The sequence below is a fragment of the Arthrobacter sp. zg-Y1143 genome (genome assembly GCF_030125565.1).
GTDB lineage: Bacteria > Actinomycetota > Actinomycetes > Actinomycetales > Micrococcaceae > Arthrobacter_B.
Map to the genome: position 1 here is coordinate 173015 of NZ_JASKLW010000005.1, position 225659 is coordinate 398673.

Here is a 225659-nt window from a genome sequence, read left to right on the forward strand (position 1 = left end):
GCACGGACCCTGAGCGCATCCTTCCCCACCACCACCGTGGCTTCCCTCGCCTCCCTCGGTACCGGACTGCCTCCGGGCCGGCACGGGCTGGTGGGTTATGACGTCCTCGATCCCGGGCAGGACAAAGTGGTCAACATGCTCGGCTCCTGGGATGCCGGGGTGGACCCGCTGCAGTGGCAGCCGTATCCCACTGTTTTGGAAAAGGCCGCCGAGCATGTTTCCGTGGCCACGGTGAGCCTGCCGCGTTTCGCCGATTCCGCGCTGACGCGTGCCGCCCTGCGCGGGGGTACGTTCATTCCGGCCACGGGCGTCCATGCCCGGGTGTCCGCCGCGGTCGACGCCCTTGCCGGCGCCGACCGGATGCTGATGTACCTGTACTGGAACGAACTGGACAAGGCCGGGCACCGTTACGGTGCTGCGTCTTCCGAATGGGGCAACCAGCTCGAGGAACTGGACAGCGCCCTGAAGCGCCTGGTGGCCCGCGTCCCGGCCGGCACCCTGGTGGTGCTGACCGCAGACCACGGCATGGTGGACGTCCCGGTCTCCCAGCGCTTCGACTTCAGCGCGCAGCCGGAACTGGTGGACGGCGTCCGCCATACGGCCGGTGAGCCGCGCATGGTGCACCTTTACCTGGAGCCGGATGCCGCTGAGGGAACCCTGGACCGGCTCAAGACCGCATGGCAGGACGCGTACGGTACCCGGGCCTGGATCTTCACGCGTGACGAGGCGGTGCGAGCCGGCTATTTCGGTCCCGAGGTGGACGAGTCCGTGCTGCCGCGCATTGGGGACCTGATGGTTGCCGCGCGCGAGCCGATCGCCCTCTACGACACCCGCCGGGTGGCCGCCTCGGCGCTGGAGGTGAACGGCCAGCACGGGTCCCTGACCCGCGCAGAATGCGAAGTGCCGCTGCTGATCCTGGCTGCCCCTGAACCATCCACCCGCAAGCAGTCCCGGCCGCAGAAGGCACTTGGGTAGAAAGTAGTTATGGCAGAGCTGGTCTTTTTCTCGGGCACCATGGACTGCGGCAAGTCGACGCTTGCCCTGCAGATGGACTACAACCACAGTGCCCGGGGGCGCGGCGGAATACTGTTCAGCCGCAACGACCGGGCGGGGGAATCCATGATTTCCAGCAGGCTGGGCCTGCAGACCCCGGCCGTTGAGGTGCGCGACAGCACCGATTTCTGGGCGGAGGTCCTGCAGTGCCGGGATTCCGGGCACAACGTGGACTACCTCATTTGCGATGAGGCACAGTTCTACAGCGCCGAGCAGGTGGAGCAGCTGGCCTACATCGTGGACGAAATGGACATTGACGTGTTCGCATTCGGTATCACCTCCGATTTCCGGACCCGGTTGTTCCCCGGCTCCCAGCGCCTGGTGGAACTGGCGGACCGGATGGAGGTCCTGCAGGTCCGGGCACTGTGCTGGTGCGGGCGCCGCGCCACCCATAACGCCCGTACTGCGGACGGTGTGATGGTTACTGAGGGGGACCAGGTGGTGGTGGGCGACGTCGAGTCCCGCACCGCCGCCGCGCCCGCTGCTGGCGCGCCGCTGGATGAACCGCTGTTTGAGGACGAACCGCTGTTTGACGATATGCCGCTGTTTGACGCCGAGGAGCTGCTCGGCTCCCCGCAGGGCGCCGCGGCTTCGGCTGCCGGCGGGGGAGAGCATGCGGCCCCCGCAGCCGAACCCGCTGTGGGCTATGAGACCCTGTGCCGGCGCCACTATATGCGCCGCGTAACGGCGCAGCAGGCGGCGGCAACGGAAAGCGGAGACACACCGGCGGACGTGTGCTCAGTGGAGCTGAAAACCGGACGGCACCGGCTGGCCTGAGGCGCAAGCGGGGGAAGTTAAGCGGGAGCACCGCCGGGATGGGATCCCGGCGGTGCAAAGAAGATACTGAACGGGCTAGTCGCCCTTGGTGCCGAACACGATCTCGTCCCAGGAAGGGACGGAGGAACGCTTGGGTTTGATGGCACGGCGTTCCGTGCCCTCGCCCTTGGCATCATCCTTACCGGCTTCCGGTTCCCGCTGGCCCCGCCCGCCGTTGGGCAGCCGGTCCCAGGGGAAGTCGCGGCCGGCGTTTTTGCGGGCCGCCGGCTCGGCGGCCGGGGCAGCTGCAGTTTCCTCCGGCGCGTCCTGCTCGGAATCCTCCGCCCCGCTTTCAGCGGCAGCAGCCTCCGGGGAAGCTGGCTCGGCTTCTTCGCGGACGTCCTCGTCCCGCCCGTTGCGGCGGCGGAAGGGGCGGGCCAGCACACTGATTTCGCGTGTTTGGCTGACACCGCCGGGAAGCGTAACGGGGTCAACCGTGTCGTCGGTGTCCGCCGGGTCCATGGCAGGCGCAAGGCTCAGCCGCCCGGTCCGGGGCCGGCGGCCGGCGTCTTCCTCGTCCTCCGGGCGTCCGTCCCGCGGATGCGCGGCAGGAACACTGCCTTTGGCCAGCAGCGCCGCCAGGGCGTCGTCGCCGTCTTCGTCGCTGCCTAGCCGCTGTCCGCGCCGGGTACGCAGCACTTCGAGGATGCTGTCAGTGTCATCGGAGGGTTCCTCCGGACTGCGCTCGGCTTCAAAATCGAAGACTCGGTCTGCGACGGCGGCCAGCCGGCGGGTGGGTACGGGAGTATCCAGGGGTTCCAGTTCGCTCAGGACCTGGGCCCAGCGGTTGGTGTTGGTGACGCTCTTGCGCAGGGGACTGAAGATCCAGCGGGCCGGAGGCTCTTCCCCGACGGCGACGCGCGATTTTTCGGTCAGCTCAAAGCGGGCCACCACGTCCCAGGTTCCGTCCGGACGGCGCCAGGCGTCCCATTCCACGGAGTCGGGATCAACACCGAACGAACGCAGCCGGTGGCGGACCATGTCCCCGAGGTTGACCGGATTCTCGCCGAAGGCGCTGCGGTAGCCATCGTGCGTGGCGGACATGGGGGCGGCGACCTCAACAGCCTGTGCCTGCAGGGCCACGTATTCACGTTCTGCGAGGACCGGGCCTTCGTAGCGGCGGATGTGGGCCAGGTCGTGGCCGGAAAGTGCCGCCACTTCTTCGGCGCTGGCGCCGGACCGGATCCTGGACTGGATGTCCCGCGGGGTCATGCTGGGCCCGGATCCCGAGGAGGGATCGGGCTGCGGTGCGGAACGGTGCGTGGGACGAGAGGCGGCCACGCGGAGGGCTTCGTCGATTCGGAGACGGAAGGTTTCCCCGCCCTTGCCGCTTAACAGCAGATGTTCGCCACCTTCATGGACACCCACCAGCCGTAGATCCTGCATCAAAAAGTCCTCCACCCGATAGCAATTCCTTCTGGAAACAATGCCATCCCCGGCGGCGAAAACCTAAGCTTTGCGCGGGTGTGGCGCATTTCCGGCCGCCCGGCAGCGGTGCCGGGCAGGAGCGGCCGGGAGATCCGGCGGGGGCCGGTTCGCTTTTTGCTTCCCGTTAGGTAAAAATCTCTGCTTTACGGGCACAAAACAGGTATCCGTGGCGTTGATATCTCCGAGTCGCTGACACGGGTCCGGACAGCCGGTCCTGCGCGGGCTCATGCAACGGCGAAACACCACTCAACCGGACGGTGAGATAAGACATTATGGCGACGGATTATGACGCCCCGCGCAAGACCGAAGAGGACACCGGCGAGGAGTCGATCGAAGAGCTGAAAACCCGGCGGACCGACCCGCAGTCGGCCGTCGTGGACGAGGATGAGACGGAAGCAGCCGAAGGCTTCGAGCTTCCCGGCGCCGATCTGTCCAGTGAGGAACTGCTGGTCCGGGTGATGCCTGCGCAGGCTGACGAGTTCACCTGCGCTTCCTGCTTCCTTGTCCGGCACCGGTCACAGATTGCCTTGGAGAAAAACGGAATGTTCTACTGCGTGGACTGCGAAGGATAGAACCGGTTCAGCGGTCCCCGGTGAGTGCAGCAACAAGCTTTTCGGGATGGCGGGTGGAGGTCAGCCAGTACGGGGTCCGGTCTGCCGGGTCGGTGATTTCCATCCGAACCACGGGCGAGATCCAGCCGCGGATGCACATATAGGCGGTGGCGTTCAGGGCCGGCCCGCGCTGCAGGGTGGCGTCTTCGCCGCGGAAAGCCTCCACCTTGCCGATGTAGCGGCGCTCAATCTGCGCCCGCCCCACCTGGAGGGTCTCGGGGGTTACCCGGATCAGCGGGGTGGACACAATGAGCAGCACCGCCATGATGATTGCAGCGACGACGGCGGCGGTGATTCCGGCGAAAAGGCTGATGGGGACAAACACCAGGATGCAGGCCGCGGCAAGGCCGGCGGCAATAAGCCAGATCCAAATCGAGGGGAACAGCCGTTCGGAGTAGAGCACGGCGTTGGGGGTCTTGGCAGCGGGGGATGACATACCCCCAGCTTTTCACCTTTCGCGGGGCATTTCATCCTGCGCCGTGCCGGTGGCTCCGGCCCGGGGTTCGTACAGGAAAACGCGCTAAAGTGAGTGCGTTGGCCCGGGCGGCCCGCTCCATGCAGTGCAGCAGCCCCCGCTGCCGTGGAAAGCAAGACAGAAGACATCCCAAAAGACATCCCAGAACACCTGCCAGTAGACATGGCAGAAAACACGTACGCCGAAGTGAAACCGGAGAAGCTGGTGCAAGGAGCAGGGACACCCCTGGAAGTACAGATCAAGATGCTCGACGACGGGCTGGAACCGCCGTCGTACGCGCATCCGGGCGACGCCGGCGCGGACCTTCGTTCGAGGATCGACTTCACGCTGGCCCCGGGGGAGCGGCTGCTCGTGCCCACCGGCGTCGCGCTGGCGTTGCCGTTCGGCTACGCAGCCTTTGTGCATCCGCGGTCCGGCCTGGCCACCAAGCACGGGCTCAGTATCGTGAACGCACCGGGAACGGTGGACGCCGGCTACCGCGGCGAGATTTCCGTGACCCTGATTAACCTGGACCCGGCCCGTCCGGTTAGCCTGAGCCGCGGCGACAGGATTGCCCAGCTGGTGATCCAGCGCGTGGAAACCGCCCGCTTTGTTCCCGTGGACGAGCTGCCGGACTCCGTCCGCGGCACCGGCGGGTTCGGCTCCACGGGCGGGTTCACGGCCGTACCGGCCTGATCCGGGCGGCCGCACAGCCGCCGAACCGTATCCCGTGCAGCGCGGGCGTTCCGGCAGGGTGTTTTGCGCGGACGGCTGCTGCTACGGCTTTCCGCCGGTGAACCTGCGGACGGGCGCTTTCAAAGACTTCATTTCCCAAGAGACTTGCAGATAAGAGAGAAGGAACCTGGTTATGGCATTTGGCCGTAGGAAAACCAAGGCAGAAGAACCAGCCGGGACAGCCGCTGACAACGGCACGGCCGACGAAGGGACCGGGGATGCCGGAACCGGCGACGCCGGGCAGCCGGGCGGCACGGGGCCCTACGACCTGAGCGAACGCCCCTCCGAGGAGGGGTACATCGACTTGGGTGCGCTCCGGATTGCTGCCTCCCAGGGCCTGCAGCTGCGCCTCGAGGTTGAGGAAAAGACTCAGCGCGTTGTTGCCGTGACGCTGGACCTCGAGGGCTCCAGCCTGCAGCTCCAGGCCTTTGCCGCACCCCGTTCCGAGACTCTGTGGGATGACATCCGCAGCCAGATCGGCAAGTCCGTGGGTTCGCAGGGCGGAACGGTCGATGAACTGTCCGGCACTTTCGGCACTGAACTTCTGGCCAAGGTACCGGCGCAGGCCCAGGACGGATCCAAGGGGTACCGGGTGGCACGCTTTGTGGGTGTCGACGGACCCCGCTGGTTCCTCCGCGGCGTGTTCGGCGGTCCGGCCGCCATGAACCCGGAAGCGGCCGGTCCGCTGGAGGAGGTCTTCCGGAACGTCGTCGTGGTGCGCGGCGAACAGCCGCTGCCGCCGCGTGACCTGCTGCAGCTGCGCCTGCCGCGCGATGCGTCTCCGCTGCCCCGTCCGGACGCAGGAACCGGAAAGCCCGCTGCGCCCGAGCGCGGCCCCGAAATCACGACGATCGGCTGAGCGTGGGAACTGCTTACGGTTCCACCCGCTGCATCAGCATCACCTCGCTGCCGGAACGCGGGCGCGCCTACTGCCGCGGTTACGTTTCCGCCATCACCGTGGTTCCCGCCACGGAATCTCCGCGGTTTACCGCCGTGCTGGAGGACTTAGCGGCCGAATACCGCGCCGCCGATGCGGGACCGCGCCCAAAGGTCAGCCTGGTCTGGCTGGGGCAGCGCAGGGTGCCGGGGATCGAGGCTGGAACCTACCTCGCTTTTGAGGGCATGGTTTCGGTCATCGACGGCCGGCCCACGATCTTTAATCCGCGATACGAAATCATTGGACGCCCGGAGGCCGACGCATGAGCACACCCGATCCGGACAGCCAGCCGGGCCGTGCCGACAACCAGCAGGGCCGTGCCGACAACCAGCCGGACCTGAACCAGTTGGCTGGCCAGTACGCCGCCCGTGCCGGCGTTGAGCGCCGCAGTGACGGGCAGATTGACGTGCTGAGGTCGGTTGGCGGGGTGCGCGGCCTGGCCGAAGCTATTGTGCCCGGACTCCTTTTTACCCTGCTCTACACGGTGAGCGCGCCGCTGAACGCGGCTCTCGGTGCCGCCGTGGCTGCCGCGGCGGTGTTCTCGGTGGCAAACCTGATCCAGCGCCGCCCGCTGGTGCAGTCACTCACGGGTGTGGCAGGGGTGGCCATCTGCGCCTTCGTGGCGTTGCGCAGCGGCGAGGGGGCCACGTACTTCGTGCCCGGGTTCTACCTCAACGGCGCCTATATCCTGGCGTTCCTGGTATCCATCGCGGTGAAGTGGCCGGTGGCAGGGCTGCTGTTTGGTTTCATCCGCGGGGAAAACCTCGAGTGGCGGTCCGTCCCCGTGCGGATGAAGGCCTATACCTGGGCCAGCTGGATCATTGTGTCCGTCTTCGCGCTCCGGCTGGCCGTCCAGCTGCCGCTCTACCTTGCCGACAACGTGGCCGCACTGGGCACCATGCGCCTGGCCATGGGCGTACCCCTCTACGCGCTTGGGCTGTGGCTGGCGTGGGTGGTTTCCCGTCCTGCGGCCATTGTGCCCGCCGACTCCGCGGCGTCCGCGCCGGAGACCCCGTCGGGTTCTTCCTCCGACCCGGAGTCCTGAGCCGCGTCCGCTGCACCGGCTGCTGACGCGACGGTCAGGGCCGCGGGGGAGAGGATGGCCCGCAGTTCGTCCTCCGCGGCAATGGTCGTAATGAAGAAAAGTTCGTCGCCCGGTTCCACGACGTCGTCGCTGCTGGGCGTGATGGGTGCGTCGTCGCGCAGGATGGCCACCACGGTGGAATCCAGCGGCCAGTCGATGGAGCCCAGGGTGCGCCCGGTCAGGTGCGACCCGGTGGGGACAGTGAACTCCACCATGGAGGAGACCCCGGTCTGCAGGGTCAGGAGCCGAACCAAGTCACCGATCTCCACTGCCTCTTCCACCAGGGCGGTCATCAGCCGGGGTGTGTTCACTGCAACGTCCACTCCCCAGGAATCATCGAACATCCAGTCATTCTTGGGGTTGTTGACGCGGCCCACTGTCCGGGCCACCCCGAATTCGCTCTTGGCCAGCAGGGAAACCACCAGGTTCACCTTGTCGTCGCCGGTGGCCGAAACCACGACGTCGGCTTCCTCCAGGCGGGCGTCCTTCAGTGTGGTGAGCTCGCAGGCATCACCGATCAGCCACTGCGCCCCGCGCAGCCCGGTGCGCTCGGCACACTCGGGCTTCTCATCAATCAGCAGTACTTCATGGCCGTGGGCGAGCAGCTCCTTGGCAATGGATGAGCCCACGCTGCCGGCGCCGGCAATCACAACTTTCACAGGGACTCCTTGATCGGTTCCTTGGACAGGACCTTGCTGATTTCGGCCGTCCGGTCCACGGACATCATGGCGTGCAGGACATCGCCCTGCTGGTAACTGCTGTCGGGGCGGGGGAGGATCCCTTCACCGAACCGGGTCACGTAGGCAATCCGCACACCGGCGGCAGCTTCGATGCTGCCCAGCGAACGGCCCAGCCAGCCCTCGTGCAGGGACAGCTCGCCCAGGATCAACCGGCCCGAGGACTCCCGGAAATCGCCGTTAATGCTCTGTTCGGGCAGGATCCGGCGCAGCACCTGGTCCGCGCTCCAGCGCACGGCGGCAACCGTGGGAATACCGAGCCGCTGGTAGATCTCCGCACGTCCCGGATCGTAGATCCGCGCCACTACGTGGCCCACGTGGAAGGTTTCCCGCGCCACGCGGGTGGCCAGGATGTTCGAGTTGTCGCCGCTGGATACTGCGGCAAAGGCGTAGGCCTCCTCGATGCCGGCGGCCTTCAGCGTTTCACGGTCGAAGCCGACGCCGGTCACCTTGCGGCCGGAGAAGCTTTGGCGCAGGCGGCGGAAGGCGCGCTCATCCTGGTCGATGATCGCGACCGAGTGGCCGGCCTCATCCAGGGTATGGGCCAGGCTGACGCCCACGCGCCCGCACCCCATAATCACGTAATGGGCCAACTTGCCCTACCTCGGTTTCAGTCTGGTTCCGGTGTGGTCCGGATTTGTTCGGTTTGGTCCGGTTTGGTCTGTGGTTCCGGCGTGCGTTCGCAGTGACCCGCCCGCACACGCGCGGAAATTGATTCAACGCAAGCTTAGTCCCGTCTCAGCGTCAAATAGCACAGCGCTCCGCTCTCGTGGTGAGATGGGGTTTTAGCCCCTGCAAGGAAGTAAACCTCCCCCCATGACCATTGAACTCACCATCGGTGCTCCGGCCCACGGCGGCCACTTTGTTGCCCGGCACGAAGGGCGCGTCGTTTTTGTCCGGCACGGACTGCCGGGGGAACGGGTTCGGGTGCGTCTCACGGAGTCCGGTCCGGACGCCAAGTTCTGGCGGGCCGACGTCGTTGAGGTGCTGGAGCCCGCCGCCGGCCGCAGGGAACATTTCTGGAAGGAAGCGGACGCGCTGCGTGCTGCGTCACGCGGCAAGCTGCCCGTAGGCGGCGCCGAGTTCGGCCACATCGAGCTTGGGGTCCAGCGGCAGCTGAAGGCGGACATTTTCGCCGAGCAGCTGCGCCGGCTCGGCGGCACCGACCTGGTTCCCGAGGTTGAACCGGCCCTGGAAGAAAGCACCGACGGACTGGGCTGGCGTACCCGTGTCAGTTTCTCGGTGGCGCCCAGCGGCCGGCTGGCCATGCACGCCCACCGCTCGGATGAGCTGATCCCGGTGGAGACCATGCCGCTGGCCACCGCGGACATCAATGCCCTGCAGCTGTGGGAGACGGATTTCACGGGCATGGACCGCGTGGAAGTCGCCGCTCCTGCTGCCGGCGGACAGCCGCTGGTCCTGCTGATCCCCGCACCGGGAACCCATCCGCGGACGCCGGCACGCATTGCCCAGAACCTGCCCGACGGCGTGTCCGTGGCCGCGTGGAACCCGGAAAGCCATGAGCTGACGCGCTTGAAGGGCCGCACCTGGGTGCAGGAAACGGTCCTGGGGCACGACTACCGGGTGACCGGTGCCGGTTTCTGGCAGATCCACCGCTCCGCGCCGGAAACCCTGGCCACCGCCGTATTGGACGGCCTGCAGATCCAGTCCGGCGAATCAGTCGCGGACCTGTACGCCGGTGCCGGGCTGTTCACGGCGCCCCTGGCTGCCGCTGCCGGGGAAGCCGGCAGCGTGCTCTCCATTGAGGGTTCCCCGGGCACCAGCCGGGACGCCCGCAAGAACCTCTTCGCCGCACCACAGGTGCAGATCCGCCAGGGCCGCGTGGACAAGGAGCTGCGCGATGCCGGGAACCTCGACGTCGTCCTCCTGGATCCGCCCCGTGTGGGGGCCGGAAAAACCGTTGTCAGCCAGATCGACGCCGCCGCGCCACGGGTGGTCGGCTACGTCTCCTGCGACCCGGCGTCGTTCTCCCGCGATTTGGGGTATTTCCGCAGCGCGGGCTGGGAACTGGACCGGCTGCGCGTTTTCGACCTCTACCCGCACACCCACCACATGGAGTCCTTCGCCGTGCTGCGAAAGGCCTGAGCGGCCTTCGCGCCGGGTCCGCAGGGCCCGGCGCGAAGCCCGTCACGGGGAGTCGTGGCGTATATCTCCTGCGGGCGTCCCTGTAAAGGCTAGGATGGGAGGCAGTTGTCCAGTCCTGCGCCGTAAAGGAAGTTTTCCGCATTGTGGGGGAAACATTTCCGCGGCAGGGGGCCTGTTGGCAGGGAAATGAACCACCGGTTTCCCTTGCCGGCCCTTTTATCCAACGGTTAGGGAAACCTAACTGGCGGGCAGTAGTGAGCTGGACAAAGATAACAAGGTGGCGAGAGGAGTCCTGTTATGACTAATGTGGACAGCTTCGGTTCCAAAGGCGTACTAGACGTCAACGGTTCCGAATATGAAATTTTCCGGCTGAATTCCGTCGAAGGCGCCCAGAGCCTTCCGTTCAGCCTCAAGGTCCTGCTGGAGAACCTGCTGCGCACCGAAGACGGTGCCAACATCACTGCGGACCACGTACGTGCCCTGGCGCAGTGGGACGCGGAAGCAGAGCCCAGCACCGAAATCCAGTTCACCCCCGCCCGGGTGATCATGCAGGACTTCACCGGCGTCCCCTGCATTGTGGACCTTGCGACCATGCGCGAGGCCGTAGCCGATCTCGGCGGCGACCCCAAGCGCGTGAACCCGCTGGCACCCGCGGAAATGGTCATTGACCACTCCGTGCAGATTGACGCCTTCGGCAACTCCGGCGCCCTCGAGCGCAACATGGAAATCGAGTACCAGCGCAACGGCGAGCGGTACCAGTTCCTGCGGTGGGGCCAGACTGCGTTTGATGACTTCAAGGTTGTTCCCCCGGGAATGGGCATTGTCCACCAGGTCAATATCGAATACCTGGCCCGCACGGTCATGACCCGCGAAGTTGACGGCGTCCTGCGCGCCTACCCGGACACCTGCGTCGGCACCGACTCCCACACCACCATGGTCAACGGCCTGGGCGTGCTGGGCTGGGGCGTCGGCGGCATCGAGGCCGAGGCAGCCATGCTCGGCCAGCCCGTCTCCATGCTCATCCCGCGCGTTGTCGGCTTCAAGCTGACCGGGGAAATCCCGGCCGGCGCCACCGCCACCGACGTAGTGCTGACCATCACCGAAATGCTGCGCAAGCACGGTGTTGTCGGCAAGTTCGTGGAGTTCTACGGCGAGGGCGTTGGAGCCGTTCCGCTGGCCAACCGCGCCACCATCGGCAACATGAGCCCCGAGTTCGGTTCCACCGCGGCGATCTTCCCGATTGACGACGTGACCCTGGACTACCTGCGCCTGACCGGCCGCTCCGAGGAGAACGTAGCCCTCGTAGAGGCCTACGCCAAGGAGCAGGGCCTGTGGCACGACCCGTCCAACGAGGTCAAGTACTCCGAGTACCTCGAGCTGGACCTGTCCACCGTGGTGTCCTCGATCGCCGGACCGAAGCGTCCGCAGGACCGCGTGGAGCTGACCAACGCCAAGACGCAGTTCCGCAACGACCTGAAGAACTACGTCCACGAGACGGTGGAAGCTGAAAACGGCACCGTTGACGAGGCCCTGGAAGAGACCTTCCCGGCCTCCGACGCGCCGTCGTTCAACGCGAACGCCACCCAGATCGAAGACCACGAACATGACCTGGTGGAGAAGGCCGACGCTCCGGCCGAACGCTCCACGAACGCGGTTCAGGTCTCCATGGCCGACGGCCGCAGCTTCGAGCTGGACCACGGTGCTGTGTCGATCGCCTCGATCACGTCCTGCACCAACACGTCCAACCCGTCGGTGATGATGGCAGCAGCAGTGCTCGCCCGCAACGCCGTCGAAAAGGGCCTTGCCGCCCAGCCGTGGGTGAAGACCTCGATCGCACCGGGTTCCAAGGTAGTTACCGACTACTACGAAAAGTCCGGCCTGATCCCGTACCTGGAGAAGCTCGGCTTCTTCGTTGTCGGTTACGGCTGCGCCACCTGCATCGGCAACTCCGGCCCGCTGGAAGATGAAATCTCCACGGCCATCCAGGAAGCCGACCTCGCCGTCACAGCAGTGCTCTCCGGCAACCGGAACTTCGAAGGCCGCATCAACCCGGACGTGAAGATGAACTACCTGGCCTCGCCGCCGCTGGTAGTCGCCTACGCCCTGGCCGGCACCATGGACTTCGACTTCGAGAATGACCCGCTGGGCCAGGACGAAGCCGGCAACGACATCTTCCTGAAGGACATCTGGCCGAACCCGGTCGAGGTCCAGGAGATCATCGACGCCTCCATTAACAAGGAGATGTTCACCAACAGCTACGACACCATCTTCGAAGGCGACGACCGTTGGAAGTCCCTGCCCACCCCCGAAGGTGCAACCTTCGAGTGGGATTCTGAGTCCACGTACGTCCGGAAGCCCCCGTACTTCGAGGGCATGAAGGCACAGCCGGAGCCCGTCTCCGACATCGAGGGCGCACGCGTCCTGCTGAAGCTGGGCGACTCGGTCACCACCGACCACATCTCCCCGGCCGGTTCCTTCAAGTCCGACACTCCGGCGGGCAAGTACCTGCTGGAGCACGGTGTAGCCCGCAAGGACTTCAACTCCTACGGCTCGCGCCGAGGCAACCACGAAGTCATGATCCGCGGCACCTTCGCCAACATCCGCATCAAGAACCAGCTGCTCGACGGCGTTGAAGGCGGTTTCACCCGCGATTTCAGCCAGGCCGACGCTCCGCAGGCTGCCGTTTACGATGCCGCGATGAACTACCAGGCTGCCGGCACCCCGCTGGTTGTCCTGGCCGGCAAGGAATACGGCTCCGGCTCCTCCCGTGACTGGGCCGCCAAGGGCACCGCACTGCTGGGCGTCAAGGCCGTAGTTGCCGAGAGCTACGAGCGGATCCACCGCTCCAACCTCATCGGCATGGGCGTCCTTCCGCTGCAGTACCCGGCCGGCGTGAATGCCGAGTCGCTGGGCCTGACCGGTACGGAGACCTTCTCGGTTGAGGGTGTCACCGAACTGAACAACGGGACCACGCCCAAGACCGTAAAGGTCACGGCCACCCCCGAAAACGGCGACGCCATCACCTTCGATGCGGTCCTGCGCATCGATACCCCGGGTGAAGCCGACTACTACCGCAACGGCGGCATCCTGCAGTACGTCCTGCGGCAGATCTCCGCTAAGTAGCAGTACACGCACCAGCATCAGGGCCCCGATTCCCCGATCCGCCCGCAGGGGCGGAGGAGGGAACCGGGGCCCTGTTGCATTGGTACGGAACCATGCAGCACGTGCTGCGCGTTAGAGTTAACCATTGCGACGGTGGATGCAGTGCCGCCGATACCGACTCAAGGGAGGCACCCTGTTGGGACTTCTGGAAACAATCCGGGATCCTCGGGACCTCAGCAGGCTTTCGCTGACACAGCTGAAGCGGCTTGCTGAAGAGATCCGTTCGTTCCTGATCACGAACGTAGCGCAGACCGGCGGCCACCTGGGCCCGAACCTGGGTGTGGTGGAACTGACCATGGGTATCCACCGGGTCTTCGATTCGCCGCGGGACAGCATCGTCTTTGACACCGGACACCAGTCCTACGTGCACAAGATCCTCACGGGCCGCCAGGACTTCGCCACACTGCGCCAGCAGGACGGCCTGTCCGGATACCCGTCGCGTGCCGAATCGGTCCACGACATTGTGGAAAGCTCCCATGCTTCCTCCTCGCTGTCCTGGGCTGACGGTATTTCCCGTGCCCGGCAGCTCAACGGCGAAGGCGACCGGTACACCGTGGTCATGGTGGGCGACGGCGCCCTGACCGGCGGTATGGCGTGGGAAGCCCTGAACAACATAGCTGCGGACCAGCGCCGCCGCGTGGTGATTGTGGTCAATGACAACGGCCGGTCCTACGCGCCCACCATCGGCGGCCTGGCCGACTACCTCGCCTCCCTGCGTCCCACCATCGACGCTGTCCGCACCCACCACGCCTACGAAAACACCCTCGGCTGGTGGCGGGAGCGGCTGCAGCAGGGCGGTCCGGTGGGCCGTTTCACCTACCGCAGCCTGCACGCGGCAAAAAAGGGCATCAAGGACTGGTGGACGCCCCAGGGCCTCTTCGAGGACCTGGGCATGAAATACGTCGGCCCCATCGACGGACACGACATCGACGCCGTCGAACGCGCCCTGAACAAGGCCAAGAACTACGCCGGCCCGGTCATTGTGCACGCCATGACGGAGAAGGGCCGCGGATACGCCCCGGCCCGCGCACATGAGGCCGACCAGTTCCACGCCGTGGGGATCATTGATCCTGAAACCGGCGATCCGGTGGAGCCGGGCGGCAAGGAATCCTGGACGTCGGTCTTCGCCACGGAGATTGCCCGGATTGCCGATGAGCGCACCGACGTTGTGGGCATTACCGGCGCCATGCTGATCCCGGTGGGCCTGCACCGCTTTGCCGAGAAGCATCCGGACCGCGTATTCGACGTCGGTATTGCCGAACAGCACGCCCTCACCTCCGCCGCCGGCATGGCTTTCGGCGGTCTGCACCCGGTGGTGGCCCTGTACGCCACCTTCCTGAACCGGGCCTTCGACCAGCTGTTGATGGACGTTGCCCTGCACAAGGCCGGCGTCACCATTGTGCTGGACCGCGCCGGTGTTACCGGCCCTGACGGCGCCAGCCACCACGGTATGTGGGACATGTCCATGCTGCAGATTGTGCCGGGCCTGCACCTAGCTGCTCCGCGTGACGCCACCCGGCTGAAGGAGGAGCTGCGCGAAGCCGTGGCCATCTCCGATGCACCGTCCGTGGTGCGGTTCTCCAAGGGCACGGTCGGTGCCGACGTTGAGGCCGTGGAGCGGACCGCTGACGGCGTGGACATTCTCGCGCGCCGCCCCGCGGGTGACAGCTCCAATGACGTGCTGATTGTCAGCGTGGGCGCCATGGCGGACATCGCCCTGGACGTTGCCGGCCGGCTGGGGGACCAGGGCATCAGCTCCACCGTGGTGGATCCGCGCTGGGTATTGCCCGTGCCGCGCTCCATCATCAGCATTGCCGCTGAACACCGCATCGTCATCGTGATTGAAGACGGCGTCCGCGCCGGGGGCGTGGGCTCCCGGATCCGGCAGGAAATGCGGGCGGCCGGCGTGGACACGGCCCTTAACGAAGTAGGCCTGCCGGTGGAGTTCCTTGACCACGGCAGCCGCAGCGAAGTGCTGGAGCGGGTGGGGCTCACCGCCCGGCAGATCGCCAACGACGTCGTCGCGCAGGTCCTGGGGACCAAGGTGCCGTTTGCGCGGCCGCTGCCCGGGCAGGACCTGCCCACGGGTCAGGTGCCGAAGATCCAGTAACCAAGCAGGGGTTCCGAAGCCGGGAGCCGGGATAAGGGAGAGACGCCATGACGGAAAACGTTCCAGCCCTCGCCGTCACGGGTGCCACCGGTGCCCTGGGAGGCGCCGTCGCCCGGCTCCTCGCCGAAGCCGGTGTCCGGCAGCGGCTGTTTGCCCGGCGCACTGCCCGGCTCCCCGAACTGCCGGACACTCCGGTATTCGCAGTGTCCTACCTGGACCGTGCGCAGGCGGTCAGCGCGCTGCAGGGAGTGCATACGCTCTTTATGGTGTCCGCGGCCGAAAGTCCGCACCGGGTCGAGGACCAGCAGACGTTCGTGGATGCTGCGGTGGACGCCGGAGTGGAGACCATCGTGTACACCTCGTTTATGGGTGCTGCACCGGATGCTGTCTTCACCTTGGCCCGCGACCACTACGCAACGGAGGAACACATCAAGTCCACCGGACGTGCCTATACGTTCCTGCGGGACTGCCTGTATCAGGACATCCTGCCCACCTTTGTCCAGCCCGACGGCGTCATCCGCGGTCCTGCGGGGAACGGGCGTTTCGCTCCGGTGGCACGTACGGACGTCGCCCGGACCGCAGCGAAGATCCTCCTGGCTCCGGGGGAGCACCGGAACCGCATCTATACCCTCACGGGACCTGCGGAACTGACCATGTCGGACGTGGCGCAGGTGCTGAGCACCGTCACGGGCAGCAGCGTCCGGTTCGAGAACGAGTCCTATTCGGACGCCGTAGCAACGCGGGTCAAAAGCGGCGCAGCGCAGTGGCAGGCGGAGGCCTGGAGCTCCAGTTACGCTGCCGTTGCTGCCGGGGAACTGGCTCCCGTCAGCACGGACGTCCTGGACCTCACCGGCACACCCCCGCTCGGCTTCGAGGACTACCTGCTCCAAACCCGCCGATAGGTGCGTCTGCAGGGCTGCACCGGGGCCTGCCCACCGGATAGGGTGGAGGGTATGAACGAAGCATCTACGCCGGATGTACGCCGTTTCCTCGCCGAATGCACGGTGGGTGACCTGGACGACGACGACGCAACGCCCGTAGCCGATCTGTACGGCATGTACATCATCTGGAGCGAACAGCAGGGCCTGGCCCCGCTGGCGGTGCAGGCATTCTCTGCAGCCGTCCGTGAGGAAGGCGTGGAAGCCGAGCGCCGGCACAGCGAGCAGGTCTATACCGGCCTGCTGCCCACGGGAGCCATTCCCATCCAGTACATACTTGAAACCGACAAGGCGCCCAGCCCCAACAGCCCGCTGGACATTTTCCCGGCCTAGGACACTGCTGAATTTGCTGCCGGATTGGGATCTAGCTGCCGGTTTGGGAAAACCCTCCGCTGCGCAGCGGCAGGGATTTCCCAAACCGTAAGGATTTTCCCGAAGGGGAGGAAATATCCCCCCTGCCGACGGGTATAGCGTAGCTTTTATGACTTCCTACAACAGACTTGGTAATTCCGGCCTGACCGTTTCCACGGTCGGGCTCGGTTGCAACAACCTGGGCCGCCCGGGAACCCCCACCGAATCGCAGGAGGGTACCGACGCCGTCGTCCACGCTGCGGTGGACGCCGGGATCACCCTCTTCGACGTGGCAGACGCCTACGGGCGCACCCCGGGACTGAGCGAGGAAATGCTGGGCAAGGCGCTGGGGGACCGGCGCGATGAAGTAGTGCTGGCCACCAAGTTCGGCATGGACATGCAGGGCGTAAACGGTGCGGACTTCGGGGCACGCGGATCCCGGCGGTACATCGTCAAAGCTGCCGAAGCCTCCCTGCGGCGCCTGAACACGGACTGGATTGACCTTTACCAGTTCCACACCCCGGACCCGCTGACGCCCATTGAGGAGACGCTGGCGGCACTGGATGACCTGGTCACCAGCGGCAAGGTCCGGTACATCGGCCATTCCAACCGGGCCGGGTGGCAGATCGCCGAGGCGGAGTTCACTGCCCGGATGGGCGGATACACGCCGTTCATCTCCTCGCAGAACCACTACAACCTGCTGGACCGCCGGGCCGAGCTGGAAGTGACCCCCGCCGCCGAAGCCTACGGGCTGGGCGTGCTTCCCTACTTCCCGCTGGCCAACGGTCTGCTCACCGGCAAGTACAGCAGCGGCAAGGCTCCGGAAGGCAGCCGGCTCACCCACTCCCGGACCAACCTCTTGGAGAATGCGGACTTTGAGCAGCTGGCCGAGTTTGGCCGTTTCGCCGCCGAGCGCGGTCTGACCGAGGTGCAGGTGGCCTTCTCCTGGCTCGCTGCGCAGCCGTCGGTGGCGTCCGTGATTGCGGGAGCAACGAAGGTGGAGCAGGTGCAGCAGAACGCCGAAGCTGTGTCGTGGGTGCCGTCGGAGAAGGACCTTGAGGAGCTGGACCGGATCTTCCCGAAGACGCCCAAGGTTGCCTTGTTCTAGGGTCCGCCTGTTGCGTTACCTTGGTTGCCCGGAGGGTCCGGAGGGTCCGGAGGGTCCGGAGGGTCCGGAACGGCGGCAACGAAAATCCCTTGCTCGCAGAGCTCGCCGGGATTATTAAAGCCGCCTAACCCGGACCCTCCGGGCCTACGTGGACGGCGTCGCCTAGCCCGGACCCTGCGGGCCTACGTGGACGGCGTCGCCTAGCCCGGAGCGCCCAGGTCCTCTGGGCAGATCCGAAAGACGGGATCGCCTTCGGCGAGGCGCTGTGAGTGTTCGATGGCGTCTATGCCAATGGCCCAATTGATCCAGACCGCCAAGGCTGCAGCCGCCGTAACGGGCGGTACCAAGGAAAGAGCCAGGACCCACTGGCGGCGTGGAACCTGCTGACCGTAGAAGCAGGCGCTGTGTCGGGGACGCAGTTCAGACTCATACCCAAACGCCAGGAATGTAGTAAAAAGGGCCACCACCATGGCGAAGAACCCCACCGTCAGGAATGTCCCGGCGTCGATGCGTCTGCTCATGCGCAATAGTCAAGCACAGCTCTGGCCGCTCGCTGTTCGCAGGGTTCCCAGGGCGGAAAGCTCAGGCCGGCTTGGTGGCCTTGCCGTCCAGCCAAAGCGTTTCCGATTCGTCGCGGTGGGTTCCCGTTGTGCCGACGTGTTTCGTGCCGATTTCGGCACCGTTTTTGATGACGTGGACAATTGCCATCCCGTGGCCGCGACCGATTCCGTAGTCGGCTTGGAGCCATTCCAGGATTTCCCCGGCCTTGGTGCGTTCGCCGAAACCTTTGGCCGCCGCTGCATCCACCAGTTGGCGGGGCGTTAATCCTGTCTTGTCCTCAACCGCATCAAGGTAAGCCTGAAAGGACATTCTCTTTTACCTCTGTTCGTGTTTGCGCCGAAACTAGCGGGCGCGCTGCAGTCGGACCAGTATTACCAGGATCACCGCCGTGAGTGCCAGCAGGATCCCGGCGAGAGTCCAGCGCCATGGCGCGGACCAGGGGAGAAGTACCGTCAGCCAGCCAAGAACTGCCGTGGCAAGTATCAGCGCTACCACGCGCCGGCTTTGCCTGCGGTTTTCCTCCGACGTTCCCTTCACGGCCGGAAGGCTAGCGAAGAAGACCGTCCCTGCCCAGAGAGCCGGCGCTAAGCGGCCAGGTGCGCTGCAGGATGTCAGGCCCGCGGCAGCACACCCAGGAGCGCCGACGACAGGGCGATCCTTAGGGCGTCAGTGAGGTCTACGTGGAGGACACCCAGGGCGGGTTCCTCCGCATAGGCGGCAAGGAGGCTGGGGGGAGGCGGGACGTAGGAGGACAGTGCACCGGCAGTAACCAGTGCGATCAGGCAGAACTGCTGGGCTCCGTCCCCCAACTCTGGCAGGTGCCGGCACACGATGCCGGTCATGGCCTCGAGCCTGGCCAGGGAGGCCCGCTTGTGCCGCTTGGCCACCTCAACCGAAATGTTGTGCTCCAGGACGCCGCCCTGCGCCCCGAACAGGTCGCACAGTACCGGGCGTGCCCCCAGGGACCGGCTCAGGATTTCGGCCAGCTGATCGGCCCGCACTGCCGGTGCCGCTTCGGGCTCGATGCCCATTGAGAGCTCCTGTGCCAATTCGGTGAGCCAGGTGCCCAGGAAGTCATCGAGCAGTTCGAGCAGCACTGCTTCGCGGGAGTCGAAATAGCGCAGGACGTTGGACTTCGCCAGCCCCACCCGCCGGCTGAGCTCGTTGAGACTGACCCCGGCTACCGGCATCTCGTCCAGCATTGCCGCTGCGGTGTCCAAGATGGCCCGACGCCGGGTCTCTTTCTGCTCTTCGCTGCGCGCCCGTTGGAATGTCACGCGGCCAGCATACATTACGGACCGGCGGTCTATTGACGTGGGAATGCAGGGCGCTTACGCTCGTCCTACGTAACAGACCAACGGTACTTTAGGAGCCCCCCATGAACCTCAGCTGGAACGAGAACCACATCCCTGATCAAACCGGACGCGTGGCGATAGTGACCGGTGCCAACACCGGGCTGGGTTTTCAGACCGCCAGGATGCTCGCGGAACGGGGGGCGGCGGTGGTCCTGGCCGTACGCGACGTCGAGAAGGGCAAGCAGGCGGCTGCCCGCATCAACGGGGACGCGAGGGTTCAGGCCTTGGACCTGGGCTCACTGGAGTCGGTCCGGTCCGCTGCGGCGGCCCTGCGCGCGGACCACCCGCGGATAGACCTGCTGATCAACAATGCCGGCGTGATGTACACGCCGAAGCGGACCACCGCGGATGGCTTTGAACTGCAGTTCGGCACCAACCACCTCGGGCATTTCGCCCTGACCGGCCTGCTGCTGGACCGGCTGCTGCCGGTTCCCGGCTCGCGCGTTGTGACGGTCAGCAGTACCGGGCACCGCATCCGGGCCGGGATCCACTTTGATGATCTCCAGTGGGAGCGCTCGTATAGCCGCGTCGGCGCCTACGGCCAGGCCAAGCTGGCAAACCTGATGTTCACGTACGAACTCCAGCGCCGTCTCGAACCCCTTGGTACCACTGTCGCGGTGGCCGCCCATCCGGGCGTCTCCAATACGGAGCTCACCCGCAACACACCGGCAGCGCTTCGGGTGCCGGTCACCTGGCTCGCCCCGTACTTCACGCAGACTCCCGAGATGGGTGCCCTGCCCACCCTGCGTGCGGCTACCGATCCGGAGGTCACCGGCGGCCAGTACTACGGTCCCGGCAACCGCTCACAGACCCGCGGCTATCCGAAACCTGTCGCCTCCAGCCCTGCCTCCCATGACCAAGCGGTCCAGCAGCGCCTCTGGACCATCTCGGAGGAACTCACCGGGGTAACCTTCCCTCTGGCGCCGGCTAACCTGACCTGACCTGCGTTACGGACGCAACCGAACGCCCGATTGGACGATTAAACGAGAGCGCCGGACGGACCGGGTTAGGCGGCTTTAATAATCCCTGCGAGCTCTGCGAGCAGGGATTTTCGTTGCCGCCGTTCCGGTCCGCCCGGCGCGGACGGTAGGCGCGCACGGTAGGCGCGGGCGCCCGTTAGGGGCTAAGCAGCCACAGCCGCCTCGTGGAACTTCTTGCCATTAACCCGCTCGGACGCACCGACGCGGTCCAGGTACGGGGTAATTCCGCCCAGGTGCATCGGCCAGCCGGCACCGAGGATGACACACAGGTCGATGTCCTCGGGTCCTGCCACAACGCCTTCTTCGAGCATGAGCCCGATTTCCTCGGCCAGGGCGTCCTGCGTGCGGCGCAGGACTTCCTCGGACGTGGAGGGGGTGTTGCCGAAGTCCAGCATCGCCAGGGTTTCCTCCGGGATGTACTGGTTGCCGTTCTCGTCCTTCTGCCAAATGGACTTGATGCCGGCGTCGATGATTTTCTGCTGGTTCTTGGAGACCCAGAAACGCTCGCCGAAGGCAGCGTGCAGGGATTCCTGCACGTGCTGGCCCACCGGCAGGCCCACCAGGGCGAGCAGGGTGAAGGGAGACATCGGCAGGCCCATAGAACGCAGGGCGTTGTCTGCCGTGGCGGCGTCGGTGCCCTCGTCGAAAACCTTGGTGATCTCGCCGAACATGCGGCCCAGGATGCGGTTGACCACAAACGCGGCCGCATCCTTGACCAGCACTGCGGTCTTCTTGAGCTGCTTGGCCAGCACAAAGGCGGTTGCCAGGACGGCGTCGTCGGTCTTGGGTGCGCGGACAATTTCCAGCAGCGGCATCACGGCCACCGGGTTGAAGAAGTGGAAGCCCACCACGCGCTCCGGGTGCTTGAGGTCCGCGGCCATTTCGGTGACGGAGAGCGAGGAGGTGTTGGTGGCCAGGATGCACTCGGGGGAGACCACGGCCTCCACCTCGGCGAAGACCTGCTTCTTGACCGAGAGCTCTTCGAAGACGGCTTCGATGACGAAGTCGGCGTCGGAGAAGGCTTCCTTGGAGACCGAGCCGGTAACCAGGGCCTTGGTGCGGTTGGCGGCGTCGGGGGAGATGCGCTTCTTGGCCAGGAGCTTGTCCACCTCGGCGTGTACGTAGCCCACGCCCTTGTCCACCCGTGCCTGGTCGATGTCCGTCATGACCACGGGGACCTTGAGCTGGCGGGCGAAGAGCAATGCCAGCTGGCTGGCCATCAGGCCGGCGCCTACCACGCCCACCTTGGTGACCGGGCGGGCGAGCTTCTTGTCCGGGGCGCCGGCGGGGCGCTTGCCGCGCTTCTGCACCAGGTCCAGGAAGGCGTACACGGTGGAGCTGAACTGGGGGGACTGCATCAGTTCGGCCAGGGCGTCGCACTCGGCTTCGCGGGATTCCTCGCGGGTCCAGGTCTTGCCCTTTTCGAGCAGGTCCAGCACCTTTGCCGGGGCAGGTGCGGCGTTGGAGGTCTTGGCCTCCACGAAGGCACGGCCCTTGGCGACGGCGGCATCCCACGCTTCGCCGGCGTCGGCAGGCTCGACGGCGTTGGGCCGCTCCACCTTTTCTTCGCCGCTGATCACGCGGGAGGCCCAGGCCAGGGACTGCTCCAGGAAGTCCGCCGGCTCGAACAGTGCGTCGGCGATGCCCAGCTTGTAGGCGGCCGGACCGGCGAGGGTGCGGTTGTTGCTCAGCGGGTTCTCGATCATCACCTTGACAGCGTTCTCGGGGCCGATGAGGCGCGGCAGCAGGTAGACGCCGCCCCAGCCCGGGACCAGGCCGATGAAGGCTTCGGGCAGGGCCAGTGCACCGGCGCCGGTGGACACCGTGCGGTAGTCGGACTGCAGGGCAATTTCCAGGCCGCCGCCCAGGGCCACACCGTTGATGAAGGCGAAGCTGGGAACCCCCAGGGTGCCCAGCTTGCCGTAGACGTCGTGGCCCAGGCGGGCCATGGCGTAGCCGGCTTCGATGTCGGAAATGGACTTCACAGCGGACAGGTCGGCACCGGCCACCAGGTAGAAGGGCTTGCCGGTGACGCCCACACCCACAATTTCGCCGGCGTCGGCGCGGACCTTGAGTTCGTCCAGCTTTTCGCCGAGCTCAAGCAGGGTGTTCGGGCCCAGCGTGGTGGGACGGGAGTGGTCGACGTCGTTGTCCAGGGTGATCAGCGCGAAGGTGCCGGCATTGCCGGGGAGTGCGATGTCCGAGACGTAGGAGTGGGTGACGACCTCGGTGGGGAAGAGGCCCGCGAGGCGCTGGTAATCGGGAGCAGACATTACTTCGTGGCCTCCGTGGAATCGGTGTTGTAGTCGGGGTGGTTCGGGTTTTCCCAAATCACCGTGGCGCCCATGCCCAGGCCGATGCACATGGTGGTCATGCCGTAGCGGACGCTGGGGTCTTCCTCGAACTGGCGGGCCAGCTGGTTCATCAGGCGCACGCCTGACGAGGCCAGCGGGTGCCCGACGGCGATGGCACCGCCGTAGCGGTTGACGCGGGGATCGTCGTCGGCAATGCCGAAGTGGTCCAGGAAGGACAGGACCTGGATGGCGAAGGCTTCGTTGATTTCGAACAGGCCGATGTCCTCAATGGACAGGCCGGTCTGCTTCAGCACCTTTTCGGTGGAAGGCACCGGGCCGTAGCCCATGACCTCCGGTTCGACGCCGGCGAAGGCATAGCCGACCAGGCGCATCTTCACGCCCAGGCCGAGTTCCTCGGCAGCTTCGGCGGAGGCGAGCAGCGCGGTGGTGGCACCGTCGTTCAGGCCGGCGGCGTTGCCCGCAGTGACCCGGCCGTGGGCGCGGAACGGGGTGCGCAGCTGGGCGAGGTCCTCAACCGTGGTGCCGGGGCGCGGCGGCTCGTCCACGGTGTTCAGGGTCCATCCGGTGCCGGGCTTCTTGGTGGCAACGGGCACCAGGTCAGGCTGGATCTCGTTGTTGGCGTAGGCCTTGGCGAGCTTCTCCTGGCTGGCGGCGGCGTACGCGTCGGTGCGCTCCTTGGTGATGTGCGGGAACCTATCGTGCAGGTTCTCGGCGGTGTTGCCCATGTTCAGGGCTGCCGGGTCCACCAGGCGTTCGGTCATGAAGCGGGGGTTCGGATCGGCGTCCTTGCCCATCGGGTGGTTGCCCATGTGCTCCACGCCGCCGGCGATGACGACGTCGTAGGCGCCGAAGCCGATGCCCGAGGCGGTGGTGGTCACGGCCGTCATGGCGCCGGCGCACATACGGTCGATGGCGAATCCGGGGACCGTGCGGGGCAGACCGGCCAGCAGGGCGGCGGTGCGGCCGATGGTCATGCCCTGGTCACCGGACTGGGTGGTGGCGGCGATGGCTACTTCGTCAACGCGTTCCGGAGGGAGGGAAGGGTTGCGGCGCATCAGCTCGCGGATGCACTTGACCACCAGGTCATCGGCCCGCATGCCGGCGTAGATACCCTTTTCGCCGGCTTTGCCGAACGGGGTCCGCACTCCGTCAACGAAAACTACGTCCCTGATCTGCCGTGATCGGCTTTGTGGGCTCACGTACTTACTCCTCTTTGAGATATGAAACGGAACAACGTCCGACTCGATGTTACTCATGAGTAACATAGGCCGCAAGGGACCCCTGCATTGTCGGTGGTGCGGGGCGCACCTGCCCCGGCAACAGACCCTATCGACATACCGCCGTCCAAGGAACCGTTGCACGGACGGTGCTGATACTTTGTCCGGATGGAATCCGTGGCCGACGCCGAACTGGCAGCATGGCTGGCGGTAGTCCGCTCCGGCGGCAGTTCGGAGCCCTCGCCGGAACAGATCAGGCAACTGCGGGTGCCGCGCCGCCGCCCGGCAGGTCCGGCGGTGCAGGAAGTGCGGGATCTGATGATCCCCGGAACCGTACCGCTGGCCGCCCGGTTGTACCGTCCTCACGGTTCAGCACTGCCGCTGACGGTTTTTGTGCACGGCGGAGGATTCGTCTTCGGCGGGCTGGAGTCCCATGACCGGCTGTGCCGGCGGCTTTCGCTGCTGGCCGGCACCGCCGTCCTGGCAGTGGATTACCGGCTGGCGCCGGAGCATCCCGCTCCCGCGGGGGTGGACGACGTCGTCCGGGCCCTGCGCTGGGCGGCGGACCGTCCGCCGGCGCTGGGGCCGCTGCTGCCCGGTGCCGGACTGGCCGGTGACAGCGCCGGCGGGCTTATTGCGTTCCTCGCAGCCCGCAGCCTGGCCGGTACCGCGGCCGAACCCCGCCTGCTGCTGCTGGCCTACCCGAATGCAGACCTGACCCTGAGCCTGCCCGGAGGCCGGACAAAGGGTGAAGGGTGGGGGCTTTCGGTGCGGGACCTGGCGTTCTACATCTCGCAGTGGGTGCCGGCAGCGGAACGGCTGGCGGAATTCAGCCCAGTGCATCTTCTCCGTGCGGATCTGGCCAGGGGGCAGCACCTGCCGGTGCGGACGCTGCTGGCCACCGCAGAACACGATCCACTGCGGGAAGAGGGGCAGATGCTGGCACGCGAACTGGCCCGGGGTGGAACCGCCGTTGACTATGTTCCGCACTCCGGGCATCTGCACGGCTTCCTGACGCTGGATGCAGTGTCGCCGGCAGCCCGTACCGCAGGTGATGCCCTGCTGCAGCGGTACGGTGCGGCACTGGTTGCGGTCAGCGGCTGAAGTTCCCGGCGGAAGGATGGGCGAGCGGTCCTAGGGGAGGGTTTTTACCTGTGCGTTCTCCCGGCGCACAATCCGCCGGCGCCACAGATGCACAAGGATCACGAGAACGATGGGTGGTCCAACCACTAGGCCGAATCCGACGAAAGTGCCGATCACGTATCCAACGCCTTCCCCGGCGGATTCGACGTCGGCGTCGCTCAGTTGTTGCGGCAGCGTCACCATCGCGGCAAGCAGCAAAATGCTGCCCAGCACGTAGCCGATGACCAGGAGGATCATGCTGGCGACGCGCTTGCCGGTTTCCCTCACTGGAGCGGGGGTGGAGAAGGGCTGGTAGCTGGGATACAGCGGGTCCTGGTACTGGTTAGGCCCGGGATACTGCTCGCCGGGATATTGCGGCGTCCCGTACGGCTGGGTGGGATATTGCTGGCCCGGGTACTGCTGCTGGCCCGGGTGCTGCCCGCCCGGCTGCTGTTCGTTAGTGCTCACGTTTCCCCCAAATGAATCCGGCGAATGGGATCGCGCGGGTGATTGTCGGAAATGATACACACCGGAGCATACCCGGCAGGGGTTTGTCTGAACCTGAGGCCGGCGCGGCACGGTGCGCATAGATGCGGCGGTAATAAGCCGGCTGATAAATAGGGAATCGACGGGGAAAGGAGTATCGTTCTGGCCGCACCTTTAAGTGGTTAGTTAGGCTAAGGAAGACATTGACACAACAACTAAATCCCCCCGCGCGGACAAAGAGAGGACCCTTCCGTTTTCTTGCTGCTCCGCCGCCCGCCCCGCGCCTCGATGATGAGGCCGTAAAGGCAAAATACCCGCGGCTGCGCCTGCAGGTGTTTATGGGCATCTTCATCGGCTATGCCGGTTATTACCTCGTCCGGAACAATGTGCCGCTGGTAGCCACCATTCTGCGTGACGAGCATGGCTTCAGCGCCTTCGGGCTGGGCGTAGTCACCAACGGTGTGCTCGTAGCCTATGGCCTCAGCAAGTTCTTCAGCGCCATTGTGAGCGACCGCAGCAGTGCACGGCTGTTCCTCCCGATCGGCCTGGCGCTTTCCGCCCTGGCCAACCTGTTTATCGGCTTTGTGCCGGCGGTGGGCACTTCCGTTGCCTTCTTGGCCGTCGTAATGATCTTCAACGGATTCTTCCAGGGAATGGGGTGGCCTCCCAGTGGGCGGACCCTCGTGCACTGGTTCTCCACTTCGGAGCGCGGCTCCAAGACCGCGTTCTGGAATATCGCCCATAACGTAGGCGGTGCCGGATCCGGCGCCCTGGCCGGGGCAGCCCTGGCCTGGTTCGGCGGCTGGCAGTCGGCATTCTGGTTCCCGGGCATTGTCGGCATGGTTATTGCCATTATTGCTTTCTTCCTGCTCCGGGATACACCGGAATCCGAAGGGCTTCCTCCCATTGAGGAATACCGCAATGATCCCGCTCCGGTTGAAGAGGATGCAGCGGATGAAACCGCCAGCACCTGGGAAACCGTCCGCCGCTATGTCCTGACGAACGCCACCATGGTCAAGCTGGCCCTGGCCAATGTGTTTGTGTACACCCTGCGCTACGGCGTCCTCGTGTGGGCGCCGGTGTACCTGGCGGACGTGCGCGGTGCGAGCCTGGGCGAAGGCATTGCCGGATTCTCCCTGTTCGAACTCGCCGGTATTCCGGGCACCCTGCTGTGTGGCTACATCAGTGACAAGGTGTTCCGCGGCCGCCGTTCGCCGGCGGGCATCACCTTCCTGATCGGCGTATTCCTGGCCGTAATGGTCTACTGGCTTTCGCCGGTGGAATGGCCGCTGTGGATTTCCTACGGCGCACTGGTCGTCATCGGCGGCCTGATCTACGGACCGGTCATGCTGATCGGCCTGCAGGCCCTGGACCTCAGCCCCCGCCGGGTAGCGGGCACGGCAGCCGGATTCACCGGCCTCTTCGGCTATGTCCTGGGTGCCACGCTGGCCTCCACCGGCATCGGCCTCTCCGTGGACCACTTCGGCTGGGATGTCACCTTCATGCTGATCCTGGCGTGTGTGCTGCTTGCCATCGGGTTCATGTACTCCGTGGGCCGTGACGAGGACGCCATGCGTGCCCGCCGCGCCAAAGCGCTGCAGTAGCGCAGAACGGCAGCTGGCTCACTAGCTGACACTGGCCGTGCCGCCCCTCGGGGTGGCACGGCCAGTGCCATTTTGGGCAGCAAGCTGATGGGCCAGCACCGAACCTGCGGCACTGGTCGCCCAGGGCGGGGGCGCCGGACGCTAACGCTCTGGGCGGAAAGCATGCTTAGTATTTCGTTCAGCAAGCGGTGCCTCGCTAACCTGATATTGATGAGTACCGCTAAAACTTCCCCGAAGAATGTCCCCACATCCAGCACCGCCGGTATGGTCCGTGTGCGCGGCGCGCAGGAAAACAACCTGCGCAACGTCGACGTCGACATTCCCCGCGACGCGATTGTCGCCTTCACCGGCGTCTCCGGTTCGGGCAAATCCTCCCTGGCTTTCGGTACGATCTACGCCGAGGCGCAGAAGCGCTACTTCGAATCAGTGGCTCCGTATGCCCGCCGGCTGCTGTCCCAGGGACACACCCCCAAGGTGGAGGAAATCACCGGGCTCCCGCCCGCCGTCGCCCTCCAGCAGCGCCGCGGCGCCCCTAGTTCCCGCTCCACCGTGGGCACCCTGACCACGCTGTCGAACTCCATGCGCATGCTCTTCTCCCGCGGCGGAACCTATCCGGCAAACGCCGAGCCGGGCAGCCTGGACTCTGATGCCTTCTCGCCCAACACGGCCGCGGGCGCCTGCCGGGAGTGCTCCGGGCTGGGCATCGCCCATACCGTCACCGAGGATTCGCTGGTGCCGGACCCGTCGCTGACCATCCGCGAAGGCGCCATTGCTGCCTGGCCGGGGGCCTGGCAGGGCAAGAACCTGCGGGACATCCTCATTCAGCTGGGCTACGACGTCGACGTGCCCTGGCAGAAAATGTCCAAGAAGGACCGCGACTGGATCCTGTTCACCGAGGAACAGCCCGTCGTGATGATCACCCCGCAGCGTGACCGGGTGGCCAAACCGTACAAGGGCCGCTTCTGGAGCGCGAAGAGTTACGTTATGCACACGCTGGCTGATTCGGGCAGCGCACAGATGCGTGAACGTGTTCTCGCCTACATGGTTTCGGGCCCCTGTCCGGTCTGCGGCGGCGCCGGCCTGCGCCCGGAGGCCCTGGCCGTCACCTTCGCCGGCCGGAACATTGCCGAGCTGAACGGTGCCACCCTGGCCGAACTTGCCGAGATCATCCGGCCGACGGCGGAACTGAAGTCTGCCGGCACTGCCTCCCGTGCAGCGGCCTCCAATGAAGACACCGAAGTAGCGGTGACCATCACCCGCGACCTGCTCGGCCGGCTGGAGGTGCTGATCGGCCTTGGCCTGGGCTACCTCAGCCTCTCGCGCGCCACCCCCACCCTCTCGCCGGGGGAGATGCAGCGCCTGCGCATCGCCACCCAGCTGCGCTCCGGCCTGTTCGGGGTGATCTACGTGCTGGACGAGCCTTCGGCCGGCCTGCACCCGGCCGACGCCGAGCCGCTGCTGACCGTGCTGCAGGAGCTGAAGGATGCCGGCAACTCGGTGTTCGTTGTTGAGCACAACATGGACGTGGTCCGCAGTGCGGAGTGGATTGTCGACGTCGGCCCGCAGGCCGGCGACGGCGGCGGCACCGTGCTCTACAGCGGCCCGGTTGACGGACTGGCGGAGGTAGAGGAAAGCGCCACGCGTCCGTTCCTGTTCGGCGAAGCGCAGACCGCACCGCCGGCCCGCCGCACACCCGATGAGTGGCTGACGCTGAAAGGCATCACCCGGCACAACCTGCACGGCCTGGACGCGGACATCCCGCTGGGCGTACTCACCGCAGTCACCGGCGTTTCCGGTTCCGGCAAGTCCACCCTGGTCAGCCAGGTGCTGGCCGAAACAGTGGGCCGCCAGGTCAACGGAGCGGCTCCGGAGGCCGACGACACGGAAGACACCGAGGACGACGATCCCGGCGTGCAGGTGCGGTCCATCGCAGGGTTGGAACACCTGGACCGGCTGGTCCGGGTGGACCAGCGGCCCATCGGCCGTACTCCGCGCTCCAACCTGGCCACCTATACGGGCCTGTTCGACGCCGTGCGGAAGCTCTACGCCTCAACCGATGAAGCCCGTTCGCGCGGCTACACCGCCGGCCGGTTCTCCTTCAACGTGGCCGGAGGCCGCTGCGAGACCTGCCAGGGTGAAGGCTTCCTCGCCGTCGAACTGCTGTTCCTGCCCGGGACCTACGGACCATGCCCCGTCTGCCACGGCGCCCGCTACAACAAGGAAACCCTTGAGGTAACGTACCGGGGAATGTCCATTGCGGACGTGCTGGATATGCGGGTGGAGTCCGCTGCGGAGTTCCTCTCCGACGTGCCGGCTGCCTCCCGCAGCCTGCAGACCCTGCTCGATGTCGGGCTCGGTTACCTGCGCCTGGGACAGCCCGCCACCGAGCTCTCGGGCGGCGAAGCGCAGCGGATCAAGCTCGCCACCGAACTCCAGCGTGCCCGCCGCGGACACACGCTCTACCTGCTGGATGAGCCCACCACCGGCCTGCACCCGCAGGACGTCCAACTGCTGCTGCGCCAGCTGAACCGCCTCGTCGACGCGGGCAACACCGTGGTGGTGGTGGAACACTCGATGAATGTGGTGGCTTCCGCTGACTGGGTGATCGACATGGGTCCTTCTGGCGGCGAAGAGGGCGGCCGGATCATGTGCGCCGGCACCGCCGCCGACGTCGCCGCTTGCGAGGCAAGCCGGACGGCGCCTTATCTGGCGGCGGCGCTCCAAACGCTGGGCTAGCCGGCAGCGCCAGCCGGGGCGCCCTTGCCGGCGGCGTCCCGTGCCGCAATGTAGCCGTACACCAGGCCCTGGCCGATGGTGGCGCCTGCCCCGGGGTAGCTCTTGCCAAAGACGTTCGCTGCCGTGTTGCCGATGGCGTACAGCCCCTCCAACACAGTGCCGTCCTCGCGCAGGACCCGCCCGCGGGCATCCGCGGTCAGGCCGCCGCAGGTACCCAGATCCGAGAGCACCATCTTGACGGCGTAAAAGGTCTTGCCGCTCAGGGGGCGCAGGTTCGGGTTGGGCCGGATGGTCGGGTCACCGTAGTAGCGGTCGTAGGCGCTGGAGCCGCGGTGGTAGTCCTCGTCGACGCCGGCTGCAGCGACTTCATTGAAGCGGGCCGCCGTGGCCGTGAACGTCTCTTCGGGCACCCCGATGCTCCGGGCGAGCTCGGCCAGGCTGCCGGCCTTCGCGGCGATGCCCGCCTCGTACCACGCTGCGGGCAACGGCGAGCGGGGGTACAGCGCGCCGGCCAGCAGATAGCTGTTGCGGTACTCCTGGTCGAAGATCATCCACATGGTGCCCACCGGGTCGCCCTGCTTCTCCCGCTCCAGCACATGCTGGCCGAAGGACATGTAGTTCTCCGCCTCGTTCAGGAACCGCTTGCCGGCGTCGTCCACAATAAACGAGCCCGGCAGGGAACGCTCCGCCAGCATCACCGACGGTGCGGCCCCGGGCAGCGGCGCGACGGCGGGGAACCACCAGGCCTGGTCCAGGAGTGCGGTGCCGGCGCCGGCGTCCACACCGGCCTTGATGGCGTCACCGGTATTGCCTTCGGCGCCGAAGCTCCACCCTTCAAGGGCTGGGGACTGGTGCTTGTGCCGCAGGGCCATGTCGTGGTCAAAGCCGCCGGCGGCGAGCACCACGCCCTGGCGTGCCGTCACCGTCACCTCCGTGCCGTCCTGCTCCAGGACGGCACCGGTGACCCGGCCGCCGTCGGAAATCAGCCGGACCAGGGATGTTTCCGTCCAGACCGGGATGCCCGCCTTCAGCACTCCGGCAAACAGCCCGGCAGCGAGGGCCTGCCCGCCGGCGACATAGTCCCGCTTCAGCGCCAGTCCGCCGATGCCCTGCACGGCGCGCCTCACGGCGGTCGGGAAGCCCTTGGCCGGGACCTTGGCGAGCAGGTTCAGCCAGCGGTAGTCCTTGCCCGTGATGGGCATGGGCAGGGGTGCCTCCATGGTGCCGCCGCGGAGCCGGGCGCGTTCGGTTCCCAGCCGGTTGGCGTCAAAGGGAATACATTCACAGCTGCGGCCGATGGCGGAACCGCCCGGCTGCTCGGGCTGGTAGTCGGAGTACTCCTTGTCCCACATAAAGCGCATGGGGGTGGTCCGGCGCAGCATTTCCACGGTGTCCGTGCCGTTGTCGAGGAAAGACTGCCAGCGTTCCCGCGGGGAGGTGTCGCCGACGACGGCATCCACATAGGCGGCCGCCCGGGCGGGGGAATCGGGGGCGCCGGCTTCGCGCAGGATCGGGTTGTCCGGAATCCAGAACGCACCGCCGGACCGTGCCGTCGAGCCGCCCACGTAGGCGGTCTTCTCTGCGATCAGGACGGAGGACCCCAGTTCGGCGGCAGCCAGTGCAGCGGCCATGCCGGTGCCGGAGCCGATCACCAGCAGGTCCACCGTGGTGTCCTGTGCCGTTGCGGTGCGGGCGGGTGCGGATTTGGGCATTGCGGTCTCCTTTGACGGGCAAGCGTTATCCGGCACCGGGGGAGTGGTTCCCCGTCCGTTGCCGGATAACGCTTTGTGCTGAGCGGTTTCTGCACCCTAGCGCGGAACGTGGGCCGGTGCCATTTCCGTCCCTGCGTGCCGGGCATATCCAGTGAACGCGCAGCCGGTCAGTGTATGTCCTTCGGCCCCGGCTTGTCCGGCCCGTGGAACCGCACATAGCTGTACCCGATCAGGGCCAGTCCCAGGCAGCCGGAAACAATCATGGTGATGCCTGTGGCCCATCCGCCGGGCAGCCACCAGGTATCCTGCAGCGGCCACCACTTCGGTGCCTGCCGCCAGATACCCCACAGCACCCCGGCTGCCGTCACGGCCAAGGCACCGCAGACGGTTCCAGCGATCCGCGGCCAGGTCTGCACCCCCTGAGCGGCAGCACGAAAGGCACGCACCCGGACGGGGTTCAGCCAGCGGTGGGCCCAGGCGTAGCGCAGGGACAACACCGCAAGACCGGCAACTATCATCAGCAAGCCGGGTCCGGGGAGCACCAGGGCCGCCAGGCCCAGGACAACCAGCGTCCAGCCCGCCACCTCAATGCCCGTACGGCGCAGCCATGCCGGTATCCGTTCAGTGCGCGTCATGGACCCAGCCTTTCACATCGCCCGCCCGGGCAGGAGTGCCCGAGGGTCACGTCACGGATTCCCCTGCAGTCCGCGGCGGCTGACATAATCCTTGCCGGAAACCGGAGGGAAACCGGAGGGAAAGCGGTGAGTGCCAAGTGAAGTTCCAGATGGAGGCCATCGGGCAGGTGTCGTCCAGCCGCAGCGAGGTGCGGGATGACCAGTGGGAGCAGGAGCGGGCCGTGATTACGCTGGATCCCGCACTGTTCACCGAGGAGGCATTGTGGGGACTGGCGGAGTGGGCGGCCTGTCCCTGGAGGTTTCCGGGCTGGACGCAGTGGACGGTCCGCCAGTGCTGGACATCAAGCCGTTTGTGGCCGAATTCGGACCACGGGGGCCCGTGGCCCAGCCCGGCTGGGCCACAGAGCTGATGCGTGGCTATTGGTAATCCAGGGGCAGTGGATACTGGTGCCGTGAACACCATCCTCCGTGCCGCCCGCATCAGCACACCCCGCCTGCAGTTGGAGCCCCTGAGCGTTATTCATGCGGCGGAGATGGTCCCGGTGCTGGCCGGTACCAACCTCTACCGGTACATCGGCGGGACGGCGCCCACCCGCGGGGAACTGACCGGCCGGTATGCCGCACAATCCGTCGGTGCCTCGCCGGATGGGCGCGAGGCATGGCTGAACTGGATCATCCGGGAGGAAGGCGCGGCCGTCGGATTCGTGCAGGCCACCGTGGCTGTGGGCGGGCCGTGCCCGACGGCGTACCTGGCGTGGGTAGTGGGCGAACCTTTCCAGGGCGGCGGCATCGCCACTGAAGCCGCCCGGGCAGTGCTGGATTGGCTGCAGCGGTGCTCCGGCGGCCCGGTTGCCGCGTTCATCCATCCGCAGAACCAGGCCTCCGCCGCCGTCGCCTGCAAACTGGGATTGATCGCCAGCGGGGAGCTGGACGAGGACGGCGAGGAGCGTTGGGACCTGCCCGGGCACGGCACAGGGAAAAGCGCGGCCGCCCAATAAAAAACGGCAGGTGCCGGAGAAACAGTCTCCGGCACCTGCCGCTTATCGCTTGGGTTGCTAGTTGACCTTGACGGTCATCATGCCCTTGGGGTTGCTTTGGACCACGGTGATCTTGGTTCCGGTTCCGGCAACCACCACGCTGCCCTGCGGATTGGCGGGGTCGTAGTAGGCATTGGGATTGCTGTCATCGAAGACGGCAACACCTGGACGGGACGGAACCTGCAGGGTGGTCATGCCGGCCGCCGTCTCGCGGTGCAGCAGGATCGGATCCGTTGCTTCCTTGCCGAACGTGGCGTCAAAGCTCTGAATGCGGTTCCGTGCCACCGTGCCGTCTGTCCAGCGCAGGGCCGTGGCGCGGGCGTCCACCGGCAGGACCAGTCCGGCACCGGGGTGCTGGCTGGTGTTGTTGTTGCGCTGTCCGGCGTTCCAGTAGGTGACCAGCAGCCCGTTCTGGTACGGGAAGTGTTCCACCTTATCCGGTGAGCTCAGTGGCCAGCCGAAGTTGTACGGGCCGGTCTGCAGGGTGGAGTCGTATCCGGCGTACTGGCGGTTTTCGGCAATGTAGTAGCGGCCGTTACCCTGGGCATCCCGAGGCAGGGTGACCACCAGCGCCTGCTGTTTCTTGGTGGCGTGGTACGACGCGCCCAGCATGTGCGTGGACTTTTGCCCCGCGGTGGCAACATCGTAGTCCAGCCAGCCCAGCTGCAGCTTTTCCCAGGCACCCATGTGGTTGGGGGTGGTGCCGATGGAATCCGTGCCGCGGCCCAGCCAGGAACCGGAACTCATCAGCGTCCAGAAACCGGTGCCGTTGTCGCCGCCGGCAGTGTCGTAGAGGTCGGGCAGGCCCAGATCGTGGCCGTACTCGTGTGCGAACACACCGAGTCCGCCGTTTTCGGGTTCGGTGGTGTAGTCGCGGATCCAGACCTTGGAATCACCGATCCGGATGCCTCCGAAGGGGTTGGTCGCCGGGCCGTCAATGCCGTAGCCCGCCTGGCCTACGGACCAACGGTGTGACCAGATGGCCGACGTCGCTGCTCCGGCCTCCTCGCCCTCGCCTGCGTGGATGGCCTGGAAGTGGTCGATGTAGCCGTCCGGCTCGTCAAAGTTGCCGTTGTTGTTGTAGTCGTACCGGTCCCACTGGTCGAAACCGGCCAGGTAGGCATCAACGTCGGCAGGTGATTTTCCGGCGGCGATCTGGGATTCGTACCAGGCGTCGGCAGCGTCCTGCACGAACCGGGTCATGTCCTCCTGGCTCTCGGTCTCGCCGTAGCTGGCCGAGTTGTACGGCACCGTAACCCAGTCGCTGACGTCGCCGTCAACGGTGTAACGGCCGCTGGACATCTCCTCGTACAGCGTCTTCAAGGACTCGCCGGCCGGATCGAAGAACATGTTCTGGTAGTGCTCACGGCTGAAATCCGGCAGCCAATAGGTCGAGTTGTCCACACTGCGGTTCGGCTGCGGAATCCCGTTGTGCTGCGGGCCCGGCGCGGAGGCGGGGAAGCGGGGGTCCACCTGGCTGCCAAAGTCAATGAGGAAAGACAGGATCTGGTCGCTGTCCTCCAGCCCGTACTCCGCCCACTGGCCCGGCGCCACCTGGACCGACTGTGATCCGCCCTGCTGCCGGACGGGCGCTTCGCCGCGGACCACTTTTTCAATGGCCTGCTGGTTGAGCGCACGCCGCTCGTCCGCCGCCGGATCCGAGCGGTCATCTGCCTTGGCGGCGGTGCCGTCAGCGCCCGGAGCTCCGAAAGCGCCGCTGCTTTCCGGAGCTGCGGGCAGGACGGACGGAGCTGCAACTGCGGCCGCTGTTCCCGGCGCAAGCAGAAGGGCGCCGCTGGCAATCAGCACCGCAGCCTTCCGCGCAAAACTTTTTTCGATTGTCAAAGGATCCCCTTAGAAAATGCATGGTGCGTAAATGAGGTGAAAACAAATTACGGGCTCCTGAGGGCGGGGGAACCCGCAAAACGCCCTCTTATGCGAAGTGACCCGTAAATGGTGCGTTTTTATCTCCGGACACTTCCGAAATAGACCGAACTCCTGTAAGGGTGCTTAGGGGGAAACCTGCACGCACTATGAGGAGTTCTAAATGCTTTCATCCGCCGGTCGCCGGAATGCGGCCGCTGCAGTCACTGCAGCACTGGCAGTTACACTCGGTTCAATGACCCCGGCAGCAGCAGCGCCGCCGGACCATGCGGGGAAGGACCAGTTGGCAAGAGTGACCGTCCTGGGCACCTCGGATCTGCACGGCAACATTGAAAACTGGGACTATTTCCAGGATGCCGAGTACGACGACGCCGCCCACAACGATGTGGGACTGGCCAAGATTTCCACCCTGGTGGACTCCGTACGCGCTGACCGGGGCCGGGAATCCACCCTGCTGATTGATGCGGGCGACACGATCCAGGGCACCTCGCTGGCGGACTACTTCGCCAACACGGCCCCGATCACGGAGACCGGCGAGATCCACCCCATGGCTGCGGCCATGAACGCCATGGATTACGACGCCGCGGCGCTGGGCAACCACGAATTCAACTACGGTCTTTCCATGCTGCGCGGGTTTGAAAGCCAGCTGGCGTTTCCGCTGCTCGGCGCCAATGCGGTAGACCCGGCCACCGGCGCCCCGGCGTTCACCCCCTACATCATCAAAACGGTCAAGACCAAAGGAAACAAACCCGTGAAGGTGGGCATCCTGGGGCTCACAAACCCAGGGGTGGCCATTTGGGACAAGAACAATGTTGAGGGACAGCTCGAATTTCCCGGCATCGTTGAACAGGCCCAAAAATATGTGCCGGAAATGAAGGCACGCGGTGCTGACGTGGTAGTGGTCAGCTCGCACTCCGGAACGTCCGGTCTTTCCTCCTACGGGGACGACCTGCCGCTGGAAAACGCCTCAACCGAGCTTGCGGAAACGGTGCCGGACATTGATGCGGTGCTGGTAGGGCACGCGCACCAGGAAATCCCGGAACGCTTCGTCACCAACAAGGCGACTGGCGAGCAGGTGCTGCTCACAGAACCGCTGAACTGGGGAATGCGCCTGTCCGTTATGGACTTCGAACTGACCAAGGTGCGGGGCAAGTGGGACGTGACTTCGGCGTCGTCGTCCCTGCTGAACGCCAATACAGCGGAAGCGGATCCCGAGATCTCCAAACTGGTGGCGGAGCAGCACCGGCGCGTCATCGACTACGTGAACACGCCCATCGGCACCGCCACGCAGTCGATGCCTGCAGCCGAATCGCGGTACCGCGACACGGCGGTGATGGACTTCGTGAACTCGGTCCAGGCGCAGGCCGTGGACCGGGCGCTCGACGGCGGGCCGAACGCGGACCTGCCGGTGCTGTCCGTGGCGGCACCCTTCAGCCGCACGGCCGAGATTCCCGCAGGGCCGGTCACCATCCGTGACATCGCCGGGCTCTACGTCTTCCCGAACACCCTCTTTGCCGTCGAAATGACCGGCAGCCAGGTCAAGGACTACCTGGAGTACTCCGCCAAGTACTTTGTGCAGACACCTGCCGGCGCGGCGGTGGACCCCGCCACCCTGACCAATGCCAACGGGACCCCGGACTATAACTACGACGTCATGACCGGGGTCAATTACGACATCGATATCTCCCGTCCGGTGGGGGAGCGGATCGTGAACCTGAGCTTCAACGGGTCCCCGGTGGACCCCGCGCAGCGGTTCGCCGTGGCGACCAACAACTACCGCCAGTCCGGTGGAGGCAACTTCCCCTCCATCAGCACGGCTCCGGTGCTGGTGAACCAGCAGACGGAAATCCGCCAGCTGCTCATTGACTATGTGGTGGCCCAGGGTGCTGTGGATCCTGACGTCTTTGCGCAGGACAACTGGCGGCTGGTGCGGGGCGGTGTTCCTGTATTTGACTAGGGCTAAAGGGTCCGTTGCGGGGGCCGGAAGCGCAGAGCCGCAGTACCGCATAGACCCGCTGACCCTCCGCGAGGTCCCGGCGGACCGGGCGGCGGCCGAGGCGTGGCTGGCCGGCCCGGAAGCGGCGTCCGGGCCGGCGGCTGCTCGGATCGCGTGGCTGAGAATCCTGGGCAGGCTTGCGGAGGCCGAGGCGGAGGCCCGCGAGTCATTTGCCGCAGCTGCTGCGGGTGACACGCTTCGGGACCTTCCGCTGGCCGCAGTCCTGCCCGGGATCCGGCTGGCACAGGTGCTGCAGTGGCAGGGAGACCTAGTGCAGGCGCTCCGCCTGCTCGCCCGCGTCGGGGAAGCACTGTCCCGGTCAGCAGAGTCCGCTGCGGTCCTGTCCGCAGCCGCTTTCCTGCACCAGCACCGGGGAAAGGTGCTGCTGGACGCGGGCCACCCCGGGTGGGCCCTGCGGGAGTTCCGGCAGGCTGAGCGTCTCCGCGACAAACCGGAGCTGCCGGCGGATCAGCTGGAGTCCACGCGGCAGGCGGTTTCTGCGGCCCTGCGCACGCTCGATAAACAGCAGGCTTAGTAATTCCGGTGGGTCTGTGTCTAGCATTGATGAGGCAGAACAGGTGCGGAATATCCGCAGACCAGGGGGGAGGTTCTGCCTAATGCACTGCTAGGAAGGATCATGGTCATGATCGGATTCATCATTGCAGGCCTCATTATCGGTGCCTTGGCTCGACTCATTAAGCCGGGCCGGCAGAACCTCGGAATCATCGCCACCCTGCTGCTTGGCCTCGTAGGTTCGGTGATCGGCGGCGTGATTGCCAATCTGCTTGGCACCGGAGACATTTTCGAGCTCAATATCCTGGGCTTCATCGTTGCCGTCATCGCGGCTGTACTGCTGATCGGCGTCGCCGAGGGCATCGCCGGCCGCAGCAAGGGCCAAGGCCAGGTCCGCCGCTAGCACCGGCTGCTGCGGCAATACCGCACAAAAAACCGTCCCGTCTCCTGCGCCATTCGGCGCGGAAGACGGGACGGTTTCTGTATGCGGAGTATTAAACGGCTGTCTGCAGGATTTTTTCTTCCTGGGAAGCGGGCGTCGGTGCGGCAACCTGGCCTGTGTTCCGGTCCTCGATCTCCGCGGCAAGGGTGAGGTAGAAGGCGAAAAGCCCCTCCACCAGCGGCCCTTCGTCGAGCTGGGTAAATGCCTGGTCCGCCAGTGATTCGAGGGCAGCGGTACTCATCGTGGAGAAATCCGGAAAAAGATCGACATGGATAATGGGACTATGGGTCATAAAGCTTCCTAACATAGGAACCGTTGGCCCGCGTCTAAACCAAAGGGTTCCTACTGTAACCCTTTTGGGTCCCTATGTAAATGCAGCCCGGTTAACCGGGAGCGCCGGGACCACGGCGGCGCGCCTGCCGCGACCTCCCGGAGCACGGGCTAGATTGGACCGATGCAAGCAGATCAGCGGGTGGAACCGCCCGAAACTGCCGGAGAACTCGAAACCCTGGCCGGCTTCCTGGACTACTTCCGTGCCACGGTGGTGATGAAGGCCGCCGGACTGAGCGATGCCGAGGGCGCCAAAAGGCTGCTGCCCTCCCTGACCACCGTCTCCGGGCTGGTCCAGCATCTGACTGACGTTGAAGGATTCTGGTTCCGGGACCGGGTCGACGGGCAGCAGGACGTACCCACCCGCTGGTCCGAGGAGGATCCAGACGGCGAGTTCCGGGTCAGTGCCCAGGATAGCCTGGCGGGGATTATCGCCGACTACGAAGCTGCCTGCGAACAGTCGCGGGAGGTCATGCGCCGGCACGGACTTGAGGACCGTTGCCGGGGTGGGGGAGGAAAGCAGAATGTGCGTTGGGTTCTGGTGCACATGATCGAGGAAACCGGTCGGCACTGCGGACACCTGGACATCCTGCGCGAGTTGCTTGACGGCTCCACCGGCGATTAGCGGGTGCGCGTCCAGTAGCGCATGTCCACCATGGTGTCCCGCTGGCGCTGCCGTTCCCGCCGGATGGCGCGGAACCCGGCGCGCTGTGCCACTGCTTCGCTGACGGTATTTCCGGCGATGGTGCGCAGCGCTACCTTGGAGAACCCGTTGGCAAATGCCCACTCACTCAATCCGCGGGTGGCTGCCGTTGCTGCGCCGCGCCCCCGGCCGGCAGGCAGCAGCGCGTACATCAATTCCGGGGTGCCGTCCGCGGAACAGGAAATGCCGGCGGTGCCCAGGACATCACTGCCATCGTGCACCGAATAACGGGCAAGCAGGCTTTCCCCACGGGCTTCGGCAACACGTGTCATGCGCATCTTGGCAAGGTAATCGCTGAGGTTCGGAGGGAACAGCGTCCAGCGGATTACATCGTCGTCCATGGACAGCGCCTGCTCCAAGCGCCAGTCCGAAGGGGTGAGGATCCGAAGGATGAACCTGCCCGCCTGCAGGGAATCCGGGGTGGGCGCTAGAAGAGGCATCCGCCATTATTGCGCGTAGCGAGGACGGCACCCAACCCCTTACGGGTGCGGACCGCTCATGCCACTGGAAATGATTCAAGCATGGCCTTCAGGCCCGCATAGATCCCCGGTGTGTCGTGGTCTACGGACACAGCGGAGGCACCGTAGAGGCCGGTGATGCGTACGCTGAGTTCACACCCTTCTGCCGTCTGTTCCACTGTGTACTCGAGCACTCCGGGCGCCTCTGCAGCAACCGTGCCGTTCCATTGCGGGTTGAAGGTCAGGGCCAGCCGCACCGGCGGCTCCGCCGCGAGGACGGTCCCGCTAATTAGGTCTTCACCGTCGTGGCTTATGGCGTAATGGCTGCCCTCTGTGAGCGAACCGGTCAGGACCGAGCCGTACATCCAACGCCGGGGCACCCCGGTGGTTGTCAGCTCATCCCACAGCCGGGCGGGGGAGCATGCGATGCGGGTCCGGTACATTGTGGCTGAGGTATCGGTCATGGTGGGCCCCCTTGCTTCGTGGCGCGGATCCGCAGCCGTGTCTGCGGCGACGATAAACCATCCGGCCCCGCACCGCTATCCCCTTGGTTCCGCCTGTGGACGGGACGCGGGCGCGGCGGCGGTACCGCGCAGGACGGCGTCGGTGTGGTCCAGGTGTACACCTGATGCCGCGACCTCCACTTCCAGGCCATCTGCGGCGTAGTCGCCCACCAGCGTGTAGGGGCCAAAACGGAGTGATTCGATCAGTGTCGGGGGACGGCGGGAGACAGCCGTGGCATTGGACAGCTGCAGCAAACCACCTTCACCGGTGTCCTGACCGGCCGCCGCTGCCGGACCGGTAATACTCATACGGCCTGAATACGGGATAACGACGGCGCGCTTCCACCGGGAAGAGTATCCGGGACGGCTGTCCGCAACTACCCGGAGCCAGCCGTTAAACTCTCCGCGCTCTCGAAAACGGCGCGTGCGGCGCCTTGAACCAAGAATCCACGACACCCATGCCGGACCAAACACGAGTGCGGCCAGCCACCACGGCGTTTCCCGGAGTACAAAGGCGGAAAGAGCCCAAATGAACGCAGCGTAAAGAAGCGCGGCGAGGACCAAGGCGAGCGTTCCGTTTCGACTGGGCACCCGCCGAGTCCAGCGCAGGGACGCGGCCCTGTCAATGCGTGGATGCCGGTACTACCGGCGGCGGGTCCGTGGGGCTGCCGCGTGCTCCTCCGACGCGGGAGCTTCCTTCTCCTCCAGCGGGTCCGGATCCAGGAAGGCCACGGTGAGCACTGCGGCAGTTTCGCGAATCTGCCATTCCCTGGCGCCCAGTTCGCGCAGCGCGGCGCTGATGGTCTCCAGGTTGATTTCGGCCGGTGGCCGCCAGGCCAGTCGGCGCAGGTGGTCCGGAGTCAGAAGGTTCTCCAGCGGCAGGTTCAGCTTCTCCGCCAGTGCGGTCAGGCGTGGTTTGGCGGTCTGCAGCCGCGCGGCAGCCGCCGGATCGTTTTTGGCCCAGACCCGCGGGGGCGGCGGTGCATGCGTGGGGATGTGCAGCGGGGGCAGATCCTCGGTGGAACGCGCAGCGGAAATGCAGCGCAGCCAGCGCGGTGCTTCTTTCTGTGCGGCCCGGCCGTGGAAGCCGGGGGTCTTGAGCAGCTGCGGCACGGTGGTGGGCATGGCCCGGGCGGCGGCAACAATGGCGGAATCCGGAATCAGGCGGCCCGGTGCAGTGTCCCGCAGCTCGGCCAGGTGCTCGCGTTCGGTCCACAGTTCGCGGACAGCCGCCAGCTGGCGTCGGTCGCGCAGCTGGTGCATGCCGGATGTGCGGCGCCACGGATCAACACGCGGCGGTGCCGGCGGTGCCGTGCGGATGGCTTCGAACTCTTCCTCAGCCAGTTCGAGCTTCCCGGCTTCCTCCAGCACCCGGATGAGTTCGATGCGCAGCTCGGCGAGGACTTCGACGTCGAGCGCCGCGTAGCGCAGCCACGGTTCGGGCAGCGGACGCGTGGACCAGTCCGCTGCAGAGTGTTCCTTGGCCAGCGAGAAACCAAGCAGGTTTTCGATGACGGCGGCAAGGCCCACCCGCGGCAGGCCGGCCAGGCGCGCAGCGAGTTCGGTGTCGAAAAGCCGATCCGGCCACATGCCCAGGGCGGAGAGGCAGGGCAGGTCCTGGGTGGCGGCGTGCAGGATCCACTCGACGCCGCGCAGGGCGTCGTTGATGATGCGCAGGTCGCCGAAGGCTTCGGGATCAATCAGCCAGGTGCCCGCACCTTCACGGCGGATCTGGACCAGCATGGCCCGCTGGCCGTAGCGGAAACCAGATGCTCGTTCGGCATCGACGCCGGCAGGTCCGGTACCGGCGGCCAGTGCCGCGGCAGCCCGTTCCAGGCCGCGCTGGGAGTCGATGACCAGGGGCACCCCGTCCCTCGGTGTTTCCAGGACCGGAACCGGCTGCGGCTCCGGCGGTTCACCCGTTTCGACAGGTGCGGTGCTGGACGGGTTTTCGGTGCTGCCGGATATGTGCGCGGTCATAAGGATTCCATTCTACCGAGGAAGGCGGCGGCCGCGGACAGCAGCGGCGGGCCGGCAGCTAGCTGCGCCGCCGGCCGGGAAGCGGAGTGACGCCGTCGGGCAGCGGCGGCAGTCCCGCGAAGGTGCACACCATGTCGGACCAGGCCTCCAGATGGGACTGCACGTCGGCGTCGGCCGGGGTCCAGGAGGCCCGGAGTTCAATGTCGATCGAGTCGTCGCGGCCTTCCAGCGTCCCGTAGCTCTCGGACAGCACGCGGGTGGCTGTTCCGCCGGCCATGGAATAGCGGGCGCCGTGCTGCTCCAATGCCTCGACCAGCCAGGTCCAGGCCACTGAGCCCAGGAGCTGGTCATTGCCCATGTCCGGTTCCAGCTCGGCCCGGATGTACGTGACGATGCGGAAAGTGCCGTTCCAGACCGGGGAACCGGCCGGATCGTGCAGCAGGATGAACCGGCCCGTGGCCAGTTCCAGCTGCTCGGGTATCTGCAGGGCAGCGGGGCCGTGCAGGCTGGTCGGTCCGGCGGGGCCGGGGGCCAGCACTTCGGCGCCGAGGGAAACAGCGTACGGGGCCAGGCGGGTGGGTGCCGGGATCTCCTCGAGCTTCAGCTCCGCCCGGCACGCGGCCCGGCGCATGGCGCCGAGGGCCGTCAGGAAATCCGGGGGCACCTGGGACAGGTCACCTATTGCACTCACCTCCGCAGACTATGGCCTGCGGAGCACTGCGGCCGGGGCAGGCTCGCCGGTGTGGCCGTTTCGTTACTTCCCGTCCAGCCGCGCGGGGCGGCCGGACGGCAGGTAACCGGGGGTCAGTGCGCGGCCAGCGGCGCCGGGTCGGCGGCGACTTCGCGGGCGATTGCTTCGGCAAACGCATCGATATCGGCTTCGGATGTGTCGAAGGTGCACATCCAGCGCACCTCGCCGGTGGACTGGTCCCAGTCGTAGAAGCGGAAGTCACCGCGCAGGCGGTCGGCGACGCCGGCCGGCAGCTTTGCGAACACCGCGTTGGACTGCGTGGGCTGGGTGATTTCCACGCCGTCGATCTTCTCCACGGCGGCGCGCAGCCGCTGTGCCATCGCGTTGGCGTGCGAGGCGGAGCGGAGCCACAGGTCCGTGCCGTACAGGGTCACGAACTGTGCGGAAATGAACCGCATCTTGGAGGCCAGCTGCATGTTCATTTTGCGCAGGTAGTCCAGCCCGGGTGAGGCCTCGGGGTCGAAGGTGATGATGCATTCGCCGTACATCATGCCGTTTTTGGTGCCGCCCAGGGACAGGATGTCCACTCCGGCGTCGGCGGTCATTTCCTTGAACGAGACACCCAGGCTGGCGGCGGCGTTGCCCAGCCGGGCGCCGTCCATGTGCAGCTTCATGCCGCGGGCGTGGATGTGGTCGGCAATGGCGGCGATTTCCTCCACTGTGTACAGGGTGCCGAGCTCGGTGGACTGGGTGATGGACACGGCCAGCGGCTGGGCGCGGTGCTCATCGCCCCAGCCCCACGCTTCACGGTCAATCAGGTCGGGGGTGAGCTTGCCGTCCCCGGTGGGGATACCCAGCAGCTTCATGCCGCCGATCCGCTCGGGGGCACCGTTTTCGTCCACGTTGATGTGCGCCGTCGTCGGGCAGATCACCGCGCCCCAGCGCGGCAGCAGGGACTGCAGGGCGGTGACGTTGGCGCCGGTGCCGTTGAAGACGGGGAAGGCGCGGATGCGGCTGCCGAACTGGTCCGTAAGGACCTCACGTAGCCGTGCGGTGTAAACGTCTTCACCGTAGGCCACCTGGTGGCCCTGGTTGGCAGCGGTCAGTGCGGCCAGGATTTCCGGATGGACACCGGAGTAGTTGTCGGAGGCGAAGGCCCGGATGGTGGTGTCGTGCAGGGGGAGAATGTCAGTCACGGTTCCTAGTATCTCTTACGTTGCAGTTGTGCAGGTCACTTTCCGGAAGGACCGTTGGACAGCAGGATCCGCTGTCCGTTGATTTCGGCGGCGTCCTGCTCGAAGAGCCGGACGGCGGCGGCGGCCAGGTCCCGGACATCGGTGTATCCGGGGAACTTCCGCTCCGGTGCCGCCGCGCGCTGCGCATCATCCACCAGTGCCTTGACCACGAATACGACGGCGGCAGAGTGCTGGGGCGCCGGATGCTCCTTGTTCCCGGCCTGGGCCTGCGTGAAGCCCTGCGCAATGGCCCGTACCCAGGCTTCGGCAGCGGCCTTGGCGGCGGCATAGCCGGCCCCGGCTGCAGTGGGGGAGTCCACTGCAGTGGAGGACACAATGGCCAGCCGGCCGTCCGGGGAGGCTTCCAGCTGGTCGTAGAAGCTCCGGCTGACGTTGCGCAGGGTCCGCAGGATGTTGGTTTCCAGGAAGTCCCAGTCCTGCTCTGCCTGCGTGCCGATGCCGGTGCCGGCGCGCCAGCCGCCCACCAGGTGGATCAGTCCGTCGATCCCGCCGTAGGTTTCCTGCATGTCGCTGGCCAGGGCGGCGACCTCCTCGGCGTCGTCGAGGTTGCAGGTGCGCAGATCGGCGTCGTAGAGGCGGAAGAGGGTGTTTTCCAGCCGGGCGGCGTCTCGCCCCACGGCCACCACCTTGGCCCCGGCGGCGTCCAGGGCCTCGCATACCGCGGTGCCCGACGCGCTCCCGGCACCGGCCACCAGGACCGTCCGGCCTTTCAGGGCGTTGGAGTCTTCTGCTGGCGCGGTGCCGGGTTCAGTGTTCATCCGGGGAGGTCTCCTGAGGTGCCGGTGATCCCGGCGGTGGATTCGATCACCGGGGCCATCTTCTTGGACAGGGCTTCATAGAACATGGACAGCGGGAACTCGTCGTCGAGCACCTGGTCGGTCAGCCCGCGCGGCGGGCCGTCCAGCGGCAGCGCCTGCGGACCCTGCGCCCAGACCGACGCCGGGTTCGGCGTCAGCGTTCCTGCCACCAGATCGTACGCCGCGAGCCAGTGCGCCGTCTTGGGCCGGTCGATGGATCGCCAGTACAGTTCCTCGATTTGGGCACCGAGCCGGACGACGACGTCGGCGGTTTCCTCCCAGTCGATGCTCAGCTTGCCGTCGGTCCAGTGCAGCACGTGGTTCTGGTGCATCCAGGCGAAGAGCAGCTGACCGCCCAATCCGTCATAGTTGCGCACCCTGCTGCCGGTGATGGCGAAGCGGAAGATGCGGTCAAAGATGACGGCGTACTGGACCAGCCGGGCATGCCGGCGGGTTTCCTCCGGTGCGTCCTGGTTGCGCTGGATTTTCACTGCTTCGCGGAAGGCGGTGAGGTCGCAGCGCAGTTCCTCCAGGGAGTAGAGGAAGTAGGGCATGCGCTGCTTGATCATGAACGGATCGAAGGGCAGATCCCCGCGCATGTGGGTGCGGTCGTGGATGAGGTCCCACATGATGAAGGTTTCCTCGGTGAGCAACTGGTCCTGCAGGAGTTCGGCGGCCTCGGCGGGCAGCTGGAGCGAGGTGATGTCTGCTGCGGCGGCGAGCACCCTGCGGAAGCGGGCGGCCTCCCGGTCGGCGAAGATGGCGCCCCAGGTGAAGGCCGGGGTTTCCCGCACGGCCACGGTTTCCGGGAAGAGCACCGCGGAGTTGGTGTCATAGCCGGGGGTGAAGTCCAGGAAGCGGATAGGGACGAACAGGCCGTTGGAGTATTCACCCGCTTCGAGTTCGGCGACGAACTCAGGCCAGATGACCTCGATCAGCACGGCCTCCACCAGGCGGTTGGAGCTGCCGTTCTGCGTGTACATGGGGAACACGACCAGGTGGGACAGGCCGTCGGTGCGGTGCTGCTGCGGGGCGAAGGCCATCAGCGAATCGAGGAAGTCGGGTTCCGTGTCCAGGCCGGCGGCAACCCAGCGCTCGAAGTCGGCCACCGCAAGGCGCAGGTACTCGGCGTCGTGCGCGAAGGCCGGGGCCAGCGCGTCGACGGCGGCGGTGATGGTGCCGATGAGTTCTGCCGCGGCGGCGTGGTGTTCCGGCTCGATGGAGCCGTTCTTGTTCTGCAGCGGCTGCAGGTCCGTGGCGGCCTGCTTCAGTGCATGCCAGGCATCCGTGTCGGCCGGGTTGGAGCCTGCCGGTACGGCGGCGATGTCCGGGCGGGACAGCGAAGAGAAAACGGGGGATGACATAGCTGGGACCTTCCGGGAAGGAGCCGTCCCGTTGAGACCGGGTGGCAGCTGGACTAGATAGCCGACAGCATACTCACGAATTCCTAACGCTTACCTGATATTGCGCTAATGATTAGAACTTCTTACGCTCGCCTTGATGCGTCCGGGGTCACTCGCCAAGTCCTGCTTGCCATTGTCCCGTCGCTATCGGCGGGGTACCTACCCGGCCTCTAGTGAGCAGATGGCGGGGTATTGGAGTCCGGAAACGCCCGGAAGCTGCTCAGTACATGGGGCGTGGGCAAGGAGAGCCCGGGATGTGCTCAGTAGATGGGGAGCAGCCGGGGGTAAGCCCGGGATGTTCTCAGTGGAGGGAATTGAGATTCGTACCCGGCCTCGTGTGAGCAGATGGCGGGGTATTGGTGTCCGGAAACGCCCGGAAGCTGCTCAGGGGATGGGAAGAGCACGGGACGCCCGAACGCATGGAGGGTGCAGTTGGGGAAATGCCCACCGAGGATCCGTGGCCTTGGGTGCTCCCGGTCCCGGCGGGCGTATCCGCAACGCCCGCCGGTCAGTGACCAGCCGCCGCCCGGCATCGAGGGAAGACCGCCGCCGGATGAACGCCCGGGTCCGGCCCCTAGTAGCCCCGGCTGTTCGGCGACTCGGTGCCGATGACGGTCAGCGAAACTTCGGGGTGGTTCTTCTCCACCCGGCGCAGCGCCCACACATCGTTGAACACGGCGACGTACGCGCCGTCGGTACGCACAAGGACCTCGGCGCCGTGGACGTTGGAGAGGATCTCCGCGGCATCGGCCGTGGTGAGCCGGGCCAGCGAGTAGGAGAGCTGTTCGTAGCGCATGGGGGCGTTGAAGTCCTGCGTCATGCGGTCTTCGACCACCTCGAACTGCATGGGGCCGACGGCGGCCAGTACGGGAGCCTGGTCACCGCGGCGGTCCGAACGCAGCACCTGGATGATGCCCTCGTGTTCGAGCTGGTCGATGCCGCGGCGGAACTGCTTGTACCGGCTGGGGTCCTGGGAGCGGGCCACGCGGAAGTGCTCGGGGGAGAAGAACGGGATGGGCGGGTACTCCACCGGCTCTTCGACGTAGAGGCTGTCGCCCACCCGCAGCGCGGAGGCGTTGACCAGCCCGACGACGTCGCCCGGGTACGCCTGGTCGATCACTTCGCGTTCGCGGCCGAACAGGTGCTGGGCGTACTTGGTGGCGAAGGTCTTGCCGGTGTTGGAGTGCGTCACCACCATGCCGCGTTCAAAAACGCCGGAGCACACGCGGATGAAGGCCACGTGGTCGCGGTGGGCGCGGTTCATGCCGGCCTGGACCTTGAAGACGAAGCCGGAGAAGGGCGCTTCGACGGGGCGCAGGCCGCCGTCCTTGTCTTCGCGGGCCGAGGCTGAGGGGGCCAGGTCCACCAGTGTGTCCAGGATCTGCTTGACGCCGAAGTTCAGCGCGGCGGAGGAGAAGAGGATGGGGGTGGCCTTGGCGTCCAGGAACGCGTCGCGGTCGAACTCGCGGCCGTCGATGACCAGTTCGGCCTCGTCCAGGGAGTCGGTCCAGACATCGCCTTCGCGCTCCAGGGCCTGTGCCGGGGTGAAGTGCTCTTCCTTGGCCAGGGAGGCGCCGGAGTTCTGCCGTTCAAAGTGGACGTATTCGTCCTTCTGCAGGTCCCAGACGCCGCGGAAATCGCCGGCAATGCCCACGGCCCAGGTCAGCGGCATGGGAGCCAGGCCGGTGCGTTCGGTGATCTCGTCCATCAGTGCCAGCGGGTCCAGGCCGGGGCGGTCCCACTTGTTGATCACGGTGATGATGGGCAGGTTCCGCGCGCGGCAGACCTCGAACAGCTTCATGGTCTGGGTTTCCAGGCCCTTGGCTGCGTCCACGAGCATCACGGCGCAGTCCACGGCGGCGAGCACGCGGTAAGTGTCCTCGGAGAAGTCGGCGTGGCCGGGGGTGTCCAGCAGGTTGATCACGGTGTCCCGGTAGGCGAACTGCAGGGCGGTGGAGCTGATGGAGATGCCGCGGTCCTTTTCCATCTGCATCCAGTCGGAAACCGTCTCGCGGCGGTTTTCCTTACCGTTGGTGGCACCGGCCGTACCAATAACGCGGGCGTGCAGGGCCAGCGCTTCGGTGAGCGTGGACTTGCCGGCGTCGGGGTGGGAGATCACCGCGAAGGTGCGCCGGCGGGCGGACTCCCGGACAATCTCCTTGGTGGCGGTGGCGCTGACGGTGGTGGAAACCTGTTGTGACACTCCGCTGCTTTCAGACTCTGTGGGTTGGAACTGCTGGGGGACTTGTGTCCGCGCCCGACAGTCAGCTGCTCAGAACACAGCTTTCTCATTCTACCCGCCCCGGTCCGGCCGCTCTGACGGGTGTACCGGTGCGGCGCGGCAGCAGGGGAACTGCGGCCAGCAGGCAGGCGGCGCCCATGGCGGCAACCAGAACCTGGTACGGCAGGACGCCGATCAGGATGGCAGCAAGCAGCGACGCGGCAACCTGGGGGAGGTTGGTCATGACCTGGGTGACTGCGGCGGTTCGCCCCTGCATGTCCAGCGGTGTCGCTTCCTGTCGCAGCGTCACGAAGGCGATGACCAGCCAGGAGACACCTGCGCCCACCGCAGCAGCCCCGGCCAGGACCAGCGGCAGGACGGTAAGTGCGGTGGCCAGCACGCCGCCCGCGAGCAGGAGGACACCGGAAACCATGCACCGGCGCAATCCGAGACACCGGATCACCCCGCTTGCCGTGAGTCCGCCCAGAATAGCCGTGCCACCCTGCACGCCCAGCAGCACGCTCAGGAATTCCGGCGGCCGGCCCAACCCCTGTTCCACGGTGGCGAAAACCGTCACGTTGAGGATTCCGGTTGCGCCCAGGGCAATTCCCAGGGACAGCAGTGCCCGGCGAAGCAGCGGGTGCCCGCGCAGGAAGGAGATGCCCGCCGTCGTGCTTTTCCAAAACGTCTCGTCCTCCGCCTTGACGTGGACCGTTTCGGCCAGCTTCAAGGTTGCCAGGACAAGTGCGGCCACGATGAAGCACCCGCTGGCCAGCAGGACAACGGTGTCCATTCCACACAATGCAAGCATCCCTGCCCCCACCAGCGGAGAAACAATGCGCAGTCCTTGGTCGATGCTGCTGAGTACGCCGTTTGCGGGGGCCAGGAGGCGGATCTCCAGCAGGTCGCGGAGCAGTCCGGATTGGGCGGCAGCGGTGATGTAGGAGGAAATGGCGTAAATAAAAATCACCGTATAGACCAGCCAAACGCTGCCCGCACCGCGGACCGCCAAAAGTGTCAGGACCACGCCGCCGGCAGCAAGGTTGGTGAGGATGAGCAGCGGCCTGCGCCGGTTCCGGTCTGCCAGCCGCCCGGTGAAGGGTGCCAACAATGCGGGGAGGCCGAGTGCGGCGAACACCAGGCCGGCGGCGGCGTCGCTGCCGGTGAGCTGCTTGACCCAGATAGCCGCTGTCAGGAACAGGACTGAGTCGCCGAAGTTGGAGAAGACCCAGGCCAAGGCCAGCCGGCGGAAGCCCGGCACCCGCAGCACGTCCCGGTTGGTACCGACGGTCGTTGGGGCAGTGTTCCTTCCTGTCCCGGTGCTCATTCCTGCCCCGGATCGATGTTCAGCACGGAGAACAGGCGCACCGGGACAGCACCTTCGGGGCGTTGCCCGGGATCCTCCCAGCGGCCTTCGAAGCGACGGGTCAGGTTCCATACTTCTTCGCGCAGCTGCCGGATTTCCTCATGCGTGGCGTAGGTACGGGCCTCGTACACCGTTGAAACGTCCAGATCCTCCGGCGGCAGCCCGGGGGAGCGGTGCAGCCAGTCCTGGATCCGCACGGCCTGCCGTTCCACCTCCAGGGCAGCCATGGCGGAAACGGCATGTGCCGAGCCGGGCTGGCCCGGATCAATGACGTGGGACCGGTGCCGGGAAACCGGCCGCCACGGCTTTTCGCGCCCCGGCTGCTCGACCTGTTCGATGTAACCGTGCCGGGCAAGCATGCGCAGGTGATAGGAGCAGCTGGCCACGGATTCTCCGATGACTGCGGCGCACTGTGTGGCAGTGGCGCTGCCGGCGTCGTCGAGGTAGGCCAGCAGCTCCAGCCGGACCGGATGCGCCAGTGCGCGGATGCGTACCGGGTCCGAGACCACCTGTTCGCCCGGCACGCCGGGTGTTGCCGGGGCTGTGCTGCTTCCCTTGCCAGTGGCGGGCTCGCGGTCTTGTTCCATGGGGTGAGCCTAAATGCTAAAGAAACCTTTAGCAAGGGTTCTTTAGATCGGAATCCGGATCCGTACCCTTGGCGGTGACGGCGGGACCGCGGATTCGTACCGCTGGTACGGGACGCGCGGCGTCGAAGTCCTCTAATGTGGTGCACGGCACGTACGTGCTCTCACCCGCCTTACAACGACGAAAGGCCCTCCAATCATGGCTGAAGCGTTCATCATCGATGCCGTCCGCACGCCCGTCGGCAAGCGCAACGGGGGACTGAGTAAGATCCACCCGGCCGATCTTGCCGCCCACGTGCTTGCCGAGACGGTCCGCCGCAGCGGCATCGATTCCGAGGAATATGACGAGGTCATCCTGGGCGCCATCGACCAGGTCGGTCCCCAGGCCATGGATATTGCCCGCACTTCCTGGCTGGCGGCCGGGCTGTCGGAGCGGGTTCCGGGAACCACCGTGGAGCGGCAGTGCGGCTCCGGCCAGCAGGCGGTGTCCTACGCGGCGCAGGCTGTGATGAGCGGCACCAGCGACCTGGTGATTGCCGGCGGCGTGCAGAGCATGTCCTCCGTGCCGCTGTCCTTCGCCAATACCGCCGCGAAGGAACTGGGTTTTCCGAATCCGTTTGCCGGATCCGTGGGCTGGGAGAAGCGCTACGGCAACCAGCAGGTCTCCCAGTTCATCGGCGCAGAGATGATGGTGAAGCAGTGGGGGCTGAGCCGGGAGGAGATGGAGGACTTCGCCGTCGAATCCCATGTGCGTGCCATTGCGGCACAGGCCGAGGGCCGCTTTGACCGGGAGATCCTGCCGATGAACGGCGTTACCGCGGACGAAGGTCCCCGTGACCCGAACCGGGCCAAGATTGCCACCCTGGCACCGCTGGCCGAAGGCGGCTCCCTGACCGCAGCTACCTCGTCCCAGATTTCCGACGCCGCCGCCGTCCTGCTGCTGGCCTCCGAGGATGCAGTCCGCCGCTACGGGCTCAAGCCCCGCGCCCGCATCCACTCCATCTCCGCCCGCGGCGATGACCCCATCATGATGCTCAGCGCCCCCATCGAGGCCACCCGGCACGCGCTCAAGCGCACCGGGATGAGTATCGGGGACATCGATCTGTTCGAGATCAACGAAGCCTTCGCCTCCGTGGTGCTGGCCTGGCAGCGGGAGCTCGGGGTGGACATGGCCAAGGTCAACGTCAACGGCGGCGGCATTGCCCTGGGCCATCCGATCGGAGCCACAGGTGCCCGGATCATGACCACCCTGCTGCACGAGCTGGAGCGCACCGGCGGCCGCTACGGGCTGCAGACCATGTGCGAAGGCGGCGGGCAGGCGAACGTCACCATCATCGAGCGGCTGGACGAGGGCTTCCGGCTGTAGGCAGGCTGCGCAGGCGCGGCCCGGTTGGCCGGTGCCGCCGGTTAGACGGCCCCGCCGCTCAGGCGGGGCCGTCCACGGGGTACCCCGAGGCGTAGGCGACCCACTGTCCGGACCCTGTCTCCGGGCACTGCTCGAGCATGGCTCGTTCAGTGACCTGGTAGTCCGCCGGTGCCTGCCGATACATCACCTTCACCAGGTCGATGTCCCGGTCCACGCGTCCGTCCTTCCACAGCACGTCATAGCGGAAGGCCCGGACCGGCCGGCGCCGCCACAGTGAAGGACGCATATACGCGGTGGCGCGGAATGCTAAGGGAATGGGGTCGCGGTCATTGGCTGGCACGGCACCATGCTTACACAGGTGGTCCGGCGGCCGGGCGCCGCCCGCCGGTCCGCCGTCCAAACCGCAGATCCAGCAGGAACACGGCCGCTGCTCCGGCAACATACGCCGGCAGGTCCCAGGCGTTGAACGTGGTGCCCAGCACCAGGCGCAGCGGCGGCCACTGCGCACCCCACCGGGCAGGGTACGGGGTGAGCTGGAACAGCTCGATCAGCATGCAGACCACGACGGCGGCGCCCGCCAGCCGCCAACGCCGCGCCCCGGGCAGGAGAAAGGCCAGCAGCAGGTACATCAGCGCTGCATACAGGATGCCGCCGGACGCGTCGCCCAGCAGTCCCGGCAACCCGGTGCGGGCAAACAGGCCCAGCGCCAGGACAACGACGGCGGCGCAGGCCACGGCGGCGCGGCGGCGGGAAGTCCGCGGCGGGATGTTCGGGTGCGGGGTGCTCGGGTGCGGGGTGTTCGGGTCTATGGGAACGGCGCGGGAGGTTCGGGATACCCGGGGGCCGGTGGATGAAGTGTCGATGCCGTCACAGTACCCAAAGATTTCCGTCCAAAGAGGAGCCCGTCCGGGACCGCGCCCTCATCGAAAAGGCAAAAATTACCGATTATCCGGCGAAAAACGGTAATTTTTGCTTTCTCGATCGAGGCAACGGCTATTTGTGCCTTTTCGGCTCACATGAGTCCGGCGGCCCAGCGCAGCCGCAGGCTTTCCTCCAGTTCCTGCTCCGCGATCCGCCGTTCAATGGCGGTCAGCTGTTCCTCCAGCCGCGGAATCCACCGGTTCTCCACGGCGCGCTGCCGGGTGCGCGTGGCGGCCAGTTCCTCCGAGACCAGCAGCAGCGCCCGCTGGCTCGCGGCCGCGGCTACGGCAGCTTCCAACGCAGTCCGGTGTGCCGCCGCAGCGTAGGCCAATGCGGAGGTGCCCCCGGCCGGCGGCGCCGCAGGAACCGTGCAGGACGCATCTTCGGGATAGGAAATACCCATCGCCCCGCCCCAGCGGACCGTGGCCAGCGCGGTGTCCGACGGCGCTGCCTCCGCCAGACGGTCAGCCCCGTCCAGCGCCGTGGTCCGCCGCAGCCACACGGCAGCTTCCCGGGCCAGTTCCTCCCAGGCCAGCCGCGCGGCGTCGGCCCTTTCCGCCAGCCCGTCGATGGAACGCTGCAGGATGCGCTGCTTGCGGTCCAGCAGTTCCGCACCGCGCCGGGCGGTGGCCAGCCGGCGCTGAACTTCGGCACGCTCTGCCCGGCTTCCCCCGGACCGGAACCCGCTCACGGCTGCACTCCGCTCACGGCTGCGCCCCGCTCACAACCGGGCCCCGCCCACGGCCCCGGGCAGGTACCGGTCCAGGAACTCGCCGGAAAGCATGGTCAGTTCCCGCCGGGGCAGCAGGGACAGTGCCTGCCAGGCCAGATCCAGGGTCTGCTCCAAGGTGCGCAACTCGTCGCGGCCCTGGTGGAGCAGTTCCTTTTCCACCACGGAGCGGAACTCTATGTAGGCCTTGTCGGTCTCACTCAGTGCGGCCGCTCCCACCAGTTCAGCGAGCTCGGACGCGGACCGGGCCCGGGCCATCGCGGACAGGACCTGCGCGGCCACGTCGAGGTGGTCCTCCCGGGTCCGGCCTTTACCCGCACCGCTGCGCATGAGCCGGGACAGTGAGGAGAGCACATCCACGGGCGGGTAGATCCCGCGGGCGTCGATGTCGCCGTCGAGCACTATCTGCCCCTCGGTGATGTAGCCGGTAAGGTCCGGCACCGGGTGGGTGATGTCTCCGGCGGGCATGGTCAGCACCGGAACAATGGTGACCGAGCCTTCCCGTCCCCGCACCCGGCCGCAGCGTTCGTACAGGGTGGCCAGGTCGCTGTAGAGGTAGCCCGGGTACCCGCGCCGGGCCGGGATTTCCCGCCGGGCAGCGGAGACCTCGCGGACCGCCTCCGCATAGCTGGTCATGTCCGACATCACCACCAGCACGTCGGCGCCGTCGTCGTAGGCCAGCGACTCGGCAAGGGTCAGTGCAATCCGGGGCGTGAGGATGCGTTCAATCACCGGATCGTCGGCGGCGTTGAGCAGCAGCACCAGTTCTCCGGCGGACGAACGTTCCTCCAGTCGGTCCCGGATGTAGGCGATGTCTGCGTGCGTCATGCCCATCGCGGCGAACACCACCCGGAAGGCACGGCCGGAGGAAGTGGTGGCCTGCGCGGCGATCTGCGTGGCCAGGGTCAGGTGCGGCAGCCCCGGGATGGAGAAGATAGGCAGCTTCTGCCCGCGGACCAGGGTGGTGAGGGCATCCACCACGGAGACCCCGGTGATCACCGGATCCTGCGGCGGTTCCCGGTAGACGGGGTTCAGCGGCCAGCCGCCGACAGGAGAGGAATGCTCAGCGGTCACTGGAGGGCCGCCGTCGAGCGGTTCCCCGCGGCCGTTGCAGACCCGGCCCAGCCAGTCCGTGCCCACCGGCACCGCGAGGGGCCGGCCCCGGAAGCGGACTTCCACCCCGCCCAGGGACATGCCCTCGGTGCCCTCCAAGACCTGCAGAGTGGTCTCGTCGCCGTCGATCTCCAGGACCAGGGCATGGCGCTCGGCCCCGCCGTCCACTGAAACGTTGGCGAACTCGTCCCAGCCCACGCCCTGGGTGTCCCCAAGGACCAGCAAGGGGCCGCGTAGCTCGCGCACGTCGCTGTGGCCCAGCCGAGCCGCGTGGCTGCTCTCGTTAGCCATGGGCGTCTCCCGCCGTTGGTTGGGGTTCCGGGGCCGGTTCCGGCGCCGGGGACGGTGCGGAGGCGGGCACGGCGTCCGCGGGGGAGGCCGGGGCCTGCTCCAGGTCCGCCGCCAACTGCCGGACAAACGCCCGGCCCCGCTGCTGCACGCCTTCGGCGTCCGTGGGACCGGTGTCCTCCCGCAGCCGCAGCACCGGGGTGAAGTCATAACGGTCGACGTCGGCCGGCGGCACTCCGCGTCCCACCAGCGTCTGGCAGGTGTCCACCACGTCCAGGACTGTTTGCAGCAAGGCGGCCCCCTTGGCTTCGGAGCTGTAGCCGTCATTGGGGCTCAGTGCGTTCTGCAGCAGCACTCCGTCGCGCAGCAGGCGCCCGCCCAGCAGCACCATCTGCTCGTGTCCGGGCAGGGAACCGGCCCCGATAATCTCGGCCAGCGCGGTCAGCCGGTCCGCTTCGGCCAGGAGCAGGGAAGCCTGCGCCCGCCGCTGCGCCCACTGCGGGTCCCCGTGGGCGGAGTACCAGCGGCCCAGCGACTCGGCGTCGCGGGAGAAGGAGCCGCGCCAGCTGACCGCGGGATAGTGCCGGGAGTAGGCCAGGTCCCGGTCCAGCAGCCACAGGGACCGGACAAAACGCTGGGTGCCGGTGGTGACCGGTTCGCTCATGTCCCCGCCGGGAGGGGAGACCGCGCCGATCACGGTGACCGACGCCGTCGCCCCGCCCAGGGTGCGTACCCGGGCGGCCCGCTCGTAGAAGGCGGCGAGCTCACTGGCCAGGGACGCGGGGTAGCCTTCCTCGGCGGGCAGGTCCCCGTTGCGGTTGGCGAACTCGCGCAGGGCTTCGGCCCAGCGGGAGGTGGAGTCTGCAATCACCACCGCGTCGTAGCCCATGTCGCGGAAGAACTCGGCCACGGTCACGCCGGTGGCAATGGAAGCTTCCCGGGCCATCATGGGCATATTGGAGGTGTTGGCAATGATGACGGTCCGGTCAATGAGTTTGCCGCCGGTCCGCGGGTCATCGAGCCCGGAGAGCCCGTCCAGCACGTCGGCCATCTCGTTGCCGCGCTCGCCGCAGCCCACATAGACAATCACATCTGCGTCGGACCACTTGGCAATCTGCTGCAGGGTCAGGGTCTTGCCCGTGCCGAACCCGCCGGGCACCGCGGCTGCTGATCCGCGGGGCAGGGGGAAGAGCAGGTCAAGGACCCGTTGGCCGGTCTGCAGCGGCACCACGTCGGTGATGCGCTCGCCGAAGGGACGCGGGGTGTGCACCGGCCACCGCTGGGCCAGCGGCACCTCCACCGTGCCGATCCGGGCCACGGCTTCCAGCGGGCGGACCTTCCCCTCGGCCAGCCAAGTCACTTCCCCGGACACGGCAGGGGGTGCCAGCACCCGGAATTCCAACGTTCCGGCCTCGGGCACGGTGCCCAGCACCTGCCCGCCGGTCACGGTATCGCCCACGGCCACCGACGGCGCGAACTCCCACTGTGTGTCCAGCACCGCCGGGTCCTCGGCCGAGCCCTGCCGCTGCTGGGTCAGCCACAGCGGGGCCGAGGAGAGCGGGCGCAGCAGCCCGTCAAAGACAGTGCCCAGCAGGCCCGGTCCCAGCAGTCCCGCGAGCTGGTGGCCGGTGCGCACCGCGGGGTCGCCGGCTTTCAGCCCGCCGGTGTATTCGTAGGCCTGCAGGGTGGCTTCGTCACCGTTGATGGATACGGCCTGGGCGGCAATGCCGTCCGGACCGATGTTGACCACCTCGAGCATGGACAGGCCGGGGAGTCCGCTGATTTCCACCAGCGGTCCGCTGACCCGGGTAATCCTGCCGCTGTCCGCCGGACGGGAAGCGCCCGCGGCCGGCATCGCCGCGGCCGGCCCGGGTGCGGCCGGCCCGGGTGTTGCGGGCCCGGGTGTTGCCGCCTCCGTTGTTAACGCTTCCGATGCAGCCGGCTTCCTTACCCGTCGTCCCATAACCTGCGCACCTCCCCGGCGTGGTCATCCATGGCCTGCAGGGCCAGAGTGGGCAGCGACAGGTCCAGGCGCCTGGAACCGGCACTGCCGGTCACGCCGCCCTTGTAGCTCTCCGTCACCGAGGCCATGGGTCCCAGCAGCCGGTCCGCCTCGGCGGTGAGCCTGCGGAGGATTTGCGGATAACGCGGGTCCCGGCGGAGTTCACGGGCCTGCTCCAGCACCTGTGCCTGCAGGAGGGAGCGCAGGTGTTCCTGCTCGGCCAGCACGGTCCGGCGTGCCTGCCGCCGGGCCCGGGCGGAGGACGCTGCCGCCTCAGCGCGTGCGGCCTCGGCCCCGTCCCGCCGTGCCGCGGCCAGGATGCCGTCAGCTTCCGCCTGTGCCCGGGACATGGTGTCCGTTGCCTGCTGCCGCGCCGCCGCGATTGTCCGGGCTGCGGCAGTATCCGCGTCCTGCGCCAGCGCCTGCCGCACTGGTGCCAGGGCGGCGTCTGCCCCCTGCAGCAGCCGGCTCATGAGGGCAGCACCATGGTCAGCGGGGACAGGGGATTCTCCCGTTCGACGACGAGGTGCCCGGCGGCGTCGGGGGTCAGCAGCACCACCGCCACGGAGTCCGGCAGCCGGAACCAAGCCGCACGTACGTCTGCCGCACCGGCGGCGGGATAGAGCAGTGCGCCGGCTAGCCGGTAGCCCTGCAGCAGGGCGGCACTACCCAGCGCGGCCACGGTGCCCTCGCGGCGGCTCATGCCTGCCCGATGAGGATGATCGAGATGATCAGCCCGTAAATGGCGATGCCTTCGGCAAGGCCCACCACCACCATGGCCCGGCCGAAAATTTCCGGCCGCTCACTCATGGCCGCCAGCGCCGCGGACCCGGTGTAGGCCACCGCAATGGCCGCGCCGATGGAGGATCCGGCCACGGCAATGGCCGCTCCCAGCAGGGCGGCGCCGCTGCTGTCGCTGCCGTCCGTGGCCGCCGCGACGGCGGTTGCGGCAGCTCCGCCGTCGCCCGCTGTGGCCGGGACGGCGTTCAGGGCGGCGACGAGCAGTGCCAAGGCTCCGCCCATCAGCACGGCGTTGAAGCCGAGCAGGGCGCGGACGCCGGCCCGGCGGCGGCGGCGCATGAGTACGACGGCGCCAATGGTAATCACTACGGTTAGGACAAGGACCAGCGGAAGGCCGGCAAACCAGGGATTCACGGCAGGTGCCTTTCAGCAGGGGCGAGGGACGGGCTCCAGGGCCGGAAGCGGCGGCCTTCTTCGGAGAAAACACGCGAGAACAGTTCGTAGTACTCCAGCCGCAGTGCCTGGATTCCGGCCACCAGTCCCTCCAGGGCGAACGTGAGCACGTTGCCGAGTACGAACATCAGAATGGCCGGGATGATCCGCCAACCCGGTTCCCAGATAGCGGTGGTGGCCTGCCACACGACCATCATCAGCGCGGCGTGGGTGAGGCCGAAGGCCGCCAGCCGGGTGAAGGAGACCAGGTTCGACGCCAGCTGGACCACGGTATCCACCAGCTCCACCGTGGCCTGCAGCCCGCCCGTGGCCCCGCCGCCCGATTCGGCGAACAGTCCGATGAAGATAAAAACCAGGGCGACCAGGGCCGCGACGCCGGCAAAGACCAGGATCACCCCGCTGCCGGCCAGCAGCCCCCAGGCCACCAGCCCGATCGCGGCGAACAGCAGTGCGCCGGCCAGCCCTGAGCGGGCGTACAAGGCATAACCCCAGCCGCCTTCCCGCACCCGGTTGATGGTGCCCAAGGCGTAGGAGCCGGCCAGCAGCACCGCACCCAGGACCAGTGCGGCGACGATCAGCGGAATAGGTTCCTCCAGGGGTTCCAGCCAGAGCACCGGCAGCACGCCGGTGGGGCCGAAGAACTCCCCGTACAGGACCCCGAAGAACACCGCCATCACGCCGGCGCCGGTGATGAACAGCCAGGTGCGCCGGTAGCGCTCCAGCCAGGGCACGTTCAGGAACCGGATCAGCAGCCCGGCAATCACCAGCAGCAGGCCCTGCCCGGCGTCGCCGAACATCATCCCGAACATCACCACGTACGCCACCCCCGCGATGCGGGCCGGATCCAGATCGGCGTACGGGACGGTGGTGTAGGTGTCCACCAGCAGGCGCTGCAACGGCGGGACTTTGCGCGGCGTGCCGGTGCCGGTGAGCTGGGTGGGCGGCTGCACACCGCGCGGGTGGCGCAGCGGGACGGCGGCGGCGCCGTGCGGTTCCAGTGCAGTGCGCAGTTCCGGCAGCTGCCGGGTGGGGGACCAGCCCACCAGGGCGGCCACCGGTCCGTGCACAACGGCGGCCTCCGCGGCCCGGTCCAGTTCCTCCGGACCGTCGCCGGGTTCGTAGGGGAGGTCCAGTTCGACGGCGCCGCTGGCCGCCACCTCGGTGAGCGCGGCACGCTGGGACTCCAGCGGCCAGACCAGGGCAATGCGCTCCATCCGCAGGGGGCTGAGGGTTTCACGCCACGGCATCAAGCACCTCGCTTCCGCCGGTTCCGGCAGCCGCGGCGGCCAGGGCGGCCCGGACGCGCCAGGCATCGGCTGCCAGTACGGCCATGGCGCCCAGCACCACGTCGGGTCCGGGCAGGCCGGCCCGGAGCAGGCCGAATCCGTCGGTTTCCACCTGCGCGGCCAGCTGCACTTCGGCTCGCCAGAGGCCCTGCGGGTCCTGTGTGGCGCTTAGGGCCCGTCCGGCGGCCGGGCTCAGGGACACCGCGAGTTCGGGCAGCGAGGCGGCATCAGTCCATCCGGTGCCCAGCAAGGGCCGCAGCAGGGAGACCAGCCGGTCCGGCGGGCGGGTCCGGTCCACCAGGAGCAGCCGGGCGGCCAGCAGGACAGCGGCGGACACTGCCCACGGCCGGGCACCTGCGGCGGCGCCGGCCAGCCGGCGCAGCCACACGGCGGTGAGGATGTCCGGGAGCTGGGCTGCCGTCCCGGGGTCGCCCCAGGGGCTGGCGGCCAGCATGGCGTGCAGTGTTTCGGGGGATTCGGCGGTGCGCAGCCGGGGCCAGGCCGTAGCCAGACCGCCCAGATCGTAGAGCGGAGCAGGCGCCATGTCGGTTCCCGCGGGCAAAGTGCCGGTGTGCAGGGCAGCAGCCAGGGCAATGATGTTGTCCGCTTCGAAGCGGGCGGCGGCGGCCCGGATCAGCGGGGTTCCGCCGGCGGGAAGCCAGCCGGCCAGGACGCGCAGCTGCCACAGGACGGTGCGTCGGGTGGCGTGCTGGGCTTCGCCCAGGGAGCGGGCTGCGGTGAGGTCGGGGCCGTACACAGAGTCGGCCAGGGCCTCGGCGGCGGTGGGAAGACTGGCCATCGCGGCAACTTCCCGGCAGGTACCGGCACCGACCCGGCGCTGGGCCATGGACCGTGCCCGGACGGAGGCCGCCACCCAGTCCGCGCGCATTAGCTGCTGTCCGTTCCGCGCCCGAGCAAATCCGAGACGAGGTCGGCCACAATCGCGCCGGCCAGTTCGGGTATCCGGGATTCGCCCCGGCGGCGCAGCTCGGCTGCCTGTTCGCGGGCCCGGCCGAGCATGTCTTCGTCTGCCCGGGCAGCGTCGGCGGAAACCCGGGCGGCGGCGTCGGCCCGCACCGCTGCACTGTCCATGTGCGCCTGCTCCACCAGGGTCGCGGCCTGGAGACGGGCGGCAGCCACGGTGGATCCGGCGTCGGCTTCGGCCTTGGCCGTCAACTGCTGCCCGGCCGCGATGGCGGAGTCCAGGGCCTCGAAGACGGGAATCAGTTCAGCGGCCGGTCCCTGGTCATCGACGGCCGGAACTCCGGCGGGCCCGGCCGGACCGGGTGCACCTACGGGGCGGAAACGGTCCAGCAGGCTGTTGCGTGCCATGCGGCACCTCCCTGAGCGGAGGATGGGTGGACTGCTCGGGCGGGCTAGTCTCCGGTGGCCTCGGCCTCGGAGTCCTCTCCGTGCCGGACTATGTCGCCCTCGGTGAAGAGGATCCCTTGGGCTATTTCACGCCACAGGGGAGTGCGGCGGAGCAGGAACTCCAGTTCCATGCTGAAGTGCTTGAACTCTTCGCCGAGGGAATCAAGCATGATGGCCCGGGACTGGGCGTCGGGTTCAACGGCCATCCGCTGCACGTACCAGCCAATGGCTTCGGCTTCTTCACTTAGGCTGGCGCACATGCGGGTAAAGGTGCGGGTTTCCGCGGGAAGTTCAGACGGCGGCTCATGGTACTGATCTGTGCCCATTTGCATCTCCTCAGGACCGGTGGTTCCGCACCCTCTGAGCGGTGAGCGGAACGTTTCCCCCGTCCATCGAGGTTACGTTTGGGTCCCGCCGGAAACAATGGTCGGGCGGGTTCAGCGGCCCAACCGGGCGTAGGCGCCTGCAAAGTGGACGAGCGGGTCCGCCTCGTCGTCGGCGGACGCGCGCCGGCCCATGGATACCACTTCGCCCACGATGAGCAGGTGGGTGGCCGCCGTCGTCACCTGCGTGGTGCGTACCTCGAACCAGGCAACGGAGCCCTCAATCACCGCGGCGCCGGTTTCCGGTCCGCGGCCGTAGTCAACCTGGTTGAGCAGCCCCTCCAGGGGCGAGCCGGGGCTGGCGAGCCAGTTGGCGGTGCCGCGCAGCCGTGCCGGCAGCAGGCTCAGGGCCCAGCTGCCGGCATCGACCACGGCCTCTGCGATGCGGGCCTCGGCGTAGAGACTCACCAGCAGGGTGGGCGGGTCGTAGGAGACGGAGAGGAAACCGCTGACGGTGGCGGCATAGTCACGCCCGCGCAGCCGGGTGGAGACCACGCCGACGCCGGAGGCAATGTCCGCGCTCAGCTCCCGGTACCGGTTCGTTGCCTCGTCCGGGATGTCCGGCCCCGTTACGGGGTCGGCCGGGAAAACTCCGTACTCCAACGCCGGTCCTTTACGGTTCGGTGGTGCTGCCGGCGCCGTCGCCCGGTACCAGCTTCACCGAAATGGAGTTGATGCAGAACCGCTGGTCGGTGGGCGTATCAAAGCCTTCGCCCTCGAACAGGTGGCCCATGTGCGAGTCGCAGTTGGCGCAGCGGACCTCAATGCGGTCCATGCCCATGCTGCGGTCGTGCAGGTAACGGACCTTGCCCTCGGCCAGCGGGGCGAAGAAGGACGGCCACCCGCAGTGCGAATCGAACTTCTCGTTGCTGGTGAACAGGTCGCTGCCGCAGGCCCGGCACTGGTACACGCCGGCGGTCTTGGTGTCCCAGTATTCGCCGGTGTAGGGCCGTTCGGTGCCGGCCTTGCGCAGGACGGCGAATTCCTCGGGGGACAGTTCCTCGCGCCACTGCTCGTCGGACTTTTGCACCGGGATGGTCCCGGCGTTCTCTTCGGTAGTCATATCCGCGTCAACGCTTAAGAGTCGCCAATAAATCCCGAGCCGCTGTACAGGTGCAGTACCGGCACGCCCAGCCGGTCCTGGGCCTCGTTGGCCCAGTCGGTGCGGAAAGTGTCTTCGATGGCGTGCGGGGTGGTGATGACCACCACCTGATCCGCCTGCGTACGCTTGGCGGTTTCGACGACGGCGGTCACCGGCTCCTCGCCGGTGACTGTGCCGGTGGCTTCCAGGCCGGAGGCCTGCATCAGTTCCAGCGATTCGGCCAGTTCGGTGACGGCGGCTTTCACCTCGTCGGCCTTGGAGGGCCGGTCACCGGTGAGGTTCTTGAACGCGGCGGAGAATTCCAGCAGGCTCAGGTTGTCCAGCACGTCCACCAGCAGGTTCCGGCCCGGATCGGCCGGGACCAGCACCTCAAAGCGGGTGGGGGTATCACCGGCCAGGGCACGCAGGTTTTCAATGTCGCCGGGAACCAGCGATTCTTCGGTCAGCACCACAATTGTCGAGGTCATGGCCACCAGCCTAATATGCCCGCCGCTCCGGCACGGCTCGGCGCGGCGCGGCCTCGATGCGCGGCAGGGCGTCAGCGTCGGTAAGAATAGTCTTATGGCTATCTCCGTTCCTACTGAAGTTCCTGCCGGTTCTGCTGCGGTACGCTCCGTGGTTCCCTGGGTCCGCTGGACCGCTTTCGGGGCCGGAATAGGTGCGGTGGCATCAACTGCGGTGGTGGCGGCGGCGTCGGGCCTGGGCGTTTACTTCGCCCGCCAGGTGGTGACCCCGGCACGCACCCGCGACTCGAACCTGGAGATCCTGGCCGTGACCGAGAGCGAGCACGGACGCCAGGTCATCCTCCCGGCCAACGCGGATACCACCGTGGACGGGACATACAGCCTGTACTTCGACAACGGCGAAGGGCACGCCCGGATCGGTGCCATCCGCTCCTACGTGCCGCGTGAGGGCACCGTGCAGCGCGACGTCGAAGAGGTCTACAGTGGTGACCTCACCAAGGCCCGGCGCGGCTGGTGGAGCGGTTCCATTTATCCCTCGCCGGCCGCCGTCGGGATGCCCGAAGAAGAAGTGCAGATCCCGCTGGAGAACGGGACCGCTCCGGCCTGGTTGGTGCGCACCCCCGGGGCGGAGACCTGGGCTGTCATGGTCCACGGCCGGGGCGCGCGGCGCACCGAGTGCCTGCGAGCTGTGCGCACCGCGCGTGAAGCCGGGCTGAGCAGCCTGCTGATCTCCTACCGCAACGACGGCGAGGCCCCTTACGCAGCGGATGGCCGCTACGGTCTGGGGCACACCGAATGGCACGACGTCGAGGCCGCCATCCGGTACGCGCTGGAGAACGGTGCCAAGGATGTCGTCCTGTTCGGCTGGTCCATGGGCGGGGCGATCAGCCTGCAGGCTGCAGACCGATCACCGCTGAGCCGCTACATCCGCGCCATGGTGCTGGACGGGCCGGTGATCAACTGGGTGGATGTGCTGGCGCACCACGCCAGGGTGAACCGGATTCCGGCGCAGGCTGGGCGGCTGGGACAGTGGCTGATCTCCAACGCCGCCGGCCGGGCGCTGACCGGACTGGCCGCTCCGCTGGACCTCAAGAGCATGGACTGGGTCACCCGCGCAGAGGAAATCCGGATCCCGACCCTGATCCTGCACAGCAAGGATGACGACTTCGTGCCCTACGGTCCGTCAGCCGAATTGGCGGAGAAGAACCCGGAAGTCATCACTTTCGAGCCCTTCACCCAGGCCGGACACACCAAGGAATACAACGTGGATCCCGAACGCTGGGAGCGTGTGGTGCTGGGCTGGCTGAACAGCGCCCTGGGCCGCACCCGGCACCCCGCGGAGCACCGTACGGGGGAATAGCCGGGGAAGTAGCGGGGGATCAGGGACCGGGCTCCGAGCCCCGGCGGCCCGGGCCCCGGGGCAGCCGGCTTAGTGCGTTGTTCCCGCCAGCGGTGCGCGGTAGCGCACCTCAGCTAGCGGCGATCCGTTGAGGACTTCGGTTCTGACGGCGCCGTCCGGGACCAGCCCCATCCGTTCATAGAAGCGCCGGCCGCGGACGTTTGTCTCCAGCACCCACACGCTGACCTCCGTGTGCTGGCTGCCGCGCAGCTGATCCAGTGCTGCCTCCCAGAGACGGCGCCCTAATCCGGTGCCCACGTGGTGTGCGCGCAGATACAGGGAGGTGACCTCTCCGGTTTGCGGGCCGGCGTCGTGGTCGCGGCTGGTGCCTGCGTGGGAAAACCCGACCATTTCCGGGCCGATCACGGCCACGTGCGGCTGCGGGACGGTTCCTTCCCGGACCAGCCGTGTCCAGCCTTCGGCCCTGCGGCCGGCATCCATCGCGTCCAGCACGGTGTCCGGCATCAAACCGCGGTACGCCCACTGCCATGCAGCGACATGCACTGCACCGAGGGCCGGCATGTCGGTTTCGGTGGCGCGGCGTATCTCAGCGGTAGGCATCCGTGTATTCAACAATGGAAAAGACCATTAGCGCCAGTGCGGTCCGTCAGGCGGCGTCCGGCGCGGCCTCGCGCGGAGGAAAGCGCGACGACGGCGCTGCCGGCCACCACGGTTACTCCTCTGCGGCGGGAGCCCTGTTCTCGGGATGCACGGCCAGGAAGATGGAATACCTGGTGCTGTCCGCTTCCTCTTCGGCTTCGGCTTCCTCCGCCTTGAGCTCCTCCAGGATGCCCATTACCCGGTCCACGAACCGGTCATGCCCCGCCTTGGTGAGGCGGACCCCCAGCCGGGAAATCATGACCTCCGCCGACGCCGGGACCTGCCCCATTTCATCGACGAAGGCACCGACTACTGCGCCGCGAACATCGAGATCATGCCCGTCCAACTCCAGTTTCCAGGACTTTTCCGTGGCCAGATAGGGAACTTCATAGGCTCCGCTGGGCCCGGACCGGCCCTCTTGCGCCTCGAGGAAACCCGCGGAGACGAGCTTGCGGACGTGGTAGAGCACCGTGGCGGGATTGGCCCCCAGCCGGGTGGCGATTTCCTTGTTGGTCAGCTGCTCCTTGAGGCACAGCCGGAGGATCCGGAACCGTATTGCGGAGGCGAGGGCCTTGGCTTCTTCCTCGCTGGCCGGCCGCCGCGGGGCCTGGCGGCTCTCTTTCGTCATGCGGGCAGAATATCAGAGGGCTATTGACAAAACTCAATCGATTGCACAAAGTCAATCGCATGACGACGGAGAAGAGTGCCGCGACGGAGAAGAGTGCCGCGACGGAGAAGAGTGCCGCGACGGACAAGAGTGCCGCGACGGACAAGAGTGCGGTGACGGACAAGAGTGCGGTGACGGAGAAGAGCGCAGCAGAGGTCACGGAGAGTAGCCCCGCAGGCAAGGGCGGCCGGGGGATCCTGCGGGAGCACGACTTCCGCAACCTCTTCTACTCCACGGCGCTGAGCAGATTCGGGCAGGAGATCTCCGGCCTGGCACTTCCGCTGGTAGCCGTCCTGTCATTGGACGCCAGCGAACTGGAGGCAGGCGTGCTTGCTGCCGTGAGCACCGTGGCTTTCCTGCTGGTCGGACTGCCCGCCGGGGTTTGGGTGGACCGGCTGCGCTACCGGCACGTCCTGGTCTCTTCCGACGTCATCCGTTCTGTGGTCCTGCTGACCATTCCGCTGGCCTGGTGGCTGGGGGCGCTGTCCATCTGGCAGCTCTACGCCGTGGCCCTGGTGACCGGAATCTTCAGCGTGTTCTTCGACGTGGCGTACCAGAGCTACCTTCCGCAGCTGATTGGCCGCAGCAGGCTGGTGGAAGGCAATGCCAGCTTGGAGACCGTGCGATCCGTCGCCCAGCTGGGCGGCCCCGCTGCGGCCGGGCAGCTCATCGCATGGCTTACCGCCCCCTTCGCCGTGGCCTTGGATGCCCTGGCCATGGGGCTGTCAGCGCTCTTCGTTTTCCGGATCCGGAAGCCGCAGGCCCGGCCGGTGCGGGATCCCGGTTCCAAGCTCGGTGCCGACATCGCGGAGGGCCTTCGTTTTGTCCTGGGCAACCCGCTGCTGCGCGCCGTCGCCGGATCCAGCGGCCTGTTCAACTTGGCCTTTTCCGCCTACATGGCGATGCTGATCTTTTTCCTGCCCCGCGATTTGGGGCTGGGCTCGGGGCAAATGGGAATCGTGTTCTCGCTGCTGGGCGTGGGCGGCCTGCTGGGTGCGCTGGCCGCGAAGCGGGTGACCGCATGGCTCGGCGAAGGCCGCTCCATCTGGATGTCGGTAGCGGCAACGGCGCCTTTCGCGCTGCTGTGGCCCGCAGCCAGCCAAGGCTGGACGGTCTGGCTCGGAGCAGCGGGCCTAGGGGTCGCAAGCTGCGGCACCGTTGTCTACAACATTGCACAGGTCAGTTTCCGCCAGCGGCTGACTCCCGACCGGCTGCTCGGCCGGATGAATGCCACCATGCGGTTCCTGGTGTGGGGAACCCAGCCTGTAGGAGCGGTTCTGGGCGGGGTTTTGGGCCAGGTCTACGGAGCGCGGCCGGCCCTTTGGATTGCCGGGGTCCTCGCGTGCCTCGCGTTCCTGCCGCTGGTCCTGTCACCGCTGCGCGCAATGCGGGACCTGCCGGACGGTGATCAATAGCCGGGCACCCGGCGTCGGGCCTGTATCTTCGGTGGAAAAGCAGCACCAATGGGGGAACCAATGCCGAAGAGTAACCAATGCTGAATCATGACCGGGCCGGAATGCCTGCCGACTTTTTCCGGGCTTGGAACCAGGGCCTGCATCCGGACCTGTACGAAATCGAGAACCGTGCCCTGGACCGGGAGGAGTATGTATGGGCGGCCCTGTCCCGTCTCGCGCCTTGGGCGGGCCGCATCATCCTTGACCTGGGCTGCGGCACCGGGTTCTGGCTGCCCCGGTATGCGGAACAGGCGGCCTCGGTGATCGGCGTCGAACCCGATCCGGAGCTGCTGGCAGCGGCACGGGCACGGGCCGGCGGCGCCTCAGTGCTGCATGGTTCGGCGGAGCACATCCCGCTTCCGGACAGTTCGGTGGACGTAGTCCATGCCCGGTTTGCGTACTTTTTTCCGTCGCCTCAGCATGACTGCTCGGCTGGGCTGGCGGAGGTCCTGCGGGTGCTGCGGCCCGGCGGGTCCCTGGTGGTCATCGACAATGACCAGGACGACGGCGAGTTCGCGGACCTGCTCGAGGCGGCCAACGCGGCAGCCGGCCAGGGCGAGGGCGACTACATCGCGTCCTGGTGGGCGGAACACGGTGCATCAACCACGCGGGTGATGAGCAGCTGGACCTTCGACCGCCCGGAAGAGCTGGCCGACGTCGTGCGGATGGAGTTCCCGAACGGTACCGCCGACGCGTGGCTGGAAGCCGATCCGCAGCGGTCCCGGCTCAGTTACGGCTACGCCCTGCACCATCTGCGGAAGGGCTAGGCACCGGCCGCAGCCCGAGACAGGCGGCCCTCAGGCCGGGGCGGCCGCGATGGGGGCCGAGACGGCGTGCGTGAGCCGGATCAGGTCAAAGGGGGAAAGGCCGATCTGCAGGCCGCGCCGGCCGCCGGACACATACACGGTGTCCAGCAGCTCGACGCGCGAGTCGATGCCGGCGGGGGAGGCGTGCTTCTGGCCCAGAGGGGAAATGCCGCCCACCACGTAGCCGGTGCGCTTCTCCGCCTCGTGGCGGTCCGCCATCACGGCTTTGCGGGCACCCATCAGCGCGGCGAATTTCTTCAGGTCCAGGTTCAGCGCCACCGGCACCATGGCCACGGCCAGGTGTCCGCCCAGATCCACCATCAGGGTTTTGTACACGGATTCCGGCGGCAGCTGCAGCTTCTCCGCCGCTTCCAGCCCATAGGAGGGCGCACCGGCGTCGTGCTCGTAATGACGCACGGTGTACGGAACCTTGCCGTGGTCCAGCAGACGCGTGGCCGGGGTCGCGCTCCGGCCCGCGTTCTTGTCCCGGTTGCCCGCCATGGTGCTGCCCTCCTGCTGTGCCGGTGAAACTGCTGTGCCGGTGAAACCTACGCCTGGTTCAGCTTTTCGTGTTCAGCGAGCCGGCGCTTGATACGTCCCAGCATGGCGGACATCCCGCGCATGCGCAGCGGGGTGATGGCCCGGGTGAGCCCCAGCCGGTCCGGAACATCGGCCGGCACGGCCAGGATCTGCGCTGCCGGCAGTCCGTTCAGGCCTTCGTACAGGACACTGGCGAACCCGCGGGTAGTGGGTGCTTCCGGCGGCGCCTTGAAGAACAGGGACACCAGGTGTTCGGGGGAGTCGTCCACATCCAGGCTGAGGAACACCGGCGACTGGCATTCCACTACCTGCTCCATCAGTTCGGGCCGGTCGGCGATTTCCGCGGGCAGCTCGGGCAGGCTGCGGGAGAATTCCAGCAGCAGTTCCAGCCGCTCGGCTTCCTCCATTGCCTGGAAGTCGTCGACGATTTCGGCCAAGGAGTCCGGGATGGCGGTTTCGGGTGTTGCGGTCATGGGGAAATCTCTCTTTATGCGGTGGAAATCAGCGGGGTGCGTTGCCGGGTTCTTCACCGCGGGCAATCGGCACGCGCACGGCGTTGCCCCACTCGGTCCAGGATCCGTCATAGTTGCGTACGGACTCGAAACCGAGCAGGTGCTTCAGGACAAACCAGGTGTGGCTGGAACGTTCGCCTATGCGGCAGTAGGCCACGACGTCGTCGCCCTCCTGCAGGCCCGCCCCGTCCTTGTAGAGGGCCTCGAGCTCGTCGCGGCTGCGGAACGTGCCGTCTTCGGCGGCGGCCTTGCCCCACGGCACGGACTTCGCGGTGGGAATGTGCCCGCCCTTCATGGCGCCCTCATCCATGTAGTCGGGCATGTGCGTGCGTTCGCCGGTGTATTCGGCGGGGGAGCGCACGTCGATCAGCGGTCCCTTGCCCAGGTGGCCGACGACGTCGGGCAGGAACGCGCGGATCTGTTCGTCGCGGCGCTCCACCACGGGGTAGTCGGTGGGCTGCACGGAAACCTTGTCCGTGGTCATGGGGCGGCCTTCGGCAACCCACTTGTCCCGGCCGCCGTCGAGCAGGCGGACATCCTCGTGGCCGAACAGGGTAAAGACCCATAGGGCGTAGGCGGCCCACCAGTTGCTCTTGTCGCCGTAGAGGACCACGGTGGAGTCGCGGGTGATGCCCTTGCGGGACATGAGCTGCGCGAAGGCCTCGCCGTCCACGAAGTCCCGGGTGTCGGCGTCGTTGAGGTCGGTGTGCCAGTCGATCTTGCGGGCGCCGGGGATATGGCCCGTTTCGTAGAGGAGGATGTCCTCGTTGGATTCCAGGACCACCAGGTTATCCGGCTTGTCCAGGTGTTCCGCCAACCAGTCCGTCGACACCAACCGCTCCGGGTGGGCGTAGGCGGCGAACTTGGGGTTGCTGTCAGCGGCGATCGACATACGCAAAACTTCTTTCCTAGGCTTTTGAATATTGGCTCCTTCTAAGCCTAACGACGCCGGGAGGCGAAAACTTCCAATGCCCGTCTAACCCGGGGACGTCCCGGTCGGGAGGCGCAGTGCCGGACGGCCGGTGGGGACGCGCAGCGCCAGCACTGCAACGGCAGCGCCGACGACGGCGAACACGGCCTCCAGCGGCTGGAACTCGACGTAGGCGGTTTCCCAGGCTTCCAATCCGATCAGGCTGAGGCCGGCCGCCACTCCCAGCGGCCGGGCTGACCGGTGGCGGCGCAGCTGGAGGATCCCGGTGGCCAGGTATCCGCCGCCGCACCCGGCGGCCAGGAGCAGGCCGGGCAGCCGCCAGTCCGTAAACGGGGTCCGCCGCAGCACATGCGGATCCGCGTGGAGGAACGCGCCGTCGGGCCGGACGGCCAGCAGGATTCCGCCGCCGAGGGCAGCAGCGGCTGTGCCGAACTCCAGGCCTATCAGGGTCCGTTCAGCGCGGATGCGCGGGTTGTCCGCATTTGGGCTCGCGGTGCGCCGACGGGTCATGTGTCGAGTATTGGCTGCGTTTCGGCCGGCGTCCAGATCCCACCTCACCGCCGGGGCACGGGCAGTGTGGGTGCTCGCGGTGCTTGCCTTCCCGTTCGCCGGCCCGAGCCTATGGTTCCCGATCGGTCGCCGCGCCAATACCCTAGGCCGTGAGCCGAGCCCCAACCGGCCAAGCAGTAGCACTGTGCGCAGCTCCAGGCACGGAGGCAGCTAGAAGCAGGCGGTGAGTAGTATGCACTGCAAGGTGAACTGCTGCGACCGCGGAGGCTGCGATGACACATGGTTCGGTCCGTACCGGCAGGAAGCCCGGCGAAGCGCCGTTACGGATCCTGTGCGGCAGCCTGACGCTGGGGCTGAGCCTGATATGCGTGTATGCAAGCTTCAGCCGGGCGATCCAGGGGACCGGCGGCGAAGCCGTCACTTCCTGGATCTTCTTTGCGTGGGGCTGCGCCACGGCCATCGGTGGGGCATGGGTCATAAGAGGCCGGTCGAAAGGTCAACCGATCGTTTTCGCGCGGGACCGCAAGCGACTCATACTTGTTGCTTCACTGGCCATTTCAGTTGCAGGCATGCTGATAGTACTCGCCGTCCAGTTCTCGACGACTGGTGATGAAGAATGGCCTTTCCTGCTGCAGACGATGTTCGCAGTCCTCTTTGCTTCCGTGTTGTTTCTGCTCTTTGAGCGAGAGGACTCCAAGGAGCAGACTGCGCCGAAGCCGTTGACGGCGGCGGGACGGCGGAAAGCCAGACGTTTGCTGATCGTGATGGTTCTGGTCGGAGTATTGACGTTGACTGTCGGCCTCGCCGCAGGCGTCCAGACCGATAGCTGGTGGGAAGAAGGGCTCAGTCGGTTAGGTACTGCACTTTTGGCAGCAGCTGCAGTGCTCGGGTACCGGCTAAAGACGAACCGTTGAAGTGCGATCACGGCGTCCCGACGGCGTCGAGTTTCGCTGGAGACGTCGCTGCGCGGTGGCGTGTCTCGGACCTCAGCCCCAGGTACGTGCCGGTGATGATGAGTGCGGCACCGGCGATGCCCGGCAGCGGAAGGGCTTCCCGGCCTATGGTAATTCCGATGAGGACGGCCCAGATAGGTTCGGTGCCCATCAGGAGGCTGGCCCGCGACGCCGAGGTCTGCTGGATGGCCCAGGCCTGGACGAGGAATGCGAACACGCTGCATGCCAGCCCCAGGTAGAGCACACCCATCCATTCACCGGCGTCGAAGCTGCGCACTGCCTCGAGCACACCTTGGTGGTCGGCTGCGCTATATACGACGGCGCAGACCGCACTTTGCATCAGGGTCAGATTCAGTGCGCTGTGACCGCGTCCCCGGGTGAGGCCGGAGACGGCGGTGACGTGGATTGACCGCACGACGGCGGCGGCCAGCACAAGCAGGTCTCCCAGCGTCGGAGCAGCGAATCCGTCACCGGAGACAAGGAGGCATACACCTACCACTGCCACCACCCCCGCCACGAAGACCATGCGCGGCAGCGGCACGCGGAAGGCGAGGCTCTCCGTGACGGGGGTAAACACAATCACGAGACTGATGATCAGCCCGGCATTCGTGGCACTGGTACCGGAGATTCCCTGGGTTTCCAGGAGAAGTACCGCGGCCTGTGTCAGGCCCAGGACCACGCCGACGAGCGTCTCGCGGCGACCGGGCCGACGGCGGTTCCCGACCAGCCAGATGAGTGCCAGGGCCAGCGTGGTGATCAGGAAGCGCAGGGAAAGGATGACGGTGACGCCGACTGTCTCGGTGAGGGTTTTGGCTGCAAGATAACTGCTGCCCCACACGACAGCGACCATCAGGAGTAGGAGATCCACCCTGCGCGCAGAAAGTAGCGAAAACAACAGGCGTCGCGGTTCAGTCCGGATTCGCCGGGCGGGCTGGATTCGCCGGGCGGGACGCGGGGAGGGGAAGGTCACCTGACCAGTCTTATGGCAATGGAAAGATAAGACGAGAGGGCATTTGATGAACTGATGGTTTAGGTTTTCCTTATGGATCTGCATCAGTTACAGCTGCTTCGGGAATTGGGTGAGCGAGGCAGCCTTGCCGCAGTTGCCCGCGCGCTCCATGTCTCCGCATCCGCCGTGTCGCAGCAATTGGCGGCGCTGCAGCGCCGGGCAGAGGTTCCCCTGACGGAGCGGCGGGGACGGAACCTTGTCCTGACCGGCGCCGGCCAGGCCCTGGCCCGGGCCGCCGTTGATGTCAGCGTCGCCATGCGTTCTGCCGAGCAGGCCGTCAGCCATTACCTCCAGGACCCCCGCGCGACGGTGAACCTGTGCGCCTTCAACAGCGCCGGCCTGACCTACTTCGGGCCCCTGCTTCAGGCGCTGTCCGGTGAGGATAGCCCGCGGCTAATCTGCCATGACCGGGATGTGGGCCAGGAAGACTTTCCCGCCCTGGCCGCCGATTACGACGTGGTCATTGCCCACCGCCTTGAGCACAGCCCGCCATGGCCCGAATCCATCACCGTCCTGCCGCTGGTTCGGGAGCCCCTCGACGTCGCAATGTCAGAGACACACCCTCTCGCCATTGAGCCAAGCGTCAGCGTCGCCGACCTCATCACTGAAGAATGGGTGTCAGTCCAGGACGGCTTTCCGCTGACGTCTGCCCTGCAGGCACTTGCTGTTCACGCCGGGCAACCCCTTAATGTCACGCACCGGATCAACGAGTTTTTCATTGCGGCAGCGATTGTCTCCGCCGGTTCTGCCGTCTCGCTGATGCCGCGCCACACCGCAGCCCCGCCGCCAGGCAGCGGGATTGTCCTCAAACCGATCCACGACCTGCCGCTGGCACGGCGCGTGGATATCCTCTGCCGGCCTGAAGCACTCCAGCGGGTGGCAGTCCTGCAGGTCGTTGACGCCCTTCGACGGATTCCGTTCTCTAACTAGCTGCGTCGTACCAGCGCAGAACCCGCAAGGCTCTCAGGGTGTTCCACCGGCTTGGCGTGCCATCCGGTCCTTCGAAACGAAAGTGGACTGCGCCGGGGTGGGTATTCTCCAACAGCCACCGTCCATCCGGCTGGCGTTTCGCACGGATATGGTCGATCGCTTCAGCCAGCCGCGGATCGGCTGGTCCGCCGCGCAGGGCGAAGTAGCTCGCCGCCTTGAGCAGGTCATAGTGCCCGCGAGGAGGATAGGAGAACTGAAGCCATCGCGGGTCCACCACCTCGCCGGTGCGCAAGGACCGGAACAGGGAGCGTTGAAGCAGGTACTCCTCGCCGTCATGGCGTGCCCGGTGGACCTCGTCGGATCCACCGGTGTGCCGCTCCCACCGCAGTAAAGCGTCCACCACATCAAGGGTGCTGGAAAAGGATCCTGGTGCCGGACGTGTCTCGGCCCAGCAGTTCCAGCCGCCGTCGGGCATCTGGTCCGCAAGGAGCCGCTGCACCACCGGCTCGACGTCGACGCCCAAGTAGATGCCGATCAGGATAGTGCCGGCATTGATGCAGCAGTCGACTTCCCCGGCGAAGAACGGCAATCCGTCGTATTCCCACCTGCAGTTGTCGGCGACCAGCTGCGCTGTCTCCTGCATCACCGCGCTGTCCGGTGGTACGCCCAGATGGCACAGGTCCAGCAGCACCGGGTAGGTAGCGGTCCACGGTTGCTCCGGCTCTCCGCCCGGTTGCACGCCCGGTTGTGCGCCCGGCGTCGGTTCTGCAAAGGCGGCAGGGAACGGCGGCGGTGGTTCCCCGCCGGCCAGGGCCCGCGCCGTACTCTCGGCGAACGCCGCGGTATCCGGGAAGCAGGCCCCGTCCGCCCACCGTCCGTCAGGGGCACGCCTTGCGAGCAGCCCGGCGCCCCACCCTTCGTGCTCCACCCGCGCCCGTTCAGCGTCCACCTCATCCTGGGAGGCGTCGAGAAGGTCGCGTAACACCTGCCACCGGATGGCCGGATCGCCTTGCAATAACCACTCCACGACCGGATCATCCGTTCGCGGCGTCCGTGAGAGATCGGCTTCGTACTTCTTTGGGGAAGATTCCACGGCGGAATCGTATTCGAAGGCGATCACGCAATAAAGAGCCCAAGGCATCGGACTTCGCGGATACCCCTGAATGTCCTCACCACTGACGCTCGTGGCTGTGCGCGGCGTTTACGCGAACGTGAGAAGAAGGGCGTCGGGCTGCCCTCGTGGTTAGGGATCGGGGTGCACCAGGGCTTGCAAATCTCATTCACGGGCGCGTTGGCGTATCGTTTGCAGGGCGGCGAAATGCCGCCACCCAAAGAGCATCAGAACCGGCAGACCTTGCCGGCCGGGCACGAAACGGACGGACAGCACGCAGTGGCACAACTGGAGCACCTGACAGAACGGACTCCCCAGGTATCCGTAAACGAACTGCTGCAGGGATTCTTCCCCTCACCGCGGTTCGGCAGCGTGTCCTTTGATTCCTACCGCCCCGATCCGTCGCAGCCATCACAGGCAAAAGCCGTGGACGCTATGCGCTCCTTTGCCGCCGACGTCGACACCCCCGAGCCCAGCGGTTTCCGGAAATTCTTCGGCGGCAAAAAGCCCGAGACCAAGGCCGGGTTCTACCTCGACGGCGGATTCGGCGTCGGCAAGACCCACCTCCTCGCCTCGCTGTGGCATGCGGTGGAGGGCCCCAAGGCCTTCGGCACGTTCGTGGAATACACCAACCTGGTAGGCGCACTGTCCTTCCGCAAAACCGTGGACGCCCTGAGCACTTACAAGCTGGTCTGCATTGACGAGTTCGAGCTCGATGATCCGGGAGACACCGTGCTCATGTCCCGGCTGATGCGGGAACTGGCCGACGCCGGCGTCAAGCTCGCAGCCACGTCCAACACCCTGCCGGGCTCGCTGGGGGAGGGACGCTTTGCCGCCGTCGACTTCCAACGCGAAATCCAGGTCCTGGCCGACCAGTTCGATGTAGTCCGCATCGACGGCGAGGACTACCGCCACCGCGGCCTGCCCGAGTCCCCGGCGCCGCTGGACGACGCCGAGCTGGAGCAGCGGATGGAGTCCGAGTTCAGCGGCAAGACCGTGGCAGCCGATGACTTCTCCGAACTGATCGCGCACCTGTCCAGCGTCCACCCCAGCCGCTACCGGCAGCTGATCGACGGTGTCGACGCCGTCGTCTGGCGGAACGTACAGACCATCACCGAGCAGTCGGTGGCGCTGCGCTTCGTGGTCCTCGCGGACCGGTTGTATGACAAGGACGTGCCGATCCTGGCCAGCGGCGTGCCATTTGACCAGCTGTTCACGAAGGAAATGATGGCCGGCGGGTACATGAAGAAGTATTTCCGTGCCGTCTCCCGCCTGACCGCACTGGCCCGGGAAGGCCAGACCGGCGAGGATTCCTAGCAAGATTCCCAGCAATTAAACGCGGAAGCGCCGGTGCCGCCTCGCGGCGGGACCGGCGCTTCTTGTCGTGCTCGTAAGACTTACTGGACCGGAGGGGTTTGTCCGGGACCGTTGCCGGTTCCCGGCTCCTTGCCGCGGTTGGTCTTATCAACCGCTTCGGAAACCTTGCTCTGGAGGCCATCAATCTTGCTGGAGTACTTGTGGCCCGTCTTCTGGTCCACGAAGTTGCCGGCCTGATCGATTCCGCCCTTGATCTTGTCGGCGTTCTCGCCCACAAATCCGGCGGCCTTACCCTTCAGCTCTCCGGCCCTGCCCTTGAGCTCGTCAAATACAGACACGGATCACCTCCTTTCACAGGGGAAACCCGCTCGTTTCCCGTTCCCCTCCATGGTAGGCCGTGGCGCTGGAGCGGCCAAGGGTTTCTTTTGTGGGCGCAATTTTTCATCCCCGGCGCCTAGGCTGGGGGTGAACTCGCGGCGGGGGAGTCGGCAGGGTCGACAGGCCGGCTCAGACGGTATGCCTTGTGTACAGCTGATGCGGGCAAATGCTGCTTCAGGGGGCGTCTGCTGTACGGGAGATGAGGCCGGCACCGCATCTGCTGTACACAAGGCACAGCAGTGCGGACACAGCGCAGGGATGGGCACCCCTCGGAAGCGCTTAAACGAAAGAAGGAACAGGCGAAAACCTGTTCCTTCTTTTCCGGCCTGAAAACCGGGGGAGAGCGGACGACGGGATTCGAACCCGCGACATCCACCTTGGCAAGGTGGTGCTCTAGCCAGCTGAGCTACGTCCGCAAATGTAGACAGTCGAAACTGTCCGTGCGCGATACTGGGATCGAACCAGTGACCTCTTCCGTGTCAGGGAAGCGCGCTACCGCTGCGCCAATCGCGCCCGGCTGCCCGGCCCGTTCAGGATTACTCCTGGAAAACCAAAGGCAGCAGGGAGAGCGGACGACGGGATTCGAACCCGCGACATCCACCTTGGCAAGGTGGTGCTCTAGCCAGCTGAGCTACGTCCGCAAGAAAGCACTGAAAACAGTACTGTCGTGCGCGATACTGGGATCGAACCAGTGACCTCTTCCGTGTCAGGGAAGCGCGCTACCGCTGCGCCAATCGCGCCCATAAATGGGTTTTGCTGCAATCCACTGTGGAGGTGGGGACGGGATTCGAACCCGCGTATACGGCTTTGCAGGCCGCTGCCTCGCCTCTCGGCCACCCCACCGTAACCGCCGCGTGAAGCTTTGGCTGTCCGCCTCCGGGAGAACCAGGAGCGGCTTGTACAGTGACTTGCGAGCGGACGACGGGATTCGAACCCGCGACATCCACCTTGGCAAGGTGGTGCTCTAGCCAGCTGAGCTACGTCCGCATTGAAGAAGTTAGGGGTTATTTGCCTCGGAACGCTTGCGCTTTCCGCGGCGAACCCCCGCTTTCCAACGAAGAAAAACTCTATAGGACGTTTGCGGGTTCGTCCAATCGGCACTGGTTGCGGTGCGGTTCCTGAGACGGTTTGGACTCCCGCCGGATCTGGGCTAGGCTCTTTACTCGTTGGAGTGCTTACGGGCGCACCGGCAGGCAACAGCAACAAGAAATAGACAAGAAGTAGAAAAAGAACAGCAATAGCTGGGCGATTGGCGCAGTGGTAGCGCGCTTCGTTCACACCGAAGAGGTCACTGGTTCGAACCCAGTATCGCCCACCAGCACAGGCCGTCACTTTCCTTACGGGAAGGTGGCGGCCTTTTTGTGTCTGGGCGCTTCCATATCCCGTCCGGCAGGCGCATGCTGTGCAGTCGGAACAGAAACCTGGACCACTGGACACCACCGGGACGAAGGGGCGCGATGCCGCAGCCGGAGACCAGCCAGCTGGAAAATCTCCTGAAGGGGCTGCTGGCCACGCCAACTGCCCGCCTGCCCTATCAAGACAATGTGCTGCTGCGTTCCTATGTCCTCCAACGGCCCGCGGGCAACGTGATCATCTACAACTCGCCCGGGATCGGCTGCGCGCATCAAGCCATTGAGGAGCTGGGCGGTGCAGTCCGGCTGCTGATCAATCACGCCCATGAAGCCATGTACGGCGCTCCGGGGCTGGATGTGCCGGTATATGTGCACTCCCGAGACCGGGCCGAGGTGGCTGCCGCCATGGAGGTAGCCGGCGTGTTCGAGGACCGGCAAATGATCGACGGTGACCTGGAAGTGATTCCGACACCGGGCCACACAGCCGGCACCGCCAGCTATTTATGGGACAGCGGCGACGGTCGGTTCCTCTTCACCGGAGATTTCCTCTGGATTGAGCACGGCGAATGGAAGGCCGTGGTCCTGGACCCTTCGCTGCGGCAGGCCTACCTCGACAGCCTGGCACTGGTCCGTGAGCTCGATTTCGATGTCCTTGTACCGTGGGGAACCACCGACGACGGCCCTCCGTTCGCACTGGCCGGCACCAGGGCGGAGATCCGCAGCCGGGTGGACGCAGTGATCAACCGCGTTCGGGCCGGGGGCACACGGTAGAGGCCAGCTGCATGAGGCGGTCCGGACACAAGGTCCGTCCCGGCAGACCTGCGCCCGGAGTGTCACCGCCGGGTGGCAGACTGGAAACATGACTGAACCAGCATTGGCACACGCTACCGAATACGGACGGATGTACTCGCGGTCGCTCTCGGAGCCGCCCACGGTGCCCTCTATTACTACGGTGATCGCCCAGGGATCCACCTCCCTGGACGGCTGGCACAGTTACATGGCGGCCTCCGCCGTCGTCAAGGATCCCAAGCTCAGTGCCGCCCTGGGGAACCCTTCCGCGCTGCGCGGCGTGGTCAAGGACGCTTCCTCCGCCTCTGAGCGCTACCGCGACGCCGCGGCCGAGCGGGGCACACGCGTGCACTTCTACGCCGAGCAGGTTGCCCTTCGGGCCTTGGACCGCCCGCATGAGTTGGAACGTGCCAGAGAAGACCTGGCCTCGCGCGGCGAGCACCAGTTCGCGGACCGGTTCGACGAGTGGTGGAAACTCTACGAAGTCCAGCCCATCGCTCCCGAGATTACCGTCTGGAACGCCGAGGTTGGTTACGCCGGAACCCTGGACCTGGTGGCGCGGATCGGCGGACGGCTGTGCCTGATCGACTACAAAACCAAAAAGACGGACCGGGACGGCCAGGTGAAGCCGCTGGATGACAAGGTGGTGATGCAGCTGGTGGCCGGCATGAAGGCGCAGGAATCCCTGGTCGACGCAGGCGCCGGCACCTGGGAGCCCTGGGCTTACGGACAGGAACCGCTGCTGCTCGGCGTCGCCGTGGGGCAGACCGAGGTGCGGCCCATGCGCGCCAACCCCGCGGTACTGCCGCAGCACTGGTTCAAGTTCTGCGCCCTGCGGCGGGTCTGGCAGACCAGCATGGATGCCATCGGGGTGGGCCGGGCGCTGCTTCCCGTGCCGCCGCCGCCGGTTGGTGCGCACGCTGCTCCGGCACCGGAGGCCCCCATCCAGCCCTCGGCCGTCCCGGCGGGCGGCGGAGCCAACTAGACTGGATTCGATCCCAAGCAGCAACAGTAAGGAACGAACACCCGATGGCCATCCTCACTATCCGCACCCTCGGCGACCCGGTCCTTCGGACCCGGGCCGAAGACGTCACCGATTTTGGCCCGGAACTGGCCAAGCTGGTAGCGGACATGGAGGAAACCATGGAGGACGTCGACGGCGCCGGCCTGGCCGCGCCGCAGGTGGGCGTCAGCCTGCGGGTCTTCACCTACCGTGTGGACGGCCAGTCGGGCCACGTGGTCAATCCCGTCCTGGAACTGAGCGAAGACCGGCAGGAAGAGCAGCTGGAGGGCTGCCTGTCCATTCCCGGCCTCGGCTACCGGGCACCGCGCTTCCGCTGGGCGCGCGTCACCGGAGTCGACCTGCACGGCAACCCGATCAGCATCGAGGGCGAAGGGTTGCTTGCCCGCTGCTTCCAGCACGAAACCGACCATCTGAACGGCTCCCTGTACATTGACCGGCTCGAGGGCGAGGACCGCAAGGAAGCACTGCGTGCCATCCGCCAGCGTGAATACGACGCCGTGGCCGCACGCACCGTCAGCGAGCGTGCGCAGAGCGTCGGGTCCTCCTTCGGCGGGGGTTCGGTTGGTGCTGGCTCCTTTGGCGGCGGGTCCTTCGGGTCCGGCGCCAAGGCAGGGGCCTAGTCCGCGTGGCGCTTCGAGTTCTTTTCGCCGGCACCCCGTCGGTGGCCGTGCCGTCCCTGGATGCCCTCGTGGAGGCCGGGTTCGACGTCGTTGGCGTCCTGACCCGGCCCGACGCACCGCTGGGCCGCAAGAAGGTCCTGACCCCGTCGCCGGTGGCCGCCCGTGCCCAGGAGCTGGGCCTGCCGGTGATCCGCGCATCCAAGGTGGACGATGAAGCCATTGCCGCCATCGCCGCCCTGGAGCCCGACGTCGCAGCCATTGTTGCTTACGGCGCCCTGGTTCCGGCCCGGGCCCTGACCGTGCCGCGGCACGGCTGGATCAACCTGCACTTTTCCCTGCTGCCGGCCTGGCGCGGAGCCGCTCCCGTGCAGCACGCCGTGATTGCCGGAGACGATGTCACCGGTGCCTCCACCTTCCTGCTGGAAACCGGTCTGGACACCGGCCCGGTGTACGGCACCATGACCGAAACCGTCCGGCCGGAGGACACCAGCGGAGACCTGCTGGAACGGCTCTCGCACTCCGGTGCGGTGCTCCTGGCCCAGACCCTCAGGGCCGTGGACGCCGGTGCCGCCGTCGCCGTCCCGCAGCAGGGTGACATCACCCTGGCTCCCAAGCTGACCATCGACGATGCCCGCGTGGACTGGCAGCAGCCCGCCCTGGCTATCCGCCGAAGGATCAACGGCGTCACCCCCGAACCTGGCGCCTGGACCGGCTGGGACGGCGCCCGATTCAAGATCGGCGCCGCAGCCCTGCGCCCCGACGTCACCGACCTGCTCCCCGGCCAGGTCCGATTCAGCGGCGGCGGCAGCGCTGCCGCCCTGGTGGGCACCGGATCGCACGCCCTGGAACTGCTGCGGGTACAGCCTGCGGGCAAGAAAATGATGCCGGGGGCCGACTGGGCCCGCGGCCTCGCCAACCGTGAGGACGTGGTCTTCGAATGACCTCCCAGAATTCCCGTAACGAAAAGGGCCACGAACGCCGCCGCGCCGCCGTGAAGACCCGCACCGCCGCAGCACCCGGCCAGCGCACCCGTGCTGCCGATCCCGCCCGGCTGGTGGCCTTCGAGGTGCTCCGCGCGGTTTCCGGTGAGGACGCCTATGCCAACCTGGTGCTGCCCAAGAGCATCCGCAAGCACCGCCTGGACAAACGCGACGCCGGGTTCGCCACTGAGCTGGCCTACGGCGCGCTGCGCGGCCAGGGCACCTACGACGCCATCCTGGCCAAGTGCGTGGACCGGCCGCTGGAACGCCTGGATCCCGCAGTGCTTGATGCCCTGCGGATCGGCGTCCACCAGCTGCTCGCGATGCGGGTGCCTGCCCATGCTGCCCTGGACCAGACCGTGGGCCTGGCCCGCGCCGTCATCGGCGCCGGACCTTCCGCCCTGATCAATGCCGTGCTGCGCAAGGTTTCGGCCCGCAGCATGGAGGACTGGGTCCAGCTGCTCACCGAAGGTGAACCGGACGCCGTGAAGCGCTCCGCCATTGAACACAGCCACCCGGAATGGATTGTCCGCGCCCTGCGCCAGTCCCTGGTGGCGCACGGGCGCAGCGTGGACGAAATCACTGACCTGCTGCGTGCCGACAACGACGCGCCCGTGGTGAACCTGGTGGCCCTGCCCGGCCTCGGAGATCTGGACGAAGCGCGCAAAGCCGGCGCCGTAGACGGGGAACTCGTAAAGGATTCCGCACTCTTCTCCGCCGGCGACGTCGGGCGCCTGGACTCTGTGCGCGCCGGCACCACGCGGGTGCAGGACGCCGGCTCCCAGCTGGTGGCCCGGGCCCTGGCCGAACTGAAACTCGACGGTTCCTCCATCGATGAGGACGGCGTGGAGAAGTGGCTGGACATGTGTGCCGGCCCCGGCGGCAAAGCCGCGCTGCTCGCGGCCCTGGCCCACGAACAGGGCGCCGTCCTGCTGGCCAACGAACCGGCCCCGCACCGTGCCCAGCTGGTTCGGCAAGCCCTGGAAGCCGTACCGGGGGAGACCTGGAACGTACGCACCGGGGACGGCCGCACCATTGCCGAGGACTACCCCGAAACCTTTGACCGGATCCTGGTAGACGCTCCCTGCACCGGCCTGGGCGCCCTGCGCCGCCGGCCCGAGTCGCGCTGGCGCCGCCAGCCCGGCGACGTCGGCGAACTGGGCATCCTGCAGCGCGAACTGCTGACCACCGCCGTCGACGCCGTGAAGCCCGGCGGTGTGGTGGCCTACGTGACCTGCTCCCCGCACCCGGCCGAAACCACCGCCGTCGTCTCCGACGTGATGCGCAAGCGCAACGACCTCGAACTGCTCGACGCCGGTGCCGCCCTGGATGCGGTCAGCCTGCCCGGTGCGCTGGAGGCCGGACATGAGTCCACCGCCCAGCTGTGGCCGCACATCCACGCGACCGACGCCATGTTCCTGGCGCTCATCCGCCGCAAGATCTAGTCAGCCGCCGCAAGATCCAACCAGTCCTAGCCAGGGAGACACACGTGAGCAAGTGCTGCATCAACCCGAGCATCCTCTCGGCCGATTTCGTCAATCTTGAAGCCGAGCTGGAGCGGATCAGCGCTGCCGACGCCGTCCACGTGGATGTGATGGACAACCACTTCGTACCGAACCTGACCATCGGTCTGCCCGTGGTGGAGCGGATCCAGCAGGTGTCCAAGCTGCCGCTGGATGCTCACCTGATGATTTCCGACGTCGACCGCTGGGCACCGCTGTATGCGGAGGCGGGCCTGGCCTCGGTCACGTTCCATGTGGAGGCCTCGACGGCGCCCATCAAGCTGGCACGCGACCTGCGGGACCGCGGTGCCAAGGCCGGGATGGCGCTGCGCCCGGCCACCCCGGTGGAACCGTACCTGGACATGCTGCCCGAACTGGACATGCTGCTGATCATGACGGTGGAGCCGGGCTTCGGCGGGCAGAAGTTCTTGGACGTCACCCTGCCCAAGATCCGCCGTGCCGCTGACGCGGTGCGCGGGTCCGGCCTGCCGCTGGCCATCCAGGTGGACGGGGGAATCTCTGCGGAAACCATCGAGCGGGCCGCCGAGGCCGGTGCGAATGTCTTTGTGGCCGGGTCCGCCGTCTACGGATCAGGTGATCCTAATGACGCTATCCGTAAACTGCGCGCTTCGGCCGAAGCAGCTGTGCAAGAATAGTTCCTAACAAAACGTGCTCCGGGGTCGGTGTAATTCCGAACCGGCGGTTATAGTCCGCGACCCGCACTGCTGAACCGAGTTTCTCGGGGAAGCGGTTCGGTTGAATCGGTGAAATTCCGATACCGACAGTTAAAGTCTGGATGGGAGAAGCACGTGCAGTTTGTTGTTCCGCCGGCTTTGCCGACCCTGAAAAGGGGACCCGTTTCGGGATCCCCGCGCAAGGGTCCGTTCCGGGCCCCGCTGAGCGGGTCCGGCGCGGATTTTGGCCACATTCGGGTTGTCCTGCCGGCGACGCACCCACTGCCGTACGCCTGTCGTACCCCCCGGAGCAGCAGCTTAGGGATAAAGGACGACATGGATTTTCTGCGGTGGCTCTTTGACGCACAGATACCGGTGGGCTCAAGCTCGCTGCTGGTGCGAGAACTTCTCGGCAACATTTTCGGACTGCTCAGCGCCCTCGGCGGCATGCGGCGCAAGGTCTGGGCCTGGCCCGTGGGCATCGTAGGCAACCTGCTCCTGCTGACAGTGTTCCTGGGCTCCATCTTCGGCGACGCCGACACCGCCACGCTGCTGGGCCAGGCCGGCCGGCAGATCATGTTCGTTGCTGTGTCGATCTATGGCTGGCGGCGCTGGCAGCAGAGCAAAACCAACGGCGACGCCGCCGTGACCCCGCAGTGGGCCTCCGGCCGGGAGCGGATCGGGCTGGTGGTCATCATGTTGCTCGGCACCGTGGCCCTCACTCCGGTCTTCGCCCGCCTGGGCTCCTACGAACCGGTCTGGGCCGATGCCTGGACCTTCGTCGGCTCACTGCTGGCCACTTACGGCATGGCGAAGGGCTGGGTGGAGTTCTGGCTGATCTGGGTGGCTGTGGACATTGTGGGTGTGCCGTTGCTCTTCAGCGCCGGTTACTACGCCACCGCCTTTATGTACCTCTTCTACGGCGGCTTTACCCTGGCCGGCTTCTTTGTATGGTGGAAGGCTAAAAAGAACGAAAAGCCCCAGGTGGAAGTCCTCATGCCTGATCCCCGGACACGCTGACCATGCGCCCCGAAGACTTCACTGCGGGCGAAGTTGCCGCCATGGATGAAGCTTTGGACCTGGCTGCGCGCGGCGTCCGCGGCGCCAATCCACTGGTGGGGGCCGTGATTCTCGACGCCGACGGTGCCACCCTGGCGACCGGTTACCACCGCGGGGCCGGAACTCCGCACGCCGAAGCCGATGCCCTGGCCAACGCCCGCGCAGCACGCGCAGACGTCACCGGCGCCACCATGGTGGTGACCCTGGAACCCTGCAACCACACCGGCCGCACGGGGCCCTGCTCGCAGGCAATCATCGACGCCGGCCTGCGCCGGGTGGTGTTCGCCGCACCGGATACCAGTGATGCCGCGGCTGGGGGAGCGGAGGCCCTGCGCGCGGCCGGTATCGAGGTGGCCTCCGGACTGGGTGCCGGTGCTGCCGCGGAGTTGAACGAGCGCTGGATTGCGGCTGTGGCGGAGCGCCGGCCGTTCGTCACGGTCAAGATCGCCCAAAGCCTGGACGGACGGATTGCCGCAGCGGACGGCACCAGCCAGTGGATCACCGGCCCGGAGGCCCGGCGAGACGGTCACGCACTGCGCTCCCGGGTGGACGCCGTCCTGGCCGGCACAGGCACGGTCCTGGCCGATAACCCCCGGCTGACTGCCCGCATCCCGGACGGCACCCCGAACGGCACCCCGAACGGCACCGCAAACGACACAGACGCGCAGCGGCAGCCGCTGCGCGTCGTCGTCGGCCGCCGTCCGATCCCCGAAAACGCGGCGGTCCGCGGGACCGACGGGCGGTTCCTCCAGCTGGCCCTGCACGATCCCGCGGAGGTAGCCGCGGACCTGTACGGGCGCGGGGTGCGGCACCTGCTGGTGGAAGGCGGCGCCATCCTGGCCAGCGCGTTCCTGCGTGCCGGGCTGGTGGATGAACTGGTGGTCTACACCGCACCGCTGCTGCTGGGCGCGGGCACGGATTCGCTGCAGGGTATCGGTGTGCAGACGCTCGGCCAGGCGCCGCGCTGGCGCTGGGACTCCGCTGCCGGCGGTGCCGTGGCGCACCTTGGCAGGGACCTCCGGCTCCGGCTGCAGCCTGCTACGGCCATTTCCGAAGAATCGGAGGACGCATAAATGTTTACCGGCATAGTTGCTGAACAGGGCAGCGTGGTTTCCCTGGCACAGAATCCCGACGGCGACGGCGCGGTCCTGGTGATCGCCGCACCCAAGACGGGTGCCGGGCTGGGATTGGGCGGCTCGATTGCCGTCAACGGCGTATGCCTCACGGCCACCGAAATCCGCGGCGGTGCGATCAGCGTGGACGTGATGGGCGAAACCCTGAAGCGCACCACCGTTGGCGATCTGGAACCCGGCGCGAAGGTGAACCTGGAACGCTGCGTTCCCGCCGGCGGCCGGCTGGACGGGCACGTGGTGCAGGGGCACGTGGACGGTGTGGGCCGGCTGCTCGAGCGGGAACATTTGGGCAGCTGGGACCGGCTGCGCTTCGCGGTGCCTGCCGGGCTCGCGAAGTACATCGCGGAGAAAGGTTCCATCGCCGTGGACGGGGTGTCCCTCACCGTTACTGCCGTCAGCGGCGCCGACGCGGAACAGCACTGGTTCGAGGTAGGGCTGATTCCGACCACGCTGGCCGAAACCGGATTGGGTGCCCTGTCCGTGGGCAGCAGGGTGAACCTGGAAGTGGACGTGCTGGCCAAATACGCCGAGCGGCTGCTGGCCTTCGCCAATCCCCGGCCTCCAGCGCATTCTGCCGCCGAGCCGGCATCGGGGGACGCTGCGTCCGGCGATGCTGTGTCCGGCGATGCTGTGTCCGGTGATGCTGCGAAGGAGGGCTAAGTGGGCGCCGCTGACACTGACATTGTCCTGAACCCTGTGACGGAGGCGGTGGAGGCGATCGCTGCCGGGCGCGCCGTCGTCGTGGTGGACGACGCCGACCGTGAGAACGAGGGCGATATTGTTTTTGCCGCCCAGCACGCCACCCCCGAACTGACGGGGTGGACCGTCCGGTACAGTTCCGGCGTGCTCTGCGTGCCGCTGCCCGGCAGTTATGCGGACCGGCTCGAGCTGCCGCCCATGACGGACGTCAACCAAGACGCCAAAGGCACCGCGTATACCGTCTCCTGCGATGCGGCCGAGGGCACCAGTACCGGGATCAGCGCGTCGGACCGGGCGCTGACCGCCCGCGTACTGGCCAACCCGGTTTCGGTTCCCGGCGAACTGCACCGTCCCGGACACATGTTTCCACTGCGTGCGGCCGACGGCGGGGTGCGGGAGCGGCGCGGCCACACCGAAGCCGCTGTGGAACTCGCCCGCCTGGCTGGCTGCACTCCGGTGGGCGTTATTGCCGAACTGGTGCACGACGACGGCGGAATGATGCGCCTGCCTGCGCTGCGGGACTTTGCGGATGCCCACGGTATTCCGCTGATCTCCATCGAGGACCTGGTGCAGTACCTGCACGCACGGATGGGGGAGGAATCATGAGCGAAGCAGCAGCCGAACAGCCGGTGGTACCCGGACCCGGGGTGCATCTGCCCACCGCGTTTGGGGACTTCACCGCCACCGCCTGGACCGACACACGCACCGGCGTCGAACATATGACCCTGACTGCGCCCGGGACGGAAAATTCCGGTCCGCTGGCCGAAGGTGCTCCGCTGGTGCGGCTGCACTCGGAATGCCTCACCGGCGATGTGTTCGGCTCCTACCGCTGCGACTGCGGGGAACAGTTGGAGCAGGCCATGGAGCTTATTGCCGTGCACGGGGGAACCATTGTGTACCTCCGCGGTCAGGAAGGCCGGGGGATCGGCCTGGCGAACAAGCTGCGGGCGTACGCGCTCCAGGAAGCCGGTGCTGACACAGTGGAAGCCAACGAGCAGCTCGGCCTGCCCGTGGACGCCCGCGACTACCAAGCCGCTGCCGACATCCTGCACCAGTTGGGCCTGCACCGGATCCGGCTGCTGACCAACAATCCCGCCAAGCAGGACTGGATGCGCCGTTTCGGCGTGGATGTTGAGGCCATGGTTCCATCCGAGGTACCCATCCGTGCGGAGAACGAGCGCTATCTGCAGACCAAGCGGGACCGGATGGACCACCATCTGACCTTGCTGCGCACCAAACCCGTGCAGCAGAGCTGAATCTCTTTCCCCCGACCCAAGGAGCACCTCATCATGAGTGGACACGGCGCACCCGCCACCGACCTCAGTGGCATCCGCCTGGCCGGAGTACCCGTTCGGCTGGCCATCGTTGCTGCCAGCTGGCACACCGAAATTATGGACGGCCTGATTGCCGGAGCGCTTCGCGCTGCGGAGGATGCCGGCCTGGGGCCGAAGCTGATCCGGGTGCCGGGCAGTTTCGAACTTCCCGTCGCAGCCGCACGGCTGGCTCCGCACTTTGACGCGGTGGTGGCCCTCGGCGTCGTTATCCGAGGCGGCACTCCGCACTTTGACTACGTGTGTTCTGCGGCTACCACCGGGCTTACTGACGTCAGCGTCACCACCGGCACTCCGGTGGGGTTCGGCGTGCTGACCTGCGATACCGAGCAGCAGGGGCTGGACCGGGCCGGGCTGCCCGGTTCTTCCGAGGACAAGGGCTACGAAGCAACCGCGGCTGCGGTGCTGACCGTCGCGGAGCTGCGCGGGGCCGGGGTCTAGGGGCCGGGGTCTAGGGTCCGTCGCGCCTGGAACGTGTTACCGACGCGACGGGCGTTAACCAACTATGGCGTGCCACCCGGTAAAGGTGGCACGCCATAGTGGTGCAGCTCCTAGCAGGAGCCGAAACGTTGGTTAGACGTGGTCGTTGTTGCGGCGGTTGCCGGACTTGGCCAGGCCGCGGGCCACCATGAAGCCGACGGTGAGCCAGGTGATGTACTGCATGGCCTGGCTGGCGTTGAATGCGTCGACGCCGTTTTCGCTGGCGTTGTCACCCACAACTGCTGCGGTGATGATCGTGGCGATGACGGCCAGGACGTAGAGGACGAATTCGAGGGTCCGGACCGAAACCTTGATGTCGTTCTCGTTGGTGTGGTGGACGGTGTTCGTGTTGTTACGGGTTTCCGTAGCCATGTGTGTCTCCTGAAGTATTGGTGAGAGCGGCCGTGGTGGCCATGTGAACTGTGATTCCTCTTCTGGAACCATGTCGACAACTTCTCTACGCTGTAGACACTAGTTGTAGACTCACAAATAAGCAAGCTTGCTGATTATCAGCAGCCTGACCATGAGGAGGGCGGATGCTGTATGGAGACTCCACGGAAACCGCACACAGGCTCGCATAAAGCGCGCCTGAACCGTGATCTGGTGCTGAACGCGGCGTTGGAATTGGTGGATGCCGAAGGGCTCGCGGCCCTCACCATGCGGAGTCTCGCCCAAAAGCTAGGCTGTGATCCCATGAGCATTTACCGGTACGCAAAGAACCGCGCGGCGTTGCTGGACGGGGTCGCCGAAACAGTCATGAACGAGCTCGACGTCTTCCCTGACGATCCCGACTGGCAGGCGCAGTTGCGGCGCAACGCGCATAATGTCCGGTTTCTGGCCCTGAAACATCCCCATACCGTGCCGCTGCTGGTCACCCGGCCACTGTCCATCCCGTTGGGACTGCGTCCGCTGGGGACGCTTCGCCCATTGGAAGAGATTCTGGCGCTGCTGACCAGGGCCGGTTTCACGCCTGCCGACGCGCTGCACGTCTACCGGGCGTACTACGGATTTGTTTACGGACATATCCTCAATGAGCTGCAGGAGCTCGTAGTGGACCCGGAGGAAAAAGAAGCAGTCCTGCGCCTCGGCTTGTACCGGCTGCCTGCCAAGGACTTTCCGAACCTTAGGACGCTGGCGCCGGATTTGGCCGATTACGACGGCGAGGCGGAGTTGGACCAGGGGCTGGACATCCTGCTGACCGGGCTCGCCGCCCAATTGCTGGGCGACGCCGGAGATTAGGGTTGAGGGCAGGGCAAGGAAGGACACAGGGGAACGCATTTGGGATCAATGGATGACATGCTCGGGCCGGGCGAGGTTCGGGAGCTGCACGACGTACTGGCGTCGGCTGTTCCGTCAGTTCAGTGGGAGGCCGTGCTCGCGGCGGGCGAGCGGCTGGAGCCGTTGTCGTTGCGGGGACGCACCGACGTCGTCGCGGATGCACTGGTGGATGCATTGGGTTCCTATCCGGCTGCCGCTTCAGCGTTCCGCATGGGTCTGGCTAATCCGGCGTTCACGGGGTGGATGCTCTGGCCCGTAACCGAAGCGGCGGTAACTTTGGCCCTGCGCTCCGGTGAGGATGAGGACTTCGACGACGCGCTGGCCCTGCTCGCAGAGCTGACGCCGCGGCTGACCAGCGAATTCGCCATCCGGCGGCTGCTGCGGGAGCAGCCGGAGCGGGCACTGGAGATCATCCGGACGTGGACCTCCCATCCGGACCAGCACGTCCGCAGGCTGGCCAGCGAAGGCACTCGTACCTACTTGCCGTGGGCCGTTCGCGTTCCGCAGTTGACGGCCCGGCCTGAGCTGACGCTGCCGATCCTGGACGCGATGCACAACGACCCCGAGGTCTATGTCCGCCGGTCGGTGGCCAACCACACCAATGATTTGGCCCGGCATGCCCCGGACCTGGTGCTGGAGACGGCAGCGCGGTGGCAGCAGACCGGCACGCCCGGCAGCACCTGGGTGGTACGGCACGCGTTGCGCACCCTGATCAAAAAGGGCAATCCCGGGGCGCTGGAGCTGATGGGCTTCGCTCCGGCGCAGGTGAGCATCAGCGACCTGCACGCCGAGTCAGAGAAGGTGGCACTGCCTGGCGAGCTGGCCTTCGGGTTCCTGCTCACCAATACCGGGGACGTGCCCGCGAAACTGGCTGTGGACTACGCGGTGCACTATGTGAAAGCCAGCGGCTCGACCGCTGAGAAGGTTTTCAAACTGGCGACCGTTGAGCTTTCGGCGGGGGAATCCCGGAAGCTGACCGGCCGGCATGCCTTCCGGCAGATGACGACGCGGCGGCACTATGCCGGTGTTCACGCTCTGGAACTGCAGGTCAACGGTGTGCGGCACGGTCGGCTGGAGTTTGACGTCAGTATCTGAAGTCGTGTCGGATTACAGTCCGGCCGCAGGCGACGGCGTCGTTTGCCGGGAACCCCGATTGCTATGCGCAAACCAGCCCTGTGGGCATAATGGCTGGTGATACGGCCCCGGCGACTGACAGGACCAGCAGAATGCCCGCTCAGGCAGCGACCACAATGGTGAAATTCGTCGAGCGTTCGTCGGGCTGGCTGCGCTGGGGTGGTGGTGCCCTGCTGCTGAGCGTCGGCGTCGTGCTCTCCATCGGGGCGGTGAGCGAAGGGCACTGGATTGTTCTCGTACCCGCGGCGGGGATGGGACTCGCGGCGATTTGGTGGTGCGTGTCCGCCAAGATCACCGCCGCCGTCGAGGGGCAGACGGTTCTGCTCTCCGGTCCGTTCTGGAAACGCAGCCTGCAGTTGTGTGATCTGCACAGTGTCGAGGTCAGCGGTGACAGCGGCATGAATCCGGGGCTTGTGAACTGGCCGGTTGTTTCTTTGGAACGCGGAACGCTGGTGCGGCTGAACATGGGCGGCAGTGCGGTGGTTTCGTTTGTCAGCGACGGGCGCCGCTACCAATTTGTCCTGTCCAGCCACCACTCCGCGCAGCGGTTGGCTGCAGCTTTGGTCGGGTAGCTGTGGCCTTTTGGGGTCTGCCCTGTGCAGCGGCGGTCGTGTGGGCGTTTCATGCCGGGTTGCTGATAGCCCGTCGCCGGGAAGCATGGATCAGCTTCTGTGTGCTTCTGGTCGGCCTGCCGGTGACGGCCGTCGTGTGCTTCGCCTGGTCACAGGCCGAGCATGCTGCATATGTGGCGGCTTACGGTGAGAACGGAATCGGCGGTGGGCTCTTCCCCATGCTGCTCGCTTTTGAGGCTGTGGGAACGTGGTTTGTGCTGGCCTTCGCGGAGATCATTCTTCGCATGGTTTTGCCGCCGACGGCGCGGGCAGGTGCGGCTCCAGCTAAGGAATTACGTAAGCCTGTGGCGTTGCCTGAACCCGAGTTATAGAGTGCGGCGATGACTTCCCAGACAGAACCTTCCGCTGCCTTGGATCCACCCCCTGACGTGGTGGCAGCCCTTATCGAGAAAGTTGCGTCGACTCCGTGGCCGGAAGATCCGGAGCAATGCAGTCCGTACCTGGCGCGTCTGGACTGTACCGCGGATGCCGCACTGCCGTTGCGGGAGGAGGACCTGCCGGGAGAAGAAAGGGGATGGCTGCATTTTCCCGGCGGTGAACGGGGTGTGTGGTCTGCCGTGGACGGGAAGCTGGAAAGCCTCGGCTTTTTCTTTTATCCGGGTCGGCTGGGCTCCCGTGCCCTGTGCGAGTTCGGGTTTGAAGCCCTGCATTCGCGGCTTAACGCCGCTTATGGTCCTCCTATCGATGAAGGCGTGTATCCGAGCGGCCACCGGTCCGGGGTGTGGCATGCAGGGGAGACCTTGATCGAGCTATACGCCCACGTCGAACTGGCCCCCGTGCTGCAACTGGGCCTGGGGAACCGGCAACGCATCCGTGTTCACGAGGAAGCCCGCTGGCACCGCGCCTGACCCGATTGCGCCGGATCGAACCGCGGCTAAGGCAGACGCGGCAGAGGCAGCCGTGCCCCCCCCGTAGTGGATGCGCAGATATCCCCGGGAATGGCTCTCGACGTTGTGCCGCCCGGACGTTGTGCCGCCCGGACGTTGTGCCGTCCGGACGTTTTGCCTAGAACGGCGGCACGGCGTCTGACAAGTCTTTGGCCTGTCGGTCTGCCTTTGAGGGTGAATGGGCTAGCTCGAGAAATGGTTCAGTCTGATAGATCCGTCCGCTCGGCGAGGTCCACTCCATCACGCCCGGTTCCGGTTGCCGGGCCTTCCAGAATCCCAGGGTTTTGAACCGGTGGTGCCGCCGGCACAGGTGGGCGAGGTTGCCATGATCCGTGGGGCCTCCGTCCGCCCAGTCCGTAGTGTGGTCAATTTCCGAGACCGCAGTGCTGACCCGGCATCCCGGGAACCGGCAGGTCCCATCCCGGGCACGCAACCAACGGGCCAGCCCGGCCGGGACTTTCCGCCGCCTGCCCACGCCCAGAATTTCCCCGGTGTCCGGGTCCTGGACGAGGCCGGTCCAGCGGGTCGCGGTGCGGGCGAGCCTGCGGGCTGCTTCGGCGCTAATTGGTCCGTAACCGTGCAGCTCAGCAGGGTCTTCGTTGGCTCCGAACAGGGTTTCCGCGTTGATCAGGACCATGATTTCCGCCCTGGGCAGGATGCCTGATTTGTCGACACGGGATTTATCGGCGTCCTCGTCAGCGTGGGCATTCTCCGGCCCGCTGCCTGCTGCACGGCCAGCACCACCACCGTCAGGTCCCGTGCCCGATCCGCGGCGTGCACTCCCGTCATCGAACCGGGCAGAACCAAGACCGCCCATAAGCAACTGGGCCAGAATGTCCGAGCGCAGCTGGTCCGTGGTCCGGGAATCCCCATCAGACTGTTCACCACGGGCCGCAGTGCTCAGGGCAGTGTAGATCTGCTGCGCTTCCGCCGCACGAAGATACGCCGACAGGCAGGACATCCCGTCTTCTTCCCGGTCCAGGGAGACTCGGCGCTTCTCGAACGCAGTGAGGTGCCGGACCTCAATGGTTTGCGGGTACTTCTTCTCCCGCAGCCGGCGGGCCTTGGCGGAGAACTGGGACCGGGTCTGACCTTGTGCCGCCTTCAACAGGGCAGCTTCAAACTCCGGCAGCTCGGCGGCAGGAACGCTTTCGCACTGGTCCAGCACCACCTGGGCATGCCCGTAGCTGAGGCTCCCGTCCTGCAGTGCCTCCAGTGTGACCGCATGGGCGCCAGATAGGAGGCCGGCTTCGAACATCAGCCGCTGGGCGGTGCCGTGCGGTATCTGCAGGAGGGCGGCACACTCGGCTGCCGCCAGTGTGAAAGCCATCCCGGGTTCCACCCGTCCGGTCGTACTGGCGTAATCCTCCCGGAAAATGGTTTCCATCCGGTTCAGCATCCGGGCCCGCTGCGCCTCCGCCCACGCGATCAGGTGTGCGACCCGGACCAGGACTTCACCGGTTGCCTGGTTGTCGAAGGATTCGAGGTTCTGCAGAGCCAGCATCCCGCTGAAACCATCAGGAAATCCCGAGGCAGCACTGGTCTGGTCGGCGGCAGTGCCGGCACCCGGGTCCGCCCGAAACACCGCTAATGTGCGATCCGTGTCCGACGCATCCTTGGTACCAGCCCGCCCCTCGGCGGTCCGGCGTGCAGCCTCTGGCTCTTCGGTTATCCGTTCGGTGTTTCCGAGCTGATCCATGCCCCAAGGATTTCACCCGGCACTGACATTTCCGGACCCAAAACTGGCCTAACCGGTCCGTCCAAGCACCCTCGAAATACGCGTCTTTTCTTTTCGATTACTCGGTTTCCGGACAGATCCTCATAGGCGCGCTGGCCCCGCTAGTCCTGCGCCGACGCCGTCAACTAGGCGCGCCCGAGAACCCCACCGGTCCCTGTGCGCTGCCGGTCCGCGTGGGCACGGGCCTTCATCCGGTTGCCGCAGACTGCCATGGAACACCACTTGGCGGTGCCGGGCCGGCTCCGGTCGATCAGATACAGGTTGCATTCCTCGTTCGCGCAGGGACGCAGGCGGTCCGGTGCCGTTTCCTGGACCCGGGACCACGCCAGCGCGGCCCGGAACGCCAGCCGCTCGTCCTCCGGTGACCGCATCTCCCAATCCAGTCCCTGGGCGGTGGCCCGCGGAACCAGGACGCCTCCTTCCAGCGCCGCTGAGAGGCGTTCGACGGCGCCGTCCGTTCCCCGCACGATGTCCTGGAGGCATTCCCGCATCTGTCGCAGATGCTCCACTTCGGCGGCAGATCCGTTGCCCCCGAACCGCACGGAAAACTCTCCGCCGGCGGCCCCCGCAAGCTCATCCGCAGGACGCCCGGATACAACCGGGGTGCTGTTCAGCAGTACCAGCAGCAGTTCCTCGTCCTCGACCATCGGATTCCTTTCAAGCGGATTGTGTTGCACGTCATCCATGCTAGCGTCTTCCTAACCAGTAAAACAATTGAGAGGGGTTAGCTCATGGCTACCGTCCACCACCGCAGTGTTTCCGTCAACGGCCACAACGTGTTTTACCGTGAGGCGGGGCCGCAGGATGCTCCGGTCCTCCTGCTCCTGCATGGGTACCCGAGCAGCTCGCACATGTTCCGCCACCTCATTCCCAGGCTTGCTGAGCCGTACCGCGTCATTGCTCCGGACCACATCGGCTTCGGCCTGTCCTCCGCGCCGTCCGTTGGGGAGTTCGCGTACACCTTTGAGGCACTTGCCAAGGTGACGCAGGGCTTCCTCGAGGAACTGGGAGTGGAGGCATACACGGTCTACACCCAGGACTACGGTGCACCGATCGCCTGGCGGCTGGCTTTGGCCAACCCGTCAGCGGTGCAGGGCGTGATCTCGCAGAACGGCAATGCTTACGAGGAAGGCTTTGTCCCGGACTTCTGGGCCCCGATCTGGAACTACGGTGCCGACCCTTCCCCCGAGAATGAGGAAGCACTGCGTCCGGCCCTTGGCCGCAAGGCCGTGGAATGGCAGTACACGCACGGGGTTCCCGACCCCACCACCGTTGATCCGGACGCATGGGAGCATGACCTCGCCCTCTTGGCCCGTCCGGGCGTCGATGAAGCGCAGCTGGCCCTGTTCGGGGACTATTCCACCAACCGGGCGCTGTATCCGGAGGTCCACGAATGGCTGCGCTCCAGCCAGGTTCCGGTCCTCGCCGTCTGGGGCAGGAACGATGAAATTTTCGGCCCGGCGGGCGCGACGGCGTTCCTTGACGACGTCCCGCACGCGCGCGTGGAACTGCTCGACGGCGGCCACTTCCTGCTGGAGTCGCACCTGGACGACGTCGCGCGCATCATTTTGGATTGGCGTTCCGGGTTCTAGCGGTCCACGGTGGAGGCAAACCGAGCGGTACCGATGCCATAGAGGCCGCCAGCCGCCAGCCGGCAGCCAGAGCCCGCAGACCTGCCCCTAACCAGCAGCCGGACCGGAGCGGCGTTCCGGTACGTTCAGCAGCGGCAGCGTCCGGTTGACCATGGGCCCGATCAGGATGGCGAAAGCCACCGTACCGATGCCCACCGTGCCGCCCAGGAACCAGCCGACCACCAGGACAATGACCTCTATGCCGGTGCGGACCACCCAGACCGGCCATCCCAGGCGGCGGTGCAGGCCGGTCATGAGCCCGTCGCGGGGGCCTGGTCCCATCCGGGCGCCGATGTAAAGGCCGGTGGCTACCGCCAGCAGCACCAGGCCGCCGGTGAACAGGAGTATCTCGCCCGGCAGTTCAGTCTGCGGGTCCAGCAGCAGCAGCCCGACCTCCGCGCTTGGCCCTACCGCCAGCGTGTTCACCACGGTGCCGACCCCGGGCCGCTGGCGCAACGGGATCCACAGCAGCAGGACGCCGATGCCGATCAGGTTGGCAACCAGGCCGAAAGGCAGCCCGGACTGCAGCGACGTGCCCTGCCCCAGGACATCCCACGGAGAAACGCCCAGCCCGGCGCGGATCATCATGCTGATCGAAAAGCCGTAACAGAACACGCCTATCAGCAGCTGCAGCACGCGGCGCACAAAGTTCCAGGACATAGAGGAAAGCGAACCCTAAAAAGGGCGCGGGACCAAACCGATCCCACTGTGTGTCGTCCCGCTCAGCTCTGCGGGCTGCTGCCGGGGGGTTCCTGGCCGCTCGGACCCACCGAAGCGCTCTTCGGATTCCGGATTCCCAGCAACGCGATCACGGCGGCAGCAAAGAACAGCCCCGCCGTCGCCAGCGCCGTTTGCCGGAAGCCGGCATATCCCAGCGCACCGCCCGAAATGGTGCCCACCAAAGCCACGGCCACCAGCCCGGCCACCCGGGACACGGCGTTGTTCACGGCCGAACCGATTCCGGCCTCCTCACCGCGCAGCGCGCCGAGCACTGCCGCGGTCAGCGGAGCGACCATCACGCTGAGCCCGACGCCGAAGAGCAGCAACCCGGGCAGCAGCTCGGTGAGCAGGTTCACGGGCGGCTGTACGGTAAGCAGCAGCAGGAATCCGGCACCGCAGATTGCCGGACCGGCCGTCATAAAAAGCCGCGGTCCGTACCGGCCGGAGAGCTTCCCGAAGTAGGTGGAGAACAGCAGCATGGCCACCGGCAGGGGCAGCGAAATGAACCCGGCCTCAATGGCACTGAACCCGGCAGCCTCCTGCACAAAGACCGTCACCGCAAAGGAGCCGAGCGAGATGGCCCCATACGCTGCGGCGGTCACCAGGTTCCCGTAACGGAAGTTCCGGGCCCGGAACAGGGACAACGGCATCATGGGCGCCGGGGCGCGTGCCTCGCGCAGGAAGAAGAGAACCAGCGCCGCGGTGCCTGCAACCAGGGGTACGACGACGGCGGGATCGGCCCAGCCGAGACGTTCCTGTTCGATGAGGGCATAGACGGGACCGGCGAGGCCGGCCACGGCCAGCAGCGCACCGGGAAGATCCAGCGAAGTGCGGCGCAGCCGGCCGGTGTCCTGCAGTTTGGAAGTGAGCAGGAGCGTTGCCGTCACCGGCAGAACGTTCACCGCGAAAATCCAGCGCCAGCTGGCCCAGTCCACCAGCACCCCGCCCAGCAGCGGGCCGATGATGGCGGCGGTACCGGTCCACGCTGTCCACTGGCCGATGGCACGGGCGCGCGCCTCGTCCCGGTACGCCGTCGTAATCAGTGCCAGGGACCCGGGGACCAGGAGGGCGCCGGCCATGCCCTGGACTGCACGGGCGATGATCAGTACTGCGGGGCTCCACGCCAGCGCGCACGCCAGGGATGCGGCGCCGAATCCGAGCAGCCCGAGCCGCAGGATCCGCAGCCGGCCGAAGGTGTCCGAAAGGGAACCGGCCAGCAGGATCAGCGCACCGAGGGTCAGCAGATATGCGTTGACGGTCCACTGCTGCGTGATCAGCCCGCCGCCGAGCTCTGTACCGATGGCGGGCAAAGCCACGGTGACGATGGAACCGTCGAGGAAGGCAACGAAAGAGGAGAGGATCGCCACGGCCAGGAGGCGGGTGTTCCTGTTGGCTTTCGTACCGGGCATACGGCCTCCGTTCGACGTTGCAGCGCCGCGCACTTCCCGGGACAGCCTAGCCCGGGATGCTGCGGAACGGCACCGGATAACTTCAGTGGAAATGCTGTTAGGGTTGTGTCCGCTCCCGGGAAACCCACGTGCCCCGGGCAAATGGGGGAAGGTATATAAGCGTGTCTGAAAATGGAAAGATTACCGCAGCGCAGCCGAGCGAAAAGCTAATTCCAAAGGTAGGAAACACCAACTGGTTGGCGGCGCTCATCGTGGCACCGCTAGCGGTCATGGTGGGAGCCGGCATTGGTGGAGATAGTTCCTCAGGTGATGCAGCCGATGCCTGGGCCGTGGTTGCCATGTCCATGGTTCCCGTATTCCTGGTGACCATGGTCATTTTCATTGTTAAGATATCCGCCCTGCGCGGCAAGGTTTCCGCTGCGGCTTACCGGATAGGTGAATCCCTGAGCCGGGATTACGGCATCACTGTCACCAAACCTAAAACGCTTATCCTCCAGCACAATTCGAAACCCCTGTTGAATCCGCACCTCATTCCCGCGGTGGACGCGTATGGCCGGCCGGTCACGATCACCATCAGTACCGATCCCACCGGCTCCCGGGTAATCCCCACTGTCGTTGACGCGGCCGGGTTGCCCGTCCAAACGCACAACCCGTAAGCGAAAGGTCTCGGCATGCCATTAATCCGCCGGAAGTCGGCCGTTGTCCCCAGTGAACGCCTGGTTCCGCAGATCGCGAATGTGTGGGGCGCGCTGGCCTGGGCGTTCCTGCCCGCACCAGTGGTGCTGTTAATCGGCTGGTCAATCAGCGGCGCGCTGGGCAGCGGTGAGGAGCTGGTGGACGCCCTCGGTGTGGCAGCCATGTTCCTGGGGTTTGCCAACTTCCTCCGCATAGTGATGTCCAACCGGCGCAAAGTCGCCGCTGCCGCTTACGGAATTGCCGTAAACCTGCACCGGGACTACGGCATCGCAGTGCACCGCCGGGTCGCCCTGGTTGTTATGAACACGGCGAGCTGCAGGCTGCAGCCGGATGCCTTTGATGCCGTCGACGATGACGGGCGGGAACTCTTCATGAAACTGAGCTTGGATACGACCGGTACAAATGTTGTCCCCACCATCCTTCTTATCGACGGAAAGTCGACCGGCAAGCAGGGGTATACCCCGGAAAAGGCCCGGCCGGCGGTTGTGCCGGATCTCCCAACCCCTTTAGCTGAAAGGTTTTACAACATGACTGAAAAGACCGTTTCTGCCGAACCCGGCGAAAACCTCATCCCCAAAGTACCCAACCTGAACTGGCTGCTGTTCGCCATGGTTGCCGTGATTGCAGGCGCTGTGGTGACCGGCATAGCCATGGATGGAAGCACGGGCGGCATGGTGGATTTCCTGATGATCCTGATGCTGGCGATGCTCCTCGCATTTGTTGTCCTGTTCATCATTCTGATGGTCAAGTCCGTACAGGTTCGGGGCAAGGTGGCTGCGGCCAGTTACCGGCTCGGGGAATCATTGGTACGGGACTACGGCATTACCGTCACCAAACCCAAGCAGCTCATCCTGCATGACAAGGCCAAGCCCCGGCTCACTCCGTACACCCTGGCCGCCACGGACACCTACGGACGGCAGCTGACCCTCACCGTGAGTACCGACCCCACGGGAACCCGCATTGTCCCGACCGTTGATTCCGTGGATGGCCAGCCGGTACAAACCGCGCTTTAACTCTTGGAGCGGGAGCGGCCGTCAGCAGGGCTGTCTGGGCGCCCCGAGGTCCAGGGGCTTGAGCATTGAAGAGAATCCCCGCTGCCGGGACCCGGGGCAGAAGTCCAACGTGCCTTCGTATTCGACGTGCAGCACCGCCTTGCCGGCGTCGGTGAAGGGCTGGTACGCCTCGCACTCCGCGTACCGGACGCATTCCTCGTTGACCGCGAAATCGAAATCGTCGACCAGCGCGGGAATCTGGTCCAGGTCATTCTTCAGGGCCACGGACAGTCCGCGGTCGTGGGCCAGGCCGGCAACGGCACGGTTGTACGCCAGCTGGTCCTCGGCAGTCAGCGGGAAGCCGGTGTCGTTGCGGTAGCCGTCCACGTTGTCGGGTTCGACGGCGTCGAACCCCTTGGCTGCGCAGGTATCCATGCGGGCCGCCATGATCGGCAGCAGCACGTCCGTTTGCCGGATGTCCAGCCACTGTTCGTCCGGCCAGCCGTCCATTGTTTTTCCGCGGACCGTGTCCGGAAAGTTGCCGGCATCGGGACGGAAATCCTCCCGGGAGCCGACGGACAAATAGCAGACCAGGTGGCGGCCCTTCGCCTTCAGCGCCGCGGTTTGCTCAACCGTGGTGGTTTCGTAGTCCACGTCGAAAATGTCTGCGTCAACATCCAGGTCCAGGCTGCCGCTGAGCTGCCACTGCCAGCTGGCTCCCGGCGACGGGGCCCAGTACGACGACGGGACAGATGCCGACGCCGCCGACGCCGCCCCGGCCGGCGCTGGCGCGGTGGGCGCGGAACCGGGGGACGCGCCGTCGTCGGAAGTGCAGCCGGCGAGGCTGCCGGAGAGAAGTACCGCACCGGCGATTACGACGGCGCAGGCTGCCCTGGTCCGGGCCGGCCCGGCCCGGCGGGTGGTCCAGGCCTCAGCCGGCACTGATAACCGCGCGGCAGCTGCGCAGGAACGATGCGGCCAGCGCTTCGCCGTCGTCGAGGTACCCGGCGACCATCGCCCCGTCGCGCAGCAGCATCAGATCTTCGGCAACGGCCTTGGGATCGGCGGGGGAGAGAGGGCGGACAATTTCCGCAAAGGCGTCCTTGCACCAGGTGCGGTGCTCACTGACGGTTTTCCGGACGGCGCTGGCGGGGTCCGGATATTCAGCAGCAGCATTGATGAACGGGCACCCCCGGAAACCCGCTTCGCAGGACATCTTGCCCAGCTGGTCGGCGATGAGCTGGAGTGTCCTGTCGGCGTCGCCGTCCGCGTGTTCCATGGCCGCGCCGATTCCCTCCCGCTCAATCCGGGCCCTCAGTTCCAGATGGGCGACCACCAAGTCATCTTTGCTCTTGAAATGCCGGTAGAAAGTCACCTTTGTGGTGCCGGTCCGGGCAATGACCTTTTCAACGCTGACGGAACGCAAGCCATCGGCATAGAACAGCTCGGTGGCGGCCTCGATGAGGCGATCCCTCATCGATACCTTCACAGTCTCCGCCATGAGTTTTCCTTCCGTTGCCCTTGTGCCGCTCCGTGATCAAGACTACAGTCCTTCGAAGTAGAGTGACTAGTCATTCTACCAACGGTTCCATCAGTCGTACCGGCGGACCTTCCTGCGGGAAGCACCCGTCGGACCGGCGCGGCCGCTACCGAGGTCGAGGTGTCCCCTGACCCATCAAGAGACACCCCTTCGAACCCCACAACAGAACGGAACACCATGACCACCGCCAACGCACACGCCGCCACCGCACACCCCGCCGGCACCATCGGACCGGCCCTTCGGAAGCTGTACTTCGTCCGCTTCGGATTCGCCGTCCTTTGGGCAGTCCTCATTGCGCTGACGGCCTCCACTATCGGCCCGCTCAGCATCGCACTGCTCATCCTTTACCCGCTGTTCGACGTCGGGGCAGCCGTCGTCGACCACCGCGCCTCCCGAGCCACCCGGCCGGGACCGCTGCTCGTCGTCAACATGGCGCTCAGCCTCCTGACCGCTGTTGCGCTCGGTTTCGCCGTCACCTCCGGACCGGCCGCAGTCCTGGTTGTCTGGGGCGCCTGGGCCATCACCGCGGGTGCGGTCCAACTCGCCGTAGCCATTAGCCGTCTGCGGTTGGGCGGGCAGTGGCCCATGATCCTCAGCGGCGGCATCTCCACTCTTGCGGGCACCGGGTTCATCCTGATGTCGGGCGGACCCTCGTCATCCCTCACCGGCGTCGCCGGGTACGCAACTCTCGGCGGCATCTTCTTCCTGCTCTCCGCGATCCGGCTGGGACGCACCGCCAAGGCGGGCGCATGATGGCCGGGACTACTACGGACGTCATCATCATTGGCGCCGGACCGGTCGGGGAAAATGTAGCCGACCGCATCGTCTCCGGCGGGCTGAGCGCCGTAATCGTGGAAGCCGAGCTGGTCGGCGGAGAATGCTCCTACTGGGCGTGCATGCCTACCAAAGCGCTGCTCCGGGACGCCGCCGCGCTCCGTGCCGTCCGGCAGCTGCCCGGTGCCGCCGCGGCGGTGACTGGGGGACTCGACGTCGACGCCGTGCTGGAGCGTCGTGACCGGTTTGCCTCGGACTGGAACGATGATGGCCAGGTTGCCTGGCTCCGCCAGGCCGGCATTGGGGTTGTCCGGGGCCGCGGGCGTATCAGCGCCCCGCGGACCGTCGAAGTCACCGGCCGGGACGGTACCGTCAGTACTATTACGGCCCGGCACGCCGTCGTCGTCGCGACGGGCACCAGCGCGGCCGTTCCGCCGATTCCGGGACTGGCGGACGCTGCTCCCTGGACCAGCAGAGAGGCCGTGTCGGTGAAGAAAATTCCGGAACGGCTTGCGATCATCGGAGGCGGTGTTGTTGGCACGGAAATGGCAACCGCCTTCAGCGCATTGGGCGCGTTCGTGACGCTGATTGCGCGCGACGGCGTACTCCCCAGGGTGGAGCCGTATGCCGCCGAGCACGTCGTTGCGTCCCTTCAGAGCAGCGGCGTACAGGTAATGGCGGGAACAAGCCCCACCGGGGTCACACGGGATCCCAGTGGAACCGTGCAGATCACCCTGGCGGGCGGCGAGGTCATCAGTGCGGACGAGGTCCTTGTTGCCACGGGGCGCCGGCCCAACACCGGCAATCTCGGACTTGAACAATTCGGACTCCCGGACTCCGGCTGGCTGGAGGTCGATGAGACCCTGCGGGTGACCGCTCCCGGGGGCCACGTGCCCGACGGCGGGTGGCTATACGCCGCGGGAGACGTCAACGGCCGGGCGCTGCTCACCCACCAGGGCAAGTACCAGGCCCGTGCGGCGGGGGACGTGATCGTGGCACGGGCAACCGGTGCCCCGGTTGAGGACTTCGCATGGGGGCGCCATGCAGCCACCGCCGATCTCCTGGCCGTTCCGCAGGTCATCTTCACTGACCCGGAGATCGCCTCCGCCGGACTCACCCTGGCCGCGGCCGCCGACGCCGGACTGCGGGTCCGTTCTGTGGAGTACGACCTGGGTTCCGTTGCCGGCGCATCCCTGCATGCCGACGGTTATGCCGGCCGCGCAGGCATTGTCATCAACGAGGACACCAATACCATTGTCGGGTTCACCGCCGTCGGATCCGACGTGGCAGAGCTGGTGCACGCCGCGACCATCGCCATCGCCGGAGAAGTACCTCTAGACCGGCTCTGGCATGCGGTGCCGGCCTATCCGACGATGAGCGAGCTCTGGCTTCGGCTGCTGGAAACCGCAGGACGGTAGACAACCGCCCGGCCCGCCCGCAAACTTCCGCCATCACCACAACCACCCCACGAAAGGAAAGAACATGCCCACGAAGATCACCTTCATCATCGACAACCCCGCCGACCCCGGAGCCTTCGAGTCCGCCTACAAAAGCATTGAAGGCAACGCAAAGCAGCTTCCGAAGCTGCGCCGGTACGAGGCCGGGAAGGTTTGGCCCAAGGAAGACGGCTCGCCCACGCCGGCCCACCGGACCCTGGACCTGTATTTCGACAGTTATGAGGATGCCTCTGCAGCCGTGAAGACCGCTGCGGCTGCCGATACGTTCGGGCAGTTGACCGCCACGGGCACACCGTTCAGGGCGCTGTTCTCCGACGTATCGGAAGGCTAGGCGTCGAAGGAGGCTGGACATCCAAGTAGGAGTCGCCGTGAGGCGGGCAGCAATGTCCCGGCCTCACGGCGACTTTGTCTTGGCCAGCCGCGCAGAGACGTTCGCCGGCGGCCCCAGCCACGGGGTGGGCATGGATCGGTCCGTGACGAAGGCATGCCCGGCGCCGCGGTGGCCAGCTGCCAAACGGACTCCGGCCATCTGTGCCGGATCACAGCTGTGCACCAGATGCCAGAGCCGCGCCGGAGGTACATTCTGCGCCCAGGCGGGGTGCCGGAAGCGCGCATAATCCGCCGCAGTTCCCTCGAACACCGAGGTGACATCGAACAGCCGCACATGTCCCGGCGTCGGAAAGACACCGGGGTTCGCAGCGAGGAACCGGATGCCGGCAGCCCGGGCCGACGCCGCATACACGGCGCACCGGCCAAGGCTGCCGGCTCCGGAGGGAAGTTCGTCGAACATAATCCCGTCCAGGCCGTAGATCCGCTGCCAGGCAAGCACGTCCAGGGCGACGTCCGCCGGCGGGCGCTGGCCGTAGTTAACCGCGACGTACCCCAGGAGCCGGGTGGATCCCAGTCCGGCAATCGCTTCCGGATAGTAGGCATCGTCTTCTCCGCCGGGTCCGTTGTGGACGTTGACGACGGCGAAGGAGACGTTTTGTCCGGCCAGCCACGCCCATTCCCGGGGCCGTTCCGCCGGGTGGATGTACCACGGCAGCGCCAGTCGGGGTGCCCTCACGCGTAGGTCCGCGGATCCGCCACGAGCGCCAGCAGGACCACGATTCCCGCAAGCAGGAAAGCTGCGGCCGCCAGAATGCCGGCTCCGCTGCTGACCAGCAGCCACAATGCGGCCGCAAGGCAGGCAGCAGCGGCAAACAGCACACCGCGCCGGGGTTGTCCGAACGCGCTCAGGGCCGTGGAGATAGTGGCCAGGGCGCTGAAGATGGCGGCTACCACCACTGTGGAGGCCGCTCTGTTGTCCTCCACCAGGAAGAGGACCACCACGGAGGACACCGCTGCGGAGATCACCACAATCGTGGCGGAGATGGCCAGGGTCAGCAGCCAGGCGTTCCACGCGGCGTTCCGGAGCAGCGGTGTCCGCTGGGAGGACCACTGGAGCCGCTGGCGCATCAGTACCAGCGCTGGATCAGTGGCGGCGGCAGCAACGACGGTGGCCGCCACCAACGCGGTGCCTTCCCACGCGGGCAACCGGGTCAGGGCCAAGGTCAGTGCTGCCGCAAGGAAGCCGGCCTGGGCAGCCGGAGCGACGGCGCTTCTGCCGTCTTCCCATCGGGGCCGGCGGCCCTCCGGGTTGGAGCGGAGATGGATGGCGAGCAATGCCGTTACTGCCGCCACCACCAGCAAGGCCGTGCCGGGCACAATGACGGCCGCGGCGGTGGAACGTATCGCCAGCATGGTCGCCACAATCGAGACGGCACACGCCAGGGCCGTCAGCAGGAACCAGGAGCGGCCCAGGATCACGAGCATGGAAACAACACAGGAGTACCAGCACCAAACCATCAGAAGTGCGGCCATGGTGGCGTCATGGCCGGGAAGGATCAGGGAGACCCCCACGTAGCAGGCGAGGGCGGCCATGATCAGCAGGGTTGCCCCGGTGCCGCGGGCGACGCCGCGTTTCAGCTGCCCGGCGCCGGCATAGGTCCAGACAATCCCGGAGACGGCCTGCCCGATGATCCACGCGCCGATGCCGGCTACGAGGACCTCCCTGGTGTTGGCGGCAAGGACCGTAGCGGTGAGACCGCCCAGCACTGCCCCCAAGATGAGGACAATGGCCCGCCGGACGGATTGGAGCAGGTCGTCCCGTCCGAGCCATGGCTCGGCGGTTGCCTGCGTGGTGCCGCGTTCCTGCACCAGGGAGGAAGCGTAGTCGAACACGTCCTTCGCTCCATGGCGCTGGCGCACGGTGCGGTCACTGAGTCCGGACGCTTCCAGCCGTGCCGTGATCTCAAAGGTGTCCACGGCGTCGTAGGCCATCAGGTTGTTCTCAAGTTTCGGGACGGCTGAACCCGCTGCGGGCACAATGACAGTGTCGGCGCTCATGCGGACAACCGCTGGGACGCGTCACGGAGTGCGGGAACCGCGGGTGTCGGTGCGCCGTGGGCTCCGGTAGCCGTGCCGGACCGCAAACCGGCAGCCGGGGGGTGCTCGGACAGCCGCCCGTCCCGGGTGGCAGCATAGGCCTCCCGGTAGCGGCCCAGGCACCGGTCCAACGTGAACTCGGCCAGGGCACGGCGTCGTGCGGCCGCCCCCATGTCCGCCCGGAGCCGGTCATTGGAGAGCAGGGTGATGCAAGCGTCCGCGAACGCGGCGGGCTCGCGGGCGGGCACCAGCATGCCGGTGGTCCGCTCTTCGTCCAGGCATTCCGCTACGCCCCCGACGTCGGTGTTGACGGTGGCGCGGCCGCACATCATGGACTCGATGAGGGTAAAGGGCAGGCCTTCGGACACGCTGGACAGTGCCACCACGTGGCCGGCTTCAATGGCCGGGCGGCTGCCCTTGCTGGGACCTTCCCAGTGCACCGCGTCGGTGACACCGAGGCTGGCGGCCAGTTCCACCAGGCCCGCCTTGTAGGCGTGGTTTTCCGTTGGCGTGGGCCCGAAAAGCCGCAGTTGGGCCGTGGGCACCTGCTGACGCACCAGTGCGAAGGCCGAGATGAGGGTTTCCAGGTCCTTCAGCGGATCGATCCGTCCCACAAAGCTGATGGTGGGCAGCTCCGGTTCGGAGGTGACCGGCAGGAACGTTTCCGGGTCTACGCCGTTGGGGATGGTGTGGATCCGTTCGGGGCGTGCACCGAGGCGGCGCTCCCAGCGGGCGTTGAACTGGTTGACCGGAAGGACCATGTGCGCCCGGGCCACAACCACCTGGCACAGCCGGCGCAGGAACGCCGTGACCGCGCGCCGCACGGGCCAGGAGAAGTTGGCACCGTGCAGGGCGAGGTACCGCTCCCTCAGGTACACGCCGTGTTCGGTCAGGAGGATGGGAGTGCCGTGCCGCCAGGAGTGGGCCAGGGCGACCAGCGAGGAGGGGCCGTTGCTGGAGGCATGGATGACGTCGGCGCCGGCCGGCCGCTGGTCAACCAGGGCCAGGGCGCGGTCAACGATGCTGGCTGCCATCACGGCGTCCGCCACGGACATGGGCGGCTCGCCGGCGCTGACCAGGTGCCGCGTCCAGGCTGCCAGGATAGGCGCCACGGAACCCCGGGTAGCCAGGGCATGCGCCAGGCCGATCCGGTTGCTGATGGCCACCAGGTTGCGCAGTGCCTCGTCCGTCCGGGCCACGGCGTCCGTGTCGTCGGACCCGAGTGCGGCGTCCCACAGCAGGGCGAGTTCGTCCTGCGTGCGGTCAATCCATTCCTTGCGCCGGGATCCGGGCCGCAGCGGGGCCGCCGGGGGTCCCCAGACGGGGATGATCCTCAGGGAGCGGACATTTTCGGGGAGCTTCCAGACGGGACGGTCGGCACCGCTTCCGGTCAGGGCAAAGATTTCGAAGTCGTGGTCCGGCATTCCCGTGATCAGCTGGTTGCACCACGTGCTGACCCCTCCGGTGACTACCGGGTAGGTGCCCTCCGTGACGAGCGCTATCTTCAGCGGTTTGTCCCGGATCCGTTTCGGCACAGCCGGAACGGCAGCGGATCCGTGGACCTGGGCGGAACGGCAGAACCCCGTGACTGAACTAAACATTTTCGAGACCTCAATTAGCGATGGACGACATCGATATCAGTGAATACGAGGTAGCCAGGCGGGACACGCGTAACCGTTACTCGCTTCGATAGGGCGCTTCGAGGTAGGGGTGTTGAAGAATTTTCCGAAAATTTGGCATACATTGCGGGTCTCTTGCGGCTGCCCTTTCCCGGCGCGTTCCGGCTATCGAACAGCGTGCAGCCGGGCCGCCTGCCGGGCCAGGTGCTCGCGTTCGGCCAGGTTCGGCGCGGCCAGGGCGGCCTCGGCGTACAGCCGTGCGGCCGTGCCGGCGTCACCGTCGCGCTCATGCAGGTAGGCCAGCGCGGCGGTGCGCCGGGGGAGTGCGGGATCCAGCTCCGCCAGCGCGGCCAGCCCGGCGCGCGGTCCGTCCGCCTCCCCGACGGCGACGGCGCGGTTCAGCCGGGCTACCGGACTGCCGGTGAGCCGGACCAGTTCGTCATACCAGGAAACGATCTGCGGCCAGTCGGTTTCCCTGGCCGTCTGTGCATCGGCGTGCAGGGCGGCGACGGCGGCCTGCGCCTGGTATTCGCCCAGCCGGTCCGCAGCCAGTGCCCGCTGCAGGATCGCCACTCCTTCGGTAATCAGGCCGGTGTCCCAGCGGCTGCGGTCCTGCTCGGCCAGCGGCACCAGCCGCCCAGCGCCGTCCGTCCGTGCCGGGCGGCGGGCGTGGTGGAGCAGCATCAGGGCGAGCAGCCCGTGGACTTCGGGATGGTTGATGCCGGTGGCCAACTGCCGGGTGAGGCGGATGGCTTCGGCAGCCAGGTCCACGTTCCCGGAGTAGCCCTCGTTGAACACCAGATACAGGGTCCGCAGCACGGTGGCCACGTTGCCGGGGGAGCCGAACCGGACTGTGTTCAACCCGACCCCGGCAACGGTGCGTTTGGCCCGGCTGATCCGCTGCGCCATGGTTGCCTCGCCCACCAGATACGCGGCGGCGATCTGCGCGGTGGTCAGCCCGCCCACCGCGCGCAGCGTCAGCGCCACGGCCGACGACGGCGACAGGGACGGGTGGGCGCAAAGGAAATACAGCTGCAGCGTGTCATCGGTTTCACCGCCGGGCCCGGGCGGAGGCTCCGCGTCAACGGTGAGTTCACGACGTCGGCGGGAAGTGTCCGCGCGGGTCGCGTCCAGGAACTTCCGCCAGGCGGCGGTGACCAGCCAGGCTTTCGGGTCCCGCGGCGGGTTCTGGGGCCAGGCGCGCAGGGCTTCGATCAGGGCGTCCTGCACCGCGTCCTCGGCCGCCGCGAAATCAGCTCCGCGGCGGACGAGGACGGCAATGACCTGCGGGGTGAGGACCCGGATCTGCTCCTCATCCACGCTGCTGGGCTGCATGGCAGCGCTATTCCGTGATGGTGATGGGCGAGCCCAGGAACGGCCGCAGTTCGATCCATTCCTGCAGCGGCTTCCCGCCCGCGGCGGGAGCAGCGGACAGTTCGCCGGCGAGTTCGACGGCGCGGTCATAGTCGTCCACGTCGATCACCATCCAGCCGGCGATCAGGTCCTTGGTCTCGGCGAACGGGCCGTCGGTCACCGGTGGCCGCCCCTCGCCGTCGTACCGCACGAAGGTGCCCTCCGGTGCAACGGCCTGGCCGTCAATGTATTCGCCGCGGGCCTGCAGCCGGTCGGCGAAGTCCTGCATGAACTGCATGTGGTCCGATACTTCCTCCGGTGTCCACTGGTCCATCGGCACGTCATTGATGGGTGCCGGTGCACCGCGGTAATGCTTGAGCAACAGATACTTGGCCATGACTTATCTCCTTGGTCTCCGGGGATGGTCGAATCGCTGCAACACGGCCATTGTGGCCGCATTCACTCCGGGGACGGGACAGTGTCCGGAATTTCGACATTTCTGCGGGAGCGTTCGCCTGCGCCGCAACCGGAAACAAATTTTCGTCTTCACCTAGTGCTCCCCGGCCGGGGGTTCCACACTTGTGTCGACACGGACTTTCAGTTCTCCTTTCATGCAGCTCTCCTTTCTTACAGCGGTGGCCGTCTCGAACAAGGAAGTTCATCATGAAGGTTTCGCGAAAATGGATTGTGATCCTCTGCTGGCTCACGGTTGTCTTCGAGGGATTCGACCTCGTGGCCCTGGGTGCCTCCATTCCCACCCTTCTGGACACAAAACACGCAGGGATCGACGCCGGCGGGGCCACCTTCGTGGCCACCATCTCGCTGGTGGGTGTGGGGATCGGCGCTGCGCTGAGCGGGCCCATCTCGGACCGCTTCGGCCGCCGCCTGCCGCTGATCGCGTGCGTAGTGGTGTTCTCCGTCTTCACCCTGATCTTCCCGCTGATGCCCACCGTTGCCCTGATGGGGCTGCTGCGCTTCCTGGCCGGACTGGGGCTGGGCGGGTGCATGCCGGTGGCGGTGACCATCATGCAGGAAACCGCCCGCGCCAACAGCAAGGCCCAGTCCAGCACGCTCACCATGACCGGCTACCACGTAGGCGCCGTGGCCGCGTCGGTCACTGCACTGCTGGTAGGGCAGCGGTGGGAATGGCTCTTCTATACCGGCGGTATCCTCGGCCTGCTCGCCTCCCTGCTGCTGTGGGCCAAGCTGCCCGAAACCTCTCCCGTGATCGAGGCGCGCAAATCCGCGGACACGGAGGTCCCGAAGGTGCATGTCCGGGACGTGCTCCGCGGGCGGTACGTGCGCATCACCCTGGGGCTCTGGGTTGCCGCCTTCATGGGCCTGCTGCTGGTCTACGGATTGAACACTTGGCTGCCGCAGCTGATGCGTGAGGCCGGCTACGCCGTCGCCGATTCCCTCGTGCTGCTGCTGGTCCTGAACCTCGGCGCGATCGCCGGCCTGCTGGTGGGCGGCGGCGTTGCCGACCGGCGCGGGGTGAAGGGGACCACCATGTTCTGGTTCGGTGCCGCAGCCGTGCTGCTGGCGGTGCTGAGTATCCGGATCCAGGACCAGCTGCTGCTGAACGGCGTGGTGTTCGTGACCGGTTTCTTTGTCTTCTGCGCCCAGGTGCTCGTCTACGGGTTTGTGGGCTACCTCTACCCGCGGCATATCGTCGCCTCCGGGATGGGCTTCGTGTCCGGCGTTGGCCGGCTGGGGGCCATTGCCGGGCCGTGGATTACCGGTTTGCTGGTGGTTGCCGGGATCGCCTATCCGTTCGGGTTCTATGTCTTTGCGGCAGCGGCCCTGCTGGGGGTAGCGGCGGTGGCCGTGATTCCGCGTCCGCGGGAGTCCACCCCGGAGGCCGCGGACTCCGTGCCTCCTGGCTCCGGCAAGCCCGTGCCGCTGGCCTAAACCGGAACCTATCCTGCGGAGGACGATATGAGCACCGTTCGCGACGCCACCTACGAGCTGCTGCGCCGGCACGGTCTGACCACTATTTTCGGCAACCCGGGCTCGAATGAGTTGCCGTTCCTGGCTGGCATGCCGGAGGACTTCCGCTACATCCTGGGCCTGCACGAGGGCGTGGTGGCGGGCATGGCCGACGGCTATGCGCAGGCAACGCGCCGGCCGGCGCTGGTGAACCTGCATGCGGCGTCAGGCTCCGGCAATGCCATGGGCGCGCTGACTAACTCCTGGTACGCGCACACGCCGCTGGTGATCACCGCCGGGCAGCAGGTCCGCTCCACCATCGGTCAGGAGGTGATGCTCTCCAACGTGGATGCCGTGTCCCTGCCGCGCCCGCTGGTGAAGTTCAGCGCGGAACCGGCGTCGGCGCGCGACGTCGTCCGCACCATGGGGCAGGCCATCCATGCTGCGGTCCTGGAACCGGCCGGACCGGTTTATGTGTCCATTCCCTACGACGATTGGGCGCACGAAACCGGGCCCGAGGATGCACACCTGGGGGAGCGCACGGTCGAGACGGCGGGGGAGTTGTCCGACGGTCAGCTCGCGGACCTCGTGGCCGCACTGGATGCCGCTGCCCGTCCCGTGCTGGTGCTGGGGCCCGACGTCGATTCCGCACGGGGCAACGACGACGCCGTCCGGCTGGCGGAGAGGCTGGGTGCTCCGGTGTGGGTGGCGCCCTCGGCGTCGCGGTGCCCTTTCCCGACTTCGCATGCCGCCTTCCGCGGCGTGCTGCCCGCCAGCGTTGCCGGGATCACCGGGCTGCTCTCCGGGCACGACCTTATTCTGGTGGTGGGGGCTCCGGTGTTCCGCTACCACCAGTACGAACCGGGGGAGTACCTGCCCGGACGGCACTGCCCTGTTGCAGATCACCTGCGACCCGGGTGAAGCCGCCCGGGCACCGATGGGACGCGCGGTGGTGGCGTCGATCGGTCCGGCGCTGGCGAGGCTTGCCGACGCGGTGGCACTCCGCGGAATCTCGGTGCAGCCGCGTCCGGTTCCTGCGGTGTCCCGTGCCGCCGAGCCCGGCGGCCGGATGTCACCGGAAGTGGTCTTCGACGTCGTGAACGAGCTGGCTCCCGAGGACGCCATCTATGTCAACGAAGCGACTGCGACGGTGACCGCGTTCTGGGACCGGATCCAGATGCGCCATCCCGGCAGCTACTACTTTCCGGCGTCGGGTGGGCTCGGCTTTGGCATGCCAGCCGCTGTCGGCGTCCAGCTGGCCGAGCCCGGGCGCCGCGTGATTGCGTTTATCGGCGACGGGTCCGCAAACTACGGCATTACGGCCCTGTGGACTGCCGCCCAGCACGGGATCCCGGTGGTATTCATCATCCTGAACAACGGCACGTACGGCGCCCTCCGGGGTTTTGCTGCCAAACTTGACACTCTGGACGCGCCGGGTCTGGACGTCCCCGGCATCGACTTCGTCTCTCTTGCCGCCGGTTACGGGGTGGATGCGGGGCTGGCTGAGTCGGAGGGTGAACTCCGCGACCGGGTAGCCAAGGCCCTGGCTTCCGACAGGCCGACCCTCATCGAAGTCGGCATCAGTAGGGGGTCTCCGTTCTAGCCACTGGAGCCGCCGCGACGAGGCTGGGCGTACGCCTCCATGCCTGGCTTATTCGTGATCGATGAGCCAATGGACGCAGTCCGGTCCATTCTGGTGCGGCTTCCCGCCCAGGACTCGGACAGCGGACATCTCACCAGCGATCAGATCCATGGTCGCTGCGAACGCGGTCCACATCAGGAGACCCGTTCGCGGCACTGAACCAAGAACATAACCGATAACAGCGATTACGTCTCGCCGTGCTCGAACTCCCACAACAGTATGCGTTCTCTCGCCCTTGCTTGACCAGAGGTGAGGTTAGCACTCCTATATAGGATATAGAGTTCGCGGCGGAGCCGTCGCATCTCCTCGACAAGCCTTTGAGTAACGGGATCATCCGTTTCGGGACCGGCCGCGTTTCTAGCCGTCATATGTCTCGACAGACGGACGATATTCGTCTCTAGCTCATCAATTCTAGTGTGAAGGTCCTCCGGCGAATCGGAGTAGGCGGGGCCCGCTCCTGTTGGTTCCTCCTTTAGGCCTGACGTAACCGCTTCGTGCGAAGTATCAAGGAGACCCTGATGTCGACTTTTGGCGAAGAGCTCATCGAGTGTGCTTTCTGCAAGTTCTTCGGCTCGCGTTAGTGCAACCTCCTCTAGGTCTTTACGAGCAGCCTCTAGCGCTTCTGGTGTAGATGCCGTGCCCACTTCTTGTGCCGCATAGTCAAAAAAAGAGAGACCGTTGTAAAAATGGATGGTTCGACCTCCCGTAAACTCGGTGAATTCATTCACCAGTTCCGGGCGAGGCATGATCTGTTTGCCGTGGACGGATATCCACCAATCTTCTTTCGCGTCTTCCGTGACGAAGATGATGTCGATATCATTGTCGCGAGCGAAGCACATGACCTGATGCCACAGGATGAAATCACCGTATTGACGATTTTCGGGCTTCTTTCCCGCGTCCATGTAACCCGGCGGGACTTTGCTGGCGAATCGTTCAGCGCCAACCTTATACAACTGCCTCAGCTCTTCATCAGTAGGCTTTACACCGATCCTGCTATCGGACAGCAAGTCCGTGAGGCTGTTCAAGATGGGGTCATCTGCGTCGGCTGCGTTTCGGTCCGCTACTGATTTTCGGGCCGATTCGAGCTCTGTGAGCAATTCCGTAGCGGCCGCTAGTAGAGACTTGTGCTTTTCACCCGTGGTTAACTGCGACTTTCGGGGAGCCTGATTGAGACTCGTGATGAGCTTGCTCACCAGCCCGATTTGGTCGTCGTGTACCGATGTTGCAGCAGACCGCACTGCGCCTCTATTTACGTGATACTCCTGGACAGCCTGGAACGGAACCCACAGCCTGTCCCGGAACTGGGAAGCCAACGCTAGATATGTCTCTGAGGTCTCGGGTTCGTACCGATGGAAATCTAGAAGAACGTTCGCATCGAAGACGATATGGGCTGACGACCACAATGACTTTATCTCTTGAGGAGAGCGCCGGTAATAGCCCGGGAAGTGTTCTTTCATGCGAGAGTGTTATTCTTTCTGGTTGCGGTCATCTTCCTTGCGTCCAACGCAGTCGTTTGAACGGTACATTGGCCGGCACGATTTCTTCAGAGGAGCATATATGATCACTTCGTGACTCAGCCTCTCGTCGACCGCAATCCGCCGGTGATCCAGTTGACCCTCCGCCAACGTCCTTTGGTGTTGCTCGGCTCTTTAGTTGCAGCGGGCCTAATTGCTTGTGCCCTGGCATGGGCAGACCAGTGGCAGCGCGATTTTTACGAGATCGCCGGTACATTTATGACCGCGTGGGCTCTGGTATTGGCCATCCTCATATACATTCTCAGCTCGGTTGACGTCAGTGCCGTCATAAATGACGCTGACGACGCTCGTGAGGCTCTCGCTGACGCGTATGAGGATGCAGGGGGACAAGTGATGTCGGATCCAGTTCTGAGAAAGAAACTGGTTGAGTTTGGTGAGTATGTTATCCGGTTGCAGGAGAAGTACAGAGTGCCAGCAGACGATATCGTTCACATAGATCGAGCTCCTCAGAAAAATCAGGAACGAAATCGAGCTGTGCTTATCCACACGCGTCATGGAAAGCGTTACAGCGTATTCCACGGCGGTAAGGGCGGTGGATGGCATGTCACGAAGTATTAGGACTGTTCTAGGGGTTTAGGATGCATCAGTCTCGTCTGCCCGCCCAGTCACACCAGCCCCCCGATTCCGTCACACACCGCGGCACAGCGTACCCTTGACCATGTGAAAACCTTCGAAGACCTCTTTGCCGAGCTGAGCCAGAAAGTTCAGGACCGCCCCGCCGGGTCACGCACCGTGACCGAATTCGAGTCGGGCGTGCATGGCATCGGTAAGAAGGTTGTTGAGGAGGCCGCCGAAGTGTGGATGGCCGCCGAATACGAATCCGATGCCGAATGCGCCGAAGAAATCTCCCAGCTGCTCTACCACCTCCAGGTCCTGATGCTCGCCAAAGGCCTGAGCCTGCAGGACGTCTACAAGCATCTCTAGCCACGCGCCTTTCCGCGTGTGGCCCGCCGGTTGAACTACTCCCTGCGCAGTAACAAACCCGCAGCAACAAACTTCCAGCGAAAGATGCTCCCATGCTCCGTGTAGCCGTACCCAACAAGGGTGCCCTGTCCGAATCCGCCTCCGCCATGCTCAACGAGGCGGGCTACCGCCAGCGCCGCGACACCCGCGAACTGGTCATGGTGGACCCCGACAACGACGTTGAATTCTTTTTCCTCCGGCCCCGCGACATCGCCGTGTACGTGGGCGCCGGAACGCTCGACGTCGGCCTCACCGGCCGCGACCTGTTCCTGGACGCCCAGGTGGACGCCGAGGAACTGCTGAGCCTCGGCTTCGGCGCCTCCACCTTCCGCTTCGCCGGCCCGGTGGGGGACTTCACCTCCATTGACCAGCTTGAAGGCAAGCGCCTGGCCACCAGCTACGACGGTCTGCTGCGCTCCTACCTGACCGAACGCGGCATCAACGCCTCCGTGGTCCGGCTCGACGGCGCCGTGGAATCCTCCGTACGCCTCGGCGTCGCCGACGCGATCGCCGACGTCGTCGAAACCGGCACCACCCTGCGCGCCGCCGGCATGGAAATCTTCGGCGAACCGATCCTGAAATCCGAAGCCGTGCTGATCGGCCGGCCCGGCGCCAACCCCGCCGGCGTCGACGTGCTGATCCGCCGCCTGCGCGGTGTGCTGGTGGCCCGGCAATACGTGATGATGGACTACGACGTCCGCAAGGACCTGGTGGAGCAGGCCGCCGCCCTGACCCCGGGCCTGGAATCGCCCACCGTGTCCCCGCTGCAGAACAGCGACTGGGTTGCCGTCCGCTCCATGATCAAGAAGTCCGAAACCAACCGCATCATGGACGAGCTCTACGACATCGGCGCCCGGGCCATCCTGGTCAGCAGCATCCACGCCTGCCGGATCTAGGGGGAGAACACCATGAGTGTTGCCATTCGCGTCATCCCCTGCCTGGACGTCGACGCCGGCCGGGTGGTCAAGGGCATCAACTTCGAAGGCCTGCGCGACGCCGGGGACCCGGTGGAACTCGCGCACCGGTACGACAGGGCCGGCGCCGACGAGCTGACCTTCCTGGACGTCACCGCGTCCTCGGGCAACCGGGACACCACGTTCGACGTCGTCGCGCGCACCGCCGAAGAGGTCTTCATTCCGCTGACCGTCGGCGGGGGAGTGCGCTCCATTGCCGACGTGGACCGGCTGCTGCGCTACGGCGCGGACAAGGCCTCCATCAACACCGCCGCCGTCGCCCGCCCGGACGTGATCGACGAGATCACCCGGCACTTCGGCTCACAGGTGCTGGTGCTCTCCGTGGACGCACGGCGCACGCACGACGGCGCCACGCCGTCGGGCTTTGAAGTCACCACCCACGGCGGGCGCACGGGCACCGGGATCGACGCCGTCGCCTGGGCGAAGGAGGCCGCGGACCGCGGCGTAGGGGAGATCCTGCTGAACTCCATCGACGCCGACGGAACCCGCGAGGGTTTCGACATCGAAATGATCAAGGCCGTCCGCGCCGCCGTGGACGTGCCGCTGATCGCCTCCGGCGGGGCCGGCAAGCCCGAGCACTTCCCGGCCGCCGTGATAGCCGGTGCCGACGCCGTCCTGGCCGCCTCGGTGTTCCACTTCGGCCCGGACGATGCGATCCACCAGGTGAAGCAGGCCATCCGCGACGCCGGGTACGACGTCCGCTAGCTGCTGCCCCTCACGGCCTCCCCGGCCTCCCCGGCCACACCGGCAGGCCCGGCCGTGAGGGCGCGCTGGGCTGCGCTCGGCTAGGAACGCAGACGGATGTGGCATGCTTCCGTCTCATGACTATGCCAACACGCGTCCGACGCGCCGAAGTAAGCGATCTGCCCTTCATCCTGCGTCAAGAGCGCGAATACATGGAGACCATCGAGCCGCATGCGCTCCTGGGGTGGATGAGCGTTCTCGACCAGAACCTGGAACTCTGGATCGATTGCCTTCCCTCCACGCTCTTCTGCCTTGATGCAGAAGGTCACCCGCTCGGGTATGTGATGGGCAGCCTCGACGGCGACACCGCAACACTGGTCTCGATCAGTGTCCTCGGAAGCCATCGCCGCCAAGGACTCGGCAGGGTCCTTCTGGATGCGTTCGAGCAGAGCGCCGCTCCAAGCGGAGCCCGCGTTGTGGAACTCGGTGTTTTCCGAAGCAACCAGGCCCATCTGCTGTACCGGGCCGCGGGTTACGAAGCCACGGGTCAAGACGGTGAGTATGTGCTGTTCAGCAAGACGCTCAGCCCCGTTGCAGGGGATGACCGGGCATTGTTGGGCTGAACGCCCGGCAGGGAGGTTCCCCTGCCAAACGGTGGTTCTTCTAGACGCGGGCCGGAACGAGGTTGGCGAAGGGCAGCCGGCCGTACTGGTGGGTGAACTGCTGCTGACACTCCGCGAGAGCGGCGTTGAGCTCTTCCGGCGGCAGTTCCTTCCAGGCCACCAGAAGATCCTCTGCATCGACCAGCTGCCAGACCAGCCGGCCGTCCCAGTGGCCCGGCGGCTTCCCCCTGCCGAAGTCCACAAATTCCGTGATCTGCCGCCGCAGGCCGCGGTTGCCCTGGCTGCCGGCCCCGGCCTTGCCGAAGAAGAGGATGTCCGCCTCCGCCACCCACTCGGCGGCCAGTTCATCCCGGGATAGGGACGGCTTCTTCTTCTTGAACACCCCGGCCGTGCTCTCCTTGAGGAACCGCGGTTCAAACCCGTCGGGGCGCACGACGGCGAAGATCCCCTGGCGCTGCGGGATCCGGTTGAAGTCGAGGTTGTCGATGGGCCGGAAGCCGGTGAAGCCGTTGGCCTTGAGTGATTTCTTGTTCAACGGGAGGGGGTTCCTTGCGGTGGGGCAGCCGGTTCGCATCCGGTCGACGGGTTCGGCGGACCTCCAATGATATCCGTTCGCCTTGCCGCTGGCTGAGGGCTGCGTTCAGCTTCCGCATCCGGTTGCGCGGCGGGAGACTGGAACGGTGACCAAGGAGGACCGGATGGCCAACAACATTTCCGGCAAGGTAGTCATCATCACCGGAGCATCGTCCGGGATAGGCGAAGCGACGGCAAAGCTGCTCGCCGAACGCGGAGCCAGGGTTGTGCTCGGTGCCCGGCGCCAAGACAAACTGGAACGGATTGCCACGCAGATCCGGGACGCCGGCGGGGAAGCGGTCCACCAGGTCCTCGACGTTACCGTGCAGGACTCCAACCACGCGTGGACGTGAACGTCACCGGGGTGCTCAACGGCATCGCAGCCGTACTGCCCCCGTTTATTCAGCAGCGGTCCGGCCACGTGATCGCCACGTCATCAGTCGCCGGACTGAAGGCCTATCCGGGCGGTGCCGTGTACGGCGGAACCAAATGGTTCCTGCGGGACTTCATGGAAGTGCTGCGCATGGAGTCCGCCGCCGAGGGCACGAACATCCGCACCGCCACCATTTATCCGGCGGCCATCAACACTGAACTGCTGGACACTATCAGCGACCAGCACACCGCCAAAGGTGCGCAGGCCCTGTACCAACGGTACGGAATTGCACCGGAGCGGGTGGCCGACGTCGTTGCCTACGCCCTGGACCTGCCGGCGGACACCACGGTCAACGAGTTCACCGTCGGACCGGCCAACCAGCCCTGGTAAGTTCGGCAATCAGTGCCGGCCGGCGTCGTCGTCCGGAAGGCGCGGGAATAGACCAGGCCGGATCCGGCTTGTGCTTTAAGTGCCCTACGGCACGGTTACCCCACAGCTTGGAGAAATATGACTACCGCACGCGCTTACGCAGCCACTTCCGCCACCGATCCGCTGGTTCCCACCACGATCGAACGCCGCGAGGTCGGCGCCCATGACGTCCTCATCGACATCGCCTACGCCGGTGTGTGCCACTCGGACATCCACACCGTCCGCGGCGAATGGGGACCCATTGCGTACCCGCAGGTAGTTGGCCACGAAATCGTGGGCACCGTGGCCGAGGTCGGCTCCGACGTCACCAAGCACAAGGTCGGCGACCGGGTGGGTGTGGGCTGCATGGTCAACTCCTGCCGCGAGTGTGAGAACTGCAAGGCCGGCATGGAGAACTACTGCCTCAACGGCAACATCGGCACCTACGCCAGCAAGGACGTGGACGGCACCATCACGCAGGGCGGCTACGCCACCTCCGTAGTGGTCAACGACGACTTCGTGCTCCGCGTGCCGGAAAGCATTCCCTACGAAGCTGCCGCCCCGCTGCTGTGCGCCGGCATCACCACCTACTCACCGCTGGCCCACTGGAACGCAGGACCGGGCAAGCGCGTCGCCGTCGTCGGCATGGGCGGGCTGGGCCACATGGCCGTCAAGATCGCCGTCGCCATGGGCGCCGACGTGACCGTCCTGTCCCAGACGCTGAGCAAGCAGGAAGACGGACTCCGTTTCGGTGCGAAGGACTACTACGCCACCAGCGACGAGAGCACCTTCGAAAAGCTGGCCAACACGTATGACCTGATCATCAACACGGTCAGCGCCCCGCTCGACCTCAACCAGTACCTGGCCCTGCTGCGACTGGACGGCACCATGGTCAGCGTGGGCGCCCCGCCCGAGCCCATGCCGATCTCCGTGTTCACCCTGATGGGCAAGCGCCGGTCCTACGCCGCCTCGAACATCGGCGGCATCAGCGAGACCCAGGAAATGCTGGACTTCTGTGCCGAGCACGGCATCGCCCCCGAGGTGGAGCTGATCGAGGCCGCCGAAATCAACACCGCCTACGAGCGTGTGCTGAAGTCCGACGTGCGGTACCGCTTCGTCATTGATGCGGCGACCATCTAGGGTTCAGTCCCTGCTGCAGGAACGCCTCACCGTTTGGTGGGGCGTTCCTGCGTTAAGGGCCGGCAGCGTGAGGGTGATCCGGCCGCTTATGGCTTGCGCCGGAATGTGACATGGGTGGTCCCGCTTGGTGCCGCTTCCGAGCTGACCTCGCAGTCCTCCTCCAGGCCCCGCAGATCGTCCCAGAGCCGTGTGCCGCGCCCAAGGATGATGGGGGCAATGCCAACGTGGAGGTCATCAACAAGACCGGCCCGGAGGAATTCGCGCACTGTCTCCGCACCGCCCCCGATGCGTACGTCGCCGCCGCCGGCAGCTTCGATTGCAGTATCCAGGGCTTCCTGCGGTGACGCGCTGAGGAAGTGGAAGCTGGTGCCGCCGGCCATGTCCAGCGGCGGGCGGGCTGTGTGCGTCAGCACGAAAACAGGCACGTGGAAGGGCGGATCCTCGCCCCACCAACCTTGCCAGTCGGCGTCGCCGGGGTTCGCATGCAGGCCGAACATCCCGGCGCCCATGATTTCCGCGCCGATGTTTTCGAAGTAGCGCTGGGCATAACGGTCGTCGACGCCGGTGGTTCCCTCGCCGCTGTCATCCTGCAGCACCCGCTCACGGAACGTCCGGGTGGCCACGTATGCGGACGAGAGCCGCGCCCAGTCCTCGCCGAAGTTTGATGGCCCTGACGCGTAAGTCAGGTTTCCGACGGAGAATTGTTGCACTCAAAGCAACAACTTTACATAACAAAATTATCGACGTTTCTGCTACCGCGGCCGGCCTGCGATGGCGAACCACCCGTACCCATACGTAAAGACAGGGTATGGCGTTGCGGCAGACAATCACGCAATCCCAGGTCTACCGTGCACTCACCGGAGCAATCAGCCTCCGCGTCAGTCTCGGATTTCTCGGGGGCGGGTTCGTTGGAGGCGGGATGTTTGCGGCCGCGGCGGCAGTACCGACCGCGGGACTCGCATCGGCGGGCTTCGCTTTTGGTGCTGCCATCTCTCTTGGAGGAGCCATTTCAGGGGGGGGGTGAACGCTGCGGAATCATGTAGCTAGTGGTCCCTACCTCACCCACGCACAGGAAAGGAGCAGATCAAGTTGTCTAGTTCAAAGCCCAAACCAAATGCAACCAATCCGGTTTTCAAGATTGGTGGAGTGGTCTTGCTCATTGCCGGTGTTGCCCTCATGCTTTTATCCCTATATTTGATATTTGCGGAGGGTCAGGATCGTTATATGTGGCAAGTTATTGTGGGAATTGTCGTCGCAGCTATGGGCGGCATAGCGATCCGAAGATCGGCTAAATACTGATTGCAATTGTCAGTAGCTTGACCGGTAGCAGTACAAATCTGCCTAAGGACGCATGCCCCCAAAATAACACCCTATTTTCTGGTCAGTGCTGTCAGCCGCTGTTTCCCTGTTCAACGCCCTAGTAGCGCGCCACGTGACGATCAGCCGGGCGGTACGATCAAAAACGACATCAGAGTCATGGCCCTTTCAGGTGTACTGATAGGCATTTCGCTGATCAAATTGGCTATAAATTGATGAAGGGTCGGGGTGCACCCAAGATGCATCCCGACCCTTCACGATATTCCGTAGTCCGGTGATCACTCCGTCCGACCGGGTTTCGCAACCGCAACCCAGGGAGACCGGACTATGCGGGCTCTATTTGGTGGCGTTGGGATGATGGGTGTGCACCTCGGTCAGGACCACGGTGCGGTCATAAACGTAGAACCAGATCCGGGCGCCGTTACGCAGTTCGTATTGCCGCCGCCGGTAGGTAGATCCGGCGTGGGTGATGAATTCCAAGTTGCCTTTCATGCCGTGGCAGGTGGTGTCATCGGCCAGCGGGTCGGCGGGGAGTCGTTCCCAGGCGACCACGACGGTGTTGCGCTGGGTGGCCAGCACATCCGTCCAGCCTTTCTGGGCGTTGCTGGTGCCGAACTCTATCCGGTACTCGCTGCGCCGCAGCGGCCGGGTAACCGGTGTCTGCTTCGGGCTCATCCCCGGTGATCTTCGACGGCGGCCGGTTCATCGAGCCAGTCCAGCCTATCGTCGCCGGTGTAGCCGCCGGCGGTTGCTTCGGCGGTTGATTTCCACTCAGCCAGGACAATGAAAAGCCGGTCGAAATTGGAAATCGAGGCGCAGGCCCGGGCGACCTCAACGATCTCCGCCGCGAATGCCTCCCACTGGGGCTCGGGCAGGAAACCCAGCCAGGGGAACGGACCCAGCAGACGGTCCGGGAAGCTCTGCCCGCCCGGGGCCAGGGAGGCGGCCACCAGTTGGGAGGCCAGCCGGAGCGCTTCGTGCTCGCGTTCGACCGTGCGGCTGGGCAGCAGGGTCAGCGGTTCCCCGTCACGCCGGGTGATGGTGACCGGTCCTTCGTCCGCGGCACGGAAGACCTGTCCCGGGTTGCGGGCAGGTCCGAGGAAGTCGCCGTCCGGGAGATCGCAGCAGTATTCATGCCCCCACTATTCTGAATACGTTCAGAATAGGCAACGGGATCCGCGCAAGCCGGAACCAGGAGGATCAGCTAATCTTCGTCATCTCTCCCCGGCTGGGATCCTTGCGGAGGAGCCACGGCGTTCGCATCAGCGTCGATGCTGTAGATGGTTCTCCGGAGTCTGGTCGGTGGTGGTGGCGAAACCGTCCAGTGAGATGTTGAGGTCGACTCGGACACGGGTCATTGATCGGCTCCCGGTGGGGTGGATGGAGGGTCCCACCCTAATTAGGGCATAATGCAGATTCAATCCCTGCCGGCCATCCGTGAATGTGAGTTCGGCATGCAGATGAAAGGGCTTTCGCCATGACCGCCTCACCGACGGCGTTGGAGATCAGCAAGGTGCTGTCCCACGCGCTGCGCCATGCGCCGGCAGAGTACGGCCTGAGCCTGGATGCGGAAGGTTGGGCGCCCGTGAGCGAGGTGCTTGCCGCGCTGCACCGGATGGGCCCGCAGTGGGAGTCCGTTGACGAGGCCATGCTGCACGAGGTGCTGGAAGCGGCTACGAAGAAGCGGCACCAGATACGCCAGGGCCGGATACGGGCGGTGCACGGACATTCCGTCCCCGTGCAGCAGGTTTCCGATCCGGTCCAGCCCCCGGCCGTGCTTTTCCATGGAACGGCCCGCGCTGCTGCGGCCGCCATCCGGGAATCCGGAATCCTCCCCATGCGGCGGCAGTACGTCCATCTGGCGGACACGGTGGAACAGGCCCGGGAAGTGGGGCGGCGCAAGGAGCCGGACCCGGTGATCCTGACCATCGATACCGGCATCGCCGCGGCAAAGGGAATCAGCTTTTACCGGTCCGATTCGGGCGTGTGGCTAGCGGACGAGATCCCCGCGTCGGCTGTGCGGGACAGCCCTTGAAAAACCCGATGCCTGTCCATGTGCGGGCAACCTGGGTGCCGCGCCAACGCCGGTCCCTGTTTTTCGGCGCAGCACATCTTTCCTACGACGTGCGCTATGCAAACGGCGAAGTGCAATCGGGCGTCGATATTGATGACGTGCTGCAAGGCGCCCGCTATCCGTCTGACTTCCATTCAACGGTAAACGGTGCCAGGGCTGTGGCAGGCAAAGGGATGCCGGGTCAATGGGTGGACTACCCCTACGGGCGCCCGCTTCCGGCCGGCAGCCTTCTCTCCTTAACGGACGACATGTCCCGTTTTGCCTCGATCCTGAGAGTCATGGGCCTTGGCCCGTTGGCGCAGAAGTATGAAGCTCTTGCCTGGCAGCTGCGAACCGACACGTCCCCCGGCATGGTAGCCGAGGCAAGGGAGTGGGTTTCCGGCAGTTTTGGACGAGGCGTGGGCAGTCTTAGCGACCGTTATGTCTGCCGCGACGGAGCCTTTGACGAGGAGCTGAACGCAGAATACGAAACCCTCCTGCAAATCCTCACCGATTTCGCCAATGCGCAAACAGGGGAGGAGTGGCGCGGCAACACCGAAGGTAGCGCCCCAGGGACGTAGATGAGCGCCGTCCCGGCCCCCATATAATTGGCACCATGGCAATTCTGCGCCTCGAGGGCGCCACCTCCGAACAACTGCCCGTCCCATATCAGCTTGGACCCGCACTGTGAGCGGGGGACTCGTAGCCCTGCTGGACGACGTCGCTGCCCTGGCACGCATAGCCGCCGCCTCGGTGGATGACATCGCCGCCGGAGCAGCGAAAGCAGGAGCCAAGGCCGCCGGCGTCGTGATTGACGACGCCGCCGTGACCCCGCAGTATGTGTCCGGCGCCGATCCGTCCCGTGAACTCCCAATGATCAAAAAGATCTTCTGGGGCTCGCTCCGCAACAAGCTGCTGTTCATCCTGCCGGCCCTGCTGCTGATCAGCGCCTTCATCCCCGGCGTAATCCCGTTCATCCTGATGCTCGGCGGCACGTACCTCTGCTACGAGGGCGCGGAAAAGGTATGGCACAAGTTCTTCGGCCACCATGCCGCCGCAGACAAGGACGCGCCCGCAGTAGAGCGCGGACCCGAGGCCGAGTCCAAGGTAGTCAAGGGCGCCATCACCACCGACTTCATCCTGTCCTGCGAAATCATGGTCATCGCCATGAACGAGGTGGGCGACGCGTCCATTTGGATCCGCGCGGTCATCCTTGTGTTTGTGGCCATTGCCATCACGATTCTCGTCTACGGAGCCGTCGGGCTGATCGTCAAGATGGACGACATCGGCCTGCACCTTGCCCAAAAGGACTCGGCAAGCTCGCAGCGCCTGGGCGGACTGCTGGTCCGCGGCATGCCCCATGTGCTGGCTGTCATCACTTTTGTGGGAACCATTGCCATGCTCTGGGTGGGCGGCCACATCATGCTGGTAGGGGCAGCCGACCTCGGCTGGCACGCGCCGTATGACTTGGTCCACACGCTGGAGCACCCCGTCGCCGGCCTTGCGGTGGTCGGCGGCATCCTGGGGTGGCTCGTGAACACGCTGTGCTCGGCCATCGTCGGACTGGTTTGGGGCCTGGTTGTCATGGCCGTGGCGCACCCGCTGAAAAAGGTCCTGCCCTTCGGTAAGAAGGATGGCAAGAAGGACGGACATGAGGACGGTGACGCCCGGGCCGCCGCAGCCGGGCACAGCCCGGAGAAACCCGAAGCCGACTCCGCCAGCTAACCACCTGCGGACGTGCGGGGATTGGGACCTAGATCCCGATCTCCGCACTTTCCAGCAGTGCGACGGCGTCGGGCTGGCCTTCGTACATGACCAGCGCGTGCCGGGTACGGCCGTGGGCGTGCATCAGCAGTTCCCCCGGTTCGCCCACAATGGCCACGGATACCGGTGCGCGCTTGGCCACATGCCGGGGTCCGTCCGGACGGACCAGCACAATGCCCAGGTCCACGCCTCGGTACAGGATGGCGGCACGCTTGATCAGTTCGGCCCAGAGCGCGTCCGAGTACTCGCTGTCCAGGGCGCGCGGCGCCCAGCGGTCCGAGGCGCGGCGGACGTCTTCGGTGTGCACAAAGTACTCACTGAGGTTCGCGCTGTTGTCCACCGCCTTCAGGTGCATGGGGGAGTACGCGGGCGGGCCGGAACGGAACCGGCGGACCAGCTTGGCGTAGCTTTCCGTGGTGGACGCCTTTTCGGCAACTTCGGCCAGGGCTTTATCCGCACGGCCGGCCAGGGGCTTGACGAAGAGGCCCACGGCCGAACTGAGTTTGTGCTCGCGCAGGTACAGGTGCGCGGCCAGTTCCTTGGTCTGCCACCCCTTGCAGAGCGTGGGCGCATGGGGACCCGCCGCAAGCAAGGTCTCGGCGAGGACTTCACGGGACGGTTCTACGTAATGCATCACTGCTGAAACTAGCATGGAACGCCCGAAACCGGCGGCGAAGCGGCGGGTTGCCGCGGGTTGGGCGGCAAGATAACGCGTGGCACTAGAATTGGGACGATGCCATCCTCACCTTTCCCCCAGAACCAGCAGCCCTCGGACCTCGCTCCGGAGCTGCGTGCGGCCCTCAAGCGCGACGACGCCGGGCTGGTTGCCGCCGTCGTCCAGCAGTTCGACACGAACGAGGTCCTGATGCTGGGCTGGATGGACGAGGAAGCGCTGCACCGCACGCTGACCACCGGCCGGGTGACCTTCTGGTCCCGCTCCCGGCAGGAATACTGGCGCAAGGGAGACACCTCCGGCCATGCCCAGTGGGTTAAGTCCGTGGCGCTGGACTGCGACGGCGACGCGCTGCTGGTCCGCGTGGACCAGGTGGGAGCGGCCTGCCACACCGGTACCCGCACCTGCTTTGACGGCCGTGAGCTGGACGCCGTCGTCGGCTCCCGCTGACAGCCCCGCCCGCAAACACGCAGCCGCAAACACCCGCCGCACCCGACCCGACAGGGGAGAAGCAGAACAACATGCAGGATCTTGGAGCCATCCGTCCCGGCCTGGAGGAATTCCGGGCCCTGGCGGCCGACCGCCGGGTCATTCCCGTACGCCTGACCGTGCTGGCGGATGCGCACACCCCCATCGGCATCTACCGCAAGCTCACCAACGGTGAACCCGGCACCTTCCTGATGGAATCCGCTGCCTCCGGCGGTGTCTGGTCCCGCTATTCCTTCATCGGCGCCCGGTCACGGGCCACCCTCACCACGCTGGACGGCCAGGCGCACTGGCTCGGTGAGCCGCCGGCGGGTGTTCCGGTGAACGGGAGCCCGGTGGAAGCGCTGGCCCGCACCGTGGAACTGCTGGCCACCGAACGGTTCGAGGAACTGCCGCCGTTCACGTCCGGGATGGTGGGTTTTGTCGGCTGGGAAACGGTACGGCACTGGGAAAAGCTTCCCAACCCGCCTGCCGATGACCTGGGCCTGCCCGATATTGCCATGAACCTGGTTTCCGACATGGCCATCCATGACAACAGCGACGGCACCGTCACGCTGGTTGCCAACGCCATTAACTTCGACGGAACCGATGACCGCGTGGATGAGGCCTGGCACGACGCCGTGTCCCGCCTGCGTTCCATGCTCACGCGCCTGGCTGCGCCCACGCCGCAGGCCGTGTCCGTGCTGCCCGAGGCCGGCATCAACTCCGAAAACCTCACCGCCGACGTCAAGGAAAGCTGGCCCAAGCCGGACTACACCCGCGCCGTACAGCGCGGGAAACAGGCCATTGTGGACGGCGAAGTGTTCCAGGTGGTCATCTCCCGCCGTTTCGAAGCCGAGTGCCGGGCCGAGGCGCTGGACGTCTACCGGGTGCTGCGCACCACCAACCCCAGCCCGTACATGTACCTGTTCAACTTCGAGGACGCCCACGGCAGCCCGTTCAACGTGGTCGGTTCCTCGCCGGAGGCACTGGTCACCGTCACCGGCCGCGACGTCATTACGCACCCCATCGCCGGGTCCCGCCCGCGCGGCAAAACGCAGGAGCTGGACCGTGAACTGGCTGCGGAACTGCTCGAAGACGAGAAGGAACGCGCCGAACACCTGATGCTGGTGGACCTGGCCCGCAACGACCTGTCCAAGGTCTGCCGGCCCGGCAGCATCGACGTCACCCAGTTCATGGAGGTGGAGCGGTTCAGCCACATCATGCACCTGGTCTCCACCGTCGTCGGGCGGCTCGCGGATGCCTCCACCGCCTACGACGTACTCGCCGCGACCTTCCCCGCCGGGACTCTTTCCGGTGCCCCGAAACCGCGCGCCCTGCGCCTGCTCGATGAGGTGGAACCGCACCGCCGCGGCATTTACGGCGGGGTGGTGGGCTACCTCGACTTCGCCGGGGACATGGACATGGCCATCGCCATCCGCTCCGCCCTGCTGCGCGACGGCAAAGCGTATGTCCAGGCCGGCGGCGGAATCGTGGCCGACTCCGACCTCGAGGCCGAAGCCCAGGAAACCGTCAACAAGGCCGCCGCACCCCTGCGCGCAGCCCTGATAGCCGCATCGCTGCAGACCGTAGCAGCCCCGGAAACCCCCCTCCAGGAAGCAGAGAAGTGAGCACCACCGACCCCGCAGCACCCCGCACCGCACCGCACTGGCAGCGCAAGGGCACCGTCATCATGGGCGCCGTCCTGCTGGCAGCCCTGGCCTTCGGGACCACCACCCGCACCTGGCTGAACGTGGCCCTGCCGGCCACCACCGTGGCGACCCCCGACGTCGCGGTCTCCGGCTCCGACGCCGCCACCGCCGTCACGGCCTTCGCCGTGGTGGGTGTGGCAGCAGCGCTGGCCGCGGCCATCGCGGGCCGGATAGGACGCTGGATCACCGCCGTCATCCTGGTGGTTGCCGGGGTAGGCGTGGCAGCAGCCAGCTACCGGATCATCAGCGATCCGCTGCAGGGAGCCGCCGGGGCCATCGGCAAGGCCATCGGCGTCACCTCCGCCCAAGGGACCGAGGTGGAACTGACCGCCATGCCGTACGCCGCCCTGGTGATCGGCATCCTGATGGCCCTCTCCGGCATCTGGCTCGCCCTGGCCGGACGGCACTGGACCACCTCGCGCCGCTACGCTGCGGCACCGGCTGCGGCGGCAGGCACGGACGACGCCGGCAGCATCGCGGAACCAGGCACCCCGGGATCGGGTACGCCGGAGATCGGCAGCAAGGCAGCCCAAAAGCAGGCAGCTGCGGAGAACAGCGCCGAACCGATGGATGAAATCGACGGTTGGGACCGGCTCACCCGGGGCGAAGACCCCACTGATAAGTAGCCCGATAAGTAGCCCGCTAAGCAGCTTCCCGGGCCTCACCGGCCAGTCAGACCAAACAAGTTACGCCGGACACCGGCGCAATATGTGAAAGGGTTTCCGCCCAGTAATGGCAGAATGGAAACCAGATTCGTTAAGAGGAGATTCAGCATGAGCACAAACGCCACCGACCAGCACCTTGACGCCGGCCAGGAAAACGAAGGCGAAACCCACGCCAACATCCATGACGAGACCATTGGCCACGGCAACACCCCCGCTGCCTGGACCTGCGTCCTGATCATGATCGTGGGCGCCGCGGTTTCGTCCGTCGCCTACGTCATGGCCAGCTACATCGGCTTCTTCGCCGGCATCGCGGTTATGCTCGTAGGCCTGCTCGTGGGCTTCATCATGCGCAAGGCAGGCTACGGCGTCAACGGTTCGAAGCTGAAGAACAGCAGCCACTAAGTGAGCGTTCTCGACGACATCATTGCCGGCGTTCGGGAGGACCTCTCCGAACGCCGGCAAAGTGTCCCGTTCGAGGAGCTCCGCGAACAGGCACTGGGCGCCCCGGCAGCACTGGACGCGTACGCTGCCCTGGGCGGCACCGCCTCCCCGCGCAGCGAGCTGCGCGTGATTGCCGAGGTTAAGCGCAGCAGCCCCTCCAAGGGCGCCCTGGCCGACATCGCCGATCCCGCCGCCCTCGCCGCAGCCTACGAGCGCGGCGGAGCGGCCGTGATCAGCGTGCTCACCGAGCAGCGCCGGTTCCGGGGATCGCTGGCAGACCTGGACGCCGTCCGCGCAGCTGTGGGCATTCCCGTGCTGCGCAAGGACTTCACCGTTGACGAATACCAGATCTGGGAAGCCCGCGCCCACGGCGCGGACCTGGTCCTGCTGATTGTCGCCGCGCTGGACGATTCCCAGCTGCGCGCCTTCCTGGATCTCACCCATGAACTGGGCATGAACGCCCTCGTGGAAACGCACACCCCGGAGGAAGTCGACCGGGCCGTGGCACTGGGTGCCCGCCTCATCGGCATCAACGTCCGCAACCTCAAGACCCTGGACGTAGACCGTGCCGTCTTCGCCCCGCTGGCCGCCGGTATTCCGGCCGGACCCGTAGTGATTGCCGAGTCCGGTGTACGCGACGCCGCCGACGTCGAGCATTATGCCGCCAACGGAGCCAACGCCGTGCTGGTGGGCGAGGCCCTGGTGAAGCATGCCTCACCGGCCGAAACCATCGGCGAGTTCACCGCGACCGGTGCCAAGGCCGTTGCCGCCCGCAGTTGGCGTACCCCCGGTGAAAGCTGACCCATAGCACCACATCCCCTCTGCCCGGGCCGCCACGGTCCGGGCTCAAGCAGGACAGGACACCACCCAATGATCGGGAAGTCGGAACAGGCACAGGCAGCCGGTGCTGCCGCAGAAACCGGAACCGGAAGCGTCACTGAGGCCTTCCTCAACGGGGGAGTTTCCTCCCTGCGCCACGCCTCCGGTCCGTACTTCGGCGAATACGGCGGCCGATGGATGCCCGAATCCCTGATTGCTGCCCTGGACGAGCTGGAAGACACCTTCGAGAAGGCCAAGGCCGATCCGGAGTTCCGTGCCCAGATCGCGGACCTGAACAAGAACTACTCCGGCCGCCCGTCCCTGCTCACCGAGGCCAAGCGCTTCTCCCAGCACGCCGGGGGAGTGCGGATCTTCCTCAAGCGCGAAGACCTCAACCACACCGGCTCGCACAAGATCAACAACGTGCTGGGCCAGGCCCTGCTCGCCAAGCGGATGGGCAAGACCCGCGTTATTGCCGAAACCGGCGCCGGCCAGCACGGCGTGGCCAGTGCCACCGCCGCCGCCCTGCTCGGGCTGGAGTGCGTGGTCTACATGGGCGCGGAGGACACCCGCCGCCAGGCCCTTAACGTGGCCCGCATGGAACTGCTCGGCGCCAAGGTCATCCCCGTAACCAACGGCTCCCAGACGTTGAAGGACGCCATCAACGAAGCCCTGCGGGACTGGGTGGCCAACGTGGACAACACCCACTACCTGCTGGGCACCGCTGCCGGCGCGCACCCGTTCCCGGCCATGGTCCGGTACTTCCACGAAGTGATCGGCGAGGAAGCCCGCGCCCAGATGCTGGAGCAGGCCGGACGCCTGCCCGACGCCGTCTGCGCCTGCATCGGCGGCGGCTCCAACGCCATCGGCATCTTCCACGGCTTCCTGGATGACCCGGAAGTGAAGATCCACGGCTTCGAGGCAGGCGGCGACGGCGTCGAAACCGGCCGGCACGCAGCCACCATCACGCTGGGCCGCCCGGGTGTGCTGCACGGCGCCCGCTCCTACCTGATGCAGGATGAGGACGGCCAGACCACTGAGTCGCATTCGATCTCTGCCGGCCTGGACTACCCGGGTGTGGGACCTGAGCACGCCTACCTGCACGATATTGGCCGGGTCAGCTACGAACCGATCACCGATGCCGAGGCGATGGAGGCCTTCCAGCTGCTCTGCCGCACCGAAGGCATCATCCCCGCCATCGAGTCCGCGCACGCCCTGGCCGGCGCCATCAAGGTGGGCCAGCGCCTGGCCGCCGAGGCCGGCTCCGACGGAAATGTTTCCGAGAAGATTGTGCTGGTCAACCTCTCCGGCCGCGGCGACAAGGACGTGGCCACCGCCGCCGAATGGTTCAACCTGCTGGACAACGAGTCAGCCGAAGCCGAAATCGGCAAAGAAGGGGAACAGCTTTGAGCACCGAGGTACAGCAGAGCAAGGCCGCCGCCGCAATTGACCGGGCGGCAGCTGACGGCCGCGCAGCGCTGATCGGTTACCTGCCCGCCGGCTATCCCAGCGTCCAGGAAACCATCAACGCGGGCATTGCCTTGGCCGAGAACGGTGCCGACCTCATTGAAATCGGCATCCCGTACTCCGATCCGGTCATGGACGGGCACGTGATCCAGGCCGCGACCACCCAGGCCCTGGCCCAGGGATTCCGCGTGGCGCAGGTGTTCGACGTCGTCGCCGGCATCACCGCGGCCACCGACGCCGCCGTGCTGGTGATGACCTACTGGAACCCCGTGGTCCGGATGGGCGTGGACGAGTTCTCCCGCCGCCTGGCCGAAGCCGGGGGAGCAGGGCTCATCACACCGGACCTGGTCCCGGATGAAGCCAGCGAATGGTTCGAAGCCTCGGACAAGTACGGACTGGACCGCGTGTTCCTCGTGGCGCCGTCCTCCACACCGGCCCGGATGAAGAGCACCGTTGCCGCCAGCCGCGGGTTTGTCTATGCGGTGTCCATCATGGGCGTCACCGGCGCCCGGGACAGTGTCAGTGACGCCGCGCAGGACGTGGTCAGCGCGGCCCGAGCCGCCGGCGCCGAACGGGTGTGCGTGGGCCTGGGTGTATCCCGCGCCGAGCATGTCCGCGAGATCGGCGCCTACGCCGACGGCGTTATTGTGGGCACGGCCCTGGTGGCCGCCCTGCGCGACGGCGGCGCCGACGCCGTCGCAGACCTGACCCGTGAGCTCAGTACCGGTACCCCGAAGGGCAACGCATGAACCCGATCCTGGTGCCCGCGAGCATCCCCAGCCCTTCGGCCGAATTCGCCAGCTTCTCCCTGGGGCCGCTGACCATCCACGCGTACGCCCTGTGCATCCTCGCCGGCATCGTGTTGGCGCTGTGGCTTACTTCCCGGCGCTGGAAGGACCGCGGCCTGCCCGCGGACGCCGTCTGGGACATTTCCATCTGGGCCATTCCCTTCGGCATCATCGGCGGCCGGCTCTACCATGTCATCTCTTCCCCGGACGCCTACTTCGGCGCCGACGGCGACCTGGCCCTGATCCCGCAGATCTGGCGGGGCGGACTGGGCATCTGGGGCGCCGTGGCGCTGGGCGCCGTGGGCGCCTGGATCGGCTGCCGCCGGGCCGGGATCAAGCTCTCCACCTTCGCCGACGTCGGCGCGCCGGGCCTGCTGCTGGCGCAGGCGGTGGGCCGCTGGGGCAACTGGTTCAACCAGGAACTCTTCGGCTCCGAAACCGACCTGCCCTGGGGCCTGGAAATCGACCCGGACAACGCCAACTTCCCTGCGGACGCGGCACCGGGAACCCTGTTCCACCCGACCTTCCTTTATGAGTCGCTGTGGAACCTGGCCGGAGTGGCCCTGCTGCTGGTTCTGGACCGCCGGTTTAAGCTGCGCGGGGGCCGCCTCTTCTGGCTCTACGTTGCGTTCTACACCGTGGGCCGGCTGTGGATTGAGCTGCTGCGCATTGACGACGCCGAAATGATCACGATTCTCGGCGTCACACAACGGCTTAATGTTTGGACCAGCCTGCTGCTGCTGATTGCTGCACTGGCAATGTTCGTTTACCTGACTTTCAAGGCCCGCAAGGGCAAGGAAGGCTCCCTTTACCTGCCCGGGCACGAGCCTTCCCCGGAAACCGAAAGTACCGCGGCGGATAACAAGAAAGAAACAGAAGGCCGCAATGCGGATTCCGCGTCATCGGATGCCCGGGCGCGTGCTAATCTCGCAGAGACAAAAACTGAGGAGCCCCTTCCTCACCGGTCCAAGGACAACGGACCTTCCGCCTGAGAATCCCGGGTTACCCTCCCGGTACTGCAGGCGGTAAGCCACATGGACGTGGCGCCACACGGCTGCAGCACCGGGAGACCCATCCGGAAAAGCGCCGGCATGCGGTACCCCCGACTCCCAGCGAAACCGGAGCAATTTCCGGGTTCGCGGGGCAGTAGCGAGCCGTAGACTCTATAAACGCCGCGGAGCGTCCCCTCAGTGGATTCCGCCGTGGGGCCAGCGCTGTCCCCTCCCGACGCTCTAATAAGGGGGAAGGACTCACTTCTTATGACTGATTCCCTGTATGGTTTTTCCGGCTCCGGTTCTGCCGAATCCGTTGTCTCACCCTTCACCCGGTTTGCCGCGCTCCCCGGAGACGCCGGGCTGTACCGCGCCGGCAACGAAAAGGACGCCTGCGGCCTGGCGGTTATCGCCACCCTGCGCGGTGAGCCCACGCACGGGATTGTCGACGCCGCCCTCACCGCCCTGCGCAACCTCGAACACCGCGGCGCCGTGGGCGCCGATGAAGGCACCGGCGACGGCGCCGGACTGCTGACCCAGGTTCCCGACGAGTTCTTCCGTGCCGTGGTGGACTTCGAGCTGCCCGCCGCGGGAGGCTACGCCGTCGGCACCGCCTTCCTGCCCACCGAAGACCGCGAGCAGGACACTGCCCGCGCCGGTGTGGAAGCCATTGCCGAGTCCGAGGGCCTGCAGGTGCTGGGATGGCGCGAGGTACCCATTGTCGCGGACCTGGTGGGCGCCATGTCCCGGGCCTGCATGCCGTACTTTGTCCAGGTCTTCCTGGCACCCGCCGAGGGGACGGGGGCTTCGGACCTGGATGCCCGCGCCTTCCGCGTTCGCAAGCGTGCGCAGAACAAGTTCGGCGTGTACTTCCCTTCGCTGTCCTCTCGGACCATGGTCTACAAGGGCATGGTCACCACCGCGCAGCTGGAACCCTTCTTCCCGGACCTCTCCGACCCGCGCTTCAAGACGAAGCTGGGCATTGTCCACTCCCGCTTCTCCACCAACACCTTCCCGTCCTGGCCGCTGGCCCAGCCGTTCCGCACCATTGCCCACAACGGGGAAATCAACACCGTTAAGGGCAACCGCAACTGGATGCGGGCCCGGCAGTCGCAGATGAAGAACCCGCTGTTGGGGGAGACCCCCGAAGAGCTGTTCCCCATCTGCACCCCCGGCGCGTCCGACTCCGCGTCCTTCGACGAGGTGGCCGAACTGCTGATGCTCTCCGGCCGGCCCATCACGCACGCGATCATGATGATGATCCCCGAGGCCTGGGAAAACCACGCCACCATGGATCCGGCCCGCCGCGCCTTCTACCAGTACCACTCCATGCTCATGGAACCGTGGGACGGCCCCGCGGCAGTGTCCTTCACCGACGGCACGCAGGTGGGCGCGGTACTGGACCGCAACGGCCTGCGTCCGGCCCGCTACTGGGTCACTGATGACGGCCTGGTGGTCCTGGCCTCCGAGGTGGGCGTGGTGGACATTGATCCGGCCAAGGTGGTCCGCAAGGGCCGCGTCTCCCCGGGCAAAATGTTCCTGGTGGACACCGCCGAGGGCCGGCTGATCGAGGACGAGGAAATCAAGTCCGAAATCGCCGCCGCCAACCCGTGGGCGGAATGGGTCCGCGAGAACCAGGTCCGGCTGGAGGAACTGCCCGAACGTGAGCACGTGCTGCACACCAAGGCCTCGATCAACCGCCGTCAGCGGACCTTCGGCTACACCCAGGAGGAACTGCGGATCCTGCTGGGCCCGATGGCCCGCACCGGCGCCGAACCGCTGGGTGCCATGGGTTCCGACACCCCCATTGCGGTGCTCTCCAAGCGGCCCCGGCTGCTCTTCGACTACTTTGTGCAGTCCTTTGCCCAGGTGACCAACCCGCCGCTGGACGCCATCCGCGAGGAACTGGTCACCTCCATGCAGGCCTCCATCGGCCCCAACGGCAACCTGCTGTCCCTGAAGCAGGTGAAGACCAGCCAGATCGCGCTGAAGTTCCCGGTCATCAACAATGACGAGCTCGCCAAGATCGCCAACCAGACCGATGACGACGGCGACCGGATCGCCTTGAAGGTCCGCGGGCTCTACCGGCCCGAAGGCGGCGAAGCCGAACTGCGGGCCCGGCTGCGCGAAATCAGCGAAAAGGTCTCCGGGGCGATCAACCGCGGGGTGCAGTACATTGTGCTGTCCGACCGCGACTCCAACGCCCAATGGGCGCCCATCCCGTCCCTGCTGCTGCTCTCCGCCGTGCACCACCACCTGCTCAAGAGCGCCAACCGCACCAAGATTTCCCTGCTGGTCGAAGCCGGCGACGTCCGCGAGGTCCACCACGTGGCCGCGCTCATCGGCTACGGCGCCTCTGCGGTGAACCCGTACCTGGCCATGGAAAGCTGCGAGGAACTGGTCCGCAACGGCGACATCACCGGTGTCACCCCGGACGAGGCGGTCACCAACCTCATCAAGGGCCTGGGCAAGGGCGTCCTGAAGATCATGTCCAAAATGGGCATTTCCACCGTCGCTTCCTACTGCGGTGCCCAGACCTTCGAAGCCCTGGGCCTGGGACAGGAACTCGTGGACGAGTTCTTCCACGGCACCCAAACCCAGCTAGGCGGCGTCGGCCTGGACGTCATTGCCGCCGAAACCGCCGCACGGCACGCCGACGCCTACCCCAGCGACGGCGTGGAGGAACCGCACCGCGCCCTGGACAACGGCGGGGAATACCAGTGGCGCCGGGAAGGCCCGCCGCACCTGTTCAACCCCGAAACCGTCTTCCGCCTCCAGCACGCCACCCGGGAACGCCGCTACGACGTGTTCAAGGCGTACACCAGCGGCGTCAACGACCAGTCGAAGAACCTGATGACCCTGCGCGGGCTGCTGGACTTCCGGCTTGGGGACCGGCCGGCCGTGCCGCTGGACGAGGTGGAGCCCGTCTCCAGCATCGTTCGGCGTTTCTCCACGGGCGCCATGAGCTACGGGTCCATTTCCCAGGAAGCCCATGAAACCCTCGCCATTGCGATGAACCGGCTGGGCGCCAAATCCAACACCGGCGAGGGCGGGGAAGACCCGGAACGCCTGCTGGATCCCGAGCGCAACTCGGCCATCAAACAGGTTGCCTCCGGCCGGTTCGGCGTCACCAGCCTGTACCTGACCAACGCCCAGGACATCCAGATCAAGATGGCCCAGGGCGCCAAGCCCGGCGAGGGCGGCCAGCTGATGGCGCAGAAGGTCTACCCGTGGGTGGCCCGCACCCGGCACTCGACCCCCGGCGTCGGCCTGATCTCCCCGCCGCCGCACCACGACATCTACTCCATCGAGGACCTCGCGCAGCTGATCTATGACCTGAAGCGGTCCAACCCCAGTGCCCGGGTGCACGTAAAGCTGGTTTCCGAAGCCGGCATCGGCACCGTGGCGGCCGGCGTGACCAAGGCCAAGGCCGACGTCGTACTGGTTTCCGGGCACGACGGCGGCACCGGCGCCTCGCCGCTGAACTCCCTCAAGCACGCCGGCGCCCCCTGGGAACTCGGCCTGGCCGAAACCCAGCAGACCCTGATGCTCAACGGGCTGCGGGACCGCGTGGTGGTGCAGGTGGACGGGCAGCTGAAGACCGGACGCGACGTCGTTATTGCCGCACTGCTGGGCGGCGAGGAATTCGGCTTCGCCACCGCCCCGCTGGTGGTTTCCGGCTGCGTCATGATGCGCGTATGCCACCTGGACACCTGCCCCGTGGGCGTAGCCACGCAGAACCCCGAACTGCGCAGCCGCTTCACCGGCAAGCCCGAGTTTGTGGTGAACTTCTTCGAGTTCATTGCCGAGGAAATCCGCGAAATCCTCGCCGAACTGGGCTTCCGCAGCCTGGAGGAGGCCATTGGCCGCACCGAGCTGCTGGACACCGCGGCAGCCATCGACCACTGGAAGGCCGACGGACTGGACCTGGAACCGATCCTGCGCGGCCCGGAAGTGGATCCGGGGGCGCCGCTGCGCAACATGGTCCCGCAGAACCACGAACTGGACCTGCACTTCGACAACAAGCTGATCGAAATGAGCGCCGACGCCCTGAAGAACCGGGCGCCGGTGCGGATTGCGCTGGACGTGGTGAACACGGACCGTTCGGTGGGCACCATGCTCGGGCACACCGTCACCAAGACCTTCGGTACGGAAACCCTGGCGAGGGACACCATCGACGTAACCCTGACCGGGCAGGCCGGACAGTCCCTGGGCGCGTTCCTGCCGGCCGGGATCACCCTGCGCCTGCTGGGCGATTCCAATGACTATGTGGGCAAGGGCCTCTCCGGCGGGCGGATCATTGTCCGCCCCGAGCGGGGCAACGTGTTTGCCGCGGAGCGCAACGTGATTGCCGGCAACGTGATCGGCTACGGTGCCACCAGCGGCGAAATGTTCCTCAGCGGACAGGTGGGCGAACGCTTTATGGTCCGCAACTCCGGGGCCACCGCCGTCGTCGAAGGCATTGGTGACCACGGTTGCGAATACATGACCGGCGGCCAGACCCTCATCCTGGGCCCGACCGGCCGGAACTTCGGTGCCGGCATGTCCGGCGGCACCGCCTTTGTGGTGGACCTGGACCCGGCGCGCGTGAACAAGGAGTCGCTGGAACGCGGCGAGCTGCGGCTCGAAGCTCCGGACGCCGAAGACATCGACATTGTCCGGGCACTGCTGATCCGCCACCTGGAGGAGACCGGGTCCGATCTGGCCCGGAAACTGCTGGAGAACTTCGAGGACACGGTGTCCCGCATAACCAAGGTGCTGCCGCGTGACTACGCAGCAGTGCTCGGCGCCCGCGCCTCCGCCGCCGAAGCGGGACTCGATCCCGACGGCGCCGAGGCCTGGACTCAGATTTTGGAGGTTACCGGTGGCTGACCCACGCGGATTCTTGAAGGTACGCGATCGCGTTACCCAGCCCCGGCGCCCCGTGCCGGTGCGGATCATGGACTACAAGGAAGTCTATGAGGCGCAGGAAAAGGGTGTGCTGCGGGCCCAGGCCGGGCGCTGCATGGACTGCGGCATTCCGTTCTGCCACCAGGGCTGCCCGCTGGGCAACCTCATCCCGGAATGGAATGACCTGATGTGGCGGGACAAGGGCGCCGAGGCCATTGAACGGCTCCACGCGACCAACAACTTCCCGGAGTTCACCGGACGGTTGTGCCCGGCACCATGCGAGGCGTCCTGCGTGCTCGGCATCAACCAGCCGGCGGTCACCATCAAGCAGGTGGAAGTCTCTATTATCGACGAAGCCTGGGGCGAGGGGTGGGTGACCCCGCACCCGCCGGAGCGGTTGACGGACCGTACCATCGCCGTCGTTGGTTCCGGTCCCGCCGGGCTGGCCGCCGCCCAGCAGCTGACCCGCGCCGGGCACACCGTGGCCGTGTACGAACGGGATGACCGGATTGGCGGGTTGCTGCGCTACGGCATCCCGGACTTCAAGATGGAGAAAATCCAGGTGGACCGCCGCCTGGAGCAGATGCGCGCCGAAGGCACCCGGTTCCGCACCGGCGTCGAAGTAGGCAAGGACATCAGCTGGGAGCAGCTGCGCCGCCGCTACGACGCCGTGGTTATTGCCACCGGCGCCACCGTACCGCGGGACCTGCCCATCCCCGGGCGGGAACTGTCCGGCGTACATTTCGCCATGGACTACCTGGTGCAGTCCAACAAGGCCGTGGCCGGGGACAAGGTGAAGAACCAGATTGATGCCCGCGGCAAGCACGTGGTGATCCTGGGCGGCGGCGATACCGGTGCGGACTGCCTCGGCACCGCCCACCGGCAGCAGGCCGCCTCGGTAACCACCCTGGCGATCGGCCAGCAGCCGCCGGCGGAGCGGGCCGCGCACCAGCCGTGGCCGATGTTCCCCACGCTGTTCGAGATGGCCAGTGCCCACGAAGAAGGCGGCGAACGCACGTACCTGGCGTCCACCGTGGAGTTTGTGGGGGAGAGCGGGAAACTGACCGGGGTGAAGGTGGCTGAAACCGAGTTTGTGGACGGCCTGCGCGTGCCCAAGGCGGGCACCGAACGGATCATTCCCGCGGACCTGCTGTTCCTGTCCCTGGGCTTCACCGGTCCGGAGCCGGCCGGACTGGCCGAGCAGGTATCCGCGGAGTTTGATGACCGAGGCAACGTGGCCCGCGACGGCTACTACATGACCGGCACCACCGGAGTCTTTGCTGCCGGCGACGCCGGACGCGGGCAGTCCCTGATTGTATGGGCCATCGCCGAGGGGCGTGCCGCAGCGGCCGCCGTCGACCAGTGGCTGATGGGCAGCACCCGGCTGCCGGCACCCGTGGCACCCACCGACCGGGCGATCACCGTGTTGTAGGACTTCCTTGGATACGCAGCAGGCGCCGGCACAGTCCGGCGCCTGCTGCGTATCCGGTGCACGCTCCGAACAGCCGGCGAAAACCCTCCGGACAACCCCTTGCCACCTCGCTACTCAGTGTTACTATTTAGTGGTACTCAGTAAGACTAGATAGTGAGGGGGCAGCCGGTGGCGAAGCAGATGACCGAGATGCTCAAGGGCACGCTCGAGGGCATTGTCCTGGCGATCCTTGCGCTGAAACCCGCCTACGGATACGAGATCACGGCCCGGCTGCGCGAAGCGGGGTTCTCCGACATTGCAGAGGGCACCGTTTATGCGCTCCTGATCCGGATTGAAAAACGCGGACTGGTCGACGTTGAGAAGATCCCCTCGGAGAAGGGGCCGCCGCGCAAGGTCTACAGCTTGAATCTGCGGGGCTCCGAGTACCTCGCAGAATTCTGGAGCAGCTGGAGTTTCCTCGAGGAACACCTGGGCCGGCTCCGCCAGCTCGTTGAAAACCCGCCTCAAGAAGGAGCATAACCATGGCCGCACGATGGATTGAGCAGGTGACCGGCTCTTTTGAGGACAAAAAACGCTGGCACCGCTACAAGGAGCGGAAAGCACTTCTTCCAGCCCCCTACCGCACGGCAACGGACGGGCTGGAACGCTACATCATGTACGCGGGCGCCATCTCCAAGGGGGACGTGCTGGCGCAAATGCTGGAAGACCTCGCTGACCTGATGGAGCAGGGCGCGGCCGACGGCGTTCCGGTCCGCGGGATTGTTGGTGAAGATCCGGTGGACTTCGCCGAAACGTTTATTGCCAACTATGCGGACGGGCAATGGATCAGCAAGGAGCGCCGGCGGCTCATCGATGCCATTGAATCGGCCGCCCAGGACCAGGCCTAGCGGCGGTCGGCCTCCGGATTGCCGGAGACCGGGCGCTGGGAACGGGAGAAAGCCATGGATACCCTGCACGCCCCGGGACCCGCTGTTCGGGTACAGGGCCTCAAGAAGTCCTTCAAAGAACAGGAGGTGCTTGGCGGCGTCTCCTTCGAGGTCAGCCCGGGCAGCGTGTTCGCCCTGCTCGGCTCCAACGGTGCCGGCAAAACGACGCTCGTTCGGATCCTTTCCACCCTGGCGAAAGCGGACGGCGGCAGTGCCGCGGTCTGCGGGTTCGACGTCGCGGCCCGCCCCGACGACGTCCGCCGCTCGATCAGCCTGACGGGACAGTTCGCGGCCGTGGATGAAGTACTCACCGGCCGGGAAAACCTGCAGCTGATCGCCAAGCTGCGGCATCTGGCGGATCCGGGGGAGGTGGCGGATGAGCTGCTGCACCGGTTCTCCCTGATGGAAGCAGGCCGGCGAAGAGTCGGCACCTATTCCGGCGGAATGCGCCGCCGGCTCGATATTGCCATGAGCCTGATCGGCAGGCCGCCGGTGCTGTTCCTCGACGAGCCGACCAGCGGGCTTGATCCGCAGGCCCGCACCGCGGTGTGGGAGACCATACGGGACCTGGCGCGGGGCGGTACCACCGTACTCCTGACCACCCAGTACCTCGACGAGGCCGAGCAGCTCGCGGACCGGATTGCGATCCTGAACCGCGGCACCATCATCCGAAGCGGCACGCTCGCCGAACTCCGCCAGCTCCTTCCGCCGGCCAAGGCCGAATATGTGCTGCGCCAGCCCTCCCTGGAAGAGATCTTCCTGTCAGTCACCGCGCCGGGAAAGGAACTGCCATGACCACCGCCGCCGCCTTCCGTGACACCCGGGCCCTAACCGGCCGTTCGCTGCGGCACATCCTGCGCAGCCCGGACACCGTTATCACCACGGTGATCACCCCGATAGCCCTGCTGTTGCTCTTCGTCTATGTGTTCGGGGGAGCGGTCGCTACCGGCCAGGACGGGCCCTACATCAACTACATGCTCCCGGGCATTCTCCTGATCACCGTTGCATCCGGTGTGGCCTATACCGCCTACCGGTTGTTCCTGGACATCCAAGGCGGAATCTTTGACCGGCTCCGGTCCATGCCCGTGGCCAAGTCCGGCGTCCTGTGGGCCCACGTGTTGACGTCGCTGACGGCCAACCTGGCGTCTGTCGCGGTGGTGATCGGTGTGGCGCTGCTGATGGGATACCGCACCGGCGCCTCGGCCTGGGCATGGCTGGGTGTTGCCGGCATCCTCACCGTGTTTACGCTGACGCTGACCTGGCTTGCGGTAGTAGCCGGGCTTACCGCCAAAACGGCCGACGGCGCGGGGGCGTTCAGTTACCCGTTGGTTTTCCTGCCGTTTATCAGTTCTGCGTTTGTTCCCACCGATTCGATGCCCGGTCCGGTTGCCTGGTTCGCCGAGAACCAGCCCGTTACTCCCATCGTGGAAACGCTGCGGGCACTTCTGGCCGGGCAGCAACCCGGTGCCGAATTGTGGAGCGCCCTGCTCTGGCTGGGTGCCGTCCTCGCCGCCGCCTACACAGCGGCGGCCGTTGCCTACCGGCGGCGGACCGGCTGATATTCCGGCACTGCGGCCCGCACCGCGGTACCGGCGGCGGCGCCGGATTCGGGTATGGTGTGGCATGCAATCGAGCACATCGATTTGACTGACATGGGGGCAGACTCAAATGGACGAATTTCTCACCTTCGCCGGCATCACCGGAGCGCTGTTGCTGGGACTCTTGACGCTGGTCTTTTACATGATGAACCGGGCCGAGGCGAGGGAATTGAACAAGGACCCGCTTCGCCCGCCGGTGGTGGTCCGGTTCCGGCCCAAGGCATTCTTCTGGCTGGTTGCCGCCATTGCCGGCGGCGCGCTGTACCTGTTCCTGGCTGTGACCATGTATCCGGTATGGAACGTGCCGAGCTACGCCGTGGGCCTGATCCTGGTGGTCCTGATCGGCGCCATCCGTCCCATCTATGCCGCGAAGGTCGGCCAGCCGTTTACGGTCGCTCCGGCAGGGGCGACGGGGGAGGCACCGGACGGGCTGCCGCTGCCGGCACCGGCGGGTACTGCTCCTATCCAGCAGCAGTACCCCGGCTACTACGCCGCCCCTGCCGGCACGGATGCCTTCGGGAACCCGCTTCAGACGCCGCCCGCACCAACTGCGCCGGTGCAGTACCCGGGCTTCTCCACGCCGTCGGACACCGGCCGTGACGCCGACGGCGGCCCTGCCCGAACCAGCTGACCCGCACGGGCTGCACAGATTCCCATCATCATTGGCGAAATTAGCCCTTCCGCAGCAGCAGGAGGCGCCGTATTTTTCGGATTGTGGGAATCTGTGCAGCCCGGGTATCTACCGCCGGGCCGAAATGACTGCATGGCGGTCCCGCAAGGTGCCCGCACTGTGAGACCCGCGGCCCGGTCCCATGCGCAAACAGCCAAGGCGGACTAGGCTAGGAATATGAGACGCGCAAAGATTGTTGCCACTTTTGGACCAGCGATCGCCAGCTACGAGAATACGGTAGCGGTTCTTCGCGCGGGCGTGAATGTCGCCCGTATGAACATGAGCCACGGCGACCACTCCGTACACAACGCCACGTATGAAAACGTGCGCAAGGCCTCCGCCGAGCTCGGGATGCCCGTAGGCATCTTCGCCGACCTCCAGGGCCCCAAGATCCGGCTGGGCCGGTTCACCGAGGAACCCCACTTCCTGAATGTGGGCGATACCTTCACCATCACCACCGAAGACATCCCGGGCACCCGGGAAATCTGCTCCACCACGTACAAGGGCCTGCCCGGCGACGTGAAGGTGGGCGATTTCCTGCTGATTGACGACGGCAAGGTCAAACTCCGCGCCGTTGACGTCACCTCCACCACCGTGGTCACCCAGGTGGTAGTGCCGGGCAACGTATCCAACAACAAGGGCATCAACCTGCCCGGCGTTGCCGTGAACGTTCCCGCCCTGTCCCAGAAGGATGAGGATGACCTGCGCTGGGCCCTGAACCGCGGCGTCGACATGGTTGCCCTGTCCTTCGTGCGTGACGCCGGTGACATTTCCCGCGTGCACGAAATCATGGACGAAGAAGGCCGCCGCGTACCGGTGATTGCCAAGATCGAGAAGCCGCAGGCCGTGGCCAACCTCGAGGAAATCATCGACGCGTTCGACTCCATCATGGTTGCCCGCGGCGACCTGGGTGTTGAACTGCCGCTGGAAGAAGTTCCGCTGGTGCAGAAGAACGCCATTGAGCTGGCCCGCCGCTGGGCCAAGCCCGTCATCGTGGCCACCCAGGTGCTCGAATCCATGATCGACAACCCCCGCCCGACCCGCGCCGAGGCCTCAGACTGCGCCAACGCGGTGCTCGACGGCGCGGATGCCGTCATGCTCTCCGGCGAAACTTCGGTGGGCAAGTACGCCATCGAAACCGTCGAGACCATGGCCCGCATCATCGAATCCACCGAGGAGCACGGCCTGAACCGCGTTCCGCCGCTGGGCTCCAAGCCGCGTACCCGCGGCGGTGCCATCACCCGTGCCGCCGTCGAAATCGCCGACCAGCTGGATGCAAAATACATCTGTACTTTCACCCAGTCCGGTGATTCCGCACGCCGCCTGTCCCGCCTGCGTCCGTCCAAGCCGGTGTTCGCCTTCACCCCCGTGGAGCAGACGTACCAGTACATGACCCTGTTCTGGGGCGTGGCTCCCAAGCTGGTGGACTTCGTCGAGCACACGGACCAGATGACCGCCCAGGTGGACCGCACCCTGCTCGAAGAGGAACTGGTGGAAGACAATGACCTGGTGGTCATCGCTGCCGGTTCGCCTCCCGGACAGGCCGGCTCCACCAACAGCCTGAAGGTGCACCGCGTGGGCGACATTGCCGACGCCGGCCAGCGCTACGAAGGCCAGGAGCGCATCAAGGAAAAGGTCGGCCCGTGGCCGGTCAAGGAAAGCAAGAAGGGCAAGGCCAAGGCCATCTAGCCTCCGCCGCCCGTACTGCACCTACAGGAAAGGTCCCGTCCAGATGGACGGGACCTTTCCTGTAGGTGCTTCGGTGTCTAGAAGATCAGTTGACCTGGTTGATGATGGTTTCGGCCACTTCACGCATGCTCAGGCGGCGGTCCATGGAAGTCTTCTGGATCCAGCGGAAAGCTTCGGGTTCGGTCAGGCCCATTTTGGTGGTCAGCAGCGACTTGGCGCGCTCCACCAGCTTGCGGGTGGCGAACTGTTCCTTCAGATCGCTGACCTCTTCTTCCAGGGCCTTGATTTCCTCATGGCGGGAGAGGGCAATCTCGATGGCCGGAATCAGGTCCGCCGGGGTGAACGGCTTGACCACATAGGCCATGGCGCCGGCCTCGCGGGCGCGCTCCACGAGTTCTTTCTGGCTGAACGCGGTCAGCAGCACTACGGGGGCGATGCGGGCCTTGACGATCTGCTCGGCGGCGGTGATGCCGTCCATCAGCGGCATCTTCACATCCATCAGCACGAGGTCCGGTTTCAGTTCCTTGGCCAGCTGAACGGCCTTCTCTCCGTTGTCAGCTTCGCCGACGACGTCGTACCCCTCACCGGTGAGGATCTCGACAATGTCGAGGCGGATAAGGGTCTCGTCTTCAGCGACGAGAACGCGGCGGGCCGGGGCGTTGGTGTTCGACGACGCGGACTCGGTGGACTCTGACACGGGTGGCTCCTCAGGTACGGTCTCGCCTGCCGGCGGACCGGCAGTTCACGTAATCAGCCTATCCGCATGTAGAGTTGTTTTGCGTCCAACACGGCAACTACCCGTTGTTCGTGACACAGGGCACGCCCGAATGGCGGAATTGGCAGACGCGCTGCACTCAAAATGCAGTATCGAAAGGTGTGTGGGTTCGAGTCCCACTTCGGGCACCAATTGTTGAAGAGGCACCCCGGTCTTCGGACCGGGGTGTTTTGTTTTGGCTGCGACCAGCGCCCTGTACCTCGTGGAAGGATCCATCTGCCCTAGTTGTCCGAAGTGGCGGGTCCGTGCCCGTCGTCGGGATGGAGGTCAATCCCGTGGGAGGGATTGATCCGGAAATCCGTAAAATCAACGCGCAGGGCAGCGCGGGTGGGGGAGCAGGCCAAGATTCCCGCCTGGCAGGGCCGGTCGTCCAGCGGGAGATACGCGAGCCGCAGGCTGCTCCACCGGGAGTCTGGCCCCTGCGGCTCCAGATACGACACGTGGATTGCATTGGCTTGCCGCGACAGTTGCAGGGTCACCTCATTCCTGCTGCTTGCCAGCGGCCTCAGCGACCAGTCAGACGTGCCGTTGGTGACCACCGTGCTCAGCTGCAGTGCGCCGTCGCTGTACTCCACCCCCGCCTTGACCCAGGTCCGCTCATTCGCCCGGACCATAAGGCCGGCCTGGTCATAGAGCGTGGTGAAGTCACCGCTAAACGTCACGGCCACTGTGAAGTCGCCCGTCACCTCCCGGTAGAAAAAATGTCCGCTATCCCGGATAAACCCATAGTGGGTTTCCCGCCAGAAGTCGGTCTCAAGGGCGGTATGAAGGGTTAGTGAGTCACCGTTGTCCTGCCACTTGGGCGGTTCGTTGAGCCACTTCATGCTGTTGAACATTTGCAGGCCTTCCTGACGGGATGCTGCCGCACGGCACGCCGCGAGCTTAGCCAATAATCCCGGGCCGGGCAGCTACGGAACACGAGCCGACGCGCAAGCAGCCGGCTGGGCTAGGCTGGAGCGCGCCTTGCCCGCATACCCGCCAGAGGAGAATGATCCGCCGTGTCCGAACGGTTCCAAGTAGTGCCGGCCAGCTGGGCCACCGCCGCCGCGGGGCATGTGGAGGCGGGGGAGTCCGCCGTGCAGGCCGCTGTCCGGGAGCGCCTGCGCAGCGGTGTACCGCCGATTGTCGCGTTCGGATTCGAGTACGCATGATCCACAGCGCAGGCCTCCTGCTGTACCGGCTGCAGTCGGACGGTCTCCAGGTCTGGATCGGCCACATGGGCGGGCCGTTCTGGGCCCGGAAGGACGAACACGCCTGGTCCGTGCCCAAGGGTGAATACCTGCCGGGGGAAGAGGAACCCCTGGCCGCGGCGCTGCGCGAATTCGGTGAGGAAATGGGGAGCCCGGCGCCGGCTGCTGAGTATGAGCTGCTGGGCAGTTTCCGCCAGTCCTCGAAAAAGACGATTACCGTGTTCGCTGCCGAGGCGGAATTCGCGCCGGAGCGAATAGCCAGCAACACGTTTGCCCTTGAGTGGCCCAAGGGCTCGGGCCGGGTCCGCGAGTATCCGGAGATTGACGACGCCGGCTGGTTCCCCGAGCCCGAAGCCCGGACCAAGCTCGTGAAGGGCCAGGCGCCGGTGCTCGACGCCCTGCTGCGCCGGCTGGCGGGGCAAGCCTAAAGGCTGAGGGATCCCCGGTCGGGGGATCCCTCAGCGGTTAACCCGCGAGGGTCTGCGCGTACGCAACCAGTGCGTCCCGGACAAACCGGGCACCGGAGGCGAACTCGCGGGTGTAGTGCGCCGCGAACCGTTCATCGGCGGCGTACATCTGCGCGAGGCCGGCCAGCATCTGCGGATCGAGCTGCCGCTTCCCGGCGCCGGCGGCAATCCATTCCGCGTGCCGCCGGGCAAGCTCCTGCACCTGCGCACTGTCAGGTGACAGCCCGCGGCGCTGCACGTCGTCCCAGGCATCCTGCAGGGAGGCGTGTTCGGCCGTGAAGCCGCGCTTGCCGGCGTCATCCAGGGAACGCCACCACCGGTCGGATTCCGCATAGGCCTCCCGGCCCCAGCGTTCCTCCACCTCCTCGCGGTACTGCGTGGAATCGAATCCTTCAAACATCTTTTCCGCCATGATTTCCTCTCCGCCTTCCAGGGCAGCCAGGGTTGAGCGCACGGCAGCAACCTGCGCCTGCAGCCGGTGCTGTTCGGCCTGCAGCTGGACCAGATGCCGGGCCAGGGCCGCGGCGTCGTCCTGTTCACCGTGCAGGACCTTCCGGATTTGCGGCAGCCCCAAGCCCAGGCCGCGCAGCAGCAGGATGCGCTGCAGCCGCACCAGGGCGTCCCGGTCGTATCGCCGGTACCCGTTGCTGCCTACCCGGCTGGGCGGCAGCAGGCCGATGCTGTCGTAATGGCGCAGCGTGCGGGACGTGGTCCCGGCAAGCTTCGCCACTTCCTTGATGGACAGATCCATGTGCCCTCCCCTTCGCTGTATCTCCAGCGTAGAAGTTGACGCAGCGTCAAGGTCAAGGGACTGGCGAATCCGCCCGTCGGACGGCCTGCAGGCCGCCGGGCATATCCGGAGCACGGGCCGGGCGGCTACCCTCAAACGGTAGGACTGAGAACATCCCAGCAGCTGCTCCGGGAGGTATCCCCATGCCCGCACATTCAGCGCAACCGGCCGAACCCCAGTCCGCCGCTTCCGGGCGGCAACAACCGCAAGCCGCGCCCTCGCGGATAGGCGCCTACCTCTCGCCGCGCACGTGGCTGCTGCCGGTGCTGGTGCTCCTGCTCCTGGGCGGCGCCGGCACCGCGCTGTACATCGGCGGGCTGGGCAGCCCGGGGAAGAATCTGGACCACTTTCCGATCGCCGTGGTGAATCAGGACCGGGGCGCGGACACACCCGCCGGAAGCAGGGAAAACCTGGGCGGTAACATCACCGACCAGATGCGGCAGGGGTTCGACGGCTCGGATGAGATCGATCTGCGGGTGCTGTCATGGGATGAGGCGCAGGACCAGATGCGCGACGGTCAGATCCACGGAATGATGGTGATCCCGGAAACGTTTTCCGCCGATGCCCTGGCCCTGGTCAGCGGTGCCCTCAGCGACGCTGACGTGTCCCGCCCGGCCGTGACGGTCTATACCAATCCACTGGCCGGTCCGCTGGCCAGCAGCCTCGCCACCGGCGCCATCAACCCGGCCCTGGACCAGGCCAACAAGAGTCTGGGGGAACAGCTGACCGCGTCCGCCCAGACCGCCCAGGCAACGGCACAGGCGGACCTGCAACGCCGGTTGGAGGCGCTGGGCGCGGACCTGCCGCCGCAGCTGGAACAGCAGCTCGCCCCACGCGTTGACGGAACCTCCGCAGACCTGCTTGAGGATCCGATTGCCGTGACGACCACCGCCTTCGAGGAGCCACCGGAGGGCGCAGCTCTGGGCGAGGGCGCCTTCTTCTACTCGGTGCTGCTGATGGTGGTGGGTGTCAGCGGGTCAGTGTCGCTGCATTTCCTGGTGGATGCGCGGCTGGGGGTTGCGCCGGTGGAGCTGGGAACGCGTTTTGTCCTGGACCCGCCGCTGCGTCCAGGCCGCTGGGCCACCTATCTGCTGATGTGGGGGATTGTGGTGGTGGGTGCGCTCCCCACGGCCGGACTCATGATGTGGGTGGCCTCCGCCGTCGGGATGCCGATCCCGCACGGGGCGTTGTTCTTCTTCACCACATGGCTGTCCATCGTCACGGTGTCCGCCGTGACCCTCGCCCTGATCGCCCTGCTGGGCAGCGCCGGCATGATTCTGTCGCTCATCTATGTGGTCTTTATGGGCCTGCCTTCCGCCAGCGGTGTGGTGCCCCTGGAAGCCCTGCCCGGCTTCTTCCGATTCATTGCCCCAGGTGAGCCGTTGTACCACATGACCACGGCCAACCGGGCGGTGCTGTACTTCGACGCCGAGGCGGACGCCGGGCTGCAAAGCGGGATCATCGGGATGCTGATCATCCTCCTGATTGCGGTGCTGGTGGCTCTGCTGGCTTCCCTGGTTTACGACCGGCTGCTGGGCCGCCGGGGTGCAGGACTGCCGGCGGCGGCGTAGGCCAGCGAAGCGTCAGTCAGCCCCGGGTGCCCGACGCCGGCCGCGCCCGCAGGTGGGCCCGCTCGCCCTGCGGTCCAAACAGGGCCAGGAACTCGACGGCACCGGGATCGGCGTTGTCCATCCAGTGCGGAGTGCGGGTATCGAATTCCGCGGCTTCGCCGGGCAGCAGGATCAGCTCCTGCGATCCGAGCAGCAGCCGCAGCCTGCCGCTGAGCACGTAAAGCCACTCATAACCTTCGTGCGTCTGCAGGGAGGGTTCCCCGGCCGTGCGCCGGGCCGGGAAGATGTACTTGTACGCCCGGACCCCGCCGGCCCGCTCGGTCAGCGGGATGATGGTGGCTCCGTGCCGGCGCAGGGGCCGCATGTGTACACGGGGATCCCCGGTGGCCGGGGCGTCCACCAGTTCATCCAGGGTGACTCCGTAGGTTCGGGCCAGCGGCATCAGCAGTTCCAGGGTGGGTTTGCGCTGGCCGGATTCCAGCCGGGAGAGGGTGCTCACGGATATGCCGGTACCCGCTGCCACCCGTGCCAGCGTGGTGTGCCGTTCCAGTCGGAGGGACCGCAGCCGGGCACCGACCGCGTCAAGTGAAGTATCGGCGTCGTTCATAGGAAGAGTTTGCCATAGCGGCAAAGAATATTGCTCCTGCGAAGTGCTCGGCCGGACACTGAAGGCATCGAAAACAACGTCCGGGAACGGGCGGCGGAGGAAAGGCAAACTCATGGAACGAGCAGAAGAGAGCGGTACGCCGCAGGGGGCGTCCTATGACGCGGTTGTGATCGGCGGCGGTGCCGCCGGGCTGAACGGCGCGCTCGTGCTGTCCCGCGCCCGGCGGTCCGTTGCGGTGGTGGACGCGGGGGATCCCCGCAACGCGCCGGCCGCGCAGATCCACAACTACCTGGGCCGGGAGGGCGCCGCGCCGTCCGAGCTGTACGGGACCGGACGGGACGAGGTGCGCAGCTACGGCGGAACAATCCTTGAAGGACAGGCGTCCACCGTTCGGCCGAATCCAGACGGCGGATTCACCGTGCTGCTGGCCGACGGGCGGGAGCTGGGTGCGCGCCGGATCCTGGCTGCGTCCGGGGTCCGGGACATCCTGCCGGACATCCCCGGCATTGCCGGGCGCTGGGGAAGCACGGTGCTGCACTGCCCGTACTGCCATGGATGGGAGGCACGGGACAAGGCCATCGGCATCCTGGGCACGGATATGGACGTGGCCATGCACCAGGCACTGCTGTGGCGGCAGCTGAGCGACGACGTCGTGGTGTTCCTGCATACGGCAGGGGAACCGGACGCCGGGCAGGCGCGGCAACTGGCGGCGCGCGGGATCCGGACCGTGGCCGGGGAAGTGGTTGGTGTGGAAGGCACCGGCGCCGCTGTGCGGCTGGCCGGAGGCGAACTGGTGGAGCGGGATGCCCTGGTGGTGTTTACGCGGCTGGAGGCCCGGGCGGGGTATCTGGCGGATCTGGGCCTCGTCCCGGCCGAGCAGTACATGGGGGAGGCTCCATTGGGGACCGCCGTCCCGGCCGGGCCGACCGGAGCGACATCGGTGCCCGGCGTCTATATTGCCGGCAACCTGGCCATCCCTTCCGTGCAGGTGATTGCCGCCGCGGCGGCAGGACTGATGGCGGGGGCGGCGATCAACGCGGACCTGGTGGCTGAGGACACTGCGCTCGCCGTGGCGTCGGCCGCGGGTATGCCCGGGGTGTCCCAGGCCTCCTGACTGCCTACAAAAGGTAAACCGAGGACGGCGCCGCCAGGAAATCCCCCGGATGCGTTACGGGTGCAGCGAGCATGCCGGCGCAGGAGTCAATGAGGAAGTAGCCGACGCCGGTCCAGTTCGGTTCTTCCACCCCGGCGTGGAGGCGCGCCTCGTACTCGGCGCAAACGCCCAGCACCATACCGCCGAGAATCGAGGAGCGGCCGTAGAGGACGGAAGGGGTGACGTCGCCCGCGGCGGCGTGGGTGCGGCGGACCAGTTCCTCCATCACGGGACTGGCCACCGCCGCACTCACCACTACCTCGTGCACGGACGGCGCACTGCGGATCTGTGACACGAAGCGCGCCCGCCAGCTGGGCACGGGCAGCGAAGCCAGATGCTCAACCCACGGAAGGATCATGGCCGCGAGCAGGTCCGGCAGGGCGGCATCGGGCGGCAGGGTCTCAAACAGCTCGGTCCGACGCCGGTTGGTGTCCTCCAGGTGCCGCGTTGCGAGCGTCCGCAGCAACTCGTCCCGGCTGCCGAAGTGATAGGCGACGGCGGAATGGTTGGCGGTGCCGGCGTGTTCGGCAATCCGCCGGTTGGACACCGCGTCGATGCCGTAGCGGGCAAAGAGTTCCTCGGCCGCGTCCAGCAGTACCGCGCGCGCCTTGTCGCCGTGCTGTCCCATGCCGCTCATCCCTCTTCCAGACGCTGTTCCGCACGTCGATTACTGATTTTACGCCACATGGCGTAATTTTGACGAGTTGGTCCCACTGACCCCGCCCGGGCCGCATCCGGCCCCCGGCGCACTTCGCACCACCTCGTATATTCAGCACAGGAGCACGTTCTTGACCAATTCTTCCCCTACCTCCACCGACTCCCCGCCGGAGAATGATCCGGGAGCGGAGCCAGCTCAGGAAACGGAAAGCCAGGACCTCGAAGCCGCCGCCGCAAAGCGGGCCAAGGCTGAGAAGATCGGGCGCTACGTCGCCATGTTCCTGATGCCCCTGCTGATGGTGTCCATGCTGGTGGGCGGCTACCTGGCTGCCATGCACTCACCCACCCCGCACAACGTGCCGATCGCCGTCAGCGGCTCCGCCCAGCAGGCGGACCGCTTTGCGCAGGCACTGGAATCCGCAAACGCCGACGCCGTCGATGTCCGGACAGTGGACTCTGCCGACGATGCCCGCCAGCTGGTGCTCGACCGCGAGGTCAGCAGTGCCGTTGTGCTGGGTGACGGAACCGCCACTCTCTACACTGCCGGTGCCGCCGGCGCCTCCCAGTCCAGCACGGTCACCGCACTGCTCGCACCCCAGGTGCTCGCCTCGGGCCTGACCCTGCAGACCGAGGACCTTGCTCCGCTGCCAGCCAATGATTTGGCTGGCCTGGGCGCAATGTTCATGACCACGGCCCTGATGCTGGCGGGCTACATGCCGTTGAGCCTGGCCCTGTCCAACTCTCCGGAACTAATGCGCTTCCGTCGCTTCGTTCCGCTGCTGGCCGGCTGGTCCGCACTGATCGCCGCCCTGGTCTGGACCGTCGTCGGCCCGATCATGGGGATCGTCGAGGGCCACACGGCCGCCGTCCTGGGGATCAGCTGGCTCGCCGTGTTCTCGGTGGGCAGTGCGCAGCTGTTCCTGACCCGCATCCTGGGCCCGATGGCCGTCCTGGTGGGCATGCTGTTCCTGATGGTGCTGGGCGTTCCCTCCTCCAACATGAGCATGTCCGTACACACCATGCCCGGTCTCTACCCGTTCCTGCACAGCTTCCTGCCCGCTGCAGCCACCGGTGAATCCCTGCGGTCCGTCCTGTACTTCGACGGAAACGGCGCGGGCCGGCACCTGATGGTGCTGGTCATCGGCGCCGTGGCAGCCCTGCTGCTGACTCTGGGCATTGATGCCATGCGCCGCCGCAAGGGCAAAGACAAGCCCCTGGCCGTCAACGTTGCATCCCTGCACGGCGGGCCCCGCCCGAAGAACCGCGCCTGGCGCTACGTCACCCTCGGCTTCCTGCCGCTGATGATGGTAGCGATGATGCTCTCCCTGATGCTGGGCGCCATGTACCAGCCCACGCCGCGGGACATGCCCGTCGCCGTCGTCGGAGCCACCACCGAACAGGCCGAGCAGGCAGTTGCCGGGCTTGAAGAGAACATGTCCGGGCTCTTTGACCTGCGCGCCATGGACTCCGCCGATGAAGCGCGGGACCAGGTCCGGGACCGGACCATCACCGCCGCCTATGTGCTGCCTTCGGCCGAGAATCCGAAGTCCACCCTCATTGCCAACCAGGCTGCCGGCATGAGTGCCCAGCAGGTGGTCAACCGTGTCTTTACGCAGGTTGCCGCCGGTCAGCAGATGCAGCTGACCACGGAGGACGTGGCACCCCTGCCCAACAAGGACTCAATGGGCATGTCCACCATGTACATGGCCATGGGTTGGATCATGGCAGGCTTCATGATCATCATTGTTGGCTCCACAGCACAGCCCGCGAGCCGTCCGCTGCGCAAGCTCGTGCCAATTGTCGCGGGCTGGGCCGTGGGCTACTCGGCTCTGCTGTGGGTCATAGTCTCCGTCTTCGTAAACGCCATCGACGGCCACTTCCTCGCCCTTTGGGGTACCGGCGCCGTGGCAATCTTCTGCGTCGCGATGTTCACCGCGGTCCTGGAACGCCTGATCGGCATGCTGGCCATCCTTCCAGCCATCGGCATCCTGATGTTCCTGGGCATTCCAGCCTCCGGCGCGGCAATGTCCATTTACATGGAGCCGGAGTTCTTCCGCGTCCTGCATGATTACCTGCCGATGCCGGCAGCGGTCGAAGCCATCCGATCCATCCTGTACTTCGGCGGCGACACGGTGGGTTCACACCTGCTGACGCTGGGTATTTGGGGTGCTGCTTCCCTGGTGGTCGTCATGATTATCGACCGCATCAAACCGCCGCGGGACGAAGCCTGGCCCACGGACGAAGCACCGGTGGAGCCTGCCGCAGACAACGCCGCAGACCGCCCGGAGCCGGTCCGCGCCTGATTGACCGCAGTTCCGCAGCCGGCAACGGCTGAGGCAGGGCCCGCCACCAACGGTGGCGGGCCCTGCCGTTTAAGGCGGGGGGAGCCGCCCGTTCCTGCAGATCCGTTCCTGCCGGCCTGTCACAGAACCGGTCCGGCCGGTGTCCTATGTTCGGGCCGGCAGCCGCCGGTACGGACGGACAAGCGAAGGAGCAAGCCATGGGCAGCACAGCACTGATTGTGGGCGGAGGATACGCGGGGGTGATGGCAGCCAACCGGCTCGCTGCCGCGCAGCGTCCGGGCCTGGCGGTCCAGCTGGTCAATCCCCGGCGGCGGTTCGTGGAGCGGATCCGGCTGCACGAATATGCGGCCGGAAGCCGTGAGGACCCCACTGCGGCCTTCGAGTCGCTGCTGCACCCGGCGGTCCGGCTGGTGCACGGCAGCGCAAAACGCATCAACGACGGCGACCGGACCGTGCTGCTGGCAGACGGCCGGACAATGCCCTGGGACTACTTGGTGTACGCCGTGGGATCCGGACACTCGACGGTACCTGCCGGGGCATTGGCAGTGGACCGGCTATCCGACGCGGCGGCGGCCCGCCGGGAACTGGCAGCCCTGGCGCCGGGCGCGGGGGTGGCCGTGGTGGGCGGCGGACTAACCGCCGTCGAGACGGCCGCGGAAACCGCCCGCGCCTTCCCGCAGCTGCGTGTGGCACTCTACAGTGCGGGACCGATAGCACCACGGTTCGGGGAGCAGGGCCGCCGGGCGCTGGAACAGCGGCTCCGCCGGGCCGGGGTGCAGCTGCATACCGGCAGTCCCGTTCCGCCCGACGGCGACGTCCGCCGTCACCTGGGCGCCGGCGTCGTGCTGTGGTGTGCCGGGTTTGCCGCACCGCCGCTGGCAGCGGTGAGCGGGTTGCCGGTGAACGGAGAGGGCAGGCTGCGCGTGGATCCGACCCTGCAGGTGCCCGGGCACGGGAGGATCTACGGCGCCGGCGATGCTGCGGTGATTGACCGGCCGGAGTACGCCTATTTGCGGATGTGCTGTGCCGCGGCGATGCCCATGGGGGCCGGCGCCGCCGGCAACATCCTGCGTGCCCTGGACGGCGCCGCGGGTGCGCGTCACGACAGCGGGTTCCGCGGCGTCTGCGTTAGTCTGGGCCGCAGCGACGGAGTGGTCCAGTTTGTGGCTGCGGACGATTCGCCGGCCCGCCTGCACCTGTCCGGCAGGACGGCGGCGGTCCAGAAGGAAATAATATGCCGCATGACGCTTCGGTGGATCCGCGGCGAAGCTAAACGAAGCGGAGCATACACATGGCCAACCGGTCCGAAGATGCAGCCCTCGGCGCCGGCGGTGCAGGCCCAGACGCAGGGCTGAGCAGCGGTCTCCCGGAGCGGAACTCCCAGTTCCTGAACCACCGTGCGCTGGTGTTCACGATTGCCTACGACATCCTGGGGACCGTGGCCGATGCCGAGGACGTGGTGCAGGAATCCTATTTGCGCTGGCGGGCGGTGCCTGAACCAGTGGCTAATCCGCGGGCCTACCTGGCGCGGATAGCCACCCGGCAGGCACTGAATTCGCTCCGCGCAGCCAGCAGGCGGCGCGAGGAGTATCCGGGTGAATGGCTGCCCGAACCTTTGCGCACCGGCCCGGACGCGCTGGCGTCGGACCCGGAAGCCGCGGCGCTCACCGCCGGCGAGGTGTCCACTGCCATGCTGGTGGTGCTGCAGGCCCTGACCGGCCCGGAGCGGGCTGCGTTCCTCCTCCACGACGTCTTTGACTTCGGTTATCCGGAAATTGCCGCAGCCCTGGACGCCGGCGAACCCGCGGCGCGGCAGATGGTCCACCGGGCACGTGTCCGGCTCCGGTCCGGCACGCCCCGGACGGCTCCGGATACCGGTGAGCACCGCGCCGCCGTCCAGCGGTTCCTCGCAGCCGCCATGACCGGGAAGGTCCAGTCCCTGCTGGACCTGCTGGCTCCGGAGGTGGTGTTGGTGTCCGACGGCGGCGGCAAGGCCAGCGCGGCGCTGCGGCCGGTCCACGGCCCGGAGAAGGTGGCGCGGCTTATGCTCGGTCTGGCCGGCAAGTACGGGGCCGGAGCAGTGCCGGAGTTCGTCGAACTCAATGGGCTGCCCGCCGTCGCTTTCCGGGAGGCGGGCGCGGTCACCACGGTTTTCCAGCTGGGGCTGTCCGGAGACGGCCGGGTGCAGGCGGTCTTCGCCGTCCGCAACCCGGACAAGCTGCTGCGCCTGCAGGGGTAGTTGCCCTGGGATTTCCTGAGCGGGAAGCTTTCCGGGCCGGAACCCGGCTAAACCTGCAGAACATCCCACGGAGTGTGACTCGTGTGCCTTGTGGGGAAACACCAGCCCCAGGTGCCCCAGAGCGTGGGAAAATCTGCTCACGTCAAGGCAGCACGGGCGTGGGGACGCCGGGCCGCCAGTGCCGACCGCTGTCGAGGCCGGCAAATTCGGTACTAGTGTGTGATGCGGACGGCTGCCGCATCCGGGGGCCATAACGAAGGCAGGCTTCCGTGGCTCCCAAGACCATTGTGATCACCGGCGCCAGCGACGGGATCGGTGCCGCCGCGGCCAAGCAGCTGGCGAAGAATGGCCACCATGTGGTGGTGGTCGGTAGGTCCCGGGAGAAGACTGCTGCAGTGGCCGGGCAGACCGGCGGCGAGTACTGCCTGGCCGACTTCGCGGAGCTGGACAGCGTGCGGAACCTCGCCTCGGAACTCCTGCAGCGTTACAGCCGCATTGACGTGCTGGCGAACAATGCCGGAGCCATTTTCGGCAAGGAACGGCAGGTCACCGGCGACGGGCATGAGATGACGTTCCAGGTGAACTACCTGGCGCCGTTCCTGCTCACCCGGTTGCTTACCGACCGGATCATTGCCTCCCAGGGCACGGTCATCAACACCTCCAGCGTGGCCAACCGGATCTTCGGGCACGTGGAGCTTGAGGACCTGGAAGAGGAAAAGAACTACAACCCGCGCAAGGCCTACGGCGACACGAAGCTGGAGCAAATCCTCTTCACGGAGGAATTCGACCGCCGGTACCGCTCGCACGGCGCCACTTCCACGGCCTTCCATCCCGGCGTGATCGGCTCCAGCTTCTCCAGCTCCGAGGGCTCTGCCATGCGTTCGCTCTACCAGGCTCCCTTTGTACGCCGCCTGTTGCCCACCCCGGAAAAGGGAGCCCGCACCTTGCTCTTCCTGGCCGAAGGCACACCGGGGGAGGACTATCCCACCGGCCGTTACTTTGAACGCTGCAAGGTGGCCCGCCCGAACAAGCAGGCCGGCGACGCCGCGCTGGCCCTGGGCTTGTGGAACCGTTCCGTGGCGATGCTGGAGCCCTAGCTGCGGAGTTCAACCGAACCGCGCAGCACCGTGGCATCCATGGCCCTGCGCCGCAGCACCGCGGGAACCAACCCGGCCGCGGCAAAGCTGCGCGAGAGGCCTTTGACCTGGCCGGCGGCACATTCCACCAGCAGCACGCCCGACGGCGCCAACCATGCCGGTGCCTGCGCAGCGATCCGGGACAGGACAGCCAGCCCATCCGTCCCGCCGTCGTGCGTCATCTCCGGCTCGTGGAGCCGTGCTTCGGGCGGAAGCATCGCGAGCTGCCCCGTTGGCACATAGGGAGCGTTGGCCACCACCAGGTCCACCCGCCCGCGCAGCCCGCCGGGCAGGGCGTCGAAGAGGTTCCCCTGCAGCACTGTGACACGCGCGTCTAGGTTGCGCTGTGCGCAGGCCACCGCGGCTGCATCGATGTCCACGGCGAAAATTTTGTCCGGGTCAGCCCGGTGGGCAATCACGGCACTGACCGGGCCGGCACCGCAGCACAGGTCAACGACGACGGCGCGCGGCCGCTCCACCAGTTCGGTCACCGCCAGCCGGGCCAGGAATTCGGTGCGGCGGCGCGGAACGAACACTCCATCGCCGACGTTCAGGCGCAGGCCGCAGAACTGGGCCCAGCCCAGCACATACTCCAGCGGCCGCCCGGCGGCACGCTCGGCAACCATCCGTTCCAGTCCGGCGTCGTCCGCCGCCTCGGCCAGCAGCAGCGCGGCCTCTTCCTCGGCGTATACACAGCCTGCAGCCCGGAGCAGCGCAGCAACGCGGCCGGCACCGGCCGGCGCAGGAGCTCTTCCCATGGCAGGAGTGTCCCGCATTCCGGGCGCGCCCGGTAGCGCCCGCCCGGACTATTCGGTGGCGGCCAGCCGGCGGGCGGAGTTCTCGTCCAGGATCAGGTCCGTGACCAGTCCCGCCCGCAGCGCGCCCAGCAGGCTGGTGGTTTTGGTTTCCCCTGCCACTACGCAGATCCGCCGGGGCACCTGCCGGAGCGTGGCCAGGTCCGGGCCGGTGCTGCGGTCATTAAGCCGGATGCCGTCCCAGGTGCCGTCGGCACGGTAGAACATAGTGGCGACGTCGCCCACTACGCGTTCGGCCAGCAGGTCATTGACGTCCTCCTCGTCCAGGTATGCGCCGTTGTAGACGTGGCTGGGCACGCCGGCTTCCATCGACCCGACGCCGAAGATGGCCGTGTTCATCCGTGCCTGCAGGTCCAGGACCCGCTTGACGGGCCGCTCCCGCCACATGGCTTCCTTCGTCCCGGCGTGGTCAAAGAATGCCGGCACCGGGAACTGCACCACGCGGGCCCCGTAGGCGTGGCCGAAGCGCTGCAGGATTTCGCTGGCGTAAGTGATGCCCGAGGTGCGGAAGTTTCCGGCACCGTTCATCTGCACAATAGTGCTGTCATGGGTGTTCTTCATCGGCAGGTGCTGGCTGACCGCCGTCAGCGTTGATCCCCAGGCCACACCCACAATGGCGTCCGAATCAATAAGCGGGCCGATCATATGCGCGGCCTGCACGGCCACCCGCTGCAGCACCTGGGCGGGGGAGACGCTTTCGGTCACCGGTACTACGTTGGCCTGGATCCCGAACCGGGAACTGATCTGCCGTTCCAGTGCCGGCGCCCGGTCCGAGGGGCTGCGGATCTCTATCCGCACCAGCCCGGTGCTGCGTGCATGGGAGAGCAGCCGGGAAACCGTGGACCGGGAGATCCGCAGCTCGCGTGCAATCGCCTCCATGGTCAGGTTCTGCAGGTAGTACATCTGCGCCGCCCGGAGGGCGTCCCTGTCCCGCCCGTCTTTCTCCGACGCTCCGGGTCCAATGTGCTCCGGAAGCCCGGGAGTGAGACCAATGTTCACAAGTTGTCCGTCCGCACCGCTTTGTTGACCATAAAACCATTATCGCAGGGTGCACGTTTGTTCATTGACTCGATCGGGCGTGCCGGCGGCTTCGAACATTGTGGGATATGGCAATGCAGCCACAGAAGCGTTTGGAGATATACGTGGACAATTCCGTGAACCCCAGCAAGGACAAGACCGCCACCCGTCCGGTGGTGAAGCAGCTGAAGGACCGGCCCCGGGCTTCGGTACTGATCATCGGCGGCGGCATCAACGGCGTCGGCACATTCCGCGACCTGTCACTGCAGGGCGTGGACGTAGCCCTCGTGGAGCGCGGCGACTACTGCCAGGGCGCCTCGGGTGCGTCCTCCCACATGATCCACGGCGGCATCCGCTACCTGGAAAACGGCGAGTTCCGCCTAGTGCACGAGTCGGTCGTGGAGCGCAATGCGCTGCTGAACCTGGCCCCGCACTACGTCAAGCCGCTGCAGACCACCATCCCGATCACCAGCACGTTCTCGGGCATCACTGCTGCACCGATGCGCTTCCTGACGCACAAGCCGGGCAAGCCGAACGAGCGCGGCGCGCTGCTGATCAAGGCCGGCCTGATGATGTATGACTTCTTCTCCCGCGGCGGCCGCGTGGCCCCCAAGCACAACTTTGTCGGCAAGAAGAAGTCCCTGCAGGAACTGCCCCTGCTGCGCCCGGACGTTAAGTACACCGCCACTTACTTCGACGCTTCCGTGCACAACCCGGAGCGCCTGACCCTGGACGTGCTGCGCGACGGCCTGGAAGCCAACAAGCAGTCCCGCGCCAGCAACTACGTCAGCGCCGTGGGCACCACCGACGCCGGCACGCTGCTGCGCGACGAGCTGACCGGTGAAGAATTCGTGTTCGACGCCGATGTCGTCATCAACGCCACCGGCGCCTGGGTCGACGAGACCAACGATTCCTTCGGCAAGCGCACCTCCTTCATGGGCGGCACCAAGGGTTCGCACATCGTGCTGGACCACCCGGAGCTGCTCGCAGCATGCAACGGCCGCGAAATGTTCTTCGAGCACACTGACGGTCGCATTGTCCTCATCTACCCGATGGGCGACCGCGTCCTGGTGGGCACCACGGACATCGACGCCGACATCCGTGAAGCCTCGGTCTGCACCGACGAGGAGATCGAGTACTTCTTCGAGCTCATCGCCCACGTATTCCCGACCGTTGACGTGCGCCGCGACCACATTGTGTACACCTTCTCCGGCGTACGCCCGCTCCCGAAGCACGACGACACGCAGCCCGGCTTCGTGTCCCGCGACTACCGGATCGAAAAGCGCACGGACAAGCGCGGCGGCAAGAACGTCACCAGCCTTTCGCTGGTTGGCGGCAAGTGGACCACCTTCCGGGCACTGTCCGAGAACCTCGCCACCGAGGCCATGACGGCCCTCGGCATGCCGCGGAAGACGACGACGGCGGGACTGCAGATCGGCGGCGGCAAGGACTTCCCGCGCACCGAGGCTGAAGAGCGCCTGTGGATCAACCGCACCGCCAACGAGGTTGCCGACCGTGACCGCGTCCGCGTCCTGCTGACCCGTTACGGCACCCGCGCCACCGACGTGATGGCCTTCCTGGCCAAGGGCGCCGACCAGCTGCTGGCCTCCACCAACGAGCTGAGCACCCGCGAACTCGAGTACATGGTGCAGAACGAGCAGATCACCCGCCTGGCCGACGTCCTGATCCGCCGCACCTCGCTGGCCTTCCGCGGACTGGTCTCCGAGGAAATGCTCAACGAGATGGCCGGACTGCTGGCACCGCAGCTCGGCTGGGACGACACCGAAACGAAGCGCCAGGTCGAGTCCGCACGCGACCTGCTGGTCAACATGCACGGCATGAAGATCGCTGCGCTGGCTTCCTAGCAGTTAGCAGTAAAAAGGGCGGGCACCGTTTCGGTGCCCGCCCTTTTTGCTTGGCTCCGGTTGCCGGGAGTCCGCGGAAACTACAGCTCGGTGACAGCCGTCGCGTAGTCCAGGCGCGGCAGGCGCGGGTACCGGGGTTCGGTTGCGGCCGGAACACCGATGTTGACTACCAGGATGGACTGGCGGTCCATCCCGGCGTGCAGGTCAGCATCCAGGGCAGCGGCGTCGAAACCGCCCATCGGCCCGGCGGCCAGGCCGAGCGCACGGACTGCGAGCAGGAAGTAGCCCGCCTGCAGGTGGGCGTTGTTGTTGCCCATTACGGCGCTGAGGTCGGGGTTCGCGGCAAAGACCGCGCCCTGGGCCGGGGCCGGAGGGAAAATGGCGGCAAAGTGCTCGTGCCACTGACGGTCAAAGCTGAGCACGGCAGTCATCGGTGCTGCGGCGGTCTTGGCCTTATTGCCGTCCGCCATGTGCTCCACCAGCCGCTGCCGGGCCTCGGGTGTACGGACCCAGGTGATGCGCAGGGGCTGGATGTTCATGGCCGTGGGGCCCATCTTCGTCAGCTCGTAGATGGCGGCGAGCTGCTCGTCGGTAACCGCTTCGCCGCTGAATTCGGCCACGGTGCGGGCGTCACGGAAAAGTGAGTCCAGTGCTGCAGCGTCGAGCGCACTGGTGGATTGGATAGTGCCGTCGCTCATGCGCAGCAAACCTCCGTCATAGGGAATGGTTGAAGGTTTGACTATACATGGAGCGCGACGGTACTCCGTCCACTGTTACCCGGTGTTGCCTGTATTGCCCGGTGCGGCCCGCTGCTCAGGCCGCAGCGCCGGACGGCGACCACACGGCGTCGAGCCGCACGCCGGCGTCTTCCTCGGAAATTCCCAGGGCCAGGGAGATCTCGGTCAGCAGGGGCCGGCGCGCATGGCGCAGCATTTCGCGTTCGGCCTGGGACAGTCCGCGCGCGGCGTCGCGCAGCATCAGGTTGCGGACGACGGCGGCAATCACCATTGGATCACCGGTTGCGAGTTTCTCGCTGTTTTCCTTGTAGCGCCGGGACCACTGCGGGTCCTCGTTGTCCGCCGGTGCGCGGAGCACGGCAAACAAAGTCTCCAAGCCGGGGCGGTCAAGGACGGGCCGCAGGCCCACACGGGCCATCTGGTCGACGGGTACCCAGACCAAAAGGTGCGATGACTGCACCTGAAGGACAATGCAGTCCTTCTGCATGCGGGGATGGGTCTGATAGGACATTACGACGGCGGGGCCGTGGTGCGGATGGACCAGGACCTGGCCTTCGGAGAATGGCAATCTGCTGCCTCCTGACGAAAATGGAGGACCAATGCTCTGCGTCCTTAGCCGGCAACCGGCCACCCGGAACCAGCCGGATGGGACGGGCCGCACCTGCGAGCGTGGCCACTGCTTTCCATTTTACTCCGCTGCTTCGCTCCAATCCGGTCTATGAGCGCGGTTGGGGGTCAGCGGAGCGCGAAAAAGCGCGCTGCTGCAACGCCCGGCACGGACCTGATCCGCTGGCGCGGCAGAATGGAAGGGTGAGTTCTCCCTTTGACCTGCCCGCAATCGGGGCCAACCTGGTGTTTATGCAGTCCCTGCCTGCCCTCGCGGAGGTTTTGGCGAACGGGGCGGGAACCGCCGTCGTCCAGGCGCCTCCCGGCACCGGCAAGACCACTATGGTTCCGCCCCTTGCGGCGAACATCGTGGCTGCTGCCGGCCGCCGGGGGAAGGTCATCGTCACCCAGCCGCGGCGGGTGGCCGCACGTTCCGCCGCCCGCCGGCTTGCCGCCCTGGACGGCTCCGCTGTGGGGGAGCGGGTGGGCTACACCGTTAGAGGGGAAAGCCGTACCGGCCCCGGCACCCTGGTTGAATTCGTGACGCCGGGAATCCTGCTGCGCCGGCTCCTGGCCGATCCCGGACTCGAAAGCGCAGCGGCGGTGATCCTCGACGAAGTGCATGAACGCGGGCTGGAAACCGATCTGCTGATGGGCATGCTCACCGAGGTGCGCCAGCTCCGCGACGACCTGACGCTCATCGCCATGTCCGCCACCCTCGACGCGCAGCGCTTTGCCGCGTTGATCGGCGGCGACGGCGGCGATCCGGCTCCAGTGATCGGCTGCCCGTCGGCACTGTATCCGCTGGAGGTCTCGTGGCAGCCTGCGGCGGCGCCGAGGCTGGACGAACGCGGCATCACGCGCTCCTTCCTGGACCACGTAGCGGATACCGCAGCCCGGGCCCACGCCGAGGCCGTGGCGGCGGACCCCCAGGTGGATGCCCTGGTCTTCGTGCCGGGGGCGCGTGAGGTGGCGCATGTGGCGTCCCGGCTGCGATCCCGGGCGGGCCGTGGCACCGAGGTGCTGGAGCTGCACGGCTCCATCGGCGCGGCGGAGCAGGACCGTGCGGTTTCCGGCCGCAGACCCGGTGAGCAGACGAGGATTATTGTCTCGACGTCGCTGGCGGAGTCCTCGCTAACGGTGCCCGGTGTCCGGCTGGTGGTCGACTCCGGCCTGGCACGTGAACCACGCCGGGACGCGGCCCGCGGCATGAGCGGGCTGGTCACCGTTTCCTGCTCCCGTGCCTCCGCCAAACAACGGGCCGGCCGGGCAGCCCGGCAGGGGCCTGGCCGGGTGGTGCGCTGCTACGACGACCGCGCCTACGGTGCGGCGCCGGCGCACCAGACGCCCGAGATAGCTGTTGCCGACCTGACCGCCGCAGCCCTGTTGCTGGCCTGCTGGGGCGCCCCGGGCGGCGCCGGACTGGCCCTGCCGGATGCACCGCCGCAGGCCGCTATGCAGGAAGCCGTGGCGACACTGAAGACACTGGGTGCGGTGGATGGCGGGGGACACGCCACCTCCATGGGCAAGGTCCTGGCCCGGGTTCCGGCAGATCCCCGGCTGGCCCGGGCCCTCCTCGACGGCGCAGGGAGGGCGGGTGCCCGGACGGCTGCCGAAACGGTGGCGGCGGTTTCCGGTGACTTGCGTGCCCCGGGCGCTGATTTGACCCGGTTGCTGGGCACCCTGCGCACGGGCGGAGTTCCGGGGGAGCGGCGCTGGGCCGAGGACGTCCGTCGGCTGGAACAGTTGGCCCGCCGCGAAGGGGCCCGGCTGCCGGCCGGCGGGAACGAGCCTGTGCCCGCTGCCGATGCCGTGGGCTTCACCGTCGCGTTGGCCTTCCCGGAACGGATCGCCCGCCGGGTCCCGGGTGCGGGTCCCGAACGGTACCTGCTGGCCTCGGGCACCCGGGCCGGGTTGCCTGCGGGCAGTCCGCTGACCGGCCAGGAGTGGATTGCCGTGGCCGATGTGGCCCGTGCGGAAGGCCGCGATGCCGCCGGCACGGGCGCCGTGATCCGCGCGGCAGCGCCGCTGAGCCGGGAGTCGGCGGAGGCAGCCTCGGGGCCCCTGCTGGAAGAGACACTGACCGCGGAACTGCGCGGCGGCAAAGTGGCGGCGCGGCGGGAGTACCGGCTTGGAGCCATTGTGCTTTCCTCCACACCCGTGCGCCCCGCCGCAGCGGAAGGCCGGCACGCCGTGGCCGCAGCGCTGGCCCGGCAGGGACTGGGCATCCTGGGTTTCTCTGCCGCCGCCGACACGCTGCGCCGCCGCCTGGCCCTGCTGCACCGCGAACTGGGGGAGCCGTGGCCCGATGTGTCCGATCAGGCCTTGCTGGCCCGGCTGGAGGACTGGCTGGCTCCGGAGCTTGAACTACTGGCCGGCGGCGCCGCCGTTTCCGGAATCGACCTGAATGACCCGCTGCGCCGGCTGCTGCCCTGGCCGGAGGCGTCCCGGCTCGCGGAGCTGGTCCCGGAACGGCTGGAGGTCCCGAGCGGTTCGCGGGTGCGGATTGACTACCCCGAACACGGCGACGGGCGGCCCGTGGTCGCCGTGAAGCTGCAGGAGTGCTTCGGCTGGGCGGAAACCCCAAAGCTGGTGCAGGGGAGGGTGCCGGTACTGTTCCACCTGCTCTCTCCGGCCGGCCGGCCGTTGGCCGTCACCGATGACCTGGCGTCCTTCTGGTCCGGTCCGTACGCCCACGTGCGGGCGGAAATGCGCGGCCGGTATCCCAAGCATCCGTGGCCGGAGGATCCGTGGAGCGCCCGGGCGACGGCGAGGACCAAAGCCAGGATGTGATGCACGGCAACTTGCGACCATCCTCACACCGGCCGCTGCACAATCGGCAGCGGTACGGCTCCTAGGCTGGAAGTGCGGCAACGATTCCTAGGCCGCAGTGAAAGGCTTCCTGCACCAGTGATGACCCATGTCCGTGAATTCCTGAGCATTCCCTCCGGCCGCGGGCACCGTTTCCCCGCCGTGCGCGTTGGTCTCGGCTTGTTTTTGCCGCTGCTGGTCCTGGTCCTGCTGGGGCGCACGGACCTGACCATGTACGCAATCTTCGGCTCGCTGACCGGGGTGTTTGGCCGCAGCGAGCCGCATTGGCGCCGGCTGAAGCACCAGTCCGCCTCCGGTGCCCTGATGATCCTGACCGTGCTGGCCGGCGTTGCGCTGTCCCAAACCGACCCGGGGCCATGGGCCGTGGTGGCTATCGGCACGGTGATTGCCGGCTGCATTTCCGTGGCCGCGGACTACCTCCGGGTCAGGCCCGCCGGTCCGTTTACCTACATTTTCGCCTTCACCGCCACCTCCGCCGCGCCCTTCGCGGGATCACTCGCTGAAGCCTTCCTGACCGCCGCGGCCGGGGCGCTCCTGGCTGTGCTGCTGGGTGTGGCCGGCCGGGTACATGCCCGCCGGCATACCCCCGCGGTGCGACTCACCCGTGTGCCGCCTGCCTGGGGGCGGATTTTGCTGCACTCGGGCAGGTACACGGCGGCGGTGGCGGCGGCCGGCTCGCTTTCGGCGGTACTGGGACTGGGCCACGGATACTGGGCCATGCTGGCCGCCTGCGCGCCGCTGGCAGCCGCCGACGCCGCGTTGGGTCCGAGGCGGGCAGCCCACTTCATTCTGGGCACCTACGCCGGGGCGCTGCTCTCGGCCCTGCTGCTGCAGGTGCACTGGTCGCCGGTGGAGCTGGCGGTGCTGCTGGCCGTGCTGCAGTTCGGCGGGGAAATCTACGTCATCCGGCACTACGGAATGGCCATGGTGTTCCTCACGCCGGTGGCGCTGCTGATGACAGGGTTCACGCACAGCGCGGACGTGTGGGCGCTAACGATGGACCGGGCGTTGGAGACCACCATCGGTGCGCTGGTGGCCGTGGCGGTTATCGCCGGAACAACGCGCAGTGCGCAGGCGTTGCGCCCGGGAGCCTAGCTCCTGGACGCAACGAACAGCTGCGCCGGGCCGCGGACCTGCGCCTTCACCGGATCGCCCAGGTATAGGACCTTGGAGCCCTGGTCGATCGGAGTGGTTGTATCACCCACCGTGATTTCGGCATCCCCCAGCGCCGCCAGGACTACCGTAAAACGGCCCAGCTGAATGTCCCGCGGCGTCTCATCGAGGACCGCACGCTCCAGCAGGAGCTCATCGCTCCAGAGCGGAATCCGTTCCCGGAAGCTGTCTGCCTGGGTGACCGGGAGCGGTGCCGGCCCCGTCTGTTCCGTGGCCAGGATCTGCTGGAGCTCGTCCACGTTTATATAGTCCTTGGTCAGGCCCACCTTCAGTGCGTTCTCCGAAATGCTCATCACCACCATGGCCAGGCCGGAGAGGTAGGTGTGCATGCAGCCGGCCGGAGTGACCATGGCCTGCCCCGGTTCGAGGTGGAACAGGTTCATGCAGATGGCCAGCAGGATCCCGTGATCCCCGGGGAACAGCTCGCGGAGGCGGTGGACGACGGCGATCGTGTCCGCCACCGGGCCCGGGGACGGAGGGGTGCAGGCGGCCCGGTCCACGGCAGCATAGGTTTCCGCCAGTGCCCGTGCCTTCTCATCGGGCGTCATCCGGAGGATGGCATGGCTGGGGGATTCGTGGCGGAAGGCAGTGAAGGACCGCAGCCAGGGCAGGCCGAGTTCCTCCGCGATAACCCGCAATTCTGCCGGGCTGCGCTCGCCCGAGAGGACGCGGACGGGAGTAATGGCGACGGCCACCTCCAGCCTTGCGGAGCAGTCTTTATAGTTCCGGGTCCGGGCGTTCAGCGGCAGTCCCCGGGCCAGCTCGCGGATAAAGCCGGCCTGTGCCTGCTCCACGGAGGGATGGATGAGAATCTCCGGCGGAACGTCCGCGTCCACCAAGCGCATCCGGAAGGGGACGGGGCGATCCGGCAGGGCATCCGGCCCGGTGAATATCTCGGGATGTTCGACTATGAGCTGGTCCAGGGCGGCGGGAACATCGGCGGGATCCCACCGGATGAGCATCCCCGGTGCCTGCCCAGGCGCAGCGGTCGGACCGGTGGACGGGACAGGGGCAGCTCGCCGAGCCCCGCCGTGCAGTGAAACGGGGGGAATCGGCTGATCCATGTTGGGCCGCGGAACATCTATGAGGCCGTACAGGCGCGTCACGGCAGCGGAACCTCCCTCCCAAAGCCGTGTTGGACGATGAAAGTTCTGAGGCGGCGGAAACATCTTTCCGAACTCACATCACCGTTGATTGTGGATTCAAATGCTTACGCGTTAATTTTAGCGAGAGGGCGGGAGCGTGCGGAAGCGGAAAGTAAGCCCCCTTGCGGTGAAGATGCCCACCCGCTGAAGTGATGCGAGCCGCACCCGGGAACCGTCGAATCTGGGCTTGCACTGGATGCATTCCTACACTCTTGTGATTTGGGTGCAATAATTATCCGCAGACCGGTACGCAGTGACGCAAACCCGAAAGAGGTTACAGGCACATATGGCATGCACAGGAACGACAGTCTCCGACCCGTATTGCGGAAGGGGCTGAAGCAATGGAATTCCTGATGCTCCTGATCTGCCTCCTGTTCGGCACGGTGCTGGCCGCAGGCGTGGGCGAGCGGATCCGCCTCCCGTACCCGGTGTTGATGCTGATCTTCTCGGCAATGATTGCCTTCCTGCCGATCATCCCCGAGGTCCACATCAACCCTGAGTTGATCCTCCCGCTCTTCCTGCCTCCGTTGCTTTACGCAGCCGCCCAGCGCAGTTCCTGGTCGGTGTTCCGCCTTCGCTGGCGCTCCCTGGTGCTGCTGGCCGTAGCCCTTGTGGCGGTAACCGTGGCTGTGGTGGCCGGCGTGTCATGGGTGATGATTCCGGCTCTTGGCCTCCCTGCCGCCATCGCCTTGGGCGCCATTGTTGCTCCGCCGGACCCCGTGGCCGTGGAAGCTGTGGCCGGCAAGGTGAAGATGCCCCGGCGCCTGATCACCGTGCTGCAGACCGAGGGCCTCTTTAACGACGCCATTGCCATCGTGATCTTCCAGGCCGCCGTTGCGGCCAGCACAAGCGGCGGCGTCGTGGGGTGGGACATAGTGCCCCGGTTCCTCATCGGGGCAGCGGGAGCCGTGGTTCTGGGCCTCGCCATGGCATGGGTAGTGGGCAGCCTGAACCGGTTCGTCCCCAACATGGTGGCCCGGTCCGCCGCAACCCTCGTCGCCCCCTTTGCCGTTTATCTGCTGGCTGAAGAAGCCCACTTCTCCGGTGTGGTGGCCGTGGTGGTCACCGCCCTGGAGCTGGGCCGCAGGGCCCGGCCGCAGGACTCCGAGGAGCGTCTGACGCGCACCGCGTTCTGGGACGTCGTGGAGCTGCTGACCACCGGCGTCGCCTTCGGCCTGGTGGGCATCGAAATGCGCTACATCATCGAGGATGAGGGTTCGGACCTGCTGGGCATGATTCCCGGCATCGTGGCGGTCTGCGCCGCGGTGCTTCTGGTGCGGTTCCTATGGATGCTGGCGATCTACCGCCTCGGCGGTGCCGAAAAGAACCACGTTCCCGGCTCGCTTAAGGAAGTCCTGGTGCTGACCTGGTGCGGTATGCGCGGACTGGCAACGCTGGCCCTGGCCCTGGCACTGCCGGGCACCACGCTCGCCGGAGAAGCACTGCCCGGACGCAACTTTGTGGTGGCCTGTGCGGCCGCGGTCCTGGTAGTCACCCTGGTGGTCCCGGGGCTGACCCTGCCGTGGCTGATGCGGGTCCTGAAGCTGCCCAATGACCACAAGGACGCCAACCGCAAGGAACGCGAACTGGCCCTGCGGGCCGAGAAGGCAGCCGTTGAGACCATGAAGCGCTGCGGGGCCATCCAGGAGCTTCCGCCCGAGCGCCGGGCCGTCCTGGCCAAGCGGATGTCCTCCCTGCACTCGATGCTGCAGGGCGATGAGGAACACGATCCGCAGAAGCTGCTGGACCGTAAGGCCACGCTGGAGGTCATGGACGTGGTGCAGCGCGAGGCGATGGACGCCGCGCGCCGGGAGGTGCTTGCGGCCCGGCGGGAGCCGGGCATGGATCCCGAGGCCGTGGACCGCGTGCTGCGCCGGCTGGACCTGCGCACCGTCACCATGGACCACCGGGAACACCACTAGGGCAGTTAGACTGCGGGACCATGAGTACCAAAGAGGAAGCATGGCCGCACCTGGGAGCGGCTTGGCTGGTGCAGGCCGCTGCCGCACTGGCGCTGGCGGTCGCCGTCGTGCTCCTGCAGCTGTGGGTGTTGCCCGAACCGGTGCTGGTAACCGTACTGCTGGCCGTGATCCTGGGCGCGCTCGTTATGCTGCTGCTCGCAGTGCCGGAACTCTTTGGCTGGATCCGCCGCCGCTTTGAGCGCACCTGGCTAGTGGTATCGCTCATGGGTGTGGTGGCTGTTGTATGCGGCTGGCTGCTGGTGATTACCTTTGTGCTGGGGTTCGGGCTGCTCGTGATCGGATTCGGCTGACCGATTCCGCACCCGGTGCGGTGCACGCGTAAGCTGGCAGGCCGGGTCCGCTCCAGCGGCCCCGTATACCAACCGTTGTTTAGGAATCCTCCCTCTTGAGTCTTGACCCCCAAACCGACGTTTCCCCTGAGCAGGGAAAGCCGGGACGCACCCCTGCCCCCGATGCCCTGGACGCCCGCACCAAAACCGTGATCGGGCTGCTGCTGGTCTCCTCCTTCGTGGTGATCCTCAACGAAACCATCATGAGCGTGGCCCTGCCGCGGCTGATGTCGGACCTTGAGATCACTGCCGGCACCGCCCAGTGGCTTACCACCGGCTTTATGCTCACCATGGCCGTGGTGATTCCGGCTACCGGTTTCCTGCTGCAGCGGTTCTCCATGCGCGGGCTGTTCCTCACCGCCATGTCCCTGTTCAGCGCCGGTACGCTGCTGGCCGCCACGGCACCCGGCTTCGGCGCCCTGCTGGGCGGACGGATCATCCAGGCCGGCGGCACGGCTATTATGCTGCCGCTGCTGATGACCACGGTCCTGAATGCTGTTCCGGCGCATAAGCGCGGGCAGATGATGGGAAGCATTTCCATTGTCATTGCGGTGGCACCGGCCATCGGGCCCACCGTCTCCGGAATCATCCTCAATGCGCTGGACTGGCGCTGGATGTTCTGGCTGGTCCTGCCCATCGCCCTGCTGGCCCTCGGCCTGGGCGCGGTGAAGGTGCGGAACCTTACCGAGACCAAGCGCGTGCCGCTGGACGTCCTGTCCATAGTGCTGTCCACCTTTGCCTTCGGCGGGCTCATTTTCGGCCTCAGCAGCATCGGCGAAGCTGCGCAGGGCAAGGAACTGATGCCGCTGTGGATCCCGCTGACCGTCGGGGCCCTCGCCATGGTCGGCTTCGTGCTGCGCCAGCTGGTGCTCCAGCGCACTGACAGTGCCCTGATGGACCTTCGCACGTTTACCAGTAAGCCCTTTGTGGTGGCGATCCTGATGGTCCTGGTTTCCATGATGGCCCTGTTTGGTTGCCTGATTGTCCTCCCGCTGTACCTGCAGAATGTTCTCGGGCTGACCACGCTGCAGACCGGCCTGCTCCTGCTGCCCGGCGGCGTGGTTATGGCCATCCTCTCGCCGGTTGTCGGTAACCTGTTTGACCGGTTCGGTCCCCGCCCGCTGGTGATTCCCGGCGCCGTGCTGCTCAGTGCCGCCCTGTGGGGAATGACCATGCTCACAGATGAGACCCCGGTTGGCGTCGTCATCCTGCTGCACTGCTTGCTCAATGCCGGCCTGGGCTTCATTTTCACGCCGCTGTTCACCTCTGCACTGGGCTCGCTGGACAAGTCCCTGTACTCCCACGGCAGCGCCATCATCAACACGCTGCAGCAGTTGGCCGGAGCCGCCGGCACCGCCGTCTTCATCACACTGATGACCACCGGCACGACGACGGCGCTGGCCGACGGTGCATCAGCTGTCTCGGCTGCGGCTTCCGGCGTCCACACGGCGTTCTTCTGGGGTGCGGTAGTCTCCCTCGTCGCCGTTGCGGCATCGCTCTTCGTCCGCCGGCCGACCAACGAGCTGCCGGAGACCGTGCTCCCGCACTAAAACGGTTGACCCGCGGTGTGATGCAGGCCATACTCACCACTAACTAAACGATCATTTAGCTGAGTGGAGCATCCCATGACCGTAACCCGGACCGACCGTCCCGCCTTCGAACCCGCCGCCGGCCAGGACGTGGATTCAGACCTCTACCTCTTGGACGAACTGCTCGACGAGCAGGCGCGCGACGTCCGGGACCGGGTGCGTGCCTTTGTGGACAGGGATCTGCTTCCAGTCATCAACGGGTACTGGGAGCGGGCCGAGTTCCCGTTTGAGCTGGTGCCCAAACTTGCGGCGCTGAACATAGCCGGAGGCACCATCACCGGCCACGGCTGCCCGGGGCTGAGCCGGATTGCCTCCTCCACGGCGGCAGCGGAACTGGCCCGCGGCGACGGGTCCATCAACACCTTCTTCGGCGTCCACTCCGGCCTGGCCATGGGCAGCATCGACATGCTCGGCAGCGAGGAACAGAAGCAGCGCTGGCTGCCGGCAATGGCCATGATGGAAAAGATCGGCGCCTTTGCGCTGACGGAGCCGGGCCACGGTTCGGATTCGGTCTCACTGGAAACCAGTGCCCGCCGGGAGGGGAACGAGTATGTCCTGAACGGCAGCAAACGGTGGATCGGCAACGCGAGCTTCGCCGACGTCGTGATCATCTATGCCCGGGACGAGGCCGACGGCGCGGTCAAGGCCTTTGTGATGGAAAAGGACGCGGACGGCCGGCACCCGGCCGGGTACACGGCAGAAGTCATCACCGGCAAGATGGGCAAGCGGGCGGTGCTGCAGCCGGACATCGTGATTGAGGACCTGCGCATCCCGGCGGCAAACCGGCTGGAGAACTGCAACTCCTTCAAGGACGTGAACAAGGTGCTGGCTGCCACGCGAGGGGGAGTGGCCTGGGAAGCGCTGGGGCATGCGGAGGCCGCATACGAGATTGCGGTGGCCTATGCCAAGCAGCGGGTGCAGTTCGGCCGGCCGATTGCCGGGTTCCAGCTGGTGCAGAACAAGCTGGCCAACATGCTCGCCCAGCTGACCGCCGTGAAGCTCACCTGCTTCCGGCTCAACGAATTGGGCGACGCCGGGCAGATGACCGGGCCCATGGCCTCCATGGCCAAGATGTTCGCCGCCCGGCAGGGCCGCTGGATTTGCCAGGAGGCACGGGACATCATGGGCGGCAATGGCCTGCTGCTGGAAAACCATGTGGCGCGGCACCTGACGGACATGGAAGTGGTCTTCACCTATGAGGGCACGGACAGCATGCAGTCGCTGATCCTGGGCCGGCACATCACCGGACTGTCCGCCTTCGCCTAGCCCAGGAGCCCGCCGCGGCATTACCGAACCCGCAGGCCCATCACCTGCCCGGTTTTGCCTGCGGCGGGGTCCATTGCCTCGGGCCATTGGGCGGTCATCATGAACAGCAGGCCGCCGTCCTGGCCGCCGGTGGCGCAGGAGAAGCATCCCTGCTCCAGCTGCACGGTCTCCACTACGTTCCCGCCCGCCTGGATCCGCACGCAGCGTTCCCCCGGCACCTCGGCAAACCAGATGCCCCCGGAGCCGTCCCAGCAGATGCCGTCCGGCGCACTGCCGTTGACCGCTGCCCATTCCCCGGCCGGCGCCAGCCCCCCGCCGGGCGTAACGCTGAAGGAAGTGAGCCGGCCGGCGTTGGACTCGGCAACCACCAGCGTCCCGCCGTCGTCCGAGACCAGCATGCCGTTGGGGAAAGCCAGCCCGCCGGCGGCCTGCTCCGCGGATCCGTCCGGCCGGACCAGGGCAATGACCCCGTCCGCACGCGCCGCGCCGGAGTAGTCGTAGCCAATGCCGTTGACGTAGATGTTGCCGGAAGGGTGAACGGCAATTTCGTTCCACGGATAGTCCGAGAGGCCGCTGAGGTCTGCGTACGGGACCAGTCCGGCGTGGGGCACCTCCACCAGGACGTGGCCATCGGTCCCTGAAACCACCACCATGCGGCCGTCCGGCAGCCAGTCAAGACTGATGGGGAAGGACGGTACCGCGGTAACCCGGCGGACATTACCGTCCGCATCCAGTGCGGAAATGGTCCCTGCAGTCCAGTCCGCGAACCATAATTCACCGTTGTGCCACCGGGCCGATTCCCCCATGCCGATACCGGACACCAGTGTGGTCAGTTCCGCCATGCTTGCACCTCGATTGCCTTGGGTCCCGGGCCTGCCGCCGGTGCGGGACCTCCAGTATGCCCGTGGGACGGGCGGTGTAACAGGCATGCGGGGTGCGGCGGCGCTCAGGCCGCGGCGCCCAGCATCCGCAGCGCCATGGAGCTGTGGTGTTCACCGATTGCTGCAGCACTCAGCCGGCCGTCGCTTCGGTACCAGCGCGCGACGTCGATGCACAGCGACAGCAGCGCGAACACGGCGAGCGATGTGTCCGGGACGTTGAACAGACCCTGCTCCCGGCCCCGGTCCACCACGGTGCGGAACTCCGCGTCCACCGCCCTGCGGATGTCCAGCACCTCGGCACGATGCTCGTCGCTGAGCGCGGCCAGTTCGAAGTTGACCACGGCCGACTTGGTGCGGTTGCTGCTCTGCCATTCCACGAAGTCCCGCACCATGGTGCGGATCTGTTCCACCGGATTGCTGCTGGTGGAAGCGCAGGCGCGGACCAGTTCCAGGGTGCGCTCGTGCCCGAGCTTGGAGATGCTGTAGAGCAGCTCTTCCTTGGAGCGGTGGTGCACGTACACGGCTCCGGGGGTGACGCCTGCGGCGGCGGCGATGTCCCGCGTCGTCGTGCCGTGGAAGCCCTTGACGGCAAACGCCTCGGTGGCGGATTCCAGCAGCCGCTGGCCGGTCTGGACTGCAGGCACCTGGACCTCCGGGGATGGCAGTGAATGAGCGTTCAGCAATCAGGGTAACAGCGGCGGCGGCGGGGTGGCTGCGCCGGTCCCGTGAGGCAGCAGCGCTGGAACCCAATTCGGCTGGCGTGTGGCTGTTTCTTCGTCCGCACCGCGCCCGCGGCGGCGTTCCGGACCTAGACTGGAGAGCTCAGGGGGGAGGCGAAGCCCCGTGCGGGCTTGGCTGTATACGCCATACCAAGGGAGCATCCATATGTGCACAGGCATCAGGTTCTCGGACGGCAGCAACCTTTATTTCGCACGCAACCTCGACTGGACATCCGACTTCGGGGAACGGGTGGTGGTGACGCCCACGGGTTACGCCACCAAGTCGCCGTTCGGCGCGGTGCCCAAGATCCAGCACGCCGTTATCGGCATGGGCATTGTCCAGGAGGACACGCCGCTGTACTTCGACTGCGGCAACGACGCCGGCCTTGCCGTCGGCGGCCTGAACTTCCCGGGGTACGCGCAGTACGCGCCGGAACCGGTGCAGGGTGCCACCAACGTCGCAGCGTTCGAATTCCCGCTGTGGGTGGCCTCCCAGTTTGCCAGCGTTGACGAGGTCGAAGCCGCGCTGGACAAGGTGGTGATTGTCGACAAGCCGATCAACGACAAGTATCCGAGTTCATTGCTGCACTGGCTTATCGGCGACTCAACGCGGGCCATCGTCGTGGAACATACGAAGGACGGTATGCACGTCTTCCACGACGACGTAGACGTGCTGACGAACCAGCCCGGCTTCGACTGGCACCACGAGAACCTGCGCAACTACCTCAACGCCTCGTCCGCATTTCCCGAGGAAGTTGTGCTCAACCGGGCGCATCTGACCCCATTCGGCTCGGGGTCACTGATGCGCGGGATCCCCGGGGACTACTACTCGCCGTCGCGGTTTGTCCGCGCGGCGTACGTGCATGCGAACTACCCGGAGCAAAGCACTGAGGAAGAGAACGTCAGCCGCGCGTTCCACACCTTGCAGCAGACCGCCATGGTCGCCGGCAGCGCTGCCATGGGGTCGGGGGAGTTTGAGATAACCACGTACACCGGCCTGTATTCGTCCCGGACCATGAGCTACTACTGGAACACCTACGACGACCCGGCCATCCAGAGCGTCCGGATGGCCGACCACAAGGCCGACGGATCGGACCTTGTGGTCATTAGCCCCGGCAGCTAAGCCAGGCGGGAGCGGACGATCTCGCTCACGGCCTTGCCATCGAACCGCCCTGCCACCTTGGCGGTCACCGGCTTCATCACCTGGCCCATCTGGCGCATGGACGGCTCAGTGCCTGCGGCGCGCAGGCCGGCGATGGCTTCGTCGACAATCGCTTCAACGTCTTCCCGGCCCAGTGGCGCGGGAAGGTAGGCCTCGATGACCTCCGCTTCGGCTTCCTCAGCGGCGGCGCGTTCGGTTTCGCCTGCCTCGGTGTAGATGCGGGCCGTGTCGCGGCGCTTGGCTGCTTCCTTCTGCAGCAGGGAAACCGTCTGCGCGTCGTCGAGCTCTACGGGAGTCTTCCCGGACTTTTCGCGGGTGGTGATTTCGCCCAGCACATTGCGCACCGTGGTGAGGGCAGTACGGTTGCCCGCCTTCATGTGCGTCTTCATGTCTGCCTGCAGCTGCTCTTTGAGCGTGGCCATAACCGATCCTCTTCCACTGGTGTGTTGCGTCCCTCCTATCGTCCCACCGGGTGACCCGCTGCTGCTCGGACCGCCTGCGTGGCGGGGGACACAGCGTCCGGAATCACACCCCAAAACCCCCCAAGTTGTCTTTAGCCAGTCAAAACAACTGATAGCGTTCTTGGTATGCAGACGGACCTGGAAGCGGATCGGCTGGCCGGAAAAATCCGGACAGCTGGACTGAAAGTCACTGCACAGCGCCTGGCGGTTTTGCGGGCGCTGGAGAACACCCCGCACTCCAGTGCGGACCGTGTTCTGGGTGTCGTCCGGGAAGAACTGCCGGCCATTTCGGCGCAGGCGGTTTACGGGATTCTGTCGGCTTTCACCGACGCCGGGGTAGCCCGGCGGATTGAACCCGCCGGATCACCCGCCCTGTACGAGTCCCGTGTGGGGGATAACCACCACCACCTCGTCTGCATCAGCTGCGGAACAATCCGCGACGTGGATTGCGTGATCGGCCAGGCGCCCTGCCTTGCCCCGTCGGATGACTCCGGCTTCACCGTGATTGCCGCCGAAGTAACCTTCAGCGGTGTCTGCAGCAGCTGCCGGCAACAGGCGGAATACTCCGCCCGCTAAGCAGCACACCCGTCCGAAGCACCGGCGGGCCTTTCAATGGCGATTTTCCCTTTCCGGGCTGCACCATGCCCGGAATCCGCCTTGTCCCGGCCCGCGAAGCCGGCGGCAAGAACCCCGGCCCGAGTCTCACCGAACGCAATATCCGAGGAGAGAACTATGACCATCTTGATCAACCGACCCGCAGCAGCAACCACCACCCGGGAAACGAGCCACCGCGCCGCCCCGGCCGCCGCTTCATCCCGGCCCCTGGGCAGCTACACCACCCGCTACGACCGCCCGCAGGCAGCAGCCCGCCCCGAGGGCAGCTACGTCTCGGCCGCCAGCCAGGCAACGCGTGTCCGCGGCAGCTACACCCGCATGGAAGGTGCCGCACAGCGCAACCGTCCCGTGGGCACTTACACCCTCCGCGGCTAGGCTTCGAGGCCAGCCTGCGCCCCCGGCGATTACCGCCGGCCGTGCAACGGTAAGATGGGTGCTCGTTGTCCCGCGGGGCGAAGACCAACCCCTTGAGAGGACACCATGAGCCTGATCCGGCTGCAGGACGTCAACACTTCCTTCGAGAAGAAGCAGGTCCTGCGAGAAGCGTTCCTTCGGCTCGAACCCAAGGACCGGATCGGCCTGATCGGCCGCAACGGGTCCGGCAAGTCCACCATCCTCAAGCTTGTGCTGGGGCAGGTGGAGCCGGACTCGGGCACGGTAACCGTGGAAGCGGGGGTGAAGATCGGCTACTTCTCCCAGTTCTCGGAGCTCGACGGCGCTGCCAGCATCACCGAGGTCCTCGACGCCGTCTTCGGATCGGTCAAGGATGTGGAAGCCGAGTTGGCCCGCATCGACGGCGAGCTGTCCGGAAATCCCTCCGATAAGGAGATGGACCGCCTCATCCGGCGCCAGTCCGAACTGTTTGAAACCATGGACCGGCTGGACGGCTGGGACTATCCCCGGCGGATTGACACGGTCCTGACCACACTGGGGTTTACCGAGGCGCACCGGACCTGCCCCATTGACGCCCTGTCCGGCGGCTGGCGGAACCGGGCAGCGCTGGCGAAGATCCTGCTCGAGCAGCCCGACGTCCTGCTGCTTGACGAGCCCACCAACTACCTGGATGTGGCCGGCGTCGAATGGCTTGAAAGCTGGTTCCGTGATTTCCGCGGCGCCGCCGTCATTGTCTCGCATGACCGGAAGTTCCTCGATGCCGTCGTCACCCGCATCGTGGAGGTGGAGAACTTCCACCTGCACGAATACCCGGGGAACTTCGCCGAATACGTGGTGCAGAAGCAGTTCCGGCTCAAGACGCTGCAGGCGCAGTTTGTCCACGAGGCCGAACTGCTGGCCTTTGAAGCAGAAGGCATAGCGGACCGCCGCGAGGCGGCCAAGGCCGGCGGCCGGTTGGGCACCCAGCTGGCCCGGATCAAGAAATCCCGCGCCCCGCGCCCGGTGGATGAAATCATCACGGCCATCTACGACGGGCTGCACGTCAAGGACGTCCTGGGCCGCTTCCGCGGACTGGCAAAGTCCTACGGCGACAAGGTGCTGTTCTCCGACCTGAGCTTCGAAGTGAACAGGGGAGACCGCATTGCGGTGACTGGAACCAACGGCAGCGGCAAAACCACCCTGCTTCGCGTGCTCACCGGCGAGGAAGCTCCTGACGCCGGCGAGGTCAACTGGCCCAAGGGACCGTCCATGGTCTCCTACAACCAGATGCTCGCCGAACTCGACGACGACGACACCGTCACCCACGCCGTGAACTCCCTTCCCGGATCCCTGGCTTTCAGTGCGACGAAAAAGTCCGTGAACCGGTTCCTGACAATGTTCCAGTTCTCCGAAGCGGACCTGACCGCCAAAATCGGCAACCTGTCCGGCGGCCAGCGCGCCCGCGTAGCCATGGCACAGTGCCTGCTTTCCGGTGCCCCCGTACTGCTGCTGGATGAACCCACCAACCACCTTGACATGTCCAGCACCCAGGTCATGGAGCGGGCCCTGCTGCATTTCCCGGGAGCGGTCATTGCGGTCAGCCACGACCGGTTCTTCACCGAAAAAATAGCCACCCGCTGGTTCATTTTCGGTGCGGAAGGTTCTGCTCCCGGGCAAGTGGAGATCCGCGAAGGCTGACCCCTCCGGCACGCCGGTTCCGCGGGGCACCTGTTTGTGCGGCGAAAGCCGCGGTAATGTTCAGGCGGTGTTCGACGGACCCAGCCTCGTCTTTTTCGCCGCCGGATTGGCGGTGTTCATGGCCGCCGTGCTGCCCAAAATCCTGCGCGACATACCCGTGTCGATGCCCATGGTGTTCCTGGGCGCCGGCATCCTGGCCTTTACCGTGCTCCGGAACCTGCCGGATCCGGACCCGGTCCGGTACGCCGACGTCACCACGCACCTGACCGAAGTATGCGTCATCATCTCGCTGATGGGCGCCGGGCTCGCCCTGGACCGGCCCGTCGGGTGGCGGCGCTGGTCCACCACCTGGCGGATGCTCGGCCTTGCCATGCCGCTGACCCTGCTGGGACTGACCCTGCTGAACCTGTGGCTGCTCGGCGTCGGACTGGCTGCCGCAGTGCTGGTGGCCGCCGCCCTGGCGCCCACCGACCCGGTGCTCGCCTCCGAGGTGCAGGTGGGGGAGCCGGCCGATGACGAGGAAGAAGACGCCGAAGGGGAAGCAGAGGACGAAGTCCGCTTCGGGCTGACGTCAGAGGCCGGGCTGAATGACGGACTGGCGTTCCCCTTTGTGTACCTGGCGATTGCCCTGAGCGTGGTGGGCACCGCGCCGTCGGCATGGCTGCCGCACTGGCTTGCCGTTGATGTCCTCTGGCGGATTGGGATGGGCGTGCTCCTGGGCTTCGCCACCGGCAAGGGACTCAGCCGGATTTTCTTCTCCGCCCGGCTTGAGAGCATCCGGCTGTCCAACCACTCCGAAGGCTTCGTCGCCCTGGCCTCCACCTTCCTGGCCTACGGCATCACCGAGATGCTGGACGGCTACGGGTTTGTTGCCGTGTTTGTATGCGCCGTCACCATCCGTGCCGCCGAACGCACGCACGGCTACCACCGGGTGCTCCACAGCTACGTCGAGCAGCTGGAGCGGCTGCTCACAGTAGTGATCCTGGTGCTGCTGGGAGGGGCCATTGCCCGGGGGCTGCTGGCCGGCATCGGCTGGCGCGAAATAGCCGTGGCCGCGGCCTTCCTGCTGCTGGTACGGCCGCTGGCGGGCTGGATCAGCCTGCTTGGCGGCCGGCCCGGGCGCCGTGAACGGCTGGCCATTGCCTTCTTCGGCGTCCGCGGCATCGGCTCGCTGTACTACCTGGGCTATGCCCTGGGCAAGGGGAACTTTCCCGGCGGCGAGCAGCTGTGGGGGATGATCGGCCTGGTGGTGGCCTCCTCGATTGTCCTGCACGGCGTCACCGCCGCCCCGGTCATGAACCGGCTGGACCGCCTGCGCGAGCGGGTGGCGGAAGAGCGCTTCGGCGACGGCCGGCAGGCGCCGGACACCCCGGTCTAAGCCCGTCTCCACCAGCCGCTCTGGCAGCGGCAGGCCGCCGTTGCTACCTTGGCGGGATGGATGCGCGCGTGCACGGCACGGAGGATCCCTGGCCCGCCGGACCGAGGGTGGCCCCGCCCGTGCTGATGGCCCAGCGCTGGGCCAGTACGGTGTTCCTGCACTGGCGGATCGACCCGGCCGCTGCAGCCCCATATATGCCGCCGGGCGTGGAGCCCGATGTATACCGCGGGTCCAGCTACGTGGGCCTCATCGGCTTCCGGGCTCCGGAGACACGGCTGTGCGGTGTCCGGGTGCCATGGTTCGGTTCATTCACGGAAATCAACGTCCGCCTGTATTCCCGCGGGCAGGACGGCAGCCGCGGGGTGCTGTTCCTGAGCCTGGACGCCTCACGCCTGGCGCCGGTGCTGGCGGCCCGCGCGCTGCGCATCCCCTATGTCTGGTCCCGCTGCCGGCCCACACGCTCGGGCTGGTCCTGGGGGTACGACGTCGAGCGGTTCCGCAGGCAGGCACGGTCCTCCTTCACGGCGGTACCCGACTATGCCAACCAGGCCGATGACGAGCTGTCCCTGTGGCTCAGCGCCCGCTTCGGGCTGCATTCCGCGTTTGCCGGGCGAACCGTATTCATTCCCATTTCGCACCGGCCCTGGCCGCTGCATCCGGCCCGGCTGACCCATTTCTACGACGAGCTGGTGCCTGCTGCCGGGCTGCCGGTATCCGGACCGCCGGACACCGTGCATTTCTCCACCGGGGTGCGGACACTGTTCGGGCGGCCCTGGCGGGTGGCTTGATTCCGGCGCAGTTCCCGGCGCAGTCCCTGTTCGCCGCGGTGCATCAGCATGCTGTGGGCGGCGGTGAAGACGGGCCGTGCCACCGGGGTGAGCAGCCGCATCCAGGGACGCGTGGGCGTGACCTGCCAGTCGATCAGCATGCGGGTCCGCTGCGGAACCCGGGGGTCGGGGGAGAGACGGATCCGGCCGGTGCCGACCAGGTCGCCGCCGGCGTCGAACTCTATGAGGCGGGGGAAGTCCGCGCGCGTGGGCCGGATCGAGATGCTCAGCCGGTAGCCCAGGGCCGCCCTGAACTGCAGTGCCGCGGTGGTTGCCAGCAGGCGGGCGTCGTCGGTGCCCGTATCGGCTTCCGGGGCGGTTGTCAGCTCCTCGAGTGTGCATCCCGGCCACCAGCGCGGCCAGCTCATGTCGCTCCCGGCGACCAACGCCCAAATCTCTTCCGGACCGGCAGGGAGCAGCCAGCAGGAGGGCAGATTGTAGCGACCGGGCATCCCACCAGCATGCCATCCCGGCGCCGGTGCCCGGAAAAGGCACCCGCACCGGGATGGCCGGCGGGATTACTCAGCTGAGGTAGTAGGGAACGGGCAGCTCCAGTCCCCGTTCAGCCATCACCTCACGCAACCGGGTGGGGTAATCGGTGATGAGGCCGTCCACGCCCAGATCCATCAGCGCATTCATGTCAGCCGTTTCGTTGACCGTCCACGGGATGACGGTCAGCCCCATTTCGTGGGCGTCGGCGATCATCTCGGGGGTGACGGTAGTGGCGATGGGGGAGACGACGTCGTACCCCTGGGCCGCAGCGGCCCGCGGAACTGAACCGCCAAAGTCGTCAATGTCGATCCCGCCCAGCTGGGGTGCCGTACCGGGCTGGCCGACCCCCAGCTCCTCCGCCGTACCGGCCAGGGCCACCAGCGTCAGGTCGGGGGCGGTTTGGGCCACGATATTCAGGGTGGACCAGTCGAAGGACTGGATGGTGGTCCGGGCGGACTTGCCCGCCTCCCGGACTTCGGCCACGACGGCCTCGGTCAGCGCGACGCTGGCCGGTCCTCCCGCCATTCCCTCTTCGACCTTGGTCTCCACATTGAACCGGACCGTGTCGGCACGGTACTGGTCGGCCAGGTCGTAGACGTCACTGAGTTCGGCGATGCGGTTGCCCTCCACCACGTCCTGTTCGGGGAACCCCGGCAGCTGCTGGTAGCCGCAGTCCAAGGTCTGCACCTGGGCCCAGCTCAGTTCCGCCACCCGGTCACCCACGTAGGGGAACTCGGGGTCCCCGGCACTGGCGGCACCCGTGTCGATGCATTTCTCGGGCTGGATGAGGTCGTCATGCCAGACGATGATCCGGCCGTCCTCGGTCAGGTGCGTGTCCAGTTCCAGGGTGCTCACACCGAGTTTCAATGAATGGGCGAAGGCGGCCAGCGATTCCTCGGTGTTTTCCCCTCGGCCGCCGCGGTGCGACTGCAGGTCAAAGTCCTGCTCCGTGCCGGAACGCATGACCTCAGTCATCACGTCGAAGATCCGGGTGTTCTCATAGACGCCGGACAGCATTTCCGCGCCCGGACCCATGGCCGTCAGCGGCACGTCCTCGCCGGTGTGGCCGCCGGTGGTCCAGTCGATCCGGTACTGCTTGTCCGAACCTGCGACGCTGAAGGGTTCTTCCTGCACCGGGCTGTCCGGGTTGGTCTCGTCATTGAGCGGCTCAATTGCCATGCCGCCGGTCTCGTGGTCCCCAACCGTGATGAGCAGGGTATTGCCGTCCTGCTCGGCGAACTCCTTGGCCAGCGCCACGGACCGGTCGAACTGGATGCCCGATTCGATGGTGAGGGCTCCGTTGTTCACATGGCTGAAGGCGTCAATGCCCTCCTCCTCGACCATCAGGAAGAATCCGTTGTCGCCTTCTGTGCCGTCCAGCACGTCCAGGGCTTTCTGCGTCATTTCCGTCAGCGGTACTACGGGTTCGTACTGTGCCTCAACGTCGTCGCCGTACTGGAACATCTCCTCGTTGGCGAACAGCCCCAGGATCTTTCCGCCGTCGGCGGCCTGCAGTCCGGCCCTGTCCGAGACGTACTCGTAGCCCTGGTTCTGGGCCTCTTCGACGAGGTTGCCCTCGGTTCCGGCGCTTTCCTCGGACTCGTCCTCCGGCGGGTTGTCGGGGAACCGGCCCGGGTCACCTGCCGGGTACCAGTGGTCTTCTCCGCCCCCCAGGATGACTTCGGGGTGGGAGCTGCGAAGGAACTGGGCGGCGATGGCGCTCTGCTCATCCCGGTCCAGCACATGAGAGCCAAACGCCGCCGGGGTGGCGTCCGTAACCTGGCTTGTGGTGACCAGGCCCGAGGACTTCCCCAACCCTTCGGCGATCTCCAGTGCAGTGGTTACCGGCTGGCGGTTAAGGTCCGTGCCGATGGCCCCGTTGTACGTCTTGACGCCGGTGGACATGGAGGTGGCTGCTGCGGCTGAATCGGTGACGAATGTTTCTTCATCAGCGGAGTTGGTGTGGACACGTCCCACCTCCGGGAGGGTGTCCATGGTGAGTTCGCCGGTGAGCCCCACGGAGGCCAGCCGGATGGCGTCTCGCTGGCTGGCGCCCATGCCGTCGCCGACCATCAGGATGACGTTCACCGATTCGTCGTTGTCCCCGTTGCCGCCGGTAGGGCTGGGAGTTGGGCTCGCCGTCGGGCTGGAGGTTTCGCTGGCGGTTGGACTGGATGTTGGAGTCGGCGATCCGGTGGCTGTGCCGCTGGGTCCGGGGGAGCCGGTGGGATTTGCCGTTCCGCCCGTAGCCGGTATGCCCCCCATGCCGCATCCTGCCAGGACGCAGACGCTTAGTACCGCGGTGGATAATGCCGAAGCCGTCTTATTCATGTGGATTCCCCTGCGAGTGACTTGCCTTGGTCCCCCTGACGGGAGCCACACTCTGCACCGGCAGACAAGGTGTCAACAGAAGGCAGGGGTATTCGCGGGCAGCCTACTCGAAGGGGGCAGGATCTCCGGTGCCGCGGCGGACCACCTCGGGAGCGCCGCTGGAGAAGTCCACCACCGTGGTCAGGTCCGGGCCGCAGAAGCCGGAGTCGATCACGGCATCCACCTGGTGGTCCAGCCGTTCCTTGATCTCCCAGCCCTGCGTCATCGGTTCTTCGTCACCGGGCAGCAGCAGCGTGCTGGAAAGCAGGGGTTCGCCCAAGGCATCCAGCAGGGACTGGACCACGGCGTTGTCCGGGATGCGCACGCCTACGGTGCGCTTTTTGGGGTGCGACAGCCACCGGGGAACTTCCTTGACTGCCGGAAGGATGAACGTATAGCTGCCGGGGGTGGCGGCCTTGACGCTGCGGAACACCGAGTTGTCCAGCTGGACGAACTGCCCCAGCTGGGCGAAGTCCCGGCACACCAGGGTGAAGTGATGTTTGTCGTCCAGCTGCCGGATCTGACGGATACGTTCCAGGCCCTCCCTGTTTCCCAGCTGGACGCCCAGGGCGTAGCAGGAGTCGGTGGGGTAGGCGATGAGTCCGCCGGAGCGGAGCATCTCCACGATCTGGTTGATGGACCGCGGCTGCGGATTCTCGGGGTGGACGTCAAAGTATCTGGCCATGCTCAAAGCCTACCGGGACGGCTTGGCTACGCAGCCCGGAGCGCATAGGCGAGCGCTGACTCGGCCACGGATAGTTCATCACCAGTCCGGCCGACATCGGGCAGCGGCGCCGGCAATCGCGTTCCCGGTCCTGGCGGGGCGCCGGGCAGGGGCGGAGCAGCAGAGCAGTGGGTGTGGCCGGTGGGTGTGCGGGTTTCCACGGTGTGCGTTTCCACGGTGTGCAGAGTGTGCCCGGGCTTGTCCGGCAGCAGCACCGTCCGTGCCGACCAGCCCGGTGCTTCCTTTGCATGGTTGCATGCTTCGCACAGGCCCTGTCCGTTGTCCCCGGTAGTGGGTCCGCCGTCGCGGTGCGGCCGCACATGGTCAATGTGCCGAATGGGTGCGCCGCACCAAGGCATACGGCAGGTCTGGTCCCGAGCGGCTATGAAGCGGGCCAGGGAAGCCGGAAACAGCCGCGCGCGGGAATCCATTGCTACCAGCTCGCCGGTTTTCGGGGCTGTGTACAACCGGCGAATCCACCTCCGGGCAGTCTTGTCCGCCCGCCTGGCCGAAGTGCTTTCCGCCTGGGCGTCTGCGCGCCCGTCTGGCGCGGTTGCCCCCGTCCCCGGTACGTCCGCCGCCTTGCTGGCGGACCAGGTCCCTTGCCCACTGGGCCGGAACCGGACCGTACCCGGGCACAAGTGCCGGTTCGGACTCGCCGGCAAGCAGCGTTCGGTCCGTCATGACCAACTGGACCTCTACCCCCATTCGGCCGGCATCGGCGTGCCCCGTAATGCGTTCAACCAAGGTGTCCGCCATGATTTGCCCGCGTCCGCGGCTGTCACCGGAAGCCCGCAGCCGGTCCGCCTCGCGTGACAGGGCGGCATAAACGCCCACGCCCTGGCTGACCGGCAACAGTCCAGTCAGGTAAGTCATGGTGTCCGGGGCAGGACGGCACGAGACGAAGCGTTCCGAAGCGGCCTTGGCGGCCCGGTTTACCGAAGTCTGCGGATCCAGCCGGTAGCCGGCAGCCTTTGCCCGGGCGATGATCTGCCGGTCCCCGAGGGTCTCCAGTACCTTTGGATCCCCGGCGACCTCGCGGTCCACGGTGCGCCGGTCCGCAACGCTGAGACACGCAGTCTCACGTACGAGCAAGGTGGCGCGCCATTCACTGATCAGTCCGCGGCTCAAAGCGTCCAAGGTGCAGGGCATCTCGGCGGTGAGCGCTTTCGCGAAACCCAAGAGCCTGCCGCCCCGGTTGGCAGATTCCCTGCGGGCCAGCGCTATTTGGCCGGCGATACCCTTGCCCAACTGTTCCCGCGGCAGGCCGGACAACTCCTGCTTCTGCCGGTGCAACGCGTCAAACGCAGCGGCGGCACGCGCCTGGGCCGCCGCTGCAGCAGCTTTTAGTTCCTCGAGGGCACGGATGCGGTCGATGAGTTCAATATCCCCGGCAGCGCGGTCAGTACCCCCGCCGAGGGAAGCCACCCACCCGCCCACGAGCTCGGCGGTAACCTCGACGGCTACCGCAGGAGGCGTCTTGGAAGGTGGGGTGGAAGCCTCCCGGAGATGAGGAAGAGGTGCAGAATCTTCGAACATGTGTTCGAGTCTATTTGTCCCTGGATTCGAATGCGAGAGGAAAAATACCTGACCTGCTACCCGGTTTCCGGGATAGAAATTGCTGGCCTAGATTCGCCATGAACGACCGCGGCTGCCTAGCTCTGCGGACATCTCCTCCACAGCCCCTGCGAGCGCCGCCAAACCCTTCGGTCCAACGTGGCCTTCCCCGTCTATCACCGTCAGTCGGCTGGAGGGCCAAAGCCGGTGCAGCTTGCAGGCGGTGTCCACCGGGCTGCCGACATCCTTCCGACCATGGATCAGCCGAGCAGGTATGCCGTTGAGCTCATAGATCCGCGGCAGAATCGCCTCGGCGCCCGGGAGGAACCCGTCCTGCGCCCAGTACCGGGTCACCAGGAGGGCGAAACTCACCAAGCTGCGCTCGCCGTCGAACCGGGGAGCAGCGGATGTTTTGGAACCGGCCGGCCCCGCTGTTTCCAGAGCTGCGACGGCGGATTCCCACCGGTCCCAAGCTAGCGCCGCAGCGAGGGCGTCCGTACGGTCCGGACCTGCCAGGCGGCGGGCATAGGCCTCCACTGTCCGCTCATGCGGCAGGGCGCGGGCATCCCTGATGAACTCCTCCAGGGCCTTCGGGCAGAAACGTCCGACGCCGCCGGTGATCCAGTCGATTTCGGCACGGCTGGTGGTGGTCACCGCGGCCATGGCAAGGCCCAGCACCCGGTCCGGATGCCGGAGGGCATATGCCATGGCCAGGGTGCTGCCCCAGGATAGTCCGGTCACGATCCATGCAGGGAACCCCAGCTCGGCCCGCACGGCTTCGATGTCCTCGATCAACTGCTGGGTGGTGTTCAGGTGCAGGTGCGCCAAGTCGTCTTGGACGACGGGGGTGCTGCGGCCGCATCCGCGCTGGTCTATGCCGACGGTGAAAAAACGGGACGGATCGTGCCGCCTTCGGTAACCGCCGGACCCAAGCGAACTGCCGGGACCGCCGTGCAGGTACAGGACCGGGATGCCGGCCGGATTGCCGCTCGCTTCCCAGTAGATCCGGGCGTGCGGTACGGCTACCCAACCGCTGCGGTGCTGGCCCTGCTGATTCCCCATCCGACTAAGGTACGGCACGCACTTATTTCCCCATGCCCCGCCGCAGCTGCCGGACGGAGTGGGCTGCGGTCTTGAGCCGGGTGCCGGAATACGGGATTCCCCCGCACAGCCGCCGGGCCGCCGCAAGCCACACGCACACAGCCCGCTCAGCAACCCAGGCGGGCGCCCACAGTGCCGCCGTCGGCCCGAACACGTGCGTGCCGCCGTCGCGCCGCCGCCCGTATTCCGCCGCTGCCACGGCCGCTGCGCCAAAGGGCAGCAGCCGTACCGGCCGGCGCAGGCACCATGCCAGCACCGGAAGGAGCGCCAGCTCTGCGGCGAACCGCACGGGCTGGGCCAAACCGTCGTAGGCCTGCCGGACGCGCTGCCGCAGGAAGTGCCGGGTGGAGCAGGGGAGCCTGGCCACAAAGAGGTCATCGGCCCGTACTTCCACACCGCCCGCGGCCCGCACCGTCCGCAGCAGCTCGAGGTTCTCGAACAAAACACCGCCGCTGTAGCCGCCCGCCCGCCGGAGAGTCCCGGCCCGCACCGCCATGGTCCCGGGATAGTCCGACCCGAAGGCCCGGTTCAGCAGTGTCCGGCCGGTGTCCCATTTCGCGTGCCACGGCAGCGGGGGCGGGAAGTGGTTCTGCGGGCGGACGACGTCGGCCCCCTCCAGCAGTTCGAGGATCCGGGACAGTCCTGCCGGAGTAAAGCGGACGTCGTCGTCGGCAATGACCAGGTTGGCGGCCTGCGTGAGGTCCAAACCCGTCAGGACCCCGTCCACCTTCCCGTTGCAGCATTCCGGATGCTTGGGCCGGCAATGCCGCACTATCGGCGGAAAGGCGCGGGCGTGCGAGGCAAAGTGCTCGACGTCCGAGCCGTCCACCACCAGGACCGGCAGCTGCGCGGCCAGCTCTGCCAGATACCCGCACAGCTCGTCCAGTCCGTCGTCAGTGCTCCATTTCAGCGGCAGGATGTACTCAGCGTCCAGCACGGGGCGGGCTTCCATGGCAGCGAACATAACCCCACCGCGGTTGGTAAGCAACCTTAGTAATTACCGCGTGTCCCCGTGCGGCCGGCCGGCCCGGTCCGTAGAGTGGAAGCAAATGGAGGAACCCGACTATTTCGCCGGAGACTCCCGCAGCATGCGTGAACGGCTGCGGCGGGGGACCTGTTAGGAACGCATGCTTTTTATCCTTGGATTCAAGACCGTTGCCCGCGCCCTGTTCTCCCGGCCGGCCACCTGTCAATACTGCGGCGCCTATGCGCCGCAGCAGGTGGAGGAGCGCGCCAACCGGCTCACGCTGTTCTTCATCCCGGTCCTCACCACCAGCCGCCGCTATGCCTTCACATGCTCCAACTGCGGGCAGAGCACCGGGATCAGCCGCATACAGAAAATCGCGCTGCAGCGCGGCTAGAACCCGCAACGCCACCTCCCCGAAACCGTCCCGGGACTCTCCGTGTGTGCCCGGTGTCCCCGGCGCGCCGGAAAAATCAATAGAATGAATTAAGCACAACAGCTGCCGGCCCTGTTCTGGCCGCACCACAGACTTCCGGAATGCCGCCGTACGGCTGCCGTTCCACCCTGCAATTTGATCCCCGACGAAAGAACTACATCCGTGAATAGAACACCTGCCGTCCTCAAAGCCCCCCGGGAACTCGCCAAGGGAACCATGCGAGTGATGAACCTGGGCGGCCTCGGCGAAATCGGCAGGAACATGACCGTTTTCGAATTCGACGGCAAGCTCCTGATTGTTGACTGCGGCGTGCTCTTCCCTGAGGAAGAACACCCCGGCGTCAACCTGATCCTGCCCGACTTCACCGCCATCCGCGACCGCCTGCAGGACGTCGTCGCCGTCGTGCTGACGCACGGCCACGAAGACCACATTGGCGGCGTGCCGTACCTGCTGCGCGAACGTTCGGACATCCCCATTGTCGGTTCCAAGCTGACGCTGGCCTTCATCGAGGCCAAGCTGAAGGAACACCGGATCAAGCCCAAGCTGATCCAGGTCAAGGAAGGCGACCGGCGCACCATCGGCGGCTTCGACCTGGAATTCCTGGCCGTGAACCACTCCATCCCCGACGGCCTGGCCATCGCCATCCGCACTGCCGCAGGCTTGGCCCTGCACACCGGTGACTTCAAGATGGACCAGTTCCCGCTGGACCGCCGCATCACCGACCTGACCGGTTTCGCCCGGTTGGGCGTGGAAGGCGTGGACCTGTTCCTCACTGACTCCACCAACGCCGAAGTTCCCGGCTTCATGGCCTCGGAAAAGGAACTGGCGCCGGCCATCGACACCGTGTTCCGCACCGCTCCGCGCCGAATCATCGTCTCCAGCTTCGCCAGCCACATCCACCGCATCCAGCAGGTCATCGACGCTGCGTCGCGCTACAACCGCAAGGTGGCCTTCGTTGGCCGCTCGATGATCCGCAACATGACCATCGCCGAGGAACTGGGCTACCTGAACATCCCCAAGGGGATCCTGGTGGACTTCAAGTCCCTGCAGCGCACCGATGACCACAAGGTCGTCCTGATCTGCACCGGTTCCCAGGGTGAGCCCATGGCGGCGCTGTCCCGCATGGCCAACAACGACCACCAGATCCGCATCCACGAGGGCGACACCGTGCTGATGGCCAGCTCGCTGATCCCGGGTAACGAGAACGCCATCTACGGCATCATCAACAACCTGACAAAGATCGGCGCCAACGTAGTGCACAAGGGCAATGCCAAGGTGCACGTCTCCGGTCACGCCAGCGCCGGCGAACTCGCCTACTGCTACAACATCGTCAAGCCGCGCAACGTGATGCCGGTGCACGGCGAATGGCGCCACCTCAAGGCCAACGGAGCCATCGCAGAGGCGACCGGAATGGATCCCCGCGACGTGGTCCTCGCGGAAAACGGCATGACCGTTGACCTGCGCCGCGGCCGTGCCACGATTTCCGGTAAGCACCAGGTGGACCTGGTCTTCGTGGACGGCGACAGCGTCGGCCACACCACCGAGGAGACCCTGAAGGAACGCATGCAGCTGGCCGAGGAAGGCGCCGTGACGGTGCTGGCCCTGGTCGACGCCGACACCGGCACCATCGCCGAGCCGGCCGAGTTCTTCACCAAGGGCTTCACCATCAAGTCCGAGGACCTGAGCAAGGGTGAGGAAGCCGTGGAGAAGGCCCTGGCCAATGCTGCGTCCGGCAACCGCCGCGGACCCAAGGGCGAGGACCTCGAAGACGTCATCGAGCGCGCCGTCGCGAACTGGATGCGCCGCTTCTACAACCGCACCCCGGCGATCACCGCGATCGTCGTCGACGCGTAGCAGGATCCGCTCCGGATCCGCTGCTCCGGCCCGCTGCCCAACGGCGGCGGGCCGGAGCCCGTTAAGGGCGGATTCGGTGTGATCTTGTTCTCGCACCTCACAGGCGGCAGTGCCGCTGCGAACCATCCGGCAGGCACCGCGGCCCTCACCGGATCCCTGTTCCGGCGCGGAATAGGCAGGGGTCCGACGCCGATGCACACATCGCGGGTTATACCTGCGGGTGCAACCGGGGTCAAAAGCGTTCACAGGATGACCCGATAACTTAGCCGGATGCAAGCCCCTAAAACCTCCTTCCTGGAACGACTCAGCATGCCCGGTCGGCTGGTCGCGTTTCTCCTCGTAAGCCTGGTTGCAGGCGTGCTGGCCGCGGCCACCCTGATTCCCGTGGCCGCCGTGGCTGCCACCGGCACCGACATGGGCGTTGAAGTGCTGGACCAGCTGCCGGACGAGCTCGAAACCGGGCCGTTGGACGAAGGATCGAAGATCTACAGCGCCGACGGCGTGCTGCTGGCCACGTTTTACGCCGAGAACCGGGTGCCGGTGAAGCTCGATGCCATCTCGCAGAACATGCAGGACGCGATCGTCTCCATCGAGGATGCGCGGTTCTTCGAGCACAACGGCATCGACTTTAAGGGCGTGGCCCGGGCTTTTGCCTCCAATGCCAGCGGCAGCGATACACAGGGCGCTTCGACCCTGACCATGCAGTACGTCAACAACGTCCTCATCAGCCGGGACATTGCAGCAGGCAAGGGCGGCAGCGACCTGACGCTGAGCGGCACCAAGGACCTGGGCGACAAGCTGCGCGAAGCAAAACTCTCCGTCGCCGTCGAAAACCAGTACTCGAAGGAAGAGATCCTTGAGGGCTATCTGAACATTGTGCTCTTCAGCGGCCAGACCTACGGCGTGGAAGCCGCAGCGCGCAGCTTCTTCGGTGTATCGGCCGCGGAGCTGACTCCGGCGCAGTCGGCCATGCTGGCCGGCATGGTGCAGTCACCCAGTGTGTACAACCCCTTCACCAACCCGGAAGGCACCCAGGAGCGCCGCGACACCGTGCTGGCCGCCATGCTGAAAAACGGGAAGATCAGCCAGGCCGAATACGACGAAGCCGTGGCGACGGGGCTGAACCTGAATCCGCAGACCGTCACGTCCGGCTGCACCGGCGCGGAGAACGCCCAGTACTTCTGCAGCTATGTGGAACAGACCGTCCTGCAGTCGGACGCTTTCGGCTCCAGCGTGAAGGAGCGGGCACGGCTTCTGGCCCGCGGCGGGCTGACCATCCGCACCACACTTGATTCCCGCCTGCAGGCCGAGGCGCAGAAACAGATTGAGGCCCAGGTTCCCGTGGGGGATCCTTCCGGTGCCGGGTCCTCACTTGTGTCAGTGGAACCGGGCACGGGAAAGATCCTGGCCATGGCGCAGAATACCGAATACACCCCCGAGCCGGGCGCGGGTCGGACGCAGCTGAACTTCAACGTGGACGCCGACATGGGCGGCACGCCGTACGGGTTCCAGCCCGGATCCACCATGAAGCCGTTCACCACCGCGGAGTGGCTGCAGTCCGGCCGCGGGCTCAATGACACCATCGACGCCAGCCGCACGTCCTACCCGGCCGGCTTCAAGTGGAAGGCCAGCTGCCTGGGCGGCAGTGCCGAGTTCGACGAGTGGAAGTTCAAGAACGCTTCCGAGGGCTATGAGCGGTCCATGACCGTAAGCCAGGGGCTGACCTCATCCGTCAACACCGCCACCGTGGCGCAGGCCGCCCAGCTGGACCTGTGCGACATCCGCGATACTGCCACCAGCATGGGCATCCACCGCGCCGTGGACGGGGAGCCGCTGGAAGTCACCAGCCCCTCCTTCGTGCTCGGCGGGCAGGAAGTATCCCCGCTGACCATGGCTTCGGCCTATGCCACGTTTGCTTCCGGGGGACAGTACTGCGAGCCGACTGCCCTCACCGAGGTTACCGACCGGCAGGGCAATGCCTACGACATTCCCCAACAGGACTGCAGGCAGGCCATCTCCGCCGACGTCGCCGCAGCGGTCACGCTGCCCCTGCAGAACCTGGTCAAGGGCTCACCGGGAAGCATCCACCCCATCGGAGTTCCCGCGGCGGCGAAAACCGGCACCACTGACTTGTCCGAACAGACGTGGACGGTCGGCTACACCACCGGGATCGCCACCGCGTCCTGGGTGGGCAACTGGAATTCCTACTCGTCGCTGAACAACCAGGAGATCAACGGTGTGACCCGCTCGTACGTTGACGGTTCCGCCCTGGCCGGTGCGCAGTGGACCGGCTACATGAGCTCGATCGCCGCGCTGTACGACGCCGAGGCGTTCGCCTCGGTGCCGAACAGCATGCTTTAGGCGGTTCTAACGGCGGCGGCCGCGGCTAGATGCTGCAGGTACCCGTGTAGGGATCACACAGTGACTGACCGGTGGGGACGGCAAAAACGCCGTCTCCGCCGGACACCAGCCGAAGTGCACCCATCTCCTCCAGCGACGTGAGCACGTTCAGTGTTTCAACGCCGCCAAGATCGAATTCCTCTGCGACGTCCTGCGGCTGCACCCGGCCGTAGCGCCGTACGTAGTCAATGACTTTCTGCTGCAGGGGATCAGCGGCGGTGCGCTGGTTGCCGATCTGTTCAAGTGCCATGGGGTCCTTCGCTTTCTGGTTGGTTCCACCCGGTTAAGCGCTGGCGAAGCGGCAGGAATTCCCCGAACCGCGCCGGCTCAGCGAAGGCTGCGGTCGCCGGGATCCACGGCCGCCATGATCCTGCGGCCGATTTCCCCCATCTGCCGCTGCTGCGCGCGGGTCAGGGGATCAAAGGCCAGCGAGCGTACTTCCTCCACATGCCCCGGTGCCGTGGCTACTACCTTTTCCCAGCCTTCGTCCGTGAGCGTCGCCAGTGTGGAGCGGCCGTCCCGCGGGTCGGGCGCGCGGGTGATCCAGCCCCGCTTCTGCAGGCGGCTGACAACTTGGGACAGCCGGGGCAGCCCGGACGAGGCAAGGACGGCCAGGGATCCCATGCGCAGGGTGCGGTCCGGTGCCTCGGAAAGGGCAGAGAGCACAACGTATTCGAAGTGGCTGATGCCTGCGTCGCGCTCCAGCTGCCTGTCCAGTGCACCCGGAAGGCGCAGCAGGACACTCGCGAATGCCTGCCAGGCCGCCTGTTCCTCCTCGTTGAGCCACCGCGTAGGTCCGGTACCTGCGGAGGATCCGGCGGGGGATGCAGCGGTTGCTGCTGCGTCTTTGCGGGCGGCGGGTTCCATGCGGGCAGACTAACACCGGGCAGTTAATCCCTGAAGAAAAAGTTCCTGCCGATCACTTGTAGGTTGAACTAAACCGCAGTACCGTTTCGTTCACGCTTGAACCAATCCGGCAGGAGAGACCATGACCATCGCAGTATTCGGTGCCACCGGCCAGCTGGGCCGCCTCACGCTGGCGGCCCTGCGGGACCGCGGCGTGCCCGCAGACGGAATCCGTGCGCTGGGACGCAACCAGTCAGTGCTGGATCAGCTTTCGGAGGAAGGATTCGAGACCTTCAGGATCGAACTGGATGAACCGGACACCCTGCGCCGCCCTTTGGCCGGGGTGGAAAGCGTCCTGCTGATTTCGGCCAGCGACGTCGGCCGCCGCGTGCCCCAGCACCGGGCGGCCATCCAGGCAGCGCTCGACGCCGGGGTGCGCCGGCTGGTGTACACCTCGGCGCCCGGAGCCAGCACCGTACCCGGCATTTCCACCGAGCACAGGGCAACCGAAGCCTTCCTGGCCGACGTCGGGCTGCCGGCCACCGTGCTGCGCAACAACTGGTACACCGAGAATTACCGGGCCGACTTTGAGCAGGCCAGAACGGACGGCGTGATCCTCAACAGTGCCGGCTCAGGGGGTATCCCCAGTGCAACCCGGGCCGACTATGCCGAGGCGGCCGCAGCAGTTCTCACCACCGCAGGACATGAGGGAGCGGTCTATGAGCTCGCCGGAGACACCGCCTGGACGTGGGACGGGTTTGCCGCCGCCGCTGCAGAAGTCCTCGGCAGTCCTGTGACGTACCGCCCCGTCAGTCCTGATGAGCAGCGGAGGATGCTGCTGGACGCGGGCGTGCCCGCTCAAATGGCCGAAGCAGTGCTGGCCATGGATGCCAACGCGCGTGACGGCCTGCTTGAGCACACCACCGGCGACCTCAGCCGGCTCCTCGGCCGGCCCGCCACGCCGCTCAGGGACACCCTCAAGTCCTGGGCCTGACAGCCGCGCCACTTTCCGCACCGCCAGTTCACCACAACCTAAGGAGCAACCATGAGCTCTACAAGTTCCCGGACCGCAGCCGCCCGAACCTCCGGTTCCAACCGCCCGCTGCTGCTGACCCTCGTCATCGTTGGCGCAGCGGCACTGAACCTCGTGCTCTTTTACGTCTTCCGGTCCGCGGGTGCGGAGTATGCGAACGCGTCCGGGATGGTGGTGGGTGCAGCAAATGTGCTGATCATGTCGGTGGTGCCCCTGCTGATCGGGCTGGTTGCCGTTGTGCTCCTGTCCCGGCGCTGGCCCTCCCTGCTGCGGATTGGCCGGTGGGCCGGTGCTGCCCTGGCGCTGCTGACCATTGGCATGACGGCTGCGGCCGGGTTCGATACCCTCGGCTTCACCGGACTGGCCCTGATGCATGTGGTGGTCGCCGCCGGCGTGCTGGTTGCCCTGCGTCCGGGAGTGCCCGCGCAGCGGTAAGGGTACTGATGGTGGCAGACTGGTACCCGGACCGAAAGACAACGGGAAGGGCACTATGACGACGCCGGACTGGGTACAGCACGCCATTTGGTGGCAGGTGTATCCGCTGGGCTTTACCGGAGCCGAGAAGAGCGGCCCGGCAGCGGATGCGCCGGTGCAGCACCGGCTGCCGCAGCTGACCGCGTGGCTGGACTACATCCTGGAAATGGGTGCGTCCGGGCTGGCCCTGGGGCCGGTGTTCGCGTCCGAAAGCCACGGTTACGACACCACGGACTACTACCGGATCGACCCCCGGCTCGGCGACGACACCGATTTCGACGAACTTATCAGCCAGGCCCGTGCCCGGGGCCTCAGGGTGCTGCTGGACGGGGTCTTCAACCACACCGGCCGCTCCTTTGCGCCCTTCCGCAAGGCGCTGGAGCAGGGCCCGGATGCCGCCGAAGCCCGGTGGTTCCATCTCGGCTGGCCGGGCGGCTGGAAGCCCGGGGTTGAACCGGAATACGGAGACTTTGAGGGCCACCACCAGCTGGTGGCGCTGAACCACGGGGAACCGGAGGTGGCCCGCTTTGTTGCCGACGTGATGAAGCACTGGCTGCGCCGCGGGGCCGACGGGTGGCGGCTGGACGCGGCTTACGCCGTGCCGTCGTCGTTCTGGGAAGTGGTGCTCGACAATGTCCGGACCGAGTTCCCGGATGCCTGGTTTGTGGGGGAGTACATCCACGGCGACTACACCGCTGAGGTGGAGAACGGGAAGCTGGACTCGGTGACCCAGTACGAACTGTGGAAAGCGGTATGGAGTTCGCTCTCGGACGGCAACTTCTTTGAGCTGGAATGGGCCCTGCAGCGGCACAACATGTTCCTGGAGACCTTCGTGCCGCTGACGTTTGTCGGCAACCATGACGTGACCCGCATCGCGAGCCGGCTGGCGCCGTCGGGCCGCCTGGAGCATGCGCTGGTGCTGCTGTTCACGCTGCCGGGCACCCCGGTGGTGTACTACGGCGATGAGCAGGGCTACCGCGGCATCAAGGAGGACCGAGCCGGGGGCGACGACGACGTCCGGCCGCTTTTCCCGGCCGGGCCGGATGAGCTCTCTGCCGTGGGGGCGCCGCTCTACCGGCTGCACCAGACGCTGATTGGCCTGCGCCGCCGGCATGCCTGGCTCCACGGAGCCCGCACGCGCACGCACTCGGTGAGCAACGAGCAGCTTGTGTATGAGGTGCACGACGGCGGCAACTCGCTGGTTGTGGCACTGAACCTTGCCGCGGCCGCCGCCACCGTTGAGGTTCCCGCTGCGGCCCGGGACGTCCTTGCCGGCGAGGGCGGGCTGGACGTCCCGGGGCAGCGGCTTGCACTGCCTGCCTTGGGCTGGGCGGTGCTGGGGACTAGCTAGCTGGGGACCGACTAGCTGGGGGACCGACTAGTACAGCTTGATGCTGCCGCCGTCGGCCATGAGGGTCTGGCCGGTCATGTACTTCGACTGCTCGCTGGCCAGGAACACAACCACCGGTGCAATGTCGGTTTCGGGATCACCCAGGCGGCCCAGGGGAACGCCGTCCACTACTTCCTGGTAGGCCTCGGGGAAGGCCTGGCTCCACTGGACGATGCCCGGGGTCAGGGCGACCGGGGACACAACGTTTACGCGGATGCCGTAGGCTGCCCATTCGTTCGCGGCCGTGCGGGAGATGGCCCGGATGGCTTCCTTCGCCGCGGCGTAGGCCACCTGGTTCGGCAGTCCCTTTATGCCGGCGCCGGAAGCGAAGTTCACGATGCTGCCGCGGGTCTTCTTCAGCTCCGGGTAGGCAGCGCGCATCAGGTGGAAGGTTGCCATGGTGCCGGTGTTGAAGGACAGGTCCCAGATTTCGGGAGTGGTCTCCATGATCGGCGCCTGCTTGGAGGCATGCGCGTTATTGACCAGGATGTCCAGGGCGCCAAAGTGCGCCACGGTTTCGGCCACGATCGCCTCGGCGTTCTCCGCCTTGGAGATGTCCTTGGCGATGAAGATGACCTCGCCCTTGCCCTCAAGGTCGGCGAGCAGCTTGTCGCCCTGGGCCTGGTCAATGTCGACCACGGCCACCTTGGCGCCTTCGGAGAGGAATCGGCGGACTATGCCCTGCCCGATTCCGCCGGCACCACCGGTAATGATTGCTGTTTTGTTGCTCAGCTGCATGTTCTTCCTTCCATAAACCCGGGCGTTACGGAGTGTCCGGGGAGTTTTTGAGGCTTTGTGCGACGCCGTTGATGAAGTTGGCAACCAGGAAATCCAGTGACCGGCGGGAGGCCGTGTAGCTGATGCCCTGCTCCTGGAAACGTGCTGCGTAGGGATGGGGGGCCACTGCGGCTTCGTCCCAGCGGCCCGGTCCTGCAGGTTCCGCGCTCTCCGGGCCGCTGTGGGCGGTGATGGTGATGGTGGCGGTGCCGATCACGGCTGCGGAAACACCCAGGAGGCAGTCATAGGCCTGCTCTTCGGATAATCCGGCCCGGTGCAGTGTTGAAAGCAGCAGTTCGACCTCTGAGGGACGTGCCGTATTCACCAGCCGGCGGGGAGTGAGGACAACGCTCAGCAGCCAGGGATGCGCGGTGAAAACGGACCACTGCGTGTTGGTCATGTGCACCAGCATCTGCTGCCAGGTGTGGTTGCCCGGCGGCAGGAGGGCGTAGTCACCGGCAACTTCCTCCGCCATCAGGATCAACAGGGCCTGCCGGTCCGCCACGTAACGGTACAGCGCCATGGCCGATACACCCAGTTCACGGGCCACCCGGCGCATGGACACGGCGTCCAATCCGTCCGCGTCGGCAACGCGGACCGCGGAGGCGGCAATAGCAGCAGGGGTCAGCGGGGACTGCGGCATTGGAGGTCCTTTCCTGGACGAGAAGTTTACAGTGTATACCCCGAACTTGGGAGGCCCGTGCAGCGGCCGGGACCGGGTCACAAACGCGGCGGAGCATAGGCATTCCGTAAGGGTTTGCGCTGCGTCCGTGAGGAAAACATGAGGATGGCATTTTGCCCTCCGGCGCGGGCATCTAATCGAAGGCGGCACACAGCGTGCCCGCGCAGCCGACCGGCGGCGCGACTTTTCTAGCCTGGGGGCAACTTCCGTGCTCGACGTTCTATTTATTACCGGCTTCGTGGCGCTGTTCGCCGCGTTTGTCCTGATGGCAGGGGCGGTGGAGAAGCTGTGACCTTCTTCGACATCCTGGCCCTCTGCCTTGGGGCGGCCTCCGCCGTCTACCTGCTGGCAGCCCTCGTCCGGCCGGAGAAGTTCTGATGGGCGGCTGGACCACGGCCACACAGGTACTTACCCTGGTGGTCCTGCTGGTACTGGTGTACCGCCCGCTGGGCGATTACATGGCCCGGCTTTACACCTCCGAGAAGCACCTGGGCGTGGAACGCGGTTTCTACCGCCTTGTGGGGGTTGACGCCGGCGCCGGACAGTCCTGGCAGAACTACCTGCGCGGCGTGCTGGTTTTCTCCGCGGCCGGCATGGGCCTGCTGTATCTCCTGCAGCGGATCCAGCCCGTACTGCCCGGTGCCCTCGGCCTTCCGGCGGTTCCCGAGGCGCTGGCCTTCAACACGGCGGCGTCCTTCCTCGCCAACACCAACTGGCAGTCCTACTCGCCGGAAGTGACCATGGGTTACGCGGTGCAGATGCTGGGACTGGCCGTGCAGAACTTCCTCTCAGCCGCCGTCGGCCTGGCCGTGGCAGTTGCCCTGGTGCGCGGTCTCGCTGCCCGCAAACAGGGCACCATCGGTAACTTCTGGGTGGACCTGGCCCGGGGGCTGGTGCGCCTGCTGGTGCCAATGGCCGCACTCGGCGCCATTGTCCTGATGATTGGCGGCGTCATCCAGAACTTCAACGGCTTCTCCACCATCACCACCCTCACCGGCGGTTCGCAGGTGGTCCCGGGCGGTCCGGTGGCTTCACAGGAAGCCATCAAGCTGCTGGGCACCAACGGCGGCGGGTTCTTCAACGCCAACTCGGCCCACCCGTTCGAGAATCCCACCGGCTGGACCAACCTCGTTGAGGTCTTCATGATGCTGGCTATTCCCTTCAGCCTGCCGCGCACCTTCGGCACCATGGTGGGCGACCGCCGGCAGGGCTACGCGATCCTGGCCGCAATGGGTGCCATCTTCGCCGTCTCACTCGCCGCGATGACCGCTTTTGAATTCTCCGCAGCAGACGGGGCAGCCGGTTCCATGGAAGGCAAGGAGCAGAGGTTCGGCATCGCCGCTTCTACGCTCTTCGGTTCCACCAGCACCCTCACCTCCACCGGTGCCGTGAACTCCATGCATGACAGCTACAGCCCGTTCGGCGGCATGATGGCCATGCTGAACATGATGCTCGGCGAAGTCGCCCCCGGCGGCGTAGGGTCCGGCCTGTACGGCATGCTGGTCCTGGCCGTGATCACCTGCTTCGTTGCCGGCCTGCTCGTGGGCCGCACACCGGAATACCTGGGCAAAAAGATCGGCCCGCGGGAAATCAAGCTCGCCAGCCTGTACATCCTCACCATGCCCACCCTGGTGCTGGTCGGAACAGCGCTGAGCTTCGCAATTCCCGGCATCCGTGCCGACATCGAGGGCACGTCCATCCTCAACACGGGACTGCACGGCTTCAGCGAAGTGCTGTACGCCTTCACATCCGCGGCCAACAACAACGGCTCGGCGTTCGCCGGGCTCACGGCCAACACTCCGTGGCTGAACACGGCCCTGGGCGTGGCCATGCTGGTGGGACGGTTCCTGCCGATTGTGTTTGTGCTCGCCCTGGCCGGGTCCTTCGCCGAGCAGGGCAAGGTTCCCGTTTCGGCCGGGACGCTGCCCACCCACCGGCTTCAGTCCGTCACGCTGCTGTGCGGCGTCACGGTCATTGTCACAGCCCTCACCTTCTTTCCCGTACTCGCGCTGGGTCCCCTGGCGGAAGGACTGCAATAACCATGTCCACACTCACTCAACCCTCACCGTCCAAACCGTCACCGTCGGCCGAAGACGGATCCGCCTCGCCGGCACCGGCTCGCCGGGGAATCACGGCCGCATCGCTGGCCGCGGCACTGCCCGGGGCCTTCCGCAAACTGGATCCGCGGCTGATGGTGCGCACCCCGGTGATGTTCATTGTCGAGGTTGGTGCGGCACTGATTACCGCCATCGCCGTCGCCGAACCGTTTATGGGCGGCCCCCAGGACTCCGGCGGCACTGCAGTACCGGGATCCTTCGCCTGGCTGATCGCCGGCTGGCTGTGGGCAACCGTGCTGTTCGCCAACCTCGCCGAGTCCGTTGCGGAGGGCCGGGGCAAGGCCCAGGCCGCCTCGCTGCGTGCCAGCAGGGCCACCACCACCGCCTTCCGCGTTCCCGCCTATGACGGCCGCCGGGATCCGGCAGCCCTGAGCGCAGCGCCGGAGGAAGTGGCTTCCGCCGACCTCGGCCTGGATGACGTGGTGGTGGTATCCGCCGGCCAGGTCATTCCCGGCGACGGTGACGTCATCGACGGCATTGCCTCCGTGGACGAATCAGCGATCACCGGCGAATCCGCACCGGTAATCCGTGAGTCCGGCGGTGACCGGTCCGCCGTCACCGGCGGCACCCGGGTGCTGTCGGACCGGATAGTCGTCCGGATCACCAGCCGCCCCGGTGAAACCTTCGTGGACCGGATGATCCGGTTGGTGGAGGGTGCCGCCCGGCAGAAAACCCCCAACGAGATTGCCCTGAACATCCTGCTGGCAACCCTCTCGCTGGTCTTCGTCGTCGTCGTGCTGACCCTGAACCCGCTCGCCGGCTACTCGTCCGCCGCCGTCAGCATCCCGGTCCTGGTGGCCCTGCTGGTATGCCTGATCCCGACCACCATCGGGGCGCTGCTCTCCGCCATCGGCATTGCCGGCATGGACCGGCTGGTCCAGCGCAACGTGCTCGCCATGTCCGGCCGCGCCGTGGAGGCTGCCGGCGACGTCACCACGCTGCTCCTGGATAAGACCGGAACCATCACCTACGGCAACCGGCAGGCATCGGCCTTCGTGCCCATCAACGGCACGGAAAACCAGGACCTTGTCGACGCCGCCGTCCTGTCCTCCTTCGGGGACCCGACGCCTGAGGGCAAGTCCATTGTTGAACTGGCCGAGAAGCAGGGCTGCCGCCCGCAGCCGCCGGCAGGTTCCGTGAGCGTTCCCTTCACGGCCCAAACCCGGATGAGTGGAATGGACTTCCCCGACGGCGCCAAGATCCGCAAGGGTGCTGCCGCGGCCGTCCTGGACTGGACCGCCGAATCCGGCGGGATCGAGGTCGATGTCCTGATGGCTGTCGAAGACCAGGTGCAGCGCATCTCCACCGGCGGCGGAACACCGCTGCTCGTCGCGGTACGGGACGCCGACGGCGACACGCAGGTGCTTGGCCTCATCCACCTGAAGGACGTGGTCAAGGCGGGCCTGAAGGAACGCTTTACCGAACTGCGCTCCATGGGCATCCGCACCGTGATGATTACCGGCGACAACCCGCACACGGCCAAGGCCATTGCGGCCGAAGCCGGGGTGGATGACTTCCTGGCCGAAGCCACGCCCGAGGACAAGATGGCCCTGATCCGCAGGGAACAGGCGGGCGGCCATCTGGTGGCGATGACCGGCGACGGCACCAACGACGCACCGGCGCTGGCCCAGGCCGACGTCGGGGTGGCCATGAACACCGGAACATCCGCAGCCAAGGAAGCCGGCAACATGGTGGACCTGGATTCGGATCCCACCAAGCTGATCGACATTGTCGGAATCGGCAAGCAGCTGCTGATCACCCGCGGGGCGCTGACCACGTTCTCCATCGCCAATGACATTGCGAAGTACTTCGCGATCATCCCCGCCATGTTCGTGGGGGTTTTCCCGGGGCTGGCAGCGCTGAACCTGATGCAGCTGCATTCGCCGGCGTCGGCCATCCTCTCCGCGGTGATCTTCAACGCCCTCGTGATTGTGGTGCTGATTCCACTGGCCCTGCGCGGCGTGAAATACCGTGCCGCAGGTTCCTCGGCCGTCCTGACCCGGAACCTGTTGATCTACGGGGTGGGCGGCATCATTGCCCCGTTCATCGGCATCAAGCTCATTGACCTGCTTGTCAGCCTGCTTCCGGGCTTCTGACATGACCATTCCCAGCTTTAGGAGCAACAAATGAATCCCGTCCGCAGCAGCATGCGCCAGCTCGGCGTTGCCGTACGCGCCATGGCGGTGCTGACCCTGGTGCTTGGCCTGGCCTATCCGTTCGCGGTGGCGGTCGTGGGGCAGGTCGCCCTGCCCGGCCGCGCCAACGGTTCCATGGTCAGTTCCGGTGGAAGCGACGTCGGCTCAGCGCTGATCGGGCAGTCCTTTACGGACGGCGACGGCGTGCCGCTGCCGGAGTTCTTCCAGTCCCGTCCGTCCGCCGCCGGCGACGGGTATGACGGCGGAGCCTCCAGCGGCTCCAACCTGGGCCCCCTCAACGAGGACCTTGCCGCGGCCGTCGCCGAACGCCGGCAGGCCGTGGCGGACACCGAAGGGGTTGCCCCGGAAGAGGTGCCCGCGGACGCCGTTACGGCCTCCGGTTCCGGCCTGGACCCCCACATCAGCCCTGAATACGCTCAGCTGCAGGTACCGCGGGTTGCCGCTGCACGCGGGCTCAGCGAAACGGAGGTACAGGAACTGGTAACCGAGGCTACCGAAGGGACGGATCTCCTGGGACGGGAGGGCGTGAACGTGTTGCTTTTGAACATTTCACTGGCGGAGCTGGACACTTAGTCCATGACGCGGGGACAACTAAGGGTATTTCTGGGGGCGGCGCCCGGCGTGGGGAAAACCTACGCCATGCTCGAAGAAGGGCACCGCCTCCACGGGGAGGGCCTCGACGTCGTTGTGGGCCTGGTGGAAACCCACGGCCGGGCCGGCACCGCAGCTTTGACCGCGGGGTTGGAAACCCTGCCTCGGATCAACGTGCCGCACCGCGGACTGGACCTGGCGGAAATGGACCTGGATGGCCTGCTGGCCAGGCGTCCCGGCTACGCGCTGGTGGACGAACTGGCGCACACCAACGCCCCCGGGCTGAGGCACCAGAAACGCTGGCAGGACGTTCAGTCGCTGCTCGACGCCGGCATCAACGTCCTGTCCACGGTGAACATCCAGCACATCGATTCACTCAACGACGTCATTGAGCAGATCACCGGCACCCTGCAGGCCGAAACGGTGCCAGATGCCGTGCTGCGCGAGGCGGACCAGGTGGAGCTGGTGGATCTCGCCCCGCAGTCCCTGCGGGGCCGGCTTTCCGAAGGATGCATTTATCCGGCCGAACGGGTGGACGCTGCCCTCTCCAACTATTTCCGGCTGGGGAACCTGACGGCACTGCGCGAGCTGGCCCTGCTGTGGCTGGCGGACGAAGTGGATTCGGCGTTGAACCGGTACCGGGCCGAGCACGGCATCAACCGTAAATGGGAGGCGCGGGAGCGGGTGGTGGTGGCCCTGACCGGCGGCCCCGAAGGGCACACCCTGCTGCGCCGCGGTGCACGGATTGCCGCCCGTTCCGCGGGCGGCAAGCTGCTTGCCGTGCACGTTTCCGGGAACGACGGGTTGAGCGGCCCGCAGCCCGGCGAGCTCGCGGCCCAGCGGGCGCTGGTGGAAAAGCTGGGCGGCAGTTTCCACCAGGTGGTGGGCAATGACATTCCGCAGGCCCTGGTGGACTTTGCCCGCGGGGTCAACGCCACGCAGCTGGTGATCGGCGTCAGCCGCCGGCCCCGGATTGCCGCCCTGCTGTCCGGTCCGGGGATCGGGGCGACGGTCATCCGCGAGTCGGGCGACATTGATGTGCACATGGTCTCGCATTCGGCCGCTGCCAGGACCCTGGTGCTGCCGCACCTGGGCAGCGCCCTCTCGATGCGCCGGCGCCTGCTGGGCTTCGCCTTCGCGCTGGTGGGCGGTCCGCTGCTCACCGCCGCCCTGGTGGCCGCCCAAAGCGCGGAAACCATTACCGGCGACGTCCTGAGCTACCAGCTGCTGGTGATCCTTGTGGCCCTGGTCGGCGGTATCTGGCCCGCATTGTTCGCCGCGCTGCTCTCGGGCCTCACCCTGGACTTCTTCTTCATCTCACCGCTCTACACCGTGACGGTGGCCACGCCGTCGCACATGCTGGCGCTGGGACTCTATGTGGTCAATGCGATGCTGGTCAGCTACGTGGTGGACGCTGCGGCGCGGCGCGCGCGCACCGCCCGGCGCTCCGCCTCGGAATCAGAGCTGCTCGCATCCGTGGCAGGCAGCGTGCTGCGCGGCGAGGACGCCCTGGCAGCACTGGTGGGACGCACCCGGGAGGCGTTCAATGTCAGCGCGGCCCGGCTGCGGGTGGACGGAGCGGATCTGTACTCCGACGGCGACTGGCCGGACAAGGCCGAACCCGAAGACCCTGCGTTCACCCGCCTGCCGGTAGGGGAGAACGGCTTCCTGGACCTCTGGGGCCGCGAACTGGCTGCCTCAGACCGCCGGCTGCTGGCGGTCATCACCGCGCAGCTGGAGGCAGCACTGGAGCACCGGGAACTGACCGAAACCGCGCGCGGCCTCGGCTCGCTGGCCGAAGCCGACAAGGTTCGCACGGCCCTGCTGGCCGCCGTCGGGCATGACCTGCGCCGGCCGCTGACCGCCGCCACTGCCGCCGTCACGGGCCTGCGCGCTACAGACGTCACCTGGTCCGAACAGGACCGGAACGAACTGCTGGCCACGGCGGAAGAGTCCCTTGCCTCGCTGTCCGGCCTGGTCACGAGCCTGCTGGACGTCAGCCGGCTCCAGGCCGGGGTGGTGGGCGTGAGCCTGGCACCGGTGGACGTGGCCGACGCGGTGCTGCCGGCACTGGAGGAGCTGGAACTGGGCCCCGCCGAAGTCGAGCTGGAAATTCCCTCCGTCCAGCGCACCGTCACAGCTGACCCGGTGCTGCTGCAGCGGGTGCTGGTGAACCTGCTGGCAAATGCAATGCGTTTCAGTCCGGAGGGCAGCAAGACGGTGCTGTCCGTCAGCGAGTTTGCCGGCCGGGTGGAAATCCGCGTCATAGACTCGGGTCCCGGTGTTCCCGAACAGCGGAAGGGGGAAATATTTGTTCCCTTCCAGCGGCTGGGGGACACGGATAACTCCACCGGACTGGGGCTTGGCCTGGCACTGGCAAAAGGATTTACGGAAGGAATGGGCGGAACACTGGAAACCGAAGACACCCCCGGCGGCGGGCTGACCATGGTCCTCTCGCTGCCGGCTGCAGCACGGGTTTCCATCCCGGGACGGTCCAATCGGGCGGTGGCGGGATGAAGATTCTGATAGCGGACGACGACGTCCAGATCCTGCGCGCCCTGCGCATCACCCTGGGCGCGTACGGGTACGAGGTAGTGACGGCTGAAAGCGGCAGCGCTGCCATCCGGAAGGCGGTGGACACGCATCCGGACCTGCTGGTCCTGGACCTGGGAATGCCCGGACTCAGCGGGATGGACGTTATTGAAGCGGTCCGCGGGTGGAGTGCGGTGCCCATCCTGGTGGTGTCAGGCCGGGTGGACCCGGCAGACAAAGTCCGCGCCCTGGACCTGGGGGCTGACGACTATGTGACCAAGCCGTTTTCCACCGAGGAGCTGCTGGCCCGGATCCGTGCCCTTTCCCGCCGGGTGCCGGCCGCCGCCGGGCCCAGCGAGATCACGTTCGGCGCGGTCCGCGTGGACCTGGCCGCCCGGCGGATCGCCCGCCTCAAGGACGGCGCCGACGTCCGGCTGACGCCTACCGAGTGGCGCTTCCTCTCCGAACTGCTGGCCCATCCCGGGATGCTGGTGACCCAGCAGACCCTGCTGCACAACGTGTGGGGTCCCGGAACAACGGACTCCGGCTACCTGCGCCTGTACATCGGCCAGCTGCGGCGGAAGCTGGAGGCCGATCCGGCCAGTCCCGCCCACCTGCTGACCGAACACGGCATGGGATACCGGTTTGTGCCCTGACGGCCCGCTCCGGTCCGCGGGATTCCACAAGGGCCGGGGCAGATAACGTCAAGGACACTTAACAACAGAGCGTCCGTTCCCGGGAAGGGAACGGACGCTTTGTTTGGTCAGCGGACTAACGCCTGCCGGCCGTGCGATAGGGCGGTGAAGCCTTATGCGCGGTAGAACACGGGGCCGGAGCCGACGTTGACGGACTGGACTACGGTCTGGTTGCCGTTCCAGCCGCTGTGGATGGCTTCGCCGTTGCCTACGTAGATGGCAATGTGGGCCAGGCCCATGCCGCCGTCGGCGTAGTAGACCATGTCGCCGGGCTCCGGGGTGGAGACCTGGGTGCCGTATGCCGCCAGCTGGGCGGGAGCAAGGTCGCCTACGGAGTGGCCGGCGGCGCGGAGCGCAACCTCAACCAGCACGGTGCAGTCCTGGGCTGCGCCCAGCTGCGAGTAGGCCGAGGCCAGCATGATGGCGTTGGTGCCGCCCACCGGTGCAGCGGCCGGAGACGGAGTCACGGAGGTGGCCTGCGTGCTGATCACACCGGTGTTGGCGGCAGCGGCCTGGACCGGAGCGGCGTAAGCCTCGGTGGAGTAGGACGCGGCAGCGTAGCTGAGCTCGGGGGCAGCAGCAGCGCCGTCACCGGACAAGGTCACAACGTCACCGGGGTAGATGACGGAGGCCATGGACAGGCCGTTGAGGGAGAGGATGTTCTCCAGGCTCGTACCGTAGGTGCTGGCGATGGCACCGAGGGTGTCACCGGCAACTACGGTGTGGGTGGAAGCGGCCGCCGGAGCGGCCACGGGAGCAGCCTCAACCACGGGGGCGGCAACCGGAGCAGCCGGAGCGGCCGGTGCCGTGGTCTGGGTGGGTGTGTAGTTGTCGTTGGCCACAACGCCGGCGGAGGCCGGTGCGGCCATACCGAGCATCAGGCCCGAACCTGCGGCGACAACGGCCGCGGTGCTGCCGATGGTCCGTCCGCGGGTAGCGGTGGCCAGTGAGATGGTGGACCATACGCCGGTGGTCTCGGCGCGGTGGCGTCCCTGGGACTTGTTGAAAGACATGTAGATAACCTCTCCCGATACCTGCGAGGTGAGCTGTCGGATGCGGATGGGAGTCACCCGGCCGACCGGACTGAATCCGGTTTGGCTTAACCCCAAGGATTCAAGGAACCCGTAATTGGTTCCCCCGCCTCTGCCGTGGTGGTGCGTTCTGTGGACCCCGGACCAGCGGCAGAGCTAGGTAACAAGCCCGGGGGAGCCGCATCAGAAAGCGGCATGCGTTCAACCATACGAGACGGTTACGGTTGGATAACCATTTAGTGATCAGCTTCTCTGGAGGGTGTGAGTGGCGCCGCTGTGTGCTAGGCGCAGGAAATTACTTTGCTCCTGTTTAGTCACTCTGGCACCGGAAATTCCGGGCCGTTCAGTCTCGGTCCGGCTGCTGCGGGGCCGCATCCGGGTGGCGGTGGGCCCGGGAAGTGATACATGTGTGGTTCCTGATGCCCCTGATGGCTTTTCCACTACCCCGCAGTCCTGTGGCCTTCGTCGCTTTTTCCTTCCGCAGCAGCCCGGGCGCCCGTGTCCGCGCGTAAGATCGTTAGGTCGCCTTCCAATCGGTGGCGGCGCGTATCGGAGAAAACAGGAGAACGCAGTGGCTGGCAGCGGTCAGAAATTATGGACCAAGGGATTTGTGCTGGCGATCATCACCAATCTGTTCCTCTCAATGGTGTTCTACCTGCTGATGACCAGCATGGCCCTGTATGCCGTTGAGGAATTCACGGCCTCGGACAGCGCCGGCGGCTTCGCATCCGGTTCCTTTGTTATCGGCGCCCTGCTGGCCCGGGTTTTCGCGGGCAAGTTCCTCGACTTTGTCGGACGGCGCCGGCTGCTGATTGTCAGCCTGGCCGTCTTCGTTGTGGCCGCACTCCTGTACATCCCGGCGGACAGCCTGGCCCTGCTGCTTACCGTGCGGATCATCCACGGTGCAGCGTTCGGCGCGGCCAGCACGAGCCTTTCCGCGTCCGTGATGGGGCTAATCCCGATCAACCGGCGCGGGGAAGGCACCGGCTACTTCGGCATTTCGACCACACTGGCCACCGCCGTCGGGCCGTTCCTCGCCGTCATGCTGGTGGATTCGGTGAGCTACCGCGCCCTCTTCCTGGTCACCACCGCCTGCGCCGCGGTCGCACTTGTCCTGTCCCTGGTGCTGCGCCTGCCCGAGCGCACGCCCACGCCGGAGGAACAGAAGAACAAGTGGCGGATGCACCTGACGGACATCATTGATCCCGGAGCCTTGTCCATTGCCTCCGTAATGTTCATAGCCGGCGCCGCCTACGCGGGGGTCCTGTCCTTCCTGAACTCCTACGCCCAGTCCGAGGGCCTGGTCCTAGGTGCCAGCCTCTTCTTTGTGGTCTATGCCGCGGTGGTGCTGGTGTCCCGGCTCTTTGTGGGACGCATCCAGGACCGCCACGGCGACAATGCCGTGATTTACCCGACTCTGGTGTCCTTCGCCGCCGGCCTGGCCCTGCTTGCCTACGCACCCAACAACGCCGTGCTGGCCGTGGCCGGGATCTTCCTGGGCTTCGGATTCGGCGCCCTGATGCCGTGCGCCCAGGCGATCGCCGTCAGCATGGCACCGGCGCACCGGATCGGTCTGGCCACCTCCACGTTCTTCATCCTCATGGACGCAGGCATTGGCGTGGGGCCGCTGCTGCTGGGCATGCTCCTGCCGGTTACCGGGTACCACGGAATGTACTGGGTGCTGGCCGCCGTCGTGCTGGCATCCACCGTGCTGTACCACTTTGTGCACGGCCGCAAGAATGTCCGCCCCGGCACACCGGTGGATCCCAAGCTGGGCGTTCCTGCCGCCTGACACGGTAACCTCGTGGATCAAAGGTCCTTAGAGGGGAAGCAGGCCCATGGCACGTGAGGAAACCACCCTGACCGTTCCCGGTCCGGAAGGGGAGCGGCAGGTCCGCATCTCCAGTCCGGGGCGGGTGCTCTGGCCCAAGCCGGGCATCACCAAACTCGACCTGGCCCGTTACATGGCCGAGGTGGGCGAGGCCTTCATCCGCGCCAACGGCGACCGGCCGGTGTCGCTGGAACGCTTTCCGGAAGGCATCGGCGGCGAAGTCTTCTTCTCCAAGAACCCGCCGCGCGGCATGCCGGACTGGATGCGAGGGGTCACCGTGAAGTACCCCAGCGCCCGGTCCCATCCGCAGGTGGTGCTGGACGAGCCGGCCGCCGCCGTCTGGGCCGTGCAGATGAACACCGTGGTGTTCCATCCGTGGCCGTCCCGGGCGGAAGACACGGACAACCCGGACCAGCTGCGCATAGACCTGGACCCGCAGCCGGGAACCGATTTCAACGACGCCGTCCGCCCGGCCCAAGAGCTGCGCACCATCCTGGCCGAGGCCGGCCTGGAGGCATTCATCAAGACCTCGGGCAACCGCGGCATCCACCTCTTCGCCCCGATCCGGCCCGAGCATGAGTTCCTGGAGGTGCGGCACGCGGTAATCGCCGCGGCCCGGGAGGTGGAGCGCCGGATGCCGGAGCAGGTGACGACGGCGTGGTGGAAGGAGGAGCGCGGAGAGCGCGTTTTCGTGGACTTCAACCAGGCCAACCGGGACCGCACCATGGCAGGTGCCTACAGTCCGCGGGCCTTGCCGGATGCACCGGTTTCCTGCCCGATTACCTGGGACGAACTGGAGCACGTGCATCCGGCGGACTTCACCATCGCCACCATTCCGGAACGGCTGCGCACGGTAGGGGACCCGTGGGCGGACATGTACCGGAACCCGGGATCCATCGACGTCCTGCTCCAATGGTGGGAACGGGATGTGTCCAACGGGCTGGGCGAGCTGCCGTTCCCGCCGGACTATCCCAAAATGCCCGGTGAGCCGCCCCGGGTGCAGCCCAGCCGGGCACGCCGGAAGGATTAGCTGCAGTACGGGGACTAAAACCGGCAGACGGTCCTGATACCGCTAGGCCTTCTGCACCGTAATGGACCATTCTGCCGGCCCGGTCTTGGCGAAGTCCGTAACCGGGTAGCCGCTTTCCGCCGCCCAGCGGGGGATGGCATCCGTAGCCTGCGTGCAGTCGAAGTTGATCACGAGTTCGTCTCCGGTGTTCAGCGTCTTCATAGCCTCTTTTGCTTCCACGAGCGGGAAGGGGCAGACGGATCCGTTGGTTTCCAGGGTGACCTGAGCCATTGTGGTGTTCCTTTTCTTCTTGCGGGGGTGGGGTTAGACGCCGGCGGGCACGCGGGCCGGAGCAGGCGCCGAGCGGCGGTTGAGGATGGTCAGCTTCGCGGCCAGGCCGGTGCCGAGGATCATAAAGACCAGGGCCGTCCAGCCCTGGAAGCTGAACTGCGCGGTCTGCACCATGGCGTTTCCGATGGTGCACCCGCCGGCCAGCGCGGCACCGATGCCCATCAGGGCACCACCGCCCAAGCTCTTGAGGACGGTGGCGGCGTCGGGCACGCGGACCCGGAACTCGCCGCTGCCCTTGGCCGCAATGTAGGAGCCAAGCAGGATGCCGATCACCAGGAACACACCCCAGTCCACCAGTTCCGGATCACCGGTGACCAGGTAGCCCACCAGCTTGGAGGACGGCGTCGTGATGCCCAGCCCGTCCTGGCGGCCGGTGGCCCAGCTCAGCGGCCACGCGGCAATGGCGATCAGGCCAATCACTACAGCGGTGGCGAAGGCGTTCCACGGCTTCTCGAACAGCAGGTGCGCCAGTCCGGTTTTCGCCGGAGGCAGCGATGCCAGGCGGATCTTCGGCTTGCGCAGGTGGTGGCGGACCGCCAGGCCGACGCCGGCGACCAGCAGGGCCACAAACAGCCAGGGTGATACTCCCAGCACCGAATAGAAGTTGCTCTGTTCCACGGTCACCGAGCGCATGGCCGTGTTGAAGCCGGACAGCGGGCCCGTCTTCATGATGGCCGCGAACAGGGCATAGGCGGCCAGGGCGAACCAGCTGCCCACCAGCCCTTCACCGGCGCGGTAATAGGTGCCGGTTGCGCAGCCCCCGGCCAGCACTATGGCGAAACCGAAGATAAACCCGCCAATAATCGTGGCCAGCCACGGGAATGCGTTGGCGGAGAGGCTGATGACCCCGGCGGCGTCGAGGGCGAAGACGCCGACGCTCTGCACGGCCACCACCACCAGGAAGGCCGTAAGCCAGCGGGTGCTGCGGGTGACCCACACGTCCCGGAACGCACCGGTGACGCAGAAACGCCCCCGTTGCATCACGAAACCGAGGGCAACGCCAACCAGCAGGCCTGAAATAAGCATTGCAACTGCTCCTAGGGGAAGAACCTTTTGGGGCGGGTATCCGCCGCGGTTCAGCAACGCTAGTTCCGCAGGTTTCCCGCAGCCAAGGAATATGGCCCGGCATTACCGCGGGTTAAGCCCTGTGACGTGCCGGTGGACACTGCGCGTGGCAGAATCGACAAAGCCCCACCCGGACCGGGCCGTCAGGATGAGATGTCGACTATCTCGGTGGTAATTCCCGCCCGCAATGACGCGGCGATGCTCGCCGTCTGCCTGCGGGCACTGGCGCAGCAGACGCGGGTACCGGATGAGATTGTGGTGGTGGACAACGCCAGCACCGACGGCACCGCGGCCGTCTGCCGTGCCGCAGGCGTCCGGCGCGTCTATGAGCCCAACGTCGGAGTGGCTGCGGCAACCTTCCGCGGATTCGATGAGGCAAACGGGGAATGGCTGGCCCGGCTCGACGCCGATTCGGTGCCGCCCCCGTCATGGCTGGCGCAACTGGAGGCGGCCATGCTCGACGCCGGTGAAAACACCGCGGTCACGGGACCCGGCGATTTTTACGGCTCCGGCTCACTGATCCGCTGGGTTGCGCAGAATCTGTATATCGGCGGCTACCGTTGGTCCATGCGCCTGCTCATGGGGCATCCGCCGCTGTTCGGGTCGAACTTCGGCTTCCACCGCAGCATGTGGTCCCGCCTCCGCGGACGGGTGCACCGCGGCGCCCCTCCCGTGCATGACGACCTGGATCTGGGGTACCAGGTGCGGGCGGAGATGGATGTCCGCTGGGACCGGCACCTGCGGGTGGGCGTATCCGCGCGGCCGCTGTACACCTGGGCAGACGTGTACCGCCGGGTGGCCATGGCGTACGTGACCTTCAAAGTGGATTTCCGCGGCGAACCGCCGCTGCGCCGCCTGCGCGAACGCCGCCGGTACCGGCGGGCGGTGCGGCGCCGGCTGCGGAGTTCACGGCGTGCCCGGCGCCGCGGACCGGTACATCCGCAGCAGGTCGCGCGTGAGCTGGTGCGGAGATTCCTCGCACGGGCTGTGCCCGCTGCCGTAGGCGGCGAACGAGGCGCCGATGCTCGCGGCAAATTCGCGGTGCAGCCGCACCGGCCACACGTCATGTTCGCCGACGGCGACGAACTTCGGCAGCGTGGACGCCCCCAGGGCGGCCCGCAGGTCCGGGGCATGGCGCATCAGCCCCACCATGTCCCGGACGGAGTCCCGCCGGGTGACGGTGAACCGGTGGTTGACCAGCTTCATCCGCCCGGCGTCGGCCCGGATGAAGTTGCGCCGCACGCCCCAAACAATCAAGTCGGCGCTGAGGCGGTCGCTGACCAGCGGTGCGAGCCAGCCGATCCGGCTGACGCCCCGGAAACTCTGCCCGCCGCGCGGCGGGCAGCCAAGCAGGGTGATGCTGCGGAACAGGTCCGGCCGCCGCAGCGCCGCAAGCTGGACTACGACGCCGGCGAATGAGTACCCCACTACGTGCGCCGGTCCGTGGACGGCCAGGACGGCAAGCAGGTCCGCGATAAACAGGTCGTAGTCGTACCGGCTGCGCGGCGGGTCCAGGTTTTCGGGGCCGGCGGCGGCCGACTCGTACTGGCCGGCCAGATCAAAGCTGAAGGCGAAGTACCCCGCAGCAGCCAGCCCGGGGAGCATCAGGGAGAAATCTTCTTTCGAGCCCATGGCCCCGGGCACCAGGATCACTGCCGGATCCTCCGGATCACCCATGCTTAGAGCCGCCAGGGAACCGCTGGGGGCGTCGAAGCGGGAGCGGACCGACCCCCGGGGATGCAGCATCCAGTCCACGTTGCCCAGGCGTGCATCCTCCAGCGCGGCGGGATCCAGGGCAGCGGGATCCGAGGCAGGCGTGGCTTTCCCGCGAATGGCCATGGCTCAAAAGATAGCCCTCCGCACGGCTCCCGTCTGCTCCCCGGCGCCGCGGGGGAGCCGCGGGCAACGAAAGGAGGCCGGCGGCAACGGGGGGGGGCGGCAACGGGATCGGCAACGGGGACGGCGTGTCCACGGTAGGATTTTATTGCCTGCCCCGAATTTCCCCCCAAACTCAGGAGCCGACGTTGCCTTCCAAGCGTTCCCCCAACAAGTATGTGTACCGAAGCATCGTGTTTACGGGGCTTGCAGCCCGCGCCATTTTCTCTGTTCCGGTGATCCCGTCCGGGCTGGAGAACCTTCCGATGGCCGAGGAAATCCGCGGCTTGGACCGGAAAGTGGTCCCCGGCAAGGGCGCAGTAGTAGCCATCACGCATTTCGGTTATCTGGACTTCGCCTTCGCAGAGCTGCTGATGTGGCGCAAGCTCAAGGTCCACATGCGCTTCCTGGTCACCAAGAAGGCCGCCAGGAAGTCCTTTGTGAAGGCTGTATGCGACTGGTGCGAGCACGTCATTGTGGATCGTGCCGACGGCGCAGCGGCGTATACGGAGTCGGTTGAAAAGCTCCGCGGCGGCGATTATCTCGCGGTGCTGCCCGAAGCAGGCGTCAGCCGCAGCTTTACCGTCCGCGAGCTGAAGACCGGTGCGGTGCGCATGGCCGCCGAAGCGGGCGTGCCCATCATTCCCGTCTCCGTGTGGGGCGGTCACCGCATGATGACCCGCGGGCACGGGCTGAGCATCAAGTCCGTCTGGAAGAACCCGGTGCGCGTGCACGTGGGCGAAATGATCCGTCTCGACGGCGACGTGGACGTGGCACAGGAGACCCTCCGCCTGCAGGAGGCACTGCAGGTCGGTATAGACCATTGCATTGACACCTACCCGGTGGCTGCCGAACCCGGTGCATGGTGGATGCCGCGCAGCCGCGGCGGCAGCGCCATGGCCCTGGAAGAGCAGCGGGTCCTCGATGCCGCGGACCGGGAGAAGTACAAGATCACCGGCTAGCTTTTCCGGGCGTGCCAAAAAAAGGACCAGCCGTGCGGTTTGCACGGCTGGTCCTTTTGGTTGCGTACGGCTTTCAGCGGCCGCCGGAACTAGAGGATGGGATTTCCTCCGGTAACGGCAATTCGGGCACCTGAAATGTAGCTTCCGTCATCGGAGGCGAGCAGCACGTAGGCCGGCGCCAGTTCAGCGGGCTGGCCGGGACGCCCCAGCGGGGTGTCCGCACCGAAGGAACCCACCTTGTCCGCCGGCATGGTGGCGGGGATCAGCGGGGTCCAGATGGGTCCCGGAGCCACGCTGTTCACCCGGATTCCCCGGTCGCCAAGCAGCTGCGACATGCTCGCGGAGAAGTTGGCAATGGCGGACTTGGTGGCTGAGTACGGTGCCAGGGTGGGTACCGGCATATCCGAATTGACGGACGAGGTGCCGATGATGGAGGACCCCGGACCCATGTGCGGCAGGGCGGCCTTCACCAGATAGAACATCGCGTTGATGTTGACCTTGAACGTGTACTCCCACTCCTCGTCCGGGATGTCCTCAATGTTTTCCCGGTCCATCTGGAAGGCGGCGTTGTGAATCAGGATGTCCACCTTGCCGAACTCTTCCACGGCAGTGCTGATGACCTTCCGGCACTGCTCAGCAGTGTCCAGGTCCCCGCGGACCAGGACTGCCTTCCGTCCTGCTTCCTCCACGAGGCGCGCAGTGTCGCGGGCGTCTTCGTCCTCACTGAGGTAGGAGATCAGCACGTCGGCGCCCTCGCGTGCGTAGGCAATGGCCACGGCGCGCCCGATCCCGCTGTCACCGCCGGTAATGACCGCTGCCTTGCCGGTGAGCTTGCCGCTTCCGCGGTAGGTTTCTTCACCGCAGTCGGGGACAGGCGTCATCTCCTTCTGGGTTCCCGGTACTTCCTGCTGCTGCTCCGGCTGGTTCATGGTGTTCCTTTCGGATGGGGGGTGTTCGGGACCTTAGGCGGTTCCGCCGGCACAACGCCAGCGAGAGACCCGGCTCAGGCGAGGGAGTCCAGGGCCTCTGCCACCGGCGTCGGGCCGTTGTTGAACTCGATCGTCCGGCCGATGGTTGCGGGACGGTCCAGGACCTCGGCGGCCACATGGGCCACGTCTTCGCGGGAGACCTGCCCGCCGGTGATGCCCGGCCCGGTTTCGATCCGACCGGTTCCGGGGTCCATGGTCAGTGCGCTGGGACCGAGGATTGTCCAGTCCAGGTTGCTGGCCTTGAGGTGTTCATCGGCGTCCGCCTTGGCCTCGGCGTAGGAGTAGAAGGAGTCGTCTTCAGGAACGCCGTGGTTTTTGCCGGCCCCGAAGTAGGAAACCATCACATAGCGCCGGGCACCTGCGGCCTCGGCCGCGTCCATGGAGCGGATGGCGGCATCACGGTCGACGGCGTAGGTGCGCTCAGCGCTGCCGCCGCCTGCACCCGCAGTCCAGACGACGGCGTCGGCCCCGTTCAGCAGCTCGGTGAGCTGTTCCGTGGAGAGGTTTTCGACGTCGGCGACCACCGCGTCGGCCCCGGTCTGTTCCACGTCGGAGGTGTGCTCCGGATTGCGGAAGAGCGAGCTGACCTGGTGTCCGGATGCGGTAAGCCGGCGGGCGAGGTGCAGTGCGACTTTTCCGTGCCCTCCGATAATGGCGATGCGTGACATTCGACATTCCTTTCGTTGATTACGGTTCCGTTCCTCCACCATAAGCATGCTGTCGATATTTTGCGGAGTCGGGCCGGGTGCGTCCGCCCTCGGCTTAGCTCATTTGCCAGCGGAAAGGGGGTGCAGCCGTAGCCCGCGCTTGGCCGGCGCGGATAGGATCGCGGTGCCTTGAACACCCGCGGAAGGAAAGCTGTGTCAATAACTACGGCTCAACCGAACCTGACCGTTGCGACCACGGAAGGGCTGGTGCGCGGCACGGTCCTCCGCGGTGTGCGTTCCTGGCGGGGGATACCGTACGCGGCACCGCCCACCGGGGAACGCCGCCTGCGCCTGCCCCAGCCGGCGGCGGCGTGGAACGATGTGCTGGACGCAACACGGTACGGGCCTGCGGCGCCCCAGGTGCGGACCCGAACCGGACTTGGTGCAGGCCCGAAGACCCGCATGGATGAAGACTGCCTGACCATCAACGTAACGGCACCCGCCGAAACGGCAGCACCTCGCCCGGTGCTGGTCTATTTCCACGGGGGAGCGTTCACCTCCGGCGCCGCCTCGGCCCCCGCCTATGACGGCACCAATCTGGTCCTTCGCGGCGACGTGGTCTACGTATGCATGAACTACCGGCTGGGTGCCCTGGGTTTTATGGACTTCCGCCGTTATTCGACACCGCAGCGGGCCTTCGACGTGAACCTCGGCTTGGCGGACCAAGTGGCGGCCCTGCGCTGGGTGCAGCGGAACATAGCGGGCTTCGGCGGTGACCCCGGCAACGTCACGGTCTTCGGCGAATCCGCCGGCGCCATGTCGATCACCGCCCTGATGTGCGTACCGTCCGCACGGGGGCTTTTCCACCGGGCATTCGCCCAGAGTTCAGCGCCCGCCACTGCCTACGGACCGGGCCTGCCGGAAAAATGGGCGGCTTCGCTGCTGGAACTGCTGGGGGTGGACGAGGCCGGGGCAGCGGATGCGCTGGCCCGGATACCGGCCGAGCGCCTGGTGGAAGCAACGCAGCGGCTGACACGCGGCATAGCCCCGGAGACGGATCCCGGAACGCGGGCCGTGGCGCCGGTGGTGGACGGGCATTTCCTGCCCCTGCATCCCCTCGACGCGTTCCGTACGGGCAAAGCGCATCCCGTGCCGCTGGTCATCGGCAACATGTCCCGTGAAGGGGCCCTTTTCGACCGGTTCGAAGACATCCTCCCCACCAAGCCGGAGCGTATCGAGAAGATGTTCGCCCGGACCGCGCCGGAGCTGCAGGACCAGGTGCTGGCGGCCTACCCGGGCTACCCGGGCAAACACCAGGCGGTCGACGTCGGCGGGGACGCTGTATTTTGGCTGCCCAGCGTCCAGGTCGCAGAGGCCCACAGCGCCCATGCCCCCGTATGGTCCTACCGGTTCGACTACGCCCCTACGATGGCCCGGATCCTGGGTGTGGGCGCCACGCACGGACTGGATATTCCAGCGGTGTTCGGCAACTACGACTCCGGGCTGGGACGCCTTCTGACCTTGGCCGGCGGTAAGTCCACAGCCGTTGCGGTGGGGAACCGTTTCCGCGGGGCGCTGCTGCGTTTCGCCCGGACCGGCCGTCCGGGCCCGCTGTGGCCGGGCTACGACAGCCGTAGCCGGACCACCAAAGTATTCGACGCCACGGACCTGATCGTCTCGGATCCGCACCGCGCCCGCCGGCTGGCCTGGAACGGCTACCGCGGCTACCGCTGAGCACGGGGGGATGATCAGACGGGAAGATCCCGCAGCAGCCCGCCCAGCCGGAGCAGTTCCAGGGGTGCATGCTGGGCAAGGGACAGACCGACAATTTCTCCTGCCTCGCCCACGGCGTCCATGATGCGCAGCAGGTCCGGAACGCGGACCCCGCGGGTTCCGGAGCCTGTCCTGTCCGCGAAGTCCCGCCGGTCAAGGACATCCAGATCCACGTGGATGGCCAGCTTAGTGGCCCCGGTCAGGGCGAGCCACTCCAGGATCCGCCGGGTGTCCTCGGGGGTGTCAGTGATTCCCACGCTGCGTATACCCAGCCGCTGCTTCGTTTCGATCCCCGGGTCCTGCCAGTCCCGCAGCCCAATCTGCAGGACATTGCCCGCAGGCACCACCGCCGGCAGCGCGGCGAGGAACTCCGGGTCGCCCAGCCCGGCAAGGGTGGCCAGGGACATGGACCGGAAGCCGGTGTAGCCGTCGCCCGGCATACCGGTATCCGGGTGGGCGTCCACCCACAGCACTGCCAAGTCATCTCCGTACAGGGCGGCCAGATGGCTGAACGGCGCAACGCTTACCGAGCACTCGCCGCCGAAGGTCACCACGGACTGAGGATCCGCTTCCTGCATCACCCGCACGGCTTCCTGGAGTTGCAGGAGCACAGCAGACCGGGCGTAGATGCCGTCCACCGTTTCGACGGCGGCTTCGGAGGTGTCGGTGCTGACGGGTACAAAAGCTGTGGGTCCGTCATGCTCGGGGGAAAGCAGCTCGAGCAGCGACGGACCCAGATGGTAGGACAGCTGGGTCTGGTGCGGCTGGCCCGCCGGCAGCGAGCCGACGGCACCGGCGCCGGCAGCGCCTTGCCACTGGGGAAAAATGAGCCGGAGGGCCCCGGGGCCCGAGGGATGCATGGCAGTCATGGCAGTCCTTTGGTGCGGCGGCTGGTGCGGCGGCAATCCAGCCACCATACCGCTGCCCTCCCGGACGGAAACAGTGCCGGCACAAAATAGGATGGAGGTATGACTGCAACCCTTGTCGCCCGCGACCTCTCCGGCGGCCATGCGCACCGCACCCTCTTTGAACACCTCTCCCTGACGGTGGCCCCGGGCGACGTGGTGGGCGTTGTGGGGGCCAACGGTGCCGGCAAGTCAACCTTCCTGCGGCTCCTGGCCGGGGCGGCGGTACCCCAGGCGGGAACGGTGAGCACCTCGCCGTCGGACGCCTTTGTCGGGTGGCTCCCGCAGGAACACGAGCGGCTGGCCGGGGAAACCGTGGGCGCTTATCTGGCCCGGCGGACCGGCGCTGCAGCGGCAACGGAAGCCATGGAAGCCGCGGCGGCCGCCCTGGGCGAGGAAATCCCGGGTGCCGACGACGCCTACGCCGCGGCCTTTGACCGCTGGATGGCCTCCGGTGCCGCGGATTTGGAGGACCGGGCCCCGGCGGTCCTTGCGGACCTGGGCCTGAACGTTGGCCTGGACGCCGAGATGACCGGTCTCTCGGGCGGGCAGGCGGCCCGGGCGGCACTGGCGGCCCTGCTGCTGAGCCGCTTTGATGTGGTGCTGCTGGATGAACCGACTAATGATCTGGATCTTGACGGACTGGCGCGGCTGGAACAGTTTGTCCGCGGGCTGCGCGGCGGCGTTGTCCTGGTCTCCCATGACCGGGAGTTCCTGGCCCGCTGTGTGACCACGGTGGTGGAGCTGGACCTGGCGCAGAACAGCGTGGCGGTCTACGAGGGCGGTTATGAGGCGTTCCTGGAAGAACGTGCCGTTGCCCGCCGCCATGCGCGGGAAGCGTACGACGAGTTCGCCGACAAGAAGGCCGATCTGGTGTCCCGGGCACGCACCACCAGGGAATGGAGTTCCCAGGGTGTGCGCAATGCCATGAAGAAGAACCCGGACAATGACAAGATCCGGCGCAAGGCAAGCACCGAGTCCTCCGAAAAGCAGGCCCGCAAGGTCCGGCAGATGGAATCGCGGATCGCACGCCTGGACGAGGTTGAGGAGCCGCGCAAGGAATGGCAGCTCCAACTGCGTATCGGTTCCGCCCCGCGTTCCAGTTCGGTGGTGTCCACGCTGAACGAGGCCACATTGACCCGTGGCGGATTCACCCTCGGTCCGGTTTCCGTTCAGGTCAACGCCGGGGAGCGGATCGGCATCACGGGTCCCAACGGCGCCGGCAAATCAACGCTCCTGCGGCTGCTGCTGGGCCGGGAGGTGCCCGACGCCGGGACTGCCTCCCTGGGTGCCTCCGTTGCGGTGGGGGAAATCGACCAGGGCCGCGGACAGCTGGACCCGGCGCAGGCGCTGGGCACCGCCTTCGAAGCGGCCGTTCCGGAACTGTCCTCTGCGGAGGCCCGGACCCTGCTGGCCAAGTTCGGGCTGAAGGCCGATCAGGTTGCCAGCCGCGTCGATGCGCTGTCTCCGGGCGAGCGAACCCGCGCTTCGCTGGCCCTGCTGCAGGCCCGCGGCGTGAACCTCCTGGTTTTGGATGAGCCCACCAACCACCTGGACCTGCCCGCCATCGAGCAGCTGGAAGAGGCCTTGGAAAGCTACGAGGGCGCTCTCCTGTTGGTTTCCCATGACCGGCGGCTGCTGGAAAACGTCCGCCTCGACACGCGGTGGCATGTGCACGGTGGAGCGGTGTCGCTCGGGTAGTCTTCCGCGCCTACCCGGTCTGTGCCGTGGAATACGCAGGTATGTGATACAAATTATGTTATGTTGCGTCCCTGCAGGGACGCAGATACTTAGGTCTCGGGCGATTTCACGGAAGAAGTGTCCTCATGGCTCCATGGATTGGAAATGCCGGCTGCGGAGCAGCCTTTGTGCACAGTGGCAGGGAAAGCCGCTGTGCCCTATCTGTAAGTGCAGGAAAAGCACACGCAGGAACAGCGCAGTGAAGGCGCTGAAGACGGCGGACCTGCCGGTCCTGATCACCGTCTGGCTCCTGTGCGTAGGGACCGACTGGTCCACCGGCACCAAGATTGCCCTCAACATCATCGCCGTTGCCCTGCTGTGCGCCAAGGAAGTGGCGGTTCACCGGCGGGAGTCCCGGCGGAGCAGTGCGGCCGTCCGCCGAAGCCCCGCGCACCGGCTTGCCGCCGCAGCATAGTTCCCGGCCGGATACCCAGCTCCAATAACGGCCGCAGCACCAAAATGCGGTAGCCGCAGTCCGCGCGGAACCCCGTATCTGGTGACCCCGGTATGCCGCGGCTATGGTGGATAGTCGCAAGCGTGCAGGTCTTCGCCGGCTGGAAAGAGTCGATCGTGGCTATAGACGTGGCCTCATTGGTAGTCGAGACCAGCAATGGGCTGGTGCAGGGAATCGCAGAGCATGGTGTGCGCACCTGGCGGGGCATACCCTACGCTGCTCCGCCCGTGGGGGAACTGAGGCTGCGCGCTCCGCAACCGGCGAAAAGCTGGAACGGAATCCGGGATGCACGCTCCTTCGGTGCTGTCCCGCCGCAGTCCAAGGCGCCGAACCTGACCGGCAGCCACCGGCGGGTGCCGATGGACGAGGACTGCCTGAGCCTGAACGTCACGGCGCCCTTGGAGCCCTCGGACTCCCTGCGCCCGGTCCTCGTGTACCTGTACGGCGGTGCGTTCAGCTCCGGGTCGTCCGCGGAACCTACCTACCGCGGTACCAACCTGGTGCGCGACGGCGATGTGCTCTACGTATCGCTGAACTACCGCATCGGCGCCCTGGGGTTCATGGATTTCCGCGCTTATTCCACTCCTGACCGGCCCTTTGACGCCAATATGGGCCTGCGGGACCAGGTTGCCGCGCTCGAATGGGTGCAGCAGAACATTGAAGCGTTCGGCGGAGACCCGGACAACGTCACCCTCTTTGGAGAGTCGGCCGGCGCGATCGCCGTAACCTCGCTGATGTGCATCCCCAGAGCGGCACCGTTGTTCCATCAGGCCTACGCGCAGAGCCCCGCGCCGTCGGGAGCCTACTATCCGGAAATGCACGCGGCGTGGGCCGAGGACCTGCTGGAGATTCTCGGCATCCGCCCCGCCCGTGCGGCCGAGGCACTGACCTCGATCAGCGCCGCGAAACTGGTGGATGCCACGCGGAAGATGACCACGAAAATCGGGCCGGTGAAGCAACCCGGCACGCTGAGCGTTTCCCCTGTCATTGACGGGGACTTCCTGCCGAAGCACCCAATCGACGCCTTTTTGGACGGGGATTCCAACCCTGTTCCGCTGGTCCTGGGCACCATGGCACGGGAGGGGGCACTGTTCGCGAAGGTCTCGAATATCCTGCCGTCCACGCCGGAGCGGATCGAGAAGATGTTCGCCGGTACGGATCCGCTGGCCCGGGACCGGGTGGTGGCCGCCTACCCCGGGTATCCCTCACGGCAGCGGTCAGTGGACATCAGCGGTGACCTGGTCTTCTGGTATCCGAGCCAGATGGTGGCCGAGGGCCATTCCAGAACCGCACCAACATGGGCGTACCGCTACGACTACGCCACGCCCATGATGAACCTGCTCGGGTTCGGTGCCACCCATTCCTTTGATGTTCCGGTGATGTTCGGGGACACCCGGACCGGGATGGCCAGGGCCCTCTCCCTGCTCGGCGGCGCCGAGGAACTCAGGGCCCTGTCGCAGCGCTTCCAGGGGTCCCTGCTCAGCCTGGCCCGGTACTCCCATCCGGGCGTGGACTGGCCCGGCTACGACGAGATCCACCGGCATACCCGTGTCTTCGACAAGTCCGACCGGATCGAGTCCGACCCGTTTCCCGAACGGCGGCGGGCCTGGGCGGGCTATCGGGGTTACGTCTGATCCGGCGGCATCTGATCCGGCGGCATCTGATCGGGCAGCGTGCCGGATCCGGCACGCGAACCGGTGCCCCTCGCGGCCCATGCGTGAGAGTCTTAAGCCGGCTTATGATTTTTCCGCCCCGCAGCTTGTCCCGCACCGCAGCTAAGGAGAGTTAGTCAGCATGAGTGAACATTACGACCTCGTTGTTCTCGGAGCCGGACCGGGCGGATATGTGGCCGCGATCCGGGCGGCCCAGCTGGGCCTGAAGACTGCGATTGTGGAGGAGAAGTACTGGGGCGGCGTATGCCTGAACGTCGGCTGCATTCCTTCCAAAGCGCTGCTGCGCAACGCGGAACTTGCACAGATTTTCACCAACCAGGCCAAGACGTTCGGCATCAGCGGTGAGGTGAGCTTTGACTTCGGCGCTGCCTTTGACCGCAGCCGGCAGGTGGCGGACGGGCGCGTCAAGGGCGTCCACTTTCTGATGAAGAAAAACAAAATCACCGAATACGACGGCCACGGCGTGTTCTCCGATGACCACACCATCGAGGTCAGCCTCTCCAAGGGAGGTACCGAGACCATCACGTTCGACAACGCCATCCTCGCCACCGGCACCTACGTCCGCCTGCTGCCCGGAGTGGAGCTGAGCGAGAACGTCGTCACATATGAAGCCCAGATCATGGACCGGGACCTGCCGAAGAAGATGGTGATTGTCGGGGCCGGAGCCATTGGCATGGAGTTCGCCTACGTGCTGCGCAGCTACGGAGTGGACGTCACCATCATCGAGTTCCTGGACCGCGCGCTGCCCAATGAGGACGTGGACATTTCCAAGGAGATCACCAAGCAGTACAAGAAGCTCGGCATTCCCATCCTCACTTCCACCAAGGTGGAAACAATCCAGGACAACGGGTCCTCCGTGGCCGTCACCTATACGGACAAGAACGGCCAGCAGGGCAGCATCGAGGCGGACCGGGTGATGATGTCCATCGGCTTCGCGCCGCGGACCGAGGGCTACGGGCTCGATAAGACCGGCGTCCAGCTGACCGACCGCGGTGCCATCGGCATTGACGAGTACATGCGCACCAACGTGCCGCACCTTTACGCCATCGGCGACGTGACCGGCAAGCTGCAGCTTGCGCACGTGGCGGAAGCCATGGGTGTGGTGGCTGCTGAAACCATCGGTGCCGCGGAGACCTTGCCGCTGGGGGACTACCGGATGATGCCGCGGGCCACGTTCTGCCAGCCGCAGGTCGCCAGCTTCGGACTCACCGAGCAGCAGGCGCGCGACGAGGGCCACGAGGTCCTGGTCAGCACCTTCCCCTTCACCGCTAACGGGAAGGCCCACGGGCTGGGGGAGCCGGTGGGCTTCGTGAAACTGGTGGCCGACGCCAAATACGGCGAATTGTTGGGCGGTCACATGATCGGCCCCGATGTTTCCGAACTGCTCCCCGAGCTCACGCTGGCGCAGAAGTGGGACCTCACCGCAGCTGAACTGGCCCGCAACGTGCACACCCACCCGACGCTGAGCGAGGCACTGCAGGAAGCCTTCCACGGGCTGACCGGCCACATGATCAACTTCTGACGGCTGCTGCCTTGTGCTGATAGGCGGGTTCGGGTTCGGCACTGGCCCGGGGCTGGGTCTTGGTATTCCTTGACACTGTGTGCGGCGCCGCGAACGCTGGAATCAGGCACCCACGGCGTCCGGACCGTGCCTGCCACGGCTGGGATGCGAGAAGGGCACGGCCATGAACCCTGGCAGAATCGTCATGATTGTTATTGGGGCGCTGCTGGTCCTCATTGGGCTTGGATTGGGTGCGGCGGCTGCGGCGGTGGGGCTGATCGCCGGAGCCCAGCGCGACAATGGCTACCTGTCGGTGCCGGAGGAGACCTACAGTGTCAGCTCCTACGCCATCACCACCGGCTCCGCGGATATCGGCCCGGGTGCGGACGGCAATGAGGACATCGCATCCCTGCAGGTGCGCGGCACCGGGGTAGACGGCGACCTGTTCATTGGGATCGGCGCCGAAGCTGAGGTAAGGCGGTATCTCGACGGGGTGGCGAGCGCCGAAATTGACGAGGTGAGGTTCAACCCGTTCCGGGTCGATTACCGGCGGACGGCGGGCACGGAGGTACCGTCCCCGCCGGGGATGCAGGACTTCTGGGTGGCTTCCGCTGCGGGCAGCGGGCCCCAGGAGATTAACTGGGCGCCGACGGAGGGCGACTGGATTGTTGTGGTGATGAACGCCGACGCGTCCCCGCAGGTTACGGCCGAACTGCAGGCCGGCTTTCGGTCGGACCTGTTTGGCGTGGCCGCCGTGTGGCTGCTGATCGCTGCCGTGGTGTTGTTCCTTCTAGGAGTGGCGCTGATCCTCGCAGCGATCCTCGCCGGACGGAAACGGGGGGCGTACCCGCCGGCCGGCGGGTATCCGGGGACGGTCCCCGGCGGTGCCTACGGGTACCGGCCGGTGGGGGCGACCGCGCCCCTCCCCGCTCCGTCCGGCGCCAGGGCGGCGGGAAGTGCTCCCGGCCCGGGTTCAGCCGTCACCGGCGGACCCGATGGTGGCGGACCCGATGGTGGCGGACCCGGCGGGGGAGCTCCCTATCCGGCGCGCCTCTACGGCGAATTGGATCCGGGTTTGTCCCGCTGGTTGTGGCTGGTGAAGTGGTTCCTGGCCATTCCGCACTTCTTCCTGCTGTCCTTCCTGTGGATCGCCTTTGGGATTGCCACCGTAGTGGCCGGCTTCGCGATCCTGTTCACTGCCCGGTATCCGCGGCCGCTCTTTGACTTCAATGTGGGGGTGATCCGGTGGAGCTGGCGGGTGGCGTTCTATGCCACGGGGGTGCTCGGCACCGACCGCTATCCGCCGTTCAGTTTGGAACGGGAGCACTACCCTGCGGATTTCGACGTCGACTACCCCGAGCGCATGTCCCGCGGGCTGGTCCTGGTGAAGTGGTGGCTGCTCGTTATTCCCCAAGCCCTGATTGTCGGGGCCTTCAGCGGAACATCGTTGATGCTGGTGCGCGCACCGCGGTATTTCGGCGGGCCAAACGGGTACGGGCCGGACGGGTACGGTCCCGGCGGGGTCCGCTGGAACGACGGTCCCGGCGGGTTCGGCGCCACGGAGTGGGTGACGGCAGGCTTCTCACTGCTGGGCCTGCTGGTGTTCATTGCCGCCTTGGCGTTGCTCTTCACCAGCCGCTACCCCCGCCAGCTGTTCGACTTCATCATGGGGCTGCAGCGCTGGTCCTACCGGGTGCTGGCCTACACCGCACTCCTGCGGGACGAATATCCGCCGTTCCGGCTGGACCAGGGGCCGGCAGACGCCCGCGACCTGCCCCCGGCCGGCGTCGAACGTCCACCAAACCAGCAGTAGGTACCGTGCAGCCCAGGTGCCGTGCCGCCCAGCCCGGAACGATTAGCCGAGCACGCAGAATTCGTTGCCCTCGGGATCAGCCATCACCACCCAGGTCACCCCGGTCTCCTGGCCCACATCCACCCGCCGGGCGCCAAGTGCGATCAGCCGCTCCACTTCTTCCTCCTGGGTGCAGCCGTCCGCCACCAGGTCCAGGTGCAGGCGGTTCTTCACGGTTTTGCCCTCGGGGACCGCCATGATGTCCAGGTCCAGTCCCGTGCCGTCCTTGGCCGTGAGGCTGTACAAGCCGTCCTCAACGGTGAGGTCCCAGTCCAGCGCCTGTTGCCAGAAGGATGCGGAGGCATCGGCGTCGACGGCGTCCAGGTGCACTGTGGAAATCCTGCTGGTCATGATGGGAAAGTCCTGTCGTTTCGGCGGTCGAGGTGTCCCGGGCGCATCGATTTCAGTGCCGTCCGGAAGTGAGGCCAACTTACAGCACTGCCGCCGGCAGGATCCCGCAGGCCGCCGGGCGGGGCGCGCGGTCCGCGGGAGCGGCACCATTCCTGCTGCCGGTTAGGGCATACTGGCCGCATGACGACGCCGCTGGAGGGTCCACTCGCCGATTCGGATGCCGGTCTCTGGATTACGGAGCTGCTGGCACCGCCGGGCACCGTTACCGGAACAGTGCCCGGCGGGTTCGAAGCCTATGCGCGGATATTCCATCCGATCCACGCCCAACTGATGTCCTGGGACCAGGACTATCCCGAGGTGGTGGAGTCCCGACGGCTGCTGTGGAGCGAACTGGCGCAGGAACGCGGTACGGTAGCCCACCCGCTGATGCAGTGGGACTCCGTCTTGGCCGGCTACCGGAACCCGGTGTGGAACGAGCCCGGCTGGCAGTACGAAGACCCGTTGGTCGGCTCCCTTGCCACCGGCTCACTGGCCGAAGTGGCCCGTATCCTCGCCGGCCACACAAGCACGCCGGAAGAGTGCCTTGCCGGCCTGTGGGAGGGCTGGGGGTGGGTGAGCGGTGCGGAGGTGCGCCACACCGTGGGCACCGACGGCCGGAGCCGCACGGAACCGGCCTCGCCGCCGTTCGGCGAGACGGGGGTGTTCGGTGCGGCCCGGCTCGAACTGCCGGGCCGGAAGTACCTGCTCTTTAACGCCGGGCTTTCCCTTTTCGCGGATCCCCGCTGGCAGGAAGCCAGCGGCTGGGACGGTCTGCAAAGTCCCAACCTGCTGTGGCCCAAGGACAGGCAGTGGTTCCTGGCCACTGAGATCGATTTCGATTCCACGCTCGTGGGCGGCTCGGCCGCGCTGATAGACGCGCTCGTGCAGTCCGACGTCGTGGAGTGCCTGGCCGTTCCGCCGGACGGAGACCTTACGCAGCTTGGCGACCTGCTCAACGAACGGCCCGACTAGCCCGTTCCGCACGAGCGCCGCGTGAGCGCCGTCGTCGTCCGGGGGCGGCGCGGGACGGGCGCCGCGGGACGGGGCTGCGCAGGACGGGCGCCACAGCACCGT

At 66.4% G+C, this 225659-nt stretch carries 224 protein-coding genes, 8 tRNA genes, 3 pseudogenes and 2 riboswitches (1 of these 237 cut by a window edge); of the genes and pseudogenes, 129 read left to right on the top strand and 106 right to left on the bottom strand.

Features of this window, described 5'->3' with window-relative positions:
• Both QNN98_RS07280 and QNN98_RS07285 read left to right on the top strand, forming a co-directional pair.
• Positions 1–975 carry the 3' portion of an alkaline phosphatase family protein gene (locus QNN98_RS07280; RefSeq protein ID WP_229959479.1) on the top strand. It extends 234 nt beyond the left edge of the window, so 975 of the gene's 1209 nt are visible here — the last part of the coding sequence; its start codon lies off the left edge, out of view; it ends in the stop codon at positions 973–975.
• Between the two features lie 9 nt (positions 976–984).
• Complete coding sequence (locus QNN98_RS07285) at positions 985–1830, top strand: thymidine kinase (RefSeq protein WP_227910932.1); 846 nt, start codon at positions 985–987, stop codon at positions 1828–1830.
• Between the two features lie 75 nt (positions 1831–1905).
• Here the strand turns inward: QNN98_RS07285 and sepH are convergent, their stop codons facing one another.
• On the bottom strand, positions 1906–3255 hold the full coding sequence (gene sepH, locus QNN98_RS07290) for a septation protein SepH (protein ID WP_227910933.1): 1350 nt from the start codon (positions 3253–3255) through the stop codon (positions 1906–1908).
• 314 nt (positions 3256–3569) lie between these two features.
• On the opposite strand from sepH, the gene QNN98_RS07295 reads away from it, so the two are divergent.
• Positions 3570–3869 carry a DUF4193 domain-containing protein gene (locus QNN98_RS07295; RefSeq protein ID WP_227910934.1) on the top strand — a complete coding sequence of 100 codons (300 nt, stop codon included), beginning with the start codon at positions 3570–3572 and terminating at the stop codon, positions 3867–3869.
• A 7-nt stretch (positions 3870–3876) separates the two neighbouring features.
• Here the strand turns inward: QNN98_RS07295 and QNN98_RS07300 are convergent, their stop codons facing one another.
• Entirely contained in the window at positions 3877–4344 is a 468-nt protein-coding gene (locus QNN98_RS07300; RefSeq protein ID WP_227910935.1) for a DUF3093 domain-containing protein, read from the bottom strand.
• 201 nt (positions 4345–4545) lie between these two features.
• On the opposite strand from QNN98_RS07300, the gene dut reads away from it, so the two are divergent.
• From dut to QNN98_RS07320, 4 genes and pseudogenes are all read left to right on the top strand, one after another.
• The gene (gene dut / locus QNN98_RS07305) at positions 4546–5058 is read left to right on the top strand and encodes a dUTP diphosphatase (RefSeq protein WP_227910936.1); all 513 of its coding nucleotides are present in this window, start codon (positions 4546–4548) and stop codon (positions 5056–5058) included.
• 172 nt (positions 5059–5230) lie between these two features.
• Positions 5231–5956, top strand: a complete 726-nt coding sequence (locus QNN98_RS07310) for a DUF3710 domain-containing protein (RefSeq protein WP_227910937.1) — start codon at positions 5231–5233, stop codon at positions 5954–5956.
• 2 nt (positions 5957–5958) lie between these two features.
• On the top strand, positions 5959–6300 hold the full coding sequence (locus QNN98_RS07315; RefSeq protein WP_227910938.1) for a single stranded DNA-binding domain-containing protein: 342 nt from the start codon (positions 5959–5961) through the stop codon (positions 6298–6300).
• Positions 6297–6944, top strand: a pseudogene (locus QNN98_RS07320) (DUF3159 domain-containing protein); the annotation flags it as partial. The gene QNN98_RS07315 and the pseudogene QNN98_RS07320, both read left to right, overlap by 4 nt.
• A 14-nt stretch (positions 6945–6958) precedes the next feature.
• On the opposite strand, the gene QNN98_RS07325 reads toward QNN98_RS07320, so the two are convergent.
• On the bottom strand, positions 6959–7777 hold the full coding sequence (locus QNN98_RS07325) for a potassium channel family protein (protein ID WP_283996655.1): 819 nt from the start codon (positions 7775–7777) through the stop codon (positions 6959–6961).
• A complete protein-coding gene (locus QNN98_RS07330) occupies positions 7774–8448 on the bottom strand; it encodes a potassium channel family protein (RefSeq protein WP_227910940.1) in 675 nt (224 codons plus the stop codon). The genes QNN98_RS07325 and QNN98_RS07330 overlap by 4 nt, the downstream gene beginning before the upstream one ends.
• A gap of 223 nt (positions 8449–8671) precedes the next feature.
• On the opposite strand from QNN98_RS07330, the gene QNN98_RS07335 reads away from it, so the two are divergent.
• The 6 genes from QNN98_RS07335 (at position 8672) to QNN98_RS07360 (ending at position 17630) form a co-directional block, all read left to right on the top strand.
• The gene (locus QNN98_RS07335) at positions 8672–9961 is read left to right on the top strand and encodes a class I SAM-dependent RNA methyltransferase (protein WP_283996657.1); all 1290 of its coding nucleotides are present in this window, start codon (positions 8672–8674) and stop codon (positions 9959–9961) included.
• Positions 9962–10258: 297 nt separating this feature from the next.
• Positions 10259–13084 carry an aconitate hydratase gene (locus QNN98_RS07340; protein WP_283996658.1) on the top strand — a complete coding sequence of 942 codons (2826 nt, stop codon included), beginning with the start codon at positions 10259–10261 and terminating at the stop codon, positions 13082–13084.
• A 175-nt stretch (positions 13085–13259) separates the two neighbouring features.
• Positions 13260–15233 carry a 1-deoxy-D-xylulose-5-phosphate synthase gene (dxs, locus tag QNN98_RS07345; protein ID WP_227926528.1) on the top strand — a complete coding sequence of 658 codons (1974 nt, stop codon included), beginning with the start codon at positions 13260–13262 and terminating at the stop codon, positions 15231–15233.
• 47 nt (positions 15234–15280) lie between these two features.
• Positions 15281–16135, top strand: coding sequence for an SDR family oxidoreductase (locus QNN98_RS07350; RefSeq protein WP_283996659.1), 855 nt, complete (start codon positions 15281–15283; stop codon positions 16133–16135).
• A 51-nt stretch (positions 16136–16186) separates the two neighbouring features.
• The gene (locus QNN98_RS07355) at positions 16187–16504 is read left to right on the top strand and encodes a hypothetical protein (RefSeq protein ID WP_227910945.1); all 318 of its coding nucleotides are present in this window, start codon (positions 16187–16189) and stop codon (positions 16502–16504) included.
• Positions 16505–16652: 148 nt separating this feature from the next.
• Complete coding sequence (locus tag QNN98_RS07360; protein WP_283996660.1) at positions 16653–17630, top strand: aldo/keto reductase; 978 nt, start codon at positions 16653–16655, stop codon at positions 17628–17630.
• 200 nt (positions 17631–17830) lie between these two features.
• Here QNN98_RS07360 and QNN98_RS07365 read toward each other — a convergent pair whose 3' ends face one another.
• The 4 genes from QNN98_RS07365 to QNN98_RS07380 form a co-directional block, all read right to left on the bottom strand.
• Complete coding sequence (locus tag QNN98_RS07365; RefSeq protein ID WP_283996661.1) at positions 17831–18151, bottom strand: hypothetical protein; 321 nt, start codon at positions 18149–18151, stop codon at positions 17831–17833.
• 61 nt (positions 18152–18212) lie between these two features.
• Positions 18213–18500 carry a DUF4287 domain-containing protein gene (locus QNN98_RS07370; protein WP_283996662.1) on the bottom strand — a complete coding sequence of 96 codons (288 nt, stop codon included), beginning with the start codon at positions 18498–18500 and terminating at the stop codon, positions 18213–18215.
• A 33-nt stretch (positions 18501–18533) separates the two neighbouring features.
• Positions 18534–18728 (bottom strand): hypothetical protein, encoded by a 195-nt coding sequence (locus tag QNN98_RS07375; RefSeq protein ID WP_227910949.1) that lies wholly within the window; start codon positions 18726–18728, stop codon positions 18534–18536.
• A gap of 74 nt (positions 18729–18802) precedes the next feature.
• Positions 18803–19468, bottom strand: coding sequence for a TetR/AcrR family transcriptional regulator (locus QNN98_RS07380; RefSeq protein WP_227926522.1), 666 nt, complete (start codon positions 19466–19468; stop codon positions 18803–18805).
• 101 nt (positions 19469–19569) lie between these two features.
• On the opposite strand from QNN98_RS07380, the gene QNN98_RS07385 reads away from it, so the two are divergent.
• Positions 19570–20487 (top strand): SDR family NAD(P)-dependent oxidoreductase, encoded by a 918-nt coding sequence (locus QNN98_RS07385; protein ID WP_227926521.1) that lies wholly within the window; start codon positions 19570–19572, stop codon positions 20485–20487.
• A 182-nt stretch (positions 20488–20669) separates the two neighbouring features.
• On the opposite strand, the gene QNN98_RS07390 is transcribed toward QNN98_RS07385, so the two are convergent.
• On the bottom strand, positions 20670–22799 hold the full coding sequence (locus QNN98_RS07390) for a 3-hydroxyacyl-CoA dehydrogenase NAD-binding domain-containing protein (protein ID WP_227926520.1): 2130 nt from the start codon (positions 22797–22799) through the stop codon (positions 20670–20672).
• Positions 22799–24040, bottom strand: a complete 1242-nt coding sequence (locus QNN98_RS07395) for a thiolase family protein (protein WP_227910953.1) — start codon at positions 24038–24040, stop codon at positions 22799–22801. The genes QNN98_RS07390 and QNN98_RS07395 overlap by 1 nt, the downstream gene beginning before the upstream one ends.
• Positions 24041–24226: 186 nt before the next feature.
• On the opposite strand from QNN98_RS07395, the gene QNN98_RS07400 reads away from it, so the two are divergent.
• The gene (locus QNN98_RS07400; protein WP_283996663.1) at positions 24227–25162 is read left to right on the top strand and encodes an alpha/beta hydrolase fold domain-containing protein; all 936 of its coding nucleotides are present in this window, start codon (positions 24227–24229) and stop codon (positions 25160–25162) included.
• A 30-nt stretch (positions 25163–25192) separates the two neighbouring features.
• Here the strand turns inward: QNN98_RS07400 and QNN98_RS07405 are convergent, their stop codons facing one another.
• A complete protein-coding gene (locus QNN98_RS07405; RefSeq protein WP_283996664.1) occupies positions 25193–25648 on the bottom strand; it encodes a hypothetical protein in 456 nt (151 codons plus the stop codon).
• A 356-nt stretch (positions 25649–26004) separates the two neighbouring features.
• Between QNN98_RS07405 and QNN98_RS07410 the strand changes: the two genes are divergently transcribed.
• Both QNN98_RS07410 and uvrA read left to right on the top strand, forming a co-directional pair.
• Entirely contained in the window at positions 26005–27270 is a 1266-nt protein-coding gene (locus tag QNN98_RS07410; RefSeq protein WP_283996665.1) for an MFS transporter, read from the top strand.
• 210 nt (positions 27271–27480) lie between these two features.
• Positions 27481–30006 (top strand): excinuclease ABC subunit UvrA, encoded by a 2526-nt coding sequence (gene uvrA / locus QNN98_RS07415; protein WP_283996666.1) that lies wholly within the window; start codon positions 27481–27483, stop codon positions 30004–30006.
• On the opposite strand, the gene QNN98_RS07420 is transcribed toward uvrA, so the two are convergent.
• Together QNN98_RS07420 and QNN98_RS07425 are read right to left on the bottom strand one after the other, a co-directional pair.
• Positions 30003–31718 carry a 3-ketosteroid-delta-1-dehydrogenase gene (locus QNN98_RS07420; RefSeq protein ID WP_283996667.1) on the bottom strand — a complete coding sequence of 572 codons (1716 nt, stop codon included), beginning with the start codon at positions 31716–31718 and terminating at the stop codon, positions 30003–30005. The two genes, uvrA and QNN98_RS07420, sit on opposite strands and share 4 nt — an antisense overlap.
• Positions 31719–31885: 167 nt before the next feature.
• Positions 31886–32353 (bottom strand): PGPGW domain-containing protein, encoded by a 468-nt coding sequence (locus QNN98_RS07425; protein ID WP_283996668.1) that lies wholly within the window; start codon positions 32351–32353, stop codon positions 31886–31888.
• Positions 32354–32615: 262 nt separating this feature from the next.
• Here QNN98_RS07425 and QNN98_RS07430 point away from each other — a divergent pair, with 262 nt between their 5' ends.
• Both QNN98_RS07430 and QNN98_RS07435 read left to right on the top strand, forming a co-directional pair.
• Positions 32616–32780, top strand: coding sequence for a TrmO family methyltransferase domain-containing protein (locus tag QNN98_RS07430; RefSeq protein ID WP_283996669.1), 165 nt, complete (start codon positions 32616–32618; stop codon positions 32778–32780).
• 25 nt (positions 32781–32805) lie between these two features.
• Positions 32806–33351 (top strand): GNAT family N-acetyltransferase, encoded by a 546-nt coding sequence (locus tag QNN98_RS07435; protein ID WP_283996670.1) that lies wholly within the window; start codon positions 32806–32808, stop codon positions 33349–33351.
• A 57-nt stretch (positions 33352–33408) separates the two neighbouring features.
• On the opposite strand, the gene QNN98_RS07440 is transcribed toward QNN98_RS07435, so the two are convergent.
• Complete coding sequence (locus tag QNN98_RS07440) at positions 33409–35235, bottom strand: immune inhibitor A domain-containing protein (RefSeq protein ID WP_283996671.1); 1827 nt, start codon at positions 35233–35235, stop codon at positions 33409–33411.
• A 202-nt stretch (positions 35236–35437) separates the two neighbouring features.
• On the opposite strand from QNN98_RS07440, the gene QNN98_RS07445 reads away from it, so the two are divergent.
• From QNN98_RS07445 to QNN98_RS07455, 3 genes are all read left to right on the top strand, one after another.
• Positions 35438–37231 (top strand): bifunctional metallophosphatase/5'-nucleotidase, encoded by a 1794-nt coding sequence (locus tag QNN98_RS07445; protein WP_502864634.1) that lies wholly within the window; start codon positions 35438–35440, stop codon positions 37229–37231.
• A complete protein-coding gene (locus QNN98_RS07450; RefSeq protein ID WP_283996673.1) occupies positions 37224–37805 on the top strand; it encodes a hypothetical protein in 582 nt (193 codons plus the stop codon). Before QNN98_RS07445 ends, QNN98_RS07450 begins: the two co-directional genes overlap by 8 nt.
• 102 nt (positions 37806–37907) lie before the next feature.
• On the top strand, positions 37908–38186 hold the full coding sequence (locus QNN98_RS07455) for a GlsB/YeaQ/YmgE family stress response membrane protein (protein WP_442860125.1): 279 nt from the start codon (positions 37908–37910) through the stop codon (positions 38184–38186).
• A 91-nt stretch (positions 38187–38277) separates the two neighbouring features.
• Here QNN98_RS07455 and QNN98_RS07460 read toward each other — a convergent pair whose 3' ends face one another.
• Positions 38278–38517: a hypothetical protein gene (locus QNN98_RS07460; RefSeq protein ID WP_283996674.1), complete on the bottom strand. Its 240-nt coding sequence runs from the start codon at positions 38515–38517 to the stop codon at positions 38278–38280.
• A gap of 162 nt (positions 38518–38679) precedes the next feature.
• On the opposite strand from QNN98_RS07460, the gene QNN98_RS07465 reads away from it, so the two are divergent.
• Positions 38680–39180 (top strand): DinB family protein, encoded by a 501-nt coding sequence (locus QNN98_RS07465; RefSeq protein WP_283996675.1) that lies wholly within the window; start codon positions 38680–38682, stop codon positions 39178–39180.
• Here QNN98_RS07465 and QNN98_RS07470 read toward each other — a convergent pair.
• The 11 genes from QNN98_RS07470 to QNN98_RS07520 form a co-directional block, all read right to left on the bottom strand.
• Positions 39177–39698 (bottom strand): GNAT family N-acetyltransferase, encoded by a 522-nt coding sequence (locus QNN98_RS07470; RefSeq protein WP_283996676.1) that lies wholly within the window; start codon positions 39696–39698, stop codon positions 39177–39179. The two genes, QNN98_RS07465 and QNN98_RS07470, sit on opposite strands and share 4 nt — an antisense overlap.
• A 56-nt stretch (positions 39699–39754) precedes the next feature.
• Positions 39755–40180 (bottom strand): SRPBCC domain-containing protein, encoded by a 426-nt coding sequence (locus tag QNN98_RS07475; protein ID WP_283996677.1) that lies wholly within the window; start codon positions 40178–40180, stop codon positions 39755–39757.
• Between the two features lie 75 nt (positions 40181–40255).
• Positions 40256–40528, bottom strand: a complete 273-nt coding sequence (locus tag QNN98_RS07480; RefSeq protein WP_283996678.1) for a hypothetical protein — start codon at positions 40526–40528, stop codon at positions 40256–40258.
• Between the two features lie 333 nt (positions 40529–40861).
• Positions 40862–42199: an HRDC domain-containing protein gene (locus QNN98_RS07485; RefSeq protein WP_283996679.1), complete on the bottom strand. Its 1338-nt coding sequence runs from the start codon at positions 42197–42199 to the stop codon at positions 40862–40864.
• Positions 42200–42257: 58 nt separating this feature from the next.
• A complete protein-coding gene (locus QNN98_RS07490) occupies positions 42258–42881 on the bottom strand; it encodes a DUF3000 domain-containing protein (protein WP_227911125.1) in 624 nt (207 codons plus the stop codon).
• Between the two features lie 122 nt (positions 42882–43003).
• The gene (locus QNN98_RS07495) at positions 43004–44086 is read right to left on the bottom strand and encodes a threonine aldolase family protein (protein WP_227910983.1); all 1083 of its coding nucleotides are present in this window, start codon (positions 44084–44086) and stop codon (positions 43004–43006) included.
• Between the two features lie 35 nt (positions 44087–44121).
• The gene (locus QNN98_RS07500; protein ID WP_283996680.1) at positions 44122–44904 is read right to left on the bottom strand and encodes an SDR family NAD(P)-dependent oxidoreductase; all 783 of its coding nucleotides are present in this window, start codon (positions 44902–44904) and stop codon (positions 44122–44124) included.
• Positions 44901–46307 carry a DUF6421 family protein gene (locus tag QNN98_RS07505; protein WP_283996681.1) on the bottom strand — a complete coding sequence of 469 codons (1407 nt, stop codon included), beginning with the start codon at positions 46305–46307 and terminating at the stop codon, positions 44901–44903. The genes QNN98_RS07500 and QNN98_RS07505 overlap by 4 nt, the downstream gene beginning before the upstream one ends.
• A 613-nt stretch (positions 46308–46920) precedes the next feature.
• Positions 46921–48549: a peptide chain release factor 3 gene (locus tag QNN98_RS07510; RefSeq protein WP_283996682.1), complete on the bottom strand. Its 1629-nt coding sequence runs from the start codon at positions 48547–48549 to the stop codon at positions 46921–46923.
• An 85-nt stretch (positions 48550–48634) separates the two neighbouring features.
• On the bottom strand, positions 48635–49894 hold the full coding sequence (locus QNN98_RS07515) for an MFS transporter (RefSeq protein ID WP_283996683.1): 1260 nt from the start codon (positions 49892–49894) through the stop codon (positions 48635–48637).
• On the bottom strand, positions 49891–50520 hold the full coding sequence (locus tag QNN98_RS07520; protein ID WP_283996684.1) for a winged helix-turn-helix domain-containing protein: 630 nt from the start codon (positions 50518–50520) through the stop codon (positions 49891–49893). The genes QNN98_RS07515 and QNN98_RS07520 overlap by 4 nt, the downstream gene beginning before the upstream one ends.
• 196 nt (positions 50521–50716) lie before the next feature.
• Between QNN98_RS07520 and QNN98_RS07525 the strand changes: the two genes are divergently transcribed.
• Positions 50717–51883, top strand: a complete 1167-nt coding sequence (locus tag QNN98_RS07525) for an acetyl-CoA C-acetyltransferase (protein WP_283996685.1) — start codon at positions 50717–50719, stop codon at positions 51881–51883.
• 58 nt (positions 51884–51941) lie between these two features.
• Here QNN98_RS07525 and QNN98_RS07530 read toward each other — a convergent pair whose 3' ends face one another.
• The 15 genes from QNN98_RS07530 to QNN98_RS07600 all read right to left on the bottom strand — a co-directional run bounded on the left by QNN98_RS07530 (position 51942) and on the right by QNN98_RS07600 (position 62740).
• The gene (locus QNN98_RS07530; protein WP_283996686.1) at positions 51942–52223 is read right to left on the bottom strand and encodes a hypothetical protein; all 282 of its coding nucleotides are present in this window, start codon (positions 52221–52223) and stop codon (positions 51942–51944) included.
• 10 nt (positions 52224–52233) lie between these two features.
• A complete protein-coding gene (locus tag QNN98_RS07535) occupies positions 52234–52617 on the bottom strand; it encodes a ribosomal maturation YjgA family protein (protein ID WP_283996687.1) in 384 nt (127 codons plus the stop codon).
• Positions 52618–52895: 278 nt separating this feature from the next.
• The gene (locus tag QNN98_RS07540; protein WP_283996688.1) at positions 52896–53495 is read right to left on the bottom strand and encodes a V-type ATP synthase subunit D; all 600 of its coding nucleotides are present in this window, start codon (positions 53493–53495) and stop codon (positions 52896–52898) included.
• 30 nt (positions 53496–53525) lie between these two features.
• Positions 53526–54938, bottom strand: a complete 1413-nt coding sequence (locus QNN98_RS07545; RefSeq protein ID WP_283996689.1) for a V-type ATP synthase subunit B — start codon at positions 54936–54938, stop codon at positions 53526–53528.
• Positions 54931–56790, bottom strand: a complete 1860-nt coding sequence (locus QNN98_RS07550) for a V-type ATP synthase subunit A (protein WP_283996690.1) — start codon at positions 56788–56790, stop codon at positions 54931–54933. Before QNN98_RS07550 ends, QNN98_RS07545 begins: the two co-directional genes overlap by 8 nt.
• 92 nt (positions 56791–56882) lie before the next feature.
• Complete coding sequence (locus QNN98_RS07555; RefSeq protein ID WP_283996691.1) at positions 56883–57410, bottom strand: hypothetical protein; 528 nt, start codon at positions 57408–57410, stop codon at positions 56883–56885.
• The gene (locus tag QNN98_RS07560) at positions 57407–57640 is read right to left on the bottom strand and encodes a hypothetical protein (RefSeq protein WP_227911002.1); all 234 of its coding nucleotides are present in this window, start codon (positions 57638–57640) and stop codon (positions 57407–57409) included. Before QNN98_RS07560 ends, QNN98_RS07555 begins: the two co-directional genes overlap by 4 nt.
• Positions 57637–58092, bottom strand: coding sequence for an ATP synthase subunit C (locus QNN98_RS07565; protein WP_229959426.1), 456 nt, complete (start codon positions 58090–58092; stop codon positions 57637–57639). Before QNN98_RS07565 ends, QNN98_RS07560 begins: the two co-directional genes overlap by 4 nt.
• Entirely contained in the window at positions 58089–59378 is a 1290-nt protein-coding gene (locus QNN98_RS07570) for a V-type ATPase 116kDa subunit family protein (protein WP_283996692.1), read from the bottom strand. Before QNN98_RS07570 ends, QNN98_RS07565 begins: the two co-directional genes overlap by 4 nt.
• Positions 59365–60306: a hypothetical protein gene (locus QNN98_RS07575; protein WP_283996693.1), complete on the bottom strand. Its 942-nt coding sequence runs from the start codon at positions 60304–60306 to the stop codon at positions 59365–59367. The genes QNN98_RS07570 and QNN98_RS07575 overlap by 14 nt, the downstream gene beginning before the upstream one ends.
• Positions 60306–60749 carry a hypothetical protein gene (locus QNN98_RS07580; RefSeq protein ID WP_227926489.1) on the bottom strand — a complete coding sequence of 148 codons (444 nt, stop codon included), beginning with the start codon at positions 60747–60749 and terminating at the stop codon, positions 60306–60308. The genes QNN98_RS07575 and QNN98_RS07580 overlap by 1 nt, the downstream gene beginning before the upstream one ends.
• A 44-nt stretch (positions 60750–60793) precedes the next feature.
• Positions 60794–61114 carry a ferritin family protein gene (locus QNN98_RS07585; RefSeq protein ID WP_227911014.1) on the bottom strand — a complete coding sequence of 107 codons (321 nt, stop codon included), beginning with the start codon at positions 61112–61114 and terminating at the stop codon, positions 60794–60796.
• Between the two features lie 111 nt (positions 61115–61225).
• Entirely contained in the window at positions 61226–61774 is a 549-nt protein-coding gene (locus QNN98_RS07590; protein WP_283996694.1) for a flavin reductase family protein, read from the bottom strand.
• A gap of 10 nt (positions 61775–61784) precedes the next feature.
• Positions 61785–62234 carry a peptide-methionine (R)-S-oxide reductase MsrB gene (msrB, locus tag QNN98_RS07595; protein ID WP_227911018.1) on the bottom strand — a complete coding sequence of 150 codons (450 nt, stop codon included), beginning with the start codon at positions 62232–62234 and terminating at the stop codon, positions 61785–61787.
• Between the two features lie 14 nt (positions 62235–62248).
• Positions 62249–62740 carry a hypothetical protein gene (locus QNN98_RS07600; protein WP_227911019.1) on the bottom strand — a complete coding sequence of 164 codons (492 nt, stop codon included), beginning with the start codon at positions 62738–62740 and terminating at the stop codon, positions 62249–62251.
• 94 nt (positions 62741–62834) lie between these two features.
• Between QNN98_RS07600 and QNN98_RS07605 the strand changes: the two genes are divergently transcribed.
• The gene (locus QNN98_RS07605) at positions 62835–64097 is read left to right on the top strand and encodes an alpha/beta hydrolase family protein (protein ID WP_227911022.1); all 1263 of its coding nucleotides are present in this window, start codon (positions 62835–62837) and stop codon (positions 64095–64097) included.
• Between the two features lie 69 nt (positions 64098–64166).
• Here the strand turns inward: QNN98_RS07605 and QNN98_RS07610 are convergent, their stop codons facing one another.
• Positions 64167–64697, bottom strand: coding sequence for a GNAT family N-acetyltransferase (locus QNN98_RS07610; protein WP_283996695.1), 531 nt, complete (start codon positions 64695–64697; stop codon positions 64167–64169).
• A 112-nt stretch (positions 64698–64809) separates the two neighbouring features.
• The gene (locus QNN98_RS07615) at positions 64810–65364 is read right to left on the bottom strand and encodes an ArsR/SmtB family transcription factor (protein ID WP_227926486.1); all 555 of its coding nucleotides are present in this window, start codon (positions 65362–65364) and stop codon (positions 64810–64812) included.
• Positions 65365–65423: 59 nt separating this feature from the next.
• Here QNN98_RS07615 and QNN98_RS07620 point away from each other — a divergent pair, with 59 nt between their 5' ends.
• Both QNN98_RS07620 and QNN98_RS07625 read left to right on the top strand, forming a co-directional pair.
• Complete coding sequence (locus QNN98_RS07620) at positions 65424–66818, top strand: MFS transporter (protein WP_283996696.1); 1395 nt, start codon at positions 65424–65426, stop codon at positions 66816–66818.
• Between the two features lie 77 nt (positions 66819–66895).
• Complete coding sequence (locus tag QNN98_RS07625; protein WP_283996697.1) at positions 66896–67624, top strand: class I SAM-dependent methyltransferase; 729 nt, start codon at positions 66896–66898, stop codon at positions 67622–67624.
• A 30-nt stretch (positions 67625–67654) separates the two neighbouring features.
• Here the strand turns inward: QNN98_RS07625 and ybaK are convergent, their stop codons facing one another.
• From ybaK to QNN98_RS07645, 4 genes are all read right to left on the bottom strand, one after another.
• Complete coding sequence (ybaK, locus tag QNN98_RS07630; protein ID WP_227911033.1) at positions 67655–68164, bottom strand: Cys-tRNA(Pro) deacylase; 510 nt, start codon at positions 68162–68164, stop codon at positions 67655–67657.
• Between the two features lie 47 nt (positions 68165–68211).
• A complete protein-coding gene (locus QNN98_RS07635) occupies positions 68212–68676 on the bottom strand; it encodes a SufE family protein (RefSeq protein ID WP_227911034.1) in 465 nt (154 codons plus the stop codon).
• Between the two features lie 28 nt (positions 68677–68704).
• Positions 68705–69607, bottom strand: a complete 903-nt coding sequence (locus tag QNN98_RS07640) for a sulfurtransferase (RefSeq protein WP_227926483.1) — start codon at positions 69605–69607, stop codon at positions 68705–68707.
• Positions 69608–69691: 84 nt separating this feature from the next.
• Complete coding sequence (locus QNN98_RS07645) at positions 69692–70156, bottom strand: hypothetical protein (RefSeq protein ID WP_283996698.1); 465 nt, start codon at positions 70154–70156, stop codon at positions 69692–69694.
• On the opposite strand from QNN98_RS07645, the gene QNN98_RS16515 reads away from it, so the two are divergent.
• Positions 70155–70370 (top strand): PLD nuclease N-terminal domain-containing protein, encoded by a 216-nt coding sequence (locus tag QNN98_RS16515; protein ID WP_502864639.1) that lies wholly within the window; start codon positions 70155–70157, stop codon positions 70368–70370. The two genes, QNN98_RS07645 and QNN98_RS16515, sit on opposite strands and share 2 nt — an antisense overlap.
• 58 nt (positions 70371–70428) lie before the next feature.
• Positions 70429–71070 (top strand): hypothetical protein, encoded by a 642-nt coding sequence (locus QNN98_RS07650; protein WP_227911038.1) that lies wholly within the window; start codon positions 70429–70431, stop codon positions 71068–71070.
• Positions 71071–71077: 7 nt separating this feature from the next.
• On the opposite strand, the gene QNN98_RS07655 is transcribed toward QNN98_RS07650, so the two are convergent.
• The gene (locus QNN98_RS07655) at positions 71078–71977 is read right to left on the bottom strand and encodes a DMT family transporter (RefSeq protein ID WP_502864640.1); all 900 of its coding nucleotides are present in this window, start codon (positions 71975–71977) and stop codon (positions 71078–71080) included.
• Positions 71978–72151: 174 nt separating this feature from the next.
• Here QNN98_RS07655 and QNN98_RS07660 point away from each other — a divergent pair, with 174 nt between their 5' ends.
• Positions 72152–73048: a LysR family transcriptional regulator gene (locus QNN98_RS07660; RefSeq protein ID WP_283996700.1), complete on the top strand. Its 897-nt coding sequence runs from the start codon at positions 72152–72154 to the stop codon at positions 73046–73048.
• Here the strand turns inward: QNN98_RS07660 and QNN98_RS07665 are convergent.
• A complete protein-coding gene (locus tag QNN98_RS07665) occupies positions 73041–74141 on the bottom strand; it encodes a prenyltransferase/squalene oxidase repeat-containing protein (RefSeq protein ID WP_283996701.1) in 1101 nt (366 codons plus the stop codon). The genes QNN98_RS07660 and QNN98_RS07665 overlap by 8 nt on opposite strands.
• A 297-nt stretch (positions 74142–74438) precedes the next feature.
• Between QNN98_RS07665 and zapE the strand changes: the two genes are divergently transcribed.
• Positions 74439–75476, top strand: coding sequence for a cell division protein ZapE (zapE, locus tag QNN98_RS07670; RefSeq protein WP_227926601.1), 1038 nt, complete (start codon positions 74439–74441; stop codon positions 75474–75476).
• A gap of 80 nt (positions 75477–75556) precedes the next feature.
• On the opposite strand, the gene QNN98_RS07675 is transcribed toward zapE, so the two are convergent.
• From QNN98_RS07675 to QNN98_RS07705, 7 genes are all read right to left on the bottom strand, one after another.
• Positions 75557–75814 carry an antitoxin gene (locus tag QNN98_RS07675; RefSeq protein ID WP_227911046.1) on the bottom strand — a complete coding sequence of 86 codons (258 nt, stop codon included), beginning with the start codon at positions 75812–75814 and terminating at the stop codon, positions 75557–75559.
• Positions 75815–76196: 382 nt separating this feature from the next.
• Positions 76197–76270, bottom strand: a tRNA-Gly gene (locus tag QNN98_RS07680).
• A gap of 25 nt (positions 76271–76295) precedes the next feature.
• A tRNA-Val gene (locus QNN98_RS07685) sits at positions 76296–76367 on the bottom strand.
• Between the two features lie 54 nt (positions 76368–76421).
• A tRNA-Gly gene (locus tag QNN98_RS07690) sits at positions 76422–76495 on the bottom strand.
• Between the two features lie 27 nt (positions 76496–76522).
• Positions 76523–76594, bottom strand: a tRNA-Val gene (locus tag QNN98_RS07695).
• A gap of 29 nt (positions 76595–76623) precedes the next feature.
• A tRNA-Cys gene (locus QNN98_RS07700) sits at positions 76624–76697 on the bottom strand.
• A gap of 70 nt (positions 76698–76767) precedes the next feature.
• Positions 76768–76841 (bottom strand) — tRNA-Gly (locus QNN98_RS07705).
• A 256-nt stretch (positions 76842–77097) separates the two neighbouring features.
• On the opposite strand from QNN98_RS07705, the gene QNN98_RS07710 reads away from it, so the two are divergent.
• From QNN98_RS07710 to ribH, 13 genes are all read left to right on the top strand, one after another.
• A tRNA-Val gene (locus tag QNN98_RS07710) sits at positions 77098–77172 on the top strand.
• Between the two features lie 139 nt (positions 77173–77311).
• Positions 77312–77977, top strand: a complete 666-nt coding sequence (locus QNN98_RS07715; protein WP_283996702.1) for an MBL fold metallo-hydrolase — start codon at positions 77312–77314, stop codon at positions 77975–77977.
• An 88-nt stretch (positions 77978–78065) separates the two neighbouring features.
• Positions 78066–78980: a PD-(D/E)XK nuclease family protein gene (locus QNN98_RS07720; RefSeq protein ID WP_283996703.1), complete on the top strand. Its 915-nt coding sequence runs from the start codon at positions 78066–78068 to the stop codon at positions 78978–78980.
• A 44-nt stretch (positions 78981–79024) separates the two neighbouring features.
• Positions 79025–79639, top strand: a complete 615-nt coding sequence (gene def, locus QNN98_RS07725; protein ID WP_227926476.1) for a peptide deformylase — start codon at positions 79025–79027, stop codon at positions 79637–79639.
• Positions 79640–79644: 5 nt separating this feature from the next.
• Positions 79645–80580 carry a methionyl-tRNA formyltransferase gene (gene fmt / locus QNN98_RS07730; RefSeq protein ID WP_283996704.1) on the top strand — a complete coding sequence of 312 codons (936 nt, stop codon included), beginning with the start codon at positions 79645–79647 and terminating at the stop codon, positions 80578–80580.
• Positions 80577–82064: an RsmB/NOP family class I SAM-dependent RNA methyltransferase gene (locus tag QNN98_RS07735; RefSeq protein WP_227911056.1), complete on the top strand. Its 1488-nt coding sequence runs from the start codon at positions 80577–80579 to the stop codon at positions 82062–82064. Before fmt ends, QNN98_RS07735 begins: the two co-directional genes overlap by 4 nt.
• A 44-nt stretch (positions 82065–82108) precedes the next feature.
• On the top strand, positions 82109–82777 hold the full coding sequence (gene rpe, locus QNN98_RS07740) for a ribulose-phosphate 3-epimerase (RefSeq protein WP_227911057.1): 669 nt from the start codon (positions 82109–82111) through the stop codon (positions 82775–82777).
• Positions 82778–82787: 10 nt separating this feature from the next.
• A riboswitch (FMN riboswitch) is annotated at positions 82788–82933 on the top strand.
• 198 nt (positions 82934–83131) lie between these two features.
• Positions 83132–83815, top strand: a complete 684-nt coding sequence (pnuC, locus tag QNN98_RS07745) for a nicotinamide riboside transporter PnuC (RefSeq protein ID WP_227911059.1) — start codon at positions 83132–83134, stop codon at positions 83813–83815.
• A gap of 2 nt (positions 83816–83817) precedes the next feature.
• Positions 83818–84927 (top strand): bifunctional diaminohydroxyphosphoribosylaminopyrimidine deaminase/5-amino-6-(5-phosphoribosylamino)uracil reductase RibD, encoded by a 1110-nt coding sequence (ribD, locus tag QNN98_RS07750; RefSeq protein WP_283996705.1) that lies wholly within the window; start codon positions 83818–83820, stop codon positions 84925–84927.
• Positions 84928–85647, top strand: a complete 720-nt coding sequence (locus QNN98_RS07755; RefSeq protein ID WP_283996706.1) for a riboflavin synthase — start codon at positions 84928–84930, stop codon at positions 85645–85647.
• Positions 85648–86292, top strand: a complete 645-nt coding sequence (ribB, locus tag QNN98_RS07760) for a 3,4-dihydroxy-2-butanone-4-phosphate synthase (RefSeq protein WP_227911068.1) — start codon at positions 85648–85650, stop codon at positions 86290–86292.
• Positions 86289–86942 carry a GTP cyclohydrolase II gene (gene ribA / locus QNN98_RS07765; protein WP_283996707.1) on the top strand — a complete coding sequence of 218 codons (654 nt, stop codon included), beginning with the start codon at positions 86289–86291 and terminating at the stop codon, positions 86940–86942. Before ribB ends, ribA begins: the two co-directional genes overlap by 4 nt.
• A 33-nt stretch (positions 86943–86975) precedes the next feature.
• Positions 86976–87458: a 6,7-dimethyl-8-ribityllumazine synthase gene (gene ribH, locus QNN98_RS07770; protein WP_227926469.1), complete on the top strand. Its 483-nt coding sequence runs from the start codon at positions 86976–86978 to the stop codon at positions 87456–87458.
• 132 nt (positions 87459–87590) lie between these two features.
• On the opposite strand, the gene QNN98_RS07775 is transcribed toward ribH, so the two are convergent.
• Positions 87591–87869, bottom strand: coding sequence for a hypothetical protein (locus QNN98_RS07775; protein WP_227911072.1), 279 nt, complete (start codon positions 87867–87869; stop codon positions 87591–87593).
• A gap of 171 nt (positions 87870–88040) precedes the next feature.
• On the opposite strand from QNN98_RS07775, the gene QNN98_RS07780 reads away from it, so the two are divergent.
• The 5 genes from QNN98_RS07780 (at position 88041) to QNN98_RS07800 (ending at position 91389) form a co-directional block, all read left to right on the top strand.
• A complete protein-coding gene (locus tag QNN98_RS07780) occupies positions 88041–88736 on the top strand; it encodes a TetR/AcrR family transcriptional regulator C-terminal domain-containing protein (RefSeq protein WP_283996708.1) in 696 nt (231 codons plus the stop codon).
• A 48-nt stretch (positions 88737–88784) separates the two neighbouring features.
• Positions 88785–89870, top strand: coding sequence for a DNA alkylation repair protein (locus tag QNN98_RS07785; protein WP_283996709.1), 1086 nt, complete (start codon positions 88785–88787; stop codon positions 89868–89870).
• 131 nt (positions 89871–90001) lie between these two features.
• A complete protein-coding gene (locus QNN98_RS07790; RefSeq protein WP_283996710.1) occupies positions 90002–90481 on the top strand; it encodes a hypothetical protein in 480 nt (159 codons plus the stop codon).
• Between the two features lie 59 nt (positions 90482–90540).
• Positions 90541–90852, top strand: coding sequence for a hypothetical protein (locus QNN98_RS07795; RefSeq protein ID WP_283996711.1), 312 nt, complete (start codon positions 90541–90543; stop codon positions 90850–90852).
• Between the two features lie 9 nt (positions 90853–90861).
• Positions 90862–91389, top strand: a complete 528-nt coding sequence (locus QNN98_RS07800; protein WP_283996712.1) for a hypothetical protein — start codon at positions 90862–90864, stop codon at positions 91387–91389.
• 157 nt (positions 91390–91546) lie between these two features.
• Here QNN98_RS07800 and QNN98_RS07805 read toward each other — a convergent pair whose 3' ends face one another.
• A complete protein-coding gene (locus tag QNN98_RS07805; RefSeq protein ID WP_283996713.1) occupies positions 91547–93127 on the bottom strand; it encodes an HNH endonuclease signature motif containing protein in 1581 nt (526 codons plus the stop codon).
• 164 nt (positions 93128–93291) lie between these two features.
• A complete protein-coding gene (locus QNN98_RS07810; protein WP_283996714.1) occupies positions 93292–93852 on the bottom strand; it encodes a CGNR zinc finger domain-containing protein in 561 nt (186 codons plus the stop codon).
• Between the two features lie 45 nt (positions 93853–93897).
• On the opposite strand from QNN98_RS07810, the gene QNN98_RS07815 reads away from it, so the two are divergent.
• The gene (locus QNN98_RS07815) at positions 93898–94758 is read left to right on the top strand and encodes an alpha/beta fold hydrolase (protein WP_283996715.1); all 861 of its coding nucleotides are present in this window, start codon (positions 93898–93900) and stop codon (positions 94756–94758) included.
• An 87-nt stretch (positions 94759–94845) separates the two neighbouring features.
• Here the strand turns inward: QNN98_RS07815 and yczE are convergent, their stop codons facing one another.
• On the bottom strand, positions 94846–95457 hold the full coding sequence (gene yczE, locus QNN98_RS07820; RefSeq protein WP_227911098.1) for a membrane protein YczE: 612 nt from the start codon (positions 95455–95457) through the stop codon (positions 94846–94848).
• 62 nt (positions 95458–95519) lie between these two features.
• Complete coding sequence (locus QNN98_RS07825) at positions 95520–96926, bottom strand: MFS transporter (RefSeq protein ID WP_283996716.1); 1407 nt, start codon at positions 96924–96926, stop codon at positions 95520–95522.
• A 161-nt stretch (positions 96927–97087) separates the two neighbouring features.
• On the opposite strand from QNN98_RS07825, the gene QNN98_RS07830 reads away from it, so the two are divergent.
• Positions 97088–97582 carry a hypothetical protein gene (locus QNN98_RS07830; RefSeq protein ID WP_283996717.1) on the top strand — a complete coding sequence of 165 codons (495 nt, stop codon included), beginning with the start codon at positions 97088–97090 and terminating at the stop codon, positions 97580–97582.
• A 15-nt stretch (positions 97583–97597) separates the two neighbouring features.
• Complete coding sequence (locus QNN98_RS07835; RefSeq protein WP_283996718.1) at positions 97598–98635, top strand: hypothetical protein; 1038 nt, start codon at positions 97598–97600, stop codon at positions 98633–98635.
• A gap of 21 nt (positions 98636–98656) precedes the next feature.
• Here QNN98_RS07835 and QNN98_RS07840 read toward each other — a convergent pair whose 3' ends face one another.
• Both QNN98_RS07840 and QNN98_RS07845 read right to left on the bottom strand, forming a co-directional pair.
• Positions 98657–99556 carry an endo alpha-1,4 polygalactosaminidase gene (locus tag QNN98_RS07840; RefSeq protein WP_283996719.1) on the bottom strand — a complete coding sequence of 300 codons (900 nt, stop codon included), beginning with the start codon at positions 99554–99556 and terminating at the stop codon, positions 98657–98659.
• The gene (locus QNN98_RS07845) at positions 99546–100115 is read right to left on the bottom strand and encodes a TetR/AcrR family transcriptional regulator (RefSeq protein WP_227911108.1); all 570 of its coding nucleotides are present in this window, start codon (positions 100113–100115) and stop codon (positions 99546–99548) included. The genes QNN98_RS07840 and QNN98_RS07845 overlap by 11 nt, the downstream gene beginning before the upstream one ends.
• A 216-nt stretch (positions 100116–100331) precedes the next feature.
• On the opposite strand from QNN98_RS07845, the gene QNN98_RS07850 reads away from it, so the two are divergent.
• The 3 genes from QNN98_RS07850 to QNN98_RS07860 all read left to right on the top strand — a co-directional run bounded on the left by QNN98_RS07850 (position 100332) and on the right by QNN98_RS07860 (position 102716).
• Positions 100332–100907 carry a hypothetical protein gene (locus QNN98_RS07850; protein ID WP_227911110.1) on the top strand — a complete coding sequence of 192 codons (576 nt, stop codon included), beginning with the start codon at positions 100332–100334 and terminating at the stop codon, positions 100905–100907.
• Positions 100907–102346, top strand: coding sequence for a dihydrolipoyl dehydrogenase family protein (locus QNN98_RS07855; RefSeq protein ID WP_283996819.1), 1440 nt, complete (start codon positions 100907–100909; stop codon positions 102344–102346). Before QNN98_RS07850 ends, QNN98_RS07855 begins: the two co-directional genes overlap by 1 nt.
• A 64-nt stretch (positions 102347–102410) precedes the next feature.
• Positions 102411–102716: an EthD family reductase gene (locus QNN98_RS07860; RefSeq protein WP_227911113.1), complete on the top strand. Its 306-nt coding sequence runs from the start codon at positions 102411–102413 to the stop codon at positions 102714–102716.
• Between the two features lie 63 nt (positions 102717–102779).
• Here the strand turns inward: QNN98_RS07860 and QNN98_RS07865 are convergent, their stop codons facing one another.
• The 5 genes from QNN98_RS07865 to QNN98_RS07885 all read right to left on the bottom strand — a co-directional run bounded on the left by QNN98_RS07865 (position 102780) and on the right by QNN98_RS07885 (position 108181).
• Positions 102780–103451 (bottom strand): spherulation-specific family 4 protein, encoded by a 672-nt coding sequence (locus tag QNN98_RS07865; protein WP_283996720.1) that lies wholly within the window; start codon positions 103449–103451, stop codon positions 102780–102782.
• A complete protein-coding gene (locus QNN98_RS07870; RefSeq protein WP_283996721.1) occupies positions 103448–104773 on the bottom strand; it encodes a hypothetical protein in 1326 nt (441 codons plus the stop codon). The genes QNN98_RS07865 and QNN98_RS07870 overlap by 4 nt, the downstream gene beginning before the upstream one ends.
• Positions 104770–106413 carry a GT4 family glycosyltransferase PelF gene (pelF, locus tag QNN98_RS07875; protein ID WP_283996722.1) on the bottom strand — a complete coding sequence of 548 codons (1644 nt, stop codon included), beginning with the start codon at positions 106411–106413 and terminating at the stop codon, positions 104770–104772. The genes QNN98_RS07870 and pelF overlap by 4 nt, the downstream gene beginning before the upstream one ends.
• 183 nt (positions 106414–106596) lie before the next feature.
• Positions 106597–107766 (bottom strand): RNA polymerase sigma factor, encoded by a 1170-nt coding sequence (locus QNN98_RS07880; RefSeq protein WP_283996723.1) that lies wholly within the window; start codon positions 107764–107766, stop codon positions 106597–106599.
• Positions 107767–107773: 7 nt separating this feature from the next.
• A complete protein-coding gene (locus tag QNN98_RS07885) occupies positions 107774–108181 on the bottom strand; it encodes a YciI family protein (protein ID WP_227926451.1) in 408 nt (135 codons plus the stop codon).
• Positions 108182–108447: 266 nt separating this feature from the next.
• Between QNN98_RS07885 and QNN98_RS07890 the strand changes: the two genes are divergently transcribed.
• The 3 genes from QNN98_RS07890 to QNN98_RS07900 are packed head-to-tail and all read left to right on the top strand — an operon-like array spanning position 108448 to position 111316.
• Entirely contained in the window at positions 108448–109695 is a 1248-nt protein-coding gene (locus tag QNN98_RS07890) for an MFS transporter (RefSeq protein ID WP_283996724.1), read from the top strand.
• Positions 109696–109722: 27 nt separating this feature from the next.
• Positions 109723–110634, top strand: a complete 912-nt coding sequence (locus tag QNN98_RS07895; protein ID WP_283996725.1) for a thiamine pyrophosphate-binding protein — start codon at positions 109723–109725, stop codon at positions 110632–110634.
• The gene (locus tag QNN98_RS07900) at positions 110609–111316 is read left to right on the top strand and encodes a thiamine pyrophosphate-dependent enzyme (RefSeq protein ID WP_283996726.1); all 708 of its coding nucleotides are present in this window, start codon (positions 110609–110611) and stop codon (positions 111314–111316) included. Before QNN98_RS07895 ends, QNN98_RS07900 begins: the two co-directional genes overlap by 26 nt.
• A 224-nt stretch (positions 111317–111540) precedes the next feature.
• Here QNN98_RS07900 and QNN98_RS07905 read toward each other — a convergent pair whose 3' ends face one another.
• Positions 111541–112812, bottom strand: coding sequence for a PIN domain-containing protein (locus QNN98_RS07905; RefSeq protein WP_283996727.1), 1272 nt, complete (start codon positions 112810–112812; stop codon positions 111541–111543).
• A 111-nt stretch (positions 112813–112923) separates the two neighbouring features.
• Between QNN98_RS07905 and QNN98_RS07910 the strand changes: the two genes are divergently transcribed.
• From QNN98_RS07910 to QNN98_RS07930, 5 genes are all read left to right on the top strand, one after another.
• The gene (locus QNN98_RS07910) at positions 112924–113448 is read left to right on the top strand and encodes a hypothetical protein (protein WP_283996728.1); all 525 of its coding nucleotides are present in this window, start codon (positions 112924–112926) and stop codon (positions 113446–113448) included.
• A gap of 102 nt (positions 113449–113550) precedes the next feature.
• Positions 113551–113814: a phosphoribosyl-ATP diphosphatase gene (locus QNN98_RS07915; RefSeq protein WP_229959338.1), complete on the top strand. Its 264-nt coding sequence runs from the start codon at positions 113551–113553 to the stop codon at positions 113812–113814.
• 92 nt (positions 113815–113906) lie between these two features.
• Positions 113907–114749, top strand: a complete 843-nt coding sequence (gene hisG, locus QNN98_RS07920) for an ATP phosphoribosyltransferase (protein ID WP_229959336.1) — start codon at positions 113907–113909, stop codon at positions 114747–114749.
• Positions 114750–114761: 12 nt separating this feature from the next.
• Positions 114762–115532 carry an imidazole glycerol phosphate synthase subunit HisF gene (hisF, locus tag QNN98_RS07925; protein ID WP_283996729.1) on the top strand — a complete coding sequence of 257 codons (771 nt, stop codon included), beginning with the start codon at positions 114762–114764 and terminating at the stop codon, positions 115530–115532.
• Positions 115533–115648: 116 nt separating this feature from the next.
• Positions 115649–116134 carry a GNAT family N-acetyltransferase gene (locus QNN98_RS07930; RefSeq protein WP_283996730.1) on the top strand — a complete coding sequence of 162 codons (486 nt, stop codon included), beginning with the start codon at positions 115649–115651 and terminating at the stop codon, positions 116132–116134.
• 40 nt (positions 116135–116174) lie between these two features.
• Here QNN98_RS07930 and QNN98_RS07935 read toward each other — a convergent pair whose 3' ends face one another.
• Complete coding sequence (locus tag QNN98_RS07935; RefSeq protein ID WP_283996731.1) at positions 116175–116708, bottom strand: hypothetical protein; 534 nt, start codon at positions 116706–116708, stop codon at positions 116175–116177.
• 124 nt (positions 116709–116832) lie between these two features.
• Between QNN98_RS07935 and QNN98_RS07940 the strand changes: the two are divergent.
• Positions 116833–117470: pseudogene (locus tag QNN98_RS07940) on the top strand (SDR family oxidoreductase).
• A 117-nt stretch (positions 117471–117587) separates the two neighbouring features.
• Positions 117588–118628: an NAD(P)-dependent alcohol dehydrogenase gene (locus QNN98_RS07945; protein ID WP_283996732.1), complete on the top strand. Its 1041-nt coding sequence runs from the start codon at positions 117588–117590 to the stop codon at positions 118626–118628.
• 86 nt (positions 118629–118714) lie between these two features.
• Here the strand turns inward: QNN98_RS07945 and QNN98_RS07950 are convergent, their stop codons facing one another.
• From QNN98_RS07950 to QNN98_RS07960, 3 genes are all read right to left on the bottom strand, one after another.
• Positions 118715–119338 carry a dihydrofolate reductase family protein gene (locus QNN98_RS07950; RefSeq protein ID WP_283996733.1) on the bottom strand — a complete coding sequence of 208 codons (624 nt, stop codon included), beginning with the start codon at positions 119336–119338 and terminating at the stop codon, positions 118715–118717.
• A gap of 943 nt (positions 119339–120281) precedes the next feature.
• Positions 120282–120620 carry a hypothetical protein gene (locus QNN98_RS07955; RefSeq protein ID WP_283996734.1) on the bottom strand — a complete coding sequence of 113 codons (339 nt, stop codon included), beginning with the start codon at positions 120618–120620 and terminating at the stop codon, positions 120282–120284.
• Positions 120617–120895 (bottom strand): hypothetical protein, encoded by a 279-nt coding sequence (locus tag QNN98_RS07960; RefSeq protein WP_283996735.1) that lies wholly within the window; start codon positions 120893–120895, stop codon positions 120617–120619. Before QNN98_RS07960 ends, QNN98_RS07955 begins: the two co-directional genes overlap by 4 nt.
• Before the next feature lie 527 nt (positions 120896–121422).
• Here QNN98_RS07960 and QNN98_RS07965 point away from each other — a divergent pair.
• The 3 genes from QNN98_RS07965 (at position 121423) to QNN98_RS07975 (ending at position 123723) form a co-directional block, all read left to right on the top strand.
• Complete coding sequence (locus tag QNN98_RS07965; RefSeq protein WP_283996736.1) at positions 121423–121980, top strand: RNA 2'-phosphotransferase; 558 nt, start codon at positions 121423–121425, stop codon at positions 121978–121980.
• Positions 121977–122579: a hypothetical protein gene (locus tag QNN98_RS07970; protein ID WP_283996737.1), complete on the top strand. Its 603-nt coding sequence runs from the start codon at positions 121977–121979 to the stop codon at positions 122577–122579. The genes QNN98_RS07965 and QNN98_RS07970 overlap by 4 nt, the downstream gene beginning before the upstream one ends.
• Before the next feature lie 106 nt (positions 122580–122685).
• The gene (locus QNN98_RS07975; protein ID WP_283996738.1) at positions 122686–123723 is read left to right on the top strand and encodes a DUF808 domain-containing protein; all 1038 of its coding nucleotides are present in this window, start codon (positions 122686–122688) and stop codon (positions 123721–123723) included.
• Positions 123724–123751: 28 nt separating this feature from the next.
• Here the strand turns inward: QNN98_RS07975 and QNN98_RS07980 are convergent, their stop codons facing one another.
• Positions 123752–124396, bottom strand: a complete 645-nt coding sequence (locus tag QNN98_RS07980; protein WP_227911155.1) for a TIGR03085 family metal-binding protein — start codon at positions 124394–124396, stop codon at positions 123752–123754.
• A 99-nt stretch (positions 124397–124495) separates the two neighbouring features.
• Here QNN98_RS07980 and hisI point away from each other — a divergent pair, with 99 nt between their 5' ends.
• The 16 genes from hisI to pyk all read left to right on the top strand — a co-directional run bounded on the left by hisI (position 124496) and on the right by pyk (position 142989).
• Entirely contained in the window at positions 124496–124885 is a 390-nt protein-coding gene (hisI, locus tag QNN98_RS07985) for a phosphoribosyl-AMP cyclohydrolase (RefSeq protein WP_283996739.1), read from the top strand.
• Between the two features lie 71 nt (positions 124886–124956).
• Positions 124957–126531 carry an anthranilate synthase component I gene (locus QNN98_RS07990; RefSeq protein ID WP_283996740.1) on the top strand — a complete coding sequence of 525 codons (1575 nt, stop codon included), beginning with the start codon at positions 124957–124959 and terminating at the stop codon, positions 126529–126531.
• Complete coding sequence (locus QNN98_RS07995) at positions 126528–127238, top strand: Trp biosynthesis-associated membrane protein (RefSeq protein ID WP_283996741.1); 711 nt, start codon at positions 126528–126530, stop codon at positions 127236–127238. The genes QNN98_RS07990 and QNN98_RS07995 overlap by 4 nt, the downstream gene beginning before the upstream one ends.
• Before the next feature lie 147 nt (positions 127239–127385).
• On the top strand, positions 127386–127679 hold the full coding sequence (locus tag QNN98_RS08000) for an HGxxPAAW family protein (RefSeq protein ID WP_227911159.1): 294 nt from the start codon (positions 127386–127388) through the stop codon (positions 127677–127679).
• Entirely contained in the window at positions 127680–128519 is an 840-nt protein-coding gene (gene trpC, locus QNN98_RS08005; RefSeq protein ID WP_283996742.1) for an indole-3-glycerol phosphate synthase TrpC, read from the top strand.
• 69 nt (positions 128520–128588) lie between these two features.
• Entirely contained in the window at positions 128589–129947 is a 1359-nt protein-coding gene (trpB, locus tag QNN98_RS08010; RefSeq protein ID WP_283996743.1) for a tryptophan synthase subunit beta, read from the top strand.
• Positions 129944–130753 (top strand): tryptophan synthase subunit alpha, encoded by an 810-nt coding sequence (gene trpA, locus QNN98_RS08015; protein WP_227911162.1) that lies wholly within the window; start codon positions 129944–129946, stop codon positions 130751–130753. The genes trpB and trpA overlap by 4 nt, the downstream gene beginning before the upstream one ends.
• A complete protein-coding gene (gene lgt, locus QNN98_RS08020; RefSeq protein WP_283996744.1) occupies positions 130750–131784 on the top strand; it encodes a prolipoprotein diacylglyceryl transferase in 1035 nt (344 codons plus the stop codon). Before trpA ends, lgt begins: the two co-directional genes overlap by 4 nt.
• Before the next feature lie 267 nt (positions 131785–132051).
• Positions 132052–136656: a glutamate synthase large subunit gene (gene gltB / locus QNN98_RS08025; RefSeq protein WP_229959292.1), complete on the top strand. Its 4605-nt coding sequence runs from the start codon at positions 132052–132054 to the stop codon at positions 136654–136656.
• Positions 136649–138106 (top strand): glutamate synthase subunit beta, encoded by a 1458-nt coding sequence (locus tag QNN98_RS08030; protein ID WP_283996745.1) that lies wholly within the window; start codon positions 136649–136651, stop codon positions 138104–138106. Before gltB ends, QNN98_RS08030 begins: the two co-directional genes overlap by 8 nt.
• A gap of 168 nt (positions 138107–138274) precedes the next feature.
• Positions 138275–138625, top strand: a complete 351-nt coding sequence (locus tag QNN98_RS08035) for a PadR family transcriptional regulator (RefSeq protein WP_283996746.1) — start codon at positions 138275–138277, stop codon at positions 138623–138625.
• Positions 138626–138627: 2 nt separating this feature from the next.
• On the top strand, positions 138628–138993 hold the full coding sequence (locus QNN98_RS08040; protein WP_283996747.1) for a DUF1048 domain-containing protein: 366 nt from the start codon (positions 138628–138630) through the stop codon (positions 138991–138993).
• A 54-nt stretch (positions 138994–139047) separates the two neighbouring features.
• Complete coding sequence (locus QNN98_RS08045) at positions 139048–139827, top strand: ABC transporter ATP-binding protein (protein WP_283996748.1); 780 nt, start codon at positions 139048–139050, stop codon at positions 139825–139827.
• Entirely contained in the window at positions 139824–140591 is a 768-nt protein-coding gene (locus QNN98_RS08050; protein ID WP_283996750.1) for an ABC transporter permease, read from the top strand. Before QNN98_RS08045 ends, QNN98_RS08050 begins: the two co-directional genes overlap by 4 nt.
• Positions 140592–140700: 109 nt before the next feature.
• Positions 140701–141261 carry a hypothetical protein gene (locus QNN98_RS08055; RefSeq protein ID WP_283996751.1) on the top strand — a complete coding sequence of 187 codons (561 nt, stop codon included), beginning with the start codon at positions 140701–140703 and terminating at the stop codon, positions 141259–141261.
• 216 nt (positions 141262–141477) lie between these two features.
• Positions 141478–142989, top strand: a complete 1512-nt coding sequence (pyk, locus tag QNN98_RS08060; RefSeq protein WP_227911170.1) for a pyruvate kinase — start codon at positions 141478–141480, stop codon at positions 142987–142989.
• Positions 142990–143074: 85 nt separating this feature from the next.
• On the opposite strand, the gene QNN98_RS08065 is transcribed toward pyk, so the two are convergent.
• On the bottom strand, positions 143075–143686 hold the full coding sequence (locus QNN98_RS08065) for an ANTAR domain-containing response regulator (RefSeq protein ID WP_227911171.1): 612 nt from the start codon (positions 143684–143686) through the stop codon (positions 143075–143077).
• Between the two features lie 124 nt (positions 143687–143810).
• Between QNN98_RS08065 and QNN98_RS08070 the strand changes: the two genes are divergently transcribed.
• Positions 143811–143895: transfer RNA gene (locus QNN98_RS08070), tRNA-Leu, on the top strand.
• A gap of 90 nt (positions 143896–143985) precedes the next feature.
• On the opposite strand, the gene QNN98_RS08075 is transcribed toward QNN98_RS08070, so the two are convergent.
• On the bottom strand, positions 143986–144600 hold the full coding sequence (locus QNN98_RS08075) for a DUF1349 domain-containing protein (RefSeq protein ID WP_283996752.1): 615 nt from the start codon (positions 144598–144600) through the stop codon (positions 143986–143988).
• 162 nt (positions 144601–144762) lie between these two features.
• On the opposite strand from QNN98_RS08075, the gene QNN98_RS08080 reads away from it, so the two are divergent.
• On the top strand, positions 144763–144915 hold the full coding sequence (locus QNN98_RS08080; RefSeq protein WP_283996753.1) for an NUDIX domain-containing protein: 153 nt from the start codon (positions 144763–144765) through the stop codon (positions 144913–144915).
• Positions 144912–145382: an NUDIX hydrolase gene (locus tag QNN98_RS08085; protein WP_283996754.1), complete on the top strand. Its 471-nt coding sequence runs from the start codon at positions 144912–144914 to the stop codon at positions 145380–145382. Before QNN98_RS08080 ends, QNN98_RS08085 begins: the two co-directional genes overlap by 4 nt.
• A 37-nt stretch (positions 145383–145419) precedes the next feature.
• Here QNN98_RS08085 and QNN98_RS08090 read toward each other — a convergent pair whose 3' ends face one another.
• Positions 145420–146172 (bottom strand): MerR family transcriptional regulator, encoded by a 753-nt coding sequence (locus QNN98_RS08090; protein WP_283996755.1) that lies wholly within the window; start codon positions 146170–146172, stop codon positions 145420–145422.
• Between the two features lie 182 nt (positions 146173–146354).
• Between QNN98_RS08090 and QNN98_RS08095 the strand changes: the two genes are divergently transcribed.
• Positions 146355–147782, top strand: coding sequence for an ABC transporter permease (locus QNN98_RS08095; RefSeq protein ID WP_283996756.1), 1428 nt, complete (start codon positions 146355–146357; stop codon positions 147780–147782).
• A gap of 16 nt (positions 147783–147798) precedes the next feature.
• Here QNN98_RS08095 and QNN98_RS08100 read toward each other — a convergent pair whose 3' ends face one another.
• Positions 147799–148389: a helix-turn-helix domain-containing protein gene (locus QNN98_RS08100; protein ID WP_283996757.1), complete on the bottom strand. Its 591-nt coding sequence runs from the start codon at positions 148387–148389 to the stop codon at positions 147799–147801.
• A gap of 112 nt (positions 148390–148501) precedes the next feature.
• On the opposite strand from QNN98_RS08100, the gene QNN98_RS08105 reads away from it, so the two are divergent.
• The gene (locus tag QNN98_RS08105) at positions 148502–149503 is read left to right on the top strand and encodes an NAD(P)/FAD-dependent oxidoreductase (protein ID WP_283996758.1); all 1002 of its coding nucleotides are present in this window, start codon (positions 148502–148504) and stop codon (positions 149501–149503) included.
• 4 nt (positions 149504–149507) lie between these two features.
• On the opposite strand, the gene QNN98_RS08110 is transcribed toward QNN98_RS08105, so the two are convergent.
• The gene (locus QNN98_RS08110; RefSeq protein WP_283996759.1) at positions 149508–150170 is read right to left on the bottom strand and encodes a TetR/AcrR family transcriptional regulator; all 663 of its coding nucleotides are present in this window, start codon (positions 150168–150170) and stop codon (positions 149508–149510) included.
• Positions 150171–150330: 160 nt separating this feature from the next.
• Between QNN98_RS08110 and QNN98_RS08115 the strand changes: the two genes are divergently transcribed.
• The 4 genes from QNN98_RS08115 to QNN98_RS08130 all read left to right on the top strand — a co-directional run bounded on the left by QNN98_RS08115 (position 150331) and on the right by QNN98_RS08130 (position 155838).
• On the top strand, positions 150331–152502 hold the full coding sequence (locus QNN98_RS08115) for an ABC transporter permease (protein ID WP_283996760.1): 2172 nt from the start codon (positions 150331–150333) through the stop codon (positions 152500–152502).
• Between the two features lie 197 nt (positions 152503–152699).
• Complete coding sequence (locus QNN98_RS08120) at positions 152700–153857, top strand: NAD(P)/FAD-dependent oxidoreductase (protein ID WP_283996761.1); 1158 nt, start codon at positions 152700–152702, stop codon at positions 153855–153857.
• Positions 153794–154741, top strand: coding sequence for an RNA polymerase sigma factor SigJ (gene sigJ, locus QNN98_RS08125; RefSeq protein ID WP_227926404.1), 948 nt, complete (start codon positions 153794–153796; stop codon positions 154739–154741). The genes QNN98_RS08120 and sigJ overlap by 64 nt, the downstream gene beginning before the upstream one ends.
• Positions 154742–155010: 269 nt before the next feature.
• Positions 155011–155838, top strand: a complete 828-nt coding sequence (locus QNN98_RS08130; RefSeq protein ID WP_283996762.1) for an SDR family NAD(P)-dependent oxidoreductase — start codon at positions 155011–155013, stop codon at positions 155836–155838.
• Here the strand turns inward: QNN98_RS08130 and QNN98_RS08135 are convergent.
• Together QNN98_RS08135 and QNN98_RS08140 are read right to left on the bottom strand one after the other, a co-directional pair.
• The gene (locus QNN98_RS08135; RefSeq protein WP_283996763.1) at positions 155835–156635 is read right to left on the bottom strand and encodes a putative protein N(5)-glutamine methyltransferase; all 801 of its coding nucleotides are present in this window, start codon (positions 156633–156635) and stop codon (positions 155835–155837) included. The two genes, QNN98_RS08130 and QNN98_RS08135, sit on opposite strands and share 4 nt — an antisense overlap.
• 48 nt (positions 156636–156683) lie before the next feature.
• A complete protein-coding gene (locus tag QNN98_RS08140) occupies positions 156684–157685 on the bottom strand; it encodes a sugar-binding transcriptional regulator (RefSeq protein WP_502864656.1) in 1002 nt (333 codons plus the stop codon).
• A gap of 113 nt (positions 157686–157798) precedes the next feature.
• Between QNN98_RS08140 and QNN98_RS08145 the strand changes: the two genes are divergently transcribed.
• Complete coding sequence (locus QNN98_RS08145; protein ID WP_283996764.1) at positions 157799–159574, top strand: glycerol-3-phosphate dehydrogenase/oxidase; 1776 nt, start codon at positions 157799–157801, stop codon at positions 159572–159574.
• Between the two features lie 80 nt (positions 159575–159654).
• Here QNN98_RS08145 and QNN98_RS08150 read toward each other — a convergent pair whose 3' ends face one another.
• Both QNN98_RS08150 and QNN98_RS08155 read right to left on the bottom strand, forming a co-directional pair.
• Positions 159655–160272, bottom strand: coding sequence for a malonic semialdehyde reductase (locus tag QNN98_RS08150; RefSeq protein ID WP_283996765.1), 618 nt, complete (start codon positions 160270–160272; stop codon positions 159655–159657).
• Positions 160273–160387: 115 nt separating this feature from the next.
• Positions 160388–160879 carry a CarD family transcriptional regulator gene (locus QNN98_RS08155; RefSeq protein WP_227911188.1) on the bottom strand — a complete coding sequence of 164 codons (492 nt, stop codon included), beginning with the start codon at positions 160877–160879 and terminating at the stop codon, positions 160388–160390.
• Positions 160880–160956: 77 nt separating this feature from the next.
• On the opposite strand from QNN98_RS08155, the gene hrpB reads away from it, so the two are divergent.
• Positions 160957–163710, top strand: coding sequence for an ATP-dependent helicase HrpB (gene hrpB, locus QNN98_RS08160; protein WP_502864647.1), 2754 nt, complete (start codon positions 160957–160959; stop codon positions 163708–163710).
• A 120-nt stretch (positions 163711–163830) separates the two neighbouring features.
• Entirely contained in the window at positions 163831–164844 is a 1014-nt protein-coding gene (locus QNN98_RS08165; protein WP_283996822.1) for an FUSC family protein, read from the top strand.
• Here QNN98_RS08165 and QNN98_RS08170 read toward each other — a convergent pair.
• Positions 164841–165884 (bottom strand): cupin domain-containing protein, encoded by a 1044-nt coding sequence (locus QNN98_RS08170; RefSeq protein ID WP_283996766.1) that lies wholly within the window; start codon positions 165882–165884, stop codon positions 164841–164843. The two genes, QNN98_RS08165 and QNN98_RS08170, sit on opposite strands and share 4 nt — an antisense overlap.
• A gap of 524 nt (positions 165885–166408) precedes the next feature.
• Between QNN98_RS08170 and QNN98_RS08175 the strand changes: the two genes are divergently transcribed.
• The 4 genes from QNN98_RS08175 (at position 166409) to QNN98_RS08190 (ending at position 171233) form a co-directional block, all read left to right on the top strand.
• A complete protein-coding gene (locus QNN98_RS08175; protein WP_283996767.1) occupies positions 166409–167989 on the top strand; it encodes a Na+/H+ antiporter in 1581 nt (526 codons plus the stop codon).
• A gap of 20 nt (positions 167990–168009) precedes the next feature.
• Positions 168010–168339 carry a hypothetical protein gene (locus QNN98_RS08180; RefSeq protein ID WP_227911191.1) on the top strand — a complete coding sequence of 110 codons (330 nt, stop codon included), beginning with the start codon at positions 168010–168012 and terminating at the stop codon, positions 168337–168339.
• Positions 168340–168434: 95 nt separating this feature from the next.
• Complete coding sequence (locus QNN98_RS08185; RefSeq protein WP_502864648.1) at positions 168435–169928, top strand: MDR family MFS transporter; 1494 nt, start codon at positions 168435–168437, stop codon at positions 169926–169928.
• Positions 169929–170003: 75 nt separating this feature from the next.
• Entirely contained in the window at positions 170004–171233 is a 1230-nt protein-coding gene (locus QNN98_RS08190) for an acyl-CoA dehydrogenase family protein (protein WP_283996768.1), read from the top strand.
• Positions 171234–171253: 20 nt separating this feature from the next.
• Here the strand turns inward: QNN98_RS08190 and QNN98_RS08195 are convergent, their stop codons facing one another.
• Together QNN98_RS08195 and QNN98_RS08200 are read right to left on the bottom strand one after the other, a co-directional pair.
• Positions 171254–172075 carry an SMP-30/gluconolactonase/LRE family protein gene (locus tag QNN98_RS08195; protein WP_283996769.1) on the bottom strand — a complete coding sequence of 274 codons (822 nt, stop codon included), beginning with the start codon at positions 172073–172075 and terminating at the stop codon, positions 171254–171256.
• 104 nt (positions 172076–172179) lie between these two features.
• Positions 172180–172758: a TetR/AcrR family transcriptional regulator gene (locus QNN98_RS08200; protein WP_283996770.1), complete on the bottom strand. Its 579-nt coding sequence runs from the start codon at positions 172756–172758 to the stop codon at positions 172180–172182.
• A 241-nt stretch (positions 172759–172999) separates the two neighbouring features.
• Between QNN98_RS08200 and bsh the strand changes: the two genes are divergently transcribed.
• Entirely contained in the window at positions 173000–173956 is a 957-nt protein-coding gene (bsh, locus tag QNN98_RS08205; protein WP_227911196.1) for a choloylglycine hydrolase, read from the top strand.
• On the opposite strand, the gene QNN98_RS08210 is transcribed toward bsh, so the two are convergent.
• Positions 173953–174417 carry a GatB/YqeY domain-containing protein gene (locus tag QNN98_RS08210; protein WP_227911197.1) on the bottom strand — a complete coding sequence of 155 codons (465 nt, stop codon included), beginning with the start codon at positions 174415–174417 and terminating at the stop codon, positions 173953–173955. The genes bsh and QNN98_RS08210 overlap by 4 nt on opposite strands.
• Positions 174418–174582: 165 nt before the next feature.
• Between QNN98_RS08210 and QNN98_RS08215 the strand changes: the two genes are divergently transcribed.
• The 5 genes from QNN98_RS08215 to QNN98_RS08235 all read left to right on the top strand — a co-directional run bounded on the left by QNN98_RS08215 (position 174583) and on the right by QNN98_RS08235 (position 179307).
• Positions 174583–175032 (top strand): Fur family transcriptional regulator, encoded by a 450-nt coding sequence (locus tag QNN98_RS08215; RefSeq protein ID WP_227926394.1) that lies wholly within the window; start codon positions 174583–174585, stop codon positions 175030–175032.
• Between the two features lie 156 nt (positions 175033–175188).
• Positions 175189–175446 (top strand): hypothetical protein, encoded by a 258-nt coding sequence (locus QNN98_RS08220; RefSeq protein ID WP_227926393.1) that lies wholly within the window; start codon positions 175189–175191, stop codon positions 175444–175446.
• Positions 175447–175551: 105 nt separating this feature from the next.
• A complete protein-coding gene (locus QNN98_RS08225; protein WP_227926392.1) occupies positions 175552–177141 on the top strand; it encodes an ABC-F family ATP-binding cassette domain-containing protein in 1590 nt (529 codons plus the stop codon).
• A gap of 67 nt (positions 177142–177208) precedes the next feature.
• Complete coding sequence (locus QNN98_RS08230; protein WP_283996771.1) at positions 177209–178519, top strand: cation:proton antiporter; 1311 nt, start codon at positions 177209–177211, stop codon at positions 178517–178519.
• A gap of 56 nt (positions 178520–178575) precedes the next feature.
• Positions 178576–179307, top strand: coding sequence for a YqjF family protein (locus tag QNN98_RS08235; RefSeq protein ID WP_283996772.1), 732 nt, complete (start codon positions 178576–178578; stop codon positions 179305–179307).
• Here the strand turns inward: QNN98_RS08235 and QNN98_RS08240 are convergent.
• The 7 genes from QNN98_RS08240 to QNN98_RS08265 form a co-directional block, all read right to left on the bottom strand.
• Positions 179196–179798: an SRPBCC family protein gene (locus QNN98_RS08240; RefSeq protein ID WP_283996773.1), complete on the bottom strand. Its 603-nt coding sequence runs from the start codon at positions 179796–179798 to the stop codon at positions 179196–179198. The genes QNN98_RS08235 and QNN98_RS08240 overlap by 112 nt on opposite strands.
• Positions 179799–179868: 70 nt before the next feature.
• Positions 179869–182103 (bottom strand): alkaline phosphatase, encoded by a 2235-nt coding sequence (locus QNN98_RS08245; RefSeq protein ID WP_283996774.1) that lies wholly within the window; start codon positions 182101–182103, stop codon positions 179869–179871.
• 169 nt (positions 182104–182272) lie between these two features.
• Entirely contained in the window at positions 182273–182893 is a 621-nt protein-coding gene (locus tag QNN98_RS08250; RefSeq protein WP_227926387.1) for an L-threonylcarbamoyladenylate synthase, read from the bottom strand.
• 26 nt (positions 182894–182919) lie between these two features.
• The gene (locus QNN98_RS16520) at positions 182920–183252 is read right to left on the bottom strand and encodes a hypothetical protein (RefSeq protein ID WP_442860321.1); all 333 of its coding nucleotides are present in this window, start codon (positions 183250–183252) and stop codon (positions 182920–182922) included.
• A 4-nt stretch (positions 183253–183256) separates the two neighbouring features.
• Positions 183257–184471 carry a DUF222 domain-containing protein gene (locus QNN98_RS08255; RefSeq protein ID WP_502864649.1) on the bottom strand — a complete coding sequence of 405 codons (1215 nt, stop codon included), beginning with the start codon at positions 184469–184471 and terminating at the stop codon, positions 183257–183259.
• 87 nt (positions 184472–184558) lie between these two features.
• On the bottom strand, positions 184559–185551 hold the full coding sequence (locus QNN98_RS08260) for an alpha/beta fold hydrolase (RefSeq protein WP_283996775.1): 993 nt from the start codon (positions 185549–185551) through the stop codon (positions 184559–184561).
• Positions 185552–185573: 22 nt separating this feature from the next.
• On the bottom strand, positions 185574–186542 hold the full coding sequence (locus tag QNN98_RS08265) for a glycosyltransferase family 2 protein (RefSeq protein WP_283996777.1): 969 nt from the start codon (positions 186540–186542) through the stop codon (positions 185574–185576).
• Positions 186543–186717: 175 nt separating this feature from the next.
• Between QNN98_RS08265 and QNN98_RS08270 the strand changes: the two genes are divergently transcribed.
• The 3 genes from QNN98_RS08270 to QNN98_RS08280 all read left to right on the top strand — a co-directional run bounded on the left by QNN98_RS08270 (position 186718) and on the right by QNN98_RS08280 (position 191205).
• Positions 186718–186951 carry a zinc-ribbon domain-containing protein gene (locus tag QNN98_RS08270; protein ID WP_283996779.1) on the top strand — a complete coding sequence of 78 codons (234 nt, stop codon included), beginning with the start codon at positions 186718–186720 and terminating at the stop codon, positions 186949–186951.
• Positions 186952–187206: 255 nt separating this feature from the next.
• A complete protein-coding gene (locus tag QNN98_RS08275; RefSeq protein ID WP_227911288.1) occupies positions 187207–188844 on the top strand; it encodes a ribonuclease J in 1638 nt (545 codons plus the stop codon).
• Between the two features lie 270 nt (positions 188845–189114).
• The gene (locus QNN98_RS08280) at positions 189115–191205 is read left to right on the top strand and encodes a transglycosylase domain-containing protein (RefSeq protein WP_283996780.1); all 2091 of its coding nucleotides are present in this window, start codon (positions 189115–189117) and stop codon (positions 191203–191205) included.
• 25 nt (positions 191206–191230) lie between these two features.
• On the opposite strand, the gene QNN98_RS08285 is transcribed toward QNN98_RS08280, so the two are convergent.
• Both QNN98_RS08285 and QNN98_RS08290 read right to left on the bottom strand, forming a co-directional pair.
• Entirely contained in the window at positions 191231–191494 is a 264-nt protein-coding gene (locus QNN98_RS08285) for a helix-turn-helix domain-containing protein (protein WP_227911211.1), read from the bottom strand.
• Between the two features lie 77 nt (positions 191495–191571).
• Positions 191572–192111 carry a MarR family winged helix-turn-helix transcriptional regulator gene (locus QNN98_RS08290; protein ID WP_283996781.1) on the bottom strand — a complete coding sequence of 180 codons (540 nt, stop codon included), beginning with the start codon at positions 192109–192111 and terminating at the stop codon, positions 191572–191574.
• Positions 192112–192232: 121 nt separating this feature from the next.
• Here QNN98_RS08290 and QNN98_RS08295 point away from each other — a divergent pair, with 121 nt between their 5' ends.
• The 3 genes from QNN98_RS08295 to QNN98_RS08305 are packed head-to-tail and all read left to right on the top strand — an operon-like array spanning position 192233 to position 194948.
• Complete coding sequence (locus QNN98_RS08295; RefSeq protein ID WP_283996783.1) at positions 192233–193084, top strand: SDR family oxidoreductase; 852 nt, start codon at positions 192233–192235, stop codon at positions 193082–193084.
• Between the two features lie 51 nt (positions 193085–193135).
• Entirely contained in the window at positions 193136–193558 is a 423-nt protein-coding gene (locus QNN98_RS08300) for a DUF6069 family protein (protein ID WP_283996785.1), read from the top strand.
• Between the two features lie 55 nt (positions 193559–193613).
• Entirely contained in the window at positions 193614–194948 is a 1335-nt protein-coding gene (locus QNN98_RS08305) for an alpha-amylase family protein (RefSeq protein ID WP_283996787.1), read from the top strand.
• A 27-nt stretch (positions 194949–194975) separates the two neighbouring features.
• On the opposite strand, the gene QNN98_RS08310 is transcribed toward QNN98_RS08305, so the two are convergent.
• Positions 194976–195725 carry an SDR family NAD(P)-dependent oxidoreductase gene (locus QNN98_RS08310; protein WP_283996789.1) on the bottom strand — a complete coding sequence of 250 codons (750 nt, stop codon included), beginning with the start codon at positions 195723–195725 and terminating at the stop codon, positions 194976–194978.
• A gap of 25 nt (positions 195726–195750) precedes the next feature.
• Complete coding sequence (locus tag QNN98_RS08315) at positions 195751–196407, bottom strand: TetR/AcrR family transcriptional regulator (RefSeq protein ID WP_227911217.1); 657 nt, start codon at positions 196405–196407, stop codon at positions 195751–195753.
• A gap of 327 nt (positions 196408–196734) precedes the next feature.
• Between QNN98_RS08315 and QNN98_RS08320 the strand changes: the two genes are divergently transcribed.
• Genes QNN98_RS08320 through QNN98_RS08345 form a run of 6 tightly spaced genes read left to right on the top strand, consistent with a single transcriptional unit; the run spans position 196735 to position 204498 of the window.
• Positions 196735–196824: a potassium-transporting ATPase subunit F gene (locus QNN98_RS08320; RefSeq protein ID WP_227911218.1), complete on the top strand. Its 90-nt coding sequence runs from the start codon at positions 196735–196737 to the stop codon at positions 196822–196824.
• Positions 196824–198485 carry a potassium-transporting ATPase subunit KdpA gene (gene kdpA / locus QNN98_RS08325; RefSeq protein WP_283996790.1) on the top strand — a complete coding sequence of 554 codons (1662 nt, stop codon included), beginning with the start codon at positions 196824–196826 and terminating at the stop codon, positions 198483–198485. Before QNN98_RS08320 ends, kdpA begins: the two co-directional genes overlap by 1 nt.
• A gap of 2 nt (positions 198486–198487) precedes the next feature.
• Positions 198488–200659: a potassium-transporting ATPase subunit KdpB gene (gene kdpB, locus QNN98_RS08330; RefSeq protein ID WP_283996791.1), complete on the top strand. Its 2172-nt coding sequence runs from the start codon at positions 198488–198490 to the stop codon at positions 200657–200659.
• Positions 200660–200689: 30 nt separating this feature from the next.
• A complete protein-coding gene (gene kdpC / locus QNN98_RS08335; RefSeq protein WP_283996792.1) occupies positions 200690–201292 on the top strand; it encodes a potassium-transporting ATPase subunit KdpC in 603 nt (200 codons plus the stop codon).
• Positions 201293–201295: 3 nt separating this feature from the next.
• Positions 201296–203827: an ATP-binding protein gene (locus tag QNN98_RS08340; protein WP_227926376.1), complete on the top strand. Its 2532-nt coding sequence runs from the start codon at positions 201296–201298 to the stop codon at positions 203825–203827.
• Entirely contained in the window at positions 203824–204498 is a 675-nt protein-coding gene (locus QNN98_RS08345) for a response regulator (protein ID WP_227911223.1), read from the top strand. Before QNN98_RS08340 ends, QNN98_RS08345 begins: the two co-directional genes overlap by 4 nt.
• Before the next feature lie 152 nt (positions 204499–204650).
• Here QNN98_RS08345 and QNN98_RS08350 read toward each other — a convergent pair whose 3' ends face one another.
• Positions 204651–205550, bottom strand: a complete 900-nt coding sequence (locus QNN98_RS08350) for a C40 family peptidase (RefSeq protein ID WP_283996793.1) — start codon at positions 205548–205550, stop codon at positions 204651–204653.
• A 4-nt stretch (positions 205551–205554) separates the two neighbouring features.
• Positions 205555–205704, bottom strand: a riboswitch (cyclic di-AMP (ydaO/yuaA leader).
• A 435-nt stretch (positions 205705–206139) separates the two neighbouring features.
• Here QNN98_RS08350 and QNN98_RS08355 point away from each other — a divergent pair.
• Both QNN98_RS08355 and ligD read left to right on the top strand, forming a co-directional pair.
• Positions 206140–207360: an MFS transporter gene (locus QNN98_RS08355; RefSeq protein ID WP_283996794.1), complete on the top strand. Its 1221-nt coding sequence runs from the start codon at positions 206140–206142 to the stop codon at positions 207358–207360.
• 46 nt (positions 207361–207406) lie between these two features.
• Entirely contained in the window at positions 207407–208429 is a 1023-nt protein-coding gene (ligD, locus tag QNN98_RS08360) for a non-homologous end-joining DNA ligase (protein WP_227911227.1), read from the top strand.
• 42 nt (positions 208430–208471) lie between these two features.
• Here ligD and QNN98_RS08365 read toward each other — a convergent pair whose 3' ends face one another.
• Complete coding sequence (locus QNN98_RS08365; protein ID WP_227926371.1) at positions 208472–208699, bottom strand: sulfurtransferase TusA family protein; 228 nt, start codon at positions 208697–208699, stop codon at positions 208472–208474.
• A gap of 33 nt (positions 208700–208732) precedes the next feature.
• A complete protein-coding gene (locus QNN98_RS08370; RefSeq protein WP_227911238.1) occupies positions 208733–209785 on the bottom strand; it encodes a YeeE/YedE family protein in 1053 nt (350 codons plus the stop codon).
• A 192-nt stretch (positions 209786–209977) separates the two neighbouring features.
• On the opposite strand from QNN98_RS08370, the pseudogene QNN98_RS08375 reads away from it, so the two are divergent.
• A pseudogene (locus QNN98_RS08375) lies at positions 209978–210520 on the top strand (glycosyltransferase family 2 protein); the annotation flags it as partial.
• A 210-nt stretch (positions 210521–210730) separates the two neighbouring features.
• On the opposite strand, the gene QNN98_RS08380 reads toward QNN98_RS08375, so the two are convergent.
• Positions 210731–211663, bottom strand: coding sequence for an alpha/beta fold hydrolase (locus tag QNN98_RS08380; RefSeq protein ID WP_227926369.1), 933 nt, complete (start codon positions 211661–211663; stop codon positions 210731–210733).
• A gap of 185 nt (positions 211664–211848) precedes the next feature.
• Between QNN98_RS08380 and QNN98_RS08385 the strand changes: the two genes are divergently transcribed.
• Positions 211849–212661, top strand: coding sequence for a lysophospholipid acyltransferase family protein (locus QNN98_RS08385; RefSeq protein ID WP_283996795.1), 813 nt, complete (start codon positions 211849–211851; stop codon positions 212659–212661).
• An 89-nt stretch (positions 212662–212750) separates the two neighbouring features.
• Here QNN98_RS08385 and QNN98_RS08390 read toward each other — a convergent pair whose 3' ends face one another.
• A complete protein-coding gene (locus tag QNN98_RS08390) occupies positions 212751–213590 on the bottom strand; it encodes an SDR family oxidoreductase (protein ID WP_227911246.1) in 840 nt (279 codons plus the stop codon).
• A gap of 74 nt (positions 213591–213664) precedes the next feature.
• The gene (locus QNN98_RS08395; RefSeq protein WP_283996796.1) at positions 213665–214318 is read right to left on the bottom strand and encodes an SDR family oxidoreductase; all 654 of its coding nucleotides are present in this window, start codon (positions 214316–214318) and stop codon (positions 213665–213667) included.
• Positions 214319–214510: 192 nt separating this feature from the next.
• Here QNN98_RS08395 and QNN98_RS08400 point away from each other — a divergent pair, with 192 nt between their 5' ends.
• On the top strand, positions 214511–216031 hold the full coding sequence (locus QNN98_RS08400) for a carboxylesterase/lipase family protein (RefSeq protein ID WP_283996797.1): 1521 nt from the start codon (positions 214511–214513) through the stop codon (positions 216029–216031).
• Between the two features lie 14 nt (positions 216032–216045).
• Here QNN98_RS08400 and QNN98_RS08405 read toward each other — a convergent pair whose 3' ends face one another.
• Positions 216046–216939, bottom strand: a complete 894-nt coding sequence (locus tag QNN98_RS08405) for an arginase family protein (protein ID WP_227911251.1) — start codon at positions 216937–216939, stop codon at positions 216046–216048.
• 99 nt (positions 216940–217038) lie between these two features.
• Here QNN98_RS08405 and abc-f point away from each other — a divergent pair, with 99 nt between their 5' ends.
• The 5 genes from abc-f to QNN98_RS08430 all read left to right on the top strand — a co-directional run bounded on the left by abc-f (position 217039) and on the right by QNN98_RS08430 (position 224156).
• On the top strand, positions 217039–218676 hold the full coding sequence (gene abc-f, locus QNN98_RS08410; protein ID WP_283996798.1) for a ribosomal protection-like ABC-F family protein: 1638 nt from the start codon (positions 217039–217041) through the stop codon (positions 218674–218676).
• A 238-nt stretch (positions 218677–218914) separates the two neighbouring features.
• Positions 218915–219130, top strand: a complete 216-nt coding sequence (locus tag QNN98_RS08415) for a hypothetical protein (protein ID WP_283996799.1) — start codon at positions 218915–218917, stop codon at positions 219128–219130.
• A 122-nt stretch (positions 219131–219252) separates the two neighbouring features.
• Complete coding sequence (locus QNN98_RS08420) at positions 219253–220803, top strand: carboxylesterase/lipase family protein (RefSeq protein ID WP_227926362.1); 1551 nt, start codon at positions 219253–219255, stop codon at positions 220801–220803.
• Between the two features lie 160 nt (positions 220804–220963).
• A complete protein-coding gene (gene lpdA / locus QNN98_RS08425; RefSeq protein ID WP_283996800.1) occupies positions 220964–222364 on the top strand; it encodes a dihydrolipoyl dehydrogenase in 1401 nt (466 codons plus the stop codon).
• Positions 222365–222527: 163 nt separating this feature from the next.
• Complete coding sequence (locus tag QNN98_RS08430; RefSeq protein WP_283996801.1) at positions 222528–224156, top strand: DUF4389 domain-containing protein; 1629 nt, start codon at positions 222528–222530, stop codon at positions 224154–224156.
• 42 nt (positions 224157–224198) lie between these two features.
• On the opposite strand, the gene QNN98_RS08435 is transcribed toward QNN98_RS08430, so the two are convergent.
• Entirely contained in the window at positions 224199–224546 is a 348-nt protein-coding gene (locus QNN98_RS08435) for a VOC family protein (RefSeq protein WP_283996802.1), read from the bottom strand.
• Positions 224547–224726: 180 nt separating this feature from the next.
• On the opposite strand from QNN98_RS08435, the gene QNN98_RS08440 reads away from it, so the two are divergent.
• Positions 224727–225557, top strand: coding sequence for a hypothetical protein (locus tag QNN98_RS08440; RefSeq protein ID WP_283996803.1), 831 nt, complete (start codon positions 224727–224729; stop codon positions 225555–225557).
• Positions 225558–225659: the final 102 nt, after the last annotated feature.

Coding starts and splice junctions, on each gene's coding strand:
- QNN98_RS07285 (WP_227910932.1), top strand. CDS start 985: ATGGCAGAGCTGGTCTTTTTCTCGGGCACCATGGACTGCGGCAAGTCG.
- sepH (WP_227910933.1), bottom strand. CDS start 3,255: ATGCAGGATCTACGGCTGGTGGGTGTCCATGAAGGTGGCGAACATCTG.
- QNN98_RS07295 (WP_227910934.1), top strand. CDS start 3,570: ATGGCGACGGATTATGACGCCCCGCGCAAGACCGAAGAGGACACCGGC.
- QNN98_RS07300 (WP_227910935.1), bottom strand. CDS start 4,344: ATGTCATCCCCCGCTGCCAAGACCCCCAACGCCGTGCTCTACTCCGAA.
- dut (WP_227910936.1), top strand. CDS start 4,546: ATGGCAGAAAACACGTACGCCGAAGTGAAACCGGAGAAGCTGGTGCAA.
- QNN98_RS07310 (WP_227910937.1), top strand. CDS start 5,231: ATGGCATTTGGCCGTAGGAAAACCAAGGCAGAAGAACCAGCCGGGACA.
- QNN98_RS07335 (WP_283996657.1), top strand. CDS start 8,672: ATGACCATTGAACTCACCATCGGTGCTCCGGCCCACGGCGGCCACTTT.
- QNN98_RS07340 (WP_283996658.1), top strand. CDS start 10,259: ATGACTAATGTGGACAGCTTCGGTTCCAAAGGCGTACTAGACGTCAAC.
- QNN98_RS07350 (WP_283996659.1), top strand. CDS start 15,281: ATGACGGAAAACGTTCCAGCCCTCGCCGTCACGGGTGCCACCGGTGCC.
- QNN98_RS07355 (WP_227910945.1), top strand. CDS start 16,187: ATGAACGAAGCATCTACGCCGGATGTACGCCGTTTCCTCGCCGAATGC.
- QNN98_RS07360 (WP_283996660.1), top strand. CDS start 16,653: ATGACTTCCTACAACAGACTTGGTAATTCCGGCCTGACCGTTTCCACG.
- QNN98_RS07365 (WP_283996661.1), bottom strand. CDS start 18,151: ATGAGCAGACGCATCGACGCCGGGACATTCCTGACGGTGGGGTTCTTC.
- QNN98_RS07370 (WP_283996662.1), bottom strand. CDS start 18,500: ATGTCCTTTCAGGCTTACCTTGATGCGGTTGAGGACAAGACAGGATTA.
- QNN98_RS07385 (WP_227926521.1), top strand. CDS start 19,570: ATGAACCTCAGCTGGAACGAGAACCACATCCCTGATCAAACCGGACGC.
- QNN98_RS07390 (WP_227926520.1), bottom strand. CDS start 22,799: ATGTCTGCTCCCGATTACCAGCGCCTCGCGGGCCTCTTCCCCACCGAG.
- QNN98_RS07400 (WP_283996663.1), top strand. CDS start 24,227: ATGGAATCCGTGGCCGACGCCGAACTGGCAGCATGGCTGGCGGTAGTC.
- QNN98_RS07410 (WP_283996665.1), top strand. CDS start 26,005: ATGGGCATCTTCATCGGCTATGCCGGTTATTACCTCGTCCGGAACAAT.
- uvrA (WP_283996666.1), top strand. CDS start 27,481: ATGAGTACCGCTAAAACTTCCCCGAAGAATGTCCCCACATCCAGCACC.
- QNN98_RS07420 (WP_283996667.1), bottom strand. CDS start 31,718: ATGCCCAAATCCGCACCCGCCCGCACCGCAACGGCACAGGACACCACG.
- QNN98_RS07425 (WP_283996668.1), bottom strand. CDS start 32,353: ATGACGCGCACTGAACGGATACCGGCATGGCTGCGCCGTACGGGCATT.
- QNN98_RS07445 (WP_502864634.1), top strand. CDS start 35,438: ATGCTTTCATCCGCCGGTCGCCGGAATGCGGCCGCTGCAGTCACTGCA.
- QNN98_RS07455 (WP_442860125.1), top strand. CDS start 37,908: ATGGTCATGATCGGATTCATCATTGCAGGCCTCATTATCGGTGCCTTG.
- QNN98_RS07460 (WP_283996674.1), bottom strand. CDS start 38,517: ATGACCCATAGTCCCATTATCCATGTCGATCTTTTTCCGGATTTCTCC.
- QNN98_RS07465 (WP_283996675.1), top strand. CDS start 38,680: ATGCAAGCAGATCAGCGGGTGGAACCGCCCGAAACTGCCGGAGAACTC.
- QNN98_RS07470 (WP_283996676.1), bottom strand. CDS start 39,698: ATGCCTCTTCTAGCGCCCACCCCGGATTCCCTGCAGGCGGGCAGGTTC.
- QNN98_RS07475 (WP_283996677.1), bottom strand. CDS start 40,180: ATGACCGATACCTCAGCCACAATGTACCGGACCCGCATCGCATGCTCC.
- QNN98_RS07480 (WP_283996678.1), bottom strand. CDS start 40,528: ATGAGTATTACCGGTCCGGCAGCGGCGGCCGGTCAGGACACCGGTGAA.
- QNN98_RS07485 (WP_283996679.1), bottom strand. CDS start 42,199: ATGACCGCGCACATATCCGGCAGCACCGAAAACCCGTCCAGCACCGCA.
- QNN98_RS07500 (WP_283996680.1), bottom strand. CDS start 44,904: ATGAACACTGAACCCGGCACCGCGCCAGCAGAAGACTCCAACGCCCTG.
- QNN98_RS07505 (WP_283996681.1), bottom strand. CDS start 46,307: ATGTCATCCCCCGTTTTCTCTTCGCTGTCCCGCCCGGACATCGCCGCC.
- QNN98_RS07515 (WP_283996683.1), bottom strand. CDS start 49,894: ATGAGCACCGGGACAGGAAGGAACACTGCCCCAACGACCGTCGGTACC.
- QNN98_RS07520 (WP_283996684.1), bottom strand. CDS start 50,520: ATGGAACAAGACCGCGAGCCCGCCACTGGCAAGGGAAGCAGCACAGCC.
- QNN98_RS07525 (WP_283996685.1), top strand. CDS start 50,717: ATGGCTGAAGCGTTCATCATCGATGCCGTCCGCACGCCCGTCGGCAAG.
- QNN98_RS07545 (WP_283996689.1), bottom strand. CDS start 54,938: ATGGCTAACGAGAGCAGCCACGCGGCTCGGCTGGGCCACAGCGACGTG.
- QNN98_RS07550 (WP_283996690.1), bottom strand. CDS start 56,790: ATGCCGGCCGCGGGCGCTTCCCGTCCGGCGGACAGCGGCAGGATTACC.
- QNN98_RS07555 (WP_283996691.1), bottom strand. CDS start 57,410: ATGAGCCGGCTGCTGCAGGGGGCAGACGCCGCCCTGGCACCAGTGCGG.
- QNN98_RS07560 (WP_227911002.1), bottom strand. CDS start 57,640: ATGAGCCGCCGCGAGGGCACCGTGGCCGCGCTGGGTAGTGCCGCCCTG.
- QNN98_RS07570 (WP_283996692.1), bottom strand. CDS start 59,378: ATGCCGTGGCGTGAAACCCTCAGCCCCCTGCGGATGGAGCGCATTGCC.
- QNN98_RS07575 (WP_283996693.1), bottom strand. CDS start 60,306: ATGCGCGCGGACTGGGTGGCGGCCTCCGTCCGGGCACGGTCCATGGCC.
- QNN98_RS07580 (WP_227926489.1), bottom strand. CDS start 60,749: ATGGCACGCAACAGCCTGCTGGACCGTTTCCGCCCCGTAGGTGCACCC.
- QNN98_RS07585 (WP_227911014.1), bottom strand. CDS start 61,114: ATGGGCACAGATCAGTACCATGAGCCGCCGTCTGAACTTCCCGCGGAA.
- msrB (WP_227911018.1), bottom strand. CDS start 62,234: ATGACTACCGAAGAGAACGCCGGGACCATCCCGGTGCAAAAGTCCGAC.
- QNN98_RS07600 (WP_227911019.1), bottom strand. CDS start 62,740: ATGACCTCGACAATTGTGGTGCTGACCGAAGAATCGCTGGTTCCCGGC.
- QNN98_RS07605 (WP_227911022.1), top strand. CDS start 62,835: ATGGCTATCTCCGTTCCTACTGAAGTTCCTGCCGGTTCTGCTGCGGTA.
- QNN98_RS07610 (WP_283996695.1), bottom strand. CDS start 64,697: ATGCCTACCGCTGAGATACGCCGCGCCACCGAAACCGACATGCCGGCC.
- QNN98_RS07615 (WP_227926486.1), bottom strand. CDS start 65,364: ATGACGAAAGAGAGCCGCCAGGCCCCGCGGCGGCCGGCCAGCGAGGAA.
- QNN98_RS07620 (WP_283996696.1), top strand. CDS start 65,424: ATGACGACGGAGAAGAGTGCCGCGACGGAGAAGAGTGCCGCGACGGAG.
- QNN98_RS07625 (WP_283996697.1), top strand. CDS start 66,896: ATGCTGAATCATGACCGGGCCGGAATGCCTGCCGACTTTTTCCGGGCT.
- ybaK (WP_227911033.1), bottom strand. CDS start 68,164: ATGGCGGGCAACCGGGACAAGAACGCGGGCCGGAGCGCGACCCCGGCC.
- QNN98_RS07635 (WP_227911034.1), bottom strand. CDS start 68,676: ATGACCGCAACACCCGAAACCGCCATCCCGGACTCCTTGGCCGAAATC.
- QNN98_RS07640 (WP_227926483.1), bottom strand. CDS start 69,607: ATGTCGATCGCCGCTGACAGCAACCCCAAGTTCGCCGCCTACGCCCAC.
- QNN98_RS16515 (WP_502864639.1), top strand. CDS start 70,155: ATGTGTCGAGTATTGGCTGCGTTTCGGCCGGCGTCCAGATCCCACCTC.
- QNN98_RS07645 (WP_283996698.1), bottom strand. CDS start 70,156: ATGACCCGTCGGCGCACCGCGAGCCCAAATGCGGACAACCCGCGCATC.
- QNN98_RS07650 (WP_227911038.1), top strand. CDS start 70,429: ATGACACATGGTTCGGTCCGTACCGGCAGGAAGCCCGGCGAAGCGCCG.
- QNN98_RS07660 (WP_283996700.1), top strand. CDS start 72,152: ATGGATCTGCATCAGTTACAGCTGCTTCGGGAATTGGGTGAGCGAGGC.
- QNN98_RS07715 (WP_283996702.1), top strand. CDS start 77,312: ATGCCGCAGCCGGAGACCAGCCAGCTGGAAAATCTCCTGAAGGGGCTG.
- QNN98_RS07720 (WP_283996703.1), top strand. CDS start 78,066: ATGACTGAACCAGCATTGGCACACGCTACCGAATACGGACGGATGTAC.
- def (WP_227926476.1), top strand. CDS start 79,025: ATGGCCATCCTCACTATCCGCACCCTCGGCGACCCGGTCCTTCGGACC.
- QNN98_RS07735 (WP_227911056.1), top strand. CDS start 80,577: ATGACCTCCCAGAATTCCCGTAACGAAAAGGGCCACGAACGCCGCCGC.
- pnuC (WP_227911059.1), top strand. CDS start 83,132: ATGGATTTTCTGCGGTGGCTCTTTGACGCACAGATACCGGTGGGCTCA.
- ribD (WP_283996705.1), top strand. CDS start 83,818: ATGCGCCCCGAAGACTTCACTGCGGGCGAAGTTGCCGCCATGGATGAA.
- QNN98_RS07755 (WP_283996706.1), top strand. CDS start 84,928: ATGTTTACCGGCATAGTTGCTGAACAGGGCAGCGTGGTTTCCCTGGCA.
- ribA (WP_283996707.1), top strand. CDS start 86,289: ATGAGCGAAGCAGCAGCCGAACAGCCGGTGGTACCCGGACCCGGGGTG.
- ribH (WP_227926469.1), top strand. CDS start 86,976: ATGAGTGGACACGGCGCACCCGCCACCGACCTCAGTGGCATCCGCCTG.
- QNN98_RS07775 (WP_227911072.1), bottom strand. CDS start 87,869: ATGGCTACGGAAACCCGTAACAACACGAACACCGTCCACCACACCAAC.
- QNN98_RS07780 (WP_283996708.1), top strand. CDS start 88,041: ATGGAGACTCCACGGAAACCGCACACAGGCTCGCATAAAGCGCGCCTG.
- QNN98_RS07785 (WP_283996709.1), top strand. CDS start 88,785: ATGGATGACATGCTCGGGCCGGGCGAGGTTCGGGAGCTGCACGACGTA.
- QNN98_RS07790 (WP_283996710.1), top strand. CDS start 90,002: ATGCCCGCTCAGGCAGCGACCACAATGGTGAAATTCGTCGAGCGTTCG.
- QNN98_RS07800 (WP_283996712.1), top strand. CDS start 90,862: ATGACTTCCCAGACAGAACCTTCCGCTGCCTTGGATCCACCCCCTGAC.
- QNN98_RS07805 (WP_283996713.1), bottom strand. CDS start 93,127: ATGGATCAGCTCGGAAACACCGAACGGATAACCGAAGAGCCAGAGGCT.
- QNN98_RS07810 (WP_283996714.1), bottom strand. CDS start 93,852: ATGGATGACGTGCAACACAATCCGCTTGAAAGGAATCCGATGGTCGAG.
- QNN98_RS07815 (WP_283996715.1), top strand. CDS start 93,898: ATGGCTACCGTCCACCACCGCAGTGTTTCCGTCAACGGCCACAACGTG.
- yczE (WP_227911098.1), bottom strand. CDS start 95,457: ATGTCCTGGAACTTTGTGCGCCGCGTGCTGCAGCTGCTGATAGGCGTG.
- QNN98_RS07825 (WP_283996716.1), bottom strand. CDS start 96,926: ATGCCCGGTACGAAAGCCAACAGGAACACCCGCCTCCTGGCCGTGGCG.
- QNN98_RS07835 (WP_283996718.1), top strand. CDS start 97,598: ATGCCATTAATCCGCCGGAAGTCGGCCGTTGTCCCCAGTGAACGCCTG.
- QNN98_RS07845 (WP_227911108.1), bottom strand. CDS start 100,115: ATGGCGGAGACTGTGAAGGTATCGATGAGGGATCGCCTCATCGAGGCC.
- QNN98_RS07850 (WP_227911110.1), top strand. CDS start 100,332: ATGACCACCGCCAACGCACACGCCGCCACCGCACACCCCGCCGGCACC.
- QNN98_RS07855 (WP_283996819.1), top strand. CDS start 100,907: ATGGCCGGGACTACTACGGACGTCATCATCATTGGCGCCGGACCGGTC.
- QNN98_RS07860 (WP_227911113.1), top strand. CDS start 102,411: ATGCCCACGAAGATCACCTTCATCATCGACAACCCCGCCGACCCCGGA.
- QNN98_RS07870 (WP_283996721.1), bottom strand. CDS start 104,773: ATGAGCGCCGACACTGTCATTGTGCCCGCAGCGGGTTCAGCCGTCCCG.
- pelF (WP_283996722.1), bottom strand. CDS start 106,413: ATGTTTAGTTCAGTCACGGGGTTCTGCCGTTCCGCCCAGGTCCACGGA.
- QNN98_RS07880 (WP_283996723.1), bottom strand. CDS start 107,766: ATGCAGCCCAGCAGCGTGGATGAGGAGCAGATCCGGGTCCTCACCCCG.
- QNN98_RS07885 (WP_227926451.1), bottom strand. CDS start 108,181: ATGGCCAAGTATCTGTTGCTCAAGCATTACCGCGGTGCACCGGCACCC.
- QNN98_RS07890 (WP_283996724.1), top strand. CDS start 108,448: ATGAAGGTTTCGCGAAAATGGATTGTGATCCTCTGCTGGCTCACGGTT.
- QNN98_RS07895 (WP_283996725.1), top strand. CDS start 109,723: ATGAGCACCGTTCGCGACGCCACCTACGAGCTGCTGCGCCGGCACGGT.
- QNN98_RS07905 (WP_283996727.1), bottom strand. CDS start 112,812: ATGAAAGAACACTTCCCGGGCTATTACCGGCGCTCTCCTCAAGAGATA.
- hisG (WP_229959336.1), top strand. CDS start 113,907: ATGCTCCGTGTAGCCGTACCCAACAAGGGTGCCCTGTCCGAATCCGCC.
- hisF (WP_283996729.1), top strand. CDS start 114,762: ATGAGTGTTGCCATTCGCGTCATCCCCTGCCTGGACGTCGACGCCGGC.
- QNN98_RS07930 (WP_283996730.1), top strand. CDS start 115,649: ATGACTATGCCAACACGCGTCCGACGCGCCGAAGTAAGCGATCTGCCC.
- QNN98_RS07935 (WP_283996731.1), bottom strand. CDS start 116,708: ATGCGAACCGGCTGCCCCACCGCAAGGAACCCCCTCCCGTTGAACAAG.
- QNN98_RS07945 (WP_283996732.1), top strand. CDS start 117,588: ATGACTACCGCACGCGCTTACGCAGCCACTTCCGCCACCGATCCGCTG.
- QNN98_RS07955 (WP_283996734.1), bottom strand. CDS start 120,620: ATGAGCCCGAAGCAGACACCGGTTACCCGGCCGCTGCGGCGCAGCGAG.
- QNN98_RS07965 (WP_283996736.1), top strand. CDS start 121,423: ATGACCGCCTCACCGACGGCGTTGGAGATCAGCAAGGTGCTGTCCCAC.
- QNN98_RS07980 (WP_227911155.1), bottom strand. CDS start 124,396: ATGCATTACGTAGAACCGTCCCGTGAAGTCCTCGCCGAGACCTTGCTT.
- hisI (WP_283996739.1), top strand. CDS start 124,496: ATGCCATCCTCACCTTTCCCCCAGAACCAGCAGCCCTCGGACCTCGCT.
- QNN98_RS07990 (WP_283996740.1), top strand. CDS start 124,957: ATGCAGGATCTTGGAGCCATCCGTCCCGGCCTGGAGGAATTCCGGGCC.
- QNN98_RS08000 (WP_227911159.1), top strand. CDS start 127,386: ATGAGCACAAACGCCACCGACCAGCACCTTGACGCCGGCCAGGAAAAC.
- trpB (WP_283996743.1), top strand. CDS start 128,589: ATGATCGGGAAGTCGGAACAGGCACAGGCAGCCGGTGCTGCCGCAGAA.
- lgt (WP_283996744.1), top strand. CDS start 130,750: ATGAACCCGATCCTGGTGCCCGCGAGCATCCCCAGCCCTTCGGCCGAA.
- gltB (WP_229959292.1), top strand. CDS start 132,052: ATGACTGATTCCCTGTATGGTTTTTCCGGCTCCGGTTCTGCCGAATCC.
- QNN98_RS08040 (WP_283996747.1), top strand. CDS start 138,628: ATGGCCGCACGATGGATTGAGCAGGTGACCGGCTCTTTTGAGGACAAA.
- QNN98_RS08045 (WP_283996748.1), top strand. CDS start 139,048: ATGGATACCCTGCACGCCCCGGGACCCGCTGTTCGGGTACAGGGCCTC.
- QNN98_RS08050 (WP_283996750.1), top strand. CDS start 139,824: ATGACCACCGCCGCCGCCTTCCGTGACACCCGGGCCCTAACCGGCCGT.
- QNN98_RS08055 (WP_283996751.1), top strand. CDS start 140,701: ATGGACGAATTTCTCACCTTCGCCGGCATCACCGGAGCGCTGTTGCTG.
- pyk (WP_227911170.1), top strand. CDS start 141,478: ATGAGACGCGCAAAGATTGTTGCCACTTTTGGACCAGCGATCGCCAGC.
- QNN98_RS08075 (WP_283996752.1), bottom strand. CDS start 144,600: ATGTTCAACAGCATGAAGTGGCTCAACGAACCGCCCAAGTGGCAGGAC.
- QNN98_RS08085 (WP_283996754.1), top strand. CDS start 144,912: ATGATCCACAGCGCAGGCCTCCTGCTGTACCGGCTGCAGTCGGACGGT.
- QNN98_RS08090 (WP_283996755.1), bottom strand. CDS start 146,172: ATGGATCTGTCCATCAAGGAAGTGGCGAAGCTTGCCGGGACCACGTCC.
- QNN98_RS08095 (WP_283996756.1), top strand. CDS start 146,355: ATGCCCGCACATTCAGCGCAACCGGCCGAACCCCAGTCCGCCGCTTCC.
- QNN98_RS08100 (WP_283996757.1), bottom strand. CDS start 148,389: ATGAACGACGCCGATACTTCACTTGACGCGGTCGGTGCCCGGCTGCGG.
- QNN98_RS08105 (WP_283996758.1), top strand. CDS start 148,502: ATGGAACGAGCAGAAGAGAGCGGTACGCCGCAGGGGGCGTCCTATGAC.
- QNN98_RS08110 (WP_283996759.1), bottom strand. CDS start 150,170: ATGGGACAGCACGGCGACAAGGCGCGCGCGGTACTGCTGGACGCGGCC.
- QNN98_RS08120 (WP_283996761.1), top strand. CDS start 152,700: ATGGGCAGCACAGCACTGATTGTGGGCGGAGGATACGCGGGGGTGATG.
- sigJ (WP_227926404.1), top strand. CDS start 153,794: ATGGCCAACCGGTCCGAAGATGCAGCCCTCGGCGCCGGCGGTGCAGGC.
- QNN98_RS08135 (WP_283996763.1), bottom strand. CDS start 156,635: ATGGGAAGAGCTCCTGCGCCGGCCGGTGCCGGCCGCGTTGCTGCGCTG.
- QNN98_RS08145 (WP_283996764.1), top strand. CDS start 157,799: ATGGCAATGCAGCCACAGAAGCGTTTGGAGATATACGTGGACAATTCC.
- QNN98_RS08150 (WP_283996765.1), bottom strand. CDS start 160,272: ATGAGCGACGGCACTATCCAATCCACCAGTGCGCTCGACGCTGCAGCA.
- hrpB (WP_502864647.1), top strand. CDS start 160,957: ATGGGACGGGCCGCACCTGCGAGCGTGGCCACTGCTTTCCATTTTACT.
- QNN98_RS08165 (WP_283996822.1), top strand. CDS start 163,831: ATGACCCATGTCCGTGAATTCCTGAGCATTCCCTCCGGCCGCGGGCAC.
- QNN98_RS08170 (WP_283996766.1), bottom strand. CDS start 165,884: ATGCTCATCCGGTGGGATCCCGCCGATGTTCCCGCCGCCCTGGACCAG.
- QNN98_RS08175 (WP_283996767.1), top strand. CDS start 166,409: ATGGAATTCCTGATGCTCCTGATCTGCCTCCTGTTCGGCACGGTGCTG.
- QNN98_RS08180 (WP_227911191.1), top strand. CDS start 168,010: ATGAGTACCAAAGAGGAAGCATGGCCGCACCTGGGAGCGGCTTGGCTG.
- QNN98_RS08190 (WP_283996768.1), top strand. CDS start 170,004: ATGACCGTAACCCGGACCGACCGTCCCGCCTTCGAACCCGCCGCCGGC.
- QNN98_RS08195 (WP_283996769.1), bottom strand. CDS start 172,075: ATGGCGGAACTGACCACACTGGTGTCCGGTATCGGCATGGGGGAATCG.
- bsh (WP_227911196.1), top strand. CDS start 173,000: ATGTGCACAGGCATCAGGTTCTCGGACGGCAGCAACCTTTATTTCGCA.
- QNN98_RS08210 (WP_227911197.1), bottom strand. CDS start 174,417: ATGGCCACGCTCAAAGAGCAGCTGCAGGCAGACATGAAGACGCACATG.
- QNN98_RS08215 (WP_227926394.1), top strand. CDS start 174,583: ATGCAGACGGACCTGGAAGCGGATCGGCTGGCCGGAAAAATCCGGACA.
- QNN98_RS08220 (WP_227926393.1), top strand. CDS start 175,189: ATGACCATCTTGATCAACCGACCCGCAGCAGCAACCACCACCCGGGAA.
- QNN98_RS08225 (WP_227926392.1), top strand. CDS start 175,552: ATGAGCCTGATCCGGCTGCAGGACGTCAACACTTCCTTCGAGAAGAAG.
- QNN98_RS08235 (WP_283996772.1), top strand. CDS start 178,576: ATGGATGCGCGCGTGCACGGCACGGAGGATCCCTGGCCCGCCGGACCG.
- QNN98_RS08240 (WP_283996773.1), bottom strand. CDS start 179,798: ATGCCCGGTCGCTACAATCTGCCCTCCTGCTGGCTGCTCCCTGCCGGT.
- QNN98_RS08245 (WP_283996774.1), bottom strand. CDS start 182,103: ATGGGGGGCATACCGGCTACGGGCGGAACGGCAAATCCCACCGGCTCC.
- QNN98_RS08250 (WP_227926387.1), bottom strand. CDS start 182,893: ATGGCCAGATACTTTGACGTCCACCCCGAGAATCCGCAGCCGCGGTCC.
- QNN98_RS08255 (WP_502864649.1), bottom strand. CDS start 184,471: ATGTTCGAAGATTCTGCACCTCTTCCTCATCTCCGGGAGGCTTCCACC.
- QNN98_RS08260 (WP_283996775.1), bottom strand. CDS start 185,551: ATGGGGAATCAGCAGGGCCAGCACCGCAGCGGTTGGGTAGCCGTACCG.
- QNN98_RS08265 (WP_283996777.1), bottom strand. CDS start 186,542: ATGGAAGCCCGCCCCGTGCTGGACGCTGAGTACATCCTGCCGCTGAAA.
- QNN98_RS08270 (WP_283996779.1), top strand. CDS start 186,718: ATGCTTTTTATCCTTGGATTCAAGACCGTTGCCCGCGCCCTGTTCTCC.
- QNN98_RS08275 (WP_227911288.1), top strand. CDS start 187,207: ATGCGAGTGATGAACCTGGGCGGCCTCGGCGAAATCGGCAGGAACATG.
- QNN98_RS08280 (WP_283996780.1), top strand. CDS start 189,115: ATGCAAGCCCCTAAAACCTCCTTCCTGGAACGACTCAGCATGCCCGGT.
- QNN98_RS08285 (WP_227911211.1), bottom strand. CDS start 191,494: ATGGCACTTGAACAGATCGGCAACCAGCGCACCGCCGCTGATCCCCTG.
- QNN98_RS08290 (WP_283996781.1), bottom strand. CDS start 192,111: ATGGAACCCGCCGCCCGCAAAGACGCAGCAGCAACCGCTGCATCCCCC.
- QNN98_RS08295 (WP_283996783.1), top strand. CDS start 192,233: ATGACCATCGCAGTATTCGGTGCCACCGGCCAGCTGGGCCGCCTCACG.
- QNN98_RS08300 (WP_283996785.1), top strand. CDS start 193,136: ATGAGCTCTACAAGTTCCCGGACCGCAGCCGCCCGAACCTCCGGTTCC.
- QNN98_RS08305 (WP_283996787.1), top strand. CDS start 193,614: ATGACGACGCCGGACTGGGTACAGCACGCCATTTGGTGGCAGGTGTAT.
- QNN98_RS08310 (WP_283996789.1), bottom strand. CDS start 195,725: ATGCAGCTGAGCAACAAAACAGCAATCATTACCGGTGGTGCCGGCGGA.
- QNN98_RS08315 (WP_227911217.1), bottom strand. CDS start 196,407: ATGCCGCAGTCCCCGCTGACCCCTGCTGCTATTGCCGCCTCCGCGGTC.
- kdpA (WP_283996790.1), top strand. CDS start 196,824: ATGGGCGGCTGGACCACGGCCACACAGGTACTTACCCTGGTGGTCCTG.
- kdpB (WP_283996791.1), top strand. CDS start 198,488: ATGTCCACACTCACTCAACCCTCACCGTCCAAACCGTCACCGTCGGCC.
- kdpC (WP_283996792.1), top strand. CDS start 200,690: ATGAATCCCGTCCGCAGCAGCATGCGCCAGCTCGGCGTTGCCGTACGC.
- QNN98_RS08340 (WP_227926376.1), top strand. CDS start 201,296: ATGACGCGGGGACAACTAAGGGTATTTCTGGGGGCGGCGCCCGGCGTG.
- QNN98_RS08345 (WP_227911223.1), top strand. CDS start 203,824: ATGAAGATTCTGATAGCGGACGACGACGTCCAGATCCTGCGCGCCCTG.
- QNN98_RS08350 (WP_283996793.1), bottom strand. CDS start 205,550: ATGTCTTTCAACAAGTCCCAGGGACGCCACCGCGCCGAGACCACCGGC.
- ligD (WP_227911227.1), top strand. CDS start 207,407: ATGGCACGTGAGGAAACCACCCTGACCGTTCCCGGTCCGGAAGGGGAG.
- QNN98_RS08365 (WP_227926371.1), bottom strand. CDS start 208,699: ATGGCTCAGGTCACCCTGGAAACCAACGGATCCGTCTGCCCCTTCCCG.
- QNN98_RS08370 (WP_227911238.1), bottom strand. CDS start 209,785: ATGCTTATTTCAGGCCTGCTGGTTGGCGTTGCCCTCGGTTTCGTGATG.
- QNN98_RS08380 (WP_227926369.1), bottom strand. CDS start 211,663: ATGGCCATTCGCGGGAAAGCCACGCCTGCCTCGGATCCCGCTGCCCTG.
- QNN98_RS08390 (WP_227911246.1), bottom strand. CDS start 213,590: ATGAACCAGCCGGAGCAGCAGCAGGAAGTACCGGGAACCCAGAAGGAG.
- QNN98_RS08395 (WP_283996796.1), bottom strand. CDS start 214,318: ATGTCACGCATCGCCATTATCGGAGGGCACGGAAAAGTCGCACTGCAC.
- QNN98_RS08405 (WP_227911251.1), bottom strand. CDS start 216,939: ATGACTGCCATGCATCCCTCGGGCCCCGGGGCCCTCCGGCTCATTTTT.
- abc-f (WP_283996798.1), top strand. CDS start 217,039: ATGACTGCAACCCTTGTCGCCCGCGACCTCTCCGGCGGCCATGCGCAC.
- lpdA (WP_283996800.1), top strand. CDS start 220,964: ATGAGTGAACATTACGACCTCGTTGTTCTCGGAGCCGGACCGGGCGGA.
- QNN98_RS08430 (WP_283996801.1), top strand. CDS start 222,528: ATGAACCCTGGCAGAATCGTCATGATTGTTATTGGGGCGCTGCTGGTC.
- QNN98_RS08435 (WP_283996802.1), bottom strand. CDS start 224,546: ATGACCAGCAGGATTTCCACAGTGCACCTGGACGCCGTCGACGCCGAT.
- QNN98_RS08440 (WP_283996803.1), top strand. CDS start 224,727: ATGACGACGCCGCTGGAGGGTCCACTCGCCGATTCGGATGCCGGTCTC.